This window comes from Roseibium sp., from assembly GCF_039982295.1.
Classification (GTDB): Bacteria; Pseudomonadota; Alphaproteobacteria; order Rhizobiales; family Stappiaceae; genus Roseibium.
The window spans coordinates 171,349-333,890 of record NZ_JBDWYP010000033.1 but is presented as its reverse complement, the minus strand read 5'-3'; the positions used below and the strand labels follow the sequence as shown (position 1 = coordinate 333,890).

Sequence of the window (162,542 nt, the reverse complement as noted above, 5' to 3'; positions counted from 1 at the left end):
TCGTAACCGGCGCCTCGCCAAGGACTTCGAGAATACTCTCGAAAGCGCCACTGCCTGGATCTTCATGGCCTCCGTCCAGATGATCACCAGACGTGTCGCAACTCATTGAAAATGTTCAAGGGAATTTCGAGTCAGACTCTAACGTTATCTTTGGCTTTTGAACTCAGATGTGAAAAATCGACCCGTTAGCGATTCAATTCCTAATTGTATTTAGCCTGACACACCCAAAGGAGGCGGCGGCCGCACCGCCGCAAGCAACCTAAGTCAAGTGTTATCAACCAAGGAGAAATCTATCAATTTCAAACAATTGCAATATTTATCATAGTCACAATTACTGATTGCGCACGAAGGAAGCCAATTAGCCAACGCAGGAAACGCCTGTCCCCCTCAGTGCGCAGTAACCCGAGGGGTTCTTCGCCAAATACTGCTGGTGATAGTCTTCAGCATAGTAGAACGCATCAAGCATCGAAACTTCCGTAGTGATAGCAGCAGGACGTCCCGCATCCTTCAGAGCCTGCTGAAAGGAAGCGCGCGAGTTTTCGGCCACACCAAGATCGTCGGCTGCCGAGACATAAATCGCCGATCGATACTGTGTTCCTGTGTCATTGCCCTGCCGCATGCCCTGTGTCGGATCGTGATTTTCCCAAAACAGCTTAAGCAGGGCATTGAGTGTGACCTTTCCGGGGTCATAGACTACGAGAACAACCTCCGTGTGGCCTGTTCGGCCCGTGCAGGTCTCGTTGTAGGTCGGATTGGGCGTATGACCACCTGCATATCCGACCGCACTCACCCAAACGCCATGCGTCTCCCAAAACAGACGCTCTGCGCCCCAGAAACAGCCCATCCCGAGGACAACCGTCTTGTGCCCCTCCGGGAATGGCCCGGTCAGAGATCTTCCCGAGACGAAATGCGCGTTTTCCGGAACGATCGGCTCATCACGCCCCGGCAGTGCCTCAACCGCATTTGGCAATGTAAATTTTTTCGTCAGCATCGTCATGAAAGACATAGGGGCTCCTTTTGCCGCGAACCAATGGTAGTTCAGCGCATCGCGACTTTAGTTCTAAAGATGGCATTCCCGTCGCGGTTAGCAAGACCAATATGGCGATCAATGCAGGCTCACGATTGAAGCCGCATTGAACTCTGAAATGGAGGGCGAACTAAAACAGACAATTGAATCTCTTGCCTATCTGCGACGGCAGCCCCCCCGCCCACCGTCGACCAGTGTCGGCTGAAACAGGCCATGTGCACAAAGGGCCTGATCCCTAGAACGCAATCGCAGTGGTATCACGCGATCTCGTGCGCCCGATCCACAGGCAGATGACACCCAAGATCGAGCAGCCAACCCAAACCGGCCAGCTCAGAAACGTTTCAAGGACCGGATCCCAGAGAAACGGAGCACCGCTTGTCTCAAGGCCTGCACGTATCTCAGCAAGGCTGTCGGCTGAAAGACTCATCCAAAAATCAAACGATGATAGTAAAACCAGCTCCGATTGGCCGATCGTACGGCTGCCATCCGAGATCATCGCCACGAGAGCAGCCGCCAACAGAAACGAACCGATAACCCTCAGCAAGAAACGCAAGACTATAAACATTACACAAAGTCCACTTCTCTCCCATCAAGCCCATTAGAGCTTTTAATTATTATATTTCCCGTCTCGAAAACCATCGAACCGCAATATCGGTTCCATCGAAAGCTCAGACTTGAGCGCATAAAGAAATTAATTCAAAAGCATCCTATCTCAGCTTTCTGCCGCGATGCAATTTTCAATGTATGCACTCTTTCGTGATGCTGTTCTGTGATGCGCAACACAGACAATCCACAGGCAGCGGGACGTTCGGAAAAAACTGCCTTTGCTGCTTGCGCTTCCGTTTTTCGTCAGTATATTGCGCGACTTGCAGGCGGGCCTTACCGCTGCGAATGGACAGGTGGCCGAGTGGCTGAAGGCGCACGCCTGGAACGCGTGTATACGGGCAACCGTATCGAGGGTTCGAATCCCTCTCTGTCCGCCATTTTATTTTCGTTTCGCCGACTGGCGACCCGGAGACCAAAAGTTCTCGTTTCGGGCTTCGCTCGCTCTCTCCGACAGTGTGGCAAGAATCTGGTCGACTACGGAAAAACCCGTAGGGTCTCCTGCGTATTGTCAACAACGACAGCAGACGAGACTATTCCCGCGCTTGCATTGCAAATTCGCGGGAAATTCCATGTCCAATGAAATGAAAGCGGCTGTGGTACGTGCCTTTGGGGCGCCACTTGATATCTCTTCCGTCAAACGGCCCGAAGCTAAACCCGGCAAAATTTTGGTAAAGATAGAAGCCTGCGGCGTTTGTCACACAGACCTTCACGCAGTCGAAGGCGACTGGCCGGTCAAGCCGGCTCCACCTTTCATCCCCGGACATGAGGGCGTCGGCTACGTCTGCGAGGTTGGCGCGGGCGTTACCACTGTGAAGGAAGGCGATCGCGTTGGCGTACCCTGGCTTCACACGGCCTGTGGTCATTGCCGTCACTGTGTCGGAGGCTGGGAGACGCTTTGCCCTGACCAGCAAAACACCGGCTACAGTGTGAACGGCGGTTTCGCCGAATATGTTCTGGCCGATCCGGAGTACGTTGGACATCTGCCTGACGGTCTTGCCTTCGCGCCGGCAGCGCCGATCCTTTGCGCTGGCGTTACGGTCTACAAAGGCTTGAAAGAGACCGATACAAAACCGGGCGATACGATTGTCATTGTTGGCGTTGGCGGCCTTGGCCATCTTGCTGTGCAATACGCAAAAGCGATGGGACGGCACGTGGTGGCTGTCGACATCTCGGATAGCAAACTCGCTCTTGCAAAAAAGCTCGGCGCCGACGCAGTGATCAATGCCGCCAACACTGACCCGGTCAAGGAACTTCAGAGCGGCGGCGGCGCAGAGGGCGTTCTGGTTACTGCCGTCTCCAACACCTCCTTCTCTCAAGGTGTCGGCATGCTGGGCCGTGGCGGCACCATGAGCTTGGTCGGCCTGCCGCCAGGCGACTTTCCGCTGCCGATCTTCGACACTGTTTTGATGCGAAAAACCATTCGTGGCTCCATCGTGGGAACACGAAATGACCTTATGGAGTCACTGCAATTTGCCGCAGAGGGCAAGGTGGCCTCCCACTACACCGAGGACTCGCTCGACAATATCAACGCGATTTTCGACAAGATGCGCATTGGTGGCATTGACGGTCGAGTTGTGATGACGCTCTAAAATCTCGCTCAAGGAGGAGGCTTTTGCCGGAAACCACACCGGACTGCCTTTCCCTACCTTGAAAGCGCCAGGTGACCTTTGCGCAGAAGTTGAAGTGTCGCCTGCATCATGCGACCGCGCAGGGGCTCCGCTGCGGCCCACCCCCCGGTTCCAATGTTGACCGCGTCCAAGTTTCGGTCGGGCGATGCGTCATCTTCGCTGCCCGCACGTTCCTGGCGACGTTGGAGCCATTCAGGTTGGAAAGATCGTTTATCCGCAGCACTGTACCCCGCCGTTTCATAAGGCGAGGTTGAAACTTGAGTTGAGCCTTCTGTACCGGTTTCTTGATCGGCAGGGGCATGTCTTTTGCAAGCCGCTTCGATCATTCCAGATGCGCACTCCCCAAGAGCCCAAAGCTCATGAGGCCACGCCGGCTCAAAATCAGATGCAAGGCCGTCTGCCGTTTCAAAGGGAACCGGCAGACGGCTCACTTGCCAGTCGAAGATCTTCACGGGCAAACAGGCGCGTTGGCCAGCAACCTCTATCGGTGGAAGTGGCCCTTCCAGGTGCTCGAGCAGGCCCAGCGCCCACAAGACTGCCGTGAACGCTCCCAGGCCGACGTCCTGATCTCCGCTCTCGACCGCCCGAACGGTCTCCTCACGAAGGAAGAGGCAGGCCGCGCAGGTCGACTGGCTCAGGCCCATTTCCTGGCGTGCAGCTGCAATATCGCGTCCCCATCCCTGCAAGAGCTCGTTGATAGAGCCTGCAGAAGGCGTATGGGCGCATCTAGTGTTAGCCATGAGGTATCAGTGTCCCTGATTTCCGCGCCAATCGCGTGGCAGGGCAAAACGCTAACACCAGCCTTTCAGCCAGAAAAACACCGGTTGGGACTTATAAACATTTGCGGGAAGTCGTGGCTCTTGAAGCCCTGACAGAATCTGCAGCGCACTATTTTTGCTTCGAGACTTGGCCGTTTCGTCAATCCAGTTTCAATCAATCAAGTTGATATCTGCCATCATATCGGCTGCCGTTTCCTGAAGTGCCTCACCCAATTCACCAGGCTCAAGGCCATCGGGAAGTCTCAAGTCAGCAGACGCCTTGAACAGCTTTTCACCTGACATGGAACCTTGCACGACTGCTGTCTCCAAATGCTCGATGCTCACGCTGTGTTCGTTGAGAACCTTGGTGATCTGCCTGAGAATTCCCGGGTGATCCTGTGACACCAGATCGAGGTGAGCGGCGCATCCACTCGGCGCTTCTGCGCGCGCAACATCGGAACGCAGTGTAATCGCTATGCCATCAGTGAGCAGCGCATCAAATCTCTGGTGCAGGCCGCCCAGCGAATCCGGGTCGACATCAACGCTGACGATCCCGGCGAATTCACCGCCAAGCCGCGCCATTGAACTTTCGACCCAATTTCCGCCGGAGTCCGCGATTGCTTCTGCCAAGCGGTCGACAAGGCCGGGACGGTCCTGTGCAATCACAGTAAAAACCAGATGGCTGGTCACATCGAAACTCCTCGGTTCTTTCCTCAGGACCACAGTAGTTCAGGCTTGTGACAATCGGCAATCCAGATAAAAAATCCACATTCCTCTTTCCCGGGATTGCCTTGGGCCTGCCTGGCGGTTAAGAAGCCCGCCCTTCCCAGTGTCCGAAATTCTGCGCGGTTGAATGTGCCCCGCTGCAGTTAAAGCCTCAAGGTATTCCCATGCCCAAAGCCTATGGTCTCGACTTTGGAACGTCCAATACTGTGCTTGCTGCCTGTAACAGTGGCGCAGCGGCCACGCAATTGACCTTCGGAACAGACAAAGAGATCCAGTCCGGCATTGCGACACTTCTGAGCTTTCTGGACAGAAGTCCCGGTGGTTTACCCCTTGCAGCGGTCGGCCCCTGGGCCATTCAGCAATTTCTTGAGCATATGGGCGATGTCCGCTTCATCCAGTCGCTGAAGACATTCGTCGCGAGCAAGCAGTTCAAAGGCACCGGCGTCTTCGGCAGCCCATATGACTTCGAAAGCCTCATGAGAACCTTCGTGCATGGCGCGTTCACACATTTGAGCGCACCGATGAACGCGAATGGCGCCCGCCTCGTGGTCGGCCGCCCCGTGATCTTTGCGGGCAATGCGCCCGACGAAGAGCTCGCCATGGCACGCTACCGAAAGGCACTTGCGTCGTTTGGTTTTGACGACATCCTGTTTGTCTACGAACCGGTTGCCGCAGCATTTTCTTTTGCCCAGCGCCTGGAGCAGGATGCACTTGTTCTTGTCGCTGACTTTGGCGGCGGCACGAGCGATTACTCCTTGATGAGATTTTCGCGCAAAGGCGGTGTTTTGAAAGCGACACCTCTTGGAAGAGGCGGTGTCGGCGTCGCCGGCGACACATTCGATTATCGGATCATCGACAATGTCATCCTGCCGGAGCTGGGCAAAGGCAGCCACTACAAGAGCATGGGCAAGGTCCTCGAAGTGCCGCCAAACCTGTTTTCCAATTTTGCCCGGTGGCACCTGCTCTCCGTCTTCAAGGCTTCGGACGATTACAAGGAGATGAAGAAGCTGCTGCGCTGGTGCGTCGAGCCGGACAAGATTGAGCTTTTCATTGATCTGGTAGACGAAGATCAGGGTTATCCGCTCTACAAGGCCGTTTCTGACGCCAAGGCGAAGCTCTCCAGCCAAGATAGTGTGGAATTGCGATTCGAACCTCTGGGCAGGGACTTCGAAGTTACCGTAACACGATCAGAATTTGACAGCTGGATTGCCGAGGACCTCGGTCGCATGGACAAGGCCCTGGACCAGACACTGGCCGCAGCCGGTATCGCCGACGCAGACGTCGATCAGGTTTTCCTGACAGGCGGGACGTCCTTCGTTCCTGCGCTTAGGTCCATGTTTCAAGCAAGATTTGGAGCCTCGAAACTGGCCGGCGGCGAAGAACTCTCATCCATTGCCACCGGCCTTGCACTTATCGGCGCACGTGAAGACGCCGGTGACTGGGCGCTCGCATAAAGCGCCCAGTTTTATCAGGCGAAGGCGCTGCGTAGCGCCGGGATGCGGGACAGAACGAGAATATCGAGCGCAAGCGCCACGATCAGAGCCAGCCCTGCCAGCGGAAACGCGAGTGACACAATCAGCATGACCAGCATGGCTCCGCGCCAATGCGGGCGATTTTCAGGCACACGTGGTGCGAAGAGACGAGCAGCGCTCTTCGCCGGTCGACGCATCCACCACATGACCACACCGCTGACCGACAGAAAGATCACGGACAGGCAGACGAATGTGTTCAGGACAAGGTTCCAAAGCCCCATGAGGCCCATATGGAACGGTGTTCCGACTGCCATTGCTTTTCCCGCCAGCGAGTAATCGGCAAAGGCGACGTTTGCGAGCACATTGCCTGTGTAACGATCAATATGGACCGTTCTATCGGAAAAGGGATCCTCGGCATCCGCGCTCATCGTGTCCTGGTTGATCGTCCAGACGCCATTCTCTCCATTAGGATAGGAGACCCGATAACGCGCGTTGAAACCCAGTTTGTGTGCGAGCGCCGCAATGCTGTCGACAGTTACCGGTGCACCGCTCACGATACTCGCGGTGCCCGCGTCTGAACCGGATGCCGGCATAGGCGTCTGCTCCAGCGCCCAAGGCACATCTGTGCGTGGTGCGTGGTTCATCGATGCATGGGTATCGTCCGAGAGCGGCACGTTGTCCCATTTCTCGGCGGGAAACGTGCTCCAGGCCTGCATGATCTTACTGCCCCAGATACCTGTCCAGGACATGCCGGTGATCAGGAAGAGCAGGAGAAAAACCGAGACATAGACCCCAATAACCGTGTGCAGGCTCTGCCAAAGCGCGCGGCCCGAGGCCTTCAAGTTCGGAACAAAGGCCTGCAGGAAGGAAGCCTCACGCGGCCACCAGAGATAGAGGCCCGTAATGATCATCACGATGCTCAAGCCGGCGGCGATTTCAAGAAAGCGATCACCAGTGGTTCCCATCATGAGATCACTGTGGATGCCGTCTGCAAAGTCGTACCAGCCACTGCGCCGTGGCCACGTCTCGACCACTTCGCCCGTGTATGGATTAACCGCAACCATACTCTGTGCACCATCCTCGGCCTTGACGCGGAAGACCGATGGGTTTTCAGGCCCCCTAGCCTTGAGCCATTCGACCAATTTGCTGCCGGGAATGGCAGCAATCGCATTATCAGCCTGCTCCGAAACACTGAGCACAATTGCGTTCTGTTGAACCGGGATCTTGAGATAGCCGCCATCCCGACCATCAACGTAGCCGATGTACATCATCGCCAGACCGGTGATGGCCAGGATCGTCAGAAAGGGAATGACGAACAGACCGGCATAAAAATGCCAGCGCCAGGCCGCCAGATAGAATGGGGATTTTATAGCCGTCGACGTCGCGGCTCGCTCGGCTCCGACATCTTTCGGGTTCGAAGTGGACATATTGCTTTCCTCTCCCCGCACGCGTGGCCATGCCGCCACATGCTGGATTGACATCAATTTTCAGGTTTTGAATGGAGTGTCAGATGGAAAGCGGCGGGGCTCTGGCGCCAACGCAAGGAACCGCCGCGGGATGGCAGACGGCCCTTTGACCAGCTGGCCAAATGATGCGTTCCGCGGCGGGAGAACTTTGAACAGAGAAGCGTTCGACGGCCACATGATTTTGGCCGAGGGCAGAAAACGGACACAGGCCAGAGACTTGCTCCGTATCGTCACCGTCTTCGTCAGGAACGAAGGCACCGTTCTCGCCAAGAACGACGGATTGGAGTCCATCGGATGTACAAATGACGACCGTGAACTGCCCGTCGCTTGTAACTTCGGGCATGAAGCCGGAAGGAATCAGCAAGCCAAGCAGAAGCGGCAGCAGCGCCAAAACCTTGACGGCTGACCTCAACTCCCTCAGCGCTTCTCGCAAACCCGACCGCATTAACAGTGTTCCCCAGTTGAACATCGGTTAGCCGAAGAGCCTCAAGACTGCAATATCAAACGACGCCGCAGGCATTGGGCCGCCGTCACGAGAACCACGGCCTCAGACTTTTTCCTCTCGGATTGGAGGTTGATCCCCAGGAGCGCGTCCACTAGCTTGTCGCGACTAGACGGCGTCCATTTAAGGACTGAAAGCGATTCTGGTGACGGTCGACCCATTTCGGGGACCCAGTCCAGAGCTGTCGACGCAGAATGCTCTCCCGACATCCAAATGGACGCCGGGTGTCGGTATATTGCGCCGCTTTCTCTCCCTTCTCGGCGCGATGAGTAAAACGCACATTGGTGATACACCCCTGTGCGACAATGAAAGAGGGAGACGCCTTTCATGACGATCACTTCGATACGCTGGCCGGCCACCCTTGCCTTGGCCGCAATCATTTCTGGTGCGCCTACTCTGGCGTTGGCGCATGTCGGACATCTGGGCGAACTTGCGGGCCACTCCCATTGGGTTGGCGTCGCTGCGCTCGCTGGAGCCGCACTCGTCGCTGGCGTCGCGGCCCTCAAAGGCAGAAGGAGGTCGGATGAAAGAGCCGACCAGGCACCGCCACAGGACGTTGACGGCGAAACAGAGGCCGCACGATGACCGAAAAACTTGGTCTGATGATTTGCGGCCACGGCAGCCGCAACAAGGGCGCAGTCAAGCAATTTGCGCAGCTCGCAGAAGGGCTGAAGCAACGCTTCCCAAACTGGCCAGTTGAGTATGGCTATCTTGAATTTGCCAACCCGGTCATTCACGACGGGCTCAACAAACTTCGCGAAGCAGGTTGCACACATGTGCTGGCTGTGCCGGGAATGCTGTTTGCAGCGGGCCACGCAAAGAATGATATCCCCTCTGTTTTGAACACCTATCAGGCCCAACATCCTGATATGAAGATCACCTATGGCAGGGAGCTGGCAGTCGATGTGCGAATGATCCAGGCTGCTGGAGCCCGGATCGAAGAAGCTCTTGACGCTGCTTCTGGTGACGTGCCTATGCACGAGACACTTTTGATGGTCGTGGGACGCGGAGCCTCGGACCCGGATGCCAACTCCAACGTCGCCAAGATAACCCGGCTGCTTTGGGAAGGAATGGGATTCGGCTGGGCCGAAACCTGCTATTCAGGTGTCACCTTTCCACTTGTCGCGCCCGGCCTCGAACATTCAGCCAAGCTTGGATACAAGCGCATCGTCGTGTTTCCCTATTTCCTTTTTACCGGCGTTTTGGTGCAGCGAATTTATTCGAACACAGACGAAGTTGCGGCAAACCACCCGGACATCGAGTTCCTGAAAGCCGGCTACCTGAATGATCATCCGCAAGTGATCGATACGATGGCCGACCGTGTGCAGGAAATCCTGCAAGGCGCCAATCTGATGAACTGTCAGATGTGCAAGTACCGGGAACAGGTGCTGGGCTTTGAAGCTGAGGTGGGTCTGGCTCAGGAAAGTCATCATCATCATGTTGAAGGCCTCGGCGCCAAAGCTGAGTGCAGGCTGTGCGACGAACTCTGCACCGGCGCCTGCGAAGAAAAAGTGCGCGCTGCCGGTCACCACCATCATGACCATGCCCATCACGACCATGAGCACTCGCATGGTCATACGCATTCGCACGATCATGAACACGACCACCACCATCACCCCTATCCACACGCTGACCACCCCCTCGGTCCCAAGTCCATGGACAAAAAGGGGTGAGCGAACTTTCGACCACTGGCCTTCAGTATTGCTATGAGCACGACCCTTCGGCGATCTACCGGCAATCCTTTGCAACGGTGCGTTCGGAGGCGGCCCTTGACCGCCTACCAAAGCAGATGGAACCCGTCGCAATACGTTTGATCCATGCTTGTGGCATGACGGATATTGTTGATGATCTGATGTTTTCTTCAGATGCCGTCGAGGTGGGACAAGCAGCACTGTCGAAGGGTGCGCCGATCCTGACAGATGTTGAGATGGTTGCGCATGGCATCATCAGGTCCAGGCTGAAAGCTGGCAATGAGGTCCTTTGCACGTTGAATGACACACGCGTCCCGGCTCTTGCAGGCGACTTGGCGACCACACGATCCGCCGCTGCGATAGAACTTTGGCGAGATAGGCTCGAAGGTGCTGTCGTTGCAATCGGCAATGCTCCGACGGCCCTCTTCCACCTGCTTGAAACGATTGCCGGAGGAGGGCCGAGGCCGGCAATCATCCTCGGCTTTCCTGTCGGGTTCGTGGGTGCTGCCGAATCCAAGGACGCGCTTGCTGACAATCCGTTTTCCTTGCCTTATCTGGCAATCAGAGGTCGGCGCGGCGGATCCGCAATGGCGGCAGCAGCGGTGAATGCGCTCGCTGCAGGTCTGCCAGAGGAAAACGTTCATGGTTGAGGCACCCAAAAAACCAGGACGTCTATCAACCGGCGGCGATAAATCCTTGCGATCTCGCGGGTTTTTATCTCATGGCAGCTCCGCCTCTCAGCAGGGAGTAAAGCCAAAGCGCTCGCGCGGAACGCTGCGCCACCAAGAAGCGAATGACGCCTCACCGCGCGAACTGGACGCACCGAAGCCGCGTCGCCCCTATTCGTTGGACGAACAATGAGCGCGCCTTGGCTTTCCCTGATCGGAATTGGAGAAGATGGCAGCGTGTCAGAAGCGGCGAGAGAGCTGCTGGCGAATGCGGCGGTTGTCTATGGCGGCGAGCGTCACTTTGCACTTGCGGGCGTTTTTGAAGGCGAGAAAAGAACCTGGCCGAGTCCTTTTTCAAAGGTCTACGACGAGCTCAAATCCCTTGTGGCCACACCTGTCGCGATTCTGGCAACTGGTGATCCGCAATGGTACGGCATTGGCTCGACCCTGGTGCGCCAGTTTGCCCCTGAAGACATGCAAATCTTCCCGGTCCCGTCCGCGTTCCAACTGGCCGCGTCTCGAATGCATTGGCCAGTGCAAGACGTCGACTGCATTTCACTACACGGAAGGCCTGTCGAAAACCTGCACTGTTTTCTCTATCCTGGCGCACGCATCCTAGCCCTGACAAGCAACGCAGAAACTCCACAACGCGTCGCCGACATTCTGGCTGACGCTGGTTTCGGTCAGACACGGATGACCGTTCTTGAACATCTGGGCGGCAGGGACGAGCGAATTGTTTCCGCGACCGCCGAAAATTGGCAAGCAGATGTCGCCGACTTCCATACACTCGCCCTGAACGTGACAGCAGATCAGGGAACACGTTTCCTGCCGCGCGTCCCCGGACTTCCAGATGACGCTTTTCGCCACGATGGCAAGATGACCAAACGCGAGGTGAGGGCGACCACTCTCGCGGCCTTGATGCCACATCCTGGTGCGCTCCTGTGGGACATCGGCGCCGGTTGTGGCTCGATCGGAATTGAATGGATGCGCGCTGCACGAAACGCAAAGGCAATAGGACTCGAGCCTCATGCGGAGCGGCGGGCGATGGCACTGGGAAATGCTCTCGCACTCGGTGTCACTGGACTGGACATAAGAGACGCTTCTGCTCCGGAAGCGCTTGATGACCTTCCTCGACCGGACGCCATCTTCATCGGAGGAGGCCTCACGGCAGACGGTATCATCGAGAACTGCCACAACGCGCTCCAACCTGGAGGGCGGCTGGTGGCAAATGCCGTGACGCTAGAAGGCGAAGCCATTTTGCTGCGCGCACGACAACACTTCGGCGGAGAACTCAGCCGTATTTCAATCCAGCGAGCAAGCCCTGTTGGTGACCTGACCGGTTGGCGACCGTTGATGCCCGTAACCCAATGGGCGTTGGTGAAAGGGAGCCAGACATCAATATGAGCGGAACTCTTTATGGCATCGGTCTTGGTCCGGGTGATCCCGAATTGATGACCCTGAAGGCCCATCGACTGATCACGGCGGCGCAAGTCATCGCTTATCCTGCGCCTGACACCGGGCCGAGCTTTGCACGATCCATCGCTGCGGAGTTCATTCCGCAGAATGTGCGCGAGATCCCAATCGTGGTGCCAATGCGGGTTGACCGCTTCCCGGCGCAGCAGATCTACGACAAGGCAGCGCTTGAGATTGCTCAAGTGCTTGAGGGTGGCACGGACGTCGTGGTTCTCTGCGAGGGAGATCCGTTCTTCTACGGCTCATTCATGTATCTGTTCGAACGGCTATCAGGTCGCTTTGCGTGTGAAGTAGTGCCGGGTGTCACGTCACTGACAGCTTGCGCTGCCCAACTGCAGCGTCCCCTGACAAGCCGTACAGATGTCTTGACCGTGATACCTGGCCCTCTCTCTGACGAAGACATCCGGCGCCGTATCGCAGACGCCCAGGCAATCGCGATCATGAAAGTCGGACGTCACCTGCCCCGGCTCAAGGCGCTGCTTGAGGAGCTTGGCCTTCTTGAGCAGGCCGGGTATGTCGAACGCGCCAGCCTGCCGGAACAAAAGGCCTCCCGGCTGGTAGATCTCGACAGCGAAACTGCCCCTTATTTCTCCATGATCCTCATCTACAAGGGAGACGAAGCGTGGACGCTTCCCCCATCGTTCTCGTCCTGAACTCCGTCGGCCTCGAGACCGCACAGCGAATAGAAGCCAGCCTTCCAGGTGCAGCAATCCACGGATTGGCCGGCCGGATTCGTGCGGCCGATACGCTGTTCAGTGAAACAGTCGATCACATCAAAATGCTGTTCAGTGCCGGGCATCCCATCATCGGTGTCTGCGCCAGCGGGATTCTGATCAGGGCTCTGGCACCTCTTTTGTCGGATAAGCGAAACGAACCTCCGGTTATCGCCATTTCCGAAGACGGGACGAGTGTTGTTCCTCTGCTTGGTGGCCATAGAGGAGCGAATGACCTTGCCCGGCAGCTTGCTGTCGCCCTTTCTGGTCATGCCGCGGTCACGACCGCCGGGGACACCGCCCTCGGGGTGGCCCTCGATGCGCCTCCATCAGGATGGACATTAGGCAATCCCGAAGACGCCAAGCCTGTGATGGCGGAGCTGCTCTCCGGCGCTTCCGTTCGTATCGAAGGAACCGCTCAATGGCTTGAGGCCGCGGATCTCAAACAGTCTGCTTCTGCACCGATCACCCTTGTCGCTACAGAAGCTCGAGATACCGGTTCGCCGACCCGCCTTGTCTTCCACCCCAAAACCCACGTGATCGGTGTGGGATGCGCGCGCGGTTGCGAGCCGGCGGAATTGATGGAGCTGGTTACAGAGACACTTGATACCGCTGGTATCGCTAAAGGCAGCGTCGCCTGTGTGACCAGTCTGGATCTCAAGGCAGATGAGCCGGCAATGAACGCGCTTGCCGCATCCCTTGATGTGCCGTTCCGGGTCTTTCCTGCGGAACGGCTCGAGGTCGAAACGCCCAGGCTGAAAAACCCCTCAGATGTTGTTTTCAAAGAGGTCGGATGTCATGGCGTCAGCGAAGGCTCCGCGCTTGCCAGCGTCGGGCCGGAAGGCGTTCTCGTAGTCGAAAAACAAAAGACCGAAAATGCCACCGTTGCAATCGCCCGTGCATCCTCCCCGGTGGACCCAGCAGGCATAGGTCGCCGACGCGGCCATTTGTCGGTCATTGGCATCGGCCCGGGAGCAGATGACTGGCGTACGCCCGAAGCGACTCGGCTTCTGGCAGAAGCTGAAGATGTAGTCGGCTATTCGCTCTACCTTGAAATCGTGGCCTCTCACATCACCGGCAAAACCCATCACAACTTCCCGCTCGGCGCAGAGCAGGACCGGGTTCGTTTTGCACTTGAGCGCGCCGGCGAAGGACACAACGTCGCCCTGGTGTGTTCCGGCGACTCCGGCATTTATGCCATGGGCGCCCTCGTCTATGAACTTCTAGACCGGGATGTAGAAAACGGCGGCGTATCAGATGCCGCACGACGGGTTTCCATCATCAACGCTCCTGGCATTTCTGCGCTTCAGGCTGCCTCCGCGCGCATCGGCGCGCCGCTCGGGCACGACTTCTGCGCAATCTCGCTTTCCGATTTGCTCACACCGTGGGAATCGATCGAAAAGCGCCTGCAAGCGGCGGCAGAAGGCGATTTCGTGATCGCTTTCTACAATCCCGTTTCCAAGCGGCGGCGCACGCAGCTGGCGGCAGCGCGGGAAATTTTGCTGAAGCACCGCCCCGCAGATACGCCGGTTGTTTTGGGCTTCAATCTCGGGCGACCAGAAGAAACAGTCCGAGTCACAACCTTGGAAGCACTGACCGTGGACGAAGTTGACATGTTGACCACAGTGCTCGTCGGTTCATCCAACAGCCGCGCTGTTGTCCGTGGTGACGGCAAACCATTTGTCTACACGCCGCGCGGATACGCCAAGCGGATCGATGCGCCCAGCGAAGCGGCAGGAGAGATTGCATGACCGTTCATTTCATTGGCGCCGGCCCAGGCGACCCGGACTTGATCACCGTTCGTGGACTGAAACTGATCCAGTCTTGCCCCGTCTGTCTCTATGCAGGTTCTCTTGTTCCGGAACAAATCGTCGCTGCTGCGCCAGGAGACGCGCGCGTGATTGATACCGCACCAATGCATCTCGACGAGATCATCGCCGAAATCAAGGACGCGCACGACAAGGGATTTGATGTCGCTCGAGTCCATTCCGGCGATCCGTCGATCTACGGCGCGACCGCAGAACAGATGCGACGGCTCGATGCCCTCGGGATCAACTACGAAGTCACACCCGGCGTCCCTGCCTTTGCCGCTGCGGCAGCTGCGCTGAAGACCGAACTTACAATTCCTGAGGTCGCTCAGACGGTCATCGTCACCCGAACGACCATGCAAAGCTCGGCCATGCCGAACAACGAGGACCTCGAAACCCTTGGCAAGAGTGGAGCCACGTTGGCCATCCACCTTTCGATCCGCAATCTTCGTGAGATCGAGAGGCAGCTGACGCCGCTTTATGGCGCCGATTGCCCAGTCATCGTCGCCTACCGTGTCGGCTGGCCTGATCAGGACTTCATTCACGGAACATTGTCGGACATCGCAGACAAGGTTCGAAAATCCAAAATCACAAGGACCGCCTTGATCTTTGTTGGACACGCCTTAAAGCCGGCTGACGACTTTCGAGACAGTGCCTTGTATGATGCCGATCATGTGCACGTTCTGCGGCCGAAGAAAAAGGCAAAGGGGTAGGTCTTCGGTTATTGTTGATGGAGAGGCTACGATGGACTTTACGATATTTATATCCCTACTGACTGCTTTCGGTTTCGGGTCCATCGTCACCGCTCTCGTCCAGTCTTGGATATCGAAAAAGTTCAAAATTGATCAACGTAGTTTCGATGAAAGAAAGGCTGCCTACATCGGCCTCTTAGAAGCTTATCATAAGGCAGCGATTGAAGGCTCAGACGCAGCGGCAAAAGAGTTCGCATATTGGCAAATGAGGTGCGAGCTCGTGTCCCCCCCTACGGTGCGTCGCGCCATCCAGGAAATGATTGAAACTAACGATGATGCTAACGCGCGGCATATTGCGCAGGAAAATTTAGAACAAGAACTACGAAAAGATCTGAAGATTTCGAATTTCGCAGAATAGAGGCTCATCTAGCACAGATCACATGGGCAAAGGAGCCCATGACGCTCCCGTTGCGCAGGCCCATGTCCTCCAGAATGGTTCCTTCTGCATCCTGCGCAGCGAACAGCCTGTCTGCAGCGCCTTCACGGATTACAGTCGCATAGTGGAACTCGTGAGCTGAAAGGACGCCACTCCAAGGAATATCGCATTTGGACTCGACCGCCCTGTAACCCAGATGACGCTTGCGCTGAGCAAAACTCGTTTCTAGAGGTAGGAGGCCTGACATTTCGTACGAAATTCCGTTCGCATCAATCAGCGCCTCGCCCAGCGCCATGTAGCCACCACATTCGCCGTAGACCAGTTTTCCGCGAGCCGCTGCCAAACGTAGGCCAGTCTTGAAGCCGGCGGCAACTGCGAGCTTGCCGGCGTGCAATTCGGGATAGCCCCCGGGTAGAAAAATCGCATCAGCGTCATTTGGCGGGCCTTCATCAACCAGCGGCGAAAAGAAACTGAGTTCGGCACCAGCTTTTTTCCATCCATCCAGCAAATGCGGATAGGCAAATGAAAAAGCCACATCTCGCGCGATCGCTATGCGCTGGCCAAGTGGCGGCAGTTTGCCACGGCCTGTTGTCGCACAATGAACGATCGAACCTGTAGCCTGCTGCAAGCCATCAAGATCGATCTGATTTGCACAAAGGTTGGCAGCTCCGTCCAGAAACAGTTCGAGCTCATCATGCTCTCCTGCCTGTACCAACCCGAGATGCCGTTCTGGCAGAGCAAGCCGATCATCTCGGGCCAACGCTCCGAAAATCGGAACAGCAAGTGGCTCGAGAGCGCGCCTCAACATAGCCTCATGCCTTGAACTACCGACCCGGTTCAGGATCAATCCCGCGATAGAAAGATCCCTGCGAAAGTGCTGAAAGCCGGAAACCAAAGCTGCGACGGACTGCGCCTGCTTGGCGCAGTCAATCACCATCACCACTGGTATTTTGAGCGCGGCAGCGAGGTCCGCCGCAGAGCCTCGGCCATTGGCAGCCCCGTCGAAGAGACCCATGGCCCCCTCGACCACAAGGAGCTCGGCACCATTGGCTTGATCAAGTGCAAGCGTTCGGATCTGGTCGACAGGCATGGCCCAGGCATCGAGATTGATACAGGGAGACCCACTCGCTGCTTCATGAAACTTCGGATCGATGTAATCCGGTCCGGATTTGGCCGAGGCAACTGCTATTCCCCGGTTCCGAAGCGCTCTGAGAAGCGCAAGCGTCACTGTAGTCTTTCCAGCGCCAGACTGAGGTGCGGCAATCAAGACGCCTTTGGACACTGAACTCGTCATCCAACGTCAGTCGAGCGAGCTGCATTAAGGCCGAGTGGATCAGAATTCAGTAGACGGCCGGATAGGGCGCCCATCCAGTCAAGCCCGGAGCGCAGACGCACCACCTCGCCAACACAGACGATAGCAGGCGGGGCGATGCCGGCAGTTGCGGCATCAACGGCGCAATTGCCGAGTGTCGTCTCCAACACCTCTTGTCCGGCTAAGGAAGCGTTGCACACAATACCCACAGGTTCGTCCACAGACCTTCCACCGGCAATCAATTTGCCGGCTATCGCCTCCAGGTGCTTCATCGCCATATACATAACGATCACCGGAGAGCCTTTCGCGATTCCATCCCAATTGACAGCGTCTGGCGTAAGCCCGGTCTGATCATGTCCGGTGAGGAAGGTAACCGCTTGATTGGTATCCCGGTGGGTTGCCGGAATGCCGGCGTAGGCCAGACCACCTATGCCTGCGGTGATACCGGGTATGACTCGGAACGGAACGCCCGCGCCGACAAGGCCGAGCGCCTCTTCACCACCGCGGCCGAAGACAAATGGATCTCCACCTTTCAGCCGCAACACCTTCTTGCCTGCCTTGGCATATTCGATCAATTTCAAGGTGATATCACGCTGCTTCGGGCTCGGTTTGCCGCCGCGCTTCCCAGCATAGTCGGTAATCGCATCAGCTTTCGCCCAAGACAGAATACTCTGGTCAACCAGAGCGTCATAAACAACCACATCCGCCTGACGAAGACCGTTCAGAGCATGCAGTGTCAGCAACCCGGGATCACCGGGGCCAGCACCTGCGAGCCACACCCAGCCAGCTTCTAAAATGGGAAGGCCTTCAGGAACCTTGATCTGTTCTGCATTGATCGACATAGATCTTTTCTATCTGGCCCTGGCGGCAACGCCAAGCGCAGATATGAGGAGAAAGCCTGCTACTTCAACATGTGGTGCCAAAGCACAGATACATGGTTTGAAATTATGGCTATAAAGGCCTCATGAGCGGGACAAAGCCGACAGAACTAAGACGTGGGTGGACCACTGGCGCCTGCGCCACAGGTGCAACCAAGGCTGCGTTTCAAGCCCTTGCGACCGGCACGTTCCCCGATCCGGTGGAGATTGTGCTCCCTCGCGGTGGAACAACGTCATTTGCTTTAGCCGGACACGCCTTGGAAGAGGGGCGCGCCTATGCGGCAATCATCAAGGATGCAGGCGACGACCCGGACGTCACTCACGGCGCATTGGTCAGGGTTGATGTTCGCCGGCTGCAACCTGGCAGTGGTGTTGTTTTCAAGGCAGGAAAAGGCGTCGGAACCGTAACGCGGCCCGGGCTTCCAATTCCTCCGGGAGAGCCGGCTATCAACCCGGTTCCGCGCCAAATGATTAGCCAGGCGATTGCCGACGTCGCAGTGGCGACTGGAGAACCTGGCGACCTCGAGGTCACTGTCTCCATCGAAAACGGTGAAGCTCTTGCTGAAAAGACGCTGAACGGCCGACTTGGTATCATCGGCGGCCTTTCGATACTGGGTACGACCGGTATTGTTCGCCCGTTCTCCTGTGCGGCCTGGATTGCGTCCATTCACCGTGGCATCGATGTTGCCCGTGCGACAGGCCTGTCCCATGTGGTTGCTGCTACGGGGTCCACATCTGAAGAGGCAGTACGTGCCCGCTATGATCTCGATGATGCCGCTTATCTCGATATGGGTGACTTTGCCGGCGGTCTTTTGAAATATCTCCGTGCTCATCCAGTTCCGAAGCTGACCATGTCGGGTGGCTTTGCGAAGTTCACCAAACTCGCCCAAGGCGCATTGGATCTCCATTCCGCGCGCAGCCAGGTCGACTTTGCATTTTTGGCGAAGCTTCTTGAAGAGGCGCATGCGCCCGCCGACATGATCCGAAAGAGCCTTGACGCCAATACAGCCAAGGAAGTTCTGGATCGCGCCAGGGTGCAAGGCATCGATATCAGTCATCCACTCGCTCAAGAAACCAAGGCAGCGGTCAGAAGGATTTTGCGAGATGCCCCAATCGACATTCAGATTCTGATCGTCGATCGGTCGGGCAATGTCACCGGAGAGGCGGGATGGGATGAGTAGCAGGCCCAAGATCCTGCTGTTGGCAGGTACCTACGAGGCTCGACAGCTTGCTAGTCTGCTCAGAGAACGTTTTCCGCGCGCTCATGTCACCGCGTCCTTCGCAGGCGTCGTGCACGACCTGCCGGACCTCGGCGTCGAAACACGTATTGGTGGATTTGGCGGTGTCGAAGGCCTCGTTGATTACCTCAGGCAAACCAGTACATCGCTCGTTATCGACGCAACACATCCGTATGCCTCGCAGATGAGTTGGAATGCGGCCAAAGCCACGATGTCCGCCGACGTCGCCCTGTTGAGGCTCGACCGTCCTGCCTGGCAACCTGTTCGAGGCGATAACTGGATCAAAGCAGAAGATCTGCGAGCTGCAAATCAGTTGCTATCCAGCGGATCCAGGGTCTTTCTTTCCGTCGGGCGCAAGGAGGTCTCTGTCTTCTTTGGCAGATCCGATCTGTGGGCGATGGCGAGGATGATCGAGCCTCCGCCTGTGCCCCTGCCCGGCACCTGGCATCTTGAACTGGCCCGTCCCGGGAAAAGTGCCGTGGAAGAAATGCAGCTTCTTCAGCGGCACAAAATTACATGCATCGTTTCAAAGAATAGCGGCGGCGAGCGATCCTACGCCAAGATTGAAGCAGCACGATCGCTGGGATTGCCGGTCATCATGTTAGCGCGTCCAAACTTGCCAAAGGAACAGACCGCACCGAATGTGAAAAGCGCTTTGCTCATGGCCGACGAAATGCTGGGTTTTGGCGATCTCTCTAAGTCCTGGATCTCAGCCGATTGATCGCCAGTAAGAAACGGGGGATGCCGACCACGTAGCGCTTCCACAGCCTTGTCGGCTCCTGGAGCAGGCGAAAAAGCCATTCAAGACCAAGCGCCTGCACAACCTTTGGTGCGCGAACAACGCTTCCCGACATGAAATCAAACAGCGCGCCTACACCTATGCAGACGGTTGCATCAATCCGGTCACGATTCTCGACGATAAATCTTTCCTGCGCCGGGTTCCCCATCGCAACCAAAAGCAGGTCTGGATTGACTGAGGAAATCTGAGCACAAACAGCTTCGTTGTCCTCCGGCTGAAAATATCCGTTTCGGCATCCAACCACCTGGTGTTGCGGATAGTCTTGCTCGATGACCTGTCGCGTCCTTTGCAGCACTTCTTCGCGAGCCCCCAGGAGAAACACGCGCATCGGAGTTCGGATCGAACTGAGCACGTACGGAATGAGGTCCGTGCCGTTCAAATTGTCCGGAAAGGCATGGCCATGCAAAATCAAACTGGCCAGATTGGCTCCCGCGCCATCATTTAGAAGCGTCATATGCTGAAGTGTCTCAGCAAAGCGCGGGTCGTCGAACGCGGTCAGGATTGTATGGGCATTGCAAATCGCAATCGCCGTTTTCTGTTTGCCCAGAACAGAATCCTCGACGAGATCAACCGCAGCCGATCGATCCAGCCTCAAGATTTCCAACGGACCAATTGCAACTGTCTCGCAGTCTTTCTGCAGTCCCAAATCCATCTGAGGCGCAAGCATCGAAGTGACCTAATTGAACAAATATTTTGTTGTTACTCATGTTGTCGCATGAGGTTTTTGACAGGTCTAAAGTAGGCGCGATTCAGTAATTCCGAGTTAAAAACGGCAGAGATTTCAATCAATGGTTAATGACTTGATAAAAACAGGCGGAAATTTCGTGGCTTTATTCCGGATGTTGGCAAAGGCTACATCAGTCCCGAAACGAAAAATATGAGCGTATGACAGGATGGCGAGAAATACGTCTCGATATCGCATAAGCAAGTCCAAGTCCGAAACCCAAAACAGCTCCACCGAATGCACCGGCAACAAGCAGAACACTCCGGCCAGGACCGTCCGCGGTTAGCGGCGGTTCAGCACCGCTCAAAACTCTCACTATGTTCTGGGAGATGTTCTGCTCTTCATTTGTTTCGCGTGTCCTTTTCAACACTGCTTCATAGATTTCGCGAGCAGCTGACGCCTGAAGTTCCAAATCGTTGAGCTTGACTTCACTCGGCGCGCTGCTGAGCTTCAGCGCTTTTTGGGTCGCAAGTTCCTTTGCCGTATCCTGCTCGGCCTTTTCAGCTTGTGCCAACTCCGACTTGGCGATTGACGCGATCCTCTGCATTTCAAGGCGTATTTCCGAACGGATCCCCTGAAGTGACGCTTGGGCTGCCAAGAGCGATGGATGCCTGGCTCCCATCTGACTTTGCATTTGCCCGACGGTCGCCGCGATAGAAGCATATTGGCGTCGAAGCTCGACAAGGGTGGCCGAAGAAACTTCTGTATCACTGGCCCCCACGACCAGTTCTTCAAGCGTCAAACGGCTAGCAGCCTCGACTTTTGCTCTCGCCTCAATGGTCTTCTGCTGCAGCTCCACCAGAGAAGTGTTGAGCGCAGCCAGGCGGTCTTCGGAAATTAAATCGCCCTTGGCTGTCACCAAATCATTTTGAGCCCGATACTCCTCAACCGCGCTTTCGGCGGCTTGTACCTTGGCGCTTAGCTCAGCGAGGCGGCGATCAAAAGCGTCGGTCAGGCCCTGGTATCTATCGGCCGCTGCACTGTTCTCATATTCGAAGAAGGAGCCAACGATCGCATTTGCGATTTCTGCCGATTTGGCAGCGTTGTCGGTGGTCACACCCAGCTTAACGATATAGGAACTGCCATCCCGCCCGACCGAAACAGCCTGCCTCAGATTCTCGGCGACAGCGTATGCCATTGTCGAACCCGCACCTGGAACGCCGAACTGGGAATCTGTTTCAAGCTGGAGCGCTTCGACCGCACCCTGGAGCACGGTGTTCGACGTCAGAACCTGAACCTGGCTTGAAATAAGCGCAGATATGGCCGCTTGGGAGGGTGCACCTTGGGCTTGGCTATCCAAATTGAACTGAATCTGGTTTGGGTCGAAGTAGAGAGTCGACTGAGCCGTAAATTCTCTTGGTGAGATCCACATGGCCGCTGCACCCAGCGACATTCCGAGAATAATCAAGAGCAAAATAAACCGACGACATTCATAGGCTGACTCGATCAGCGTCCGGATATCCAGTATCGGCTCATCTGCCTCGATCATCGGAATGTAGCGGTATGTGCTTCTTGTCGACGACGGCACATCGGTGCGTTGCATTACGAGTTTTCGGCGCGGCAGAGGCTCCGCTGGCCCAATGTTGCGACCCTGCTGCGGCGGGGCGAGATACTCATATTTCCGAGCACGCCGTTCTACGAGATCAGATTGGATCCGATCATGGCCTCGAGATGAATAGGTGCCATACTTCTTGTGGCGAGACGGACGTTCCCGCTGGCCTCTGGCGCGCCTGGGCATCTCGTAATCATATTCATCGTAGTCGTCGTCAAACCAGCTCATTCGCCGCTTGAAGCTCCGCATTCCACATGTCCAGGCAGTAGGGAGAGCTTAGGTAAAAAGCGGTTAATTTAATGTTGAGCAGTTTTGACCTCCAGCCTCAAAGCGAGGTTGGAGAACAGCCGCCAACTGCGGTCTATCGCCAGCGTCCGTTGGCTGAATATTATTGCCTTCGGATTCTGGCCACCAGTCACCGGCCGCCCAGTATGTCCAACCGAGCCAAAGATCTGGTGACTCATTCATCGTCTTTACCATTGCGGCAAGTCCAGCCAGACAGGCGCTATCTTTCGATCCGCCAAATTCGCCAAGGAACCCTCGTGCGTCGTGTTCCTTCAACCAATGTGAAAAGTTCTGAAGAGCATCATTGGCGAGCTCCGCATTGGGGCACGTCTCGTGGGTTCCAGACAGGTCTTCGTCAAGATATTGATGAACCTCATAGGCGAAGTTGGCATCAGGATCCAAAACTCCAGCCATTACCGTGCCATTGGCGCCCCCTACAATTTCATGCTCCCAACTGGATGCGCCGCTCCAGATCGTGCCAGGAACAAGAATGAGATTCTTTGCGCCGGCAGCCCGAATCCCGGCAATTGCCCGATTTGCGGCCACGAGCCAATCAGGCGCGGGGATGTCGTAAGGCTCATTCATCAAACCGAAGATTATATCTTCGTCATTGGCAAACTCGAGTGCGAGTCGAACCCAGAAATCGGCAAAAGAGACAGACGTAAGTCCCGCCGTCATAAGACGTATTCCGTCATAGTACCCAAAATTATGCGGATCCAAAATGACCTTCATTCCATTCGCACGAATGAGCTCGACCGCTTCTCGTAATTTCGTCAGTTCTTCTTGGTCAAGCTTTTCTCCAAGAACCGGCTGAAGCCGCTCCCACTTGAAGGGAAGGCGAACGATATTCATTCCCTTGGCAGCAAAATACCGCACTGTCTTCTCTGACGGATAGATGTAGTTGGTCCCGTATATGCCCGAGGCGTCACCATATTCTGCGCCGGAGATATTCACTCCCCGAAAGCAAAGACCGGTCTCTTCTGCCTCTACGCGCATTGTCATGATGGCCAAGAAAATGCTGCCGACCAGAACACTCAACAAGAGCGAACCTGGAATTCGATATCGACTGCTGCTCATCATGCGGTACCGCCTTTCGAACCAGCGGGTATCGCCCCCTTTTCCGACTTCACTGCCTTACTCTGACGCCTTTCTTTAAACTTCCGAGCGATTGGGAGTTCAAAAAACTGATAAACCAACATAGCGAAGAAAATTGAGTTCAATATGCAAACCGCGACGAATAAAAATTCGTTCTCGGTCCACCCGAACGGCAATCTCGCGAATAAAACCCGTGTCCCGGCAAGAACAAATACATGCGTGATGTACAAGCTGTAAGAGGCATCTCCGAGATAGTGGATAAAACGAAGCTCTCTTAGACGGGAAAAATCGAGCGATACCAAACAGTAGACCACGATAGATGCCGGCAAACCTGCCACCAAAAACCGTGCCACCTCCCACTCCTGATTTTCACCAATCAGAAGAACGCAGAAACTTAACATCGCAAGTGTAATCGCAATGCCTTCCGGAGCGAGCTTCTTAGCCAAATACAGTTTGGCGATCAGGACACCCATCAAGAATTCAAAGACTATCGAGTTTCCATAAAATCGCCCCGCGACAGACTGGGGCGCAAGGGCATTGGCGGCAACAAACATAGCCAGAAGCACTATCATCAACAAAGCCGGTCTTGCACCTTGTGGCACGAATAGAAGGCCTCCGAAGACGATGTAAAAGTACATCTCATAATTTAGTGTCCAACCGGGGATAACCACTGGGGCGATCATTGCGCCAGTTAAGTCAGCAGGGTTCATCCAGGGAACGAAGAACAGCGACGCAAGGAGATGCGGAAGATCAAATGTTGTCGACTTGAGATAGCTAGGCAGCAAGAACGCAACCGCCGCAGCGAGTAAAGTAAAAAGCCAATAGAGAGGGACGATCCGCTCGATACGACGTCTATAGAATTCTCGAAGGCTCGTTTGTTTGCCAGCTGTCGTGAACCACATCACGAACCCGCTCGTGACGAAGAACAGATCTACACCGGTTTCTCCGAGGATTGGCAACTGCAACGCGGGAGACGAATACAGCTTTGGTAGCTGCAAGATTGTGTGAAAATATACCACCAGCAATGCTGCAATTGCCCGGAGGTATTGGAGCTGGATCAGCATAAAGTTCTCCCGGCCGGGTCACTGAGCGCGCGCATATGTAGGTTTTATATTGTCTGCAGATGCTTTTCGGTCTGGAAATTTCATGTGTCCGGCCAGCAACCAAAGGAGAGCCGCAATTTTGATCGAGAAGACCGCGGTCCCACCGATCATCATGTTCATGAAAACAAAAACAGAGAGTGAATGGATGAATCGCCTTTCCTCAGGTGTATCGCAGGCCGGATATAGCCCGACAAACAGCCAGAGGAATACAAGACTGAAAATAGTCCCGATTACAACCACATAGATATATCCACTATCTCCCAATGAAGATGCAATCTCCGCAGAAAAGCCCAACTGCGTCGGCCAATCCAGGTCTGCAAATTTCCTCATCGTGAAAACCACGCGGCCCGGAATATTGTCCCCCGTTGCATCCGGTTTAAGAATAAAGACCAAGACGCCCATCAGTAGAATAAACGGCATGACAAGAAGGCTAAAGAGCCGCGGCAGCAGCGGGAAGATGAAGTACCCGATGAACGAAATCAGGGCAAATATCAGCATTGTGCGTGTATCGTTGGTCAGCAAAATCAAAGTGATCGTAGAGACATAGAACAGCCTTTCAAACGGCGAAAAGCGCTTCCAGAGAGTTAGAAGATAGATCATCATCACACCGGAGAAATTCGCCAATGAGACCTGTTCAAGAAACAGTGAAGATGACCTGTGGCCAATTATTCCGAAGGTGAAGCGCCCTTCAAAGCCCAGCGCATTTCGAAAGAGCTTTGAATCCACGACCGTGAAAAGCTCAACACCACGTGTGTTGGCAAAATACTTGGCCGGGTAAAAAAGGTCCCCGTATTGATCAACAAAAAATATCTCCATCAGGAGAACCAAGAAAATCAAAACGCTGACGGATTTGAATACTAGATTTATCGTGGAAAAACTGCACCAAGATCCAATCGTAACGAAGCAGAAAATTATCAATATATTTCGAATGTAATCCGGATATATTTGCTTGTTAATCACAGATACATAAACAGCAAGAAAAATAGTTATGATCAGATAAATCAATGGCGCTAGATCTTCCTCATAGATTCCGCGCCGAATAATCAGCAGCAGCAACACGAGCAAGATCGCAAGTTCGGTGATAGCAACTGATGTAAAGTTCAGATCAAGAACATGCGCGTTAATCACCGCAAGCGCAGCATTGTAGAAGGTAGCTAGCAATACCAATAGAGCTACAAAAACGCCGGGCTTTTCAGAGTTTTCGATCACGGGCATCCCATACGAATTGCCAGATAACACCATATGAATTTGGAACAACCGCCGCCGCCAAATCTCGCTTCTGAGTCTAGCGCATCGAACCTCAAGGCCAAACCAGTGATGCCTTTCGATCCAATGGAAGCTTTAACTCGAGCTCGAAGAAGTGGGTACCAGAGCACGTCCATAGAGCGCATCATACCGAGCGATGGTTTGATCCCAAGAGTGCTGTTGCGCCGAGACTATTGCAGATTGCCTCGCTCGCCCCGGATCAACACTCAGTTCACTCCAGGCGTTCTCGACATTGCCAGCAACAGCTGCTGCGTCAGTGAAATCAACCAGACGAACGCTCGGATGTTTTTCAGAAAGCGATTGAAAGGCTGAATTGGGTTGAACGATTGGCAGCAGCCCGGCGCTCAAGGCTTCAATCATGGCAATGCCAAAGCCCTCATATTCGGACGCGCTGACGAAAAAACTGCAAAGCCCTATCAAGTCCCTCAGACCTTGATCAGAAAGGCCAACGTGGACAAAGGCCTGACCCTCAAGCCCCCGAGCCTGTATCATCTCCTGTATATCTGAAACACTCCAATCTGATGGCCCTCCAACGATATCAAGTTTCCAGTCACAGTCCTGACTACGCAACTCAACCAATGCGTCCAGCACCAAATCAATGCGTTTGTTCTGCGAGAACCTTCCAAGCGTCAGAAGTCGTTTTTGCGGTCTGAGCGAGGCAGCACCAGCGAACTTGTCCAGATCAACTCCATTTTCGATCATCTCGGTATGGCCGGGCGCAAGAGGCCGGAAAAGTTCAAAGTCGCTGTCACTACAACACGCGATGGCATCATATCGACTCGCAGAAAAACGCGTCACGCTATTGAACCAAATCTTTTTCAGAAAAGAATGCTTGGCAGTGTGAAAGAACCCCCCATGCGTCGTCGCGATCAGCCTGCGTTTTTTTACAAGCGAAGACAGTGCAAATGCATCAAAGAAGAAGTCGATCGCATGGACGTGAATGAGGTCGACGTCCGAGATCTCCTGAAAAACGGAGGGGGCAAATGGGTAGCGTGAACTACCACTGTAAGGGACCCGGACAACATCGATGCCATCAATCGTTTCGTGTTGCGGCAGATGTTGATCGGGGTGAGTAAACAATCGATCAAGAGTCACCACACGAACGTCGCGAAATCGACCGATCTGGCGAGACGCCATATTCTTCACAAAGTCCTCCAACCCGCCAATCATTGGCGCATATTGGCGAACGATGTGAACGAGGCGAACGTCGGAAAAATCAGACCTCGGCTTTTCTGAAGTCACGATAAAGGCCGCGCGTTCACGATTGGTGAGCCGAATTTCGATGCAAGTGCCCGGAAAACGCCATTTGCGCCACACGCGACCTGTGCGTTGCCATCCTCAGTATTTTCTCCGTCCTGCCGTGGCAAAAGAAACGGATCCATCACGTGATCCGGGAACAGGCATCCAGCTTCGGTGGTCATAGCCGTTTCAAAACCCAAACTTTTTGCAATCAGCGCTTCTCGCGTACCAGATATCGAGGGAGCCCCATATGGGTAAGCGAAATGCTTCACCTGCCGTTGCAGCTTTTCTTCCAAATACGCCTTGTTGTCACCGATGTCGCTCATCACCTCATCATCAGTTAGATAAGACAAGGCGCGGTGCGTGGTCGTATGAGCGCCGATCTCGATCAGAGGATTTTGGTCAATTTTGATCATTTCCTCTTCCGTCATCGCAAACTCATCCACAATATCGGGTAGCGAAACATTTGTGCTCGTAAACACGCTACCAAGCTGCTCAACGCGACTAAAGTCGTCCCAAACCCAAGCGACAACCTGCCTTAATGCGGCAATCTTCGATGCAAGATCAGCAACTTCAAATGTCACGCCCATCGGGTCGAAAGACACCTGGTCATTGTCGATAAACATCTGTCGAAGCCCCAGCCACCAAGCGTTGATCGATCTTGACATCATTTCGGTCGGAACAAAGATGGTTGCTGGTGCGTCAAATTTTTCCATGATTGGCAAAGCCAATTCAAGGTTTGAGCGATATCCATCATCAAATGTAAGGACAGCAAATGGCCGTGACAGAGGATCCTTCAATCTGAGCATCGCTTCGGACAACGTCACGATGTCGCGCCCCTGACTGACCAGTGTCCGCAACGCGGCTTCAAAATCCGAAACACGGCAGCCCTGGTCCAAAAGGGCTTCGGGCTCATGCGTGAACTCGTGAAACATCAGGATAACACCACGGCCGCCGTATTTCCGACCGATCAAATTTGCAAATCCACTCGCGTTGAGAAAACGCAACGCATTGTTCTTAATTTCTCGCTTTGCCTGCTGGACGCCTGTTATTGACGGCGTAATTGTCGGGTTTCCTTCAGTCATCGAAACTACCTTAAATAACAATCCCAATGTTGATCCGACAAAGTTCTTATTGTCATATTTTTCGAGGCTAATTCAGTAGCCTCATCCCCGCATCCCATGCCTGCGTCTCGGTAAAAAATACAATCCAAGTCTAAAGAAATGCTTCCAAACATGTCTCTTGGGTAGCTATGCGAAGTTCGGCCCGGCTTTGTGCTTTCTCTTTCCAATCATTCACTGCTTGAACATTCCAGAAAGTATTTTCTGCTATCTGAAGCGTCGCAGTTCGATAGCAGAAAGCCTTCCTCATGCGCATTCTAATGCCGTGTGCCGCATTTCCTCCCTTCGCGGATGGGGGCGGACCCATCTCTTCGTTTATCATCGCAAAAATGCTCGTTGCCGAGGGTCATGACTTGCTGGTGGTCAATGTGGGCGATGACGACACGCACGAAGTTTATGAAGGAATTCCAGTCCATCGGATTCACTCCCAAAACATCTATTGGAACTATTATACGCCAAGGCCCGCTTGGAAGAAGATGGTTTGGCATGCTTTGGAAAACGGCAACCCCAAGGCATATCTTACGATGAAACAGGAAATTTCATCGTTTCGGCCAGACGTGGTTATTACGATCAGTATCGAGAACACCAATGTCGCGACATGGGCGGCAGCGCATGCTTTAGGTGTCCCTGTCGTCCATATAACTTTCAGTACATTTCTTATGTGCTGGAACGCGACCATGCGGAAAAACGATCATAACTGCGTGCAGCAATGCATCGGTTGTAAAGTTACCTCGATTGGCAAGAAATTTCTCTCTCGTTTCGTCGATGGCGTCATCGGAGAGTCCGAGGATATAATCCGGCGCCACACAGAAGAGGGCTACTTCGCCAATGCAGTTACTCAAAGGATCCCTGCCGCGATAAGTAAAGTCCAAACGACCAAGCCAAGAAACTTCCCCAAGACACGCCCTTTCAGGGTTGGGTTTCTAGGCGTTCACACTCGTTTCAAGGGCCTGGAAACACTCGCGCAGGCCGCACAGTTACTGCCCGAAGATTTACACGTCGAGTTCGTTATCGCTGGCACGGGACACGGTGCATTTGCAGAACAGGTGCGAGACCAATTTCCCGCACATAAAACCAAGTTTGCGGGGTGGGTGAACCCTGAAGCCTTTCTCCAAGATGTAGACCTTCTCATCTATCCGACCATCGGCCGGGAGGCCTTTGGTCGTGCTTCCATTGAGGCATTCGCACATGCTGTTCCTGTTGTTTCGACAGACATAGGTGGAGTGGCCGAGAACATCAAAGAAGGCTTCAATGGCTTCAGCTTCAGGGCCGGCGATCCCATCAGCCTGAAAGACGCGATCTTGAAGATTGCCGCTTCGGAGCAGCTATACGAAGACCTTTCAAAAGGTGCACTCGCTTCCGCGTCGGAATACCTGCAACCCAGCCTAGGTCGTATGTACACGCGCTTCCTTGATCGCGTCTGTGCCCAACACCAACAACCAGAAACGGCAGAGAGCTGATCTCGCGTGAATATTCTTGAAAAAATTTTCGAGGCCAAGACAAACATCTATCGCCTAATCTGGTCACTGGGCAGCCGTTTGGGAAGCACTGTCCTGAGCTTCTTGGTGCTATATGCGGCCAGTCACGCCCTCAGCACTGAAGAATACGGCCTCTACATCTTCCTGTTTTCTGTTGGAAGCTCGCTCGGACTTATCTTGGTTTTCGGACAGCACATACTTTTGGTGAAACACTACCGGGTCGGTGGACATCAAAAAGGACTTACCAACCAGGACGTTTTGCTCGCCAACGCGACTTGGCTCGGCGTGGGCTGCGGACTGCAATTGGCAGCAGCCCTCGTGGTTTATGTATTTTCAGACAACCTCCCGAACCCGTATTGCTATCTGCCGGTCGCTTTGCTGTTCGGTGCCATTTTCACCTTGAGCGAGTATCTACAAAACTATTTTCGAATTCACGGCCAGATCGCTCTCGCGCTCGCACCTCGCGAAAACATTTGGCGAACGTTGTGTGCCGTATTGCTTCCGACGCTTGCGTATGGCGGCTACCTTACCACCGGCGCTCAAGCAGCCGGTCTCGTAACCTTCCTGCTTGCATTGATGATCGTCTATCAAATCGCCCGATTTGCAAACGCCGAAGGGCTCTGGTTCCTGCTCCCTGATGCCCGTTCGAAAAATGCGATCGACTGGCGGAAATGGAACATCGAAACCTTCTATTTTACGTCAAATAATTTCTTCAATTCGGCTGCCAGTTATCTGGAAACAATCTTGATCGGACTGGTTCTGAGTCTGGAGGCCGCCGCATTCTATTTCGTGGCCTATCGAATATCGATGCTACTCACGCTGCCTGTTCTCGCGATCGACACTGTTGGAGTTCCGTTGATTGCCGCACGCTTTCAAAATGACGACAAGACCGGCGCGCAATATGTAACCGCCTTGTTGTCAGCCGGGAGCTTTGCTTGCGCCTTGATTGGCGCCATTTTCCTCTACTTTACTGGTGAATTCATTCTTCACCAGTTTGATCAATCCTTCCCCCAGAATTTCAATGTTCTGCTCGTCCTAAGTTTAGGGTCGATCATTCATGCATTCTTTGGGCCGGGCACCTGGCTAACTATGATCGGCGGCGGCGAGAGATATATTTTGGGCGCCCGCGCTATCGTTTTCATTTTCTACCTCGGACTGCTTGTTCTCCTGGGACATTGGTTCGGCCTGGTCGGAATCGCTATTGCGAGTATTTCCCAGCTGACAGCCGTTCACCTGATCGCTCGCAGATGGGCGATACGCAGATGGAGTGTAGACAACATGGCAACAGCCATCTTCAAAACACTCGGATCAATGCGCCACCAGACCAATGGCGGTTCGTGATCCCTGACATTTAAAACAATACCTTTTTATCGAAAGAAGGCGCCCCCACAGATGAATAGCGGCCTCCCCTACCCTCCTCTAGAAGTTGTCCGGCTAGACGACACGACTGCAGTCGTCCATGGCGCCTCTGGGTCAACCGGGGTCATTCTCTGCAACGACTGGGGATATGAGGGCCTCTGCGCTCACCGCACGCTCGGAGTTCTGGCAGATGGGCTCGCGGCAGACGGATACCCATCACTTCGTTTCGACTATCCAGGTTTAGGAAACTCATCGGCCGACGCGGTCGATGTCCAATGCCTCGCTGAACACGAAAAAATCATTTTTTCGGCAGCCAACTCTCTCGCCAACTCACGAGGGGTAGAAAACCTCATTCTCATTGGAATTGGCTATGGCGCGCTATTGGCTGCAAAAATAGCGCAGCAGCTCCCCCTGCCCTTGGCAGCTTCAGTGCTATTTGCACCACCAGCAAACGGGCGTGGGTACCTAAGAGAACTGCAGCTCCGCGCATCAATGATCGCGGAGGTCACCCGGGTCAAGCCAGACACCCAAAAAGGTGCATCTCTAAACGTCGCAGGTCTGTCGATGGCCGATAGTTTGGCCACAGAAATCAAAAACCTCAAACTAAGCCCGACGTCCATCCCTTCTGACGTGCCGGTTTTTATTTTTCCACGTCCAGGCCGTGTGAAGGAAACTGAAATTGCCGAGGACTTCATGTCTCGCGAGACACAAAGCGAGACCTCGATTTTTATGGGGTACGACGCGTTGATGACGGACCCGACCGCTGCAGTAACTCCCGATGAGGAGATACAGAAAGCACGGTCCTGGATAAAGAGTGTTGCACCTCCAAGCACTACGCCACAAACAACATGCTCTGAACCTGACTGTGTTCTCGAAAATCCATCGTTCTCGGAAACCACCGTCATTTTCGGACCAGAGAACAACCTGGTCGGAACGTGGTGCTGCCCGAAGGGTCCTCAAAAAGGGGTTCCCATTCTATTTTTGAGCGCTGGAGGCACTCCACGCGCGGGGTGGGCGCGTAACACTACCGATGGGGCCAGATGGCTGGCCGCTGCTGGAGTCCCATCATTCAGGATAGATTGCGCGGATATAGGAGACAGCCGCCCGGCCAGAAACGGGCCAGAGATTGTCCATTATAACGTGTCTCAACTCGCTGATCTCACCGCCGCACTCGACCATCTTGCGACCAAAAGCATCAAAAGTGTTGTCACTGCAGGCACTTGTAGCGGCGCTTATCTGGCTTTGCGTGGCGCTATCGCCGACGAGCGAATTGCGGACGTGGTTGCCGTTAATCTTCAGCGTTTTCTATGGGACCCAAGAGACGACGTCGCGAACGCACTTAAGTTCGACCACACAAGCACCAGTGACTACGGCCGAAAGTTCTTTTCACCAGAAAAGCTCCTCAAGCTGTTGTCTGGCCGTGTCGCAGTTTTACCGCTTGCAAAGTTTCTCGGGAAACGACTTCTCAAAAAAGCAGAATATGCCACTGCGCCATTCACGTTCGGGCTTTCACCCTATTCACGTATCTTTGCGCAAGTGCATAGAGAACTGGATCAACTCGTAAAACGCGGGGTCGGCATCGAACTGCTTTTTAGCGTGGGAGATCCCGGACTTACCCATGTTCACAATATGCTCGGCAAGTCCATGGAAAGATCAGAACACTATCCGACAATGCAGATCACAATGATCGAAAATGCCGATCACAATCTGACCAGCCACAAGTCCCAACAAATCTATCTAGAGACGCTCGCAAACACCTCGAAGCGCGGATACCGGCAAGACAGCTGAGTTCACGTCGCGGAATGTGCTACGGGAGCCACCCGACCCAAGTTATAAATCATTCCACTGGGCTTGGCGGCCGGGTCAGCGGATTGGTTTCGCGCAAGATGGATCACCTTGTGCGTATTGGGTCCCAGGTGAAACCAGTTTTCACTTGGGCGAAAATTCTCGTCACGCAAATGGACCGACGGGAGAAACTTGTCGGCGGTCAAACTGAGAACCCACAAGTCGTCGGTTACGCGCTGCAACTCAAATTCGAGTTGCGCCAGCCATTGCCTCGTTTCAAATCCACCAGGAAGATGAAACGCCTCGGCCACAATCTCCTCGCTCTCGGGATCAGTCAGGCGTGCGACTGTGACGTCATGGGCTGGTGGACCGAACCGGTAGGCGTAGGTGGTGTCGAAAAACGCGCCGAAGAGATCGGTTGCTGCAAGTTCCTGATTGCTGTGAGCGGGAAGCGTCATCTCGCGCTGACCCGACACCACAGGCGTTGCTCCGTCCCTAAGACACGTCACGGTCAAAAGAAGGTCGCGGGACTGATCCATGTCGTTGATCACATGGACTGCCAGCCCATTTGTGCCTTCGTCGGTCAGGTTGACGGTGACAGGTCTGAATGCTCGTTTCAGGGCATAATACGACGGCTTCGGCACGCCCGTTGAGTCGACAAGACCCCATCCCGCGCCTGGCATCAAATCCTGATAGGTCCAGACAAGAGCCCCCTTGCAGGTGGATCGAGCACGGCGCCACTCCGCAAATGTCGTCTCCATGATCTCGCCGGTCAATGCACGCGACAGGTCCAAGTACCGCTCCGGATCGCAGTAGCGTAGCTCTGCCGGGTCGACGCCATAGTGCGCCTTGAGATAATGATCGCGCACATCCTCAAAGTCCCAACCGGCGCCGCGATCACGAGGTATACGCTCTTTCCAGCGAGGGTCATGTCCCGGTTTGACGGGCAAGTGCTTCTCGAGTGTCGTGGCCTCAGGTACGTTCGAAAAGGCCAGGCACTCAGCCGTGAAACGCACTTCTGCGCGCCGCGCATCTTCAAGTGGACGCTGATAAGCGCCGACACCGTAATAGTGAGCAATGCCCTCATTCGCCGAGAACGGCAGCGCGCCTTCGCAGGGCGAGTTTTCGACATAGTGCACATCTGCACGAAGCTCGGCAGCGATGTTAGCGAGGATCTCAGTGCACAAGGTCCCTTTCCAGCGTTCCTCGGGCAACCCCATCATGGCGCCTTGCTGGTAAATCTCGCTGCCCCCACACAGTACACCCAGGGACGGACAGCCCTGCGACCGCAAGAGCTGCTGCCGGGCCTCGGCGCGGACACTTTCGACAAATGCCTCGTCTTTGACAGGATAGTCGTAGTTGGCGAATTGAAAATCCTGCCAGATCAGAATGCCAAGCTCGTCACAGAGCTCAAAAAAGGCGCGTGACTCATAGACCATGGTCCCGCCGATGCGGAGCATGTTCATGCCCGCATCGCGTGCGAGTTCCAGCAGATGCCGGTAGCTTTTTGTTTCGCCCGACAAATTCAAGAGATCTGCTGACGTCCAGACTGCACCGCGACAGAAGACCGGTACACCGTTGACGACAAGGCCGAAGCCTTTGCCGTCGTCACCTCGATCGACCGCAATGTGCCGGAAACCTGTCTTCCCGAGATCAATTTTCTCGCCGCCAACATCAATGTAGACTGCATGCAAAGCCGGCTCACCATGGGTATGCGGCATCCAGGGAGCGACGTCTGGCAAAAGCAACTCGCCCTGAAATCGACCGCTGGAGGTCTGCGTCAGCGGCATTTTTTTGCCCGCGCAGTGAAGGTGCACCTCGCTCGTAGCGCTTGCCAATGCCAAATCGACGGACAGAACGCCACGACCAGCATCATTGAGGCTTGCTGTCATTCGCAGGTCCTCGGCGCGAAGGTCGCTTCGTTCGATCAGGCTGATCGGCCTCCAGGGGCCGACAGCATGGATCTCGGGACACCAGCCCGGCATATGGCCCAGCAGCGTCGTCCTGACCAACCGCAGTCCTTGGGAGGTCGCCAGTTGAGGACGCCAGCGGGCGCGAGGCCCTTTGCGCTCAAGGTGAGGTGCCAGGGCGCGGAAGCAGATCGCAAGCTCATGCTTTCCCGACAGATCGACTTCGACCGTCTGTCGGAGAAACATGTTGTCCGAACATGCGATCTGAACGCCATCCAGATAGATCTCGGCAATCGTCGCAAGACCGTCGAAAACCAACTCACGCTTGCCCGGCGTCTCAACCGCAAGCGGCACGGCGTACCAGGCATCCTTGTCGTGCAGCGGAGACGGTTTTTCCGGATCATAGAGACCCGCGGTGGCCAAGGCTCCAGCAACGGTCCCCGGAACGCTGGCGTCAACCCAGCCTGATGATCCCGCAAGAGCGGACGCATCCCGATAGGAATTCGCATCCGTCAACAGAAGGCGCCAATCCTCGGTAAGTTCGACGACCCGGTCGCCGGATACAGACAGGGCCAAGGACATCCTCAGGCTGCTTCACAGCTGGGCTTGGCAAAACGATCGTCAAGGGAAGCGATCAGCTCATTCCATGCCGCTATGGCGGGGTCAAGAGAAGGTTGAAGCTTGTCGAACTTCTTGCGCATGACGGCACGTGCCAGTTGAAACTGGACTGTTTTGCAGGTCGAAGAGATACGACGCGCAGCATCTGCAGGCACAGCCAGGCTCTCAACACCATTGCAACCGAGCCAATCAAGATGAGCTGAGAAAAGCTCAAAATTGGCCCCCAGCTGGCGCAGCGTATTGAACGCATACAGATGGAAAAACTCGAAGGGGCGCTCGGCGACCTCCTCCACCTGGCGCGGGAAGACCTCGGCAAAAGCAGCAACCGGATTGTGCTTGGGGCGCTTTGCCAGATAGGCCGCGAGAAGCGCTTGAGACCGTTCAACCAGCTTTGACATGTCCATGTTTGCCTCGGGCAGCTTCACGAACTCGGTATAGGGCAGAAACGGCAAGTCGCGCGTATGGCCGTCACGCTGAAAAACGCCGTCAAAGTCCTCACCTTCGAGGTGATGAAGTCCAAGGCCGTGGAAATAGTCCATCGTCCGGTTTTCAATGTCGAGCCGGTTGATCGCAATCGTCGTCTTGCCGTGAGACTGATGGTATCCGACACCTTGCGTATCGGGGAGGAAGTAGCTGTCGACCTCAACAAGTGAGAGGCGACCGCGGCTGATCTGCGTCAGCACGTGAGTCTCGACCCGATCGTAAATGGCAAGCTCCGTGACCCTGAGGTCATAGAGGCTTTCCAGATCCTCAAGCGGCACCTTGAAAAAAGTGAACTGATCGCCCTCGAAATCCTGCATCAAGGAATAGGCTAAACAGGCTTCCGGCGGCAGACCGAGCGCAGGCAGAACCTCAAGCCAGACATCAAGATAACAATTTGTCTCCGGCCAATCTCGCTCGGCAGAATGCAACGCATGACGAACATAGGAGGTCGGATCCAGATCAGGAAAGATCTTGTCTGCCATAGTGTCCCCTCGCCGCTCAGCCCCAAAGGGCAGAGCGCACGCTATCTGGCCATGTGTTCACATCGAAACCGTGATGGCGGAAAAGCGCCAGCGCAAGGCGCTCAAGGCCGAACCCGACACAGGCTGTATAGGCAGGTGAGCCGTCAGCTTGCTGGATGTTCCAGGCCTTGCCGAAGTTATCCATGTGATAATTGAAACTCATGCAGGCAGTCGGATTTGCGCCTGAGTTGACTGGAATCACGAGTTCAAACTTCAACTCCTGCTCACGTTGGCTCGCGCCCATCATCCGACCTACACGGCCAAAGAACGGATCGTTCGCGACCTCAACTTCATGAGGCAGCTCAAGAATTCTCATCATCTCCTGGCCGCGCTGCTTCCAGGTTTCCCGAAACTCAATCGTTTGTTCTTCGGTGCCAACACGAACGTATTCGCGCTGACGGAACATCTGCATCCGGGTGGGTTCCTTGGATGGCTCATTGCGGAAGCAGTAGGATTGAAGAGCGACATAGGCTCCAGCTTCCGGCAAACGCCCACGACGTGCGAGGATCGGATACAATGGATAACAAGCCGCCGGCGTTAGCGCGACATCGGTCTTTTTCTGATGTTCCGACCAGTCCTCATCAGAGGCCATGCATTGAATCAGACTCATGTGGTCTTGATCGCAGCCGCAAAATGCATGAACTGTGCCTGCCAGCTGCGGGAAATTCTTCATATACCCACTGGTTTCAAAATCGGTAAGCGGCATTCCGGGAGGAAATGCCATCGCCTCGGAAATTTCATCCTTGCCGAAGCTCAGCGCAAACTCTTCAAATCGCGAAATGACATCTTCGAAGGCAGCACTGCGCGCATAGAGACCATCAACACCGCTGTCGTGCAGAATACCCTGGTTGAAAAGCTGATCGAGAAACGAAACCTGAGCGTCCATCTGATCTATCCTAAAAGGCTGGTGTCTTGTTTATTGATCAAGAGCATTGTCGACGTATTACCGAGAATGCGATCGTTCGAAATCATCAGCTGCGCAGAATGTGCGTCGCGCAGATGACGGCCAAGGCTGAAGGGGGTTCCGTTCTTATAAGCGGCAATTCCGCAAATCAGCATGCAGTGATTGATGATCGTCAAGATCATTTGAGACGTACCGACCTTGATATTGTTCATGGCGACAGAGAAACTCATTGCATTCAAAGCATCTGCATTGCCCTTGGCCTCCTCGAACTGCTTCAAGCCCGCGACCACATTCGCTTTGACCTGCTGCAGGAGGTTCGACGCTTCTGCCAGTCGCAGCGCCCCTGGAGGTGTCTGGCCGGGGGACTTGCGGGCAGCCGCCTTGACGAATGCTTGAGATCGCGCCACCGCATCAGCTGCGATGCCATACCAAAGCGCACCCCACAGCAGGTGCGAGACCGCAAGCATGGATTGAGCAGCAATTTCAGCAAATGGCTTTGGCAGTATTTGCTCGGCAGGTGCCTCTGCCTTGAAGACGTAACCGTCTGAACAGGTCCCGCGCATGCCAAGCGTATCCCAGACGGATGTACGCTCAAGTGTGTATTGATCCTTCAGGAACAACGTCGCGATCTGGTCAGAATGTGGTGCCTCGGCATTACGCCGCGAGGTCACGATGATAGCGTCTGCCATCGCACCGTAGGATATAACGGTCGCATTCTTTTCAAGTCGTGCCGTTTCACCATCGAGATCGACGGCACAGATGGAATTGCGAAGGTTTCCGCCGATCCCGGCTTCACTTGTCGCCGACGCGATCAGAAGCTGCTCATCGCAGATCTGCTTGAGAAATGCCTCATGCCATGCGCTGCCCACGGCGTAGTCGGCGAGGCTCGCAATCTGGATCTGATGCATGGCGAAGGTCATTGCGGTCGAAGCGCAGGCTTGGCCAAGGATCGCACATAGATCGGCGATCTCGGTCATGCTGGCAGCTTCGCCGCCAAGCTCCGGACGAATCATGACACCCATGAGACGCTCAGTCTTCAGAGCTTCCATGCCCTCACGCGGAAAGCGGCCCTCGGCATCAACGCGGTCCGCAAATTCTGCGGCCACCTTCGCCGCGCGACGAGCGCGCTCCGCGAGGGTCATGGCCGAAACCGGGCCTGCAATATTCATCTCAAGCGACCTGGCGATCTTCAGTGATTTGAGAAAGCGCGTCAGCGATGGATGCAATCGAAGAGAATGACTTTCGATTGAGCAGGTTCTCGGGGAATTCGACGTCAAACTCTTCCTCAAGTGCCAGCATCAACTGCACCGATGCGAAGGAAGACAGTCCGGCTTCATAAAGATCATCGGCATCGGCCAGTTTGTCCACCGAGAGAGGAAGACCGCCGTGTTTGGACAGCAATTCGCGGATCTTAGAATTCATGATGCTATTCCCTGTCATTTAGCCTCCCCGCAATTGAGAGGCCGTTCGTGTTCCCTAGGGAGAACTTACTATGACAGAATAGATAAACTCAGCTTAAAGTGATTGGTTAATATTTCTATAAATTTAAAATTCAATTCTTTTACATTAACAAAAACTAAAAAATACTTACTACAACTTCAATTCAACGAACCACCCCAGTCAACTAACTTAATCACCAACCAAGATACCGTAATTCTCGCCAAACGAGCCTGCCATTGGTTTCAAAGCATTCTCTGAAGAACGCCGTCCCGCTTGATCATTCCGTGGAACAAGGCAGCCCCGATGTGCACCGTGACAACAACCGCAAAGGCAAGTCCGAGAACTTCGTGTATCGGGAAAAGCTGATCCGCCAGGGCACGATCCTTTGCCACCAGGGCAGGCAGCGTGAACAGGCCAAAAACCTCAATCGCCGCGCCATAGGCAGACGTCGCCACCCAGCCAACCAGCGGGTTTAGAATCAGAAAGATATAGAGAAAAGCGTGGGTCGCTTTTGCCGCCATGCGCTGCCAAAGCGGGATTGTCTCCGGCAGCGGTGCCGGGTGCGATCCAAGACGAAAAACCAGCCGGACCAACGTCAAAACGAGAAGTACAAAACCAACTGAGCGGTGATAGTCAAACAACGTGTTCTGCAGAGATCCGCCATCGATACGGATCATCACGATGCCTGCAGGCACCATGGTCAGAACGAGCACAACCGTCAGCCAATGAAATAGCCTCGACAGCTTACTGTAGCGCGTATCACTTCCAGACATCCTACTTCCTCTCCAACGCCAACCTAGAGCTGGCTATGGCCCCTGTCCAGAAACAAGACAACCACTCCGGCCCTACGCACGGGCCGGAAACGCAACCAGGTCTTGATGGCCAACGGTGACAGAGAGGTGTCCAACTTCAATTTCGCCAAAGCGGCGCGTTTGCCAGCGGGCGAGTTGTTCGGGGTCCAACCCCATCTCGGAAGCTGCTTCGATCCATCCTGCCAACAATGCCTTTTGGAACGCAGCGCTGTTATGACCGGCAACCCAATCAGACGCTCCAGTGACAACTTCGTAACCGGCTTGCCTGAACAGATTGGCCGCAGCATTCCAAGCAAATGGACCGAGTGCAGCGCCAAACCCCTTGTCCGTCCTTTGATGCGTATTCATCGCCTGGCGAATTGCATCATCGAGCGGATCGACAGGTTCGCAAGACGCCCTGCCATCATATGACAGACTTGCGAGGAACGGTTTATTTGCCTCAGTGACCATTTTGACAAGCTTCAGCAGGAACTCTTCGGTCACAAGATCCAGAAAGGCCGACGTCGTGATCGCATCGACGGTATCCCAGGGCAAATCAACAAGATCACGAGCGAGATCCGCGACCTCGATATGAATGTTCACTCCGGACGTTTCCGAGAATCGCTCTTTTGCAAGATCGAGAAGACGCGGGTCGTTGTCGACCAGGGTCCAATTCTGGAAGCTGGAGAGCTTTCCAGACATAGCTGACACGGTTGATCCAGCGCCGCTACCAAGGTCCAGCACGTGAACCGTATGATCGGTGCGCAAGGCAGCGCGGAAGGCATCTTCAACCTGCGGGTTACGGGCCATCAAGTCAAAGGGCTCGCGAAGAGCAAGCCAATCTGCGGAGAAGCCACTCATGAGTCGAGCTCCAAGACCCCGGCGAACGCTATTGCCGCGTCGTCCCATGTCGGCAGGGCCTTGCTACTAGCCCAAGCCGCCATGCCTAGTTTCTTGCGTTCGTCAGCGTTTTTCAGAAGTTTCTCCAACGCGCCTCGAAGTTGGCCGACATCCTCGACCCCACAGTAAATTGCACCATCTCTCGCCAGAGTTTCCTCGACAGCCCCCGCACCGCTGCCAATCACGGGCAGCCCATGGGACAGAGCCTCAGTGAACGCCATGCCGTAGCCTTCATAGCGGCTCGCAAGGACAAAAACGTCAGCAGCCGCGTACAACCTGGAAAGCTTGGCTGCGTCGACGGCACCATGAAAACTCACGTGATCAACAAGCGAGAGTTTCCGAAGTTGTGCCAAGAGCTGCGAAAAGCAGCCCTCGTCGCGGCTTGTATCTCCGACAACGTTCAGGTGCCAATCATACGCCCTGAGGTCTGACAGAGCCTCAAAGAGGAGGTCGTATCCTTTTCGATGGACGATCGTGCCGACGGACAACAGGCAAACCTGCCCTTCATCTCGATACACATTCTCCCGCGAACGATCGGTGCCAGGCTCGACCACGTGCAGGCGATCCTCTGGGACCTTGAAGAGATCGCGAACCTGAACTCCTGTCGCGGAGCTCGTTACAATGACGCGACGTGCGAAATTCAAAGCTGCTCTTTCGCTCTCCTCAAGTGCGTTGGCCGTTGCAGCGTCAATGCCATTTTCCTTACACAAAGGGTGATGAACCAATGCGATCAGCTCAACTTTTTCCGATGCGCTCGCAGCAGCTTCCGCCAACACACCAAACGCTAACCCGTCAACGATGACGCGCGAGCCTTGGGGCAAACTGTTCAGGCGCCGACCGGCCTTTTCTATTGTTTCACCTGTTGGAGATGGGAAACCGTCACCAAGCTGGACCAGCTCAACGTCCCAGCCGGCATCGCGCAGGCCAGTAATGATCCGCCGGTCATAGCCGTATCCACCAGTCGGGGTGTCCAAGTCACCTGGATAGGCGAAATAGACCAGCCGGCCATGCCTGTCATGTTCAGGCATCAGGAAACAGGCGCTTCATACCAGGCACGGGCAACATGAGATTCGGAAATGGTAATTCTCAAGCAGTCTAGCTCGGCACCAACACGTCCGAGGCGACCTTCGCGCGCTGCGTTGGCAAGGTGATCGTGAATGTGTTTGGTCAGGAACTCGGTTGTTGTGTTGATGCCCTCAAATTCGGGCAGGTCATCGAGGTTCTTGTAGTTCAGCGGCCCAAGAACTTCCTTTAAAGCCTCGTGCGCGCGCCCGATGTCAATGACAACACCATTGCTATCGAGCTCTTTCGACATGAAGGCTGCGTCAATCACAAATGTGGCACCGTGCAGTGCCTGCGCTGGCCCGAAAAGCTCACCCTTGAAGGAATGAGCGATCATGACGTGATCTCTAACTTCGACTGCAAACATTGGCTTTGAATTTCCTTGGTTTTAGCTCACGAGTAGACCAGCACTGGCGCAAGCGCGTCTAACTGACCAGTCAATATTTCGGGAAGACGGTTTGGTGCTTCTTCAAACGGTATACGGTGACTGATGAGAAGATCCAGCGCGGGATCCTTTAAAAGCGAGAGGGCAACGCCCAGACGGCGGCCGTAGTTCCACCTCACCTGCCGCGCAACGGGAATGGTCCCGACCTGGCTGGACTTGAGGTTCAATCTGCGCACATGAAAGTCAGCGCCTAGCGGCACGGAAACGGGCGTTGCACCGTACCAGCTCATCTCGACAACCGTCGCACCATCGCCGGCTGCTTTCAACGCCGTTTCCAATCCCGTGGCCTGCGCGCTCGTATGAAAAACCAGATCCTGATCGGCCGGTGCGTCTTCGGGCTTGGCGAAGCCGAAACCCAGTTTCCCTGCAACGACAGCACGTGCGTCGTTGATGTCCACCAGCGTCACCTTTGTCGCCGGAATTTTTGCCGCCAGATACGCCGTCAGCAGGCCGACTACGCCGCCTCCGACCACGCAGATGTGATCCCCAGGTGAAGGCAATCCATCCCATAAAGCATTGAGAGCAGTCTCCATATTGGCTGCGAGGACTGCCCGTTCTGCCGGAACCCCATTAGGCAGAATGTGCAATTCGTTCAGTGAGGCATTGAAGTGCGTTTGATGTGGAAACAGACCAAAGACGAATTCGCCAACATGTTGACGAGGCCCTGCCTCGACCTGGCCGACGCAAGCGTATCCATATTTGACTGGAAACGGGAACTCTCCATCTTGATGCGGCGCGCGCATACGGAGCCACTCGCTTTCAGGAATTTCCCCCCGGAAAACCAACCCCTCGGTTCCCCGGCTAACCGCGCTGTTGATCGCGCGAACACGGAGCTGTCCCGTCGCAAGCTGCGGCAACTCCTCAGCGCGAACTTCGCAGGTTTCCTTCGCGCCATACCACAGCGCTCTAGCCATACTGTTTCTTTTTTCGGTCATGAAATCACCGCAGGGTTGAACTACGTCACTGGACGATCCGTAAGCACCGTTGACAATTGCACTATTGCGAAGCAATCCGGTTTTGAAAGTCACATTTATGCGTGATGTATCTGAAATGCAGCTTCAAAACTCAAGAGTATTGACCATGACCCGTCGTCGGCTCGTCTTTGCAGGGTTGATCATCGCCAGCTTCTTCGCTCTCGCGAGCCTGATGGCTGTGACCCTGGCGACAGGCGACCTCGGCCTTCTCAAGGGCATCATGGTCACATGTTTCCTGTTGACCCTTCCCTGGACCATCATAGGTTTCTGGAACGCCGTCATCGGCTTGCTCACCATGCGCCTGGCAAAGGATCCAGCAGCCTATGTCTGTCCGATTGCAACCGGTGACACCGATGCAGCGCTGACGTCGCGGACGGCAATCCTTTCCTGCATTCGCGATGAAGACGCCGAACTGCTTGAGACCCGTCTCAACGCAATGTTAGCCAGCTTGCTCCGCTCAGGCGAAGCCAAGTCCTTCTCGCTCTTCATCCTCAGCGACACATCACGTGATGACATCGCCCTGCAAGAGCAGGCAATGGCTGCCCGCCTTACGGGAAGCTGGGGTTCAGACATTCCCGTAACTTATCGCAGACGGGCAGTTAATACCGGTTTCAAGGCTGGTAATATCGAAGATTTCTGCGAGAGATGGGGTGGTGACTACGACTTCGCTCTTGTTCTGGATGCCGACAGTTACATGTCCGCAGACGCAGTCCTCGGTCTTGTACGACGTATGGAATTGAACCCTCGCCTGGGCATCCTGCAAAGTTTGGTCGTCGGCCTTCCCACCGAAAGCGCGTTTGCGCGCGTGTTCCAGTTCGGAATGCGCCTTGGCATGCGGTCCTACACCATCGGCAGCGCCTGGTGGCAGGGCGATTGCGGCCCATATTGGGGGCATAATGCGCTCTTGCGCATCAAGCCCTTCATCGAGCACTGCAAGCTGCCGATTTTGCCAGGCAATGGACCGCTGAGTGGCGCCATTCTGTCCCACGACCAGGTCGAAGCGGTCCTGATGCGCCGCGCCGGCTATGAGGTTCGCGTATTGCCGCAAGAAGGCGGCAGCTACGAGGAGAACCCGCCACACCTGCTTGAGTTTATCCGTCGGGATTTGCGCTGGTGCCAAGGCAACTTCCAGTATCGGCGCTTATTGACCATGCCAGGCCTCTTGCCAATCAGTCGTGTTCAGCTCTTCCTGGCGATGCTGATGTTCATCGGGTCACCTGCGTGGATCGGCTTCATGGTGAGCGCCGGGCTTGCTGGCGTCGCAGCAGGTGAGGCACCGCTGTTTCGCGCCGATACCGGCTACTTGCTCTTTATCACCATCATGACGATGGTGTTTGCACCAAAGCTTGCCACCGTCGCTGACATTCTCGCGCAAAAAGACCTTCGCAAAGGCTTTGGCGGCACCTTCCGCGTCCTAGCGAGTGCCCTGACAGAAATCGTTTATTCCTCGATGCTCGCACCAATCATGGCAATGGCACACACGCTGTTCATTGGCGGTCTGGCTCTTGGAAAGACCATAGGCTGGGGTGCGCAAGGTCGTGAGGTCGAACAGCTCCCGCTTGGGCTCTCGGCATCGAAACTTTGGCCACAAACCCTGTTTGGCGTGCTCGCCATCGCCTGGATTGCGACGCAACCACTTGCGACAGTTTGGCCCGTGATCCCGATTGCTCTGGGGCCACTGCTTGCCGTTCCATTTGCGGTATTGTCCTCAAGCCCTTCCGTCGGTCTGATGGCGATCAAGTCGACATTCTGGCGAATTCCGGAAGAAACAACGCCACGAGCAGAGCTTTCAGCACTCTCGCTCCGGGCTCTTGTGGAAGGGCCGAAAGACCTCTCTGACGATGCAAATGGTACGCGACTTCCACCGCAAAGAGAGCCGGCGCGCGTGAAAGCGTAAAACGCGGCAGAAACGAAAAAACCGGCACAAAGCCGGTTTTCATGTCATCTCAGAAAGGTTCAGCCGGTCAAGCAGCGTTGGATGACGCAATTGACTGGGTGAGCAGATCATAGATCGCTTCTGGGTCACTTGAGCTGCGGATGCCTTTTGTGACCGCCGCGTCCCGAAGCTGTCTTGCGATTCGGGCAAGCGCCTTGAGATGATCGGCACCAGCCCCTTCAGGCGCCAGAAGCAGAAACACCAAATCAACCGGCTCGTCATCCAGAGCATCAAAGTCTACAGGCTTGTCGAGCCGCGCAAACAATCCAACGAGACGATCCAGGCGAGTCAGCTTGCCATGTGGGATCGCAATGCCATTGCCAACACCGGTCGACCCGAGACGCTCGCGCTGAAGCAGCGTATCGAAGACTTCACGCTCGGAAAGCCCTGTCAACTCAGCTGCTTTCGCAGACATTTCCTGAATAGCCTGCTTTTTGCTTTTGGCTTTTAGTCCGGCGATTACCGCCTCTTTTGTCAGAAGATCACCAAGATCCATTTCAAATGCCTACAAGTGCGTCAGCGCCAGCTCTGGAGGGGAGCCGGCGCCAACTCATGGTAATTTTTATTCGGCAGCCTGCTGAGCCACCAAGGCCGGATCAATCCAGCCAATATTGCCGTCTGAACGACGATAGACGACATTTACGCCGCCGTTTGCTGCATTTTTGAACAGAACGACTGGCGTTTCCGTCAGATCCAGCTCCATCACAGCCATGCCAACTGTCATCGTTTTGACCTTCGCCGAGGTCTCGGCAATTACCAGCGGATTGAAATCTGCTGGCAATTCTTCCTCGTCCTCGGTCGAGGCAAGCACATAGGAAGCCGCCTCGAAAGCTTCGCGACCATTGCTGTTGTGACCGTGATGGTCCTTCAGCTTTCGCTTGTATCGCCGCAGCCTCTTTTCAATCTTGTCCGCCGCCTGATCAAAACTCTGCCGCGGCTCCTGGTCCTGAGCCGACACCTGCAGAACAGTGCCAGTATCCAAATGCAGAGTGCATTCCGACTTGAACCCGGTACCTTCCCGGCTCAACGTCACATGACCGTTGTAGCCGCCGGCAAAATACTTGGTAAGCGCATCCTCAATTCGGTCTGTGACATGGGTCCGCAGCGCGTCACCAACATCAACATTTTTTCCCGAAATCCGCAAAGTCATGGGGACCTCTTATTCTCGTTTGGACCAAAAGGCCGTCGACCAAAGGCCGACGCTTGAAACGGGTCACGTTTCAAGCCAACAGAATGGACCAGTCAGCGCGGAAGCGCCATCCCCTCGTCACCTACACTTGCGGCGCGTCGTATACGCACCCGCATCGCTGCTGTCAATTGCGGTCGGTCTGAAATGACACGCGCCAGTATCGCATAATCTGCCTGCATTCCCCTGCGAAAAGAGGCGAGTGCTAAAGACGGTCATAATTTGTCTTTTATTTTAGATAGTTAGCTACGGGCACGCTTCTCCCGCCGCCTTTGAACTGATGATGGAATTTTCATCGCTTCACGGTATTTGGCAACGGTCCGCCGCGCAATATCCACGCCATCGTCCTTTAAGTTTTTAACAATCGTATCGTCAGAAAGAATGGCAGACGGCGATTCTGCGTCGATCATCTGCCTGATTTTATGCCGGACAGACTCGGCGGAATGAGCATCGCCACCAACTGTGGCCGAGATGGCAGATGAGAAGAAATACTTGAGCTCATAGATACCACGCGGTGTTGCCATGTACTTGTTGGACGTGACCCGGCTAATGGTGGACTCATGCATTCCAATTGCATCCGCGATGGTTTTCAGGTTCAGCGGCCGCAGATGTTCAATGCCGTAGGTCAGGAACCCGTCTTGTTGTCGAACAATTTCTGTCGACACCTTGAGCACCGTTTTCGCGCGTTGATCGAGGCTCTTCACGAGCCAGTTTGCCGTCTGCAGGCAATCCGTAAGGTATTCCTTCTCAACCTCGTTCCGGGCGTTGCGCGTGATCGTTGCGTAATAGGTCTGATTGACCAAGACCTTCGGCAAGGTGTCTGTGTTCAGCTCCACTGACCAGGTTCCATCCGGCGAACGCCTGATCAGGACATCGGGAACCATCGGTTGAACCAACGATGAACCAAAGACGCTGCCGGGCTTTGGATCCAGCGCCTTGATTTCCGCGATCATCTCGGCCAGATCTTCGTCATCCACGCTGCAAACGCGCCGCAGAGCGACATAATCGTGCTTGGCGAGAAGCTCAATGTTCTCAATCAAGACTTCCATCGCAGGGTCGAACCGATTGCGATCAATCAGTTGCAATTTCAGACACTCGGCAAGACCTCTGGCGAAAACGCCTGCAGGCTCGAACGTTTGCAAGACAGCGAGTGTGCTTTCCACTCTCTCGAGCGAGACACCCAGCTGCAGGGCCGCCTCTTCAAGATCAAGAAAAAGATACCCATTTTCGTCCAGAGAATTGATCAGATGACCGGCAATCAACTTGTCTGCCGGCTCTGAAAAAACCAGGTGCATCTGGTCTTCCAGCGAGGAAACAAGCGACTCCTCCTCCGCGACGAACGCTTCAAGATTGTAGTCTTCACCCGCGGAGCTAGTGGAGGTGTTCTTGTAACTGTCGCCGCCCTTTAGCGCGGCAGGGTCTGGAGAGGACGGTACGCCTGGCTCATCTGGAAATACATTGCCGAGATCTGTATCGAGGCGCGTCGCAATCGCTTCGGACCCGGTTTCCAACTGGCTCTCCATCCAGTCACCAGCTTGAGGCTCATCGCCCGCCGTAGCAGGTTCCCCTTGCGCAGGCCGATCATCGGATGCCGGAGCGTCCCCAATCTCGCTGGAGACATTGGACTCGCTGTCTCCCTTTTCAAGAAGCGGATTTCTCTCAAGTTCTGCGTCGACGTAGGCGACCAGATCAAGGTTCGACATTTGCAACAGCTTGATCGCCTGCATCAGCTGCGGCGTCATGATCAGCGACTGGCTTTGCCGCATCTCCAGCTTTGTTGTAATTGCCATCTAGTCCGGGGTCTTCTCTAAGCGTGGTTGGTCCGCTTCTTGCTATACCCTATCCCCGGTGTTGTCATCAAAGTGTAAATTGCTCGCCCAGGTACAAACGGCGCACGTCCGGATTGGCTACAATATCGTTCGGCAGGCCTTCGGTAAGAACTTCACCCGCAGCAATAATATAGGCCCTGTCAATGAGACCCAGGGTTTCCCTGACGTTGTGATCCGTAATCAGAACGCCGATCCCCCGCTCGGTCAGATGACGAACGAGTTGCTGGATATCGCCAACCGCAATCGGATCAATGCCCGCGAATGGCTCATCCAGCAGCATGAAAGAGGGTCGGCTGGCCAGCGCCCGAGCGATCTCGACGCGTCGCCGTTCCCCCCCGGACAGTGCGATAGAGGGCGATTTGCGCAGATGAGTAAGCCCGAACTCTGCCAGCAATTCGTCCAGATCTTCATTGCGCTTGCGCCGATCGGGCTCGATCACTTCCAGCACGGCGCGAATGTTCTCTTCGACCGTGAGCCCGCGGAAAATCGACGCTTCCTGGGGCAGGTATCCGATCCCCAGTCGCGCACGCCGATACATGGGCAGGCGCGTGATATCGAAGCCATTGAGAGCGATCGCGCCCTGATCCGGACGGATCAGGCCCGTAATCATGTAGAAAGTGGTGGTTTTGCCCGCCCCATTGGGTCCAAGGAGACCGACAGCCTCACCCGGTTTGACCTCAAGGCTCACATATTTGACAACTTGGCGGCGACCATAAGTCTTGCCAATACCATCGACGACGAGCGAGCCCGGCTCCTGGGCACTTTCATCACCGGATTTGGGTTTACCTGAAGAGGCAAAGGGGAAGAGTTTCACCAATTGAATTCCATTATTGGCTATTTCCGGCGAGATCCCGCAACCTCAACGGCAAGCAGTCAGTGGCCCCAGAAGAATGCTGTTAGTTATTGTCGAGACTGTTGGGCTGGATAAGAACCTTTACACGCCCTGTTTTTTGAGCCTGAAGGTCCGCCTTACCCGTCTTCAGATTGACGGTCAGACGATTGCCAACGACTACGTTCGGCCCCTGACTGAGCACGACTTCATCACCAGTCATAACCATAACTTCACGCTTCATGTCGAAACTGGCCTCATCGCCAGTCGCGGTTTGATCCTTAGCGGAGATGTAGACGCGTCCGGCGGCCTCCAAACGCGAAATTTTTTGCTGCGTGGTGCCCGAGGCGGAGCCATCATAAAAAACCCGCAACTTTTGCGTTTTAAGCTGTGTCTCACCCTGGGTCACGACGACATCGCCTTGAAAGGTGGCGCTGTTGGTCTTGTCTTCGACCTCGAGTTCTTCTGCCTCGATCTGGATCGGCTCCTTGTCGTTGGAGCCAAAGCCGGCGAATGCATCGGAGAAGGTTTGCGCAGCGGAGTAACCGGTCAATGCGCATAGAGAAAAAGCGCCAATAACAGCTACCTTTAGAAATTTCATCATAGGTTATTCCTCTTGCGCGCCCGGGGTCAGCACCATCTTGATACCGTCGGTAAACCGGACGATCCCCTTGTCCTGATCATAGGTCAATTGTCCAGCGTGAATGTTGCCATTTTCCGATCGGATCGAGAACGGCTCTGTCGTTTTCAACGCCCCGGATTTCAAATCAATAGTTACCTCAGCGAGGTCGACAATGTAGCCTTCACTCCACTCCACCTGAAGGCCATCATAGAGCGCAAGAGTTTCAGCGCCATTGTCATATGTTCCCTTGAGTGCTGAAACCTTCGCACTTTGAGAGGGGTCTAGCACGATATCGGCCCGGATGTTCTCAAGATCGATGATCCGGGGATCGCTTAGCCGCTGGATGGCTCTGACTGCGGACACTTTATAGGATCGTTCCCCGTCATGGCCGGAAAGCTCCGGGCGGTCCATAACAAGGCCGTCACTGCTAAGGCTTACATTTCCAATGCCGAGCCCGGTCAAAATATTGAACACGATGACCAATGCAGCCATGCCCGCCAGAATCAGCACCCCGGTGAGCGGCAGCAAGATACGTAAAACCTTGACCATCCGGCTGTGGCGACGCGCAGCGCGCTGTGCACGGCTTTCTGTAGGCTGTGCGGTCACTCCAGTCGTATCGGCTACTGCCATCGTCATTGCAGCGTGGATCCTCTAACGCTCATGAATGAGCGAAAATATCGTTTTCGTCCCAACCCTTGAGATCGAGCTCGGCGCGAGCCGGCAGGAATTCGAAACAGGCGTTGGCAATTTGCGTGCGCTCTTCTCGCTCGAGCATAGCTTCCAGGCGCATTTTTAGCTTGTGCAAGTGCAACACATCAGATGCTGCATAGGCCAGCTGTGCGTCCGAGAGGTTTTCGGCGGCCCAATCAGAGCTCTGCTGCTGTTTCGACAACTCGACCCCCACGAGCTCGCGGGTAATGTCCTTCAGGCCGTGGCGATCCGTATACGTCCGCACAAGCTTTGATGCGATTTTGGTGCACCACACCGGAGTCACCGCGATATCCAGATACTTCTTCAGAACGGCTACATCAAATCTTGCAAAATGAAAAATCTTCGGCTTGGAAGGATCAGCCAAAAGTCTGGCAAGGTTGGGCGCCTCGGGTTGGCCCCGTGCAATCTGCACTACATCGGCACTCCCGTCGCCCGAAGACAGCTGCACGACGCACAGACGATCTCGATGAGGGTTGAGCCCGAGGGTTTCAGTGTCAACCGCGACAGCCTCGGCATTTTCATAGGCAGAAAGATCAGGAAGATCGAGCTTGTGGCTGCGGATCGTCATAACAGTCACTGGCTCCTCAAACTGTCCCTGCGGCCTGCGGAGGAACTCAGGTAAATCGTGGCAAAGACGCCCATTTAAGATCATCTGTCAGGTAGAACATGAAAGGCCTTCGCGCAAGGTTTCCCCGACGCAATTCCTCTCTTTCGACCGCCTGCCAGGCAAACCGGGGCAGTATCACCCACTTCAGGGTGCAACAGCTATTGATCGCAGTCGTCAGGAAACAGAGGCATGCGGAAGGCGGATCAGAATACGGGTCTGAGATTCTCCGATCTCCCGCTCGATCGTGCCCGAGAGCTCCAGCTTGATGTTCATATCAATCAAACGCGTGCCAAAGCCCGTTTTTTTATCAGCCTGAAGAGCAATCGGCGCGCGCTTTTCGACCCACTCGATCAAAAGGCGGCGTTGGCGGCCACGCCCATCGATCCGCCAGGAAACAGACAAGACACCTTCAGCATCTGTCACAGCACCGTATTTGAGCGCGTTGGTCGCAAGCTCATGGAAGACCAGTCCCAATGCCTGGGTCGCCTTTTCGTTCACCTCAACCGGGTCGCCAGACAGAGCTTCATTGGCCACGTCATCACCAAGGACTTGAGACACTTCAGAAGAGAGCAGCTCCCTCAAATCCGCCCGCGACCACTGCGGGCGGGTCAGCATATCCTGAGCGTTCGCCATCGAGATCATTCTCGACTGGAAGGACTGCGAGAACTCTTCGAGGTCTTCGGAGTTGCTGGCGGTCTGACGCGCAATTGCCGCGATACGGGCAATCGCGTTTTTCAAGCGATGCTTCATTTCCTGAAGCATCAGTTCCTTTTCTTCGAGGCCTTTTCGATTTGCAGTTGCCAACGCCCTTGCAGTCATACCTGCGCGGAACTGGGCATGAGACAGCGCGGCTGCAAAAAAAGCGATCAGAAGGACCCCGACGCCGAGCCCATAGACCGGATAGTAGTCTGATGGATCGCGAAATTGTCTGGTTGGATAGATGTTGAATTCCCAATTCCTGCCCGCCACCTCGGCAGAAACGATCACCCTTGGCCCGCTATCCGCGACGCGGCTTTCGAAACCGCCGGATTTGTAAAGCTGAATCGGCTCGCTGCCGCTGACGTCGAATGTCTCGACCAGAACCGGCAACTGCGCTCCAGGCTCCAATGCCGCACGGTGAAGATCGCCTGCGCGAAAGGGGGCGTAGATAAATCCGTCGAGCAAGTCTTCCGCGGCTCCGTCACCCTCGTCAGCGCCGCGCGCATGCCAGGGAAGGTAGACAAGGAAGCCTGCCTGTTTGTCCTCGGTGATCTCCTGAACCAACTCCACCGGGCCGGAAGCAACCGCATCCCTGAGCTCTACGGCGCTTCTCATGGCCATGCGGCGAACCGGATCGCTGTACATGTCGTAGCCAAGGGCTGCCATGTTTCGCGGATTGGATGGTTCGAGCAGAATGATCGCGGTCCTGAGGTCTTCAGACGACTCCGGCCAGATTTCACGATCCAGATTGTAATTTCTCTTGAGATCAGCCGCGATGCCCGGCTCTGCATCTGGCTCAAAGACCTTGGCAAACCCGATCCCTTGAACGCCACTATACTCGCCGCTTAGATCCAGCCCTGAAACAAAGGCCGAAAACGCCTGCTCACTCACCTCGCCCTTGTTGGCAGAGTAGAGCGCACGCGTTGCGTGAAGCAGAGAGATGTGGTTTCCCACCCTCGAGACAATGCTGTTGCTAGCCTGCTCCGCCAAGGATGTGAAACGGCTTGTTTCGGCAAGCTTGACCGCCTCATGGTAAGACACCGTCGCACTAAGGCCAACTGCGGTAACCAGCAGAAACACAGAGGGAGAAATCAGGCGATACATTTAGGCTCCTGAAGAACAGTAACGCATCTTATTTTCTTTTGGGAAAGCAACAACAGATTTTTGGAGCCGCAGCATTGCCAACAAAAACATAAGCGCCACTTAACGCAGTTAAGTTGTCGCCCTTACTGCATCCAAGAGCATCGGCACCGGCTCAAAAAACGAAAAAAGGCCCGGAAACCGGACCTTTTTTCGGAATTTCGGATTTTGGCAGTCCATCCGAAAGAATATTTGGTGCCAGGAGAGGCATGTGATTTTTTAAATAAGTAATTGATCTATAATATCTCTATTCAGCTCAATTTTTGAAAGACCAACAAAAAGACCAACATTTTACTCGCAATAATCATCAAACGCCATCGAACCACCCGTCGTTAATGGTCACCTCCTCGATCATTCGTGTTTTCACTCCCAGATCATATTGCTTCAACAGGTCGCAAAGACGGTCGCCGTCGATAAGGTCGATGGCAATGGCTCCGTCTCGGGTGGCTTCCTCCGAGGACTGACTGGTGAAGGTTCCCGTGGTGATGAATAGGCCCTTGTCGGCCCGGCCTTGTACGGCGCCGCGAAAGTCGCGGATTTCCTTCGAACCGACACTGCCCTTCCAGCGCTTACACTGAAAATAGACCTGAAACGAAACCAAATTGACTCGCAACACCCCGACGCCATCGATGCCGCCATCGCCGGTCTTGCCGCGCACTTCCACTTTGATGAACCCGGCTTCCCTGAGGAGCCGCTGGGACAGGCGCTCGAAAGCGGCCGGGTCCATGGCGCGTATGACTTCCAGAAGCCTGACCTTCCAGTCCGCCGCGCCGCCATTGTCTTCTTCCGGCTCCAACTCGATCTGATCCGGGGCGGCTTGGCGTTTTGCCTTGCGCGCAGCTTCCTTCTCCAACTTTTCCTTGCGCTTGGCCTTGGACCGCTCGCGCTCCTCCTCAAGAACCTTTTTATGAATGGTTTCGGTCTGCTCCCTGCTAATGATAGCCTCGCCATCATCGGTGAGCGCCCAGATGCCTCGGGATGAATTTTCCAACGCCCCGCCGCGCTTCAGATACGTGCGCGCCCAGGCAAGGAAATAGGCGACGCGGGTTCGCGGATCGTCACCGGGCTGGGTGTAAGATTGCTCTTCCTCGGACAGGCCTTCGATCTCGATGACTTTTTCTTCTAGCTCCTGAATGGATGCCGAACCGCCGATCTGTTTCAAGGCCTCAATCGTCGCCAGCATCATACCCGGTAGGTCCGGCATGCCGGTCGGCTCTATAGTGAAGCGCCGCATCATTCTTGCCCCTTCATACTGGAGCGCAAAGCCTTCTCCAATGGACTACCGCTGGCACTGAACGCGCTTTTTCTTTTCCTCTCCACTTTCGGTTTGACCTTTTTCGCTGTTGCCTTGGCTTCGGCAAGTGCGCGCTCCTGATTCAATTTAAACAGCCGCGCCAGGATTTCATCCTCAGTTAGCTTGCCGTCGCGCCAGTCGTCGCCCCAGCCATAGGCCTCGGCCACCGCTTCATCCAGCGCCTTGTGAGCATGGTCCAGCCAGGCAGGCCTGGCGTTGTAGAGGTTGGTGAGCGTGCGTTTTTTGAGTTCCTTTGCCGCGGCGTCGTTCTTCGGCAGGATTCGGTCAGGATAGCCCAGCACGACCTCGGGTACCCGCTCCACCAATTCGACGGGATTTAGCCAGTTTTCCCGTAACTCGTTCAAGCGTGCAGCAGCAGCGTCAATTTTTTTCGCACGCGGGTCATCGGCGCAAGCGGCGGCAGGGATATTGGGTGTAAGGCCTTCGGGGAAGGGGAAGGTCTCGAAGGTGGTGGAGGGTGTATAACGAGGATCATTTCCAACCCCTAGTCGGTTACCTAAGCGTATTGACCACTCGACATGGAAACAGCTTTGAAGAATTCCAAATTGAGTATCGTCGTCTCTGGCAATTACAACAGTAGTACTATCACAAAGAGTGTTTACATTTGCCCATACGAAGAACCTATGTTTCGAGGTCAGGCTAGTAGCTATATAACGACGTTTAGAAAGTGCATGGCTTCTCATCTTTGGCATAACCTCACCAAAAAGCCACCAGTTACGCCGTCGTATCTCGCGGTTGTTTTTAATACGGTCTGGGTAAACGTTCTCAGTAACGTGCAAATACGGTTTTTCGTAAAATGCAGCCTCTTCATCCGTTTTTCCAAAGAAATCAACAACCCAACGTGCGCGATCACGAGTTACGATGTCTCGTCCTGACCACAGGCGTTTCAAAACGTTTGAGTTCTTGGAACCATCCGGGTTGGTTGGCAATTGCAGCCATTCCCGTGCAACCTCTTCGGTTACATCGAAGGGGCCGTTTTTTTGAATCCCAATAAAGGAAATTTCTTTATTTTGCGAGAGTCTTACTGCCGTTGAATAGTCGGCTGAGCCTAGATTTGGCCTCAGGTCAGCAAAAACGCCGTTGACCACAGTACCATTCAACTTATCGGGTCCATCATGGGAAATTCCAAAGCAAATCAGGGCCACCCGAACAGCAGCGCCCTCAACTGTCCACTCCTCGTCGTTCCAAGCATCAAAAATCCGACCGTGTTTAAGAATACTCTCTAAGACGACTCGACTTTCTTTTCCTGCGATCGAGTTTGTAGCCACTAGCCCTGCTCTTGAAAGATTGCCCGACCGAATTTGCCCCCAAGCTTTGACAAACCAATATGCCACGAGGTCGACACCGTCCGGCACCTCGGTATAAGCCCGACGTAGAGTGGCTGTGTAATCCTCGCCAAGTTCACGGATCATCTTTTTATTGCCCAAAAACGGCGGGTTCCCGATCACCACATCCGCCTTTGGCCAATCCGCCTGCGTTCCATCCTCATTCAAGACCGCATCGCGGTTTTCGATCGTGTTGAGCGTGCGCAAAATCGGATTTCTGGCCGCTTCAAAGCCGTTCCGCCGCATCCATTGGATTTCACCAATCCAGACAGAGACGCGCGCCAACTCCGCCGCATAGGCACTGAGCTCTATCCCGAGCACGACCTCCGGTCCAACTTGGGGAAATCCACGTGGCAAGCCCAGCGCCTCGGCTTCCAGATTCACCCGATGTTCGATATTCTTGAGTTCCAGCAAGGAGATATAAAGAAAGTTGCCCGAGCCGCAGGCCGGGTCCAGGGCCCGGAAGTTCTTGATCCTTGCAATAAAATCAAGGTGCAGCTTTTCAGCCTTGTCCAGCGCCCGTGTGCGTGCGGCCAGTTCCTTGCCACGCAACAGCTTTTCTTTTGTCTGTTTCGGGGCCTTGTCGATCAAAGCCTCAATCGCTGCCTTTACCTCGCCCCATTCGGCCAGAAGCGGTTCGACGATGACCGGATTAACAATCTGCATGATCTTTTCACGGTCGGTGTAATGAGCGCCAAGCTGGCTGCGCTTGGCCGGGTCCAAACCGCGTTCAAACAATGTGCCAAGGATAGACGGATCAATATCCGACCAGTCCAGCGTTGCTGCACGGATCAGGTCATCCAGATCTTCCGCTTCCAAGGGCAAGACATCATCACTGTCAAACAACCCGCCATTGAACCAATCCACCGTCTCAAAACCAACCATTCCGCCTTTTTCTTTCATGGCGGCAAACAGGCTCTTGGCATGTATGGCAAATGTGTCCGGTTGCGGCCGGGCAGCCTTGATCATCCGCTCAAACATCTTGTTCGGAAGCAGATCCACATCTTCGGCAAACATGCAGAACACAAGCCGGTTGATAAAATGAGCGACCTTGTGTGCTTCGTGGCCACGATCCCTGAGACTTTGGGCCATATTGGCAAAATTCTGCGCGGCCTGTTCGGTAACCAATTGCCGGGTTTTGCTAGGCTTGAGCTTCTCCGGATCGACGAAGGCATTGCGCAGCAGATCACGGTTTGTCGCGTCGGTCAGATCATCAAGCAGGATCGTGTGAACGTTTTGAACCGTGTTGGTCCAGTTGGTGTGGATGCGGATCACATCCATATCCGAAACGATAAGAAGCGGCGGATTTTCCAGCGCAATCGAATACTGTAGGAGCTGGTCGAAGGCCTTGTCGAGATTCGCCCGCTTGCCCTTGTATTCCCAAGCAAAGCTGTTTTTGCGCCAGACATCCGCCCAGCCTTCGCCACCACTCGTCTTGGACGCGCCTTTTTCAAAGGTGAACCACTCACCGGTAGGATCCGCAGTTATCGGATCGTCCAAGCCAAGGAGCCTGCAAATGTCATTGAAGTGGGATTGGGAAGCGGTACGTTCTTTTAATTGAACATTGCGCCATTTCTTGATGAATTCCGATGGCGTCATTTAGCGGACCCTGATTCCAACAATACAAGTGTTACATAAACCTAACTGCGATCTGAGGTTGTTTCCAGAGGGAACTCCAGTCCCGAGCACCTTGCTCTTGCAGCACCAGAATTGATCCAAATGATTTGAACTGCTTCATTCCTGTCTGAGAATGCAGGTCCCTATCCTCTACCCGGCATTCGCAGCCAAGTGCTTCAGAACCTGCTGGATTGTCATCGCGTCCGGCGCCTCCCCAGCTTCTAGCAATGCCTCGCCTCTTGTACCCAAACTCCCCAAAATCTCCGCCTGCCGGTGGCTTGAAACCTCGCCGTAGCTGGTGAAGGTCGTCAGCACATGTTCATGGCCAAGGTTCTGGCTCCAGGCCTTAAACTCTTCCGGCGTTCGACATTGGCGTTCGCCGATCAGCGCCAGCGTCTTGCGAAAACTGTGTGGGTTGAAATAGGGCAACCCGGCACCTTCGAAAGCCTGCCGGAAGATCTTACGGATCGGCCCTGCATTCGACCAATGGCTCCGCGACAGGCCTAGCGCGCCAAAGACGCGTTTGTCAGTCAGGCCAACCCTGGTTGACGGGAACAAGGGATCATCAGGACTGTACAGCCTTTCCTGGGTCAGAAAGCCAATCCAGTCGCGAACAATGGCTTCCACATCGACGCCAACAGGGAAGAACAGGGACAGGATTGTCTTGCGGTTCTTGGTGCGCACGGTTCGCGCATCCTGATTGACCGTTCGCCTCTCCAGATCCACATGCCGGATCGATAGCGAGGCCATTGCATCGTCGCGCACACCGGTCAGGAAGGCGAATGCGACAAGTGCGCGGTTGCGCCTTTCGATATCGGTTTCGGCTTTCATGGATTTCAGGACATGGTTGATCTGATCGGCGCTGGGCACGGGCCTCTCCCGCTTGGCCGTGGCAATGCGACCATCATTGGCGGAGGGATTGAAATAGTCAGCGTCCGAATAGCTGATCTTGGACTTGTAGCCCGGCTGCCCCGCCAACCAATGGAAAAACGCCTTCAAGGCCATCAAACGGGAATGGATTGTCGCCTTCGCCAGTGACTTACCCGTCTTCGGATTGATCTGTTCCGCCTGCTGCCGTTTGAACTTGCGCGCCTGCTCGATGTGAAAGGCGGCAAAGTCCTTGTGGCCGGTGGAGATCTCGAACAGGGTAAGGCTCGCCGCCACCTGGTCCGTGCTCTTTTCCGACATGCGCTTGGCCTCTTCCAGATAGGCAAGGTATTTGCGCTTAATCCGTTCGTTTTTCGAGTGGTGCTTACGCATGGTTTTTCAGCTCCTTTTCAAAGTGATCATTTGTGCAGGCAATAGCGCCCTCACCTATGGGTGTTTCCGCCTGCGGTTCGATCACCGTCAAAATCGCCTTCAAGGCCTCCAGACCGCTTGTTGAAACGCGCTTGTGCATCACCGTGGAACAGGCCTCGCAAAGCGCCCTGAGATTGCCTCCGGTGGCCGTCATGGGGTGGAACTCGACCTCATCGAACGCCGGGCGTCTGGGCGCTTTGCAGGACATGCAGAAGCATTCGTCCGGACGGCAGGACTGTTTCGGCCTGCGTTTGGTTTCGAGGAAACCCTTGAGGTCGCGCCCCAGGATCAATGCCGGACGTTGATCATTCAGGCACTCCAGGCCCTGTTTCAACCACCGCCGCACAGTGCCTTTGGCGACACCCAGCGCCCGCGCCGCCTCTTCGACTGTATAGCTGCGGTGGATCTTGATCAGGCGCCCGGTCGGACGCTTAACCGCCACGCTAGGCCGTCCCCGTTTCCAGAAGTGCGCGGATGTCCTCCACGCGCCAGACGGTGATGCGCTCTCCGAGTTTGACGGGTTTTGGAAATCGTCCGTCTTTCACGCCAGCCCACCAGGTCGACTTGCTGACTGGGATGGGACCTTCGGGCGCAAGAATGGATTTCAACCGGAGAAAACCAGTTTGAGGAAGTTCGGTTCGGAATAAAACTTTCGCATTCATGGTCGCGTTACCTGGACTAAACCGGACAACCCCGGCTGGTAACGGAAGACCTATTTTGTAAATGCGTGATTCGGGATGTTGGAACCTATTCTCCGGAAGGGGAGGTTATATCCTCCTTGTTTTGTCGCCCGGAATTTACAGCCCGGACCGTAGCCTCCCATGCAACATCAGGCATGTGATCTCCACCACAGGCCCACGCCGCTTCCAGAAACTCCATAAAAATCGTGTTCGGTCCTGAAGGTGCTTTCTCACCGGTAAGCAAAAACCACAGATGGGCAATTCGAGACACAAACTCATGGCGCCACTCCGACTTTGGTTTCCCGCCCTGTGGGGGCGAGATTTCATCGTATCTTTCGCCTGCCCAAAGCTCAAAAAGCCTTAGTTCGGAATCCAGCAATTTTAGAAGTTGAATAAAGTCGTCTGTAACAGAATACCGGAATGCCCGATCTTCCTTTGAAAGATCATTCATAATCGCTGAAAAATGCGGAATTTTTTCAATTTCAATTCTTGAGAATTCCGCAATGGATTCACGAAGTTCGCTACAGTTCTCGAGAAATCTTCTACAATCTCCTATGTCGAATTCTCGACGTTCTGGTGATCGGGAAGCTATATCCGAAAAAGCAAATTGTATGTGTGATCGAGCTAAGTTGTATGGGCCGAAAATTCGCCAAATTAATAATGAATAACGACTATTTTCCACTTCTGATCGGAACATAGGTCGCTTACTTCGAGAAGCAACGCTTTTTATTACATCATCGATCGGCAACCACTTTTGTGACCCATGCTCAGGCACGTAATCTTTGGGGATATTTTGTAAATCCATCGACATCATTCGGAGAGATGCATCTTGCAATATTCTCTCATGGTCTGACGCTTCATGGCTAGGAAAGGTGGAAACTTTTTCGCGCACAAATAGCCCCGTAAGAACTGTGCGGATAACCAGACTATAGCAGCTGCCTGATCTCCGCTGCCCACCAGTTTGCCATACGAACTCTCTCATCCCAATAGACGGCCCGGTGATAAGCTCTGCGGACTTCATCCGCCCCCACGTGTCCCAGCTCTGCCTCGATCGCGTCCGGATTCCATTTGCCGCTTTCGTTGAGCAAGGTTGACGCCGTCGCCCGAAAGCCATGCGCGGTCATTTCCTCCTTGGTGAAGCCCATCCGACGCAAAGCGGCATTCAAGGTGTTTTCGCTGATCGGACGCTTTGTCGATGAAACGGACGGGAAGACGAGTAGTCGGCTCCCGGTCAGTTGGTACAGTTCTTCAAGGATCTCGACTGCGGCGCCAGAAAGAGGCTTTCTGTGCTCCCTGCGCATCTTGGTTCGGGGTGCCGGAATTGTCCAAGTCGCGTTTTTCAGATCGAATTCAGTCCATTCAGCCAGTCTGAGCTCGCCGGGCCGCGGATAGAGAAGTGCCATCAGCTTAAGCGCGGCACGGGTCTCGTAAGAACCTTCATATTCCCAGACACAGCGAATAAGACCCGCCAGGCGCTGCCAGTCGGTAATTGCCGCCCGGTGGACCACCTTGGGCGTCGTCAGCGCTCCACGCAAACCGAAAGTGGGATCATTGTCTGCACGTGCCGTCGCAATCGCAAATCTGAATACCTGGCCTATCGTCGCCCGCAATCGGCGCGCTGTCTCATAGTTTCCCAGCGCCTCTATCTTTTGCAGGGAAGCCAAGATTTCTGAAGCAGTTATGTCCCTGATAGGCCGCCGACCAAGCTCCGACCTTGCCAAATTAAGAAGCCAGCGCTTTTTGGCAAGAGTTGTTTCGGCAAGCCCATCGCGTGTCACCTTCGAAAGCATGTCGTCTGCAATGATGTTGAATGTATTTGCACTGGAGAGCGCTACTTCAACCTTTTCAGCTTTGGCTCGCGATGCCGGATCAATTCCCTTGGCAAGCAGAGCCTTCGCAGCATCGCGCTTTTGACGCGCGTCCAGGAGGCTCACTTGCGGATATTTGCCTAATGCAAGTGCTTTTTGCTTTCCGCCGAACCTGTAGGCCAAACGCCATAGCTGACCACCTGCTGGCTTTAACAACAGGTACAAACCTTGGCTATCGCTCAGTTTTTTATCTTTTTCCGGAGCCTTCAGGCGCCGAATCTGGGCATCCGTCAGCGGCATTTTTGGTCTCGCATCACTGAATAAGACCAACATAAAAGGAACGCTTGTTGGTCTCTGACGCGAAATAGTACCAACAATTGATCCGGATACCAACAAACCTTACCGGACAACACCGGACACCAGAAACGAAAAAAGGCCCGGCGAACCGGACCTTTTTCGAAGTGTTTCGGATTTATTGGATCATCCAAAACCAAAATTTGGTGCCCAGGAGAGGACTCGAACCTCCACGCCCTTGCGAGCGCTAGCACCTGAAGCTAGTGCGTCTACCAATTCCGCCACCTGGGCTGTGAGAGGGGCTTTTAAGGACGGGTCGGGATCTTGTCAATCACAGAAGTGAAAACATTTACACTCATTCACAAGCAGAAAGGCGAACCCCTTCACAGGGTGACACCAAAGGTCTAAGAAACTGAGGAACGTTTGGTTCTCGCAAGAACTGCAACATCATTTGGACGCGACAAGGGGTCAACCGGCATGTCCATGGCTCTCAATGGAAAACTCGTAACAGTCTTCGGAGCATCCGGCTTTCTCGGACGCCATATCGTGCAGGCTCTTGCCCGCCGTGGCTACCGGATTCGCGCGGCAGTGCGCCGACCGGATCTTGCCGAACACCTCCAACCTCTTGGAGCGCCGGGCCAGATCATGCCGGTGCAGGCCAACCTGCGTTACCGATGGTCGGTTGACCGGGCCGTTCAAGGTGCAGATGCCGTCGTGAACGCTGTCGGGATCCTGTTTCCCTCAGGCAAGCAAAGCTTCGACGCGGTGCAATCATTCGGACCGCGCGCGATCGCCGAGGCTGCACGTGCAGCCGGTCTTTCGAGGATCACGCACATCTCTGCGATTGGCGCTGACGAGGCGTCCGCCTCCGACTATGCGCGTTCCAAGGCCGAAGGCGAGAAAGGCGTGCATGAGACGCTGCCGGGCAGTGTCATTCTGCGTCCCTCGATCGTGTTTGGTCCGGAAGATGATTTCTTCAACAAGTTCGCTTCCATGTCTCGGATCGCCCCGGTACTGCCACTGATTGGCGGCGGCGAAACAAAATTCCAGCCTGTCTACGTCTGTGACGTCGCAGAAGCGGCGGCAAAGTCTGTTGACGGAGTGCTGACCGCTGGCGCCACGTATGAGCTCGGTGGACCAGAAGTCGTCAGTTTCAAGGAATGTCTGGAGCTGATGCTCCACGTGACCCGTCGCAAGCGGACGCTTCTGCCAATTCCGTTTGACGTTGCAAATGCTCTTGGCCGCGTCATGCAGATCCTGCCGAAACCACTGCTCACGGCAGATCAAGTAGAGCTTCTGAGAAGCGATAATGTCGTTTCGGAAGTGGCTATCAAGGAAGAGCGGACCCTCGAGGGCATGAGTGTCAAGCCGGCGACGCTGGCCGCCATCCTACCGACCTATCTGGATCGCTTTCGTGAACACGGACAGTTTGACGCGCATCGCGCCGCCTGATCGAAGGTCTTAACACTGATTTTTGAAACGGGCGGTCCAGGCCGCCCGTTTGGCTTCCGTCGCGCATAGCTTAGCGTCACCGCCTTCGGCGCAACTCGTCCGGCATCATTTCAAACCCCCTAGCGGTACGGGTGACGCCGATATCGCGAAGGCCACGATCATCGAGCCTGCGAAGCGCTCGAATGGTTCTACGGTATTCCAGCACTTCCCGTATCTGCCTGCCAATCAAGACAAGCAGCGTGAGAGGCAGGCTCCGGCTCGCCGCCTTTTGGCGGTAGATTCTATCGGTTACCATGGTCATGAATTCAGCTCCCTTTTCTGATGGCCGCGGGTGAAGTCCGTCCGGCGATAAAAAAAGAATGCCCGGTCAATCCTGACAGCAGGGAGTCAGGTATATTCCCGTTATGTTCCTTTTTCTGAGAATCTGTCAGAATTGGCTGAATGGGAAAGGAAGCATATGAACCCGATAGAACGTGCATTGGGCATCTTGCTGCTCCTCACAGGTGGAAAGCTTGTGACCGCAACAACGCTTTCGGAGCGCTTCGAAGTCTCGCTAAGAACGATCTATCGTGATGTGGATCGCTTGCTTGCGCTTGGCATTCCGATTGAAGCCGAGCGGGGCGCAGAGGGCGGCTACCGTCTGGAGAAAGGTTTTCTTCAGCCGCCTGTTGCGTTGACCCGTAGGGAGACTGCAGCACTTCTGACCGCCCTCGCCCTTGTGCGCGGCATTCGGACCATACCTCTCGTGGACGAGCTGGTCGCCGCTGAAAGCAAGCTCGTGGCATCACTTCCAAAGTCGGTGCAACCGCTCTTGAGCGAAGCCGACCGCATTATCGGTATCGAGCCAGTACCACCCGACATTTTCCATGCAGGTACACACCTCGAACCAAATGCTGGTTGGCAAAGTGCCCTCGATGGCTTCATGTCTGGCCTTCTGGCGAGCAAACGTGTTCGCTTCGATCATCTCAACCCGGCGCGGCCTCAACCTCGAGCCCATGACGTCGAGCCCTATGGCGTCTTGTTCGATCGGGATCTTTGGTACCTTGTCGGCCGATCTGTCGATGCTGACAGCCTGAAAATCTATCGCGCCGATCGTGTTCACAACATCGAAGTCAGCGGTTTCAGATTTCTACCGGACAAGACCTTTTCCATAGGACAATTTCTCGGCGGGGCCTGGCTGTCTCAGGCCATGCGCCGCTGGGAGGCAGAGCGGCCAAGTGCTTTGATACGGGTCACGGCTCAACACGCGACTAAACTCATGACCGACTGGTACTATCGGCATGCTGTTTTCACCCCCGGGACTGACGGCAAGGTTTTGATCAGCATTCCTGATGTCAGTCGAGACCGCCTTTTTCCCTTGATCCGCTGGCTCGGCCCGGGAGCTGAACTCATCGAACCCACGGATCTCAGAGAACCGCTCGCAGCTGAACTCGAAGACCTTGCAGCTGTGCACAGGGCGCAGGTGCCATGACTTCGATCAGCCGAGGTAATAGAGCCCCATAAAGCCGAGCAGGCCAACAACAATGCGCCACCAGGCAAAGGGTGCAAAACCGTGCCGTGTGACGAAATCGAGTAGGCCTTTCACTACAAAGACGCCAGCGACAAAGGATGCAATGAAGCCGATCGTAATGATCACGGCGTCATTCATCGAAAGAACATCGCGGTTCTTGTAGAGATCATAAGCAAAGGCGCCGGCCATCGTTGGCATGGCCAGAAAGAAAGAGAACTCAGCTGCAGAACGCTTGTCGGTGCCCATCAGCAAGGACCCCGCAATTGTAGAGCCCGACCGGGAAACACCCGGAGCCATGGCAAGACACTGAAACAGGCCAATCTTGAAACAGAGGCTCAGCGGATAGTCCATCACGTCGGTGTAGCGCGGCTTAAGAGGCAGCCTGTCGATCCAGAGCAGAATGATGCCGCCAACCAGCAGGGTTGTGCAGATCAGAGCAGGTGACTCGAACAAGACGGTCTTGATAAAGCCATGCGCCATGACCCCGATGACGGCGGCCGGCAGAAAAGCCAAAAAAATGCCGAAGACAAACCGCCTCGACTTTCCATCGCTCGGCAATGCCATGGCCAAGTTCCAAAGCCGCGCGGCATAGACAGTCAGGATCGCGAGGATGGCACCAAGTTGGATCAAGACCTCAAAGGTCTTGCCTGTGCTCTCAAAGCCCAGAAAATGCCCCAAAAGCAGAATGTGACCGGTCGAAGACACCGGAATGAACTCTGTAAGACCCTCAACAATCCCCAGAATCAGCGCGTTGATGATCGTTTGTTCTTCCATCAAAAAAGTCTCCAAATGGCCTAAAAATCAGCTTTGCCGGATACCGCCAAAATCGACACACAATTTCCAATAAATTCGGTTCGCGTCAAACCCTTGATAACCACCCTTAGGACATAATTGACAGCTATCGGCACGTTATCAGGTGCCGTACACAAACCGTCTCCAACAGGCTGTTCCAACCTCTTTCATGCTCACGCTCTATCATCATCCGTTCTCGCCGTCGTCCCGCTTCGTTCGTTTGATGCTGAAGGAGTACGGAGCCGAATATCAGGAACGGACCATAAATCCCTGGGAGCGCCCCGCGGAACTGCTCGAACTCAACCCGGCCGGCACAGTGCCCGTCCTCGTTGAGAACGATGGACCTCCCATTTGCGGCCCCTCGCCCATCATGGAATACCTTGACGAGACGCGCGGTTACGCCGTCGCGGACAGGCGTTTGATGCCGGATCACCCGGATGCGCGCGCAGAGTGCCGCCGTCTGGTCGATTGGTCCCTCAGCAAGTTTGACCTTGAGGTCGTCGGCCATCTTGTCCGGGAACGGATCTACAAGCAGACGATGCCGAAGTCCGCAGGCGGTGGCGAGCCAGACTCTGCCGCACTGCGGGTCGCACGCGCAAACATCCACCACCATCTGCGATATTTCGGTTATCTTGTGGCTTCGCGCAGGTGGATCGCGGGGGATCGGCTGTCATTCGCCGATTTCGCGCTCGCAGCCGAGCTTTCCTGCGCTGACTATCTGGGTGAAGTGCCATGGGCGGCGGAAGACAACGTGAAGAGCTGGTACGCTCGGGTCAAATCACGACCGAGCATGCGGCCACTTCTGGGCGAAAAGATCCTGGGAATGCCGGCGGCAGCGACCTATGCGGATCTGGACTTCTGAGCAATACGGCAGCCAAGCCCGGCAAGACCGAAAAGCTGATCAAGGCGCTCGAAGACAAGGCCTCAAGCCTCGGGTTCGACGGGCTCAGGATCACCTCCGCAACCAGCATTCCACGTGCCCCCGAGCGACTGCGCCAGTTTCTGGACGCGGGCCATCACGGCAGCATGAGCTGGATGCAAGAGACCGCCGAACGCCGAGGGGACCCTCGCACACTTTGGCCGGAAGTCAGGTCAGTGATCATGCTGGCCATGAACTATGGGCCCGAAGGCAACCCGCTTGCTCATCTGGATAACCCGCAAAGCGCTGGCATATCGGTCTACGCCCGGCACCGGGACTATCATGATGTCATCAAGGGGCGGCTGAAGGAGCTTGCCAATTTCATCGGCTCGCGCGCGGGCGGTGATGTCAAAGTCTTCGTCGACACAGCTCCCGTCATGGAAAAGCCACTTGCAGAAGCGGCTGGCCTCGGATGGCAGGGCAAACATACAAATCTGGTGTCCCGCGAACTCGGGTCCTGGTTTTTTCTGGGATCGATCTTCACGACATTGGAACTGCCCCCGTCCGGCGGAGAGGTCGATCATTGTGGTTCCTGCCGGGCCTGTCTTGAAAGTTGCCCGACTGACGCCTTCCCGGCCCCCTATCAGATCGACGCACGGCGCTGCATTTCCTATCTGACGATCGAGCACGCAGGGCCGATCCCCGCAGAGTTTCGAAAACCAATGGGCAACCGGATCTATGGCTGTGATGACTGCCTGGCAGCCTGCCCCTGGAACAAATTCGCCTCGACGGCCAGCGAGGCAAAGTTGATCGCGCGAGAGGATCTGAAATCACCCCGGCTCGACGACCTTCTCCCACTTGACGATGCCGCATTTCGAAAGCTCTTTTCCGGATCGCCTATCAAGAGAATTGGGCGAAACAGATTTTTGCGGAACGTGTTGATCGCTGCCGGAAACTCAGGGGAATCGGAACTCCTGACGAAAGTACGAGCCCTGTTGGATGACGATGCCCCCATAGTCAGAGGCGCCGCAGTCTGGGCCTTTCGGCAACTTGCACCGGAAGACGAGAGCTCTGCAGAGCTGGCACGACGGTTCGAAAACGAAACCGACCCGGGCGTTCGCGAAGAGTGGGCTGCCTAAGCGCTACTCCGCAGCCTCGAGCATCGCTGGCGCTATCCTCGCAGCGCAGTACTTGAACTCCGGAATTTTCCCGAAAGGATCCAACTGAGGATTTGTCAGGAAATTCGCTGGAGCCTCATGAAAACAGAACGGAATGAAGAGCATTCCAGTTGAAACGTCGCGGTCGGCGCGAAGCGTCAATGTGATCGTCCCGCGACGGGTTTCGACCCTCACCTGCTGTCCGACTTCCAATCCAGCCTTGCGAATTTCCTTGGGATGCATGGACACAACAGGCTCCGGCTCGATCGCATCCAGCACTGTTGCACGACGTGTCATGGCGCCGGTGTGCCAATGCTCCAGCATACGACCTGTCGTCAAAACGAGCGGGAATTCCGCGTCCGGCAACTCGGCTGGAGGCACAAGGTCCGTCGGAACAATCCTTGCCCGGCCGTCACTGGTCGGGAAGGACTGGCCGAAGAGAATCTCATTGCCAGGTGCATGGTCATCGTCCGCGGGATAGGTCACCGTTCCATCGCGTTCCAATCGCTGCCAGGAAATGTGCTCCAGCGAACGCATGTGCGTGCGCATTTCCTCGTAGACCTCCGGCACGCCCGAGTAATCCCAATCCAGACCTACCCGGTTCGCAAGTTCGATGATCAGATCCAGGTCCGGTCGCGCCTCACCTGGTGCAGGAACGCAAGGACGTCCGATCTGGACCTGACGGTTGGTGTTGGTGAAGGTGCCGAGTTTTTCGGCGTGAGCCGTAGCCGGCAAGATCACATCCGCATGCCAGGCAGTCTCCGTCAGGAAGATATCTTGCACGACAAGGTGCTGCAGGCTCGTCAGGGCCTTGCGCGCATGATGCTGGTCCGGGTCTGACATGGCCGGGTTTTCGCCCATAACATACATGGCTTCGATTCCACCGGCGAGGATATCATCCATGATTTCAACGACGGTCAGTCCACGCTGCGGATCCAGCGTGCGTCCCCAGGCATCCTCGAATTCAGCCAGGATCGCCGGATCTTCAACCGAGCGGTAATCCGGGAACACTTGCGGAATGAGACCTGCGTCCGAAGCACCCTGCACGTTGTTTTGACCGCGGAGCGGGTGGAGGCCGGTCCCGGGCCTTCCGATGTGTCCGGTTGTCAGTGCCATGGCAATCAGGCAGCGGACGTTGTCGGTTCCGTGCACGTGCTGCGAGACGCCCATCCCCCAGAAGATGATCGACTTGCCGCTTTTCGCGTACAGGCGAGCGACATCGCGCAGGGTTTCAGCGTCGATGCCACAGACAGGTCCCATTGCCTCAGGCGTAAAATCCGCAATCTTGTCCTTAAGTGCCTCAAAGCCATCCACATGCGCTGCAATGTATTGGCTGTCGTAAAGCCCTTCGGTGATGATCACGTTCAATATTGCGTTCAGCATCGCGACGTCGGAGCCGGGCTTGAACACCAGCGCATGATCGGCGAAACGCATCAGACCCTGGTGACGCGGGTCCATGACGACAAGCTTGGCACCACGTTGGGCCGCCTGCTTCAGATATGTTGCCGCAACAGGGTGGTTCTGCTCAGGCCGTGCACCGATGACAATGATACAATCCGCATCGAGTGCCGCACTGAAGGGCGCCGTGACCGCGCCAGAACCGATACCCTCCATCAGCGCAGCAACTGAAGAAGCATGGCACAGACGCGTGCAATGGTCGACGTTGTTGGTGCCAAATCCCTGACGGATGAACTTCTGGAAAAGATAGGCTTCTTCATTGGAGCCTTTGGCTGATCCAAAGCCAGCGAGACCTGCCCCGCCCTTTTTGCCGTAGCTCTTTTTCAAGCCATCTGCAGCGCAATCAAGCGCTTCCTCCCAGGATGCCTCCCGGAACACGGACAAATAGTTGGACGGGTTTAGCCTCCGGCCAGGGTCTTTGGGTGCATCCTCCCGCCGAATCAGCGGCTTCGTCAAACGCTCAGGACTTGAGACATAGTCGAAGCCAAACCGTCCTTTGACGCAAAGCCGGTTCTCATTGGCAGGTCCGTCGCGCCCTTCGACCTTTACGATCTTGCCGTCGCTGACCGACACTGAGGTCAAACAGCCAACGCCACAGAATGGACAGACACTGTCGACGGTTTCGTCCGGATAGACCATTCGCATCGCAGCCGTCTCATCCATCAGGCTTTTTTCGAAGAGTGCGCCCGTCGGACAGGCAGACACGCATTCACCGCAAGCGACACAACTTGAAAGGCCCATCGGGTCCGCGAGGTCGAAAACAGGCGCCGCGTGATTGCCGCGCCACCCCATCCCGATGACTTCATTGACCTGGACCTCACGACAGGCTCGCTCGCAAAGGTTACAGGCAATGCAAGCTTCAAGATTGACGGCAATTGCGGGATGGGAGACGTCCTGCGCCGGCTTTTCGCAGGGTGTATAACGGCTTGCGGTAACGCCAAGACTGTCAGACCAGCGCCAAAAGTCACTTTCCGGATCAGGATGCGCATGCCGCTCTGGCTGATCGGCCATCAATAGTTCGAAAACCATTTCGCGGGCCTTGGTTGCCCGTTCAGTCGCCGTGTTCACGACCATACCTTCGGCAGGATGGCGGACGCAGGAGGCAGTTAGGGTGCGCTCCCCTTCGATGTCCACCATACAGGCACGGCAATTACCGTCCGAGCGATAGCCCGGAGCATCCTTGTGACACAAATGAGGAATGTCGACACCTTGCCTCTTCGCCACTTGCCAGATGGTTTCATGTTCGGATGCGGTGACGGACTTTCCGTCAAGCGTAAAGGTGACGGCGGCGCTCATTGCTCAAACTCCTCCGGGAAGAATCTGAGGACTGAGGACACTGGGTTGGGCGCAGCTTGCCCAAGGCCACAAATAGACGCTGAACGCATGACCTCATTCAAATCCGCTATTTTGTTCCTGTCCCAGGTCTCCTCCGCCAGAAGCGAGACCATCTTTTCCGTACCTGAGCGGCAAGGCGTGCACTGACCGCAGCTTTCATGTTTGAAGAACCGCATGAGATTGAGTGCGACGTCGCGCATATTGTCGCGATCTGAAAAGACCACCACGGCATGGCTTCCGATAAAACAGCCGTGTTTTTCCAACGTGCCAAAATCGAGAGGTTCATCGCCAAGTGAGGCTGGCAGGATCCCACCAGAAGCTCCACCGGGAAGATAGGCCTTAAAGGTATGACCGTCCTCCATTCCGCCGCAGAACTCTTCGATAAGTTCCTTCATGGTGATACCGGCCGGCGCTTCTTTGACGCCCGGGTTCTTAACGCGCCCGGAGACTGAGAAAGACCGAAAACCCTTGTGGCCACGGCGACCCTGAGTGGCGAACCAGTCCGATCCTTTCTCGATGATGTCACGGAGCCAGAACAAGGTCTCAACGTTGTGATTGAGTGTCGGTCGGCCAAACAGTCCCACTTGTGCAATATATGGTGGCCTGTGACGCGGCAGTCCGCGCTTGCCTTCGATGGATTCGATCATCGCGCTTTCTTCGCCGCAGATATAGGCACCTGCGCCACGCCGGAGTTCGATATCTATCGTCGTGATGACACCACTCTCTCTGAGAAGCGCGATTTCGGCTTTCAGGATCGCGAGAACGGCCGGGTACTCATCGCGCATGTAGAGGTAAATGCGCTCCGCACCAATTGCATGGGCCGCAATGAGGGCGCCTTCCAGCATGCGATGCGGATCCCGTTCAAGATGGTAACGATCCTTGAACGTCCCTGGCTCTCCCTCATCTCCATTCACGGTCAAATATTTCGGCCCCGGTAGGTCGTGAACAATCTTCCACTTTGTACCGGTGGGGAACCCTGCTCCGCCCAGACCGCGAAGGCCAGCTGCCAATGCATGATCGGCGATGTCGACAGCGTTCAAACTTCCAGCCCTGACCTTTTGCAACACCTCATAGCCGCCGGCTTCAAGATAGGCTTTCAGCCCTACAAACTCTGGAAGAAGCGGTTGTTGATCTCCCGCATAGATCGCCGAGTGAACCGCGAGTTCATTCGCGTTATCGATGGCCGTCTTGCCGACCTGGACCGCAGGCGCGCCCGCGCATCTTCCGATGCAGGGAACCTTTTGAACCCTTACCTTGGAAGGATCCAAACCTGTTTGAAGAGAGGCTGCCAGCACTTCGCTGCCCTTGAGCGAACAGGCAATGCTGTCGCAGACCCTCACTGTCAGTGGAGCAGGCGCCGCTTCGCCTTCCCGAACGATGTCAAAGTGGTGATAAAAACTCGCAACCTCGAAAACCTCGGCCTGAGACAGACGCATCTCTTCGGCTAGCGCCTTCAGATGCCGAGCATGCAGACACCCGAATTCGTCCTGGATCTCATGGAGATATTCAATCAGAAGGTCGCGCTTCCGCGGCTCATCTCCCAGGAGATTGCGAACATCTTCAAGGGCTTTTTCTTCGAGCTGACGGCCCTTGGGCTGGGACGGCTTTCTGGAAAGCCCCTTGCCGAATGTCATGTCATCTGTTCCCACTGGCTATAACAGCTTGAGGAAACGTCCTTCCATTCGCAATGGCAAGTCATCAATGCGGATTGTCTGATAATCTGAAATTATCAAATTTCAGGAAATTTCCGGTATCGCGGCAACCAGAGCTGAAGTCACAGGCAGCGCTGGTTCACGCTGTGGCACCAGAATGCCAAGCTTCGCCCGGGCATCAGGGGCGACCAGATCGAGAACCTGCAGGCCCTCACTCAGCCCAGCGTCCACCTGAAGGCGTGGCAGGATTGTCGCAAAGCCACCGTCGCGAACAAGTGCAAGTATGGCGTTGAAGCTGTTCGATTCAAATAGGGTTTCAGGCGTCTTACCTGCCCTTGCAAACGCAGTTTCTATGATCCGGCGGTTCTGCATGTCGGGCGTCAGCAAACAAAGTGGCAGGTCAGCCGCCCGAGACCAGGTCATCTCCGTCGCGTTGTTCGCTTTGAGATCGACATTTTTCGCCGCTACGAGACAGTAGGTTTCCTCGTAGATCGGAAATGCTTTGCAATCCGCCGGAGTGCCTTCAGCCAGGTAGGTGAGCCCTGAATCAAGGCTAAAGTCCGCCAGTCCAGCCTCAATCGCAGATGATGACAGCGATAGAACCCGGAAGGTGATGCGAGGATGAATCCGCGCAAGGCGCCCGCAAAGGCGGCCCCCGTACGGCGCTGCCGATGGTACAACTCCGAGCCGCAGGACCCCAGAGGGGCTGCCAGAAACGGCGACGTCTTGCACCAGGCCGCCGCAGTCCGACAAAATGCGCCTTGCCCAGACGAGGATCCGCTCTCCCTCCGGCGTAAAACCCTCGAACCGTTTTCCCCGGAAGATCAATGGCGTTGCGAGAGCTGCCTCCAGACGCCGTATTCTTGCTGACAGGGCTGGCTGCGACAGGCCACATGCAGCGGCAGCCCGAGCGAAATGCCTGTGTTCCGACATGGCTAGAAGAAGGCGAAGATCAATCAGATCGAATGGAGGAAGACGATCCATCATCTCGGCTAGGCCGTCAGATGAGAAAAAGCAGCCACAACATCTTCATAGACGCGCCGTTTGAAGGGGACGATCAATCCGGGCAGTGTCCGAGCGTCCACCCATTTCCATTCGCAAAACTCAGGCTTATGGCCATCAGGCGGTGAGAGAACGTTGATCTCATCAACCGGGCCGTCGAAACGCACAGCAAACCATTTCTGCGCCTGTCCGCGGTATTTCTTCCGCCGTGACACGGCGACAACTTCCGCCGGATAGTCGTAGGTCAGCCAGTCAGCAGTCTCGCCGATAACCGATACGGAACGGATCGAGGTTTCTTCGTAAAGCTCTCTCAGCGCGGCTACTTGTGGATCCTCGCTGGCGTCGATCCCGCCCTGCGGCATTTGCCATGCGAATTCGTACTCGGAAGCTCCATTGCCGTCGTCGCGCTTACCGACCCAGACCTTCCCGGCCTCGTTCAGCACCATGATTCCGACGCAGGGGCGGTAAGGCAGTCCGTCCGAAACGACTGGAAAGCCAGGGGCCGTTTTTTCTTTAGGCACGGAAATCACTCACCGATCAATTGTTGCGCTCACGGGGACGAGCAAAAGGCCCCGCTCTTCAAGGTCGCGAGACCAGATCTCAAGCTGACGGATTGTGACCGGCAGCGCCGAACCAGAGGCCACGGCCACACCACGTGCTCTCGCGACGCCCTCCAACTGAAGCAGTTTCGCGTTGATCTGATCTTCCCGTGGAACGGCATCCAGCACGACATCAACCGCACTGAAGGGCGCTTTAACCTCGGCGGCGACTTCTGCAGACATGCTGCGCGAAGATGCCCCGTTGTCGACGAACATCAGGCCGCGGCCGGTGAGCTTTTCCAAAAGGTACTGCATGGAGGGTCGCGTCGAGGTATAGCGCGCACCCATCTCATTGATGACGCCAACGTAGTTTGTGACCCGTGTCATCAACCAAGCCAAACGATCCATCATCTCACCGGGACGCAGACTGATAAGCAGAGTATGCGGACCGGGATCATTGTCAGGAAAGTCGAAGGGCTCCAGCGGCAACTGGAGCAGAAGTTCGTGCCCCTTGGTGCGTGCGCTCTGCATCCAGCGGTCCATGTTGGAGCCATAGGGCGCCATGGCAAAGGTCACGTCGGCCGGCAGACTGTCAATTGCATTCTGCGTACCGGCCTCACTCAGCCCAAGTCCACCGATGATTACTGCGATCTTTGGAATCGACGCAAATTCACTCGAAAATGGGCGCGCATAGGCATCCAGAGGCCGGACACCATCAGAGCTGATACGCGGCAAGAACCCGTAGTCTGATCTCTCGCTGACACGCGGATCCGCGTTGATCAGAAGCCCCGCAGACGTCCGATTGTCCGCGGCCGACGCCTGAAGGTTATAGCGAGGCCCAAGACTGGCATTGTTCTGTTCGCGCCTCAGATTCGGTCCCAGATCGCCTTCCAGAGATGGGCGAATTTCAACTACTTCGATATCTCGAGAAGAGAGGCCGTTGACGGCATTCTCCAGAGGCACGACGGCAACCGGCTCGCCGCCGAAGGGATCGTTCACCACGCCCATCCAGATCGCTGCAGTTGTCGCCACAACGCTCAAGATCCCCACCCCCATCAATCCAAAGGGGAGACGAAGGATTCGCCGTTTTCCAAGTCCTAAGGGTGCAGAGAGATCTTCACTCGCCATGGCGTCCGTCGGGCATCCTTTGTTTCGGCTTGAGCAGAAGAGTGGTGGCCGCGCTCCTGTTTGAGAGCACGGCCACCAGCTTTATCAATTTGGCGCCGAAGCGGAATCACCGGTCGGCGGGAAGGCGCTGTTCACCTGTTCGCCGCGCAAGAGATCAAGCGCCAACTTCAATTGTGTATCTTCATCCGGGTCGGCCGGCACGTAGGCCTGGCTACCAGACTGCTCTTTTTCACCTTCCTCGCCTTCGGCTTCCAGGTGGCCTCGCAATCCGGCTTCGCCCTTGGTTTCAGCCCGGCCTTTAAGCTCATCTGGCAAGTCCTGAAGCGACTCGATGTCAGGAGCGATGCCCTTGGCCTGAATGGAGACACCAGAAGGCGTGTAGTAGCGCGCCGTCGTCAGGCGAATAGCGCCATTAGCACCTAGTGGAATAATGGTCTGAACCGAACCCTTGCCGAACGAACGTGTGCCAAGGATCGTCGCCCGGCGATGATCCTGCAGAGCACCTGCTACAATCTCCGATGCAGAGGCGGAGCCGCCGTTTACCAGAATGATAACCGGCTTGCCATCGGTCAGGTCACCGCTGCGCGCATTGTAGCGCTGGGTCTCATCCGAATTCCTGCCGCGCGTCGACACAATCTCTCCACGTTCCAGGAACGCATCAGAGACCGCGATAGCCTGGTCAAGAAGTCCGCCCGGGTTGTTGCGAAGGTCGATGACGAAGCCCTTGAGGTTATCCTCGCCGATGTTGCTCGCCGTTTCTTCGATGCCCTTCTTCAGGCCATCGAATGTCTGTTCATTGAATTGGGTGATGCGGACATAGCCAACATCACCTTCTTCACGCCAGCGCACCGAGCGAATGCGGATGATGTCGCGCGTGATGGTGATGTCGAGCGGCTCGCCTGCACCCTCGCGCCGAATTGTCACGACGATGTCGGTCTTGACCGGGCCACGCATCTTTTCGACTGCTTCATTCAGGGTCAGTCCCTGAACCTGCTCGCCGTCGATATGAGTGATCAGGTCACCCGCCAGAACACCCGCCTTGTAGGCCGGAGTATCATCGATCGGGGATACGACCTTGACGAGGCCGTCTTCCATGGTGACTTCGATGCCGAGTCCACCAAATTCGCCGCGTGTCTGCACCTGCATGTCACGGAAACTCTTGGGCGACATGTAGCTGGAGTGAGGGTCCAGCGAGGTCAGCATGCCGTTGATCGCATTTTCAATCAGCTGCGCATCATCTGGCATTTCCACGTAGTCGGAGCGCACGCGCTCAAACACATCACCAAAGAGATTGAGTTGGCGATAGGTGTCGGACGCAGCGGCATTGGCCGCGTCACTGACCCGGAAGGGTATCTGGGTGAGCGTGGTGACTGCAGCAGCCCCCATCAGTGCGCCAACGAGTAGCAGTGAAGCTTTCCGAATCATCCGCGAGCCTTTTCTTCTTCAACGCGCACCCACCAAGGTGTGGGATCGATCGCACTTCCGTCTTTGCGAAATTCAACATACAGGATCGGTTGGGAGGAACCCAAACCAATCGTGGAGGCACTTGCCCATTTGGTTGTGCCCATAACGCCTACAGGTTCCCCTGCAAGCACGAATTGCCCCAATTCAGCGTCGATTCGGTCCATGCCGGCAAGAAGCACATGGTAACCGCCGCCTGTGTTCAGGATCAAGAGCTGACCGAACGAACGAAAGGGGCCAGCATAGACAACCCAGCCATCAGAAGGCGAGGTAACACGCGATACTGCTCGAGTTGTGATCGATTGCCCTTGTGTGAGGCTACCGAACTCATCTTCCTGACCGAAGTCCCGCACCATCTCACCCGAAACCGGACGGGGCAAGCGACCTTTTGTATCCTCAAAGGCTACTGCCGGCGCCAGCCGACCGGGATCAGAGAAAGGATCCTCGCGCTCGCTCTGGTCAAGACGTGCTTGCCGTTCTGCCTCACGAGACTTTTCTGCAGCGGCTCTGGCGCTCTCGATCTCGCGTTCAAGATCAGCGATCAATTCCTTGAGAGTACCCGCCTTTGCGGCCAGTTCCTGCGATCTTGCCTTTTCCTGAGCAAGCTCTGCCGCCGTCTTCTCTCGCTCCTGGCGCTTGGCGCTCAGGAGCAGCTCAAGGCGTGACTTTTCTTCCGCAAGACGCATGGCGTCGCCGCGCAAACTCGTCTTTTCTTCTGCGATAACAGACTTCAAACGGCTGAGTTCTGCCAAGTCGGCGGCGAGCGCTTCAGTTTCCACTCTCAGTTCAGGCATGACCGCGTTGAGTAGAATTGCACTTCGTACCGCGGCGAGTGCGTCGCTAGGGCGCACCGCCAACGCTGGCGGTGGGCGGCGGCCAATACGCTGAAGCGCGGCCAAAACCTCCGCAAGAACACCTCGGCGTCCTCTCAAGGACACCCTCACAGTGTCTTCGTTTTCCGCGAGACGAAGAAGCCGCCGCTCGGTGTCGGTGAGTTTGGTCTCGAGAGACTTGATGGTATCGGCGGCCGTCAGGATCTTGCTGTTGAGCGTGTCTCTGTCCCGGTCGATCAGCTGGATTTCCCGCTCGATTTCCGACTGCCTTTGGTCCGAGACTTCCATGTCCCGCCCCAGTGCCAAAAGCTCCTGCTCCCGCGCCTGTTTTTGTTGAGCCGCTTGATCGATTTCCGGAGAGGCCGACACCGTCTCAGTCGCTTCGACAGTTTCGGTGGATATTGCCGGATCGATTGCGACCAGCAGCAGAAATCCCGATGCCACAATCGACGAGATAACACCCAGCGAGCAGCTCATCCGCTCATGCGGGCAGAGCCTCAATTTTATCGCGTGCCATCTGCCGATCAATCGGTCCGTCATAAGGAGTCGATACCCAATGCATCGTTAAGGAACCGTTCACCAGATGCTGCTGCGGGGCCGCGTCTGGCAAGAATACAACCTAGCGGGCGATTACGGCGACAACCGGGCATCACGCGACGCGGCAACTTCAATCAAAAGCCTCGTGGCCTCTGATTATTCGCGATGGTAAGGATGACCGGCCTGAATCGTCAGGGCGCGGTAGATCTGCTCAGCCAGCAGAATGCGAACGATCTGATGAGGCCAGGTCATCGCCCCGAAGGCAATTTTCAGGTCGGCCCGAGCCAATATGCGATCGCCATGCCCATCCGCGCCGCCAATGACGAAAGAGACATCAGGAACACCATCATCTTTCCAGGCTTCCAGCTTCGAGCTGAAATCAGGACTGCTCAGGGATTTGCCGCGCTCGTCCAGGACAACGAGCTTCCCGCCGGACGGGAAGCAGGCCTCCAGAGATGCAGCTTCTTCTGCCTTGCGATCCGGCCCCCTTTGTGCACGGCTTTCGGCAATCTCCCTGACGGAGACATCCGCCAAGCCGAGACTGCGGCCGGTCTTTCTGGCCCGATCAATATAGCGGTCGAACAAATCCTTGTCGGACCCGGACTTCATGCGTCCGACACAGGTTATATTAAACCGCATTGCATCCCTTGCAGGGCCTGAGGCCCCGCACTTTCACTCTCTCAGACCAGTCCGCTTGCTAGCCGACGTACTGCGGTGCGTCGTCCGGCTCAGGGGCCCACATTTTCTCGAGGTTGTAAAAACCCCGCACTTCAGGACGAAAAATGTGGACGATGACGTCACCGGCATCGATCAAAACCCAATCGCAGGTCGTCAGACCTTCAACGTTGGCGTTACCGGCACCCGCATCTTTGACATCGCGCAGAAGGTGATCAGCGATCGCACCCACATGACGATGCGAGCGACCCGAGGCGATCACCATCTGATCCGCCAATGAGCTTTTACCGGAGATTTGGAGAGTCACAATGTCCTCTGCCTTGGAGTCTTCAAGACTGGCGAGAACCGTATCGATCAGCTCACCCGAAAGTTCAGCGCTTGCGGGAGACTGTTTCGGAGCGGACTGGATGGCCCCCTCGCTTTCAAAGGTCATGGTCAGGTGTAGTGCCTTTCGCCTTGTTGCCCCCGCACATCATGTCGGGGGACGGTTTGACCGTACCCAGGGCGCCATGTCGGCGACCTTCTATAGAATAAGCCCTTCAACTTTGCATTTTCAAGACATGCAACAAATCCAGGGGCTTCACTTTCCGTTACGGAATCTTCTTTTGCCTCAAACTTGTTGAGGACGTGTGGTCGAGTGCAGTGTGCAGAAATGCCCAAGCTGGCGGCTTTAGATGTGCCAGCAAGGGCGCGTCTTCCTCTGCAACTCTTTGGCGCTCATAGGCTTTCGCCAGTGGTGCGCCGAGGGTCGCCAATGACGACCCCGGTCGGTCGATGATCGCGATCGGAACGGTTTGAACAATCGACTGCCAATCTTGCCAATCATGAAATCCGGCGAGATTGTCAGCACCCATAACCCAAACAAAGTTCAACGCAGGACGTTTTCGCTTCAGCAACTGCACCGTCTTTGCCGTGTAGGGCGATCCGAGAATCACTTCGTGAGCGCAAACCCTCATCTTAGGATGGTTGGCCAATGCGTTTGTCATATGGACCCGCGTCTTGAGCGGCGCAAGTTCGGCGTGATCCTTGAGAGGGTTTCCAGGAGTAACCAGCCACCAGATCTGATCAAGATCCAGACGCTTCAAGGCTGTCTCTGCGACCAGCAGGTGTCCACTGTGCGCCGGATTGAACGATCCGCCGAACAGGCCGATACGATTGCCGCGCTCAGCGTGTGGCAACTTCAACCATTCAGGAGCCAGTATTTCTTGACCGGAACATGCCGTCATGAACGGATCTGTCCCTCGCCGCGAACACGATACTTGAAGCTTGTCAGTTGCTCCACACCAACTGGGCCGCGTGCGTGCATGCGTCCTGTTGCGATCCCGATTTCTGCCCCCATGCCGAATTCACCACCGTCAGCGAACTGGGTGGATGCATTGTGCAAAACGATTGCTGAATCGACGCGCTGGAAGAAGGTTTCTGCCGCCTCAGTGTCTTCCGTTAGGATACAATCGGTGTGATTGGAGCCATAGGCTGCGATGTGTTCAATGGCTTCATCCAGACCAGAGACGACTCTCACCGCCAGGATTTCGTCCAGATATTCCGTGCTCCAGTCAGCTTCGCTCGCAGGCACCACGTTTTCGCAAAGCTCGCGCGTGCGCGCGTCGCCGCGAACTTCACAGCCAGCGTCTTGCAGTGCCTTCACGATTGCAGGCAGATGGCTGTGAGCCACAGCCTCATCAAACATCAGGGTTTCGAGTGCCCCGCAAATACCGGTTCGCCGCATCTTGGAATTGACGATGATGTCCCGGGCTTTGTTCAAATCAGCCTGTCTGTCGACAAAGATATGCACGAGGCCTTCCAGATGAGCAAAGACCGGTACCCGGGCTTCGTCCTGAACCCGCGCCACAAGGCTCTTGCCACCGCGCGGGACAATCACATCCAGATTGCCGCCCAGTCCTTTCAGCATCTCGCCAACGGCCGCACGATCGGTAACCGGCACCATTTGAATAGCGTCTTCCGGCAGACCAGCTGCCTTGAGACCTGCCTGCAGAGCAGCGTGGATTGCCTTGTTGGAATGGATCGTATCCGAGCCACCGCGCAGAACCACCGCATTGCCCGCCTTCAGGCACAGTGCACCAGCATCTGCCGTCACATTCGGACGGCTCTCGTAGATCACGCCAATGACGCCAAGCGGAGTCCGAACACGTTCGATCTTAAGACCGTTGGGACGCTCCCAAGCCGAAATCACGCTACCGACAGGGTCCTCAAGCGCAACAATGTCCTCCAACGCCCGCGCGACCGCCTCAATCCGTTCCTCGGTCAGAGTTCCACGATCGAGAAACGATGCACTCTGTCCGTTCGCGCGCATCAACTCAAGGTCTTTGGCGTTGCCCTGAAGGATGCCCGTCATATCTACGCGCACGGCCTTGGCCATTTCTTTAAGCGCGTTGTTCTTGGCTTCTGTTGGAGCAACGGCAAGAACGCGGCTTGCCGCGCGAGCGCGCTGGCCGATTTCTGCCATGACTGTCTGAACGTCGATTGACTCAACCTTTTCCAACATTTTCCCGTTCCGCTTCATCATCTGCGATTGCAGACCCAAATCCCTGATCCCGGCTTTCTTACCGGTTTCAGTCTGACATTGCATCGTCCAGCACAAGATCATCGCGATGGATCATTTCAGCCCGCCCCGGATAGCCAACGATCGCCTCGATTTCACGGCTGTTCCGCCCTGCGATCATAACCGCTTCGTCATGGTCATAGGCTATCAGGCCACAACCAATGTCCCGACCGTCCGGATCAAGCATCCGAACCGCATCTCCGCGAGAGAACTCTCCCGCGACGCGTTTGACGCCCGCCGGTAATAGGCTTTTTCCGTCTTGAAGCGCCTTGACTGCCCCCGGGTCGAGCTGAATCTCTCCACGGGGCTCCAGGTGACCACCAATCCAGGCCTTGCGGGCTGTCGCCGGCGTTGCCAGAGCCGGGAACCAGGTTCCACGCGAGCCTTCGTTCAAACGCTTGAGTGGGTTCAGGCTCTTTCCAGACGTGATCACCATTGACGTGCCCGCCGCGGTTGCGATTTTAGCGGCATCGATCTTGGTTTTCATACCGCCGCGAGACAGTTCGGACCCGGCACTTCCCGCCATGGCTTCAATTTCGGGCGTAATGCGCGGGACTTCAGGCAAAAAGACAGCGTCCGAGTTTGTCAAAGGCGGTGCGGTATAGAGGCCGTCAATATCGGACAGAAGAACGAGGCAATCCGCGCTGGCCATGGTCGCCACACGAGCGGCCAACCTGTCGTTGTCCCCATATCGAATTTCTGAGGTCGCGACGGAATCATTTTCGTTGATGATCGGCACCGCACCAAAGTTCAGCAACGTCCCGATCGTGGCGCGGGCATTCAGATAACGCCGACGCTCTTCCGTATCACCCAATGTCAAAAGGATCTGTCCTGCCTGAACACCGTGCAGGCCCAGGCTCTCCGCATAGGCCTTGGCAAGCGCAATCTGGCCAGCTGCCGCAGCTGCCTGACTTTCCTCCAGCTTCAATGGCCCCGCAGGCAAACCCAAGATGCCGCGCCCCAGAGCAATCGATCCGGAGGAAACCACAATGACCTCGGAGCCAGCCTTCACCAGCGAAACAAGGTCCTCGATCATGGCATCCAGCCAGTCGCGTTTAAGCTCCCCTCGTTCCACAAGAAGGGCAGAGCCAATCTTCACGACGATGCGGCCGTGCTGTGACAGGGGACGCAGGCTGGCCATCAGGGATGCCAGCCTTCCTGCTCCTTGGACGGTACTTCATTTGCTGCGTCCTGCTTGTCCTTGTCGATCGCACGCATGATCATGCGCAGCGCCCGGTCCACGTTGTGGCCGCTTGCGGAAGACAGGATCAATGGCTTCTGACCACACGCCGCTTCGAGAGAGGTTGATTGCTCCTCGATCAGCTCATCGGTCAGGGCATCGCATTTTGAAAGGGCAACGATCTCGGGCTTCTCGGCCAGGCCATGACCATAGGCCTCCAGCTCACCACGCACCACGCGGTAAGCTTCACCCGGGTCCTCGACGCTGGAACCATCGACCAGATGCAGAAGGACCCTGGTACGTTCAACATGCCCAAGGAAACGATCGCCCAAGCCAGTGCCTTCATGTGCCCCTTCAATCAGTCCGGGAATATCTGCCATGGCAAAGCTGTTGCCATCAATCTGAACGATCCCGAGGTTGGGATGCAGCGTGGTGAAAGGATAGTCTGCAATCTTCGGCTTTGCCGCAGACACGGTTGCGAGAAAAGTCGACTTGCCGGCGTTGGGTAATCCCACAAGCCCGGCATCGGCGATCAGTTTGAGCCGAAGCCAGATCCATTTTTCTTCACCGAGGAGACCGGGGTTCGCACGGCGCGGCGCCTGATTGACCGATGACTTGAAATGCGCGTTGCCAAACCCGCCGTTGCCACCCTTGAGCAAAAGCACCTTCTGCCCGACCTCGGTCAAATCCGCGATAACCGTCTCATTGTCTTCTTCGAGAACCTGCGTCCCCACGGGTACCTTGAGCGTCACATCGCCACCATCGGCGCCGGTGCGGTTCTTGCCCATGCCGTGAATACCTGTCTCGGCCTTGAAGTGCTGCTGATAGCGATAGTCGATCAGCGTATTGAGTCCGTCCACGCACTCAACCCAGACATCGCCGCCACGGCCGCCATCGCCGCCATCCGGCCCGCCATATTCGATGTATTTTTCTCGCCTAAACGATACACAGCCCGCACCACCATTTCCGGAGCGCACAAAGATCTTGGCCTGATCGAGGAATTTCATTGTTTTCTTCTTTCTGTCCTGTCGGTCAGGTTACTCAGTTGCTCACGAAAGTCGTGCCTAATGCGCCCACGGCCTCACTCATATACTCTTTGAACCAGCAGGCGCGGCCCAGCCAATACCTCAAAGTAGAGGGTTCCGGCAACCGGCCGGGTGAAACACGGTCAATCAAGCCGACCATGCCGCCCAGATTAACGGCGGACGCAGCGCCCGCCGCCGGTGGTATTTACATGCTTCACGCCGCGACCCGCCGCGCTTCGAAGTCATCCCGCTCCAGACGAACAACGACACATGAGACCTTCCGGTCCAAGGGCTTGGCAAAACGCTCCGTCATTCCAACAGGGCGGAACCCCTGCCTTCTGAGAAGCGCCCGGGACGCAGTGTTCTCCTCATAGGCCCTTGCCGCGATGGCTTGGCAGTCATACGCGGCAAAAGCCCAATCCAGAACAGCTCGGGCTGCCTCACTGGTGTAGCCAAAGCCTTGAAAGCTTCGCCCGATCCAATAGCCCAGGCTCGGACACTCAGGCTGCTGCTCAAGCTCCCCGGGAGCCTCGATCGCGATCACGCCGATAAAGATGCCGCCAAGCGTCATCGCAAAAGCCGCTTCACCCTCAAACGGGTTCCCGGCCATCACATCGGCCACGAAGGTTTCAGCGTCGCCTTCGATATACGGCCACGAACAACCTGTCAGCCACCGCGCAACCTCGAAATCCTTGCCGCCCAAAGCTGCGATGGCTTCCGCATCGCTTTTTTGTATCGGTCGCAGGACCAATCTCTTCGTTGTCAGGGTAGGAAGCATCAGCGGCGCCCTCCCCATGTCTTCAAGGACGACCAGACAGCCCTTTCCAGATTGTACCGCTCAATAGGAACATTTCCGCCTGCACCAAGAGAATGGATCATCGACTGGTCACGATACTGGAAACCGGACTTGATCAGAACCCGTCGGGATCCAGGATTGGTAACCCGACAAGCGCCTGTAAGTTCGCTCATGTCGCCGTAGGTAAAGGCATGATCCACGAGGGAATGCAGTGCCTCTGTCGCTAGTCCCTGTCGCCAGAACGCTTCGCCCAGCCAATAGCCGACGTGAACCGGACCGCCGGCTTCAAGTTCGGCATAACGGGCCACTCCGATGAAGCGGCCGGTCGCCAGCAGCCTGATCGCAAAGACGGCGCTATTGCCTCTGGCGGCTTCGGCCTTCGCAACAAGCAACTTTGCGTCAGGAAGGCCGAAAGGATGCGGCATGGTCGCCAGGTTCGCGGCGATACGGTGGTTGTTAGCCAGATACACGATATCAGCCAGATCGTCCGTTCGCGGCAAATCAAGACGCACCCGGACGGCTTCCTGCGGCAAGGGGGCCGCACCACGACAGCTTTCGTCTAAGAGACCATCACTCTCAACAACCATGTTTCCAACTCCAGTCAAAATTCAAAGAAAAAGGGGAGATGGCGCCCCATCTCCCCTTGAACTTTGACCGGTTCATCTTGAACCGCCGGGGCTATGAGGCGCCGGCGGTTTTCGATAACACGTCGGCTTTACTCCGCTGCTTCCGCCACTGGAAGCACGTTAATGAAGGTTCGCTTGTTGGCTTTGGCCTGGAATTCCACCTTGCCTTCGACCGTTGCGAAGATTGTGTGGTCCTTGCCCATGCCAACGCCCGTGCCCGGATGCCACTGCGTGCCACGCTGGCGCGCAATGATGTTGCCCGGGATTACGGCTTCGCCGCCATACTTTTTGATGCCGAGACGGCGACCAGCGGAATCGCGACCGTTGCGTGACGAACCGCCTGCCTTTTTATGTGCCATGAGGGTGCTCCTCGTTCCTAAAAGTGTTGTTCAGACCGGATGGCAGCGATTATTCGCCAGCCAGTTCCTTGGCCTGCTCAAGCCAGTTGTCGCGCTCGATGCGGCCCTTGAAGCTCAAGGCATCGTCGACGCGGGCGATATCGTCGGCGGAGAAAGCAGCGACCTGCGCATAGGTGGTGATGCCCAGCGCGTTCAGCTTCTTCTCCAGAACCGGACCAACGCCGGAGATCTTCTTCAGATCGTCGGCCTTGCCTTCCGGCGCGGTGAACAGCGGCGCTACAGCGTCATCGCTTGCAGCAGCCGGTGCTTCTTTCTTGGCTTCAGCCTTCTTCGGCGCAGCCTTTTTCGCCGGCTTTGCGCCAGCGGCCAGAATGTCGGTCACCTTCACAAGCGTGAAGGACTGACGATGGCCATTGCGACGACGGGAGTTCTGACGCCGACGCTTCTTGAAAATGATAATCTTGCGGTTGCGGCCCTGTTCGACGACTTCAGCAACGACGCTGGCGCCTTCAACAAGCGGAGCACCGACCGTCGTGTCGGTACCGTTGCCGAGCATAAGCACTTCGTCAAACGTGACGGTGCTGCCTGCTTCGGCATCGAGTTTTTCGATCTTCAGAAGATCGTCTGCAGCGACGGTGTACTGTTTACCGCCGGTCTTGATCACTGCGAACATGTCTCGCACGTCCTTCTTTTCGTTTTTACTACGCCCTGCCATCTATGCGGCAGATACGTTCGATAGCTGTTCGTTGGCGCCCGGAAGAAACTCGTCTTTTGGGACAATCAGGGTCTTTGCGACAGAAGTATGCGGATGTTACCGCCGAAACCTGCCAGGCCTTCAAACAAAGCGAAAGAGCGGAATCGTTGCCAATCCCGCTTCTTCAAGCTCGCGCACTATATGCATGGTGCACCGCAAGTCAACGCTTAACTGCCAGCTTCAGGCCGATCGGCCAGCGACACGTCAGGGCGCTATCGTTTTGCTGCAAGGCGCGATACCGATGTCCGGCTCATGGTCCTGCCGATTGCGCTCCCCCGACCATCTCCGCTCGTTTCCCGCCGGTGATAAAAAACCGCGAAAACCACTCAACAGGCTCTTGCGGCTCACAAAAGCCTTGTCTATGTTCCGCGCCACTTGAGACCCGTTTATCTTGAGTGCCGCGGAGAGGTGCCGGAGTGGTTGAACGGGGCGGTCTCGAAAACCGTTGAGCGCGCAAGCGTTCCGAGGGTTCGAATCCCTCTCTCTCCGCCATTTTCCTAATTTCGCCGACACACCGAAAAAAGCCCACCGAAGTTCGGCGGGCTTTGGGGCTGGCTGCGTGTTCGGGTCTTACGTGTAGGTTTGAGCCGCAGAGGGGAAAGAGCGGTCCTTTACCTCGTCCGCGTAGGACTTGACCGCATTTTCGATCTGGTTGCCGAGGTCGCCGTAGACTTTGACGAACTTCGGCGGTTTCGGGTTCAGACCGAGCATGTCTTCAAGCACCAGGATCTGACCGTCGCAATCTGCCGACGCACCGATACCGATGGTCGGGATGGCAATCTGCTTGGTGATCTTCGCTGCCAGTGGTTCGACCATTCCTTCAAGCACTATGGCAAAGGCACCTGCCTCGGACACGGCTTTGGCGTCTTCCTCATGCATCGGCCAGCTGTCTTCATCGCGCCCCTGGGTCTTGAAGCCTCCCATGACGTGACTTGACTGCGGCGTCAGCCCCGTATGCGCCATGACGGGAATGCCCCGCTCGGTCAGAAAGCGGATGGTCTCGGCCATGCGCTTGCCGCCTTCGAGCTTGACCGCGCCACACCCGGTTTCCTTCATGATGCGTGCAGCATTGCGGAATGCCACCGCCGGGCTTTCCTCATAGGTGCCAAAGGGCATATCAACCACGATCAAGGCGCGCTGGGTGCCACGCACAACTGCCTTGCCGTGCATGATCATCAGATCGAGTGGCACGCCGACCGTGGACTCCATGCCGTGCATCACCATCCCCAGGCTGTCGCCGACGAGAATGAAATCCGCGTATTTGTCGACGATGGCAGCCGTATGCGCGTGATAGGAGGTGAGCGACACGATCGGATCGCCTCCCTTTCTCGCTGCAATCTGGGGCACCGTGACACGGCGTATCGGTTTTTGCGTGCTCATCGAGCGTCCTTTCAAAGAAGCGTCGTCGCGATGGATTTAAGCCCTGAAGCGAGCCAGTGCAATTACCCTTTGGTTCCCGGATGAATGACCTTTTGGTCAATCAGAAGGACCTTTCCGAAACGCACAGCAAGAAGAACGACCGCTGGCCTGGTCAGCGGACCGTCGAGCTCTTCAAGTGTCTCGGCGTCCCGAATATCAACGCTTTCGACCTTGCCAAGACTTGCCTCAGATAGGGCCTTCCTGACGGCTCCATCCATGTCGGCGATCGTCCCGCCGGCGCGCGCGACGTCATCGGCCGCCAAAAGCGAACGGTTCAATGCCGGGGCCTCCGCCCTTTGGTCCGGCTCCAGGCGGACATTGCGAGACGACATTGCAAGACCATCGGCTTCGCGTACCGTCGGATGTCCGATGATATCGAGAGGCATGTCCAGATCACGAACCATTTGCCGGATCAACGCCAGTTGCTGATAGTCCTTTTCGCCAAAAACAGCTACGTCCGGCCCGACGATGTTGAACAATTTGGTCACAACTGTTGCCACACCTCGAAAATGCCCTGGCCGAAGCGCGCCCTGCAATATGCCTGAAAGGCCCGGCACTTCGACAAATGTGTCGCCGCCCACGCCGTACATTTCGTCAACATCAGGCATGAAGACCGCTGCAACGCCCTCGTCCTGCAAGAGCTTCAAGTCACGGTCGGGATCACGCGGATAGGAGCTCAGGTCCTCATTCGGGCCGAACTGGGTCGGATTGACAAAGATAGAGACGACAACACGGTCGGCACGAGATGCTGCCTCGCGGACCAGCGACAGGTGCCCCTCATGCAGGAACCCCATGGTCGGCACCAAAGCGACGCTCAAACCCTTGCGTCTCGCCTCGCGGACCTCCTCACGGATCGCCTTTTTTGTCGCACAGATCTTCATTCCCTCTCCCGAACCTTAGGGGTGAGCCATGTGGTTGTCATCTGACCATTTGTTGGAAAGGAGGAATAGGCCAAGGGCGCGAGCGGGTCCAGATCGCAATCAACTGCGGCATGGAGCGAAGGCGCAATTTTTCGGCGCAGACGGCAGGACACGAAAAACTCAGGATCGTGTCGCAACATCCATCATCCGCCGGATCCCTGTTGCCATTTATCGAGAGAAAGCAGCAGATCAGCGACGTTCAGCCGAAAGCGTGCTTGGAATTTTTACCCGGCCAAGCCCTCGACAGGATCAATCGGCTAAGCTGCGGACAACTCAACAACCGCCTCGACGATGTTGCCCTTTCCCCGATAGATCAGGTCGTCGAAAGACAACTTCTGCGCAATTGCGATACCTCGGCCATTAGGCGCGTCCAGCCTGGCCTCACCGTCAAGGTACGTCTGAAAGTCAAAACCTTCGCCTTCATCTGTGATCTTCAGCTTTATCTGGCTGCCGGACTTTTCAAACTCCACCTGCACCCGGCGATCGCGAAAGACTGGCAAGGAAAGCCTCGCCTCGATTTCATTGTTCAACTTGTTTGCCAGCAAAAGTTCTGTCTTTTCTTCATGGCGTATGGCCAGATTGCCGTGTTCAATCGCATTGGCCAACAGCTCCCAAATGCCGGTTCTGACCGCATCCGGCTCCGGATATTGCGCGGCCAACCTCGTGGTGAGTTCCTCGGCATCCTGCATGGTCCGGATGACGTACTTGTCCTGAGAAGTCAGGGGGCTGGTCGCAGGCTCTTCAGTTTCGTCGACCTTTTCAGTGGCCAAGTGCGTCTGGCCGAAAGCGTTCAGCTCATCACGTCCACCCTTGACCTTCACATGCTCGAGAAAAATCAAGGTCAGATCATCGTCCAGCCCACCCGGCGCCACCGCAGCAAGATCACCGACGAGCGCAAGCGGGCGCTTTGTCAGCCTAATCGAGGTGAGTTCGTCAAGTCGGCCAATCAGTGGATCCATATCGTAAAGCGGGGCCTCAGCCGAGGGTGTCTCGGTAAGCGCATCACTGTAGGCAAACAGGCAGCTTCCAACCGGAAACGGCAGCCGGATTTGGTCAAAAGCCACGCCGTCAGAGATGCCCAAGGGCATTCCGCCGATGGAGACCACTTCATTCCGGCCATTCTTTTCAAGGATTGGCTGCGGCGCTCCCGCCGAGGCCAGATCGATCATGTTTTCGCGAAAATCGATATCGCAGCACAACATGGTAGCGAACTGCCCAACCGGAAGCACCTCACACAGAAAGTCATTGACCGTCGCAAGCCAATCACCTGGACCCTGACGGTCATCCTTCAAAGAGGTCCGCAGAAAGGTATTAAGCCGAAAAGTATTCAGTGCCGACTTGACGCCATGGCCAGTGAAGTCCGCATTCCATATTCTGATACGGTGATCGTCGAGCTTCTCCGCCCCCCAGATATCGCCTGCGAGCCCTTGGCAAGGCTGGCTATGCCAGGCAAATTTCAGCGGGAATTCCTGCTCCATTTCATCGATCGCCTGGTCGGCAGGCAGAAGTTCCATCTGCATCGCCTTGGCCGAATTAAGTTCCTCACGCATCTGATGGCGATAGGACTTGAGACTATCGATCAGGCGGAGACGTTCCAGATGCACACGTATTCGGCTCAGAAGTTCTCGCGCATTGATTGGCTTGTTGATCAGATCGGAAGCGCCCGCTTCAAAAACATCGCCGCGCAGCGCCGGAGTATCGGACGACGTCTGAACAATGATCGGGGTTTCCTGAAATGCCCCCTCCTCGCGCAGCTCCCGGCAAAGGTCAAAACCTGTTTTCAACGGCATGAAAAGGTCGGTAATTATGAGCTCAGGCAGCCATTCGCGCGCAACGCGCAGGCCTTCTTCACCGTCGGTTGCCGACTTGACGTTGGTAAATCCGTGATTGGCAAGGATCGCATTGATGGTCTTGCGGGCAAAGCGGCTGTCATCAATCAGCAGCAGTCGTGCGTTGGCCAGCGTCCCCAATTCCAGAAGGCCGCTTCCCGGCGCAGACCCAGGATCTGTAAAGTCAGAGCTTGTCAGAGCCGTCCCAACCATCGTCCTCCCTCCCTATTCCCAGAGCGCTATTCGGTGATGGTCATCAGCTGATCGAAGCGAGACAGTTCCAGAATTTTGCGGACCTGCCCCTTGGCGCCGCTCAGGGTCAGATCCCAACCATTTTTTTTGCCAGCATCGGAGGCAATGACCAACATGCCCAGCCCGGCGGAATCGATAGATGTCAGGTCGGACAGGTCAAAAACGCAGCTCTTTACGTTGGCTTCGGTCATGTCATCAACCAGGGTGCGGAAGGCGCCATTGTCCTGATACTGCAACTGGCCGCTGATATAGGCCGTGTATTGCGTTCCGTTGCATTCGGTTCTCAAGTTCATTGGAATCTCCTAAAATAATTCGATGTCATCATCATCAGATCCGGATGCATCATCAGCCGCAGAATTGTCAGTTTCGGCGGACATAATGCCGAATTCTGCCTCATACGCGGATTTTAACGTTCCCAGTTTGAAGATGTTTGCTATTTCGCTTGCGAGGGCCTGTCGAAACTCGAGGCTCGTCCCTTCAAGCGACACTGCAGTTTCCGGCAAGGTGTCTCCTGACACTGCCAGCATCTTCAATATAGCGTCAGATACGCCTTCAAGTCGCTGTTTGGCCCGATCTTGGAACTGCAGCTCGACAATAGACGCACCGATCTCCATTTCCATTTTCTGGCTTGCTTCGGCGCTCCGCTTGAGCGTACCGGCAAGCTGGGCGTTCTTGTCAACAAAGCCCTTGGTCATGACCTGCAAACGTTCATGAGCCGCTATGTTGTCTTCTGACATATCAACGGTCGCGATTTCCTTAATGATGGAATAGCCGCCATCAAGACCTGCTGTGACCCGACTGGTCTGATCTCGCAGATCCGAGGACAGGTCGTTGACCGACGTCGCGAGGCTGCGCACCTCCTCGGCCACCACGGCGAACCCCTTGCCCGCCTCTCCGGCTCGAGCGGCTTCGATTTTCGCATTCAAGGCAAGAAGGTTTGTCTGACGGTTGATCCGCTCGATCTCGTTGATGCTCTCCTGCATGTTCTCAAGGACCTTGAAGATGTCATCAAGCGTGTAGGACATCTTCACACCGCGCGAGGACAAGAAGACCACCTTTTTGAAGAAATCCTCCATCGTGTCGGAGAGGTCTTTTGCCAACTCGCTGATCGGAACATCGTTCTCTTCGACCGCGATGTGCTGAACATCGTAGGCCATGGTGTCAACGACGTTGCTCTGCTCTCGTGACGCGACCGCCATGGTCCGGAAACGCTCGGTCAATGAAGAGGTATTCTCCTCAACGTACTCAGAGACGCTGCCGATTTCCTTGATAAGGAATTCGAGTGTCTGCTGCTGGACCGATCGTTGATCTTCAAGCCGACCCAACACTTCACTCTCATCCAACTCAAGAGAGAAGGCACGCAACGGCTCACCGCCCGTCGAAACCAAGTTCGAACCCGGCTTGTGGGCCGCCCCCTCGAAGAGATCTCCATCAACGCCCTCTATTGATGCAACATCTTCGGCCTTTTCACTCGCTACCATGGCGGCCTCCATTCTCTGGTCTATCAAAATCGGCTTGAGGACAGGGTCAAATACGAACCGCCTGCCTGCCGTCCTTTGCACATTCATTCAAAACGGTTTGCGCGATTTCGCCGAGCGGAACCTGACGCTCGACGGCGCCCAGCTCATGCGCAGCACGCGGCATTCCATAGACAACGCATGTCGCCTCGTCCTGGCCTATGGTTATGCCGCCGGCATCGCGAATTGCCTTTAATCCTTCAGCACCGTCCCGGCCCATGCCCGTCAGCAACACACCCACAGCATTCACGCCAATGTTTTCAGCCGCGGACCTGAAGAGAACGTCGACAGATGGACAGTGACCACTGACAAGAGTGTTGCCTTCGACCTTGCAGACATAATTTGCGCCAGAGCGCTGGATACTCAGATGCGTTCCGCCGGGTGCCAGATAGGCATGCCCAGGAAGCATTCTCTCTCCGCCCTGCGCCTCGGAGATCCTGATGGCACACATGCGATTGAGTCTGGCAGCAAACTTGGGCGTAAAGCTTTGCGGCATGTGCTGAGTAATCGCGATCGACGGCGCGTCGCCGGGAAGGCTGCGCAGAACGTGTGTCAGAGCCTCAACGCCTCCGGTGGAGGCGCCAATACAAACCACCCGCTCTGTTGTCTTGTAGTGTGACGAGACCGGGCGCGCAGTATGCGGCGAGGCCTGCCTTTCACGAGCCCTGACACGCGCTGATGCCGCCGCGGTGACCTTGGAGACAATCTCGCCGCGAAGATTCTGAAATGAATCTTTCAGATCCAGCACAGGTTTGCCGACGATGTCTACAGCGCCTAGTTCCAATGCCCGAAACGCAGCATCGGCGCCCTTCTGGGTCAACGAGGACACCATCACGACGGGCATAGGCCGCAAGGTCATGATCTTTTCCAGGAAATGAAGACCGTCCATACGCGGCATTTCCACATCCAGTGTCACAACGTCCGGGTTGAGTTCCTTGATCATCTTTCGCGCGAAGATCGGATCGGAAGCAGTCCCCACCACATTTATTGTCGGATCGGACGACAGCATTTCCGTCAGCATCTGTCGTACCAGCGCGCTGTCATCAACAATCAGAACCTTTATCTCTCGGGACATGTTCATGACCTGCTTCAAAAGAGCTCGATCGAACCGGATGCGGTTTCGGTCTTCAGGGTTGCGGCGTAGTTCAGTTCTTCACTCGCAACACGTGCTTCCTGATTTGTGCAAATATAGAGCTGGCGAACGACGCCCGTGGACGGGCGATAATAGATCCTCCGGCCGTGATTTCCGCCAACATCCGACGCCGCGACGGCCAGCCTTTCGGTGCAAAGATACTGCCTCACGAAGTCGACGTTCTTGGTTCCGACTCGGGCCGAGTGAAATCCGAGGTTTGCCCCGCCAAAGATCTTGATCTCGAGTTCTTGCCGGGAGCAACCGCTTTTCAGGACCATGTTGATCAGAGCTTCCATCGCAAAATTACCGTATCGCAGGGCAGCGCTTTCTCCATTCCACTGGCCGGTATCACTTTGAGGCAACATGAAGTGGTTCATACCGCCAAAGCCGGTTCTCGGATTTCGGATGCAAGCCGAAATGCAGGAGCCAAGAATTGTCACGAGTGTTTGCTCCGGCTCAGACACCGTTCTTGTGTCACCCGGCAGGACACGAACCTTGTGATAGAGCGCGGTCTGTTCAATCTGGGCATCTGCCGGAAGGCCATGACCAGAGTGCGCAAGAGACCTCCCCGCCCTCATCGGAGAGCCTTTCGGTAGATGGTCTTGCCCATCGGTATCAGCTGATCGCGTTGATCCAGGATCGTCTCGGAGTGCCCTATATACAGCCAGCCTCCTGGCGCCAGGCAGCTGTGAAACCGCTTCAGCAAGCGGTCCTTGGTGGGGCCATCAAAATAGATCATTACATTTCGGCAGAATATCGCATCGAATTTCCCCTTCATTGGCCAGTCGTGAAGGAGGTTGAGTTGCTTGAAAGTTATCAACTCCCTTAGTCCCTGCTTGACGGTCATCTCATTTCCGCGGCGATCCTGGATTGTCCATTTCGCGAGCCGCGCCTTGGAAAGACCTTCCGCGTCCTGAAGGCGGTAACGTCCGGCAGCTGCGGCGGCGACCATGGAAGTATCCAGGTCGGTCGCCAAAATCCGAAAATCATATGAGGAGAGCCTTTTCAGACCCTCCGCCATGGTCATTGCTATCGAGTATGGCTCTTCTCCTGATGAACAGCCGGCTGACCAGATCCTTATCCGTGTGGCGGTTGGAGCATTTTCAAACTGCTCCGACATTTTTTCCGCCAAATGGTCGAAGTGATGGGGCTCACGAAAGAACCGGGTCAGATTGGTGGTGATTGCGTTGATGAACATGCCCATTTCATCCTCGGAGTCCCCACTCTCGAGAAAGCTGCAATAGGCTTCAAAACTATCAAGCCGCACCGCTCTCAAGCGCCGGGCAAGGCGTGAGTAGACCATGTTCTTCTTATGATCAGCGAGAACGATCCCGGTCTTTGTCTTGACCAGCTCCGCAATATAGCGGAACTCCTGCTCGTTGAAGCTGAACTCTCTTTCCGGGTCTTGGACAGCAGCTGCTAACATGATCAATCACTCGCACTCTTGCGGCGGGTGCATTGCCCCGCCGCCGCATGACAGGGCCTAGAACTCTTTCCAGTCGTCGTCGGCATTGATCGCGACCGCGAGATTTTCCTGAAGGGCAACCGCGCCACCTCGCGCAGGCCGGCCATACGCCGCGGCACTTCCGCCTAGGGTGGCGACATTGCCGCCAGCCGATGCAGCCTGGGCCGTTGAGTTGAGTATGGCAGCGTCCGTTTTGAAGAACGCCATGCGCTGACTCATATTCTCGGCCTGGCCTTGAAGCATGCGGCAGGCTGCAGCATTTTCCTCAACCAGTGAGGAGTTCTGCTGGGTCATTTCATCCATCTGGCTCACCGCCTTGTTGATTTCCTCAACACCGGTCGCCTGCTCGCGGCTTGCCGCGGCAATTTCCGAAACGATATCGGCCACCTTCTTCACCGACGTCACGATCTCACTGAGTGTTTCGCCGGTGTTGTTGACCAGATCAACGCCATCGGTCACCTGTCCGCCGCTTTCGACAATCAGATCCTTGATGTCCTTCGCGGCTTCCGAAGAACGCTGTGCGAGAGAGCGAACCTCGGAGGCCACGACTGCAAAGCCCTTTCCGGCATCGCCCGCCCGCGCGGCCTCTACTGCGGCATTCAAGGCAAGCAGGTTGGTCTGGAAGGCGATTTCATCAATCACGCCAATGATGTCGGAGATCTTCTGCGAGGAAGATTCAATTCGGCTCATCGCATCCACCGCTTTGGTGACCACATCACCGCCGCGCGTTGCCACCTGGTTCGCACTTGCAACGAGTTGATCAGCCTGCTGCGCGTTTTCGGCATTCTGGCGGATTGTCGCAGCCATCTCTTCCATGGATGCCGATGTTTCCTCCAGACTGGACGCCTGCTGTTCGGTCCGCTCCGAGAGATCAGTTGTGCCGGAGGTGATTTCGGCCGAGGCATTGCTCACTTCGCCGGCACCGGTTGCAACTTCAGAGACAATCTCGGCCAGGCGAACCGCCGTGTCGTTGAGATTGTTCTTCAGCTCTTCAAACATGCCCGAGTACGGCGTCGTCACACGAGTGGTCAGATCGCCCTCCGAAAGAAGCCGCAGTTTGCCATTGACATCATCAAGCGCGTTGGCCGTGGTCTCGCACAGTTCATTGATCGACGTGCTGAGGCGAAGCATGAAGTCTTCCTTGCCCTCAAGTGGCAACTTCTCACGGAAGTTTCCGTTGGCCGCCGCATCTACCACCGTTGAAATTTCCCGTTCAACACGGCGTTCTTCGGTGACATCAGTCCACTCAACGACCGCGCCCAGACGATTTCCATTTGCGTCCAGAACGGGGTTGGCAATCAGGCCGAAATCCCGACCGCCAACCTGGATTTCAGTCTCCAGCGTCTGATTCAGCGAGGCCAGGATGTTCCGTTGATGTGCAGGGTTCTTGTGGAAGATATCTATGTTGGTGCCGACCAGCTCGTCTGCAGCGAAGCCCGGAAATACCTCACGCAGGTCTTTTTCCGCGTTGCGCATCATCTTCGAGACCGACTTGTTCAGATAAGCAATGTTGCCATCCATATCAGCCAGCATGATATTGGTCGTGCAATTGTCCAGCGCGACCTTGATCCGGGTATTGACGCCAAGAAGCAGCTCGGAGTCATTGGCTGCCTTGCGGAAGTTTTCCAACTCGCGCGCAAGCTGGCCAACTTCATCCGTCCGGTCCTGATACGCAACGTCCAAGTCAAGTGCGCCATTGGAAAGCTCGACCATCTGATCGCTCAAATCCGTGAGCGGTTTGACGATGCCGCGAATAACAAGACGGGCAAAAAGCACACACATCAAGAGAGCGAGCGCCGCTGAACCTGCATTGATCAGAAAGGTCACGAAGGTCGAGGTTTCAACACCGTGAGCGATTTGTTTTTCTTCGTCGCTCAACGCGGACATGATGTTTTCGAAGTCTTCTTCGATGTGAGCTGCCGTCGAAACCATGTCGTTGTTAATCAGGGCGTGAAGCTCGTCTGCGAGTTGAACGATCTTGGTAAGCGTCTCGGAATATGCGGCGGCCTTGCCCGAAATCTCTGCGGCCCGTGACGACACGCCTGGAATTGCGGAATTGGCAAGCGAGGCGATCAGCACTTCGCTCTTGGCAAGAGATTGTTCAGCTTTTTCAACGCCGTAGCTTTTGCCTGAGGAAATAACCTGGTTTGCAATCAGGCGCCCTCTCATCAACTGTTCCATGAGCGCCGCCGATTGAGAGATCGCATTGGAGTTTGCGCTCCTGATCGCTGCTGTCTCGACGTCGTGAATGACTTTTTCAAGCTCTTCGCCAAGCGGCTTCAGCGTCTCCAGGAAAAGCACTCGCTCTTCCCCTTTGATATCGCTTGCCTCTTCGTAAAGCTCATGAAATTCGAGCGTGTCGGTTTCGACTTTGGCCAACCCCTCGTGATGGCGTGCGCTCACATGGCCCTTGGTTTCACCAAGCTGTTTTTCAAATACGACAAGCTTTTCAGGCACCGAGGAGGTGCTGCTATCCAACGTGCCCAGGAGATACTCACGCGCCTCGGCTTTCAAAACCAGGAAGTTCTGGAGCAAATGCGCCATCTCGTATTCGGCAGCGAATGTCTTCTCGACTTCTGCGAAGGACTGATTTGTCCGACTGTAGTTCAGGAAGGATAGTCCAGCGATCAAAAGGATCGTGAAAGTCAGTATGCTCGAAAAAATCAGCACTTTCTTTTTGACCGAAAAGCCACCGCTTCGCTGCGGGGCAATTTGGGCCATCTCATCGGTGGTCTGCATTTTTCTCTCCTGGAAAGCTTCAGAACCGGTCTGGCGTCGGTTGCTATAATGGGATTGCGTCAGCGGAAGAGTTCCTGAAGGCCAAGAACCACCACCATTCCATGGCCGGCGTTGATGATCCCGGACAGATAGTCCTCGCCCTCGGCACGGTCGGCATCGGGCACGGATTTGATCTCTTCAGGCTCCACTGTGAGGATGTCTGAAACTGCATCGACAAGGATGCCGAAGGTTCGTTCGCCTACGTTGACGATGATGACCACATGCATGGGTGTGGCCTCGGTCAGTCCTTGTCCAAATCGGCTGCGAAGATCGAGGATCGGTACGATCGCACCACGAAGATTCAGAACGCCGAGAACATGCGGCGGCTGGTTTGGCAAGGGCGTAGCGTCAGTCCATCCCTTGATCTCGCGGACTGCCATGATATCGATCGCGTACTCATCTTCCCCGAGGCGAAAGCTGATGAACTGGCAAGAGGTCGGCGATGCAACAATTTCACTTGCCGCTGCCTCCGATCCTTTGACGACCGGATTTGTTTCCTGTGCCTGAAGCATGTTTGCTTGCATGATTTGGTCCCCCATCCTTATTCGGCCGCCACAATCGCGACGGGAGCATCGACCTCTTTCGGGCCATCATCCTGATGCGGTAAAGGCACTGTTGCCTTCATCCCGGCCAACTGTTCGATATCGAGAATCAACGCCACCTTGCCGTTGCCGAGAATTGTCGCCCCGGAGATCCCGGGAACCGGATCGAAATTGTCGTTCAGGCTCTTGATCACGATCTGCTGCTGGCCGATGAGTTCATCAACGGTGATGCCAATTTTCCCGCCACCCGCGACTTCTGTCAGAACGACCAGTCCCTGCGTTGGGTCATGGGTTGCATTTTCGACATTGAAGAGGTCGCAAAGGCGAACGATACGGATGAATTCGCCTCTGATCTGGACGACCTGTGTCCAGTCATCCAGGCGCCGCATCTGGGACGGGCTTGGCCTGAAACTCTCAACAATGCTGGTAATCGGCAGGATGTAGCGCTGGTTGCCGACCGCCACGATCATACCATCGAGCACCGCGAGCGTCAGCGGGATCAGCATGTTGAGCCGTGTACCGTATCCCGGCTGTGACTGAACCTGAATGCGGCCACCAAGACTGACGATGTTTCGCCTCACGACATCCATTCCAACACCGCGGCCGGAGATGTCTGTAACCTCTTCGGCGGTTGAGAAACCAGGCGCAAAGATGAGCTCGTCGATTTCCTGATCGGAGAGATGGGCGTCAGGCTGAACAATGCCTTTGTCGATTGCAATCGCAAGAACCCGTTCACGGTTGATCCCCGCACCGTCGTCGCTGATGCTTATCACGATGTTGCCGCCCACATGCGCAGCCGACAAATCGATCGTTCCCTCTTCGGGTTTGCCTGCTGCCACGCGCTCAGCCGGCGTTTCCAGTCCATGATCGATGGAATTGCGGATCATGTGGGTCAACGGATCGGCGAGCTCTTCGATGATCGTCTTGTCGACTTCGGTATGTTCGCCGGACATGCGCAGGTTGATTTTCTTGCCCAGTTTCCCGGACAAGTCCCGCACCAGGCGTGGCATTCGCGCAAAAACCGACTTCACCGGCTGCATGCGTATCGCCATGACGCACTCCTGCAGCTCTCTCGTGAGATTTGCGAGTTCCTCCTGCCCTGCGATGGGTTGTCTTTCGTTATCAGCAGTCAGGTCGGCCAACTCTTGGGCAAGCATTGCCTGAGTGATGACCAGCTCGCCGACAGTGTTCACAAGGCGGTCAATCCGGCCGAGTTCAACGCGAATGGAGGACGCCGCCGCGGCCTTGGCTTTTTTGCCGGCCGGCGCGGACTCCTTCGTCTCAACATTTTTTTCAGGTGAACTGACTTGAGGCTGTACCGGCGCGTCTTTTGCGGGCGCTTCAGGGCTTTTGGCTTCTTCCTCTGACGAGGTCGCCTGCTCGATCACGATTTCGCAGGTGTCGTCAACGAATTCGAAGACTTCCTCGATGTTCTCACGCGAACACTCAGACTCAAGTTCGAACCTCCACGAAAAGTAGGCCAGCTCAGGGTCCAGTTTACGCAACGGTGGCAACTGGCTACGGTCGCAGGTGACCTTGAGCGACCCCATCTCGCGCAGCTCACGGATCAGGAGCAAGGGTTCCGTCGCGTTCTTGAAGAGATCTACATTGGGCGTCAGCCGAATGGTCCAACTGCCCATGCCGCTAATGCTTGACGCTTGCTGGGCGCCTGGACCTGCCGTTGCGTCTTTCGGCTTTTGGCCGCTGCCCAGCAGATCGTGCACCTGCGCAAGCACCTCGGCGCCGAAGTCGGGTGCTACGGACCTGTTTTCCTGCGCTGCAGAGACGAGTTCAGCAAGCACATCACCGCCACGGACGAGAAGGTCTGCGACCTGAGGCGTCTGATCGATCTCGCCGTCGCGCATCTTGTCGAGCAACGCCTCGAAAGAATGTGTGAAATTGACCAGATCGGTAAAGCCGAACGCACCCGCGCCCGCCTTGATGGAATGGGCAGCCCTGAAAACCGCATTCAGGCCCTCATTGTCGAGAGCCTCTTCCTGCAGCTGCGTCAGATGAACTTCCAGATCGGCCAGGATCTCATTGCACTCTTCGAAAAACGTAATTCGGAAGCGCTCGAAATCTGATCCGGATGTGCCGTCATTGCTCATGAACGTGACCTGTCGGTGCGAAACTTCATCTCAGTGCGGATAGGGTCAGGGACAGACCTTGTTGACCACGGACAGCAGCTTGTCCGGGGCAAAGGGCTTGACGATCCACCCGGTTGCGCCGGCGGCCTTGCCGCTGGCCTTCTTGTCATCCCCACCCTCGGTGGTCAGGATCAAGATGGGTGTCGACTTGAACTCGGCCTTTGCCCGGAGTTCGCGGACAAGCGTCACCCCATCCATGTTCGGCATGTTGATATCCGTGATGACGACATCGACCTTCTGCCCCTTCACCACCGAAAGGGCATGAACGCCGTCTTCCGCTTCAAGGACATCAAAACCGGCTCCCTTCAGGGTGAAAGCCACCATGTCTCGCATGGTCTTGCTGTCATCGACGGTTAGTGCGCGTTTCGCCATGATGCGATTACTCCCAGCTACACAGACAATCTCCGAGACCAAGGTCCTGCAGAGACGTTTTGAATTGATCAGACATGGATGAAATGACGAGCCGGTTGCCTTGGCCCTCGAGGTCGATCGAAGCGGCCAGCAGAATTTGCGCAACGGCCGTGCCGCAGCGCTCCACTTTGCTTGCGTCGATCAGAAGATCGGAACTCTCACCGCGGTCACACATCGCCGCGTGGACCTTCGAAGCGGCCGCCAGATCACAAATCTGAGGAAGCTCGAAGTACTCGCGAGTATCGTCATTTTTATCGGTGACAATATTCTCAGTATTCATTTTTCTAAATCCACAATTGCAAAGGGCCGCGGCAGCAATTCGGCAACTAACACTTGTGGAGATGAGAGATCGAAACGGTTAATGAAAAATTAAACCGACAAAAATGACGTATATTTACTTATTAAGATACTAAGTATTATTTGATTCTATAGGTGCCACTTTTTACTAAAATGATAATAAATCAAGAATAATATAAATACATCTTATGCAATTGCTTTATATCATAATAAATTTACATTAAAATCACAATATCTACATCGATTTCCCGACATAAGGGTGGTTTCTATTTATACTCTCACATCTTCAATCGAGGGGAAGCATCGATCAATAAATCATAAAACTAGTATTTTTATCGATGATATTCGTTTGAGGCATATCGAGCTACATTGCGTATTTTGCGCATTTTTCAACGTAAAGTCGCCGACACGTATTCGCCCAATAGTGGCAAGAATAATGAATGCGTTAAATTGGGCTGGAATGCTTGCTTCCCAGGGCATTGCGACGCCCCTCGAGCCCTCCACACGATGCAAATCAGAGTTTACCGTCATAGGCGCGATTTGAGATTCGGCACGCAATAATTGTAAATCCAGGTCTATGCAACGCACCCTCAATCTCGTTCGCCAGCCCGTCAACCGCTTCGACCCAAGCTCCGTGACCGCTGTAGGCACGCGCGATTTCCGGGAAATCGGTCTCACCAAAGTCGACCCCAACATTCGCACGCTGGCTGGCCCGTTGCTTCAGTTCAATCAGCGACAAGGACCGGTCCACAAGAACACAAATGATCACCGGCAGGCCCAGATCACGAAGCGTCGAGAGTTCTCCCAGACACATCTCAAGTCCCGCATCACCAACGAAAGCAACGACAGGCGCCTGAGTGTCGTCAATCAATCGATGTCCGATCGCCAGCGGAACCGCGCATCCCATCGTACATAGGGCCGAGGACTGGAGCATGCCTCTCGGCTGTCGGCATTTCCAGATCTGGCTGACAAGGATCCGATGTGCACCGCTGTCGGCCGTTACGACGGTTTCATCCGGCGTCAGCTTGCGAAGGGTATGGAAGACAGTCGCGGGGCCCCAGCCATCTGTTTCAGGAGCGAATGCACTCTCCAGGTCCGCCCTGGCCCTGGCAGGCTCTCCGGCAGGCCAGGCCGGCGCATCAGCCGACCTGCTTTTGGAAAACACGGACAACGCGGATTTCACTGAACTGCGCAGCTCAAAACGAGCCTTGTGCATCCCGTGGGTTCTCAGCACCGGCGAGACTTCGACAACAGGGGCACCATCGGGCCATGGATTGCGCCAATTTGCCCGCATCTCGATCGGGTCGTATCCAAGGAGCAGAACGCAATCGCTCTGGTTGATCAAAGGAAGGAAAATATTGTCGGCCTTGGGAGAAAGGCCTGCACCGCCCAGCGCCAGAGCATCCACTTCGTCTAGCAATCCCTTGCCCTTGTAGCTCGTGATCAAGGGGATCGAGAATTGCCTGCAGAAGGCCGCCAACTCAGGTCCTGCACCTTCATTCACCGCATCGACACCCGCAATTGCAATCGGCCGCTTTGCCCTTGCAAATAGCTCCAGTGCGTCCGTCAGATACGAGCCGTTAGCAACCGCCAGCTGGGGCTGTGCAGGAATCCGGTCCGGGTTCCAGGGTTCTTGTGTCTGCCCTTCGGCAACCCTGATCGGCACGTCGATATGGACGGGTCCTGGCTGCCCCTCAAGCGCAATCGCAATCGCCTTGTCCATCATGACGTCAAGAGCATCGAGGCGGGCGGAGAAGCTGGCCTTCACGATCGGCCTCAGGAGCTGCTGATGGTCGAAGACCTGATGGGTGTAGCTTTCCGCCTCCGCGGCGTCGACACAACCGGTGACAAAAATCAGTGGGACGCGATCCTGCCAGGCATTTGCCACCACATTGATGGCGTTGGCAACGCCGGGGCCCAGCGTTGCAAGCAGAACCCCGGGCGCGCTATCGGCATGCCATCCACCCTCCGCCATGAAGCCACCGGCGTTCTCATGCTTGACCAGAACAAAGCGTATGCCTGCACGGTCGATGCTGTCCATCAGGGCGAGAACTTCGCCGCCAGGGATGCCAAACGCGTGGCGACACCCGGCAGCATGCAGCTTGCCCGCAATAATATCGGCTCCAGTGGTCATTCAGGCTCTTCCCTAGATTGTCTTGTCTGGATGGACCCGCTCGCCGACAGTTGCCGAATATCCTCGCCTGTCAGGCCCAGCAGCGATGTCAGTACGTCCTCGGTTCCTTCGCCAAGCGTGGGCGGCGAACGACGGTATGCCACCGGCGTCTTGCTCATGCGAATGGGCGACCCGATCAGATCGACCGAACCGCTCAATTCATGAGGCATCGTGATCTTCATATTGCGTGCAAGCACCTGAGGGTCCGAGAAGACCGACCCGAGATCATTCACGGGACCGCAAGGAACGCCCTCACGCTCAAGAAGCCCAATCCACTCTGCTGCCGTTTTTTCAATCGTCAGTCGACGGATCAACGGCACCAAGTCCTTGCGATTTCGCACTCGATCCGCATTAGCGGCAAATCGTGGATCGTCTGCCAAGTCAGATGCGCCAGCTGCCACGCAGAACTTCTTGAACTGACTGTCATTGCCAACAGCCAGAATGAACGACATGTCGCTCGCAGGGAAAGTCTCATAGGGCACAATGGTTGGATGACCATTTCCAAGGCGACCCGGGATCTCGCCGGACACCAGATGCGCAACACCCTGGTTGATCAACCACGACACCTGGCTGTCGAAAAGAGAGATGTCGAGATACTGCCCTTCTCCGGTATTGTTTCGATGGTTCAGGGCCGCGAGGATCGACACCGTTGCATACATACCGCACATGACATCCGCGATGCCGACACCCGCCTTGATTTCCGTACCACCTTCATCGTCTGGAAGCCCGGTCAAGGACATGATCCCGCCCATCCCCTGGATCAGAAAGTCATAGCCCGCCCTTGTGGCATAGGGCCCTGTCTGGCCGAAGCCGGAGATGGAGCAATAGATCAGCCCTGGATTGGCATTTTTCAGACTGTCATAGTCCAGACCACGGCGCTTCAGGTCGCCGACTTTGAAGTTCTCGACAAGGACATCAGCCTTGGCCGCCAATTGCCTGATCAATTTCTGTCCGGCCTCCGAGGCCAAATCAATCGCCACAGATCGCTTGTTGCGATTGGAAGACAGGTAATAGGCGCTTTCCCGCGTCTCACGGTCTGCAGCGTCCTTCAGAAAGGGCGGTCCCCAGCCGCGTGTATCGTCCCCCTTCTCCGGCCGCTCGATCTTGATGACCTCGGCTCCAAGATCTCCAAGAATCTGGGTGCAGGTCGGACCGGCCAAAATCCGCGACAGATCAAGAACAACAAGGCCGGACAAAGCACCGGCGGGAGAGGAAGATACTGACAAGGGCTCACCGAGAGAATTGCGTTGCGCCCAATGAGCCGACTGAATTCTCTCCAGTCAACTGCTGCGAGCCCTGCAGAGCTGCAAATTCGCTCAAGTGTTTGTCAGAAGCTGTGATCAGGACCAGCCCTTCAGCTTGCCAAGTTCGTGCCAGACACGCTCCATCCACTCGGCGCGCACATTGTGCCCACCCTCATGAAGGCACAGCTCAAGCATCCCCGCTTCAGGCGACCAGCGTTCACAAGTCAGACTGCCTTCAGTGTACTTCATGGGTTTGTCGTCAGTCAGCCCAAGCTGCTGAAGCCAGACATCAAAACTCTTGAAGACATCGCCCTGGTGATATTTCCCGCCACCAAGAGGACGCCCCTCGAGTGGCACGACCGTGTCCGACGTTCCATGAATATGAAACAGATAGGGAGCCTCAGTCGGGCATTCTTCCGGCAGAGGTTTCCAGAAGGCACCAGCAATCGGAGCATATCCTGCAAACCGATCCGCATCGTCACAAGCCAAATACCAGGTCATGAACCCGCCAGAGGAAAAACCGGTGAGAAGGGTCTTTTCGCGATTGATGTCGAACCGGTCTTCGACATCATCGAGAACCACATCGAAAAACGCGTTTTCATCGCGCAGGCTTCGGGGAGCGGTTGGAAATGACCACGTGCCGTTGACACCCTGAACCGCGACAAAGACAACATTCAGATCGTTCGCGAGCTTCCTGAACGACGCGTTCCGGACCGCGTTAAGTGCTTTCCCACGATGCCCATGAAGATAAAAGACCGCACCAACGGGCGGCACCGTTTCAGCGTCATCAGGCAAGAGAGCGTAATAGGTACCCTCTTCAAGCTCACAGGGCACTTCACCGCCACAGGCATCTGCAGCCACTGCAGGCTGCAAGGCAAGGGCCCACCAGAATGAGATTGCAAGCACGGACTTCTTCGAGGGCATGGACGCTCCTTTAGGTCGACGTCGACAATCGGTCATCAGACGTTGTCATCATCTGCCAGCGATCCCAAGAGCCTGCCAATCACAGTGACGCGATCAGGTGGAAAAGAAGATACCTTCCGCGCCTATCCCCACTCACCCTCGGTCGGAATGTTCAAGACCCGTCCACAGTGCTTGCAGTGAACGGCATCCGTATCATGACGGCTCAAGCCGCAATCCGGGCATTTGTAGTGGACCTTGACCGGCCGGAAGATCGTCTGGACAAGACGCAGGAACAACGCCACGCCAAAGATCATGATGGCGACCGTGAGCAACCGTCCCGCGCTATCGCTCATGGTGATGTCGCCGAACCCGGTTGTGGTCAGCGTCGTGACGGTGAAATACAGGGCATCCAGATAGTTGTTGATCCCCGGATTGCGATCGTCCTCCACGACGTAAACCAGGGCCGTCACGATGAAGATGAACACGACGAGGTTCACGCCCGAGTGGATGATTTCCTCGTTGCGTTTGAACCAGCGAGAGGAGTCTCGCAGCTCCTTGAGCACATGATAGGAGCGCAGCAGACGCAGCATGCGGATCACGCGCAGGAAAGCCAGGTTTTCGAAGAAGGCCGGTGCGATCAGGGATGCGATGACAACCACATCCGCCATGGCTGTAAAGCTGATCACATAGCGCCCGGGCTGCGCGGAAGCCATCAATCTCCCGAGGTAGTCGAGCAGCAAGACACCCGCGATCAGGTAGTCGATTTCATGATGGATCCGGCCGGGATCCAGCATCGAAGAGACGATAAAATACCCAATCGTCAACACGTCGAACGTCAACAGCACATAGCTCCAGATGCGGGCAGCTGATGATTGACCGAAATAGAGATGCCGAAGGCGCTCACGCAAAGCTTGATAGGAAAAAGTCATAGCCGGAGAATGACGCAAGCGGCCTGAAAGGCAAGTCGCACAACCGCACCTCTGGCATCTCAAGCAATTTGTTCCTAGATGGTGGCTTCCAAACAACGAACGACTGGGGACCAAATGCCTGACTTGAATGGAAAAGCTGCTCTTGTGACAGGTGCAAGCCGAGGCATCGGAGAGGCCACTGCCCGTATCCTGGCGAAGCATGGCGCTGCGGTTGTTCTCGCAGCGCGCAGCACGTCGGACATCGAACGGATTGCTTCCGAGATCCGCGCCGAAGGTGGCCAGGCGGAAGCGATTGCCTGCGACGTGTCCGACTACAAGGCTGTTGCAGATGCCGTTGCCCTTTGCACCCAAAAGTTCGGCAGCCTGGACATCCTGGTGAACAATGCAGGACTGATCGACCCGATCAACCGGATCGAGGATTCCGATCCAGAAGCCTGGGGAAAGGTCATCGATGTCAACGTCAAGGGTGTCTACTACGGCCTTCACGAAGCGTTGCCGGTTATGGCTGCGCAAGGAAGCGGGACAGTGATCAACATCAGCTCTGGTGCAGCGACCGGCGCACTTGAGGGCTGGAGCCATTATTGCTCATCAAAGGCCGCCGTTCTGTCCCTGACGAAATGCGCTGACAAGGAGTTTGGCGACAAAGGCGTGCGCGTCCTCGGCCTGAACCCCGGTACGGTTGCCACCGAAATGCAGGTCGCGATCAAGGCATCCGGCATCAACCCGGTCAGCCAGCTCGACCCGGGCGTCCACATTCCCCCGGAGTGGGTCGGCGAGGCAATCGCCTGGCTCGCAACGGATGCCGGAGACGCCTACAAAGGTATGGATTGCTCGCTTCGCGACGAAGATGTTCGCAAGGCCATCGGATTGGTCTGAGCAACAGGTCCTGGTTCAACACAGAGCACGGCGGTCGAGTGACCGCCGTGCTCTGCTCGGTGTTTGCCAGGTTATTCAGCGTCCGGCTGGTTGGCTGGCGCAGCTTGCTGAAACTCGTGCCGTTCCATACAGGCGTCGTAGATGCGGCGAATGGTCGGATAGGGGCTCATGTCGACCTGAAAACGCTGGTTGTTCGCAACCTGCGCGACGAGGCAGATATCCGCAAGACCTGGGTTGTCCCTGTGGCAGAAAGCTCCCGTATCGGAACTGCCGGACAGTAGCGCCTCCAGCGGACCGAAGGTTTCCGCCACCCAGTGCCTGAACCAGTCAGCAACCGCATGATCGTCAGCCTTGAAGCTATGTCGAAGTCGGTTGAGCACACGCAAATTGTTCACTGGATGGATTTCACAGGCAATCATCTGCGCCAGTGCCCGCACGCGTGCACGCCCTATCGGATCTGTCGGCAGCAAGGGCGGTTCGGGGATCGTCTCTTCAAGATACTCGATGATTGGCAGGGACTGGGTGAGAACAACGCCCGCATCCGGGAACTCCAGTGAAGGCACCAGCCCTTGCGGGTTGAGCTTGAGGTAACTTTCGAAACGTTGCGCACCGGATCTCAAATGATGAGCAATGTAATCTGTCTCCACGCCCTTCAGCTTGAGAGCAATGCGCAGTCGATAGGATGTCGAACTGCGGAAGTAGGAATGAAGTCTCAGTCTGGTCACATGTCCCTCCCTGACGGGTTGACCCGAACTGACATTAGTTACAAATGAAACAAAACTCCAAGACTCTCGCTCTGAAAAGACGCACGGCCTGTGAAATGCAAAGAGGCCCGCAAAGCGGGCCTCCCATGAGATCGAACTGACCTTTTTGTCCGGATTAGATCCCGGCGAAACCTGTTGTTGCCAGAGGCTGCTCCGGCACCGACACATTCCGCCCAGACTTAAGGGCCAAATTCAGGGTCTCACTAGACATGGGCACACCTCCTTTCAGGTTGTTAAACACGAGATTAAAGGTAGTGCCCCAAACGCTTCTTGCAAGCCTGTTCCTTGTGCGTCACTGCCAAAAGGAAGGGCAAAAGTTTCAGCAAGCGCCTTGCCCCCGACGACCGGAAACGCAAAAAGTATCAAGATGGAACATCGACGCCATGCCCCGGATTGCAACCCGCCACTAGACGGGCTCGACTATGCCTGCCCGCGCCCGTTCTCAAAGTGGAAGAGCGGGCATCTGGACACATTGATCGGAGGTTGGCTTCAGCTCCAACCACCCTGCCTTGAGTTGGCGACGCTCGCTCTGGAGGAACTGACGGTCAGACGTGAAGATCTGCAAGCGCGGATGAAATTCGCCAACGCAGACCTGGAGCCGATTGCCTGGCTGGCTGATGCGAGGCGCTCGGTCAGAGAGGTTCTTCTCCCGGACATTCGGGAGACAACACTCAAGTCATCAGCAAGGGGAAAGGTCTATGTCATCCTGCGAGGTGGCTACACGGAGACCAATCTCTGGTATGGCGCTTATGTTGGCTCGACCACGCGCCCGATCGCCAAGCGTTTTGCCGAACACCGTGCCGGAGGACCTCGTTCCGCCAGAGGTCTGCCTACACACGGCATCGAGCCACTTTATTCGCTTTTCGCCCCGCTCAATCCAGTTGCATCTTCGCGGGGCAAATTACGCGAATGGGAAACCCGGCTTCATGAGTGCCTCGCACCCATCGTGCCGAAGGTGACCGGCGACGTCGCCTTTTAGAGCCTCTCGTTACTCGCTTGTCGCACGTTTGGCGATGGCTTCAAAAACACCGTCGAGCTCTGCTGCCATGACTTTCAGATCATCGCCGCCTTCGGCCATATAAGGTCCAAAAACCTCGCTGGGTGTCTTCCAGGAGAGCGTCGCGGACTTGTCACCGTTCTCGGTGATGTAAAAGCGGATTGGCGCTTCGATGCCAGCAGCGATGGATGCGTTGAGCATGCGACGGGCGTAATCATTGCGATAGACGCCGAGCACCTGGTTTCCCGGTATGACAATCCCTTGGCCCTTTGCTCCCGCAGACGCGCTCGCTTGCGTGACAAGGCCCATCTTCTCGGCCTTCACCGCAGCTTTTACCCGGTCCACGAGTTCAGAAAATGCGTACGGCGTATCGATAATCCGCCAGCCGTCGCGCGGTTGCAGGCCACTGGCCAAACCCTGGGCCGAAAACCAAACCAGCACCAGCGTGGAGGCAAGGATCGAGCGAAACACAGTCATGTCATTCTCCTTCATGGATGGGAGGGGAGAATGGACCGCAACAAATGCCGATTTGAAGGCACCTGACTGCAAAAGCGCTCACGTGCTGATCACAATCGAGTGCTCAGGCGCCGGCGCTTCAACCCATTCCGAGTTTGAGGCGAAGACGTGTTCCCAGCAAGCTTCCGGCAAAGGCAAAGACCAGCCACAGCCAGCCATGCATGGATCCGGAGACAAGCCCTCCAAGATAGGCACCGATGTTGCAGCCATAGGCCAGCCGAGCACCGTAGCCCATCAAAAGCCCGCCAATGATCGCGGTCAGCAGATCCCTGGCAGACAGATGCCAAATCGGCGCAAACTTTCCGGCAAGCGCAGCAGCCGCCAGCGCGCCGAAAATAATCCCGAAATTCATGACCGAGGTGCTGTCCGTTAGCACGCTCGCTTCAAGAGCCTTGGTCTGCCACTGCCAGTAGGGCCAGGTTTCGACCGGGATGCCGATTGCAGCGAAAACCTTCGCACCCCAGAGAGCAAAACCTGAGGTGATGCCCCAGGGCCGGCCTACAACGATAAAGGTGAGAATGCCGACCACAGCAAGCATTACAGCACCAAGCATGGGAGACCAGGGACCGGTCGTAAGAGACACGGTTTTGCGCGCCTCAAGAACCCGGCCATGCGCCTTTTTCTCGATCTGGATCGTCGCAATGGCAATCGTGCCCAGCACCACCGCAGTGATCGCAAAGGCAACCAGCGGGCCAAAATTGCTCACCAGTGAATAGGCCGGCAACTTGGGCAGCTGCCCCCACAGATGCATGTGGGCTGTCGCGAGGACCGACCCTAGGATGAAGGCCGCCAGGGTGACCATCATGCGTGTCGATCCGCCGCCTGCGGTGAAGAGCGTGCCGGACGCGCAGCCTCCGCCGAGCTGCATGCCAAGACCGAACATGAATGCGCCAACGGCTGCCGCATAACCGAAAGGAAAGACAAAGCCACCCGTCGGCATGCCGAAATCTCTGCCCCAGGCGATCAGGGGAAAGGCAACAGCGGATGTCAGAAGAATGAGGACGAACTGAGCACGCAGGCCCGTACCGCGCTTCTCGGTCACAATATGACGCCAGGCGGCCGTGAAACCGAAACTGGCGTGATAGAGTGAAAGACCGGCGAGACCACCGATCAGGGCTGCGCCCGCCTGGCGCGCTCCGCCGAGCGAGTAGGCGCCAAGCGCAACGACCACCAAAGCGGCGACGGCAAAGGCGAGTATGGGCTTCTGAGAACCCTCATTCGGAGGTGTTACGGTCGTGACTGTCATGGGATCCATCTAAGCATTTCCCATTAATCCAACAAGAAATACCATCCGCTATCGAACTACTTATCGAGAAAGAGATTCCATTTTGAGGCGGCATTAGGGCCAACTCAACACAGAGCCAACACCTTTTTGTGTGTTGCAGTTCAGAACCCGCCTGCCCTCTTGTTGCAATGCGAGGATGTGATTTTGCAGCTGATGAGGCACACCCCTTTTCTGTCGCTCACATTCCGGAAACGCCAGCAATACGGTCAAAGGGCTTGCCATGCGCTATACAGATCAGTTCGGCTATGACGTCACAGTCTCGAGCCAGCAAGCCGTCGTTCATTGGAATGCGGCCGTAAATGCCTTCCTTGCACATGGCAAAGAGACTGCAGTTCACCTTGAACAGGCGCTGGAGCTGGCTCCCGATTTCGCGATGGCACATGCCACCCGAGGCATCTTCTGCCTGCTAATGGGCCGCTCAGAGCTTGTGACAACGGCCAAGGACTGCCTGAGCACAACCCAACGGGTCAGCAAAACGGCGGACCTCACCGAGCGGGAAAAAGCCCTTACGGGCGCGCTGGCAGACTGGCTTGAGGGCTGGCCATCACATGCGGCCGAACGCCTGGATCGTGCGCTCACGTCGGCTCCTCGAGACGCGCTGATCGTGAAGCTGGTGCATGCCATTCGATTTGTTCTGGGCGATTCAAAGGGCATGCTGGCGTCGATCGACAGTGTTTTTGGAACCTACGACAGCCAGCATCCGTCCTATGGTTATATTCTTGGTTGCCGCGCCTTTGCCCTTGAGGAAACCGGAAACTACCGGGACGCAGAGCTGCTTGGTCGCAAAGGCCTCGAACATGCCACGGACGACGCGTGGGGGCTCCATGCGGTCGCCCATGTCCACGACATGACCGGCCGCGCGGACGAAGGTATCACCTGGCTTGAACATCGACCTGAAGGCTGGGCGCATTGCAACAACTTCGGCTACCATGTCTGGTGGCACCTTGCCCTGATGTATCTGGAGCGCGGCGAGATCGACAAGGTTTTGTCGCTTTACGACGAAGAGATCCGCCGCGACCGCACGGATGATTTCCGCGATATTTCCAACGCCACTTCCCTTCTCTCCCGCCTTGAGATTGAAGGCGTCAATGTGGGCGCACGCTGGGAAGAACTTGCGTTGCTGTCGGACAAGCGTGCGGAGGACGGCTGCAATGTGTTTGCGGATCTGCATTACCTGCTGGCGCTGCTGAATGGCGGGCGCCGCATGGGCGCCGAACGCCTGTTGGGCGATCTGAAGTCGCGCTCGCGCCAAACTGGAGACATTGCACGCATTTCCGCAAAAGCCGGCATGCCGGTCGGCCTGGGCCTCGAGCAGTATCGCAAGGGCAATTACGCGTCGGCCTTCCACATGCTCTCGTCCGCAAGAGATGAGCTTCCGACCATTGGCGGCTCCCATGCTCAAAGGGATGTTTTCGAACGCATCACCATCGATGCCGCCCTTCGAGCCGGTTTTGCTGAAGATGCCGAAAGGGTGCTGAAGGATCGGACCCGCAAAAGGGGCGCAGTAGATCACTTTGCCGAGCAAAGGTTCGAGACCTGCGAGAAAATGCGCAGCGCCTCCAAGATCATGCTAGATGAACGGCTGCGTGCAGCTCACGCCTGACTTGAGCTGAAAACCGACACTGCCCTTGGCGGTCGACAAGCTAGACCGCCCAGCCCATGGACTGATTTCTGACGTGAACGCTCAATCAAGCCCGACCAGATTCCGCGACCCCCGCCTCGACTTCTTTCGCGGCATCGGCATGTTCATCATCTATATCGCACATCTTCCAGGAAACTGGTGGACGCTTTGGATCCCGGCCCGCTTCGGGTTTTCAGACGCGACGGAAATCTTCGTTTTCTGTTCAGGCATGGCTTCCGCGCTCGCCTTCGGCAAGGTGTTTGACGTTCACGGCGCAGGAATGGGAATTGCGCGGGTGGCGCAGCGGATGTGGCAGGTTTACTGGGCACATATCTGCCAGTTTCTTGTCATTGCGGCAGGCCTTGTTGCAATCCATGAAAGCGGCTTTCTCACGCAATGCTGCGATCTGACCCAGAACTATGTCGGATCGCTGAACCTCTGGCCGTTCTTTGACAATACGACCCTGAATTTGCCAGGGCTGCTGACGCTGACCTATGTGCCGAATTACTTCGACATCCTGCCGATGTACATCGTGATCCTGGCCTTGATACCCGTCATCATGATCGCATCGCGGATCTCTGTCTGGGCCGCCTTCGCGGTCTCCATCGGGCTATGGCTTGCTGCCAATTTCCAACTGCTGAACCTGCCGGCAGAACCGTGGTCTGACCGCTCCTGGTACTTCAATCCATTCGCCTGGCAACTGGTGTTCTTTACCGGATTTGCCTTCATGCGGGGCTGGATTCCCTCGCCGCCGGTGGACCAGCGCCTGATTGCGCTCGCGGTCGCTGTGCTGCTGCTTTCCCTGCCCTTTGCCTACTTCCGGATTCATCTCAACGTCGAGTTTGCACAGACGGTCAGGGACATGTTGAAACCACTCTGGATCAAGAGTGAGTTCGGCTTCCTGCGGTACGTGCACTTCCTGGCGCTGGCCTACCTTGCCTGGGTCGCAGCGGGCGACAAGGGCTTTCGTCTCTTCGGGCACGGCCGCATCTGGGGTGGTTTCGTCCGCATCGTTCAGAAAGTCGGCCAACAATCCCTTGCGGTTTTCATGGCCAGTCTGGTCATCGCCCAAGCTGCGGGCATTCTCCGCGACATGGTCTGGGGGCGCGGCGAATGGTTGCCTCAGACCTTGTCCAACCTGCTCGGCTTTGCGGCTCTGATTGCAGTTGCCTATGTGGTGGCCTGGTTCAAGGGACAGCCCTGGAGAAAATCGCCAAAACCGCAAACTTCACAACCACCTGAGGAAGCCACGTCACCTCGATCCAAAGTGGTGGAAACCGCAAGTTAAGGCATAAAAAGAAACACCGGCGCGATCACTCGCACCGGTGTTTTGTAATGCTGTTCATTCCAGCAGATCAGTGAACACTGACCATTTCGAGGTCATGCTCGAAAGCATTCGCCAAAGCTGCTTCGCGGCTGTCCGCAAGAAGGATCGGCGTACCGTCTGCATTGAGCAGCGCCCAAAGCGTTGTGCTGTCCTGAATCGGCGGCACTTCCGGGAAGAGCGCGGCCATATCCTTGGCCTGGAGCTTTCGGATATACGCCATGCTGCCGATACCGAGGTCCGCCAGGACCTCTTCGCTCATGGCAATCAGCTCCGCTTCTCGCGCCAGCGCTGCAGCATCATTGGTGTTACGCGTCATGGTCTCTCCAAAGTTTTTTCCGGCGGGGGAGTGTCAGTCGCCGCTGGAGATTTCGATCTTCCGGATCACACGTTCAGGTTCCGGACGCGCAAGATCGATAGACAATAGGCCATCCTTCAGGTCCGCACCAAGGATTTCGATCCCTTCTGCCAGCACAAATGCGCGCTGGAACTGGCGGGCAGCGATCCCGCGGTGCAAATACTGACGGGTCTTGTCGTCAATCTGACGACCCCGAATGACAAGCTGGCTCTCTTCAACGGACACATCGAGCTGATCCCGGGTGAACCCGGCAACCGCAAGAGTGATCCGAATGACGTCGCCCTGTTCGTCTGTTTTCGGCAGACGTTCAATATTGTAGGGTGGGTAGCCGTCATTGGCAGCCTTGGAAACCCTATCAAGCACACGCTCGATATCATCGAACCCGAGCATGAACGGGCTTGAAAACGCTGACATGCGTGTCATCGCCAAAGTCCTTTTAAAGCGACCTTGCGTCCGGACCCATTTCGAGCGGCATCCGAACAGGAGTGTCCTTCACTCCGTTTCGTTATCGAATATGGCGACAGTCGGCGGATCTTTCAAGCTAAGGGCCGCCAGATGACCACAGCCAACACAGCTATGGTTACCTGACAGCCCATTTTCAGAGAGCGTGTTTCAAAACGCTCTGATCGAACCGACTTATTGCGGGATCAACCGCTGTCCGTGGGGATTATCGATCACCATCTTCCAGCTTCCGTCCGTCTGCTTGCGCAAGACCGCAACCGACAGCCCACTCATGTTTAGTGGTTGGCCATCAGGCCCGGTACCGGTCACCTCGGAAGGCTGAGAGTTTTGTCAGGATCAAGATCAGGATCTCCTGCGTCGCCTCCAGTGCATCGTCCGGATTGGCCAGAACCCGCATTGAAAGGTGATACATCTTGTCTTGAATGCCGATGAGCACGGCCTTCAGCGCGCTCTGGTCACCGGCTTGAGCCTCCGCAATCAGCTCGTTCGAAATTGCCTTCATCTCACCAAGTCCTTTTTGGTTCCTTTGATAAGTTAGAGGGCGGCAGGCCCGAAGGTGTGACACATTTTCTTGAATTATCTGCGCCATCACCTGCCTTGCCCTCAGCGGCAAAAACTGAAAACTTCAGCAGACATCACTTTCACAGCAGGCAATCCCTTGACCAGAGACGAATTCAACAGCTTCTGCGCAGCCCTTCCTGCGTCGACCAATGTCGTCCAATGGGGCAATGCCTCGGTCTGGAAGGTTGGCGGCAAGATCTTCGCCATCTGTTCTTCATGGGGCAGCGAAGGCGAACAACGGATCAATTTCAAATGTTCGGACATGTCCTATTCAATGTTGATCCAGGAAGAAGGCATTGTGCCAGCCCCATATCTGGCGAGGGCCAAGTGGGTTCGCGTCGAGGATCCTGATGCGCTGAGCAAGGAAGATTGCTGCGCCTATATCAAGGCGGCCCACGCAATCATCACAGCCAAACTCACTCGCAAACAGCGGCAGGACCTTGGCTTGGCTGAAACGTCATGAATCCTCAGAGCAAACTGGCCAAGCCCGTCTCGCTAGCACTGTTGATGCTAGCCGAGATCGCCGGCATGAGCCTTTGGTTCATGTCCGCCGCAATCCTTCCGGATATGGTGGCGGAAACCGCTATCTCGGAGTTCCGGCAAGCCGCGCTTTCGAGTGCCGTTCAAGCCGGCTTCGTTGTCGGTGCAATTGCATCTGCTGTTTTCGGGCTGCCTGACCGTATGGACCCAAGACGCCTGTTTGCGCTTTGTGCAATTGCTGCCGCGCTCGCCAATGCTGCGCTTCTCGTCGTCACACCCGGTGGCAACCTGGCAATCATGGCACGCTTTGTTACGGGCGCCCTTCTGGCCGGCGTCTATCCTGTCGGGCTCAAGATTGCGGTCGGATGGGGGCAGAAGGATCGAGGTTTCCTGGTTGGGGCTCTCGTTGGCGCTCTAACCTTCGGGTCGGCTGCACCCCATCTCTTGGCCCTTGCCGGAGGTGCGGACTGGCGTTGGAGCGTTTCGATAGCCTCTTTTGCTTCGATTTCTGGCGCGTTCTTGTGCCTGGCCTCCACGCTCGGACCGTTCCACGCAGCAGCAAGCCGCTTTGACATCCGCACCATAGGAGTGGCCTGGACAAATCGAAAGGTGCGCCTGGCCTATGCCGGATACCTCGGTCATATGTGGGAACTCTATGCGATGTGGGCCTGGATTGGTCTCGCGGCTACGGTGTCCTTTGCCATGTCGATGCCCGAGACGGAAGCCATCGCCCTGGGCCGCCTGCTCGCCTTTGGCGCAATTGCAGCCGGCGGCGTAGCCTGTGTCATCGGCGGACTTTTTGCAGACCGCTTTGGCAAGGAAAATATAGCGATCGTCGCCCTTGTTTTGAGCGGTTGCGGCGCAGTTGCCAGTGCGGCCACCTTCGGCGGCCCTGCATGGCTCACAATCGTCTGTGTTCTGGTCTGGGGTGCTGCAATCCTGCCCGACTCTGCCCAGTTCTCAGCACTTGTTGCCGATCACTCCCCACCGGACCAGGCCGGCAGTCTGATGACATTCCAGACGGCACTTGGCTTCGCCCTGACATTCGCGACAGTCCAGCTGACACCGGCGCTCGCTCTCGCAATCGGTTGGCCAGCCGTCTTCATCATCATGGCACTTGGCCCTGCATTCGGCATCGCCGCAATGCTTCGTCTCAAACAGCTCACGAGATAGAGAACTCCTGAAGCAAGCAAAAAGCCGCCCCGGTTGCCCGGAGCGGCTTTTCCTTGAACGACAGCGCCCTCGTAAGGCTGCCCTTCAAATTCCGTCAGGCCTCTATGCGACGGCCCGTCTCCGCATCGAAGAAGTGCACGTCCTTTGGCTCGGCGCGCAGGAAGAGTGTCTGACCCGTCTCATAAACGGAGTGGCTCTCGACACGGACAAGGATTTCCTCGCCGCTTTCGGCGAACTCACCGTAGATGTAGCTTTCAGCTCCGACGGGCTCCAGCACGTTGACCTTGATCTCCAGATCCACACCCGAGCTTCCATCGCCCTTGGTATCCACGACCTTCAGGTGTTCCGGCCGCACACCAACCGTGTAGGCATCTTTGCCGTGCACATTGGCACCGGAAAGTCCCGCGCCCTTGACCAGGGAGAGCTGATTGCCATCGCTCTTCACGTCCAGAAGGTTCATGGCCGGCGAGCCGATAAAGCTGGCAACGAACGTGGAGGCCGGCTTGTCATAGACCTCGATCGGCGCACCGATCTGCTCGATGTTACCGCCATTGAGGACGACCAGCCGATCCGCCAGAGTCATGGCTTCAAGCTGGTCATGGGTCACATAAACGCTGGTCGTGCCCAGAGACTTCTGCAAGCGCTTGATCTCGACGCGCATCTGCACGCGCAGTTTGGCATCGAGGTTCGAAAGCGGCTCATCGAACAGGAAAGCGGCCGGCTCGCGCACAATGGCACGCCCCATGGCGACACGCTGGCGCTGACCGCCGGACAGCGCCCGGGGCTTGCGTTCCAGATAATCGCCAATCTCCAGAATACGGGCGGCCTCTTTCACTCGGCGGTCGATTTCCGCCTTGGCCATGTTCCTGTTCTTCAGGCCATAGGCAAGGTTGTTGTAGACCGACATATGCGGATAGAGCGCATAGTTCTGGAACACCATGGCGATGTCGCGGTCGGCCGGGTCGACCTTGTTGACCACACGGTCGCCGATGCTGATGTCACCGGTCGTGATGTCTTCCAGACCGGCAATCATGCGCAGCAAGGTAGACTTGCCGCAGCCGGACGGGCCGACAAGAACGATGAATTCACCATCGGCGATATCAATGGAAACGCCCTTAACCGCTTCCACATTGCCGCTGTAGACCTTGCGAACCGTATCGAGAGTAATCGTTGACATTTAAAACCTCACTTATCGCTCTCGACGAGACCTTTGACGAACCAGCTCTGGAAGACCACGACAATCAAAACCGGTGGCACGATTGCGAGAACCGCAAGCGCCATGGCTTCATTGAGTGCCGGGATTTGCGCCCCGACCCAGACCTGCATGATCTGCTTGATGCCGCGCACCAGAGTGAACAGGGATTCTTCCGTGGTGATCAGGGTCGGCCAGAGATACTGGTTCCACCCGTAGACGAACATGATGATGAAGATGGCCGCGATCATTGTCTGTGACAGCGGAACAAGGATGTCCTTGAAGAACTTCCAGGGGCCCGCCCCGTCGATCCTTGCCGCTTCCAGCAGCTCGTCGGGAACCGACATAAAGAACTGACGGAAGAAGAACGTCCCCGTTGCCGAGGCAATCAGCGGAACAATCAGGCCGGAATAGGTGTTCACCATGCCCAGTTGCTGCACGATTTCGTAGGATGGCAGAATGCGCACTTCCAGTGGCAGCAGCAGGGTCGCGAAGATCACCCAGAAGCACAGGGTGGCCATGGGGAAGCGGAAGTAGACGATCGCATAGGCCGCCAGCATCGAAATGATGATCTTGCCGATGGCAAAGCCGAAGCCGAGAATCATCGAGTTTTTCAGCATCACAAAACCGTCGACTTCCTTGGTGAAGCCGCCAGCTCGGAAGAGCACCGTTTCGTAATTTTCCAGGAACTTGCCACCCGGGACGAACTGGATGCCTTCCTTGTAGATGGTGATGGCGTCGTGAGTGCTGGTCAGAAAGGCCAGAGCGACCGGTGTGACCATGAACACAACACCCAGAAGCAGGACCACATGGTCCAGGATCTGAAGTTTTCTCATACCTGTCCCCTTAGGTGTAATGCACGCGCCGCTCGATCAAGCGGAACTGAACAACTGTCAGAATGAAGACGAGCGCCATGAGAATGACGGATTGTGCGGAAGAACCGCCCAGGTCATTGCCGCGGAAGCCATCCAGGAAGACCTTGTAGACAAGCGTCACCGGATTGTTGCCCGGTTCCTGTTTCACGAGCACATCAACAATACCGAAGGTGTCGAAGAAGGCGTAGGTGATGTTGATGATCAGCAGGAAAAAGCCCGTCGGCGCCAGGAGCGGGAAAGTCACGGTCCAGAACCGGCGGAAGCCGGACCGGCAATCGATGCTGGCCGCTTCCTGAACAGACTTGGAAATGCCCTGCAGACCGGACAGGAAGAAGATGAAGTTGACCGGGATCTGCTTCCAGACGGCAGTGGTTGTCATTGCAAAGGCGGTGTCGAAATAGTTCACCCCGATTTGCAGGTTCCAGCCAAAGAGCGCGAAGAAATCAACAATCGGGCCGACATGCTGATCAAACAGCATGACGCCGATCAGACCGGCGACGGGAGGCGCGACCGCATAGACCCACATCAGCAGGGTCTTGTAGGACGAGCTGCCGCGCAACACCTTGTCCGCCTTGACCGCCAGAAGAAGTGCGATCCCGAGGGACAGGAACGTCACGAAGAATGTGAAGACGGCCGTAAAGCGGGCAACACGCCCGTAGTCGGTCGAGGTCACCGTATCAACGAAATTGTCGAAGCCGACAAAGGTTGATCCGAACCCGAAGGGGTCTTCAAGGTAGAAGGAGGACTGGACCGCTTCGGCAGCTGGCCAGAGGAAGAAGAGCGTTACGATGGCGAGCTGCGGCAAAAGCAGCAGGTAAGGCAGCCACCGGGACTGGAATTGAACTTTTTTCATCACGACACCGCAACGGGGAAGACGGGCCACCAGATATCCTGTTGACCCGCCATCAGCATGAAAGAACGGGGGCGCCGGACCGGCACCCCCGCGATAAGTTTCTCAGCTTAGTTGCCGGATGTCTTTGCAAAACGCTCCAGCAGCTTGTTGCCGTCGGCTTCGATGGTTGCAAAAGCATCGTCCACGGACGCATCACCGGACAGGACCTTACCGTATTCACGGTTCATGATGTCGCGGATCTGGACGTAGAAGCCCATGCGGTAACCCTTGGTCCACTCGCCACCCGGCAGAGTGAGCTGCTTGATGCCGATTTCGGCAGCCGGTGCGCGGTCGTAGTGACCATCCTTCTTGGCCAGCTCGTATGCAGCGTTTGTGATCGGCACATAGCCGGTCTCTTTGTGCCACATGTACTGGACTTCCGGGGACGTCAGGTATTCGAAGAACGAAGCAACGCACTTGTTCTCTTCGTCTGCCTTGCCAGCCATGGAGAAGAGAGCGGCACCACCGATGAAGGTGCCGGTGCCTGCGCCTTCAACTGCATCCCAGTAAGGCAGGTAGGTCGCGGAGAACGGGAACTCAACGGTCTTGGAAATCCCGCCGAAGGAGCCCGAAGAACCGAGCCACATGGCAACCTTGCCTTCGTTGAACGGGGTCTGGTTGTCGCCCCAGCCGGTGCCGTAGTAACCGAACAGACCGTCGTCCAGCCAGCCTTTGACAGCCTTGAAGTGGTTCTTGATCGGCTCACCAAAGATCAGCTTGGTGCCCTTGGCGCCATCGTAACCGTTGTTGTTGGTTGCGAACTGCTGATTGTGACGAGACTTGAAGTTCTCGGTGAAGATCCACGGCAGGTGGGACTGAGCAAGCGGTACATAGCCGGCTTCTTTCAGCTTCGGCGCGATTGCCTGGAAGTCTTCCCAGGTTTTCGGAGCTTCGACGCCAGCTTTTTTCAGCGCATCTTCATTGTAGTAGAGGATCGGCGTGGAGGAGTTGAACGGCATGCCGATCATCTTGCCATCGCTGTCAGCGTAGAAGTTGCGCACACCTTCGATGTAGTCGTTGATGTCGAAATCAGCGCCAGCGTTCTCAAGGATATCCTGGGCCGGAATAACAGCACCCTTGGCACCGATGATGGTTGCAGCACCAGCATCGAAGACCTGAAGGATGTTCGGCTGTTCGCCAGCGCGGAAAGCAGCGATACCGGCGGTCAGGGTCTCTTCGTAAGTACCCTTGAAGACCGGGGTCAGGTTACAAGCATCCTGAGAAGCATTGTAGCCTGTGGAAATTTCGTTGACGACTTCGCCAAGGCGACCGCCCATTGCATGCCACCAGGAAATGTCGGTTGCAGCATAAGAAACAGAAGAAGTGCCGAGCATGGCGGCCGCAGCTACGAGGCTGGCGACAGTCTTACGGTAAGCCATTATTGTTTGCTCCCATCAATTGAGGCGGATGCCTCGGTCAGCAGTTGAGTATCCAGGCTGCCAAAATGGCTTGCTCGACAGCCCGTGTGATAACGCCTGCGTTTCGTATTGTTTTCATATGAACGCTATATGTCGCTCATATGAACATTAAACGACAGTCAAAACGAACATGGAAGACCAACCATCAATATAAATTTCGAAGCAGGCTTCCGCTCGACTTCGACAGCAGAAAGACTGCTGCGAAACCCTCGCTTTTCCCATGTTCCGGCCACATGTGACCGGAAAGCAAAACGCGCGCCGACGTAACGGCGCGAACCCTATGGCGTTTGGATGACTGCCACGCTTCGCTCACATGAACATTACATGACGCACTCTGTCGGGTACTGGCTTCCGCCTGCGCAGACAAATGCATCCCAGGGCCCCATCACTTCCCTGCAACATTTCACCTTCGCGGCAAAATGGCTTGCAAAGAGGGCGCAGATTCCGCAATTGTGGCTTGATGGTTCCGCCAATCAACGGTGCGGCGGATTAAAAGGGAACACGGTGAGGCGTACCCAAAAGGGACCGAAACCGTGGCTGCCCCCGCAACTGTGAGCGGCAAGTCCTTTCCAAAAGCCACTGATGCGCCCGGTTGAGCGCACCGGGAAGGCGGAACGGGCGTTGAGTCGCAAGCCAGGAGACCTGCCATTCAAACTCCGGCCTCTGGGCCGGGCCTATAGCAACCTTCCCACGGTGGGTGTGGACAGGAGAAAAACATGCATATCGAACCGGGCATCGTCGACGGTGCCAAACTTACTCTCAGCTACGCAACAGCGATCGCGTCCCTTGGTTATGCGGCCAAGATGGCCGTCACGAATCGCCAGGACAACGGCGGAATTGTGGGACTTCTGAGCCGCAGCGTCTTGACAACTGCGCTTGTCTTTAGCTTCTTTCAGATCCTGCCGCATTATCCGGTTGGCGTTTCCGAGGTGCACTTCATTCTCGGCTCGACCCTGTTCCTGCTGTTTGGTGCAGGCGCCACCGCGATTGGCCTGGCCGGCGGCCTGCTCCTGCAGGGCGTATTCTTCGCCCCCGCTGACCTGCCGCAATACGGCATGAACGTCACAACGCTTCTGGTTCCCCTTTTCGCAGTTGCCATGCTGGCCAAAAAGGTCATTCCGGCGAAAACCGCTTATGTCGACCTCAGCTATGGACAGGCGCTTGCCCTCTCGACCGCCTATCAGGGCGGTGTGGTTGCCTGGGTGGCCTTCTGGGCGTTCTACGGTCAGGGCTTCGGCGCTGCGAACCTTGCTTCCGTCAGCACATTCGGTGCGGCCTACATGCTTGTGGTTCTTATGGAGCCGCTCGTGGATCTCGCGATCCTCGCGGGCGCAAAGACGGTTTCCGGCCTCAAAGGCCATCAGATCGTTCAGGCGCGCCTGCATACGGCCGCAGCAGCCTAAGACCATTTCAACAGACTGCTGAAAAGCCCGGGCAATGCCCGGGCTTTTTTGTGTCCGTGGCCTAGAAAATTCCCAGCGTGATCGCGGCGACAATCAGATAACGCACGGTCTTGGCGACGGCAACGAGTGCCAGGAATGACCAGAACGGCTCGCGCAGAACACCGGCAGCCAGCGTGAGCGAATCTCCTATGAATGGTGCCCAGCTCATCAAAAGGCTCCACTTTCCATAGCGACGATACCAGTTGGATGCCCGGTCAAGCTGCTGCAACGTCACCGGAAACCATCGACGGGACGAAAACCGGTCAACGCCACGACCAAGCAACCAGTTCACGACAGACCCAAGAGTGTTTCCGAGGCTCGCGACTGCGATCAACAGCCAGACAGGAGCCAGATCAGCTGCGATCAATCCCGCAAGGCCGAACTCCGATTGCGCCGGCAAGACAGTGGCTGCCAGAAACGAGAGCAGGAACAGACCGGCAAGACTGCCAATCCCGTTCATGCGGAGGTCCCTGCGCGAAGTATCAGACAGGGTGAGCACATTTGGGAGGTATTGGAACGCTGCAAGGATCTGCCCATTGTTTGGATCAATGCGCGACAGTGTTCCCGATTTGCGGAACGCCGCAAGAGGCAAAGGCTGCTCGCCGACCAGATATCAAGTCGATGGAAAAGAAATTTGAAGAGAATGGTGGAGCCAAGCGGGATCGAACCGCTGACCTCCTCGCTGCCAGCGAGGCGCTCTCCCAGCTGAGCTATGGCCCCAATCTCAAAAGCCGGCTTGGGTCCCCGGCGTTGATGTGGGCGGAACATAGTCGCGCCGCCCGCATCGATCAAGAGGAATTTCAAACGAAATGAAATTCGCTCTGTGGATAAATTTGGAGGCAAAAAAAGCCTCCAAATTCGGTCACTTAGCGATCAGCGTCGTCATCGATTTCAACGCGAATGCCCGGAACGGCTTCGTCATCTTCATCTTCTTCCTCGATGAAAACGTCGTCTGCCTCTTCATCTTCTTCTTCCAGCTCGACGTCGCCGCCGTCGATATCCGGCACATCGTCATCGCCGCCTTCCGCTTCCGCGTCGGCTTCTTCCAGCGTTACGATTTCCGGCGCAGCCTCATCTTCCTCTTCTTCATCATCCTCAGGCTTTTCCTTAGCCTTTGCCGCTTTCGCAGCACGTGAGGTCATCACCGTTTCAAAGATCGTGCCGCATTTTGGGCAGGTGATCGGATCACGATTGAGGTCGTAGTACTTCGCGCCGCAGCTCGTGCACAGCCGCTTTGTGCCAAGTTCAGGTTTTGCCACTGTGCTAACCCTTCGTCTTCTCTGTTTGGTGGCGCCCCATACCCTTGGAACCGCCCCCCTGTCAAAGCCAAATCAATGAAAAAGTTTGTTCGCAGCAAACTTCTGCACGCCACGCACAGAAATTCAAGGATTGGGGCAGATGACGAACGATGATCCACATGATAGCAAGGGACACTTTTTGTTGAGTAGAATGACCGGAACCGAACCGCATGTCCCATGGCTCTTCGCCCAAACCGCTTACAACCCGCGCCGCCGGCCCACTAACCGGCACAATCCGGGTTCCCGGCGACAAGTCAATTTCCCACCGCGCGCTGATGTTCGGCGCCCTGGCCGTTGGCAGAACAACGGTCACCGGACTCCTGGAATCAGAAGACGTTTTGGCCACTGCGGCCGCCATGCGCGCGGTTGGTGCCAGGATCGAGCGGCAGGATGACGGTCTTTACGTGGTCGACGGCATTGGCCTCGGCAGCCTTCTGGAGCCGGAAGAGGTGATCGACTTCGGCAATGCGGGCACGGGCGTTCGCTTGACGATGGGGATCTTTGGCACCCACGACATCGCAGCAACCTTTGTGGGCGACGGTTCGCTGTCCAAGCGCCCGATGGGACGCGTCCTGGATCCGCTCCGGGAAATGGGCACCAACGTGATTGCACGGTCAGGTGACCGTCTGCCAGCTTCCATCCGCGGCGCAAAGCAGCCTCTGCCGATGACCTACCGGGTGCCGATGGCATCAGCGCAGGTCAAGTCCGCGGTACTGCTCGCCGGCCTCAACTGCCCTGGCGAAACCACTGTCATCGAGCCTATTGCCACGCGCGATCATACCGAAAAGATGCTCGCCGGTTTCGGTGCAGACATTTCAGTCACGCTCAACGATGCCGGTGAACGAGTGATCAAGCTGAAGGGACAGCCGGAACTCAAGCCGCAGGATCTGGAAGTTCCGGGCGATCCATCTTCCGCCGGCTTCCCGATTGTTGCAGCGCTGATCGTTCCCGGTTCCGACGTGACGATCGAGAACATCCTCCTGAACGAACATCGGACCGGGCTGATCACGACGCTGATCGAGATGGGCGGAGATATCGAGATCGTCAACCGTCGCAATTCCGGCGGAGAGGAAATCGGCGACATCAAAGTCAAGGCAAGCCAGCTCAAAGGCATCACCGTACCTGCGAAACGGGCGCCGTCGATGATCGATGAGTATCCTGTGCTGGCCGTTGCCGCCGCGTTTGCAACTGGCGAGACACACATGCCCGGCCTAGATGAGCTGCGTGTGAAGGAATCAGATCGCCTGGCAGCAGTCGCCAGAGGCCTTGAAGCAAATGGCATCCCTTGCGTCGAAGGTGAGGATTTCCTGACAGTCAAGGGCGGCGCAAACAACATCGGTGGCGGTACGGTTGTCACTCACCTTGATCACCGCATCGCCATGTCATTTCTCGTGCTGGGCATGGCTTCTCACAAGCCGGTCACTGCAGATGATGGCGCAGTCATTGCGACGAGTTTCCCGACATTCACCTCCCTCTTCAGCGAATTGGGCGCAAAGGTCCAAGAAACGCCAAGCGAGGCCGCATGATTGTCGCAATCGATGGGCCCGCAGCTTCGGGCAAGGGAACACTGGCACGCCGCCTTGCGGATCATTTCGAGCTCCGCCACCTGGACACGGGTCTGACCTACCGCGCCGTGGCAGCTGCCCTGCTGGCCAAGGGCCTGCCGCTCGGGGATGAGGGCGTTGCGATCGAGATCGCACAGAATTTCGACCTGGCGCAGATGGACAAGACCGTCTTGTCAGCGCATGAGATCGGTGAAGCAGCCTCACGCATTGCGGTTCTTGGTGGCTTGCGTGAAGAACTTGTCCGATTGCAGAAGGACTTTGCAGCAGCCCCTCCAGGAGCTGTTCTCGATGGGCGCGATATCGGAACCGTTGTGTGTCCCGACGCCACTGTGAAGTTGTTCGTCACAGCCTCTCCAGAGGCACGTGCCGAGCGGCGCACGGCGGAAATGGTCTCCAAGGGTCAGGAGGCTGAATATGCGTCTGTCCTTGATGATCTGAAACGCCGCGACGAGCGCGACAGCCAGAGAACCGTGGCTCCGATGAAACAAGCAGACGATGCACACTTGCTTGACACCACGGAAATGGATATAGAGACGGCGTTCCAGGCAGCTGTGGATATTGTTTCTCAAGCCTGCAACGCGTAAGGCCTTCACGGGCACACGGGGTTCGCCATGTTTTGGTGCGCCCCCTTTCGTGTTTTGGATCAGCATTCGGCTTGCCGGATTTGCATGATCCTTCGGAGCACATGGAATTACTCGGCAAGACATCTACCAAGGCGTCTTGATGACGAGACAGGATCCTCCGTCTCTCGCCCCGCCGGCCCATCCTCGAAGAGGGTGGAAGGATGCGCGCATCGCGTATCCCGGGAGATTCAAGGATCCTCAATGCAACACAAACCCGTCGGCGGCCTGCCAGGAAGGCACCAGGAGTTTCAATGTCTGAACTTAATCCCTCTACCGAGGATTTTGCAGCTCTTCTCGAAGAGTCATTTACCCAGAACGATCTGTATGAAGGTGCGGTCGTCAAGGGCACCGTTGTCGCAATCGAAAAAGACCTCGCCGTCATCGACGTCGGCCTGAAGGTTGAAGGCCGCGTGCCGCTGAAGGAATTCGGCGCCAAGGGCCGCGACGGCGAAATGAACGTCGGCGACGAAGTAGAAGTTTACCTTGAGCGCGTTGAAAATGCGCTCGGTGAAGCCGTGCTGTCGCGCGAAAAGGCTCGCCGTGAAGAAAGCTGGGTTCGCCTGGAAGTTGCTTTCGAAGCAAACGAAAAGGTCACCGGCCAGATCTTCAACCAGGTCAAGGGTGGTTTCACCGTCGATCTGGATGGCGCTGTTGCCTTCCTGCCGCGTTCGCAGGTCGACATCCGTCCAGTACGCGATGTAACGCCTCTGATGCACACGCCGCAGCCGTTCCAAATCCTCAAGATGGACAAGCGTCGCGGCAACATCGTTGTCTCACGCCGTGTCGTTCTGGAAGAAACCCGTGCCGAACAGCGTTCGGAACTGGTCCAGAGCCTGGAAGAAGGTCAGACCGTCGAAGGCGTCGTCAAGAACATCACCGACTACGGTGCGTTCGTCGACCTGGGCGGCATCGATGGCCTGCTGCACGTCACCGACATCGCGTGGCGCCGCATCAACCATCCTTCGGAAGTTCTCACCATCGGCCAGACCGTCAAGGTGCAGATCATCCGCGTCAACCAGGACACGCATCGCATCAGCCTCGGCATGAAGCAGCTTGAAACCGATCCGTGGGATGGCATCGAAGCCAAGTACCCGGTCGAAGCCAAGTTCACCGGCCGCGTGACCAACATCACCGACTACGGCGCATTCGTCGAACTGGAGCCGGGCATCGAAGGCCTGATCCACGTTTCCGAAATGTCCTGGACCAAGAAGAACGTCCATCCGGGCAAGATCGTTTCCACTTCCCAGGAAGTCGAAGTGATGATCCTGGAAGTCGATCCGGTCAAGCGCCGCATCTCCCTGGGCCTCAAGCAGACCCTGCAGAACCCATGGGATGCATTCGCTGAACAGTTCCCGCAGGGCACTGAAGTTGAAGGCGAAGTCAAGAACAAGACCGAATTTGGCCTGTTCATCGGCCTCGACGGCGACGTGGACGGCATGGTTCACCTCTCCGACCTCGACTGGAACCGTCCGGGCGAACAGGTTATCGAAGAGTACAAGAAGGGCGACATGGTCAAGGCCGTGGTGCTCGATGTGGACGTCGACAAGGAGCGTATCTCCCTCGGCATCAAGCAGCTTGGTGGCGATCCGATGGAATCGGGCGCAGCTGGCGAAATCCGCAAGAACTCGATCGTGACCTGTGAAGTGATCGAAGTCACCGACGGTGGCCTCAACGTCAAGATCGCAGACAGCGACCTGACGGCCTTCATCCGTCGTGCTGATCTGTCCCGTGAGCGCGCTGATCAGCGTCCTGAGCGTTTCGCCGTCGGTGAAAAGTTCGATGCCCGCATCACGCAGTTCGACAAGAAGACCCGCCGCGTTACCGCGTCCATCAAGGCGCTGGAAATCGCAGAAGAGAAGGAAGCAGTTGCACAGTACGGCTCTTCCGACTCCGGCGCGTCTCTCGGCGACATCCTCGCAGCAGCCATGAACAAGGCTGGCGGCGACGAAGACGAGTAAGACCTGTTTCGCTGAACCTTTTTCAGCCAAACACGAAAAGCCCGGCGGTTGCGCCGGGCTTTTTGCATTCTGCAGCTTCCCACCCCTGGTGACCGTCTTCTTTGACATTTCGTCGCCAGACGCTAGGTTTGGGCACACTCCAGGGCACTTGCAACAAGCTTGGCCTCGCATATTCACTCGATTTCCAGAAATCGCCAGACAGCATCGAGAGACACGCTCATGACCGAAGTCAAAGCGGGCGACAGCGTTGCCATCCACTACAAGGGTACACTCTCCGACGGCACTGTTTTCGACAGTTCCGAAGGCCGCGATCCGCTACAATTCACCGTTGGCTCGGGCCAGATCATTCCGGGCCTGGACAAAGCCCTGCCCGGCATGACCGTCGGCGAGGAAAAGACCGTCAATATTCCTTCCTCGGAAGCCTATGGCGCCAAGGACCCCAACGCGACGCAACCTGTGCCGCGCGATCAATTCCCGACGGACATTCCACTTGAAGTGGGAACACAGCTGCAGGTTCAGACCCCGGATGGACAGCTGATGACAGTTTCCATCGTTGAAGTCGGTGAGGAGAATATCGTCCTTGACGCAAACCACCCACTCGCCGGCAAGGACCTGACGTTCGAGTTTTCCATCGTATCTATCGGCTAATGCCGCAAAAGGGCGGCCAAACAGCCGCCCTGACGGTGGCGTTCGGATCAGCCCTAGCGGGGCGGACATCGCGCACATTCCAATGATGACCGAAAGCTTCTTTGAACTTTCGGCATCAAGGCAATTGCATTTTCGGACTCGTCCACCCTATCTAGTAGCCAGAAAATAGAAATTAAGTGATCCGGAGCCTCGCAAACCATGAGCCTTGATGCAGACGTCCTGGTTGATAGGCGCAGGATGCGTCGGAAACTGACATTCTGGCGGATCGCGACTTTTCTCATTGTCACGGTCGGGCTGATCGGTGCCATCATCGCCGCAACAGACTTGGGCTCGATGTCCAAACGCAGCTCTCACATTGCACGGCTCGCCATCGAAGGCGTCATCCTGGAAGATCGCAAGCAACTCAAGCTGATCGAGAAAATCGGCGAGTCCGATGCGGTCAAAGGCGTGATTGTCTCGATCAATTCTCCCGGCGGCAGCACGACCGGTGGCGAGGCTCTCTACGAGGCTCTGCGTGAGCTTGCCGAGAAGAAACCCGTCGTTGCAGAGATCAGAACGGTCGGCGCTTCGGCCGGGTACATGATCGCCCTGGCCTCAGATCACATCGTTGCCCGGTACAACTCGATCACCGGCTCCATCGGCGTTTTGTTCCAGTATGGCAACATCGCCAAATTGATGGACATGGTTGGCGTCGAGATGGACGCAGTGAAAAGCTCGCCGCTCAAGGCCGAACCTGATTTTTATTCAGAGGCCTCACCCGAAGCAAAGGAAGTGCTCAACGCGCTCGTCATGGACAGCTATGACTGGTTCGTTGACCTTGTTGCCGAACGGCGCGACCTCTCCCCCTCGAAGGCACGCGAGCTGGCGAATGGCAGCATTTATTCAGGACATGCGGCCCGGAAGAATGGCCTGATCGACGCCATTGGCGGTGAAAAAACAGCCGTGTCCTGGCTCGAGACAGAGAAGTCCGTCGCCGAGGACTTGCCCGTCCTGAATTGGTCGGTTCAGGCGGACAGTGAAGGACTTCCGCTGTCCGTTAAAATGACCAAAGGGCTCGGTAATGGCATCGCGACTGGACTAATTGATGAGTTGGACCTCGCTAAATGGCTGATTTCTCCGGCTATTACGCTTGACGGTCTCGTATCCGTTTGGCAGGCTCCCGGTGCGGCAAAAGAAAATTCAACAGTTCGAGGGGGCGGCCAATGATTAAGTCGGAATTGGTTCAACATATTGCCGAGCAAAATCCGCATCTGTACCAACGCGATGTCGAGAACATCGTCAACGCAATACTGGACGAAATAACGGAAGCACTAATGCGCGGCGATCGCGTTGAGCTGAGAGGCTTTGGCGCTTTTTCGGTCAAGAACCGCCCTGCTCGTGTCGGTCGCAATCCAAGAACCGGCCAGAAGGTTGAAGTCGAGGAAAAATTTGTTCCCTTCTTCAAGACGGGCAAGGAAATGCGTGTGCGACTGAATGACGGAGTAGACCACGGGGACGACTAGGGTCTAAACAAGGTTCGGAAGACTTCGAAATTTTCCTGTCGTTGTCGGAACAGTGCGGTCGGCGTTGATACCAGGCCGTAAGAAGAGCTTCAGGCCAGTCCTTGGGAGACACATGTGACCCGTTTCATCAAATACGCGATCCTCATCGCAGTTGCGATCATTCTGGTTCCCCTGTCGGTTGCCAACCGGCATCCAGTCTCACTCTCCCTTAATCCGTTCGATCCGCAGGACCCGCGTTTCACGATCCCGGACATTCCTTTGTTCTGGGTCGTTTTCGCAAGCCTGGGGCTCGGGATTGTACTTGGCGGCATCGGTGCTTGGGCGAAGCAGGGAAGATGGCGCAAGGAAGCCCGGGTGAAGCGGCGGGAAGCCAACAAATGGCACCGGGAAGCGGATGAGCTGCGCGAGTTCAAGGAACAGGTCGAAACGAAGCCAGGGCTCCCTGGACCGAGCGGTCGCGACGCTGCCTGATCGCGTTTTTCAGGACGTCTCAGGACCCGTTCGTGGACTTCGAGTAGCCCGGCAGTGACCAACCAAATTCGATAGCCCCACCTCTCAGGCAAAGTGCCAGCAGAGCGGCGACAGCTGCTGCATACCAATTTCCCAGACCCAAATAAGTCAACACGACATAGATGCCGGCGCCAGCAAAGGCAGCACTGACGTAGACCTCCTGTTTGACGATGGCTGAAGGTTCGCCGGCAACGACGTCGCGCAAGACACCGCCAAAGGTCGCCGTTGCCACACCCATCGCCACGGCGACAAAGGCCGTATCGCCGATGCTGAGTGCCTTTGCGGCTCCCATGACAGAATATGCGGCCATGCCGATCGCGTCCGCCCAACGCAGGGGCTTTCCGAACCCCTCGACGATATGCGCGAAAAACCACATCAGGACGCTGACTCCCAAACAGACCAGGAGATAACCGTCCGACTTGATCCAAAACACAGGCACACCGAGCAAGAGGTCTCTCAGCGTCCCTCCTCCGATGCCGGTCACGGTGGCGAAAAACAGGAAGGCGATAAAGTCGAGCCCCTTTCTCGATGCGACGATGCTGCCGGCAATTGCGAAGACGCCAACGCCCAGATAATCGAGAAGCTGCAACAGCATGGTCACCCCCTTGAATAAAAAGCCGCCCCTCGACGTGCGAGGAGCGGCTTCCGGCACTCGTTATGATCTATGGCGTCAGGCGCTTTTGTCGACCGTCTGACCGGCGTCTGCACCTGCATCAGCAGCAGGTGCCTCTTTCGGCCCACCCTTGGAAACACCAACCATGGCGGGACGCAAGACCCGATCACCGATCTGGTAACCGGCCTGAACGACCTGCACGACTGTGTTGTTCGGAACTTCCGTATTTGGAACCTCGAACATCGCCTGATGGAAATTCGGATCGAACTTCTGGCCTTCCGGCTCAAGCTTCTTGACGCCATTTTTGTCAAGCTGGTTCAGAAGATCGCGCTCCGTCATCTCGACGCCCTCGATCAGGGCAGCAAGACCGGCGTCTGCGGACTGACGTGCTTCCTCTGGAAGGGAGTCCAATGCGCGGCGCAGGTTGTCGGAAACGGAGAGAAGGTCACGCGCGAAGCCGCTGACAGCGTACTGACGTGCATCCTTGATTTCCTTTTCGGTGCGGCGGCGCAGGTTTTCCATTTCAGCCATGGTCCGCAGCGCGCGGTCCTTGAGCTCTGCGTTTTCAGCCATCAAGGTTTCAACAGGATCAGCTGCCGCATCGTTGGCGGCCGCGGCGTCTGCTTCAGCTGCGGGTTTGCCAGCGTCCGTTGCAAGCTCAGGCTCCTGATCGGCAGGGGTCTTGTTCTCGTCGCTCATTTTGGGTCCGTTGGAATGCTGGTTTCACATAAAATTCGGGCGGACATGCTCTCAGCACACCCGCTCCGAACCGTCAAGTTTTTGCGAGTCGGATCAGCCATTTTCAGGCAGAACCAACCCGAATTTGGTTGAAGATCAGAGTGCGCTCTTGATCCAGTCGGCAAGCTTGCCCTTTGGAGCAGCCCCCACCTGGGTTGCCATTGGCTCACCGTCCTTGAAGAGGATCAGCATCGGGATGGACCGAACGCCGTATTTCATGGCTGCATCCTGGTTCTCATCGATGTTGATCTTGGTGATCTTCACCTGACCTGCCATCTCTTCGGAGATTTCCTCAAGCGCCGGTGCAATCATCTTGCACGGGCCACACCATTCCGCCCAAAAGTCCACAACGACCGGCTCGGAAGAGTTCAGGACATCGCTTTCAAAGCTGGCATCGGTGATCGTGTTGGTAGCCATGATATATCTCTTTCATAATCAGTCCGGTGCAGACAGAATCCACAAAAGCACCGTGACGCGTTGGACCGAACGTAGGTAGCGAACCCTCGTCCGTCAAGCGCTGCCCACCTCGCTCGCAAGCCCCTTTAACGTCTCGTCCAGAAGCGCTTCCGGAATCAACATCATGGACGGTGTCGCGGTCCAGAGCAGCGCCGCCTCGATCTTCCTGCCCGGATAGATGCTCAGCAGCAACCCGCGATATACGCTGAGCTGCGCCAGGTACTCCAGGGGGACGGCAGCAGAGGTTTCAGGTGGCACGAGATTGGTCTTGTAGTCGACGATCAGAACCCTGTCCGGCTCAACCACAAGCCTGTCGATCTGTCCTGACACCGCAACGTCCTTGCCATCGACCGCCGTCAGGCTCCCAACAACGGACACCTCCGCACGCGCATTGACGCCGAACAAGGGGGCGAACTCGCCCCCATTGAGGATCGCGTGAACGTCTTCCAGCAGCGCATCCTTGTAGTGCTGAAATTCAGTCGCAAGGGATTGAGCAACAAAACGCTCGGCGGCACCCTCGCGCTCCCCGGTCGGCAGGTCAGGCAGGACTTCGAGAAGCCTGTGGACCAGACGCCCACGTTCCAGCGGCCACGCCGCCGGCTGACGCCGTGCCTCCAGCCGGGAGGAACCCGGAACCTGGTCAACGCCGTCCTTCGCCTCCATTTCCTCGAAGGCTTTTGAAGGCTGCATTCGACGCTTGCGCACATACGCAGAAGCGCGTTGGTTCAACCAGTCCGGCATCACTGGTGAGGCGGCTGGCTGAGTTTCCGTCTGGCCAAAGCCGGCGGTTGGCCCCTGAGCGCTTGCTTCTGCCACATTTGATTGCTGCCAGCGCCAGGAAACGACGCTCCCCGTTTCGTCGGTCACTTCCCGGGCGCCGGGTTTGAGGGCCGAGGACACAAGATTGTACCAGCAAGCTTCATGAGCGCCGCGTTTGGGTTCCCAGCCACAGACGATCAACCGATCCTCGGCGCGGGTCAAAGCCACATAGAGCAGCCGGCGGTATTCTTCCTCCTGCCCTTCCCTGAGACCATCGATCGCCTCACCATGCCAGGGCGTGCGGTCGTTCTTGGTCGGCAACCAGACCAAGGCTGGCGGCAGCAGGGGATTGTTTTGCCGCGCTCGCGGCAGAAAAGACGGATCGTGAATGGCGCTGACCGGTGCTCCGCCGGGGTCAACCAGAATGACGATCTTCGCCTCCAGGCCCTTGGACCCATGGACGGTCATGATCCGCACCATGCCCTTGGCGTTGGTCAGCTCACGCTTGATCTCGGTCGGAGCTGCCGCCATCCAGGCCAGAAAACCCTCAAGGCCTGGTGTTCCAGCCTGTTCATAGTTCATCGTCAGAGCGAGAAACTCGTCAAGAACGTCGTCAACCTCGACGCCCAGCCGGCTTCGGAACCGCTGACGCCCACCATCGCCCGCCAGCAGTCTGGCGTAGAACTCATAGGGCGGCATGAAGTCAGCTCGGGAGCGCCAAAGCTCGAGCTGCTCCCGGGCCTTTTGCCATTTCGGGTTCGTGTCCGACTTCTTCACCAGATGCTGCCAAAGCGTTCCGTCGCGCGGGCGCTCCAGCCGCTCCCGATCCACAAGCCTGATCAGATCGTCATCATCCAGATCGATCAGCGGGCTTTTCAGCACACAAGCCAGGGAGAGGTCATCCTCGGGCAGCAGCATGAACCGTCCAAGCGCTGCGAGATCCTTGACCGCGATATGATCGGTCAGGACAAGACGGTCACTGCCGGCAGCCGGAACGCCGAGGGATTTCATTTCCCGGTTCAAGGCTTCGACGAAGGGGCCGCGTTTGCGCACAAGGACAAGCACATCGCCGGGGCCCGCCGTTCCGTCACGCATCCACGTTGCGATGGTTTCGGCGATGCGGCGCGCGACCCGCAGCATCGGGCTGCCGGAACCGACCCGGTCGAGGGGTATGCGCCAGTCTTCAGGCTCTTCAACCTCGGCTTCCTGCTCAAGCGGCCAAAGGTCGACAATCCCTGGATCGCGGCGAATGGCTTCATGAACGGGGGCCTTCAGTTCCTGCGACAGGCCCTTGTGGGCATCCGCCGTGGCGAAGACCGTATCCACCGCGCCCAGAACATCCGGTGTGGAGCGGAACGAAAGCTGAAGGTCAACCGAATGAAATTCACGGTCAGCTTCGGTGGATCGTCTCTCGAAGGTCCTGCGCATCTCGTCAAAATAGGCAGGCACTGCGCCCTGAAACGAATAGATCGACTGCTTTTCGTCGCCGACGGCAAAAATGGTGCGGACCTGACCGCGTGCGCCCTCACCTGAGAAAAACTCTTCGGCCAGCGAGCGCACCACCTGCCATTGGCGCGGGCTTGTATCCTGGGCCTCGTCAACAAGGATATGATCCAGACCCTGGTCCAGCTTGTACTGAACCCACTGCGCGGCATCGGACCTCGACAGGAGATTCGCCGTTCGGACGACAAGATCCTCGAAATCAAGAAAACCCTTGCGCGCCTTTACTTTCTCATAGCGCTCGATCACCGCATAAGCGAGGCGCAGCAACGCACGCGTACCTTCAAAGGTCACAAAGGACGCGCGCTGTTCCAGAAGTGCCAGCAGCCGCGCCTGCTCAGCCTCCAGCTGTTCGACAACGTTGGGGAACGCTTCCGCGATCTTCTTGGTGGCGAGAGATTTACGCGCTTCCAGCTTAGCGGTCAGGAAAACCGGGATCCAGGCGTCCTTGAAGGCGCTCGCATCTCGCATCGACCAAGCCGTGACCAGATCATTTGCTCGGCCCACATCGGTTTTCGTGCCGCCGGAAAGAGCCTCCGCATAGGACTTGGCCGCGTTTTCATCAATCAGACAGTCTGCTCGAAATCTATCGTCGAGATCCGACAGGCTTTCGCCAGGTGGCACTCCCAGATCGGCAGCCAGATTTGCGAGCGCGGCATCAAGGCTGCCCTCGTCATCAATCCAACGGCGAAATGCGTCACGGTTGCGGATGAGCTCATCGAGGGCTTTTTCGGCGCTGGCGTCCGGCATGAGCGAAATCAACATCGCCAGCGCACGTCCAAAATCGCTGTCTGGATCGTTCTCCGCCTCTTGCAGCACGGAAGCCCGCGCCTCAGACATCAATTCACCCGCGATCCGGTCGTCCAGAACGGTGAAGTGACCGGCGACATTCGCCTCGAGCGGAAACTGATGCAGCAGCGCCTCGCAAAACCCGTGAATTGTCTGGATCTTCAGACCACCCGGGGTCTCCAGCGCGCGCGCGAACAGCCGTCTCGCCAGTGCCAAGCGGGCCCTGTCGGGCACACGTCCCTCGATGCTCTCAATCTCGGCGGCGAGCTTTTCATCGCTCATGGTCACCCAGTCACCGAGGATCTTGTAGACGCGGGTCGCCATTTCGGCCGCCGCGGCTTTGGTGAAGGTCAGGCAAAGCAGGCGGGAAGGATCTGTGCCGTCGAGTAGCAGGCGCACCACCCGGCGTGACAGGACGAAGGTTTTGCCGGAGCCCGCGTTGGCGCTGACCCAGGCGGACGCGGTCGGCCTCGACGCGCGGTCCTGTCGCTGACGGGTGACTTCCGGGATCTGGAAGCTCATTCCTCTCCCTCCCCGCCAACGGACCATTCCTGCACGCGCGCAAGGTGGTCATAGGGTCCGTCCGTCCGACCCTCCATCATCACGCGCGCCCGGGACAGATAGCCGTTATCTTCGATGCCATAGTGGGCAATGAGCTGTTCCAGGCGCTGCCAGGCATCCTCGGCGAGGTCACCCAAATCCGTGTCCTTCGGATTGCGCGGCTGCGGGATTACGGGCTCGCTTCCGCCCTTGAGCTGAACATAGAGGAGATCGGAGACAGGCAAGGTCGCCGGGATGTCCTGGAAGCCCAAGCGCCTGATCATTGCAGCTTCCAGAGGCATTTGCGGCGCAAGAAGCGCTTCCACCTGCTTGAGCGAGGGCACTTGACCAGTCTTGTAGTCGATGACCGCAATAGTGCCGTCAGTCATCAGATCAATCCGGTCCGCCCGCCCTTTCAACCGGAATTCGAGGCCCGGCAGAACAAGCTCGACACCACCGGAGATTTCCAGAAAACGCTTCTCGACCTTGTCGGCACGAGCTGCCTCGAAGGCAACAAAGCCTCGGGCGATGCGCTTGAACCGCGGCCACCACAGGGCACGAACCGCCGGAAAGGCGTCCAGCGAGGCAAAGTGCTTCTCGCCAACCAGAATCAGCCGTGCGACAGCGGCATCATCATAGGGTCCGCTCCAGCCTTCCAGGAACTCAGCCAGCGCGTCGTGAATGATATTGCCCTTGTCCGCCGCGCCTGGAACGCCGCCGATAGGGTCAACCGGCTGCAAGTCGAGAACGTGACGCGCAAAGATCGAATAGGGATCACGCACCAGGCGTTCGATTTCCGTGATCGACAGAGACCTGGGTCGCGCCGGAACCGGAGGCTTTGGCTCGGGACGGACAACAGAGCGCACAGCTCCCTCTGTGCGGTCCAGCATACCGGCCAAGATCCGATAGTGATCGCCTCTTTCGCCCATCTCATCCGTGATATCCGGACCGGCCAACGTCAGAAGCCGCTGAAGCCACCGGGAGGCCACCGTGGGTGCTCCATCAGCTCGTGCTGTTCGCGACAGGAGCACACGACCGGCGCCAAGACCTTGCGCAAAATCATGTGCAGCCGCGCCGATCCTGCGCTCCGGTGGATCAAGCCCCAGATCGGCCTTCATCGGCCGGTTAAGCCACGGATCGTTGCGGGTTCTTTGAGGCCAGACTCCCTCGTTCAATCCGCCGAGGATGATCAGGTCGGGTGATTGCAGCCGTGCTTCCATGGGCCCGAGGATCTGGATACGCGGATCACCCGGCAGCTTTCGCCGCACGGACGAACCTGACATCAAGGCGGCAAACACCGAAGGCCATTCGCGAGGTGTCACGGCAAAGCCGCTCGCATCCGCCTCCAGCAACCCTGTGAGAAAGAGCGCCAGCGCGTCGCCGGTCTCGCCAGAATACAGCTCGGCATCGGAACCGTGCTCGTCAACGCCGATCCGGTGAAGCACATCCGCATGGGCCCTGGCCAGATCGGTGACAGGCACTTCTTCGGCGCTCTCTGACAGGCTCTCAAGCGGCTCCAGAGCGTGCGTCAGGCGATCGACCAGATCGAGAATGGCATCCCAATCCGCGTCATGAACCTTCTTCCACCGTGGTGGCGTCCGGCCGGTCTCCGCGGCTTCCCGGCTTGCCAGAACGGCTTCGCGAAGTCCGCCCGTGCCCTGACGCGCCCTTGGGCCTCTGAGGACACCACGCTCGAGTGCACGGGCTGTCGCTCGAATGTCTTTCACCGGCAAACCAAGGCGCGCCAGCGGGTGTTTCAACAGTGACAGAAGGTCAATCGGATCACAGCCATCAAGCGCAAGGCTTGCCGCGAGGCTCGCCAGGATCGCAGGTGGGGTCTGATCCAGCGGCCGGCCTGCACTGTCATCGGCCTCGATGTGCCAGCGCGCCAGCTCGTTGGCGACACGCCGAGCCAGCAGGCGATCCGGAGACACCAATGCCGCTGTCTCTCCCCGTTCCAATGCTTCACGCAAGGCAACCGCGACGGCCAGTGCCTCCTCGGCCTCATTCGCAGCCGTGATCAAGCCAACGTCTTCAAGTGCAGCGGCACGCCTTGGCTCTTCGAATGCCTCCAGGAAGCTCATCCAGCCATCAGACGTATCCGCAGGCCGCAGGGCTTCCGAAACAATTCGTTCGCGGTCCGCCAGTGCATCGGAGGAAGCTGCTTCGAGCTCCCGCACGTCGCTGCGGACAATCTTCAGGTCCTCAAGCAAACGCTTCAAGCCGTATTGCGGATGTCCGGGAACCGACTGCGCCGCGTCCCAGGGGCCGGCAGCTGGTTTGACAGGTTTGGCATCGCGTCCACCGAGTGCGACCCAGGAGCGTTCATCCATACCCAGATCAAGGCCGGGAAGAACGATCACGCCACGCTCAAGGCTCGCAACAACCTTCAAAAGTGCTGCAGTGGCTGGAACCGACCCGGTGGTGCCGGCCACGATCACAGGTCCTTTGGGCGGCTGTGCGGCGAGCCGTTCTGCCTCGCGACGGATCAGAAGAGATCGCCGTTCCTTGGGGTCGATCTTGCCTTGCTCTGCCAGATGCGCCGGCCAGGCCTGCTGAACGATCTTGAGGAAATCCAGCGTGATCTGCCAATAGCGCGCGTGATCGGCCGGAACGAGGCCTTTGAGCTCGGACCAGTCCGCTTCCTCCGTCTCGATCTCATCCATGAGCGTCAGCAGATCACCCGCAAGCCAGGCGGCATCCGCGGCGGACGCTGGGACCCCTAGCGGCTCATCGAGACGAAGATGAAGGACCTCATGGCGCAGAGCTGCTTTCCAGGCCATGACCAGTCGGGTCATGGCTAGATGCCGCTCCAACAGCGGCATGGCTGGCGGCAGGGGCTCCGCATCGATCTGGGAACGCAACAACTGGTCATCTTCGTCAACATCACCAACCGGCCGGATGGTCGGCAGCAAGACGGGACGACCGCCGAAGAGCTCCTGAAAGATTTCCGGCAGAAGACGGGCAGCGCGGCGCGTGGGAAGATAGAGCGTTGCGGTGGACAGCAGCAGTGGATCATCCAGCGGACGAAACCCGGGGCACAGTGTCCCATCTACGAGGCGGCGCGCCAGCGTTTTGAGAAACGGCACCGAAGGCGGAACCGTATAGATGCTACCTGGGCGCCCTGCCGCTTCCATCGATCAGGCTGCGCTTTCGCGCACGGCGTATTCCGCCGCACCGATGGCTTCCGGTGTCCCGATGTGAAGCCAGATGCCTTCCATCTGAACGCCGAAGAGACGCCCGCCCTCAATCGCCTTGTCGAACAGCCGGTTCATCGAGAAAGAGCCTGCGGGCGCGCCTTCGAAGAGCCGTGGATGCAGTATTGCCGCCCCTGCATATGCGAAAGGCGTGACGCCTCTCTCCTGTCTCCGCTGTAGTGTCCCATCCTTGCCGAGCTCAAAGTCACCTCGACCGCCATAGCCAACAGCCTTGACCGTCTCGGCAATGAGCAGAAGCGCATCCATCCGGGTGTCATCCCAGGCGTCAATCATGTGCTCAAGATTGGGCTTCACACCTTCAATCCAATAGGATGTATCAGCATTCAACTGGAAAAACGGCGCGTCTCCCAGCAGCGGGAGCGCCTTCTTGATGCCGCCGCCGGTCTCCAGAAGCTCATCTCTCTCATCGGAAATCTGGATGTCCAGATCGCTCCGTCGGCGTGCATGAACCTCCACGAGATCAGCCAGATAGTGAACATTCACCACGCAGGTCTTCACGCCAGCCTGTACGAGTTTGTCCATGCCATGATCCATCAGGGCCTGGCCATTCACCTCGATCAACGGCTTGGGCGTGGTTGCTGTGATCGGACGCATGCGCTTGCCGATCCCCGCAGCCAGGATCATTGCCTTTTCAGGACGGAAGGTCGTCGCGGTCATTACCTGTTCCGAATCTTTTTGCCCCGAGAATTCAGGGCCTGTTTCTGTCATACCAAAGCTTGAGATCAGACAGAACCGGATGATCGAGCGCTCGATCAAGATAAGCATTCATGCGTGGCAAATGCGCAAGATACACCGGCTTGTGATCCCGCCGGGCCAAGCGCACGAAAATCCCGAGGATCTTTGTCACCCGCTGGGCAGCCATCACCGCATATGCCGCCTTGAAGGCGACCCCGTCAAACGTCAGGTTCTGCTTTTTCCTTGTCTCTACATAGGTCTCGAACAGAGCTGCTTCCAGATCCTCCGGAACCTCGACACGCGCATCCAGCAGCAAGGACGCAACGTCATAGGCAACCGGGCCGATCACCGCGTCCTGAAAATCAATCAAGGCAAGCCGGTCTAGGCCCTGGCGGTCTTCGCGCCAGAGAAGGTTCGGCGAATGATAGTCGCGCAGGACCCAGCCTTTCTGGGCGTCGGCAATATTGTCCAGCGCTGCCGACCAGAGCTCATGAAACTCTTGCCTTAACGCCTCAGGAGCTGCAGTTCCGGTCATTTCCGGCACATACCAATCCAGAAAAAGGTCTGCCTCGGCCAGCATCGCCGCGCGCGAGAAGTCCGGAACCTCGTAGGTCGAGCCATCACCGAGCGCGATCTCGCGCGGCCAGTTCTCGCCATGCATCCTGGCAAGGAGCTCCGTTGCCGCTTTGTAGCGCTCCGGATGTGGTCTGCCGTCGGCGAGAACACCCTCATCGCCGAGGTCCTCGATCAACAGCAATCCCTGACCCGTTTGCGAGGCATAGATTTCAGGAGCACCATAGCCGCGCCGATGCAGCTCGGAGCCAACGGCAACGAAAGGTGTCACATCCTGCGCCAGATGAACGATCTGGCTGTAGCTCAGCTCAGCGCCAAGCTCCTGCTCGGAGTAAAGAGCCGGAGAATTCATCAGGATGGCCGTCCGACCGTCCTTCTTGACCCGCTCATAGCTGCGCGCGGAAGCATCGCCCTTCAAATGGCGGCGCTCACAACCCGGCCAACCGGCTTCATTCAGAAATTTCCGGATCTCGCGTGAACGTTCCAGCCGCACACCAAAGTCCGTATCCTCAAAACGGAATATGGCCTTGCGGCCTTCTTCCTCTTCGCCATCAAGCCGCAACCAGACGCGATTTGACGGCAGAAGCTCACCGCCGAGTTCGGGCCATTCAACCAGAGCAGCGCCTGTTTCCAGAAGCTCGTCGAGACCCAGTTCGTCCAGTTCTTCCGGGTCTTCCAGGCGATACAGATCGAAATGCGAGACCGCGAACCTTGCAAGCTCATAAGTCTGGACGAGCGTGAACGTCGGGCTCGGAACCTCCAGATCAGGGTCGTCGGCCAGCGCCCTCAGGAGCGCCCGAGCCAACGTCGACTTGCCCGCTCCCAAATCACCGGCAAGGCACATCAGATCACCAGGATGCAATATGGCGGCGAGATCTTCCGCCAGGCTGACCGTTTCCGCCTCGCTGGCGAGTTCGATGCTCAAGTCAGGATGGGCAATCGGGCGCAGGTCCTTGGCGGACATCGCAGCTCCAGTTTCTATTCGGCGGCAATGCGGCCGGTCGCCTTGGGTGAGGCCGGGAATGTACAGGTAACAATCGTTCCGCGGCCCTCGGACGATTCAATCTCGACCTTGCCGCCATGGAGTTCCACGAAACTCTTGACGATGGCAAGACCCAGCCCCGCGCCCTGGCGCCGAGAACCGGCATCGTGACCAACGAAGCGGTTGAACACCTGTGTGATCACATCAGCCGGAATGCCACAACCATTGTCCTCGACAACAAAGATGACCTTTTCATCTTCACGGTTGCACGTGACCCTGATCGTGCCTTCTTCGTCGGAGTAGCGTACGGCGTTTGAAATGAGGTTGAACAGGACCTGGCGAAGGCGCTTTTCGTCCGCAAACATCGTGCCGATATCGGCGGGAACGTCCGTCTGGAGCGAGATCCGCGCTTCCGCAATTCGGTCCTTCAGGCCTTCGATGGCCGCATCCACCGTAGCGGCGACGTTCACCTCGGAGATGTCGAGCTGCATGATGCCCGCGTCAAGGGTCGCAAGATCGAGAATGTCGTCGATGATCAGCAGAAGCTCAGCGGATGAGGAACGGATGTAGGCGGCGTACTCACCCTGTTTGGCAGATAGTTCGCCAAACTTCGGATTGGACAGGAGTTGTGCAAAGCCGATGATGTTGGTCAGTGGGGAGCGCAGCTCGTAGGACACATGCTGAATGAAGGCATTCTTCAGCTGATCGGTTTGCTCAAGCGCTTCATTCTTCTCGACCAGCGCCCGTTCCACGTTGACGCTGTCGGTCACATCGACAAACGTCACCAGCGTGCCGCCGTCCGGCAGCGGCACCGTGGCATAGTCAAGAACCGTGCCGTCGTGACGCTCCATGCGGCTGGCAGCTTGCATGCGGTTGTCGACGAGGCCCGTGACGCTGCCCGAAAGCTGTTCCCAGGCGACGCGCTCGTCTTCGACAAGAGCACAGGCTTCGACCACGTCATTGACGTGCGGCACACCTTCAAGCTGGTCTTCGCGCAGGCCCCAGATGCGGCCGAAGGCCGGGTTCCAGAGGCGCAGACGGCCATCTGAACCGAACACGGCGACCGCCTCGGAGAGATTGTCGAGGGTTTCACCCTGAACGCGGGTGAGCGCGTTGTAGCGGCTCTCCAGATCCAGCTGTTCCGTGACATTTTCGTAGATGTAGGTGACGCCGCCGTGGGGATGCGGGTTGGCAATGACACGAAGGGTGCGCCCATCGGGCAGATGCCACCAGCTTTCGCGCGCCTCGAGAGACTGGTAGCTCTCCTGCATCTTCTTGCGCCAGCCACGATAGTCAGCCTGCTCGGGAATTTTGCGCGCCGCACGAAGGGCGTCCAGAAGTGCGCCGTCCTCGGGGTGGCTTTCGAGAAAGCCCGGATCGAGATCCCAGAGTTGACGGAACGCAGCATTGTAAAATTGAAGCTTGCGCTCGCCACTGAAGATCGCAACCGCTGTTTGAAGCTGATCAAGCGTCCGGCCGTGAAACTCCTCAGCGCGGTCGAGTTCCTTGCGGACCTGCTCCAACTCGCTGCTGTCGACGGCAACGCCAGCATTGCCGACATTAGACGACACGTCGGTGACCTCGAAAATCCGCCGCTCGCCGGCTGCCACGATCGGCATGCGGGAGCGAAAGCAGCCATCCTCATCGCGATCACGCATCATCGCGTCGCGCGCGGCGGCATCAAGGAACGCAGCTCCGTCGCGAATGGCAGACGCAGCATCAGCAGCTTCAACAGCCTGGGCGTAGGCCTTGTTTGCCCAGATCACCGTACCTTCCGCATCCCGCTGCCATGCCGGCGCGGGCATCGCGTTCAGCAGAGCATGCAGCATATGCAGTTCGCCGGATATCCGGGCGTTGCGCGCCGCCAGCTCGGCCTGCATCTGGCGTTCGCCAGTGAGATCGCGCAAACGCAGGACAACCGCGCCACCCGTAGTGCGACCTGCCGCCTCGACATAAGAACCGACACCTGTCTTAAGCGTGGTCGAGAAGGCTTCGCCGGTCTTGAAAAGCGTATCAAGGCTGCGCTCCAGATCCGATGCGCATTTGGCAGAGAGCCATGACCCAAAGGCAAGCAACTGGGCCGGAGCACGCGGCACGCCGGACGCTTCAGACAGAACGCCCCAGACCTGAGGCACCGCGCCATTTCCAGTCCAGACGATGACACGCTGCTCATCCGTATTGAGCATCGTCTCCAGGCGATCAAGTTTCAGATTGAGGTCGCCATTTTCGCGCGTCAGGCGTTCGGCAATGCGTGCAGACTGGCGTTGCTGGCGAACGAAGGCGATTGCGGCCGTCACAGCAAAAGCGCAGACGCCACCAAGGGCTCCCAGCCAGACCATGCTGTCAGGGTTGATCCCCTGCTGCGAAATCTCGAGAAGTTCGGCAGATTTGGAAGGGACCCTGCTGATCATCAAGGCAGCAAAACTGACGCTGGTCAGCTTTACTGTTGCCCGAATCCTTTCTCGCCACGTCGCGCCATTACGCGCGCCGTCAAAGCCGATAACCGGCATTTCATGATCCCCTTACGCCGCCTGCATCCCCGGGTGCCCGGTTCAAATCAGAAGCTTGAGCCTCTTGGCTACTGATTCGCTAAAACCATAACCTTTTTGGGAATCGCGAAGAAGAGTCTCTTGATGAAAAGTTAACGGGATCCCTCGAATTGAAGAATCCCGTTAACACTTTTCGCAGGGACGTTTTCCGGTCCGATTCTACATGTAGTAGATCGAGTTGGGAAAAATCAGTATTTGTAGTGCTCAGCCTTAAACGGACCTGTCTTGTTAATCCCCAGATATTGGGACTGCTCATCAGACAGCTCGGTCAGGGTGACGTTAAGCTTCTCGAGGTGCAGGCGCGCAACCTTTTCGTCGAGGTGCTTCGGCAGAACGTAGACTTCGTTCTTGTAGTTTTCGCCCTTGCTCCAGAGCTCGATCTGCGCAAGCACCTGGTTGGTGAAGCTTGCGGACATAACGAAGCTCGGGTGACCGGTCGCGTTGCCCAGGTTCACCAGACGGCCCTGGGAGAGCAGGATCATGCGCTTGCCATCCGGGAACTCATACATGTCGACCTGGTCCTTGACCGGGCGCAGTTTGGTGTTTTTCAGGGCAGCGACCTGGATCTCATTGTCGAAGTGGCCGATGTTGCAGACGATGGCCATGTCCTTCATCCCCTTCATGTGTTCGAAGGTGATGATGTCCTTGTTACCGGTTGCGGTGACATAGATGTCGCCTTCCGGAAGCGCCTGTTCGATAGTCTTGACTTCATAGCCGTCCATGGACGCCTGCAGAGCACAGATCGGATCGATCTCGGTGACGATGACGCGCGCGCCAGCACCAGCCAGAGACTGGGCAGAGCCCTTGCCGACATCGCCGTAGCCACAGACAACTGCAACCTTGCCGGACATCATGACGTCGGTGCCGCGGCGGATGCCATCGACCAGGGATTCACGGCAGCCGTAACGGTTGTCGAACTTCGACTTGGTGACGCTGTCGTTGACGTTGATCGCCGGGAATGGCAGCTGACCGCCCTTCTGCATTTCGTAAAGACGCAGAACTCCGGTGGTGGTTTCTTCGGAAACGCCCTTGATGAGGCTCTTCTGCTTGGTGAACCAACCCGGGTTCGCCGCCATGCGCTTCTTGATCTGCGCGAAGAGAACTTCCTCTTCTTCAGATCCCGGATTGTCGAGAAGGCCGGTTTCACCGGCTTCAACGCGCGCACCGATGAGGATGTACATGGTGGCGTCGCCGCCATCATCCAGGATCATGTTGGCGCCGTCGTCGAAGTCAAAAATCTTGTCAGCGTAGTCCCAGTATTCTTCCAGGGTTTCGCCCTTGACGGCAAAAACCGGAACTCCGGAAGCAGCGATCGCAGCTGCCGCCTGATCCTGGGTCGAATAGATGTTGCAGGACGCCCAGCGTACTTCCGCGCCGAGAGCGACAAGCGTCTCGATCAGAACGGCGGTCTGGATCGTCATGTGCAGGGAACCGGCAATGCGGGCGCCCTTCAGCGGCTTGCTTTCACCGAACTCTGCGCGGCAAGCCATCAGGCCCGGCATTTCGTGTTCAGCAATTTCGATTTCGGTCCGGCCCCAATCGGCGAGCCCGATGTCCTTGACGATATAGTCGTTCATGAAAACGTCCTGAGTGCTTCGCCTTGCGCCTCGCAAGGCCAGATGATGGGGATACGCTCACAAGGATCGCAGCCGCCTCCTGGAGACAGCGCGCCTCCCATTCGTAACAGCGCGTGTTATAGCGCGCAGGTGACACTCTATCAATAAAAGATATAAAGATTTCTTTATATCAACTCTCCAATTTTCAAACATCCGCTGGCCAAGTCTTCGGAATCAGCTCTTCCGCTCACTTCAGCAAAGCCGCCGGGAACAGTCCGAAGCCAACGGACTGATCGTAAAGGAGCAGAGCAACTGAGGTTGCGACAGCCCAAAGAACACTGGCGAGCGAGCCAATCAGGAAATATTCGGCGTTCAACTTGGCATCCAGTTCCTGATACCGCGCAACCGTCTTGAGCGCGATGACCGCCACCAGGACCTCCCACTTCCCCAAGACGAGACCCGTCACGATGAGCAGACGCTCCAGAACGCCAATGACACGCCCCGCCTTGAGCTCTCGTATTTCCGCGTCCGCTTGGCCGTCAGATGCTTGGGGTCGGGCCGCTGAAATTGCGGCAGGCGGCGTGACAGCCGTCTGACCTTCCCGAGTGGCATGCGGTGGCGTCTTGGGGGGCGGCACCAGCTCATCAACGGCTCTGTCGATGACCCATTTGGTAAAGCAATTTCCAATGATCCAGAGCAATGGAACGAAAAGGGCGTATCCAACACCGATCAGGACCGCATCTGATGTGATCATAAGCCTTGCCTCTCTGGAGCCCCACCGCCCTCCCCTTTGAGGAATGACCTTATCGCTTGGAGTTGACGGTCGTATAAACTGAAGCCTGCCAGTCCCAGCACGTTGTAGACTGTGCGCGCGCTGACATTATGGCGCGCAGCAATGTCTTTAACGCTTTCGCCGTCAAGAACCCGGGAGATCAGATAGGCACGTTGCGTGGACGTCCAGCTTTCCTCGATATCGGTCATCGCAGCGCCAATTACCTCCAGGAGCGGAGCACAGCGCTGATCTTCCAGGAAAGAAAACCGGTAGGCGTTCGGGTCTGCCTTGTCCTCAAGGCGGGCGCGCGCCTCCGCCAGACCATCGGCCATCATGTTCCAGGCCCGATCCGGATTGACCGGCGTCTGCAGGTCGACTTGCCCGACCACGAAGCGGCAAAAGATATCCTGTTTCAAGAGCGTCAGACGCATGTCATGGGCGATATCGAAAGCTGATGGAAAATCAGCAGCGAGTCCTTGGAACTCATCTCCCAAAGTGATGGTCAATGGAGAGCGCAGCTGTTTGTTGTACTTTATGTTGATCGTGTCGACCGCAGCATTGAAGTCACGGTGCAACTCCTGGCGAGATTCAGCTTCTTCGCTTGCGACCAAGTCCCCCATGACGGCGATCAAGGGATTCTCCAAATGCGCTTCACTCATGACCGAAGCTCCCATACGCGACACATCGACAAGAACGCCGCGTATCGAAATCAATTCACTTTCTAAAAATGAATCTATAATGATTCAATTTCAAATACTGCATCAAATATGATTCAATTTTACGAATTGATCGGAAAGCGATTCACAGCGTACTTCGCGCCGGAATTCAGTCTCTTTCGCCGAAACCGTCTTCGACCAGCTCGGTAATTGCCGTCATGGCATTGTCTGCGTCGGCACCAGTCACAGCCACATGGATGCAGCAACCGGGGCTTGCCGCCAGCATCATCAGACCCATGATGGAGGTTCCGCCAACCGTCTGACCGTCCTTGGAAACCTTCACGTCCGCGTCGAAGGTCTCGACCAGTTTCACAAGTTTCGCAGAGGCACGCGCATGCAGTCCGCGTTGATTGACGATGGTGAGATCTTTTTCCAGCAAAGCCGTCGTCATCTTCTCAGTCTGCCCTTCAATTCTGACCGGACAGAACCTGGCTTGCGACCGAGATGTACTTCTGGCCTGCCTGCCGCGCTTCGTCGACAGCCTCCGCAAGGGAGCGATCGGAGCGTACGCTGGCCAGCTTGATCAGCATGGGGAGATTGACGCCTGCGACAACCTCGACCGACTTTCCGTCCATCACAGAGATCGCAAGATTGGAAGGCGTGCCGCCGAACATGTCGGTCAACAGGACCACACCATCGCCCGAGTTGGCAGACTCGACAGCTGACAGAATGTCTTGCCGACGCTGTTCCATATCGTCATCTGGACCGATGCAAATCGTTTCAACGTGATCTTGCGGGCCAACCACATGTTCCAGGGCTGACTTGAACTCCTCCGCGAGGCGTCCATGGGTTACGAGTACAAGTCCAATCATGAGCTGCTCGACCTGAATGCCTTTCAAAGATCACTTTCGCGACCGTTACACGTTCGCTGCACTCTCGACAACCGCTTAGCCAGTTGCAAGTAAAATTCCACGCAAAGTCTCACAGGTAGTCAGGCCCGTTGGGGAAAAGCTGTCTCAAGGCCCAGCGCACACGGGAGAGCGCTGCTGCCGGGTTGTCGCTGGCAACCTGCAAGGCCGGAACAGAAATTCCTTCAAGAACCACATCGATCAACGGCTGAGCGGGCAAGCGCTCGATCTCTTTTTCAGGCAGCAGGTCGATCACCATGCGCACGACCGCTTCCGGCTCAAAAGACACCGACTGTAGACCGAGACCTCGCACTTCGATCAGACCTTGCAGAGGTTCTGGCGCCGAAGCAACAAGCTGCGCCCCACGATCTTCCAGACAAGAACGATCGTCACTGACCAGAGCCGAGAAGCTGCCTCGCATTTTCGCCGCCTCGATCATTGTGTCGGCGAGGGCCGACTTCCCGCTGCCGGAAAGCCCCCGGATCAGCACACCATGCGGGCCGATCACAACACAGCCGGCGTGAACCGTCACGCTGCTCATTTCGCGCCACTCGCCGGGAACTCAATCTTGAAACGTGCGCCAACCACTCTGGTTTCGCCGCTTTCCACGTCGGTCTCCTGGCGGTTCTCAGCCTGGATATGACCGCCGTGAGCCTCGATGATTTGCCGCGAAATGGACAAGCCAAGGCCGGAGTTGTTGCCGAAACCCTCACCGTCCGGACGATCCGTGTAGAACCGTTCAAAAATCCGATCGGTGTTCTCGGCGCGAATGCCCGGCCCGTCATCGTCGACCACAACCAATATGTCCTTGCCCTGGCGCGACAGGCTGATCTGCACCGTCCCATCTGCTGCAGAGAATGAGCGGGCATTGTCGAGGAGATTGCTGAAAACCTGACCCAGACGGATGTCGTGTCCAAGCACCTGGTAGGTCTTGTTGCCTGGAGCATCGGAAATCGTCAGCAGTATTTCCGCGCTGTCATCGTCCGCTCGTTGGTTGGTGGCTTCGGCGATGTTGCGCAACAGGACAGCCAGATCGATGGGCTCGGCCTGGGCGCGCGCCAGTTCAGCATCAAGTCTCGAAGCATCTGATATATCGGAGATCAGCCGATCAAGCCGCCGGACGTCATGCTGGATCACTTCCAGAAGCCGCTCACGCGACCGCTCATTCTTCGCCAAAGGCAATGTTTCAACCGCGCTTCTGAGCGATGTCAGAGGGTTTTTCAGCTCATGCGCCACGTCGGCTGCAAATTGCTCGATTGCATCGATCTTATTGTAAAGCGCGTTGGTCATGTCGCGGAAGGCGCGAGCAAGGTGACCAATCTCATCCTGACGATCGGCAAATTCGGGAATTTCCTGCCGCGACGTCGAGCCCTTACGCACCCGCTCAGCCGCTGCAGCCAGCCGACGAACCGGTCCGGCAATTGTGCCCGCAAGCAGGATCGACAAGAGCGTGGTGACAGTCGCCGCCACAAGAAAGACGCGCATGATCGCAATGCGTTCGGCGCGAACGATGGCATCGATGTCGCCGCCCTGGGTCGAGAGCAGCAGCGTACCAAGCACAGCCCTGAAGCGTTGAATTGGAACAGCAACCGAGACGATCAACTCGCCACGCTGAGACACGCGCACCACGCTGGCCGGCGAACCGGCAAGGGCCGCCTCAACTTCCGGATAGGCACGGCCATCTCCGCCGCCAAGCTCCTGATAGACCGGCAGATCACCCCGCCGCAGCCAGAGCTTCATAGACTGCCAGAGCGTGCTCAACATGCCCTCTTCTTCTGCCGTCGGCGGCGGCAGGTCGAACCGAAGTATCTGTGCACTCGAATAAAGATGCCGGGAATCCAGGATCAGGATGCCTTCCGGATCATAAATTCGGGCTCTCGTCTTGGTTGGTGAAATCAACCGCCGGAGAACAGGTCCGACCCGCTCCGGATTGACCGGAAAGTCCAGGGTGTCCAGATCATCCCCGCCCGGCGCAATGCTTTCGCCTGCCTGCAATTGCAGCAACCGCTCGGGATCCACGGTGATCGCCCCGGTGTCGACGGTCGCGGAGGCTGCAATGGCGCCCGAGATGATTTCGCCCTGCGTCAGAAGACTCTGAACACGGGCATCGATCAGCCCGGCGCGAAACTGGTTCAGATAGAGAATGCCGATGACGAGCGCCACGAGACCGACGAGATTGATCGCAACGATCCGCCGGGTCAGCGATGACAGGAAGTAGGTGCCGAAAATCTTGCCGAACCGTGCGAGCAAACGGCGCCGGAGACGCTTGTTGCCAAGCCGACGCAATTGCGAGCGCTCGGGCACGCCGGTCTGTCCGGGCTCCAACCCTTCTGCCATCTCGCGGTCATTTGTCATGCGGCAGGTCTTCAGACCTCCCTGAATCTGTATCCAACACCATAGAGGGTTTCGATCATGTCGAAGTCGTCGTCAACAACCTTGAACTTCTTACGCAGTCTTTTGATGTGGCTGTCGATGGTTCTGTCATCGACATAGACCTGATCATCATAGGCTGCATCCATGAGCGCGTTGCGGCTCTTGACGACGCCGGGGCGTTGAGCCAGGGCGGAGAGGATAAGGAATTCCGTGACTGTCAGCGTGACCGGCTTGTTGTTCCAGGTGCAGGTGTGGCGTTCCTGATCCATCAGCAACTGGCCGCGTTCAAGCAGCTTGTCCGCGTCTTCACGCGGCGCAGATGCATCCTTCGGCTGAGCACGGCGCAGAACGGCTCTCACGCGCTCCACGAGAAGACGCTGGGAGAAGGGTTTGCGGATAAAGTCGTCAGCACCCATCTTGAGCCCGAACAGCTCGTCGATTTCATCATCCTTCGACGTGAGGAAGATCACCGGGATATCACTCGTCTGGCGGAGACGGCGCAACAACTCCATGCCATCCATGCGAGGCATCTTGATATCGAAGATTGCAAGCTCGGGCGGATCGCTCTGAAGCCCATCCAGCGCCGACGTGCCGTCGGTGTAGGTCTGCACTCGATAGCCTTCCGATTCCAGCGCAATAGAAACCGAAGTTAGAATGTTACGGTCGTCGTCGACCAACGCAATAGTCGGCATGAGCGGGTCCAGGGTCCTTTGTAAATCCACCTGTCAGTCTGCATGACAGGCAGCGTTCTCAATTGCTGATCTTAGCCTATGCCTCGGAAAATGCGCGGAAATTAAGGCGCTGTCCATGCGGCATGCCCCGCAGGTGGGCACTTTGCCGCCAAGGTTCCAGTGATGCTGACCAATTTAGCAGGCAATGCGAGAGCATTTCGGTTTCCAGAGGCTTTGGAACTGCCAAACACCACACGAACGCCAGGTTTCGCTTCTTTCGTTTCGAGCTCCAAATCGCAATTAATGAAAGAATTATCGAAATACTTAACGCGCAACAACTAAACCCCCTCAGCATTCGACACGACCAACCGAATAGAAGTTTCAGCAAACTCATTAATTCGACATCCGAATTAATTAACAAATTGACGCATCCTCTATTTAATCGATTGAATATCGAAATCGCTCCTCTGCTCACCTTGTTGGAATTACATCGATCTACTAGGTTCCGACCTCCAACGGATACCTCAGCGTGACATTACGCCGTATCAGTGTTTGGGACCCTCAAGATCACAAGGACCGCGGGATCATGAAAGAAGTAGGTGTTAGGAACGCCGCCAACGGTGTCGAGACTTTCGGACTGAAAGGTCTGTCGTCCGTCTATTGGAACCAAAGCGAGCCAGCACTTTACGAATATGCGATCTCCCGCGGAGAGGCAGAGATCGCCGCCAATGGTCCATTGGTTGCCGACACAGGCATCCACACCGGTCGCTCACCGAAAGACAAGTTCGTTGTTCGCGACGCCCAGACCTCCGAAACGGTCTGGTGGGACAACAATGCGGAGATGAGCCCAGAGCATTTCGGAGTGCTTCTGTCGGACTTTCGCAAGCACGCCGAAGGCATGGAGCTCTTCGTGCAAGACCTTTATGGCGGAGCCGAAAAAGCCAACCAGCTGCCCGTGCGCGTCTACACTGAATACGCGTGGCACTCTTTGTTCATCCGCAACATGCTGTTGCGTCCGGGCGCCGACGAACTGGCGACCTTCGCACCCGACATGACCATCATCGACCTGCCGAGTTTCAAGGCGGATCCGGACCGCCATGGCTCCCGCGGCGAGACGATGATCGCGTGCGACCTGAGCCGCAGAATTGTTCTGATCGCCGGAACATCCTACGCGGGCGAGATGAAGAAGTCGGTCTTCACCTTCCTGAACTACCTGCTTCCGCCGCAAGGCGTTATGTCCATGCATTGCTCCGCGAATGTGGGCGAGGCTGGCGACACAGCTGTCTTCTTCGGCTTGTCGGGTACGGGAAAGACCACCCTTTCGGCCGATCCGTCGCGTACGCTGATCGGCGATGACGAGCACGGCTGGGGCAAGACGGGCATCTTCAACTTCGAAGGCGGCTGCTACGCCAAGACGATCAAGTTGTCAGCCGAGGCAGAGCCCGAGATCTTCTCGACAACGCAGAGGTTCGGCACCGTTCTGGAAAATGTCGTTCTCGACGAGAACCGGGTTCCTGACTTCAATGACGGCTCGAAGACGGAAAACACCCGCGCTGCCTACCCGATCCACTTCATTTCCAACGCCAGCGAGACCGGCACTGCTCCAAAGCCGCAGACCATCATCATGCTGACAGCTGATGCATTCGGGGTGATGCCTCCGATCGCCAAGCTGACGCCGGCAGAGGCAATGTACCACTTCCTGTCGGGCTATACGGCCAAGGTCGCTGGCACCGAAAAGGGTGTCGTCGAGCCGCAGGCGACATTCTCAACCTGCTTTGGCGCACCTTTCATTCCCCGGCACCCATCAGAATATGGCAATCTGCTGCGTGACCTGATTGCCGAACACAATGTCGACTGCTGGCTGGTCAACACGGGCTGGACGGGCGGTGCCTATGGCGTTGGCGAACGCATGCCCATCAAGGCAACCCGATCGCTGTTGCGCGCTGCTCTCGACGGGTCTCTGAAGTCCGCTCAGTTCCGCACGGATGCAAACTTCGGATTTGCTGTGCCAACGAGCGTCGAAGGTGTCGACAGCTCTATCCTCGATCCACGCGGCACATGGGCCGACAAGACAGCCTATGACGTTCAGGCGGCAAAACTTGTCCAGATGTTTATCGACAACTTCGAAACATTCGAAGATCACGTCGACGGGTCTGTGCTGGCAGCGGCCCCTGCCCTGCGTGATGCGGCCGAATAGCCAGGCGACATAACGCTTTGCCCTATCAAATGGCGCACCTGAACCGGGTGCGCCATTTTAATTTGTACGTGAATGTCTTCCTTGCCCGTCAGTTCTGCTTATATTCATCAGGCAATGGAGAGGAGGCCGATGCATGACTTCTGACAGCACGACGACGCCACTGGATATTCTGGCGACCGCAGAAGACTGGAAGGCCTCCGGGCGCAATGTTGCCTTGGCAACCGTTGTCGAGACATGGGGCTCGGCACCAAGACCCGTCGGTTCCCACCTCGTGATCGACGACCAAGGAAACTTCGAAGGATCCGTATCCGGCGGCTGCGTCGAGGGCGCTGTTGTGTCCGAAGCCATCGACGTAATCGATAGCGGAAAGCCGACAGTGCTTGAATTTGGGGTCGCAGATGAAACCGCCTGGCAGGTGGGCCTGTCCTGCGGCGGACGCATTCGCGTCTATGTCGAACCGGTCAGACCTTCCGCCGCCTGAAACTGCCGCCTGCATGAAAGTCTTCTGATGGATTTTTTCCTCCTAACCGCCCTCAACAAGGAACGTTCCGAGCGGCGGGCCGCCATTCTGGTGACGGACATCGACACAGGTGCCCAACGACTAATCCTGCGGAGCGCTGACTATTCTACCGATCCGTTGCAGGAAGAACTCAAACGCCGTTTTCGCTCCGGCAAATCAGGCATGGTTGATCTGGACGGTGGCACCTCGGCCTTTCTGACCGTCAATGTTCCGCCGCCGCGACTCATGATCATCGGTGCCGTTCATATTTCCCAGGCGCTGGTGCCCATGGCCGAAATTGCCGGTTTTGACGTAACTGTGGTTGACCCGCGCACCGCTTTTGCCACCGAAGAGCGTTTTCCTGGTGGAACCCTCAAGGCAGAATGGCCGGAAGATGTTCTCAAGGAGACACCACTCGATCCCTATACCGCCGTTGCCGCCGTCACCCATGATCCCAAGATCGACGACATTCCCCTGATCGAGGCATTGAAGTCCGACTGTTTCTACGTCGGCGCCCTTGGCAGTCGCAAAACCCACGGCAAACGGATTGAGCGGTTCAAGGCGGCCGGCCTCAGCGATGCACAGATCGAGCGTATCGACGCTCCGATTGGCCTTGATATCGGCGCCGCTTCTCCTGCGGAAATTGCTGTTGCCGTTCTGGGCAACGTCATTTTCGCGCTGCGCAAGGAGGCAGATGGCCGCCAATGATCTTTGGCCCCGTCCCGACGCGCGATGCCGTAGGCTGCATTCTCGCGCATAGCACCAAACTGCCGACGGCGACCTACAAGAAGGGGCGTGTGCTGAATGCCCAGGACATTGAAGCCCTGACAGCTGCCGGCATAGAGGAGATCGTGGTCGCGCAGCTTTTGCCAGACGATGTAGGTGAGGATGTTGCCGCCGAGCGTATCGCCACCGCCTGCAACGGCGGCCACCTGTCGTGCGACACGCCCTTCACCGGCCGGGTCAACCTCTATGCGGAAGCTGCAGGGCTGCTGATCGTCGACACATCTGCGATCAATCAGATGAACCGGATCGACCCTGCCATCACCATTGCCACGCTCCCGGCACATGAGAAAGTGGCTGAGGGCCGGATGGTTGCCACCGCAAAGATCATTCCCTTCGCAGTGCCCGGCGACCTCCTTGCTCAAGCGGAGAAAACCATCCGGACCGGGTTGCGAATAGCCCCCTTCCGGAGCCGAAAGGTCGGGCTTGTTGCGACCAAACTCGACCACCTGAAGCCGGCAACCATGGACAAGACCCGGCGGGTTCTCGAGCAACGGCTGAGTGCGAGCAACAGTCAGATTGTTGGCGAGGAGCGGGTTGCACACGCTCCCGAGGCTGTCGCCGCGGCCATGAAGCGCCTGCGGGAAAGTGGTGCCGATCTTCTCGTTCTCTTCGGCGCATCTGCGGTTGTCGATCGGCAAGATGTTCTTCCGCGCGCCATTGAGGTGGCCGGAGGAAGCGTGACGTATTTCGGAATGCCCGTGGATCCGGGCAATCTGCTGCTTCTTGGAGACCATCAGGGCGTGCCGGTGATCGGGGCCCCTGGCTGCGCGCGCAGCCCGAAGGAAAACGGCTTTGACTGGATTCTCGATAGGCTGCTTGCAGACATCGAGGTCCGCCCGGAGGATATTTCCGGGCTTGGCGTAGGAGGTTTGCTGATGGAGATCGGATCACGTCCCCAGCCGCGGGAAAAGACAGAACACAGCAAGACCCCGAAGATCGGTGCCATTGTTCTTGCTGCAGGCAAATCAAGCCGCATGGGAGCGCGCAACAAACTCCTTGAACCAGTCGACGGAATGCCGCTGGTCGCTCATGCTGCCCAAGCGGCCTATGAGGCGGCCCCTGGCCAAACCATTGTCGTTACCGGACATATGGCAAACGAAGTCGCCGAATGTCTCGACGGAATGACTGTCACGCAGGTGCATAATCCCGATTATGCAGACGGGATGGCCGGGTCCATCCGCGCGGGCATCTCGGCGCTCGAACCGGACATCGATGCAGCTGTCATTCTCCTCGGTGATATGCCCGGCATCAACGCCCGGATCATTCAGGACATGATCGCGGCCTATTCTGGCGATTCCTCGACCCTGATCGTGGCGGCAAGTGCCGGTGGCAAAAGGGGTAACCCGGTGCTCTGGGACAAACGTTTTTTCCCGGACCTCATGAAACTGCATGGCGACATAGGCGCACGACATGTCATTGCCGAGAACAGCCACTTGCTCCGTGAGATCGATATCGGCGACGCAGCCCGGATTGATCTGGACACACCCGAAGCACTTGCTTCGTATCGTGAAGCTTCCCAAGCTGTAAACAAATCGTAAATACGATTGAAAAATAACAATAATAAAGACAAATCATCGCAGTTGCGGGAGCGCATCTTAACTACTCAAGTAGTTATGCGCATTTTGCAGGCCTCCCATGTGCGCTTTCGTATTGCATTTTTGTGACGCCAGACTTATCTATCTTTTGCGTTTGCTCTCAGGGCTCATAGGGTCCGGTCATTCATTGTCCCGAGCAGGGCGTACATCCGTTAAACGACACTCGCTGTTCGGATCCAGTTTCTGGATGCTCGAGCGCTTTTGTCGCGTCTAGAGAACTATAAAAGAGGAAATTCCAATGAGTGACTTGAGCCTCCCGCGTCCCGGTTGCTGCAAATGGGCTGAAGGCGATGCCGGCAACTATACCTTTCCGTGCTCGAACCGCGTTGAGCCAGGTGTCTCCTATTGCGAAGACCACCGTTCGATCGTCTACATTCCGCCGGAAGAACGCCGCCGGAACCGTGGTGGCGGCATGAACACCTCGTTCAAGCGCATCGCTGCCTGATCAGTTGCAACACACGCAACCTTGAACTTTCAAACCCGGCTCCGGCCGGGTTTTTTCTTGCCCGAATGCACAAACAAAAAACGCGGCCCGAGGGCCGCGTTTTCAAGTCCCTCAAAGAGAGGGAAACATTTATCAGCCGGATCAGGCGGCCTTGAGAGCCTCGGCAACGTCGCGCAGGTGAGAGAGCGCCTGCTCTGCCTTCTGCTTCGCATCGTCGCCCTTGGCATCAGCAACATCTTCTTCAGCGTTCTTGATCTGGACAGCCAGATCATCGGCACTGATTTCAGACACTGGCGTTGCCTGCTCGGCAAGGATGGTCAGACCCGTATTCGCAACATCGGCAAAACCGCCGCGTACGAAATATTCGTCGAACGCGCCACCTTCCTTGCGGACTTTCAGGATGCCCGGCTTGATGGTGGACATGAACGGGCTGTGGTTCTTCAGAACGCCAAACTCGCCTTCGGTTCCCGGTACAACGACCTCAAGAACCTGTTCGGACAGGAGCTGGCGCTCCGGCGAGACCAACTCGAACTGGAATAAGTCAGCCATTTGGCGTCTTCCTTGTCAGTCTTGTTTAGTCGACAGCCAAAACGGCCATCAAAGCGGCTGAACCGGACGCAGTGTCTGCGCCCGGTCCAAAAGAATGTTAGGCAGCTTCCGCAGCCAGCTTCTGAGCCTTTTCGATCGCTTCGTCCATAGAGCCGACCATGTAGAAGGCAGCTTCCGGAAGATGATCGTACTCGCCGTCGACGAGGCCCTTGAAGCCCTTGATGGTGTCTTCCAGAGCAACGAGCTTGCCCGGAGAACCGGTGAAGACTTCAGCAACGAAGAACGGCTGGGACAGGAAGCGCTCGATCTTACGAGCACGTGCCACCGTCAGCTTATCTTCTTCAGACAGTTCGTCCATGCCAAGGATGGCGATGATGTCCTGAAGAGCCTTGTAGCGCTGCAGGGTCACCTGAACCGCACGAGCCGTCTCGTAGTGTTCTTCGCCGATGATGTTGGCGCTGAGCATACGGGACGTGGAGTCGAGCGGATCCACAGCCGGGTAGATGCCCTTTTCCGCGATCGAGCGGTTCAGAACCGTCGTTGCATCCAAGTGAGCAAAGGTCGAAGCAGGTGCCGGGTCGGTCAAGTCATCGGCAGGCACGTAAACGGCCTGAACAGATGTGATCGAGCCCTTGTGCGTGGTCGTGATCCGCTCCTGCATGCCGCCCATGTCGGTGGCAAGTGTCGGCTGATAGCCCACAGCAGACGGGATACGGCCGAGAAGTGCGGACACTTCGGAGCCAGCCTGGGTAAAGCGGAAGATGTTGTCCACGAAGAACAGAACGTCCTGGCCCTTGTCGCGGAAATCTTCAGCGATGGTCAGACCGGTCAGTGCAACACGGGCACGGGCTCCGGGAGGCTCGTTCATCTGGCCGTAAACCAGGGCTGCCTTGGAGCCTTCTCCGCCGCCTTCCTTGTTCACGCCGGATTCGATCATTTCCCAGTAAAGATCGTTACCTTCACGGGTCCGCTCGCCAACACCGGCGAAAACGGAGTAACCGCCGTGCGCCTTAGCGATGTTGTTGATCAGTTCCATGATGAGAACGGTCTTGCCAACGCCGGCGCCGCCGAACAGGCCGATCTTACCACCCTTGGCGTAAGGCGCGAGAAGGTCAACGACCTTGATGCCCGTCACCAGGATTTCAGCTTCGGTGGACTGCTCGATGAATTCCGGAGCTTCCTGGTGGATCGCACGCTTTGCGTCGTGCTTGATCTCGCCGCCTTCATCCACCGGCTCACCGATCACGTTCATGATCCGGCCCAGGGTGCCATCGCCAACCGGAACCTCAATAGCTGAGCCCGTGTCGACAACTTCCTGGCCGCGAACCAGACCCTCGGTGGAGTCCATCGCGATGGTGCGTACCGTGTTTTCGCCCAGGTGCTGAGCAACTTCGAGCACAAGACGTGTGCCCTGGTTGTCTGCTTCAAGAGCGTTCAGGATCAGCGGCAGGTGGTCATCGAACTTGACGTCGACAACGGCGCCGATGACCTGGGTGATCCGTCCGACTTTTTTGTCAGCCATATCCCTAATCCTCGATCCGATCAGAGCGCTTCAGCGCCCGAGATAATTTCAATCAGTTCCGTCGTGATCTGTGCCTGGCGCTGACGGTTATAGCTGATCGTCAGTTTGTCGATCATATCGCCAGCGTTGCGTGTCGCGTTGTCCATCGCGGACATACGCGCACCCTGCTCCGAAGCTGCGTTTTCAAGCAGCGCCCGGAAGACCTGAACGGAGATGTTGCGCGGAAGCAGATCCTCAAGGATCTCTGCTTCATCAGGCTCATACTCATAGACAGCTGCGGCTCCGTCATCGTCGCCGGCAGCTTCTGTCGGCAGGTCTGCCGGGATCAGCTGCTGAGCAGTCGGAACCTGCGCAATCACAGATTCGAACTTGGAGTAGAACAGTGTGCAGATATCGAATTCACCGTCGGCATACATCGACAGCAACTCTGCGCCGATCTCATCCGCATTGGAGAATGCAACATTCTTCACACCGCGCAGCTCAATCGTCTTGATAACGTATTGGCCAAGCTCGCGCTTGATGGCATCAAAACCCTTCTTGCCGACGCAGAGGATTTTCACCGTCTTGCCTTCAGCAATGAGGCTGCGCGCCTTGTCGCGTGCGAGCTTTGCAATGTTCGTGTTGAAGCCGCCGCAAAGACCGCGCTCCGCTGTGGCAACAACCAGGAGATGGACCTGATCATTGCCTGTACCGGACATCAGCTTCGGGGCGTCATCGCGGCCTTCAAAAGCAACCGCAAGGTTGGCAAGCACCTGCTCCATGCGTTCCGCATAGGGCCGTGCAGCCTCCGCAGCTTCCTGAGCACGACGCAGCTTCGCCGCGGCCACCATTTGCATGGCCTTGGTGATTTTCTGCGTCGCCTTCACGGAAGCGATGCGGTTTCGTAAGTCCTTCAGGCTCGGCATGGCCGCCCCTGCTCCTTATCCCGGTTGCGTGATCAGGCGAAGTTCTTGGCGAACGCGTCGAGCGCAGCCTTGAGCTTTTCTGTCAGATCAGCGTCAAGCGCCTTCTTTTCCCAGATCGCATCCAGGAGTTCCTTGTGGTCGCCACGCATGAAGAGTAGCAGGCCTCCTTCGAAGTCACCGACACGATCAACCGGAATGTTATCGAGGTAGCCGTTCACGCCAGCGTAAATGACCGCGACCTGTTCTTCCGTCTTGAGCGGCGAGAACTGAGGCTGCTTCAACAGCTCAGTCAGACGCGCACCACGGTTCAGCAGGCGCTGGGTCGTGGCATCAAGGTCGGAGCCGAACTGGGCGAAAGCGGCCATTTCACGATACTGGGCAAGTTCACCCTTAATCGGACCAGCAACCTGCTTCATCGCCTTGATCTGAGCGGAAGATCCCACGCGGGAAACCGAGAGACCAACGTTCACAGCCGGGCGGATGCCCTGGTAGAACAGATCGGTTTCAAGGAAGATCTGACCGTCGGTGATCGAGATCACGTTGGTCGGAATAAACGCGGAAACGTCGTTGCCCTGGGTTTCAATGACCGGCAGAGCGGTCAGGGAACCGGAGCCATTGTCTTCGTTCAGCTTCGCCGCACGCTCGAGCAGACGGGAGTGAAGGTAGAAAACGTCACCAGGGAAAGCTTCACGCCCTGGCGGACGACGAAGCAGCAGGGACATCTGACGGTAGGCCACAGCCTGTTTGGTCAGATCGTCATAACCGATCACGGCATGCATGGAGTTGTCGCGGAAGAACTCGCCCATCGCACAGCCGGCAAACGGCGCAAGGAACTGCAGCGGCGCTGCGTCCGATGCGGTTGCGGCGATGACGATGGAGTATTCCAGCGCGCCAGCATCTTCCAGGGTCTTCACGAACTGAGCGACCGTGGAGCGCTTCTGACCGACAGCAACGTAGATGCAGTACAACTTTGCATCTTCGTCGTCGCCTGCATGCAGAGGCTTCTGGTTCAGGAAGGTGTCGAGGATGATCGCGGTCTTACCGGTCTGACGGTCACCAATGACAAGCTCACGCTGGCCACGGCCAACCGGGATCAGCGCATCAATTGCCTTGAGGCCGGTCTGCATCGGCTCGTGAACAGACTTACGCGGCAGAATGCCGGGAGCCTTGACGTCCACGCGACGCTTTTCAGTTGCCTCGATAGGACCCTTGCCGTCCAGCGGGTTGCCGAGCGGATCGACAACGCGGCCAAGCAGAGCCTTACCAACCGGAACTTCAACGATTGCGCCGGTCCGCTTGACCGTGTCGCCTTCTTTGATGCCGCGGTCAGAACCGAAGATAACGACACCAACGTTGTCGCTTTCCAGGTTCAGAGCCATGCCCCGGACACCGCCCGGGAACTCGACCATTTCACCAGCCTGAACCTTGTCCAGACCATACACACGAGCAATACCGTCACCGACGGACAGCACCTGACCAACTTCAGAAACTTCGGCTTCCTGGCCGAAGCTCTTGATCTGGTCCTTGAGGATAGCGGAAATTTCCGCGGCCCGAATATCCATCAGCCGACCTCTTTCATCGCGAACTTGAGGGAATTGAGTTTGGTACGCAGCGACGTATCGATCATGCGGGAGCCGACCTTGACCACAAGGCCACCGATCAGAGCAGGATCAACCTTCGCCGAGATATTTACGGACTTGCCCGAAGACGCCGAAAGCGCCTCTTTCAGGGCAGTAACCTGATCATCGGACAGCTCAGCTGCCGAAACGACCTCCGCCGTTTCCTCGCCACGCTTTTCAGCAAGCAGGACCCGGAAGGCCTTGATCATGTCAGGAAGCACGAAGAGGCGCCGATTACGGGCTGCCAGCTTCACGAAGTTACCGGCAAGGCCAGAGATCTGAGCCTTGTCGAGAAGTGCCGTGAGCGCATTGAGCTGCTCTTCAGCACTGAAAGCGGGGCTTTTTACGAGGCGGTCGAGATCAGGGCTTTCCGCGAGGAAGCCCTCGAAGTTGCCAAGATCGCGCTCCACATCGGCGGTCACACCAGTTTCCTCGGCCAAGTCGAGGAGGGCGGACGCATAACGCTTAGCCACGCCGGATACGAGAGATACGTTGTCAGTCACCAGGTCCGAGCTCTCTGACGCATTCCGAAGCCCTGCAAACCAGTATTGGAAGCAAGCCTTTGGAATAATTAGTGAATTCAGGGTCACAAGGTGATACGGCAGAACCGTTCCCCCTAAGCCGCGCCTCAATTAGCACAGGGTTTCGGCGTGTGCAACTTCGCCAAAAGGCGGTTCTTGCGGATTCCGTAGTGTTTTTTGCCAATGACACCCAAAAACCCAAGCCATTCAATGTTTAACCGGCTAGGCCTTCTTTCGTATCGGTAGGCCGCAAGCAGTCGGACTCGCAGGTCTCAAACGACGGCAGACATGGAGCTCCTTGCCATCCTCAACCTGTCTCTGTGGCACCAAGCCTTGTGTGGCGGAGAGAAACGGGAAGGGATGTAGTGCTCACAAAAAATGCTGCGGATCGATGTCGACCTGGACCCTGAGCCCCTTCGTCGCCTTGGGCACATTGGCCAGCCAATGCCTGATATAGCCCTGAAGGTCGAACTGGCGAGGCGCGATCATAAGCAGGCGAAAGCGATAGCGGCCTCGCACCATTGCCAGTGCAGCCTCCGCAGGACCCAAGAGCGTGACCGCCCCCTCGTTGGGCGCAGCACGAACCAGCGCACGGGCGTATCCTTCAGCTGCCATTTTGTCCGGCCCGGAGATGACAAGGGCCGCAAGACGGCCGAAAGGCGGCAATCCGGCAGCCCTGCGCGCCTCGATTTCCGCGGCATAGAAAGCGTCCCGGTCCTGAGACATCAAGGCCTTCAGCACAGGATGATCCGGCGAATAGGTTTGCAGGAACCCACGCCCTCCTCCGGTGACGCGCCCGGCGCGACCCGTTACCTGCGCCAGGAGCTGGAAGGTTTTTTCCGCCGCACGGGGATCGCCATGAGCAAGCCCAAGATCAGCATCGATCACCCCCACCAGCTTCATTTTCGGAAAGTTGTGCCCCTTGGCGACAAGCTGTGTTCCGATAACAATATCCGCTCCCCCCTCTTCAACGACCTTCATTTCCCGTCGCAAACGCTCCGGCCCGCCCGGCAAGTCCGACGACAGAATGAGCGTGCGCGCCTGAGGAAATAGGCTTTCTACCTCTTCGGCGATTCTTTCCACACCTGGCCCACAGGCAACGAGAGAATCGGTTGCATTGCAGGATGGGCAGGTCTTGGGAACCGTTTCCGAATGACCGCAATGATGGCAGACCAAACGGTTCTGGAAGCGGTGTTCCACCAACCAGGAACTGCAGTGGGGACACTGGAATCGATGCCCGCAGGTCCGGCAAAGGGTCAAAGGTGCGTATCCGCGTCGGTTCAGAAAGAGAAGCGACTGCCCACCATCGGCAAAGGTCTCCTTCATTGCCTCCAACAGCTCGAGTGCGATCCAACGCCCCCGGTCCGGACCATTTGTGCGCATATCAATGGCGCGAAGTTCAGGCAGAGCTGCACCGGATGCCCGTTCCGGGAGTTCGAACCGGGTGTAGCGCCCGAGGTCGGCATTGACACGACTCTCGACCGAAGGCGTCGCCGAAGCCAGCACCACAGGAAATCGTGACAGGTGCCCCCGCACCACGGCCATGTCGCGCGCGTTGTAGGGAACCCTGTCGTCTTGCTTGAAGGCACCATCATGCTCTTCATCGACGATGATCAGGCCGAGGTCGACGAAGGGCAGGAACAGGGCGGAGCGTGCGCCGATCACGACGCGAACATCCCCATTCGCGACGCCACGCCAGGTCCTGCCCCGCTTTTTCGTTGTGATCTCCGAATGCCATTCGGCAGGATAGGTTCCGAAGCGCTGCTCGAAACGACGCAAGAACTGTTCTGTCAATGCGATCTCAGGCAGCAGAACCAGCGCCTGCTTGCCGCGTCTCAATGCTTCTGCGATGGCCTCAAAATAGACTTCCGTTTTACCCGATCCCGTCACCCCATCGATCAACGATACAGCCGACCCCTTGTCGAAACTTGCGACCAGCCCGTCTGCGGCAACTTGCTGGGCCGGCACGAGCTTTGTCTCGGCAAAATCGACCTGAGGTTTGGGCGACGGCGGCGCGGCGGGCAGCGACACCACTTCCAGCACATCCTGCTGCAACAAGCCGTCGATCACCGAAGAGCTGACACCCGCTGCATGCGCAAGGCCGCTCTTGGTCCAGGCGAGCCCCTCCTGCATGGTATCCAGAACACGTTGACGGGCAGGCGTCATCCGTTCAGGGGCTCGGCCCTCCAACTTCCGCAAGCCCGGAACCGGCGGCTCTTCCTGAAGCGCCTCTTCCGATCTCAAAACCATGCGCAAAACCATGCCCGGCGGTGAAAGCGTCCAGTTCGCCACCCAATCGACAAACCGGCGCAGCTCGTCATCAACCGGCCTGGCATTTTCAAAAACGTGGCTGATCAGCTTCAGCTTTTGGGGATTGATTGCTGCATCCGGCTCACCATCCCAGACGGCGCCGAGCACTTCTCTCGGCCCGAGCGGAACCTTGACGATTGACCCGGGCACGACCGTGACCCCTTGCGGAACCCGATAGGTGTAGGGCCCGGGCACGGCCACCGGCACCAACACACTCGCAATCGTTTCCTTCATCGCCGGATCGTCTTCAAACAGCACGCGCGTCTTCTTTCAAATGCCGGTTGCGGTTTGGCACAAAATGCCGCTCCTCGGACCCCGTGCGGCAAACCCGCAGTTTCCCCGGACAGCCCACCTTGAAATGAGGTACGTACCCCAAAAAGAATCCCGCCAAATCGAATCAGGGGTTCTTCTGAACCTCATCCTACGGTAAAGA

149 protein-coding genes, 4 tRNA genes, 1 pseudogene and 1 riboswitch are annotated in these 162,542 nt (G+C 56.5%); of the genes and pseudogenes, 42 read left to right on the top strand and 112 right to left on the bottom strand.

The genetic code is table 11. The features are described from left to right. Positions 1–109 (top strand): annotated as a pseudogene (locus ABJZ52_RS06825) (IS5/IS1182 family transposase); the annotation flags it as partial. Positions 110–358: 249 nt separating this feature from the next. On the opposite strand, the gene msrA reads toward ABJZ52_RS06825, so the two are convergent. Together msrA and ABJZ52_RS06815 are read right to left on the bottom strand one after the other, a co-directional pair. Next, on the bottom strand, positions 359–1,006 hold the full coding sequence (gene msrA / locus ABJZ52_RS06820) for a peptide-methionine (S)-S-oxide reductase MsrA (RefSeq protein ID WP_348185025.1): 648 nt from the start codon (positions 1,004–1,006) through the stop codon (positions 359–361). Between the two features lie 256 nt (positions 1,007–1,262). Then, positions 1,263–1,592, bottom strand: a complete 330-nt coding sequence (locus ABJZ52_RS06815; RefSeq protein ID WP_348185027.1) for a hypothetical protein — start codon at positions 1,590–1,592, stop codon at positions 1,263–1,265. Positions 1,593–1,920: 328 nt separating this feature from the next. Between ABJZ52_RS06815 and ABJZ52_RS06810 the strand changes: the two genes are divergently transcribed. Both ABJZ52_RS06810 and adhP read left to right on the top strand, forming a co-directional pair. Further along, positions 1,921–2,010 (top strand) — tRNA-Ser (locus ABJZ52_RS06810). A 192-nt stretch (positions 2,011–2,202) separates the two neighbouring features. After that, the gene (gene adhP / locus ABJZ52_RS06805) at positions 2,203–3,222 is read left to right on the top strand and encodes an alcohol dehydrogenase AdhP (protein ID WP_348185029.1); all 1,020 of its coding nucleotides are present in this window, start codon (positions 2,203–2,205) and stop codon (positions 3,220–3,222) included. 53 nt (positions 3,223–3,275) lie between these two features. On the opposite strand, the gene ABJZ52_RS06800 is transcribed toward adhP, so the two are convergent. Together ABJZ52_RS06800 and ABJZ52_RS06795 are read right to left on the bottom strand one after the other, a co-directional pair. Further along, complete coding sequence (locus tag ABJZ52_RS06800; protein ID WP_348185031.1) at positions 3,276–4,001, bottom strand: hypothetical protein; 726 nt, start codon at positions 3,999–4,001, stop codon at positions 3,276–3,278. 189 nt (positions 4,002–4,190) lie between these two features. Continuing rightward, a complete protein-coding gene (locus ABJZ52_RS06795) occupies positions 4,191–4,709 on the bottom strand; it encodes an ACT domain-containing protein (protein ID WP_348185033.1) in 519 nt (172 codons plus the stop codon). 200 nt (positions 4,710–4,909) lie between these two features. Between ABJZ52_RS06795 and ABJZ52_RS06790 the strand changes: the two genes are divergently transcribed. Further along, positions 4,910–6,199 carry an Hsp70 family protein gene (locus ABJZ52_RS06790; RefSeq protein ID WP_348185035.1) on the top strand — a complete coding sequence of 430 codons (1,290 nt, stop codon included), beginning with the start codon at positions 4,910–4,912 and terminating at the stop codon, positions 6,197–6,199. Between the two features lie 14 nt (positions 6,200–6,213). On the opposite strand, the gene ABJZ52_RS06785 is transcribed toward ABJZ52_RS06790, so the two are convergent. Next, positions 6,214–7,644: a PepSY domain-containing protein gene (locus ABJZ52_RS06785; RefSeq protein ID WP_348185037.1), complete on the bottom strand. Its 1,431-nt coding sequence runs from the start codon at positions 7,642–7,644 to the stop codon at positions 6,214–6,216. Positions 7,645–7,723: 79 nt separating this feature from the next. Further along, entirely contained in the window at positions 7,724–8,128 is a 405-nt protein-coding gene (locus ABJZ52_RS06780) for a hypothetical protein (protein ID WP_348185039.1), read from the bottom strand. Positions 8,129–8,512: 384 nt separating this feature from the next. On the opposite strand from ABJZ52_RS06780, the gene ABJZ52_RS06775 reads away from it, so the two are divergent. The 8 genes from ABJZ52_RS06775 to ABJZ52_RS06740 all read left to right on the top strand — a co-directional run bounded on the left by ABJZ52_RS06775 (position 8,513) and on the right by ABJZ52_RS06740 (position 15,648). Next, positions 8,513–8,770 carry a DUF6732 family protein gene (locus ABJZ52_RS06775; RefSeq protein ID WP_348185041.1) on the top strand — a complete coding sequence of 86 codons (258 nt, stop codon included), beginning with the start codon at positions 8,513–8,515 and terminating at the stop codon, positions 8,768–8,770. Further along, positions 8,767–9,858 carry a sirohydrochlorin chelatase gene (locus ABJZ52_RS06770; protein WP_348185043.1) on the top strand — a complete coding sequence of 364 codons (1,092 nt, stop codon included), beginning with the start codon at positions 8,767–8,769 and terminating at the stop codon, positions 9,856–9,858. The genes ABJZ52_RS06775 and ABJZ52_RS06770 overlap by 4 nt, the downstream gene beginning before the upstream one ends. After that, entirely contained in the window at positions 9,855–10,526 is a 672-nt protein-coding gene (locus ABJZ52_RS06765) for a precorrin-8X methylmutase (protein WP_348185045.1), read from the top strand. Before ABJZ52_RS06770 ends, ABJZ52_RS06765 begins: the two co-directional genes overlap by 4 nt. Before the next feature lie 207 nt (positions 10,527–10,733). After that, on the top strand, positions 10,734–11,948 hold the full coding sequence (gene cbiE / locus ABJZ52_RS06760; protein ID WP_348185047.1) for a precorrin-6y C5,15-methyltransferase (decarboxylating) subunit CbiE: 1,215 nt from the start codon (positions 10,734–10,736) through the stop codon (positions 11,946–11,948). Further along, a complete protein-coding gene (cobI, locus tag ABJZ52_RS06755) occupies positions 11,945–12,670 on the top strand; it encodes a precorrin-2 C(20)-methyltransferase (protein ID WP_348199895.1) in 726 nt (241 codons plus the stop codon). Before cbiE ends, cobI begins: the two co-directional genes overlap by 4 nt. Continuing rightward, positions 12,640–14,481 (top strand): precorrin-3B C(17)-methyltransferase, encoded by a 1,842-nt coding sequence (gene cobJ, locus ABJZ52_RS06750; RefSeq protein WP_348189369.1) that lies wholly within the window; start codon positions 12,640–12,642, stop codon positions 14,479–14,481. The genes cobI and cobJ overlap by 31 nt, the downstream gene beginning before the upstream one ends. After that, positions 14,478–15,251, top strand: a complete 774-nt coding sequence (gene cobM / locus ABJZ52_RS06745) for a precorrin-4 C(11)-methyltransferase (RefSeq protein ID WP_348187979.1) — start codon at positions 14,478–14,480, stop codon at positions 15,249–15,251. Before cobJ ends, cobM begins: the two co-directional genes overlap by 4 nt. Before the next feature lie 31 nt (positions 15,252–15,282). Next, complete coding sequence (locus ABJZ52_RS06740; protein WP_348187981.1) at positions 15,283–15,648, top strand: hypothetical protein; 366 nt, start codon at positions 15,283–15,285, stop codon at positions 15,646–15,648. Between the two features lie 4 nt (positions 15,649–15,652). Here the strand turns inward: ABJZ52_RS06740 and ABJZ52_RS06735 are convergent, their stop codons facing one another. Together ABJZ52_RS06735 and cobA are read right to left on the bottom strand one after the other, a co-directional pair. Beyond that, positions 15,653–16,960 (bottom strand): cobyrinate a,c-diamide synthase, encoded by a 1,308-nt coding sequence (locus ABJZ52_RS06735; protein ID WP_348189371.1) that lies wholly within the window; start codon positions 16,958–16,960, stop codon positions 15,653–15,655. Next, the gene (gene cobA / locus ABJZ52_RS06730) at positions 16,957–17,820 is read right to left on the bottom strand and encodes a uroporphyrinogen-III C-methyltransferase (RefSeq protein ID WP_348189373.1); all 864 of its coding nucleotides are present in this window, start codon (positions 17,818–17,820) and stop codon (positions 16,957–16,959) included. The genes ABJZ52_RS06735 and cobA overlap by 4 nt, the downstream gene beginning before the upstream one ends. A gap of 122 nt (positions 17,821–17,942) precedes the next feature. On the opposite strand from cobA, the gene ABJZ52_RS06725 reads away from it, so the two are divergent. Next, on the top strand, positions 17,943–19,037 hold the full coding sequence (locus ABJZ52_RS06725; protein WP_348189375.1) for a cobalt-precorrin-5B (C(1))-methyltransferase: 1,095 nt from the start codon (positions 17,943–17,945) through the stop codon (positions 19,035–19,037). Beyond that, a complete protein-coding gene (locus ABJZ52_RS06720) occupies positions 19,030–19,815 on the top strand; it encodes a cobalt-precorrin-6A reductase (RefSeq protein ID WP_348189377.1) in 786 nt (261 codons plus the stop codon). Before ABJZ52_RS06725 ends, ABJZ52_RS06720 begins: the two co-directional genes overlap by 8 nt. Here the strand turns inward: ABJZ52_RS06720 and ABJZ52_RS06715 are convergent. The 7 genes from ABJZ52_RS06715 to ABJZ52_RS06685 all read right to left on the bottom strand — a co-directional run bounded on the left by ABJZ52_RS06715 (position 19,790) and on the right by ABJZ52_RS06685 (position 28,242). Beyond that, positions 19,790–20,560 carry a WecB/TagA/CpsF family glycosyltransferase gene (locus tag ABJZ52_RS06715; protein ID WP_348187802.1) on the bottom strand — a complete coding sequence of 257 codons (771 nt, stop codon included), beginning with the start codon at positions 20,558–20,560 and terminating at the stop codon, positions 19,790–19,792. The two genes, ABJZ52_RS06720 and ABJZ52_RS06715, sit on opposite strands and share 26 nt — an antisense overlap. A 190-nt stretch (positions 20,561–20,750) precedes the next feature. Further along, positions 20,751–22,418 carry a GumC family protein gene (locus ABJZ52_RS06710; RefSeq protein ID WP_348189380.1) on the bottom strand — a complete coding sequence of 556 codons (1,668 nt, stop codon included), beginning with the start codon at positions 22,416–22,418 and terminating at the stop codon, positions 20,751–20,753. A gap of 42 nt (positions 22,419–22,460) precedes the next feature. Beyond that, positions 22,461–23,456, bottom strand: a complete 996-nt coding sequence (locus tag ABJZ52_RS06705; RefSeq protein WP_348189749.1) for a glycoside hydrolase family 5 protein — start codon at positions 23,454–23,456, stop codon at positions 22,461–22,463. Positions 23,457–23,530: 74 nt separating this feature from the next. Further along, a complete protein-coding gene (locus ABJZ52_RS06700) occupies positions 23,531–24,613 on the bottom strand; it encodes an acyltransferase (RefSeq protein WP_348189382.1) in 1,083 nt (360 codons plus the stop codon). Positions 24,614–24,631: 18 nt separating this feature from the next. After that, positions 24,632–25,861 carry a hypothetical protein gene (locus ABJZ52_RS06695; RefSeq protein WP_348189384.1) on the bottom strand — a complete coding sequence of 410 codons (1,230 nt, stop codon included), beginning with the start codon at positions 25,859–25,861 and terminating at the stop codon, positions 24,632–24,634. Between the two features lie 132 nt (positions 25,862–25,993). Further along, entirely contained in the window at positions 25,994–27,160 is a 1,167-nt protein-coding gene (locus ABJZ52_RS06690) for a glycosyltransferase family 4 protein (RefSeq protein WP_348189386.1), read from the bottom strand. Further along, a complete protein-coding gene (locus ABJZ52_RS06685) occupies positions 27,157–28,242 on the bottom strand; it encodes a polysaccharide deacetylase family protein (RefSeq protein WP_348189388.1) in 1,086 nt (361 codons plus the stop codon). Before ABJZ52_RS06685 ends, ABJZ52_RS06690 begins: the two co-directional genes overlap by 4 nt. 284 nt (positions 28,243–28,526) lie before the next feature. On the opposite strand from ABJZ52_RS06685, the gene ABJZ52_RS06680 reads away from it, so the two are divergent. Genes ABJZ52_RS06680 through ABJZ52_RS06670 form a run of 3 tightly spaced genes read left to right on the top strand, consistent with a single transcriptional unit; the run spans position 28,527 to position 32,903 of the window. Further along, complete coding sequence (locus ABJZ52_RS06680) at positions 28,527–29,738, top strand: glycosyltransferase (protein WP_348189390.1); 1,212 nt, start codon at positions 28,527–28,529, stop codon at positions 29,736–29,738. Between the two features lie 6 nt (positions 29,739–29,744). After that, positions 29,745–31,097: an oligosaccharide flippase family protein gene (locus ABJZ52_RS06675; RefSeq protein WP_348189392.1), complete on the top strand. Its 1,353-nt coding sequence runs from the start codon at positions 29,745–29,747 to the stop codon at positions 31,095–31,097. 51 nt (positions 31,098–31,148) lie between these two features. Then, positions 31,149–32,903, top strand: a complete 1,755-nt coding sequence (locus ABJZ52_RS06670) for an alpha/beta fold hydrolase (RefSeq protein ID WP_348189394.1) — start codon at positions 31,149–31,151, stop codon at positions 32,901–32,903. A 2-nt stretch (positions 32,904–32,905) separates the two neighbouring features. Here the strand turns inward: ABJZ52_RS06670 and ABJZ52_RS06665 are convergent, their stop codons facing one another. From ABJZ52_RS06665 to ABJZ52_RS06620, 10 genes are all read right to left on the bottom strand, one after another. Then, a complete protein-coding gene (locus ABJZ52_RS06665) occupies positions 32,906–35,392 on the bottom strand; it encodes a glycoside hydrolase family 2 protein (RefSeq protein WP_348189396.1) in 2,487 nt (828 codons plus the stop codon). Between the two features lie 2 nt (positions 35,393–35,394). Then, a complete protein-coding gene (locus ABJZ52_RS06660; protein WP_348189398.1) occupies positions 35,395–36,393 on the bottom strand; it encodes a DUF1839 family protein in 999 nt (332 codons plus the stop codon). Positions 36,394–36,409: 16 nt separating this feature from the next. Then, positions 36,410–37,318, bottom strand: a complete 909-nt coding sequence (locus ABJZ52_RS06655; RefSeq protein ID WP_348189400.1) for an amino acid--[acyl-carrier-protein] ligase — start codon at positions 37,316–37,318, stop codon at positions 36,410–36,412. Positions 37,319–37,323: 5 nt separating this feature from the next. Then, complete coding sequence (locus ABJZ52_RS06650; RefSeq protein ID WP_348189402.1) at positions 37,324–38,505, bottom strand: acyl-CoA dehydrogenase family protein; 1,182 nt, start codon at positions 38,503–38,505, stop codon at positions 37,324–37,326. A gap of 1 nt (position 38,506) precedes the next feature. Next, positions 38,507–38,758 carry an acyl carrier protein gene (locus ABJZ52_RS06645; protein ID WP_348189404.1) on the bottom strand — a complete coding sequence of 84 codons (252 nt, stop codon included), beginning with the start codon at positions 38,756–38,758 and terminating at the stop codon, positions 38,507–38,509. 260 nt (positions 38,759–39,018) lie between these two features. Continuing rightward, the gene (locus tag ABJZ52_RS06640; protein ID WP_348189406.1) at positions 39,019–39,549 is read right to left on the bottom strand and encodes a cytochrome b; all 531 of its coding nucleotides are present in this window, start codon (positions 39,547–39,549) and stop codon (positions 39,019–39,021) included. A 72-nt stretch (positions 39,550–39,621) separates the two neighbouring features. Continuing rightward, a complete protein-coding gene (locus ABJZ52_RS06635) occupies positions 39,622–40,428 on the bottom strand; it encodes a class I SAM-dependent methyltransferase (protein ID WP_348189408.1) in 807 nt (268 codons plus the stop codon). Beyond that, a complete protein-coding gene (locus ABJZ52_RS06630) occupies positions 40,425–41,495 on the bottom strand; it encodes a glycosyltransferase family 4 protein (protein WP_348189410.1) in 1,071 nt (356 codons plus the stop codon). The genes ABJZ52_RS06635 and ABJZ52_RS06630 overlap by 4 nt, the downstream gene beginning before the upstream one ends. After that, positions 41,495–41,896, bottom strand: coding sequence for a 6-carboxytetrahydropterin synthase (locus ABJZ52_RS06625; RefSeq protein WP_348189412.1), 402 nt, complete (start codon positions 41,894–41,896; stop codon positions 41,495–41,497). The genes ABJZ52_RS06630 and ABJZ52_RS06625 overlap by 1 nt, the downstream gene beginning before the upstream one ends. A gap of 26 nt (positions 41,897–41,922) precedes the next feature. Continuing rightward, positions 41,923–42,888, bottom strand: a complete 966-nt coding sequence (locus ABJZ52_RS06620; RefSeq protein WP_348189414.1) for a zinc-binding alcohol dehydrogenase — start codon at positions 42,886–42,888, stop codon at positions 41,923–41,925. Positions 42,889–43,006: 118 nt separating this feature from the next. Between ABJZ52_RS06620 and mdoH the strand changes: the two genes are divergently transcribed. Beyond that, on the top strand, positions 43,007–44,845 hold the full coding sequence (gene mdoH / locus ABJZ52_RS06615; protein ID WP_348199885.1) for a glucans biosynthesis glucosyltransferase MdoH: 1,839 nt from the start codon (positions 43,007–43,009) through the stop codon (positions 44,843–44,845). Between the two features lie 67 nt (positions 44,846–44,912). Here mdoH and ptsN read toward each other — a convergent pair whose 3' ends face one another. The 16 genes from ptsN to ABJZ52_RS06535 form a co-directional block, all read right to left on the bottom strand. After that, positions 44,913–45,380 carry a PTS IIA-like nitrogen regulatory protein PtsN gene (gene ptsN / locus ABJZ52_RS06610; RefSeq protein WP_348189416.1) on the bottom strand — a complete coding sequence of 156 codons (468 nt, stop codon included), beginning with the start codon at positions 45,378–45,380 and terminating at the stop codon, positions 44,913–44,915. 66 nt (positions 45,381–45,446) lie between these two features. Continuing rightward, positions 45,447–46,034: a ribosome-associated translation inhibitor RaiA gene (gene raiA / locus ABJZ52_RS06605; protein WP_348189418.1), complete on the bottom strand. Its 588-nt coding sequence runs from the start codon at positions 46,032–46,034 to the stop codon at positions 45,447–45,449. A gap of 278 nt (positions 46,035–46,312) precedes the next feature. After that, the gene (gene rpoN, locus ABJZ52_RS06600; RefSeq protein ID WP_348189420.1) at positions 46,313–47,860 is read right to left on the bottom strand and encodes an RNA polymerase factor sigma-54; all 1,548 of its coding nucleotides are present in this window, start codon (positions 47,858–47,860) and stop codon (positions 46,313–46,315) included. 67 nt (positions 47,861–47,927) lie between these two features. After that, positions 47,928–48,713 (bottom strand): LPS export ABC transporter ATP-binding protein, encoded by a 786-nt coding sequence (gene lptB / locus ABJZ52_RS06595; RefSeq protein ID WP_348189422.1) that lies wholly within the window; start codon positions 48,711–48,713, stop codon positions 47,928–47,930. An 82-nt stretch (positions 48,714–48,795) separates the two neighbouring features. Beyond that, positions 48,796–49,332, bottom strand: a complete 537-nt coding sequence (gene lptA, locus ABJZ52_RS06590) for a lipopolysaccharide transport periplasmic protein LptA (RefSeq protein ID WP_348189424.1) — start codon at positions 49,330–49,332, stop codon at positions 48,796–48,798. Positions 49,333–49,335: 3 nt separating this feature from the next. Next, positions 49,336–49,986: an LPS export ABC transporter periplasmic protein LptC gene (lptC, locus tag ABJZ52_RS06585; RefSeq protein WP_348189426.1), complete on the bottom strand. Its 651-nt coding sequence runs from the start codon at positions 49,984–49,986 to the stop codon at positions 49,336–49,338. A 22-nt stretch (positions 49,987–50,008) separates the two neighbouring features. Beyond that, positions 50,009–50,629, bottom strand: a complete 621-nt coding sequence (locus ABJZ52_RS06580) for a ribonuclease H-like domain-containing protein (protein WP_348188690.1) — start codon at positions 50,627–50,629, stop codon at positions 50,009–50,011. A gap of 213 nt (positions 50,630–50,842) precedes the next feature. Beyond that, positions 50,843–52,471: a CHASE domain-containing protein gene (locus ABJZ52_RS06575; protein ID WP_348189429.1), complete on the bottom strand. Its 1,629-nt coding sequence runs from the start codon at positions 52,469–52,471 to the stop codon at positions 50,843–50,845. A gap of 343 nt (positions 52,472–52,814) precedes the next feature. Beyond that, complete coding sequence (locus tag ABJZ52_RS06570; protein WP_348189431.1) at positions 52,815–53,744, bottom strand: restriction endonuclease; 930 nt, start codon at positions 53,742–53,744, stop codon at positions 52,815–52,817. Further along, positions 53,741–56,746 carry a DNA methyltransferase gene (locus tag ABJZ52_RS06565; protein WP_348189433.1) on the bottom strand — a complete coding sequence of 1,002 codons (3,006 nt, stop codon included), beginning with the start codon at positions 56,744–56,746 and terminating at the stop codon, positions 53,741–53,743. The genes ABJZ52_RS06570 and ABJZ52_RS06565 overlap by 4 nt, the downstream gene beginning before the upstream one ends. A 168-nt stretch (positions 56,747–56,914) precedes the next feature. After that, entirely contained in the window at positions 56,915–58,024 is a 1,110-nt protein-coding gene (locus tag ABJZ52_RS06560) for a tyrosine-type recombinase/integrase (protein WP_348189435.1), read from the bottom strand. After that, complete coding sequence (locus tag ABJZ52_RS06555) at positions 58,017–58,505, bottom strand: helix-turn-helix domain-containing protein (RefSeq protein ID WP_348189437.1); 489 nt, start codon at positions 58,503–58,505, stop codon at positions 58,017–58,019. Before ABJZ52_RS06555 ends, ABJZ52_RS06560 begins: the two co-directional genes overlap by 8 nt. Position 58,506: 1 nt before the next feature. Beyond that, positions 58,507–58,725 carry an AlpA family phage regulatory protein gene (locus tag ABJZ52_RS06550; protein WP_348189439.1) on the bottom strand — a complete coding sequence of 73 codons (219 nt, stop codon included), beginning with the start codon at positions 58,723–58,725 and terminating at the stop codon, positions 58,507–58,509. 85 nt (positions 58,726–58,810) lie between these two features. Then, a complete protein-coding gene (locus ABJZ52_RS06545) occupies positions 58,811–59,635 on the bottom strand; it encodes a hypothetical protein (RefSeq protein WP_348189441.1) in 825 nt (274 codons plus the stop codon). 34 nt (positions 59,636–59,669) lie between these two features. Further along, positions 59,670–60,851, bottom strand: a complete 1,182-nt coding sequence (locus ABJZ52_RS06540) for an integrase arm-type DNA-binding domain-containing protein (protein WP_348199884.1) — start codon at positions 60,849–60,851, stop codon at positions 59,670–59,672. 198 nt (positions 60,852–61,049) lie between these two features. Beyond that, a tRNA-Leu gene (locus tag ABJZ52_RS06535) sits at positions 61,050–61,136 on the bottom strand. Between the two features lie 186 nt (positions 61,137–61,322). Between ABJZ52_RS06535 and ABJZ52_RS06530 the strand changes: the two genes are divergently transcribed. After that, the gene (locus tag ABJZ52_RS06530) at positions 61,323–62,297 is read left to right on the top strand and encodes a complex I NDUFA9 subunit family protein (protein ID WP_348189445.1); all 975 of its coding nucleotides are present in this window, start codon (positions 61,323–61,325) and stop codon (positions 62,295–62,297) included. 76 nt (positions 62,298–62,373) lie between these two features. Here the strand turns inward: ABJZ52_RS06530 and ABJZ52_RS06525 are convergent, their stop codons facing one another. Beyond that, complete coding sequence (locus ABJZ52_RS06525) at positions 62,374–62,598, bottom strand: DUF1127 domain-containing protein (RefSeq protein WP_348189447.1); 225 nt, start codon at positions 62,596–62,598, stop codon at positions 62,374–62,376. A 156-nt stretch (positions 62,599–62,754) separates the two neighbouring features. On the opposite strand from ABJZ52_RS06525, the gene ABJZ52_RS06520 reads away from it, so the two are divergent. Continuing rightward, positions 62,755–63,768: a WYL domain-containing protein gene (locus ABJZ52_RS06520; protein ID WP_348189449.1), complete on the top strand. Its 1,014-nt coding sequence runs from the start codon at positions 62,755–62,757 to the stop codon at positions 63,766–63,768. Positions 63,769–63,774: 6 nt separating this feature from the next. On the opposite strand, the gene ABJZ52_RS06515 is transcribed toward ABJZ52_RS06520, so the two are convergent. Next, a complete protein-coding gene (locus tag ABJZ52_RS06515) occupies positions 63,775–64,581 on the bottom strand; it encodes an undecaprenyl-diphosphate phosphatase (protein WP_348189451.1) in 807 nt (268 codons plus the stop codon). Positions 64,582–64,768: 187 nt separating this feature from the next. Here ABJZ52_RS06515 and ABJZ52_RS06510 point away from each other — a divergent pair, with 187 nt between their 5' ends. Together ABJZ52_RS06510 and queG are read left to right on the top strand one after the other, a co-directional pair. Continuing rightward, a complete protein-coding gene (locus ABJZ52_RS06510) occupies positions 64,769–65,461 on the top strand; it encodes a glutathione S-transferase family protein (protein ID WP_348189753.1) in 693 nt (230 codons plus the stop codon). After that, entirely contained in the window at positions 65,359–66,597 is a 1,239-nt protein-coding gene (gene queG / locus ABJZ52_RS06505) for a tRNA epoxyqueuosine(34) reductase QueG (RefSeq protein WP_348199887.1), read from the top strand. Before ABJZ52_RS06510 ends, queG begins: the two co-directional genes overlap by 103 nt. A gap of 3 nt (positions 66,598–66,600) precedes the next feature. On the opposite strand, the gene fdhF is transcribed toward queG, so the two are convergent. From fdhF to ABJZ52_RS06420, 17 genes are all read right to left on the bottom strand, one after another. Then, complete coding sequence (gene fdhF / locus ABJZ52_RS06500) at positions 66,601–69,369, bottom strand: formate dehydrogenase subunit alpha (RefSeq protein ID WP_348189453.1); 2,769 nt, start codon at positions 69,367–69,369, stop codon at positions 66,601–66,603. Then, on the bottom strand, positions 69,366–71,042 hold the full coding sequence (locus ABJZ52_RS06495) for an NADH-ubiquinone oxidoreductase-F iron-sulfur binding region domain-containing protein (RefSeq protein WP_348189455.1): 1,677 nt from the start codon (positions 71,040–71,042) through the stop codon (positions 69,366–69,368). The genes fdhF and ABJZ52_RS06495 overlap by 4 nt, the downstream gene beginning before the upstream one ends. Before the next feature lie 102 nt (positions 71,043–71,144). Further along, on the bottom strand, positions 71,145–72,047 hold the full coding sequence (locus ABJZ52_RS06490; protein WP_348189457.1) for a LysR substrate-binding domain-containing protein: 903 nt from the start codon (positions 72,045–72,047) through the stop codon (positions 71,145–71,147). Positions 72,048–72,052: 5 nt separating this feature from the next. Beyond that, complete coding sequence (locus ABJZ52_RS06485; protein ID WP_348189459.1) at positions 72,053–72,583, bottom strand: RNA pyrophosphohydrolase; 531 nt, start codon at positions 72,581–72,583, stop codon at positions 72,053–72,055. Positions 72,584–72,592: 9 nt separating this feature from the next. Then, entirely contained in the window at positions 72,593–73,633 is a 1,041-nt protein-coding gene (locus tag ABJZ52_RS06480) for a divergent polysaccharide deacetylase family protein (RefSeq protein WP_348311840.1), read from the bottom strand. Positions 73,634–73,813: 180 nt separating this feature from the next. Then, the gene (locus tag ABJZ52_RS06475; protein ID WP_348189463.1) at positions 73,814–75,154 is read right to left on the bottom strand and encodes a S41 family peptidase; all 1,341 of its coding nucleotides are present in this window, start codon (positions 75,152–75,154) and stop codon (positions 73,814–73,816) included. Further along, the gene (locus ABJZ52_RS06470; RefSeq protein ID WP_348189465.1) at positions 75,151–76,500 is read right to left on the bottom strand and encodes a peptidoglycan DD-metalloendopeptidase family protein; all 1,350 of its coding nucleotides are present in this window, start codon (positions 76,498–76,500) and stop codon (positions 75,151–75,153) included. The genes ABJZ52_RS06475 and ABJZ52_RS06470 overlap by 4 nt, the downstream gene beginning before the upstream one ends. A gap of 216 nt (positions 76,501–76,716) precedes the next feature. After that, positions 76,717–77,199 carry a 23S rRNA (pseudouridine(1915)-N(3))-methyltransferase RlmH gene (gene rlmH, locus ABJZ52_RS06465; protein WP_348189467.1) on the bottom strand — a complete coding sequence of 161 codons (483 nt, stop codon included), beginning with the start codon at positions 77,197–77,199 and terminating at the stop codon, positions 76,717–76,719. A gap of 58 nt (positions 77,200–77,257) precedes the next feature. After that, positions 77,258–77,668, bottom strand: coding sequence for a ribosome silencing factor (gene rsfS, locus ABJZ52_RS06460; protein WP_348189469.1), 411 nt, complete (start codon positions 77,666–77,668; stop codon positions 77,258–77,260). A 157-nt stretch (positions 77,669–77,825) separates the two neighbouring features. Next, the gene (locus ABJZ52_RS06455; protein WP_348189471.1) at positions 77,826–78,461 is read right to left on the bottom strand and encodes a nicotinate-nucleotide adenylyltransferase; all 636 of its coding nucleotides are present in this window, start codon (positions 78,459–78,461) and stop codon (positions 77,826–77,828) included. Then, positions 78,458–79,738 carry a glutamate-5-semialdehyde dehydrogenase gene (locus tag ABJZ52_RS06450; protein WP_348189473.1) on the bottom strand — a complete coding sequence of 427 codons (1,281 nt, stop codon included), beginning with the start codon at positions 79,736–79,738 and terminating at the stop codon, positions 78,458–78,460. The genes ABJZ52_RS06455 and ABJZ52_RS06450 overlap by 4 nt, the downstream gene beginning before the upstream one ends. Positions 79,739–79,805: 67 nt before the next feature. Next, positions 79,806–80,936, bottom strand: coding sequence for a glutamate 5-kinase (gene proB, locus ABJZ52_RS06445; RefSeq protein ID WP_348189475.1), 1,131 nt, complete (start codon positions 80,934–80,936; stop codon positions 79,806–79,808). Then, a complete protein-coding gene (gene obgE / locus ABJZ52_RS06440; protein WP_348189477.1) occupies positions 80,936–81,982 on the bottom strand; it encodes a GTPase ObgE in 1,047 nt (348 codons plus the stop codon). The genes proB and obgE overlap by 1 nt, the downstream gene beginning before the upstream one ends. Positions 81,983–82,214: 232 nt before the next feature. Beyond that, positions 82,215–82,778: a GNAT family N-acetyltransferase gene (locus tag ABJZ52_RS06435; protein WP_348189479.1), complete on the bottom strand. Its 564-nt coding sequence runs from the start codon at positions 82,776–82,778 to the stop codon at positions 82,215–82,217. Beyond that, entirely contained in the window at positions 82,778–83,383 is a 606-nt protein-coding gene (locus tag ABJZ52_RS06430) for a GNAT family N-acetyltransferase (protein WP_348189481.1), read from the bottom strand. Before ABJZ52_RS06430 ends, ABJZ52_RS06435 begins: the two co-directional genes overlap by 1 nt. 128 nt (positions 83,384–83,511) lie before the next feature. Beyond that, entirely contained in the window at positions 83,512–83,781 is a 270-nt protein-coding gene (gene rpmA, locus ABJZ52_RS06425) for a 50S ribosomal protein L27 (protein WP_153770478.1), read from the bottom strand. Between the two features lie 49 nt (positions 83,782–83,830). Further along, the gene (locus ABJZ52_RS06420; RefSeq protein ID WP_348189483.1) at positions 83,831–84,454 is read right to left on the bottom strand and encodes a 50S ribosomal protein L21; all 624 of its coding nucleotides are present in this window, start codon (positions 84,452–84,454) and stop codon (positions 83,831–83,833) included. Positions 84,455–84,937: 483 nt separating this feature from the next. Between ABJZ52_RS06420 and ABJZ52_RS06415 the strand changes: the two genes are divergently transcribed. Continuing rightward, positions 84,938–85,027, top strand: a tRNA-Ser gene (locus tag ABJZ52_RS06415). A gap of 78 nt (positions 85,028–85,105) precedes the next feature. Here the strand turns inward: ABJZ52_RS06415 and panB are convergent. From panB to ABJZ52_RS06330, 17 genes are all read right to left on the bottom strand, one after another. After that, positions 85,106–85,915, bottom strand: a complete 810-nt coding sequence (panB, locus tag ABJZ52_RS06410; protein ID WP_348189485.1) for a 3-methyl-2-oxobutanoate hydroxymethyltransferase — start codon at positions 85,913–85,915, stop codon at positions 85,106–85,108. Positions 85,916–85,977: 62 nt separating this feature from the next. Further along, positions 85,978–86,835, bottom strand: coding sequence for a pantoate--beta-alanine ligase (gene panC / locus ABJZ52_RS06405; protein ID WP_348189487.1), 858 nt, complete (start codon positions 86,833–86,835; stop codon positions 85,978–85,980). Between the two features lie 296 nt (positions 86,836–87,131). Continuing rightward, complete coding sequence (locus ABJZ52_RS06400; protein WP_348189489.1) at positions 87,132–88,916, bottom strand: fused response regulator/phosphatase; 1,785 nt, start codon at positions 88,914–88,916, stop codon at positions 87,132–87,134. A 26-nt stretch (positions 88,917–88,942) separates the two neighbouring features. Continuing rightward, positions 88,943–89,248 (bottom strand): STAS domain-containing protein, encoded by a 306-nt coding sequence (locus ABJZ52_RS06395; protein WP_348187972.1) that lies wholly within the window; start codon positions 89,246–89,248, stop codon positions 88,943–88,945. Positions 89,249–89,257: 9 nt separating this feature from the next. Next, positions 89,258–90,436 carry a methyl-accepting chemotaxis protein gene (locus ABJZ52_RS06390; RefSeq protein ID WP_348187974.1) on the bottom strand — a complete coding sequence of 393 codons (1,179 nt, stop codon included), beginning with the start codon at positions 90,434–90,436 and terminating at the stop codon, positions 89,258–89,260. Positions 90,437–90,482: 46 nt separating this feature from the next. Beyond that, complete coding sequence (locus tag ABJZ52_RS06385; protein WP_348189492.1) at positions 90,483–91,547, bottom strand: chemotaxis response regulator protein-glutamate methylesterase; 1,065 nt, start codon at positions 91,545–91,547, stop codon at positions 90,483–90,485. Between the two features lie 14 nt (positions 91,548–91,561). Beyond that, the gene (locus tag ABJZ52_RS06380; protein ID WP_348189494.1) at positions 91,562–92,182 is read right to left on the bottom strand and encodes a chemoreceptor glutamine deamidase CheD; all 621 of its coding nucleotides are present in this window, start codon (positions 92,180–92,182) and stop codon (positions 91,562–91,564) included. Next, a complete protein-coding gene (locus ABJZ52_RS06375; protein WP_348189496.1) occupies positions 92,179–93,030 on the bottom strand; it encodes a protein-glutamate O-methyltransferase in 852 nt (283 codons plus the stop codon). The genes ABJZ52_RS06380 and ABJZ52_RS06375 overlap by 4 nt, the downstream gene beginning before the upstream one ends. A gap of 57 nt (positions 93,031–93,087) precedes the next feature. Next, complete coding sequence (locus ABJZ52_RS06370; RefSeq protein ID WP_348189498.1) at positions 93,088–95,808, bottom strand: methyl-accepting chemotaxis protein; 2,721 nt, start codon at positions 95,806–95,808, stop codon at positions 93,088–93,090. A gap of 59 nt (positions 95,809–95,867) precedes the next feature. Continuing rightward, positions 95,868–96,371 carry a chemotaxis protein CheW gene (locus ABJZ52_RS06365; RefSeq protein WP_348189500.1) on the bottom strand — a complete coding sequence of 168 codons (504 nt, stop codon included), beginning with the start codon at positions 96,369–96,371 and terminating at the stop codon, positions 95,868–95,870. A gap of 17 nt (positions 96,372–96,388) precedes the next feature. After that, entirely contained in the window at positions 96,389–98,497 is a 2,109-nt protein-coding gene (locus tag ABJZ52_RS06360) for a chemotaxis protein CheA (protein WP_348189502.1), read from the bottom strand. Positions 98,498–98,542: 45 nt separating this feature from the next. Further along, positions 98,543–98,908: a response regulator gene (locus tag ABJZ52_RS06355; RefSeq protein ID WP_153770463.1), complete on the bottom strand. Its 366-nt coding sequence runs from the start codon at positions 98,906–98,908 to the stop codon at positions 98,543–98,545. Between the two features lie 7 nt (positions 98,909–98,915). After that, complete coding sequence (locus ABJZ52_RS06350; RefSeq protein ID WP_348189504.1) at positions 98,916–99,227, bottom strand: STAS domain-containing protein; 312 nt, start codon at positions 99,225–99,227, stop codon at positions 98,916–98,918. A 531-nt stretch (positions 99,228–99,758) separates the two neighbouring features. Beyond that, positions 99,759–101,378 carry a thiamine pyrophosphate-binding protein gene (locus tag ABJZ52_RS06345; protein WP_348189506.1) on the bottom strand — a complete coding sequence of 540 codons (1,620 nt, stop codon included), beginning with the start codon at positions 101,376–101,378 and terminating at the stop codon, positions 99,759–99,761. Continuing rightward, positions 101,375–102,643, bottom strand: coding sequence for a CaiB/BaiF CoA-transferase family protein (locus ABJZ52_RS06340; RefSeq protein WP_348189508.1), 1,269 nt, complete (start codon positions 102,641–102,643; stop codon positions 101,375–101,377). The genes ABJZ52_RS06345 and ABJZ52_RS06340 overlap by 4 nt, the downstream gene beginning before the upstream one ends. A gap of 114 nt (positions 102,644–102,757) precedes the next feature. Then, the gene (locus ABJZ52_RS06335) at positions 102,758–103,585 is read right to left on the bottom strand and encodes a polyhydroxybutyrate depolymerase (RefSeq protein ID WP_348189510.1); all 828 of its coding nucleotides are present in this window, start codon (positions 103,583–103,585) and stop codon (positions 102,758–102,760) included. Positions 103,586–103,707: 122 nt separating this feature from the next. After that, positions 103,708–104,493 carry an ion channel gene (locus ABJZ52_RS06330; protein ID WP_348189512.1) on the bottom strand — a complete coding sequence of 262 codons (786 nt, stop codon included), beginning with the start codon at positions 104,491–104,493 and terminating at the stop codon, positions 103,708–103,710. Positions 104,494–104,607: 114 nt separating this feature from the next. On the opposite strand from ABJZ52_RS06330, the gene ABJZ52_RS06325 reads away from it, so the two are divergent. Continuing rightward, entirely contained in the window at positions 104,608–105,369 is a 762-nt protein-coding gene (locus tag ABJZ52_RS06325) for an SDR family oxidoreductase (RefSeq protein WP_348189514.1), read from the top strand. A 71-nt stretch (positions 105,370–105,440) separates the two neighbouring features. On the opposite strand, the gene maiA is transcribed toward ABJZ52_RS06325, so the two are convergent. Further along, positions 105,441–106,094 carry a maleylacetoacetate isomerase gene (gene maiA, locus ABJZ52_RS06320; RefSeq protein ID WP_348189517.1) on the bottom strand — a complete coding sequence of 218 codons (654 nt, stop codon included), beginning with the start codon at positions 106,092–106,094 and terminating at the stop codon, positions 105,441–105,443. 406 nt (positions 106,095–106,500) lie between these two features. On the opposite strand from maiA, the gene ABJZ52_RS06315 reads away from it, so the two are divergent. After that, a complete protein-coding gene (locus tag ABJZ52_RS06315) occupies positions 106,501–107,112 on the top strand; it encodes a hypothetical protein (RefSeq protein WP_348189519.1) in 612 nt (203 codons plus the stop codon). A gap of 9 nt (positions 107,113–107,121) precedes the next feature. Here the strand turns inward: ABJZ52_RS06315 and ABJZ52_RS06310 are convergent, their stop codons facing one another. Both ABJZ52_RS06310 and ABJZ52_RS06305 read right to left on the bottom strand, forming a co-directional pair. Continuing rightward, positions 107,122–107,607, bottom strand: a complete 486-nt coding sequence (locus ABJZ52_RS06310) for a DUF302 domain-containing protein (RefSeq protein ID WP_348189521.1) — start codon at positions 107,605–107,607, stop codon at positions 107,122–107,124. Positions 107,608–107,725: 118 nt separating this feature from the next. Then, the gene (locus ABJZ52_RS06305; protein ID WP_348189757.1) at positions 107,726–108,892 is read right to left on the bottom strand and encodes a YeeE/YedE family protein; all 1,167 of its coding nucleotides are present in this window, start codon (positions 108,890–108,892) and stop codon (positions 107,726–107,728) included. Between the two features lie 259 nt (positions 108,893–109,151). Here ABJZ52_RS06305 and ABJZ52_RS06300 point away from each other — a divergent pair, with 259 nt between their 5' ends. Together ABJZ52_RS06300 and ABJZ52_RS06295 are read left to right on the top strand one after the other, a co-directional pair. Then, positions 109,152–110,534 (top strand): tetratricopeptide repeat protein, encoded by a 1,383-nt coding sequence (locus ABJZ52_RS06300; protein ID WP_348189523.1) that lies wholly within the window; start codon positions 109,152–109,154, stop codon positions 110,532–110,534. A gap of 25 nt (positions 110,535–110,559) precedes the next feature. Then, positions 110,560–111,840 carry an OpgC domain-containing protein gene (locus tag ABJZ52_RS06295; protein WP_348311719.1) on the top strand — a complete coding sequence of 427 codons (1,281 nt, stop codon included), beginning with the start codon at positions 110,560–110,562 and terminating at the stop codon, positions 111,838–111,840. 67 nt (positions 111,841–111,907) lie between these two features. On the opposite strand, the gene ABJZ52_RS06290 is transcribed toward ABJZ52_RS06295, so the two are convergent. From ABJZ52_RS06290 to ABJZ52_RS06280, 3 genes are all read right to left on the bottom strand, one after another. Next, on the bottom strand, positions 111,908–112,195 hold the full coding sequence (locus tag ABJZ52_RS06290) for a DUF1150 domain-containing protein (RefSeq protein WP_209003961.1): 288 nt from the start codon (positions 112,193–112,195) through the stop codon (positions 111,908–111,910). 33 nt (positions 112,196–112,228) lie between these two features. Next, the gene (locus ABJZ52_RS06285) at positions 112,229–112,657 is read right to left on the bottom strand and encodes an Hsp20 family protein (protein WP_162858376.1); all 429 of its coding nucleotides are present in this window, start codon (positions 112,655–112,657) and stop codon (positions 112,229–112,231) included. A gap of 328 nt (positions 112,658–112,985) precedes the next feature. Next, on the bottom strand, positions 112,986–113,198 hold the full coding sequence (locus ABJZ52_RS06280) for a helix-turn-helix domain-containing protein (protein ID WP_348189528.1): 213 nt from the start codon (positions 113,196–113,198) through the stop codon (positions 112,986–112,988). Positions 113,199–113,354: 156 nt separating this feature from the next. On the opposite strand from ABJZ52_RS06280, the gene ABJZ52_RS06275 reads away from it, so the two are divergent. Both ABJZ52_RS06275 and ABJZ52_RS06270 read left to right on the top strand, forming a co-directional pair. Next, a complete protein-coding gene (locus tag ABJZ52_RS06275; protein WP_348189530.1) occupies positions 113,355–113,720 on the top strand; it encodes an MmcQ/YjbR family DNA-binding protein in 366 nt (121 codons plus the stop codon). Further along, positions 113,717–114,910, top strand: a complete 1,194-nt coding sequence (locus ABJZ52_RS06270; RefSeq protein ID WP_348189532.1) for an MFS transporter — start codon at positions 113,717–113,719, stop codon at positions 114,908–114,910. Before ABJZ52_RS06275 ends, ABJZ52_RS06270 begins: the two co-directional genes overlap by 4 nt. Positions 114,911–115,004: 94 nt before the next feature. Here ABJZ52_RS06270 and ABJZ52_RS06265 read toward each other — a convergent pair whose 3' ends face one another. The 4 genes from ABJZ52_RS06265 to ABJZ52_RS06250 form a co-directional block, all read right to left on the bottom strand. Next, positions 115,005–116,087, bottom strand: a complete 1,083-nt coding sequence (locus ABJZ52_RS06265) for a sn-glycerol-3-phosphate import ATP-binding protein UgpC (RefSeq protein WP_348189534.1) — start codon at positions 116,085–116,087, stop codon at positions 115,005–115,007. 8 nt (positions 116,088–116,095) lie between these two features. Next, the gene (gene ugpE / locus ABJZ52_RS06260) at positions 116,096–116,938 is read right to left on the bottom strand and encodes a sn-glycerol-3-phosphate ABC transporter permease UgpE (protein ID WP_348189536.1); all 843 of its coding nucleotides are present in this window, start codon (positions 116,936–116,938) and stop codon (positions 116,096–116,098) included. A gap of 10 nt (positions 116,939–116,948) precedes the next feature. Further along, the gene (locus ABJZ52_RS06255; protein WP_348189538.1) at positions 116,949–117,830 is read right to left on the bottom strand and encodes an ABC transporter permease subunit; all 882 of its coding nucleotides are present in this window, start codon (positions 117,828–117,830) and stop codon (positions 116,949–116,951) included. Positions 117,831–117,937: 107 nt separating this feature from the next. Beyond that, positions 117,938–119,248, bottom strand: a complete 1,311-nt coding sequence (locus ABJZ52_RS06250; protein ID WP_348189540.1) for an extracellular solute-binding protein — start codon at positions 119,246–119,248, stop codon at positions 117,938–117,940. 483 nt (positions 119,249–119,731) lie between these two features. Further along, a riboswitch (cobalamin riboswitch) is annotated at positions 119,732–119,952 on the top strand. 51 nt (positions 119,953–120,003) lie between these two features. On the opposite strand from ABJZ52_RS06250, the gene ABJZ52_RS06245 reads away from it, so the two are divergent. Continuing rightward, positions 120,004–120,690, top strand: coding sequence for an energy-coupling factor ABC transporter permease (locus tag ABJZ52_RS06245; RefSeq protein WP_348189542.1), 687 nt, complete (start codon positions 120,004–120,006; stop codon positions 120,688–120,690). Between the two features lie 61 nt (positions 120,691–120,751). On the opposite strand, the gene ABJZ52_RS06240 is transcribed toward ABJZ52_RS06245, so the two are convergent. The 3 genes from ABJZ52_RS06240 to ABJZ52_RS06230 all read right to left on the bottom strand — a co-directional run bounded on the left by ABJZ52_RS06240 (position 120,752) and on the right by ABJZ52_RS06230 (position 121,988). Further along, the gene (locus ABJZ52_RS06240) at positions 120,752–121,189 is read right to left on the bottom strand and encodes a YqaA family protein (protein ID WP_348189544.1); all 438 of its coding nucleotides are present in this window, start codon (positions 121,187–121,189) and stop codon (positions 120,752–120,754) included. 184 nt (positions 121,190–121,373) lie between these two features. Further along, a tRNA-Ala gene (locus ABJZ52_RS06235) sits at positions 121,374–121,449 on the bottom strand. 146 nt (positions 121,450–121,595) lie between these two features. Beyond that, complete coding sequence (locus ABJZ52_RS06230; protein WP_348189546.1) at positions 121,596–121,988, bottom strand: TIGR02300 family protein; 393 nt, start codon at positions 121,986–121,988, stop codon at positions 121,596–121,598. A 209-nt stretch (positions 121,989–122,197) separates the two neighbouring features. On the opposite strand from ABJZ52_RS06230, the gene aroA reads away from it, so the two are divergent. The 7 genes from aroA to ABJZ52_RS06195 all read left to right on the top strand — a co-directional run bounded on the left by aroA (position 122,198) and on the right by ABJZ52_RS06195 (position 128,794). Beyond that, positions 122,198–123,553, top strand: a complete 1,356-nt coding sequence (aroA, locus tag ABJZ52_RS06225; protein ID WP_348189548.1) for a 3-phosphoshikimate 1-carboxyvinyltransferase — start codon at positions 122,198–122,200, stop codon at positions 123,551–123,553. Further along, on the top strand, positions 123,550–124,176 hold the full coding sequence (gene cmk / locus ABJZ52_RS06220; RefSeq protein WP_348189550.1) for a (d)CMP kinase: 627 nt from the start codon (positions 123,550–123,552) through the stop codon (positions 124,174–124,176). The genes aroA and cmk overlap by 4 nt, the downstream gene beginning before the upstream one ends. A gap of 290 nt (positions 124,177–124,466) precedes the next feature. Next, positions 124,467–126,173, top strand: coding sequence for a 30S ribosomal protein S1 (rpsA, locus tag ABJZ52_RS06215; RefSeq protein WP_348189552.1), 1,707 nt, complete (start codon positions 124,467–124,469; stop codon positions 126,171–126,173). A gap of 219 nt (positions 126,174–126,392) precedes the next feature. Continuing rightward, on the top strand, positions 126,393–126,821 hold the full coding sequence (locus ABJZ52_RS06210; RefSeq protein ID WP_348189554.1) for a peptidylprolyl isomerase: 429 nt from the start codon (positions 126,393–126,395) through the stop codon (positions 126,819–126,821). A gap of 198 nt (positions 126,822–127,019) precedes the next feature. Continuing rightward, a complete protein-coding gene (gene sppA, locus ABJZ52_RS06205) occupies positions 127,020–128,027 on the top strand; it encodes a signal peptide peptidase SppA (RefSeq protein ID WP_348189556.1) in 1,008 nt (335 codons plus the stop codon). After that, entirely contained in the window at positions 128,024–128,323 is a 300-nt protein-coding gene (locus tag ABJZ52_RS06200; protein WP_153770439.1) for an integration host factor subunit beta, read from the top strand. Before sppA ends, ABJZ52_RS06200 begins: the two co-directional genes overlap by 4 nt. Before the next feature lie 114 nt (positions 128,324–128,437). After that, positions 128,438–128,794, top strand: coding sequence for a lipopolysaccharide assembly protein LapA domain-containing protein (locus ABJZ52_RS06195; protein WP_348189558.1), 357 nt, complete (start codon positions 128,438–128,440; stop codon positions 128,792–128,794). A gap of 19 nt (positions 128,795–128,813) precedes the next feature. Here the strand turns inward: ABJZ52_RS06195 and ABJZ52_RS06190 are convergent, their stop codons facing one another. The 16 genes from ABJZ52_RS06190 to ABJZ52_RS06115 all read right to left on the bottom strand — a co-directional run bounded on the left by ABJZ52_RS06190 (position 128,814) and on the right by ABJZ52_RS06115 (position 149,182). Further along, on the bottom strand, positions 128,814–129,428 hold the full coding sequence (locus ABJZ52_RS06190; protein ID WP_348189560.1) for a trimeric intracellular cation channel family protein: 615 nt from the start codon (positions 129,426–129,428) through the stop codon (positions 128,814–128,816). Positions 129,429–129,503: 75 nt separating this feature from the next. Then, on the bottom strand, positions 129,504–130,145 hold the full coding sequence (gene grpE / locus ABJZ52_RS06185; protein ID WP_348189562.1) for a nucleotide exchange factor GrpE: 642 nt from the start codon (positions 130,143–130,145) through the stop codon (positions 129,504–129,506). Between the two features lie 135 nt (positions 130,146–130,280). Beyond that, positions 130,281–130,601: a thioredoxin gene (trxA, locus tag ABJZ52_RS06180; protein WP_348189564.1), complete on the bottom strand. Its 321-nt coding sequence runs from the start codon at positions 130,599–130,601 to the stop codon at positions 130,281–130,283. Between the two features lie 93 nt (positions 130,602–130,694). After that, on the bottom strand, positions 130,695–134,210 hold the full coding sequence (gene addA / locus ABJZ52_RS06175) for a double-strand break repair helicase AddA (RefSeq protein WP_348189565.1): 3,516 nt from the start codon (positions 134,208–134,210) through the stop codon (positions 130,695–130,697). Next, positions 134,207–137,317 (bottom strand): double-strand break repair protein AddB, encoded by a 3,111-nt coding sequence (gene addB, locus ABJZ52_RS06170; protein ID WP_348336248.1) that lies wholly within the window; start codon positions 137,315–137,317, stop codon positions 134,207–134,209. The genes addA and addB overlap by 4 nt, the downstream gene beginning before the upstream one ends. 51 nt (positions 137,318–137,368) lie before the next feature. Continuing rightward, positions 137,369–138,103 (bottom strand): nucleotidyltransferase family protein, encoded by a 735-nt coding sequence (locus tag ABJZ52_RS06165; protein ID WP_348189567.1) that lies wholly within the window; start codon positions 138,101–138,103, stop codon positions 137,369–137,371. Between the two features lie 31 nt (positions 138,104–138,134). Next, entirely contained in the window at positions 138,135–139,658 is a 1,524-nt protein-coding gene (tsaE, locus tag ABJZ52_RS06160) for a tRNA (adenosine(37)-N6)-threonylcarbamoyltransferase complex ATPase subunit type 1 TsaE (protein WP_348189568.1), read from the bottom strand. 14 nt (positions 139,659–139,672) lie between these two features. Beyond that, positions 139,673–142,186 (bottom strand): ATP-binding protein, encoded by a 2,514-nt coding sequence (locus tag ABJZ52_RS06155; RefSeq protein WP_348189570.1) that lies wholly within the window; start codon positions 142,184–142,186, stop codon positions 139,673–139,675. A 227-nt stretch (positions 142,187–142,413) separates the two neighbouring features. Further along, positions 142,414–143,802, bottom strand: coding sequence for an adenosylhomocysteinase (gene ahcY, locus ABJZ52_RS06150; protein ID WP_348189572.1), 1,389 nt, complete (start codon positions 143,800–143,802; stop codon positions 142,414–142,416). A 226-nt stretch (positions 143,803–144,028) separates the two neighbouring features. Further along, entirely contained in the window at positions 144,029–144,535 is a 507-nt protein-coding gene (locus tag ABJZ52_RS06145; RefSeq protein ID WP_348189574.1) for a hypothetical protein, read from the bottom strand. Then, positions 144,532–145,212 carry a SatD family protein gene (locus ABJZ52_RS06140; RefSeq protein ID WP_348208819.1) on the bottom strand — a complete coding sequence of 227 codons (681 nt, stop codon included), beginning with the start codon at positions 145,210–145,212 and terminating at the stop codon, positions 144,532–144,534. The genes ABJZ52_RS06145 and ABJZ52_RS06140 overlap by 4 nt, the downstream gene beginning before the upstream one ends. 166 nt (positions 145,213–145,378) lie before the next feature. Beyond that, positions 145,379–145,660 carry an HPr family phosphocarrier protein gene (locus tag ABJZ52_RS06135; protein ID WP_348189578.1) on the bottom strand — a complete coding sequence of 94 codons (282 nt, stop codon included), beginning with the start codon at positions 145,658–145,660 and terminating at the stop codon, positions 145,379–145,381. Between the two features lie 16 nt (positions 145,661–145,676). After that, positions 145,677–146,081 carry a PTS sugar transporter subunit IIA gene (locus ABJZ52_RS06130; RefSeq protein WP_153770425.1) on the bottom strand — a complete coding sequence of 135 codons (405 nt, stop codon included), beginning with the start codon at positions 146,079–146,081 and terminating at the stop codon, positions 145,677–145,679. Between the two features lie 109 nt (positions 146,082–146,190). Then, a complete protein-coding gene (locus ABJZ52_RS06125) occupies positions 146,191–146,658 on the bottom strand; it encodes an HPr kinase/phosphatase C-terminal domain-containing protein (protein ID WP_348189580.1) in 468 nt (155 codons plus the stop codon). Continuing rightward, positions 146,655–148,472 carry a sensor histidine kinase gene (locus ABJZ52_RS06120; RefSeq protein ID WP_348189582.1) on the bottom strand — a complete coding sequence of 606 codons (1,818 nt, stop codon included), beginning with the start codon at positions 148,470–148,472 and terminating at the stop codon, positions 146,655–146,657. The genes ABJZ52_RS06125 and ABJZ52_RS06120 overlap by 4 nt, the downstream gene beginning before the upstream one ends. Before the next feature lie 11 nt (positions 148,473–148,483). Then, positions 148,484–149,182, bottom strand: a complete 699-nt coding sequence (locus tag ABJZ52_RS06115; protein ID WP_153770422.1) for a response regulator transcription factor — start codon at positions 149,180–149,182, stop codon at positions 148,484–148,486. A 565-nt stretch (positions 149,183–149,747) separates the two neighbouring features. Here ABJZ52_RS06115 and ABJZ52_RS06110 point away from each other — a divergent pair. The 5 genes from ABJZ52_RS06110 (at position 149,748) to ABJZ52_RS06090 (ending at position 154,683) form a co-directional block, all read left to right on the top strand. Beyond that, the gene (locus ABJZ52_RS06110; RefSeq protein ID WP_348189585.1) at positions 149,748–151,358 is read left to right on the top strand and encodes a phosphoenolpyruvate carboxykinase; all 1,611 of its coding nucleotides are present in this window, start codon (positions 149,748–149,750) and stop codon (positions 151,356–151,358) included. Positions 151,359–151,491: 133 nt separating this feature from the next. Beyond that, a complete protein-coding gene (locus ABJZ52_RS06105) occupies positions 151,492–151,839 on the top strand; it encodes an XdhC family protein (RefSeq protein WP_348189587.1) in 348 nt (115 codons plus the stop codon). Positions 151,840–151,866: 27 nt separating this feature from the next. Then, positions 151,867–152,565: an XdhC family protein gene (locus ABJZ52_RS06100; RefSeq protein WP_348189589.1), complete on the top strand. Its 699-nt coding sequence runs from the start codon at positions 151,867–151,869 to the stop codon at positions 152,563–152,565. Further along, on the top strand, positions 152,562–154,181 hold the full coding sequence (locus tag ABJZ52_RS06095; RefSeq protein WP_348189591.1) for a molybdopterin-binding/glycosyltransferase family 2 protein: 1,620 nt from the start codon (positions 152,562–152,564) through the stop codon (positions 154,179–154,181). The genes ABJZ52_RS06100 and ABJZ52_RS06095 overlap by 4 nt, the downstream gene beginning before the upstream one ends. A 295-nt stretch (positions 154,182–154,476) precedes the next feature. Next, complete coding sequence (locus tag ABJZ52_RS06090) at positions 154,477–154,683, top strand: hypothetical protein (protein ID WP_348189593.1); 207 nt, start codon at positions 154,477–154,479, stop codon at positions 154,681–154,683. 141 nt (positions 154,684–154,824) lie between these two features. On the opposite strand, the gene ABJZ52_RS06085 is transcribed toward ABJZ52_RS06090, so the two are convergent. The 6 genes from ABJZ52_RS06085 to ABJZ52_RS06060 all read right to left on the bottom strand — a co-directional run bounded on the left by ABJZ52_RS06085 (position 154,825) and on the right by ABJZ52_RS06060 (position 162,343). Beyond that, complete coding sequence (locus ABJZ52_RS06085; protein ID WP_348189595.1) at positions 154,825–155,232, bottom strand: F0F1 ATP synthase subunit epsilon; 408 nt, start codon at positions 155,230–155,232, stop codon at positions 154,825–154,827. A 97-nt stretch (positions 155,233–155,329) separates the two neighbouring features. Then, the gene (gene atpD / locus ABJZ52_RS06080) at positions 155,330–156,763 is read right to left on the bottom strand and encodes a F0F1 ATP synthase subunit beta (protein ID WP_348189759.1); all 1,434 of its coding nucleotides are present in this window, start codon (positions 156,761–156,763) and stop codon (positions 155,330–155,332) included. An 11-nt stretch (positions 156,764–156,774) separates the two neighbouring features. Beyond that, positions 156,775–157,659: a F0F1 ATP synthase subunit gamma gene (locus ABJZ52_RS06075; RefSeq protein ID WP_348189597.1), complete on the bottom strand. Its 885-nt coding sequence runs from the start codon at positions 157,657–157,659 to the stop codon at positions 156,775–156,777. A gap of 32 nt (positions 157,660–157,691) precedes the next feature. Beyond that, positions 157,692–159,221 carry a F0F1 ATP synthase subunit alpha gene (gene atpA / locus ABJZ52_RS06070; protein ID WP_348189599.1) on the bottom strand — a complete coding sequence of 510 codons (1,530 nt, stop codon included), beginning with the start codon at positions 159,219–159,221 and terminating at the stop codon, positions 157,692–157,694. Then, a complete protein-coding gene (locus tag ABJZ52_RS06065; protein ID WP_348189601.1) occupies positions 159,221–159,781 on the bottom strand; it encodes a F0F1 ATP synthase subunit delta in 561 nt (186 codons plus the stop codon). The genes atpA and ABJZ52_RS06065 overlap by 1 nt, the downstream gene beginning before the upstream one ends. Positions 159,782–160,168: 387 nt before the next feature. Next, positions 160,169–162,343 (bottom strand): primosomal protein N', encoded by a 2,175-nt coding sequence (locus tag ABJZ52_RS06060; RefSeq protein ID WP_348189761.1) that lies wholly within the window; start codon positions 162,341–162,343, stop codon positions 160,169–160,171. Between the last annotated feature and the right edge of the window lie 199 nt (positions 162,344–162,542).

What these genes read in the sequence shown, in the direction of transcription:
- ABJZ52_RS06110 (WP_348189585.1), top strand. Translation starts at nt 149,748, where the DNA reads ATGAAAGAAGTAGGTGTTAGGAACGCCGCCAACGGTGTCGAGACTTTC.
- msrA (WP_348185025.1), bottom strand. Translation starts at nt 1,006, where the DNA reads ATGTCTTTCATGACGATGCTGACGAAAAAATTTACATTGCCAAATGCG.
- ABJZ52_RS06140 (WP_348208819.1), bottom strand. Translation starts at nt 145,212, where the DNA reads ATGAGTGAAGCGCATTTGGAGAATCCCTTGATCGCCGTCATGGGGGAC.
- ABJZ52_RS06550 (WP_348189439.1), bottom strand. Translation starts at nt 58,725, where the DNA reads ATGAATGCGAAAGTTTTATTCCGAACCGAACTTCCTCAAACTGGTTTT.
- ABJZ52_RS06735 (WP_348189371.1), bottom strand. Translation starts at nt 16,960, where the DNA reads ATGACGAGTTCAGTGTCCAAAGGCGTCTTGATTGCCGCACCTCAGTCT.
- ABJZ52_RS06240 (WP_348189544.1), bottom strand. Translation starts at nt 121,189, where the DNA reads ATGAACGGGATTGGCAGTCTTGCCGGTCTGTTCCTGCTCTCGTTTCTG.
- ABJZ52_RS06245 (WP_348189542.1), top strand. Translation starts at nt 120,004, where the DNA reads ATGCATATCGAACCGGGCATCGTCGACGGTGCCAAACTTACTCTCAGC.
- ABJZ52_RS06720 (WP_348189377.1), top strand. Translation starts at nt 19,030, where the DNA reads ATGAGTAGCAGGCCCAAGATCCTGCTGTTGGCAGGTACCTACGAGGCT.
- ABJZ52_RS06135 (WP_348189578.1), bottom strand. Translation starts at nt 145,660, where the DNA reads ATGACGACGGCTTTGCTGGAAAAAGATCTCACCATCGTCAATCAACGC.
- ABJZ52_RS06155 (WP_348189570.1), bottom strand. Translation starts at nt 142,186, where the DNA reads ATGCCGGTTATCGGCTTTGACGGCGCGCGTAATGGCGCGACGTGGCGA.
- ABJZ52_RS06710 (WP_348189380.1), bottom strand. Translation starts at nt 22,418, where the DNA reads ATGCGGAGCTTCAAGCGGCGAATGAGCTGGTTTGACGACGACTACGAT.
- ABJZ52_RS06515 (WP_348189451.1), bottom strand. Translation starts at nt 64,581, where the DNA reads ATGGAAGAACAAACGATCATCAACGCGCTGATTCTGGGGATTGTTGAG.
- adhP (WP_348185029.1), top strand. Translation starts at nt 2,203, where the DNA reads ATGTCCAATGAAATGAAAGCGGCTGTGGTACGTGCCTTTGGGGCGCCA.
- ABJZ52_RS06315 (WP_348189519.1), top strand. Translation starts at nt 106,501, where the DNA reads ATGGAACATCGACGCCATGCCCCGGATTGCAACCCGCCACTAGACGGG.
- ABJZ52_RS06085 (WP_348189595.1), bottom strand. Translation starts at nt 155,232, where the DNA reads ATGGCTGACTTATTCCAGTTCGAGTTGGTCTCGCCGGAGCGCCAGCTC.
- sppA (WP_348189556.1), top strand. Translation starts at nt 127,020, where the DNA reads ATGAGCCTTGATGCAGACGTCCTGGTTGATAGGCGCAGGATGCGTCGG.
- mdoH (WP_348199885.1), top strand. Translation starts at nt 43,007, where the DNA reads ATGCGTGATGTATCTGAAATGCAGCTTCAAAACTCAAGAGTATTGACC.
- aroA (WP_348189548.1), top strand. Translation starts at nt 122,198, where the DNA reads ATGTCCCATGGCTCTTCGCCCAAACCGCTTACAACCCGCGCCGCCGGC.
- ABJZ52_RS06640 (WP_348189406.1), bottom strand. Translation starts at nt 39,549, where the DNA reads ATGTCTGGAAGTGATACGCGCTACAGTAAGCTGTCGAGGCTATTTCAT.
- ABJZ52_RS06350 (WP_348189504.1), bottom strand. Translation starts at nt 99,227, where the DNA reads ATGAATACTGAGAATATTGTCACCGATAAAAATGACGATACTCGCGAG.
- ABJZ52_RS06285 (WP_162858376.1), bottom strand. Translation starts at nt 112,657, where the DNA reads ATGACACGCATGTCAGCGTTTTCAAGCCCGTTCATGCTCGGGTTCGAT.
- lptA (WP_348189424.1), bottom strand. Translation starts at nt 49,332, where the DNA reads ATGATGAAATTTCTAAAGGTAGCTGTTATTGGCGCTTTTTCTCTATGC.
- trxA (WP_348189564.1), bottom strand. Translation starts at nt 130,601, where the DNA reads ATGGCTACCAACACGATCACCGATGCCAGCTTTGAAAGCGATGTCCTG.
- ABJZ52_RS06495 (WP_348189455.1), bottom strand. Translation starts at nt 71,042, where the DNA reads ATGACATTCGGCAAGGGGCTTTCCAGAAAGCCGTCCCAGCCCAAGGGC.
- ABJZ52_RS06655 (WP_348189400.1), bottom strand. Translation starts at nt 37,318, where the DNA reads ATGGACGCTCAGGTTTCGTTTCTCGATCAGCTTTTCAACCAGGGTATT.
- cbiE (WP_348185047.1), top strand. Translation starts at nt 10,734, where the DNA reads ATGAGCGCGCCTTGGCTTTCCCTGATCGGAATTGGAGAAGATGGCAGC.
- rpsA (WP_348189552.1), top strand. Translation starts at nt 124,467, where the DNA reads ATGTCTGAACTTAATCCCTCTACCGAGGATTTTGCAGCTCTTCTCGAA.
- ABJZ52_RS06475 (WP_348189463.1), bottom strand. Translation starts at nt 75,154, where the DNA reads ATGATTCGGAAAGCTTCACTGCTACTCGTTGGCGCACTGATGGGGGCT.
- ABJZ52_RS06780 (WP_348185039.1), bottom strand. Translation starts at nt 8,128, where the DNA reads ATGCGGTCGGGTTTGCGAGAAGCGCTGAGGGAGTTGAGGTCAGCCGTC.
- ABJZ52_RS06570 (WP_348189431.1), bottom strand. Translation starts at nt 53,744, where the DNA reads ATGATGCGGCGCTTCACTATAGAGCCGACCGGCATGCCGGACCTACCG.
- ABJZ52_RS06365 (WP_348189500.1), bottom strand. Translation starts at nt 96,371, where the DNA reads ATGCAAGCAAACATGCTTCAGGCACAGGAAACAAATCCGGTCGTCAAA.
- ABJZ52_RS06715 (WP_348187802.1), bottom strand. Translation starts at nt 20,560, where the DNA reads ATGCTTGCGCCTCAGATGGATTTGGGACTGCAGAAAGACTGCGAGACA.
- ABJZ52_RS06665 (WP_348189396.1), bottom strand. Translation starts at nt 35,392, where the DNA reads ATGTCCTTGGCCCTGTCTGTATCCGGCGACCGGGTCGTCGAACTTACC.
- cobA (WP_348189373.1), bottom strand. Translation starts at nt 17,820, where the DNA reads ATGTCGATCAATGCAGAACAGATCAAGGTTCCTGAAGGCCTTCCCATT.
- ABJZ52_RS06390 (WP_348187974.1), bottom strand. Translation starts at nt 90,436, where the DNA reads ATGGTAGCGAGTGAAAAGGCCGAAGATGTTGCATCAATAGAGGGCGTT.
- cmk (WP_348189550.1), top strand. Translation starts at nt 123,550, where the DNA reads ATGATTGTCGCAATCGATGGGCCCGCAGCTTCGGGCAAGGGAACACTG.
- ABJZ52_RS06090 (WP_348189593.1), top strand. Translation starts at nt 154,477, where the DNA reads ATGAGTGACTTGAGCCTCCCGCGTCCCGGTTGCTGCAAATGGGCTGAA.
- ABJZ52_RS06520 (WP_348189449.1), top strand. Translation starts at nt 62,755, where the DNA reads ATGAACCCGATAGAACGTGCATTGGGCATCTTGCTGCTCCTCACAGGT.
- ABJZ52_RS06435 (WP_348189479.1), bottom strand. Translation starts at nt 82,778, where the DNA reads ATGCTTCCTACCCTGACAACGAAGAGATTGGTCCTGCGACCGATACAA.
- ABJZ52_RS06510 (WP_348189753.1), top strand. Translation starts at nt 64,769, where the DNA reads ATGCTCACGCTCTATCATCATCCGTTCTCGCCGTCGTCCCGCTTCGTT.
- ABJZ52_RS06565 (WP_348189433.1), bottom strand. Translation starts at nt 56,746, where the DNA reads ATGACGCCATCGGAATTCATCAAGAAATGGCGCAATGTTCAATTAAAA.
- ABJZ52_RS06685 (WP_348189388.1), bottom strand. Translation starts at nt 28,242, where the DNA reads ATGACTGAAGGAAACCCGACAATTACGCCGTCAATAACAGGCGTCCAG.
- ptsN (WP_348189416.1), bottom strand. Translation starts at nt 45,380, where the DNA reads ATGGATCTTGGTGATCTTCTGACAAAAGAGGCGGTAATCGCCGGACTA.
- ABJZ52_RS06450 (WP_348189473.1), bottom strand. Translation starts at nt 79,738, where the DNA reads ATGTTGGAAAAGGTTGAGTCAATCGACGTTCAGACAGTCATGGCAGAA.
- ABJZ52_RS06530 (WP_348189445.1), top strand. Translation starts at nt 61,323, where the DNA reads ATGTCCATGGCTCTCAATGGAAAACTCGTAACAGTCTTCGGAGCATCC.
- tsaE (WP_348189568.1), bottom strand. Translation starts at nt 139,658, where the DNA reads ATGTCCGCCAAGGACCTGCGCCCGATTGCCCATCCTGACTTGAGCATC.
- ABJZ52_RS06620 (WP_348189414.1), bottom strand. Translation starts at nt 42,888, where the DNA reads ATGGCTAGAGCGCTGTGGTATGGCGCGAAGGAAACCTGCGAAGTTCGC.
- ABJZ52_RS06430 (WP_348189481.1), bottom strand. Translation starts at nt 83,383, where the DNA reads ATGGTTGTTGAGAGTGATGGTCTCTTAGACGAAAGCTGTCGTGGTGCG.
- ABJZ52_RS06790 (WP_348185035.1), top strand. Translation starts at nt 4,910, where the DNA reads ATGCCCAAAGCCTATGGTCTCGACTTTGGAACGTCCAATACTGTGCTT.
- ABJZ52_RS06165 (WP_348189567.1), bottom strand. Translation starts at nt 138,103, where the DNA reads ATGACCGCGACGACCTTCCGTCCTGAAAAGGCAATGATCCTGGCTGCG.
- ugpE (WP_348189536.1), bottom strand. Translation starts at nt 116,938, where the DNA reads ATGAGAAAACTTCAGATCCTGGACCATGTGGTCCTGCTTCTGGGTGTT.
- ABJZ52_RS06650 (WP_348189402.1), bottom strand. Translation starts at nt 38,505, where the DNA reads ATGAATATTGCAGGCCCGGTTTCGGCCATGACCCTCGCGGAGCGCGCT.
- ABJZ52_RS06120 (WP_348189582.1), bottom strand. Translation starts at nt 148,472, where the DNA reads ATGACAAATGACCGCGAGATGGCAGAAGGGTTGGAGCCCGGACAGACC.
- ABJZ52_RS06725 (WP_348189375.1), top strand. Translation starts at nt 17,943, where the DNA reads ATGAGCGGGACAAAGCCGACAGAACTAAGACGTGGGTGGACCACTGGC.
- ABJZ52_RS06680 (WP_348189390.1), top strand. Translation starts at nt 28,527, where the DNA reads ATGCGCATTCTAATGCCGTGTGCCGCATTTCCTCCCTTCGCGGATGGG.
- ABJZ52_RS06815 (WP_348185027.1), bottom strand. Translation starts at nt 1,592, where the DNA reads ATGTTTATAGTCTTGCGTTTCTTGCTGAGGGTTATCGGTTCGTTTCTG.
- ABJZ52_RS06420 (WP_348189483.1), bottom strand. Translation starts at nt 84,454, where the DNA reads ATGTTCGCAGTGATCAAGACCGGCGGTAAACAGTACACCGTCGCTGCA.
- ABJZ52_RS06395 (WP_348187972.1), bottom strand. Translation starts at nt 89,248, where the DNA reads ATGAACTTGAGAACCGAATGCAACGGAACGCAATACACGGCCTATATC.
- ABJZ52_RS06290 (WP_209003961.1), bottom strand. Translation starts at nt 112,195, where the DNA reads ATGACGCGTAACACCAATGATGCTGCAGCGCTGGCGCGAGAAGCGGAG.
- ABJZ52_RS06130 (WP_153770425.1), bottom strand. Translation starts at nt 146,081, where the DNA reads ATGATTGGACTTGTACTCGTAACCCATGGACGCCTCGCGGAGGAGTTC.
- ABJZ52_RS06200 (WP_153770439.1), top strand. Translation starts at nt 128,024, where the DNA reads ATGATTAAGTCGGAATTGGTTCAACATATTGCCGAGCAAAATCCGCAT.
- ABJZ52_RS06670 (WP_348189394.1), top strand. Translation starts at nt 31,149, where the DNA reads ATGAATAGCGGCCTCCCCTACCCTCCTCTAGAAGTTGTCCGGCTAGAC.
- proB (WP_348189475.1), bottom strand. Translation starts at nt 80,936, where the DNA reads ATGGCCAGCCTGCGTCCCCTGTCACAGCACGGCCGCATCGTCGTGAAG.
- ABJZ52_RS06740 (WP_348187981.1), top strand. Translation starts at nt 15,283, where the DNA reads ATGGACTTTACGATATTTATATCCCTACTGACTGCTTTCGGTTTCGGG.
- ABJZ52_RS06310 (WP_348189521.1), bottom strand. Translation starts at nt 107,607, where the DNA reads ATGACTGTGTTTCGCTCGATCCTTGCCTCCACGCTGGTGCTGGTTTGG.
- rpoN (WP_348189420.1), bottom strand. Translation starts at nt 47,860, where the DNA reads ATGGCAATTACAACAAAGCTGGAGATGCGGCAAAGCCAGTCGCTGATC.
- ABJZ52_RS06490 (WP_348189457.1), bottom strand. Translation starts at nt 72,047, where the DNA reads ATGATGGATCGTCTTCCTCCATTCGATCTGATTGATCTTCGCCTTCTT.
- panC (WP_348189487.1), bottom strand. Translation starts at nt 86,835, where the DNA reads ATGAAGATCTGTGCGACAAAAAAGGCGATCCGTGAGGAGGTCCGCGAG.
- ABJZ52_RS06300 (WP_348189523.1), top strand. Translation starts at nt 109,152, where the DNA reads ATGCGCTATACAGATCAGTTCGGCTATGACGTCACAGTCTCGAGCCAG.
- ABJZ52_RS06525 (WP_348189447.1), bottom strand. Translation starts at nt 62,598, where the DNA reads ATGACCATGGTAACCGATAGAATCTACCGCCAAAAGGCGGCGAGCCGG.
- ABJZ52_RS06560 (WP_348189435.1), bottom strand. Translation starts at nt 58,024, where the DNA reads ATGCGTAAGCACCACTCGAAAAACGAACGGATTAAGCGCAAATACCTT.
- ABJZ52_RS06800 (WP_348185031.1), bottom strand. Translation starts at nt 4,001, where the DNA reads ATGGCTAACACTAGATGCGCCCATACGCCTTCTGCAGGCTCTATCAAC.
- grpE (WP_348189562.1), bottom strand. Translation starts at nt 130,145, where the DNA reads ATGAGCGACGAGAACAAGACCCCTGCCGATCAGGAGCCTGAGCTTGCA.
- ABJZ52_RS06255 (WP_348189538.1), bottom strand. Translation starts at nt 117,830, where the DNA reads ATGAAAAAAGTTCAATTCCAGTCCCGGTGGCTGCCTTACCTGCTGCTT.
- rpmA (WP_153770478.1), bottom strand. Translation starts at nt 83,781, where the DNA reads ATGGCACATAAAAAGGCAGGCGGTTCGTCACGCAACGGTCGCGATTCC.
- ABJZ52_RS06270 (WP_348189532.1), top strand. Translation starts at nt 113,717, where the DNA reads ATGAATCCTCAGAGCAAACTGGCCAAGCCCGTCTCGCTAGCACTGTTG.
- ABJZ52_RS06540 (WP_348199884.1), bottom strand. Translation starts at nt 60,851, where the DNA reads ATGCCGCTGACGGATGCCCAGATTCGGCGCCTGAAGGCTCCGGAAAAA.
- ABJZ52_RS06250 (WP_348189540.1), bottom strand. Translation starts at nt 119,248, where the DNA reads ATGGCTTACCGTAAGACTGTCGCCAGCCTCGTAGCTGCGGCCGCCATG.
- ABJZ52_RS06145 (WP_348189574.1), bottom strand. Translation starts at nt 144,535, where the DNA reads ATGATCACATCAGATGCGGTCCTGATCGGTGTTGGATACGCCCTTTTC.
- cobM (WP_348187979.1), top strand. Translation starts at nt 14,478, where the DNA reads ATGACCGTTCATTTCATTGGCGCCGGCCCAGGCGACCCGGACTTGATC.
- ABJZ52_RS06470 (WP_348189465.1), bottom strand. Translation starts at nt 76,500, where the DNA reads ATGAGCTGCTCGCTGGGTGTTATCTCGTCGATTGTGGCATCGGGATTT.
- ABJZ52_RS06330 (WP_348189512.1), bottom strand. Translation starts at nt 104,493, where the DNA reads ATGACTTTTTCCTATCAAGCTTTGCGTGAGCGCCTTCGGCATCTCTAT.
- addA (WP_348189565.1), bottom strand. Translation starts at nt 134,210, where the DNA reads ATGAGCTTCCAGATCCCGGAAGTCACCCGTCAGCGACAGGACCGCGCG.
- ABJZ52_RS06770 (WP_348185043.1), top strand. Translation starts at nt 8,767, where the DNA reads ATGACCGAAAAACTTGGTCTGATGATTTGCGGCCACGGCAGCCGCAAC.
- ABJZ52_RS06775 (WP_348185041.1), top strand. Translation starts at nt 8,513, where the DNA reads ATGACGATCACTTCGATACGCTGGCCGGCCACCCTTGCCTTGGCCGCA.
- ABJZ52_RS06645 (WP_348189404.1), bottom strand. Translation starts at nt 38,758, where the DNA reads ATGAATTCTAAGATCCGCGAATTGCTGTCCAAACACGGCGGTCTTCCT.
- ABJZ52_RS06705 (WP_348189749.1), bottom strand. Translation starts at nt 23,456, where the DNA reads ATGACAATGCGCGTAGAGGCAGAAGAGACCGGTCTTTGCTTTCGGGGA.
- ABJZ52_RS06060 (WP_348189761.1), bottom strand. Translation starts at nt 162,343, where the DNA reads ATGAAGGAAACGATTGCGAGTGTGTTGGTGCCGGTGGCCGTGCCCGGG.
- ABJZ52_RS06380 (WP_348189494.1), bottom strand. Translation starts at nt 92,182, where the DNA reads ATGAGGGCGGGGAGGTCTCTTGCGCACTCTGGTCATGGCCTTCCGGCA.
- panB (WP_348189485.1), bottom strand. Translation starts at nt 85,915, where the DNA reads ATGAGCACGCAAAAACCGATACGCCGTGTCACGGTGCCCCAGATTGCA.
- ABJZ52_RS06075 (WP_348189597.1), bottom strand. Translation starts at nt 157,659, where the DNA reads ATGCCGAGCCTGAAGGACTTACGAAACCGCATCGCTTCCGTGAAGGCG.
- lptC (WP_348189426.1), bottom strand. Translation starts at nt 49,986, where the DNA reads ATGACGATGGCAGTAGCCGATACGACTGGAGTGACCGCACAGCCTACA.
- ABJZ52_RS06700 (WP_348189382.1), bottom strand. Translation starts at nt 24,613, where the DNA reads ATGCTGATCCAGCTCCAATACCTCCGGGCAATTGCAGCATTGCTGGTG.
- ABJZ52_RS06455 (WP_348189471.1), bottom strand. Translation starts at nt 78,461, where the DNA reads ATGACGGCATGTTCCGGTCAAGAAATACTGGCTCCTGAATGGTTGAAG.
- ABJZ52_RS06115 (WP_153770422.1), bottom strand. Translation starts at nt 149,182, where the DNA reads ATGCCGACTATTGCGTTGGTCGACGACGACCGTAACATTCTAACTTCG.
- ABJZ52_RS06400 (WP_348189489.1), bottom strand. Translation starts at nt 88,916, where the DNA reads ATGGTTGGGACGGCTCTGACAAGCTCTGACTTTACAGATCCTGGGTCT.
- ABJZ52_RS06785 (WP_348185037.1), bottom strand. Translation starts at nt 7,644, where the DNA reads ATGTCCACTTCGAACCCGAAAGATGTCGGAGCCGAGCGAGCCGCGACG.
- obgE (WP_348189477.1), bottom strand. Translation starts at nt 81,982, where the DNA reads ATGAAATTCCTCGATCAGGCCAAGATCTTTGTGCGCTCCGGAAATGGT.
- ABJZ52_RS06095 (WP_348189591.1), top strand. Translation starts at nt 152,562, where the DNA reads ATGATCTTTGGCCCCGTCCCGACGCGCGATGCCGTAGGCTGCATTCTC.
- ABJZ52_RS06575 (WP_348189429.1), bottom strand. Translation starts at nt 52,471, where the DNA reads ATGTATCGCCTGATTTCTCCCTCTGTGTTTCTGCTGGTTACCGCAGTT.
- ABJZ52_RS06280 (WP_348189528.1), bottom strand. Translation starts at nt 113,198, where the DNA reads ATGAAGGCAATTTCGAACGAGCTGATTGCGGAGGCTCAAGCCGGTGAC.
- ABJZ52_RS06265 (WP_348189534.1), bottom strand. Translation starts at nt 116,087, where the DNA reads ATGTCAACGATTACTCTCGATACGGTTCGCAAGGTCTACAGCGGCAAT.
- ABJZ52_RS06325 (WP_348189514.1), top strand. Translation starts at nt 104,608, where the DNA reads ATGCCTGACTTGAATGGAAAAGCTGCTCTTGTGACAGGTGCAAGCCGA.
- ahcY (WP_348189572.1), bottom strand. Translation starts at nt 143,802, where the DNA reads ATGAACGACTATATCGTCAAGGACATCGGGCTCGCCGATTGGGGCCGG.
- cobI (WP_348199895.1), top strand. Translation starts at nt 11,945, where the DNA reads ATGAGCGGAACTCTTTATGGCATCGGTCTTGGTCCGGGTGATCCCGAA.
- ABJZ52_RS06370 (WP_348189498.1), bottom strand. Translation starts at nt 95,808, where the DNA reads ATGCAGACCACCGATGAGATGGCCCAAATTGCCCCGCAGCGAAGCGGT.
- ABJZ52_RS06385 (WP_348189492.1), bottom strand. Translation starts at nt 91,547, where the DNA reads ATGTCCCGAGAGATAAAGGTTCTGATTGTTGATGACAGCGCGCTGGTA.
- ABJZ52_RS06210 (WP_348189554.1), top strand. Translation starts at nt 126,393, where the DNA reads ATGACCGAAGTCAAAGCGGGCGACAGCGTTGCCATCCACTACAAGGGT.
- ABJZ52_RS06580 (WP_348188690.1), bottom strand. Translation starts at nt 50,629, where the DNA reads ATGACGATCCGCAGCCACAAGCTCGATCTTCCTGATCTTTCTGCCTAT.
- ABJZ52_RS06335 (WP_348189510.1), bottom strand. Translation starts at nt 103,585, where the DNA reads ATGCCCTCGAAGAAGTCCGTGCTTGCAATCTCATTCTGGTGGGCCCTT.
- ABJZ52_RS06125 (WP_348189580.1), bottom strand. Translation starts at nt 146,658, where the DNA reads ATGAGCAGCGTGACGGTTCACGCCGGCTGTGTTGTGATCGGCCCGCAT.
- ABJZ52_RS06105 (WP_348189587.1), top strand. Translation starts at nt 151,492, where the DNA reads ATGACTTCTGACAGCACGACGACGCCACTGGATATTCTGGCGACCGCA.
- rsfS (WP_348189469.1), bottom strand. Translation starts at nt 77,668, where the DNA reads ATGACCTTTGAAAGCGAGGGGGCCATCCAGTCCGCTCCGAAACAGTCT.
- ABJZ52_RS06355 (WP_153770463.1), bottom strand. Translation starts at nt 98,908, where the DNA reads ATGGCGAAACGCGCACTAACCGTCGATGACAGCAAGACCATGCGAGAC.
- ABJZ52_RS06190 (WP_348189560.1), bottom strand. Translation starts at nt 129,428, where the DNA reads ATGCTGTTGCAGCTTCTCGATTATCTGGGCGTTGGCGTCTTCGCAATT.
- atpA (WP_348189599.1), bottom strand. Translation starts at nt 159,221, where the DNA reads ATGGATATTCGGGCCGCGGAAATTTCCGCTATCCTCAAGGACCAGATC.
- ABJZ52_RS06360 (WP_348189502.1), bottom strand. Translation starts at nt 98,497, where the DNA reads ATGAGCAATGACGGCACATCCGGATCAGATTTCGAGCGCTTCCGAATT.
- ABJZ52_RS06100 (WP_348189589.1), top strand. Translation starts at nt 151,867, where the DNA reads ATGGATTTTTTCCTCCTAACCGCCCTCAACAAGGAACGTTCCGAGCGG.
- ABJZ52_RS06660 (WP_348189398.1), bottom strand. Translation starts at nt 36,393, where the DNA reads ATGGCAGACAAGATCTTTCCTGATCTGGATCCGACCTCCTATGTTCGT.
- ABJZ52_RS06625 (WP_348189412.1), bottom strand. Translation starts at nt 41,896, where the DNA reads ATGTTTGCAGTCGAAGTTAGAGATCACGTCATGATCGCTCATTCCTTC.
- ABJZ52_RS06345 (WP_348189506.1), bottom strand. Translation starts at nt 101,378, where the DNA reads ATGACCACTGGAGCCGATATTATTGCGGGCAAGCTGCATGCTGCCGGG.
- rlmH (WP_348189467.1), bottom strand. Translation starts at nt 77,199, where the DNA reads ATGCGGTTTAATATAACCTGTGTCGGACGCATGAAGTCCGGGTCCGAC.
- ABJZ52_RS06635 (WP_348189408.1), bottom strand. Translation starts at nt 40,428, where the DNA reads ATGAGTGGCTTCTCCGCAGATTGGCTTGCTCTTCGCGAGCCCTTTGAC.
- ABJZ52_RS06375 (WP_348189496.1), bottom strand. Translation starts at nt 93,030, where the DNA reads ATGTTAGCAGCTGCTGTCCAAGACCCGGAAAGAGAGTTCAGCTTCAAC.
- fdhF (WP_348189453.1), bottom strand. Translation starts at nt 69,369, where the DNA reads ATGAGCGCCGCCGTCACCTTTACGCTTGACGGAAAGTCCGTCACCGCA.
- raiA (WP_348189418.1), bottom strand. Translation starts at nt 46,034, where the DNA reads ATGACTTTGCGGATTTCGGGAAAAAATGTTGATGTTGGTGACGCGCTG.
- ABJZ52_RS06630 (WP_348189410.1), bottom strand. Translation starts at nt 41,495, where the DNA reads ATGCCTGAACATGACAGGCATGGCCGGCTGGTCTATTTCGCCTATCCA.
- ABJZ52_RS06305 (WP_348189757.1), bottom strand. Translation starts at nt 108,892, where the DNA reads ATGACAGTCACGACCGTAACACCTCCGAATGAGGGTTCTCAGAAGCCC.